Here is a 230,686-nt window from a genome sequence, read left to right as displayed (position 1 = left end):
TCTGCAGGCCGTCTCCGAGGGCCTGGACGTGGTCTTCAAGGAGGCCGGCGCCGAATGGCGGCACGCGGGCTGCTCGATGTGTCTGGGCATGAACCCCGACCAGCTGGCCCCCGGTGAGCGCTCCGCGTCCACCTCCAACCGCAACTTCGAGGGCAGGCAGGGCAAGGGCGGCCGTACGCACCTGGTGTCGCCGCAGGTCGCCGCCGCGACGGCCGTACTGGGCCACCTGGCCTCCCCGGCCGACCTGTCCGACGCCGACACCCGTACGCCCGCTGGAGTCTGATCAGCCATGGAAGCATTCACCGCGCACACCGGTCGGGCCGTTCCGTTGCGTCGCAGCAACGTCGACACCGACCAGATCATCCCTGCTCACTGGCTCAAGAAGGTCACGCGGGACGGGTTCGAGGACGGGCTGTTCGAGGCCTGGCGCAAGGACGAGAACTTCGTCCTCAACCGGCCCGAGCGCAAGGGTGCGACGGTTCTGGTCGCCGGTCCGGACTTCGGTACGGGCTCCTCGCGCGAGCACGCCGTCTGGGCGCTGCAGAACTACGGCTTCAAGACCGTCATCTCGTCGCGATTCGCCGACATCTTCCGCGGTAACTCGCTCAAGAACGGCCTGCTCACGGTCGTTCTGGAGCAGAAGATCGTGGACGCGCTGCAGGAGCTGACGGAGAACGACCCCGAGGCCGAGATCACGGTTGACCTGGAGGCCCGCGAGGTGCGCGCCGAGGGCATCACCGCGGCCTTCGAGCTCGACGAGAACGCCCGTTGGCGGCTGCTGAACGGACTGGACGACATCTCCATCACCCTGCAGAACGAGGGCGAGATCTCGGCGTACGAGGCGAAGCGGCCCTCGTACAAGCCGTGGACGCTCAAGGTCTGAGCCGGAACTGAGTCAGGGCTGAGCCCGTAGGCCCTTCGCAAGTAGAGTTTCGGCCACTGCAACACCCCGTCTGTACCCCCGATCGCCACGATTGGGGGTACAGCTGTTTCTGCCCCCAGGCCCTCTCGCACCCCATGAGCGGACCTCTCAACTTCCCACGTTAGAAAGGGTGTTGATGGGGTACCCGCGTCTTGACAGCGCGACTGACGACTGAGCACGGAAGGCCGTTTGAGGCAGCAGTTGCCCCCTGCGCAGGCGACAACTCGCCCCAGATGGCACAATCTGTGCATGGAACACGACGGCCAACTCGAGCTCTACACGGCGGTCGCGGCCCAACTCAAGGAAGCGCACACAAGAGTGCGCGCACTGCAAGTCCCGGAGGGCGTACGGATGGCGCTGACCCGGAAGCTGCTGGTCATTACGGCCGCGGCCAAGCACGATCTCGCCGACGCGACAAGGCGGCTGGAGCGCTTCGCGGCGGACCTCGACGAGGGTCGATTCCCCGACGAGGACCGCTGAGGAACTCCGTGACAGCCCGAGTTCGTTGCGGCACAAGGGTGATTAGCCCGTTTCGTGTTTGATTTGCGGTATATATCTGCCTAACGTGCGAAAAAGCTTGAACACTTTCGTTCTGGCAATGTCTCCGAAGGGGAAGACGTGAACAAGGCGCAGCTCGTAGAAGCCATTGCGGACAAGGTCGGTGGCCGTCAGCAGGCCGCCGAGGCGGTCGACGCGGTCCTGGACGCCATCGTCCGCGCGACCGTCAGCGGGGACAGGGTCTCGGTCACGGGCTTCGGTTCCTTCGAGAAGGTCGACCGGCCGGCCCGTTACGCCCGCAACCCGCAGACGGGTGAGCGGGTTCGGGTCAAGAAGACCTCCGTCCCCCGCTTCCGTGCGGGCCAGGGCTTCAAGGACCTGGTGAGCGGCTCGAAGAAGCTCCCGCGCGGCGGCGAGGTCGCGGTCAAGAAGGCGCCCAAGGGCAGCCTGACCGGCGGCGGTGCTGCCGCAACGGTCAAGAAGGCCGCGGCGAAGAAGGCCACCACCGCCAAGAGGGCGACGGCGGCGAAGAAGACCGTGGCGAAGAAGGCGACGCCGGCGAAGAAGACCACGGCCACGGCGAAGAAGACCACGGCCAAGACGACCACCGCGAAGACCGCGGCGGCCAAGAAGACCACGGCCACGGCGAAGAAGACCGCCGCCAAGAAGGCCCCGGCGGCCAAGAAGGCTACGGCGACGAAGGCCCCGGCCCGCAAGTCCGCGGCCCGCACCACCACCACCGCCAAGAAGGCCACAGCCCGCACCAAGTAGGGGTGCAAGGGCACTCACGCGCCGGGCCGGACTCCTCGAGGGAGTCCGGCCCGCGGCGTGTCCGGACCCGTTCGGTACGCGCTCAGAAGGTCTGCAGGGTGACGAGCGTGATCCGGGGGGTGCCCACGGTCCCGTCAGTTTTCTGGGGTTCTTCGGGTCCCTCGACCTCGATGCGCACCCGCTGCCCGGGTCGCAGCAGCCTCAGCCCGCCCGCGTCGAACGCCGGCGCGTCGAAGGGAACGGGGGTGCCGTCGTCGAGCAGCACACTGCCGCTGCGCGTCTCGGCGTCGTACGTGTACGCGGTCGCCTGCATGTCGGCAGCCTACTGGCCCGCGATCAGCAGCCCCTCGACGGCGGTCGCCGTCCGCGCCCCCACCCCCAGGGCGAGTGCCGCCCGCAGATCGTCGCCGGTGTCCACGTCCTGGCGTACGGAATTCACCGTGGTGAGCCCGAGTTCCACGGCGCCGGAGTCGCGGTGGCGGTTTCGGGAATGCGGGCCGAAATGCGGAAGCAATTCCTGACCGGGGCGGGCGGTCAGCAGAGTGGTGCCCACGGTGGCCGCGTCCGCGAGGAAAGCGCGCGGGAATTCGGCGGCGGCAGCCAGGACGCGGGCCAGTTCCAGGGGGCGCAGCGCCGGCAGATCGGCGTTCAGAGCCGCTACGGCACTGTCGGGCCGTAGCGTCCGTACAGCCGCCGTTCCGTGCGCCAGGGCGGCGTTCAGGCCGCCCAGAGGCTCGTCGGGGACGATCGCGGCGCCCAGCGCGGCCAGCTCACGGGCGGCCAGGGCGTCGTTCGTGACGACTGCCACATCGCGGACCGCGGGGCAGGCGAGCGCCGCTGTCACCGTGTCCTGTGCGAAGGCCAGGGCGAGACCGGGGCGGAGTCCGTCGTGGGCGGTGTCCGCGAGCCTGCTCTTGGCCCGCGCCAGGGGCTTGAGGGGTATGACCACTGTCCACTGCACGAGCGTTCCGTCCCTCCCTCGCAACCCCGGCTGCTCTTCCGGCGCTTTCCACGGTCGCAACCATTGTCACCTGGCTGTCATCAAAGCCCATCCGGCGGTGTCGGTGCCGGGGCGTACGGTGTTCTCGACAGACCGGAAGCCCGGGGCGACACTTGTGCGGCCCCCAGGTCAACCGGCAGAGGTCCTGGTCCAGGCCTTAGAGGAAGGTGTCCGCGTGCCCCGCCGCAGAATCGGCTTCTGGTACCGCCTTGCTGCGGTCATCTGCAAACCGCCGCTGGTGGTTCTGATCAACCGGGACTGGCGCGGAATGGAGAACATTCCGGCGGCAGATGGATTTATCACCGCGGTGAACCACAATTCGCACGCAGACCCCTTCGCATACGCGCACTACCAGTACAACAGCGGCCGTGTTCCGCGATTTCTGGCGAAGAGCGGACTTTTCAAGAAGGGGTTCGTCGGCACCATGATGCGTGGCACCGGACAGATCCCCGTCTACCGGGAGACCACCGACGCGCTGAGCGCCTTCCGCGCCGCGATCGACGCCGTGGAGCGCGGTGAATGCGTCGTCTTCTATCCCGAGGGCACCATCACCCGCGACCCGGACCAGTGGCCCATGACGGGCAAGACCGGCGCCGCCCGGGTCGCCCTGCAGACCAAGTGCCCGGTGATCCCGGTGGCCCAGTGGGGTGCGAACGAACTGCTGCCGCCGTACGCCAGGAAGCTCAACGTCCTTCCGCGCAAGACCCACCACGTCCTCGCGGGCCCGCCCGTGGACCTGACGCGGTTCTACGACAAGGAGATGAGCCCCGACCTCCTGAAGGAGGCGACGGAGGTCATCATGGCCGCCGTCACCCGTCAGCTGGAGGAGATCCGCGGCGAGAAGGCGCCTGAGACGCCGTACGACCCGCGCCAGGAGCGGATCGAGCAGCGTCGCCGCACGGCAGCGGAAGAGGCGCAGGACGCGCGGGACGCCTTGGAGGCGCGCACGGCCCGGGCCGCAGTACAAGAAGCGGTAGAAACAGCAGAAGCAGTAGAAGCGCGGGAAGTTCAGGAAGAGGGGCAGGGCAAGTGAGCGAGCCGGTCAAGGCGGCGGTGTTCAGCGCGGGATCATGGGGGACCGCCTTCGGCATGGTGCTCGCCGACGCCGGCTGCGAGGTGACCCTGTGGGCCCGCCGCCCCGAACTCGCCGAGGCGATCAACTCCACGCGTACGAACCCGGACTACTTCCCGGGCGTCGAACTCCCGGAGAACCTCCGCGCCACCACGGACCCCGCACAAGCCGCCCGCGACGCCGACTTCACGATACTCAGCATCCCCTCGCAGACCCTGCGCGGGAATCTCGCCGAGTGGACGCCCCTGCTCGCCCCCGACACGATCCTCGTCTCCCTCATGAAGGGCGTCGAACTCGGCTCCGCCATGCGGATGAGCGAGGTCATCGACGACGTCGCCAAGGTGGGCCCAGGCCGCATCGCGGTCGTCACGGGCCCCAACCTCGCCCGGGAGATCGCCGCCCGGATGCCGGCCGCCGCGGTGGTCGCGTGTACGGACGACGCCGTGGCCCAGCGCCTCCAGACCGTCTGCCACACCCCGTACTTCCGCCCGTACACCAACACCGACGTGGTCGGCTGCGAACTGGGCGGCGCCGTCAAGAACGTGATCGGTCTGGCCGTCGGTATCGCGGACGGCATGGGCCTCGGCGACAACGCGAAGGGCTCGCTCATCACGCGCGGCCTCGCCGAGACCACCCGCCTCGGCCTCGCGATGGGCGCCGACCCGCTCACCTTCGCCGGACTCGCGGGCCTGGGCGACCTGGTGGCGACCTGCTCCTCGCCCCTCTCCCGCAACCACACCTTCGGCACCAACCTCGGCAGGGGCATGACCCTCCAGGAGACCATCGCGGTCACCAAGCAGACCGCCGAGGGCGTCAAGTCCTGTGAGAGCGTGCTGGATCTGGCCCGCCGGCACGGCGTCGACATGCCGATCACGGAGACGGTCGTGGGCATCGTGCACGAGGGCAAGCCGCCCGTCGTGGCCCTCAAGGAGCTGATGTCGCGCAGCGCCAAGCCCGAGCGACGCTGAGCAACAGGGCTCTGCGGGCGCTGACTCAGCGCCCTACCACCGGGTACCCTCAACCCGATATGAGCACCGAGAACCTCCCCCAGAGCCCCGGGCAGCCGTCCCGTAAGCCGCGTGTGGCCGTCGTCTTCGGCGGTCGCAGTTCCGAACACGGGATCTCCGTGGTCACCGCCGGCGCCGTGCTGCGTGCCATCGACCGGACGAAGTACGACGTCCTGCCGATCGGCATCACCCAGGACGGCCGCTGGGCGCTCACCGCGGACGAACCGGAGCGCATGGCGATCGTCGACCGCAAGGCGCCGAACGTCGACCAGCTCGCCGAGTCGAGGGAAGGAGGAGTAGTCCTCCCCGTCGACCCGTCGAACCGCGAAGTCGTCTACAGCGAACCGGGATCGGTGCCCAAGGCCCTCGGCGAGGTGGACGTCGTCTTCCCCGTGCTGCACGGCCCGTACGGCGAGGACGGCACGCTCCAGGGTCTGCTGGAGCTCTCGGGTGTCCCGTACGTGGGCGCGGGTGTGCTTGCCTCGGCCGTCGGCCAGGACAAGGAGTACATGAAGCGGGTGTTCACGTCGTTCGGCCTCAAGGTCGGCCCGTACGTGGTGATCCGGCCGCGTGAGTGGGAGCGCGACGAGTCGGCGGCCCGCAAGAAGATCGTCGACTTCGTCGGCGAGCACGGCTGGCCGCTGTTCGTGAAGCCCGCGCGCGCGGGATCGTCGTTCGGCATCACCAAGGTCGACGAGCTGAGCGGCCTCGACGAGGCGATCGCCGAGGCCCAGCGACACGACCCGAAGATCATCGTCGAGGCCGCGCTGCGCGGGCGCGAGATCGAGTGCGGGGTGCTGGAGTTCGAGGACGGCCCGCGTGCCTCCGTACCCGCCGAGATCCCGCCCGTACAGGCGCACGCCTTCTACGACTTCGAGGCCAAGTACATCGACTCGGCCGACGGCATCGTCCCCGCCCCGCTCACCGAGGAGCAGACCGCGGAGGTGCGCCGCCTCGCGGTCGAGGCCTTCGACGCGGCGTCCTGCGAGGGCCTCGTACGCGCGGACTTCTTCCTCACCGAGGACGGCGAGTTCGTCATCAACGAGATCAACACGATGCCCGGCTTCACCCCGATCTCCATGTACCCGAGGATGTGGGAGGCGACGGGCGTCGACTACCCGGAGCTGGTGGACCGCTTGGTGCAGGCGGCCCTGCGCAGGTCAACGGGCCTGAGGTGAGGTATCTGGGGGCGCGGGGCTGTATCCGATATGCGGCTCCGCCGCGTGGGCGCGACAAGCCACGGACGGCCCGTAGTCAACAACGCAACAACCCCACTGCGGCGCCTAGTTGGCAATCCCCTCAGGAACCGTCTTCTTGACAGCCGCGGCCAGATCGACCAACGCCCCCGAGGTGTCCCTCCCCGACGGGACCATCACCTCGACATAGGCAAGCCGCGACGAAGTAGTGAAGCGGGACGACCCGTCGTCCCGCTTCTCCATCAGCCACCCGACCCCGTTCACCCCACCCCCCACCGCATCCGGATCCGCACCGGTGGCGACCCTGGGGTCGGTCATCTTGGGGGGTCGTACGACACCGCAGCGCAGTATGATCGCCGGGCTGCCCCAGCCCGCGGTCAGCGCGGACCGGGGCTCGGGGTCGTCGCGGCTCAGGCCGTCCACCTTCGCCGGCAGCGCCTTGTCCAGGTTCCGGCACAGCTTTGTGGTCTTCCCGTCCGGCTCGGGAACCGTGACTCGGGCGCTGTCGTCTGCTGAGGAGCAGCCCGTGACGACGATCAACAGGGCGAGCACGGGCAGAGCGAGCGGCCGGGGACGGAAGAAGTTCACCGGCACAGGGTAGACGGGGGCTACAGGTGCACCACCGGGCAGGTCAGAGTGCGGGTGATGCCGTCCACTTGCTGGACCTTGGCGACCACCATGCGGCCGAGGTCGTCCACTGTGTCGGCCTGGGCGCGCACAATCACGTCGTACGGTCCTGTCACGTCCTCGGCCTGGATCACCCCCGGGATCTTGTTGATCGTCTCGGCGACGGTCGACGCTTTGCCGACCTCCGTCTGGATCAGGATGTACGCCTGTACCACGGAACCTCCAGGGCGGCCACGAGGATCATGTGGGGAAAAGGAACGCCACGGTATCGCGTCGCCGCGCGCCACGGGGAGACCCGCGGCGACCGCAGCACCCGCGCCGGGGTGCACACGCAGCACAGGTTGACGGTCACCTCGACCGTACCGAGGCCGACGGGGCCTCGCGACCGGGCAAGGACAGCAACGGGGACAGCACCAGAAGGGGACGTACGACTATGAAGGGCACTGTGGGCGAACTGGGGGAGTTCGGGCTCATCAGGGAGCTCACCTCCCGGCTCACCACCACCCCGGCGGTCCGGGTCGGCCCCGGCGACGACGCCGCCGTGGTCGCCGCGCCCGACCGCAGGGTCGTGGCGAGCACCGACATCCTCCTGGAGGGGCGGCACTTCCGCCGCGACTGGTCGACCGCGTACGACGTGGGCCGCAAGGCAGCCGCGCAGAACCTCGCGGACATCGCCGCCATGGGCGCCGTACCGACCGCGCTGCTGCTCGGGCTGGTCGTCCCCGCCGAACTCCCGGTCACCTGGCCCGTCGAACTGATGGACGGCCTGCGGGACGAGGCCCAGGTCGCGGGTGCCGCCGTGGTCGGCGGTGACGTCGTACGGGGGGACACGATCGTCGTCTCGATCACCGCGCTCGGCGATCTGCGCAACCACGAGCCCGTCATCCGGGGCGGCGCCAGGCCCGGTGACGTCGTCGCCGTGACCGGCTGGCTGGGTTGGTCGGCGGCTGGGCACGCGGTGCTCTCGCGCGGTTTCCGCTCGCCGCGCGCCTTCGTCGAGGCCCACCGCAGACCGGAACCTCCGTATCACGCGGGCCCTGCGGCGGCCGGCCTCGGCGCGACCGCGATGTGCGACGTGAGCGACGGGCTGATCGCCGACCTCGGGCACATCGCGGAGGCCAGCAAGGTCCGTATCGACATCCGGTCGGGCGCGATCGACATCCCCACCCAGATGAACGACATCGGGCAGGCCGTCGGCGTCGACCCCATGCAGTGGGTGCTCACCGGGGGCGAGGACCACGCGATCGTGGCGACGTTCCCGCCGGACGTGAAGCTGCCCGCCCGCTGGAAGGTGATCGGCGAGGTCCTCAACCCGTCGGCCCTGCCCCAGGTGACGGTCGACGGGGCACCGTGGACCAGCAACGGCGGCTGGGACCACTTCGCGGACATCGAGTCGTGACCGCGCTCCCGCGGGTCCTCACGGTCGCGGGCTCCGACTCCGGCGGCGGCGCCGGGATCCAGGCCGACCTGAAGACGATGCTGGCGCTCGGCGTGCACGGCATGAGCGTGCTCACGGCGGTCACGGCGCAGAACTCCCTCGGCGTACAGGGAGCTTGGGAACTGTCGGTGGAGGCGGTGCGGGCCCAGTACCGCAGCGTCGTCGACGACATCGGCGTACAGGCGGTGAAGACCGGGATGCTCGCCTCGGCCGAACTGGTCGAGGCGGTCGCCGAGTTGATCGCGGCGACGGACGTGCCGACGGTCGTCGATCCGGTGGGCGTCTCCAAGCACGGGGACCCGCTGCTGGCCGCGTCCGCACTGGATTCCGTACGCACGAAGCTACTCCCGGTGGCGACCGTGGCGACCCCGAACCTCGACGAGGTGGCCCAGCTCACGGGCGTACGGGTCGAGTCGGAAGAAGATTTGCGCGAAGCCGCGGCGGCCGTGCTGGCGTACGGGCCGAAGTGGGCGCTGATCAAGGGCGGGCATCTGCCGGGCGACGCCGTGGACCTGCTCACGGACGGGACCGAGGAGCACTGGCTGCGCGCCCCGCGCCACGACAACCGGCATACGCACGGCACGGGGTGCACGCTGGCGTCGGCGATCGCGTCGGGGCTGGCGAAGGGCGAGTCGGTGCCGGCGGCGGTGGCGGCGGCGAAGGAGTACGTCACCGGGGCGATCGCGGCCGGGTTCGCGCTGGGGGGCGGGATCGGGCCGGTGGATCACGGATGGCGGTTTCGTGCGTAGACCACTGTGGATGGGGGGCCGCTGTGCGGGCACGGCAAAAAGCCGGTCCACCGAGGTGGACCGGCTCTGAGCAGCGAACCAGCAGTGGCCGCGCGCTAGCAGATCGTCAGCGCGAGACCTTGCCGGCCTTGATGCACGAGGTGCAAGCGTTCACGCGCTTCGGCGTCCCACTGACCACGGTACGTACGCGCTGGATGTTCGGGTTCCAGCGACGGGGTGTACGGCGGTGCGAGTGGGAGATGCTGTTGCCGAAGCCCGGCCCCTTGCCGCAGACGTCGCAGTTGGCAGCCACGGGTCACTCCAAAGACTTCAGATGCTCTTACGGGTTGATCCCGGCATGCCGGGATCAGGATCGTAGGATCTGAGTGGCGCTGCCAGGAGGAAGGCCCGATGTAGAAGGCCATCTTGGATGGTCGTCTCGATCGGGCAACCGGAGCAGCATACAACGACTGCGCCAGTACAACGAAACTACCATGGCTGATCAGGGCCTCGCTCCCGGCCCCGGGCCACCCGCCATTCACCCGTGATCCATCCCGGGGTCTACGCTGCGTGCCACGTCCAGCAGCTCAAGGAGGCGCAGGTGCCGCAGGTGCCGCAGACATTCTTCGATGCTCTCGCGGTACGCACCTGGTGCGGACTCGCGCTGGCCGCCCTGGGGCGGGCGCGCGAGGAGATCGACGCGATCAATGTCTACCCGGTCGCCGACGGGGACACCGGAACCAACCTCTATCTGACGCTGGAATCGGCGTGCGCGGCGGTCGAGGCGGCCTTCGCCGGACACGAGACCGGGACGGGACCGGCCGGTACGGCCGGGGCTCCGACGCTGGCCGACGCGGCCCGGGCGATGGCCCACGGAGCGCTGATAGGGGCCCGCGGCAACTCCGGCACGATCATGGCGCAGCTGCTGCGCGGCATGGCCCAGGTGCTGGCCGCCGACGCGGACGGCGAAAGCGCCCACATCGACGGCCCCGGCCTGTGCCTGGCCCTGCGGCACGCGGCCGACGCCGCCCGGCAGGCCGTGGCCCACCCGGTCGAGGGCACGGTCCTCACTGTGGCCTCGGCCGCCGCCGACGCCGCGACAGAGGCGGAGGGCGACTGTGGGACGGTGGCCAGAGCCGCCTACGAGGGTGCCTCGGCCGCGTTGGCCGCCACCCCGGGCCAACTGGCCGTCCTGGGGCGCGCGGGCGTCGTCGACGCGGGCGGGCGGGGACTGGTGACGGTGCTCGGGGCGCTGGTGGAGACCTTCAGGGGGGAGGCGCCGGGGGGTGGCGTGCCGGGGGCCGCGGGGGCGGCACGCGTGCGCGTGCCGATTCGGTCCGAGGTAGCTGAGGTGCCGGCGCCCGGTCTCGACGGCCCGGACGAGTGTGCGGACGCCGCCTCCGGGCCCGCCTTCGAGGTCATCTACCTCCTGGAGGCCGAGGACGCGGCTGTCGCGCGGCTCCGGGAGCGGCTCGACGGGCTCGGGGACTCGCTCGTCGTGGTCGGGGGCGACGGGCTGTGGAACGTGCACGTCCACGTCGACGACGCCGGCGCCGCCGTGGAGGCGGGCGTCGAGGCAGGGCGGCCGTACCGGATCCGGATCACGCACTTCGGGGTCGGCGACGTGCACACCGGCGGCGCCGGACGTCCGCCCCGGGAGCGGGTGCAGCGGGCCGTCGTGGCCGTCGTGCCCGGGGAGGGCCTGGCCGGGCTTTACGGCGCGGCCGGCGCCACCACCGTGCTCGCGCGGCCCGGGGAGCCACCCGTGAGCGGGGAGCTCGTCGAGGCCGTACGACGGGCCCACGCGCGCGAGGTCGTGCTGCTGCCCAACGACGCCGACCTGCGCCACACCGCCGCCGCGGCGGCCGAACAGGCCCGCTCGGAGGGCATCCGGGTGGCCCTGATCCCGACCCGGTCGGCGGTCCAGGGCATCGCCGCGCTCGCCGTGCACGAACCGGAACGCCGGTTCGACGAGGACGTCGTCGCGATGACCTCCGCGGCCGGCGCGACCCGCTACGCCGAACTCGCCGTCGCGGAACGCCAGTCCTGGACGATGGCCGGCATCTGCCAGACCGGTGACGTCCTCGGCCTCATCGACGGCGACGTCGCCGTGATCGGGTCCGACGTCACGGCCACCGCGGAGGCCGTCATCGACCGCATGCTCCAGGCGGGCGGCGAGATGGTCACCCTCGTCCTCGGCGACGAGGCGCCCCAGTCGATCGCCGGGCACCTTGAAGCACGGGTCCGTGAGGGATACCTCGCCGTCGACACCGTGGTGTACCGGGGGGGACGGCAGGGGGCGTTGCTGCTCATCGGGGTGGAGTGAGGGAGGGTGCGCGCAGGAGGGTTTCGCCCCCGCCGCCCCTACCCGTCCCATCCCTGGGGGCTGCCGCCCCCAGACCCCCGCTACGGCCCTGAACGGGCCTTGTCCTCAAACGCCGGACGGGCTGGAGATGCCGGACGGGCTGATTACGCCTCCTGCTCCTCCATGAGTTGCAGCATCTGTTCCGCCTCGGCTCGCCGGGCGCCCGCCTCCTCGTCGGAGTCGTCGAAGGCCTCGTACGCGATCAGCACCCCGCGCGCGCGTGCCGCCGCCTCCGACGGGCGGCTCAGGTCCGCCTCCAGCCAGCCCGCGGCCAGTTCGGCGCCGGTGCGGCCGTGGAGGCCCTCCTCGCCGAGGGAGGAGAACACGGCGATCGCCTTCGTCATCTGGGCCAGCGCCGCCTCGAACGCGGCCTCGATCGCGCCGTCCTCGGCGTCCTCGGCGGCCGAGCGGGCCAACAGGTCGCCGAACTGGCGGTGGGTGTGGGCGAGTTCGGCGCCGAGCTGCTCGCGGGACTCCAGGTCCTCCGCCTCGGAAAGGGCCTGCGCGCACTCGCGGACCGCGTCCCCCATCCGTCGTCGGGCCCCGTCGAGGCCCGCCTCCGTGCGCAGCGCGAGCCACGCGCGGGCGCGCAGGGCTCGCACCAGGCCGTGCACGTTTCCGAGCGAGTCCCACAGATCGCCGGCGCGTTCGTAGGCCTGGTCGGCCTCGGCGGGCAGCCCGGCGAGGCCGAGGGACTCGGCGGCGAGGTGGGCGAGGGTCGCGTGGTCCTGCTGCTCGGGCCAGTGCCGGGCGATCTCCGCGGCCTTCAGCCGGCGTTCGGCGGACTCACGGTGCTCGCCCAGCTCGCCCAGACAGTCGCCGAGCCACCACAGCGTCTGTACGACCGCGCCGTCGCCGTGCGTCTCGGTGCCGAGGTCGGGCAGCGCCGACTCCAGTACCTCGGCCGCCTCCGCCCACCGGCCCTGCCGCAGCAGGAAACCGCCGAGCAGATGCCGGGCCCAGGCGCCCAGGGTCGGGCCCTCGCCCGCCTCGTCGGCCCAGTGCGCGGCATCCAGGGCGCGGTCCGCGGCCTCGGTGACCTCGTCGCGCGCCCCGAGGATCTCGGCGAGCTGCAGGTTCAGCTGGGCCTGGCCCGCCGCCTCCAGATACGCCCCGCCGTGTTCCAGGGCTCCCCGCAGCGCCCGCTCGGCCCCGGCGACGTCGCCCAGATGGTGGGCGAGTCCGGCCAGCCGGGCCTCGTACTCCACCGCGAACCACGGCAGCCCCGCCGCGACGAACGCCTCCGTGGACCGGGCGAAGAGCTCCGCGGCCCTCGCCAGATCGCCGGTGCGCGTCGCCAGTTCCCCGAGCATGGCCTGGGCCTCCGCGCCGCGTGAGGCGAGCCGCACATCGTCCCCGGCGTGCCCGTCGACGAACGCCAGCAGCTCCCGTACGGCGTTCTCGGCGGCGGCCAGGGACTGGTCGGTTCCGGTCTCCTCGACCTGCCGCATGAGGATGCGGGCGCGTCCCATCAGGACGGCCGCGGCCTGCCGTACGCCGGTGCCCTCGTCGGAGTAGAGCGCGAGGACCTCCTCGTACGGCTCGGAAACGGCCGTCAGGGCCGCGTCGACGTCGCCCTCCAGGGCGCGTGCGTACGCGGCGCGGGCGCGGGCGGCCAGAGCCTCGCCGGGGTCGCCGGCCTCGGCGTACAGCTCGGCGGCCCGCTCGAAGAGTGCGATGCCCTCAGGACCGCCCTCCATGGCCCTGTGGTCGACGATCTCCGCCCGGTCGGCCGCCGGTAGCTCGACGTCCTCGGCGGCCCGCCAGACGGCTGCCCACGCCTCCATCGCGTGCGGAAGCAGCGCGTCCGACATCCGGCGCGCGTCGGCGAGCAGCGCGGGCAGGTCGCCCGGGGCGTCGGTCTGCTGGTCCGGGGAGTCCATGGACGTCGCGGTCACCATGGACTCCACGGGCGCCCTGCGGGGCGCGGGGATGCCCCTCGCCGCCCGCACGCCCAGCGGAAGCCGGTCCACCAGGGGAGCCTGGTCCATGCGCGCACGGACGTCGTCGCCGACGTACGACGTGCCGTTGCGCAGGTCGAAGCGCGCGGACAGGGAAAGGGCCTCCTCGCGCGCGTGGACGGCGAGTTCGCGGGCGGTCCAGTCGCGCCCGGCCGGTCCGGGCACCGACTGGGCGCCCATTCCCAGGCCGGTGAGCCGGCCCATGAGGAGGGTCACCGCGGCCAGGAAGTCCATCTGGCTGCGCGGCTGCCCGGAGTCCGTGAAGTACGCGGGGCGTTCCGCGAGCAGTTCCAGGCCGCGCGCCTCGTTACCGGTCAGCGCGCAGAACTCGACGTGGTCCGCGTACGCGCCCCGCATGCTCTCCATGGGCCGCACCAGCCGGAAGCCCCGCAGGTGATGCGCGCGGGCCTCGTCCAGGCGGCCCAGGCGCAGCAGCGGGCCCAGGGAGGACGCCAGGACGGTGTGCGGTTCGTGGGCGCACGTGAACTCGCCCTCCAGGACCGGCCGCCACAGGTCGATGGCCTCGGCGTCCGCGCCCCGTTCGGCCTGCCACCAGCCCTGGCTGTGCAGTTCGCAGGCGTGGCAGTCGGCCATGCTGTCGCGGTCGGCGGCCAGCCAGGCGGCGTACGCCCGTTCGGCCCGCGCCAGGTCGCCGACATGCGCGGCCACACTGAACTCGGCACCGCGCACGGCCCGTTCGGAGTGCCCGGCGAGCCGGTAGCGGTGCTCCATCTCGCCGAGCCACTTCTCGATGGAGGCCAGCGGGATGTGCGGCTGGTCCAGCATGCCCGTGGTCATCCACTTGAAGACCCAGTGCAGCGTGTGGACCTCGTACTCGTCGAAGTCCTCGGGCCGCTCGTCCCACATGCGCAGCAGACGCGCGAAGGGGACGAACATCCGGTCCTTCTCGGAGCTGTAGTTGTAGGCCTTCAGCTGGTGTCCGAGCGCCTCGATCACGGCGAGCGGGATGTTCAGCTTCTCGGCCTCGGCCAGCAGCTGCTCCGCGCGCGCGTTGCGGGCCGGTCCCTCGGGCTGCTCCGCGTTCAGCGCCATGGCCTCCCGGAGGGCGTCGAAGTCCTTGATCTCGCTCATCGCCGGCCGTCCTCCGTGGGCTCCGTGGGATCGCTGTGGGTGGCCCACTCCAGGAGGCCGATGAACGCACGGTTCAGCAGCGCGGAGTCCGCGGGCCGCAGCGGGCGCTGCGCCATGAGCAGGGCCTGCCCGTACAAGGACTCCGTGGCGGTGCCGATCAGTTCCGGGTCGTCCAGGGAACTGATCCTCCGGATCAGCGGGTTGAGATGGTTGAGCACCAGCCGCGCGCGCGGGGCGCTGCCCCGCAGCGAGCCGAGGATGCCGGCCCACAGGTCGTCGGCCTGCTCCGCGGCCTCGGCGCGCGCCTGCTCGTGCCGGGCCGCCCGGTCGTCCAGATGCAGCGCGGGCACGGACAGCGGGTGGAAGGCGCGCAGGACGACATCGCACCCGAGGGGGTCGAGTCTGACGCGCGCGGCCCCCAGGAAGGCCGACAGGGCCAGCTCCTCGGCCGGGTCGACCGTGTCCAGGTGCGCGGTCACGGTGTCCGCGTCCAGCTCGGCGACCACGGTTCCCGGGCGTACCGACGGCAGCGCCTCGATCAGCTCACTGTCGTACGTGTAGCCGCCGTTGACGACGCCGACGCCCTGCGCGGACGCGATCGGCGCGACCTGCCGGTACTCCTCGACGGTGCGCGTGAAGTGCACCACCGGGTGGCGCTGTGCGAACTCCTCCAGGGACAGCTGCCCGTCGGTCGTCTCGAAGGGGAGCCACGGCAGCATCGTGCGCAACATCTCCCTGTCGTGCCTGGCCAGCGACTTGACACCCAGGTGGTGAACCGACAGGAACGCGGCCAGCCGCTCCGGATCACCGGCCGCGAGCCCGGTCAGCCAGGAGCGGATCCTCTCGCCCAACGCCTCCCGTACGGCGGCCAGCGTCTCGTCCTCGTACAACGACTCGCGCGAAGCGGTCGGCCGCAGACTGTCGGTGTCGAGCACGCACCGCACGAAGAACGCCCAGTCGGGCAGCAGCTGTTCGGCCCGCTCGGTGAGCAGCATGCCCTTCAGATGCACCCGGTGACTCGCACGCTGCGCCGGACTCACCGAGGACGGCAGGACGTACGCCACCCCGCGGATCCCGGCGAGCGGCACGTCAAGGTCGATCGAGTCCAACGGCGTGAACCCGAACAGGTCGTGACAGTGCCGCTGAAGGGCCACCCTTCGGGTGGCGGGCGACGGATACGGACGGTTCCAGGGCGCGGGCAGATCGGTGACGGCCTCGTCGCCCACCCGCACGTCGTACGGCAGCAGTGACCCGAAGTCCCGCGCCAGCGCCAGCACACGCTCCTCGGTGAGCCACTCGCCGGCCCCGGGCCGTGCCACCAGGTGCACGGTGGTGCCCGGTTCGGGCCGAGCCTCGGCGGGCAGCGTACGCACGGTGTACGAACCGTCGTCCGCGGCCGTCCACTCCACGGGCGGGGCGTCCGGCGTACGGGCGCTGCGGCTGACGACCCTGATCCGCTCGGCCACGACGAAACAGGCCAGCAGTCCGATGCCGAACTGGCCGAGAAACTCCGAACGCGCCTCCTGGATGCCGCCGGGGTCCGCCCGCTTGGAACTGCGGCCGATGGTCGCAAGAAGGTTGTGCACGTCCGCCTCGGTGAGGCCGACCCCGGAGTCCTCGACCCGCAGGGTGCCGCCCTCGGCGTACAGCCGCACCCGCGCCGGGGCGTCGGGCTGCTCGGCACGCCGGGCGGTGATCGCGTCCACGGCGTTCTGCAGCAGCTCGCGCAGATAGACCCTGGGGCTGGAGTAGAGGTGATGGGAGAGCAGGTCCACGAGGCCGCGCAGGTCGACCTGGAACGTATGCGGTGACTGGGATGCCTGGGATGACTGTGAGGTCTGGGAGTCCATCGTCGCAGCGCCGGAGGGGGGACCAGGTTCTGGCGACGGCGCGGGGTCGGGCGGTCCCGGTGAGGCGGTGACCGCGGGGGATGGCCGGGCGCGCCATCCTAGGCCCGGAACGAGCCGTCTGACCAGCGGATTCCCAGTACGTATACGGGAATGTCAGTGGCGTGGTGTGCAATGGATCTCGTGCCCGCACTGGAAGAACCACTGAAGCAACCACTGAAATCAGTGCTCGGCCCCGCCACCGCGAAGGTGATGGCCGAGCACCTCGGCCTGCACACCGTCGGCGACCTCCTGCACCACTATCCGCGCAGGTACGAGGAGCGGGGCCAGCTCACCCACCTGGCCGACCTCCCCATGGACGAGCACGTGACGGTGGTCGCCCAGGTGGCCGACGCACGCCTGCACACCTTCGCGTCCTCGAAGGCCCGAGGGGGCAAGGGCCAGCGCCTCGAAGTGACCATCACGGACGGCAGCGGCCGACTCCAACTGGTCTTCTTCGGCCACGGAGTCCACAAACCCCACAAGGAACTCCTCCCCGGCACCCGCGCACTGTTCGCCGGCAAGGTGTCGGTCTTCAACCGCCGCCTGCAACTGGCCCATCCGGCGTACGAGTTGCTGCGCGGCGACACCGACGAGGCGGCGGAGACGGTCGACTCCTGGGCGGGCGCCCTGATCCCGATGTACCCGGCCACGGCGAAGCTGGAGTCCTGGAAGATCGCCAAGTCGGTGCAGACGGTCCTGCCCAGCGCCCAGGAGGCCGTCGACCCGCTGCCCCCCTCCCTCCGGGAGGGCAGGGGCCTCGCCACCCTTCCCGAGGCACTTCTGAAGATCCACCGCCCGCACACCAAGGCGGACATCGACGACGCGCGCACCCGCCTCAAGTGGGACGAGGCGTTCGTCCTCCAGATCGCCCTGGCCCGCCGCCGCCACGCCGACGCCCAACTCCCGGCGGTCCCCCGCAGACCGACCCCGGACGGCCTGCTCACCGCCTTCGACGCGAAACTGCCCTTCACCCTCACCGAGGGCCAGCAGAAGGTCTCCAAGGAGATCTTCGACGACCTGGCCGCGGAACACCCGATGCACCGGCTGCTCCAGGGGGAGGTGGGTTCGGGAAAGACGATGGTGGCCCTCCGCGCCATGCTCGCCGTCGTCGACGCGGGCGGACAGGCCGCGATGCTCGCGCCCACCGAGGTGCTCGCCCAGCAGCACCACCGGTCGATCACCGAGATGATGGGGGAGCTGGCGGAGGGCGGAATGCTCGGCGGCGCCGACAAGGCCACCAAGGTGGTGCTCCTGACCGGCTCCATGGGCACCGCGGCCCGCCGTCAGGCGCTGCTGGACCTCGTCACGGGTGAGGCGGGGCTCGTGATCGGCACGCACGCGTTGATCGAGGACAAGGTCCAGTTCCACGACCTCGGGCTGGTCGTCGTCGACGAACAGCACCGCTTCGGCGTCGAACAGCGCGACGCCCTGCGCGGCAAGGGCAAACAGCCCCCGCACCTCCTCGTCATGACGGCCACACCCATCCCGCGCACGGTCGCCATGACCGTCTTCGGCGACCTGGAGACATCGGTCCTGGACCAGCTCCCGGCCGGCCGCTCGCCGATCGCCAGCCATGTCGTCCCGGCCGCCGACAAACCCCACTTCCTGGCGCGCGCGTGGGAGCGCGTGCGCGAGGACGTGGAGAACGGCCATCAGGCGTATGTGGTCTGCCCCCGTATCGGCGACGACGTCGACGAGCCCGTCGACCCGAAGAAGGCCGGAAAGAAGAAGTCTCCCGAGGACGAGGCCGAGAAGCGCCCGCCGCTCGCCGTCGTGGAGGTGGCCGAGCAACTCATCCGAGGCCCTCTCCAGGGGCTGAAGGTCGAGATCCTGCACGGCCGTATGCACCCCGACGACAAGGACGCCGTGATGCGCCGCTTCGCCGCCGGTGAGACGGACGTACTGGTGGCCACCACGGTCATCGAGGTCGGCGTCAACGTGCCCAACGCGACCGCGATGGTGATCATGGACGCCGACCGTTTCGGCGTCTCCCAGCTCCACCAGCTCCGGGGCCGCGTCGGCCGTGGCTCGGCTGCCGGTCTCTGTCTCCTGGTCAGCGAGATGCCCGAGGCGAGCCCGGCCCGTCAGCGCCTCAACTCCGTCGCCGCCACCCTCGACGGCTTCGAACTGTCCCGCATCGACCTCGAACAACGCCGCGAGGGAGACGTCCTGGGCCAGGCCCAGTCCGGCGCCCGCACCTCCCTGCGGATGCTCACCGTCATCGACGACGAGGAGATCATCGCGGAGGCGAGGGAGGAGGCGGCGGCCATCGTCGCGGCGGACCCCGAGCTGGAGCGTCTCCCGGGCTTGCGTACGGCACTGGACGCGCTCCTGGACGAGGAGAGAGAGCAGTACCTGGACAAGGGGTAAGGGACTCCGTCGCCGGGCCTGGGGGACTGCCCCGTAGGGGCGTCCCCCAGGGGCGCGGGGAACTGCGCGAGCAACCACGATGAACCCGCAGTCGCCAACGCCACAGCGCACCTTCACCCCCGCCTGCGAAACTGAACCCGGACCCATCCCTCGAACAAGGACCCCCAAATGACCCGCGTGATCGCCGGCACAGCCGGCGGACGACGCCTAGCCGTCCCGCCGGGAACCGGCACGCGCCCCACCTCCGACCGCGCCCGAGAGGGCCTCTTCTCCACCTGGCAGGCCCTCCTGGGCGGCCCCCTGGACGGTGAGCGCGTCCTCGACCTGTACGCCGGCTCGGGCGCCGTCGGCCTGGAGGCGCTCAGCCGCGGTGCCGGGCACACCCTGCTCGTGGAGGCCGACGCCCGCGCCGCTCGCATCGTCCGCGAGAACGTGAAGACCCTCGGGCTGCCCGGCGCCGAGGTCAGGGCCGGCAAGGCGGAACAGGTTGTTCGGACGGCGTCCACACAGCCGTACGACATCGTCTTCCTCGACCCGCCTTACGCCGTTCCGGACGACGATCTTCGGGAGATTCTGCTCACACTCCGGGCCGGGGGCTGGCTCGCGGCCCAAGCTCTCGTCACCGTGGAGCGCAGCACCAGAGGCGGTGAATTCCGGTGGCCGGACGGCTTCGAAGCGCTCCGGTCCCGTCGCTACGGCGAGGGAACGTTTTGGTACGGTCGCGCCGCCTCTACGTGCGAAGACGCACGATGACCGGACCGGAGAGCGAGGGATCACTAGTGCGCCGCGCCGTCTGTCCCGGGTCGTTCGACCCGATCACCAACGGACACCTCGACATCATTTCCCGCGCCTCCCGTCTGTACGACGAGGTCTATGTCGCGGTCATGATCAACAAATCCAAGAAGGGCCTCTTCGAGGTCGACGAACGGATCGACCTGATCCGCCAGGTAACCGCCGAGTTCGGCAACGTGCGGGTCGAGTCCTTCCACGGCCTCCTCGTCGACTTCTGCAAGCAGCGCGACATTCCGGCCATCGTCAAGGGCCTGCGCGCCGTCAGCGACTTCGACTACGAACTCCAGATGGCCCAGATGAACAACGGACTGTCCGGTGTCGAGACGCTCTTCGTACCGACCAACCCCACCTACAGCTTCCTCTCCTCCTCGCTCGTCAAGGAGGTCGCCGCCTGGGGCGGGGACGTCTCCCACCTTGTGCCGCCGCTCGTCCTGGAAGCCCTCGACGGCCGCCTCAAGAAGGACTGACAAACCGTCACTCGGTGTCGGGCGGGTCGGCAGGAGTCGTACAGTCGACCCGTCCGTCTTCATCACAGCTGTAGAGAGTGGCGAGCACACGGTGGACGTGCAGAAGAAGCTCGACGAGATCGTCTCCTCGGTCTCCAGTGCCCGGTCGATGCCCATGTCGGCCTCGTGCGTGGTCAACCGCGCCGACCTGCTCGCGATGCTGGAAGAGGTGCGCGCGGCTCTGCCCGGCTCCCTCGCGCAGGCGCAGGAGCTGATCGGCGACCGGGAACAGCTCGTCGAGCAGGCCCGCCAGGAGGCCGACCGGATCATCCGGACCGCGCACGACGAGCGCGGCTCCCTGATCTCCGACACGGAGGTCGCCCGCCGCTCCCAGAGCGAGGCCGACCGCATCCTTGCCGAGGCCCGCAAGGAGGCCGAGGACGTCCGCGCCGAGGCCGACGACTACGTCGACTCCAAGCTCGCCAACTTCGAGGTCGTCCTCACCAAGACCCTCGGCTCGGTCGGCCGCGGCCGCGAGAAACTGCTCGGCACCGGCCCCGGCCTCGACGACCAGGGATACGAGGACGAGGACGCCCCCGAGCGCAGCCACGACCCCGAGACCCTGCGCCTCAACGCCGACAAGTACGTCGACGTGAAGCTCGGCGCCTTCGAGGCCGTCCTCGCCAAGACCCTGGAGGCGGTGGGCCGCGGCCGGCAGACCCTGCACGGCCGTATCGCGTCCGACGATCTCGGAGCCCTCGGTCAGGACGACGACGGCAACCCCAGGCAGCACACCAGCGACGCCGACTACCTCGCCGACCTCGCCGCCTCCCCGGACTCCCTCGGGGAGCAGCCCCGGGCGGCGGAGATCCCGGCCCAGCCGCAGTACGGCCAGCAGGACCAGTACGGCTACCAGCAGCCCGCCGACCCCTACGGCGGCTACCAGCAGGCGTACGCCCAGCAGCAGGACCAGTACGGCTACCAGTCCGCCGACCCGTACGCCTACCAGGGGTACGACGGGCAGCAGGCCGCCTACGACCCCGCCCAGGTCCAGCAGGGTTACGCCCAACCGGAACAGCAACAGCAGCAGCCCCACGCCCTCGACGAGACCAGTCTCTTCGACACCGGCATGATCAGCGCCGAGCAGCTGCGCGCCTACGAACAGGGGCGCGGCGGGCAGTAAGTGCTCGCACGGGGGCCGGATTGGGCCGTGGGCGGAAGGTCCAGTATCCTGGCTCTTCGGTCGCATGTATCTCTGCGATCACCGCTGCCCGGAAGACGAGCGGCTGAGCATCGAAGATCGAAAGCAGGAATGGCTCTGAACGCCCGCCTCGACCACCGCAACCCTCTCGTGTTCGACACACACGAGCTGGGGCGGCGTCCTGGCGCGCTGCAGCGCCTGACCCGTGAGATCGACGCTCCCAAGGATCTCGGGATCCAGGGAGTCATCGGAGTGCTGGAAGGCGCGCCGGTGGAGCTCGAACTCCGTCTGGAGTCCGTCATGGAAGGTGTGCTTGTCACAGGCACCGCCCGTGCACGGGCCAAGGGGGAGTGCGTAAGGTGTCTGGAGCCGCTGGAGCAGGAGCTCGAAGCGGAATTCCAGGAGATGTTCTCGTACCCTGACGCCGACGACCGGGGCCGTGTGAAAGCGGAGCCGGCCGACGACGCCGAGGACGACGAGGACGTGCTCTTCATCGAGGACGGCTTGTTCGACCTCGAACCCGTGCTGCGAGATGCGGTGGTGCTCGCACTGCCGATGCAGCCGGTGTGCCAGGACGACTGTCCCGGCCTGTGCTCCGAGTGCGGAGCGCGGCTGGCGGACGACCCGGGACACCACCATGACGCCGTCGACATTCGTTGGGCGGCACTGCAGGGACTCGCAGGTTCACTCGAACCCGGCGAGAAGGACGAGATCAGCGGCGCCGAAGCGCAAGCGGGCGTCGACGAGAAGCAGGAGAAGTAGCCGTGGCTGTTCCGAAGCGGAAGATGTCGCGCAGCAACACGCGCCACCGCCGGTCGCAGTGGAAGGCTGCGGTCCCCACTCTGGTTGCGTGCGAGCGTTGCCAGGAGCCCAAGCTGCAGCACATCGCGTGCCCGTCTTGTGGCACTTACAACAAGCGCCAGGTCCTCGAGGTCTGAGCGGCCGGTGAGAGGCTTCATGTCTGACGCCCAGGCGGATTCGACCGCCAAGAAAAAGGCGGACACGGCCTCGTCCCACACGCTTCTGGAAGGGCGGCTCGGCTACCAGCTCGAGTCCGCCCTTCTGGTGCGTGCGCTGACCCACCGTTCGTACGCGTACGAGAACGGCGGTCTGCCCACCAATGAGCGTCTGGAGTTCCTCGGGGACTCCGTGCTCGGCCTGGTGGTCACGGACACGCTGTACCGCACCCACCCCGACCTCCCAGAAGGCCAGTTGGCCAAGCTGCGGGCCGCGGTGGTCAACTCTCGTGCGCTCGCGGAAGTGGGCCGTGAGCTCGAACTCGGCTCCTTCATCCGGCTCGGCCGGGGTGAAGAGGGCACGGGCGGGCGGGACAAGGCGTCCATCCTCGCCGACACCCTCGAAGCGGTGATCGGCGCTGTCTATCTCGACCAGGGTCTCGACGCGGCGGGCGAACTCGTCCACCGTCTCTTCGACCCACTGATCGAGAAATCCTCGAACCTCGGAGCCGGCCTGGACTGGAAGACCAGTCTCCAGGAGCTCACCGCGACCGAAGGACTCGGTGTGCCCGAGTACCTGGTCACGGAGACCGGACCGGACCACGAGAAGACCTTCACAGCTGCCGCCCGCGTCGGAGGCGTCTCGTACGGCACCGGCACCGGCCGCAGCAAGAAGGAGGCGGAGCAGCAGGCCGCGGAGTCGGCCTGGCGTTCCATCCGTGCGGATGCGGATGAACGCGCGAAGGCCGCTGCCGCGGAGGCGGTGGCTGAAGCCGCAGCTGAGGCTGCGGTGCCTGCTGAGGATGACGCTGAGGCGTCTTCCTCCACATCTGCCTGAGGTTGCGTGCACCAGTGCCTGTCCCTCGCGGGACGGCACTGGTGTTCTTTCGGTTGATTTACGGCCGCGGGCCCGTTGTGGCTTGTCGCGCCCCGCGGCGGAGCCGCAAATGCCACGGCCCCGCGCCCCTATCGGGGGCGCGTTTTTGCTGGGGGAGTTTGTATGCCTGAGTTGCCTGAAGTCGAGGTTGTACGGCGTGGGCTGGCCCGATGGGTTGCTCAGCGCATCGTTGCCGACGCCGAGGTGTTGCACCCCCGTGCCGTGCGGCGGCACATCGCAGGCGCCGACGACTTCACGTACCGCCTCAAAGGGCATCGCATCGGTACGCCCAGCCGGCGTGGGAAGTATCTGTGGCTGCCGTTGGAGGACACCGGGCAGTCGGTGCTCGCGCATCTCGGGATGAGCGGGCAGCTTCTGGTGCAGCCGCACGAGGCCGCCGACGAGAAGCATCTGCGCATTCGCGTCCGGTTCGCCGACGAGCTCGCCACCGAGCTGCGCTTCGTCGACCAACGCACCTTCGGTGGACTGTCGTTGCACGACAACACCCCCGACGGGTTGCCCGACGTCATCGCCCACATCGCGCGCGACCCCCTCGACCCGCTGTTCGACGACGAGGCCTTCCATCAGGCGCTGCGCCGGAAGCGTACGACCATCAAACGGGCCCTGCTCGACCAGTCGTTGATCAGCGGCGTCGGCAACATCTACGCGGATGAGGCTCTTTGGCGCTCGCGCGTCCACTACGAACGTCCGACCGCGGGCTTCACCCGACCGCGCACGGCCGAACTCCTGGGCCACGTACGGGACGTGATGAACGCCGCGCTGGCCGTGGGCGGTACGAGCTTCGACAGTCTGTACGTCAACGTCAATGGCGAATCGGGGTACTTCGACCGCTCGCTCGACGCCTACGGACGCGAGGGGCTGCCCTGCAAACGCTGTGCGACGCCGATGCTGCGCCGCCCCTGGATGAACAGGTCCAGCTACTTCTGCCCCAAGTGCCAGCGGACGCCGCGCCTTTCGCCGTAGTCGAGCGCAAGTCGGGTGTGTGCGGCGTGAGTGTTATGGGCGCGGGGTGCGCGTCTCGTCGTACCGCTCGCGTGCCGCCAGTACGGAGTCCATGCGGCCCTCCACGAAGTGGATGAGCGCCAGTAGGCGCTCGGCGACCTCGTGGCCCAGGGGGGTCAGCTCGTAGTCCACGCGGGGCGGGTTCGTCGGCTGGGCCTCGCGGTGGACCAGGCCGTCGCGCTCCAGGGCCTGGAGAGTCTGGGAGAGCATCTTCTCGCTCACACCGTCGACGCGACGCCGAAGCTCGTTGAAGCGGAGCGAGCCCTCCTGCAGGGCGCCGAGGGTGAGGGCGCCCCAGCGGCCCGTGACGTGCTCCAGCGTGCCGCGCGAGGGGCAGGCCTTGGCGAACACGTCGTAGGGGAGGGGCTGCTCCTCCATGGTGTCCATCATGACCCCAGCGTACGCCAGCGCAGCGCTGACCTGAAGATTGCGCTAACCAGTAGTTAGTGCAATGGGTGGATGGTCAGGCTGTTCCGCTGGTCGGTATCCGACTCAGTAGCCGAAGTCCTGTGTCCACCACGGGCCGCCCGAGCCGAGGTGGACGCCCACTCCCAGGGTCTTGAAGTCGCAGTTCAGGATGTTCGCCTTGTGGCCGGGGCTGTTCATCCAGGCCTCCATCACCGCGGCCGCGTCAGCCTGTCCACGGGCGATGTTCTCGCCGCCGAGGTCGGTGATGCCGGCCTTGTCCGCCCGGTCCCAGGGCGAGAGGCCATCGGGGTCGGTGTGGTCGAAGAAGTCCCGGGCGGCCATGTCCTCGCTGAACGCCTCCGCCAGGTCCTGCAGCGCGCTGTTCGCCGACACCGCGCTGCAGCCCACCTTCGCCCGCTCCTCGTTGACGAGCTTGAGCACCTCCGCCTCGGCGGCGGCCTGTGCGGACACCGTGATGGGGGCGGAGGACTGCTGCTTCTGCTTCGACTTCGTCGGAGTGGGCGTCGGCGTCGCCTTCGGCGCCTCACTGGGCGTGACCACCGACTTCTTCGGCGGAGCGGGGGTCGTCGGGGCCGCTGACGCGGTCGACTGCGAGGGTGACGGAGACGGGGAAGAGGGCGAGGGTGAGGACGGAGCCGACGTGTCGCGATCCGCGTCGCGGCTCGTCGACGTACCGCTGTCACGGTCCTCGGCGGCGTTGCCGGACGTACCGCCCTGCTGGATCTCGTCGTTCGTCGGGGTGTCCGCGGCCTGCACCTTGTCGCCGCTGCTGCCACCGCCGATCGAGTACTTGTCGCCTCCGGGCAGCACACCCGTGGCGACCGCGACGGTGCCCAGCGCGACCGCGGCGGAGACGCCGAGCAGGCCCGTGCGGATCGGCATGGACGAGCGCTTCTTGCGGCGCCGGCGGGTAACACCGCTCGCCCGCCCGTCCAGGATGCCGTCGCCGCCCACCGCCGCGCGGGTACCGGCGCCGTCCGGGGCGAAGAGGTAGGCGTCGCTCCTCGCGTAGGCGTCGGAGTGCGCCTCGGGGTTCAGGTAGGGGGCGATGCCCACAGTGGTGGACGCGTCCTCCCACAGCGTGTTGTACGCGGTGTGAGGGGTATGCGGGACCGGGGAGTCGTACGGTCCGTGACCGGATCCGTAACCGTCCGTGTCCGAATCGTATGGTTCCGTGACCCCCGTGGCGCGACCCGTGGCGGCGCTTCCGGCGGCGGAGCGTCGGTGGCGTCCCATGTTTTGGCCTTCCTCGTCCTTGCGGTCAGGATTACTCACTCGAACGAGTGAGTTTCATATGAGATTCGTTGGGTGGGGACGGTACCCCATGGCGCAAGGGGAGGAAGTGCTCAGAGAGACATTGGCCCGTTAGCGTGCATCCATGAACGAGGATGCACGGCTGGTCGCCTGGGTGCGCGGACGAGTCCAGGGCGTGGGTTTCCGCTGGTTCACACGGGCGAGGGCCCTGGAGATCGGTGGCCTGAGTGGTTTTGCTCTCAATTTGGACGACGGACGTGTGCAAGTGGTCGCGGAAGGCGCGCGTCAGGGCTGCGAGGAACTGCTCGACTGGCTGCGCGGGGACGACACGCCCGGCCGCGTGGACGGCGTCACCGAGATCTGGGACACACCTCGCCGGATCTACGACGGCTTCGCCATCCGCTGAGGCGGTTCTGTAAAGAGGCCCAGGCGGCGACCCGTGGACATGCCACGCGCACCTGTCCACAGCAGAAACGAGCAGGTGGTTGCCAAGAAGCGCAGGTCGTGGCAGGCTCCGCAGAAAACGCTTGTCGCCACGTCCTCGGGACCCGCCGGAGTCGCAGCGCCGCCCGCCAGGGGCCGCGCGCCCCCGGGTCGCCCGCCAATACAGGGCGTGATCGTGTTGACCGTCAAACTTTTTGGTGAGACGCTGAAAGCCCCGCGCACCTTAGCTGTTTGGCATGTAAGAACGGCAGCACGAACGTCGGCAAGAACTCCAGAGTGCCAAGCATCGCGGGTGCGATTCCCTCACGACCCACACCGCTTTCGGTCGGTCACTCAGTGTGGAGGACCATCAATCATGGCAAAGGCGCTTCTCGGTTACGTCGGCGGCTCTGACCCGCGACTCCTCGCCGAGATGCGACGGCTCCAGCAGCGCGTACAGGACCTGGAATCCGAACTCGGACGCATCCAGGCGGAGAACGACGAGCTGACGGCTGCCGCTTCTCACGACTCGCTTCTCGAGAGCATCGACGCACGCCAGGCGGAGCCTGCGCTCACCTGATCCCTGCATCGGTAACGCACTGCATCAGAGCACTGCGCATCGCAACAACTCACAGTGGTTGAGCTGCCCGTGTCAACCACTGAGGGTCAGAGTTTGGCCAGAGTATTGCAAGGGACGCTTCGGCGTCCCTTCTTTATTTCGCCGTGCTTCCCATGTGCTCCCCCGTGGTCCTCGAGTGGGCCTCCCCAAGTTCTCCACTCTCTTTAACGTCTGATGTGCCCTGCACGTTCATCGGTGAAACCGCCGGGGGGTATCCAGGGGTTCATCGTGTGACATACCGGCGGAAGGTAGAGTCCAGCGGCGTGCACCTCAAGGCCCTGACCCTCCGTGGGTTCAAGTCGTTCGCCTCGGCGACCACGCTCCGGTTCGAGCCGGGCATCACGTGTGTCGTGGGGCCGAACGGGTCGGGCAAGTCCAATGTCGTGGACGCGCTCAGCTGGGTCATGGGCGAACAGGGCGCCAAGTCGCTGCGTGGCGGCAAGATGGAGGACGTCATCTTCGCCGGCACCACCGGGCGCCCGCCGCTCGGCCGCGCCGAGGTGTCCCTCACCATCGACAACTCCGACGGCGCGTTGCCCATCGAGTACGCCGAGGTCACCATCACGCGGATCATGTTCCGCAACGGCGGCAGCGAGTACCAGATCAACGGCGACACCTGCCGGCTCCTTGACATCCAGGAGCTGCTGTCCGACTCCGGCATCGGCCGCGAGATGCACGTCATCGTCGGCCAGGGCCAGCTGGACTCCGTACTGCACGCCGACCCGATGGGTCGCCGCGCCTTCATCGAGGAGGCAGCCGGCGTACTGAAGCACCGCAAGCGCAAGGAGAAGGCGCTGCGCAAGCTGGACGCGATGAAGGCGAACCTCGCCCGCGTCCAGGACCTCACCGACGAACTGCGTCGCCAACTGAAACCGCTGGGACGGCAGGCGGCGGTCGCACGCAGGGCCGCCGTCATCCAGGCGGACCTGCGCGACGCCCGGCTCCGGCTCCTCGCCGACGATCTCGTGCGGCTGCGTGGAGCGCTCCAGACGGAGGTCGCGGACGAGGCCGCGCTCAAGGAACGCAAGGAGACGACGGAGGCCGAGCTGAAGAAGGCCCTCCAGCGCGAGGCGCTGCTGGAGGACGAGGTACGGCAGCTCACACCGCGCCTCCAGCGCGCGCAGCAGACCTGGTACGAGCTCTCCCAGCTCGCCGAACGTGTGCGCGGCACCGTCTCGCTGGCCGACGCGCGCGTGAAGAGCGCGACCTCCGCCCCCGCCGAGGAGCGGCGCGGACGGGAGCCCGAGGACATGGAGCGCGAGGCCGCGCGCATCCGCGAGCAGGAGGCCGAGCTCGAAGCGGCCCTGGAGGCGGCCGAACACGCGCTGGAGGACACGGTCGAGCACCGGGCCGATCTGGAGCGCGAACTCGTGGTCGAGGAACGGCGCCTGAAGGACGTGGCCCGCGCGATTGCCGACCGCCGCGAGGGCCTGGCCCGGCTGAACGGCCAGGTCAACGCCGCCCGGTCGCGTGCGGCCAGTGCCCAGGCCGAGATCGACCGTCTCGCCGCCGCCCGCGACGAGGCCCAGGAACGGGCGGTCGCGGCCCAGGAGGAGTACGAGACCCTGCAGGCCGAGGTCGACGGCCTCGACGCGGGCGACGCGGACCTGGCGGAACGGCACGACACGGCGAAGGCCGCCCTGACCGACGCGGAAGCGGCCCTCACGGCGGCCCGTGAGGCGGCTACGGCGGAGGAACGCCGGCGCGCCGCCACCCAGGCCCGCCACGAGGCCCTGGCCCTCGGCCTGCGCCGCAAGGACGGCACGGGCGTGCTGCTGGCCGCGGGGGACCGCCTCACCGGCCTGCTCGGCCCGGCGGCAGAGCTGCTGACGATCATCCCTGGCCACGAGGTCGCCGTGGCCGCCGCCTTCGGCGCGGCGGCGGACGCGATCGCGGTAACGACCCCGGCCTCGGCAGCGTCCGCGATCCGCCTGCTGCGCAAACAGGACGGCGGGCGAGCTTCGCTGCTGCTGGCGGGGGCGCCGGAGGAGGCGCAGCCGGCGAAGGAGCAAGGGGGCAACCTGCGGCGGTCGGGTGGCCCAGTGGGTGAACCGGGCGTGGGCATGGGCGCGCTTGTCCCGGCGGGCTCGGCGGATGTCGATCGGCGTTCCGGTGTAGGGCCGGGTGTCGGCTCGGGTCCTGTGGACGGGTCGGCGGAGGCGGCGAAGGCGCAAACGGGCGGGGTGCGGTGGCCGGGCGGTCCGGTGGGTGAACCGGGTGCGGGCGCGTCTGGCCCGGCGGGCTCGGCGGATGTCGATCGGCGTTCCGGTGTAGGGCCGGGTGTCGGCTCGGGTCCTGTGGACAGTTCGGCGGAGGCGGTTCGGAGGGTGGCGGGGGAGCCCGACGGGGGTGAGCCGGGCGCGGGGTCGGTTGGCGCGGTTGGCCTTGGACGGTCGGTGGTGGAGGCGCGGGGGATCGCTGACAGTCCGGGGGCTCTCGCCGATGCTGCCGGTGCTGGACAGCGGGTGGCGGGGGAGCCGGGTTCCGGTTCGGGTGAGGAGCGGTCGGACGGTCCCGGCGCGCAACAGTGGCCTCCGGTGCCGGCGTACGAAGGATCCGGCGACGAAGACACCCGGGGCGCCGACGCTCCGGGCCGTCCGGGCGCGGGAGTCGCACTGGGCGTCGGCTCCGGCCCGACCGCGGGTCCCGCATCCGGCGATGCCCGCGCCGTCTACGGCCAGAGCTCCGCGCCCGGCGATCGTGCCGCGGCCCGGGGCCGCGGGCCCGGCGGGCTGTTCCTTGCCGCCGACCTCGTCCGTGGCCCCGCCGAACTCATGCCCGCCGTACGCCGGTTGCTGCGCGGGATCGTGGTCGTCGGGACGCTCGAAGACGCCGAGGAACTGGTGTACGCGCGACCGGAGTTGACCGCCGTGACCGCCGAAGGCGATCTGCTGGGCGCCCACTTCGCGCACGGCGGGTCCGCCGGGGCGCCGAGTCTCCTGGAAGTGCAGGCCTCCGTAGACGAGGCCGCCGCCGAGCTCGACGAACTGGCCGTGCGGTGCGAGGAGTTGGCCGTGGCCCAGCGGCTCGCCGGGGAGCGGCGCAAGGAGTGCGCCGCGTTCGTCGAGGAGCTGGGGGAGCGGCGGCGGACCGCCGACCGGGAGAAGTCGGCCGTCGCGCAGCAGCTCGGGCGGCTCGCCGGGCAGGCCAGGGGCGCTGCCGGAGAGGCCGAGAGGTCCACCGCGGCCGCGGCGCGGGCGCAGGAAGCGCTCGACAGGGCCGTACAGGATGCCGAGGAGCTCGCGGAGCGGCTGGCTGTCGCCGAGGAGATGCCCGTCGAGGAGGAGCCCGACACGGGAGTACGGGATCGGCTCGCCGCCGATGGTGCCAACGCGCGGCAGACCGAGATGGAGGCCCGGCTCCAGGTCCGTACGCACGAGGAGCGGGTCAAGGGGCTGGCCGGAAGGGCCGACTCGCTCGACCGGGCCGCACGCGCCGAACGGGAGGCACGCGCGCGTGCCGAGCAGCGGCGGGCGCGGCTCAGACACGAGGCGACCGTCGCCGAAGCCGTCGCCTCCGGCGCGCGGCAGCTGCTCGCCCACGTCGAGGTCTCCCTCTCCCGGGCCGATGAGGAACGCACCGCGGCCGACGCCGCCAAGGCCCGGCGTGAGCAGGAACTGACCGGCGCTCGCGCCGCCGGTCGTGATCTCAAGGCCGACCTCGACAAGTTGACGGATTCGATGCACCGCGGTGAGGTACTCGGCGCCGAGAAGCGGCTGCGGATCGAGCAGCTGGAGTCCAAGGCGCTGGAGGAACTCGGTGTGGAACCGGAGGGGTTGGTGGCCGAGTACGGCCCGCACCAGTTGGTGCCGCCCTCGCCCCCCGCCGAGGGCGAGGAGCTGCCGGAGGACCCGGAGCACCCGCGCAACCAGCCGAAGCAGTTCCACCGCGCCGAGCAGGAGAAGCGGCTCAAGGCGACCGAGAGGGCCTACCAGCAGCTCGGCAAGGTCAATCCGCTGGCGCTGGAGGAGTTCGCGGCACTGGAGGAACGCCACAAGTTCCTCAGCGAGCAGCTTGAGGACCTGAAGAAGACACGCACCGATCTGCTTCAGGTGGTGAAGGAGGTCGACGAGCGCGTCGAACAGGTCTTCACCGAGGCGTACCGGGACACGGCGGTGCAGTTCGAGGGCGTCTTCAGCCGGCTGTTCCCCGGAGGCGAGGGGCGGTTGATCCTGACCGATCCCGACAACATGCTCACCACGGGCGTGGATGTCGAAGCCCGGCCTCCGGGCAAGAAGGTCAAGCGGTTGTCGCTGCTCTCCGGTGGTGAGCGCTCACTCACCGCCGTGGCGTTGCTGGTGTCGATCTTCAAGGCCAGGCCGAGTCCCTTCTATGTGATGGACGAAGTCGAGGCCGCCCTCGACGACACCAACCTTCAGCGGCTCATCCGCATCATGCAGGAGCTCCAGGAAGCCTCGCAGCTCATCGTGATCACGCACCAGAAGCGGACGATGGAGGTCGCCGATGCGCTGTACGGCGTCTCCATGCAGGGCGACGGCGTGTCGAAGGTGATTTCACAGCGGCTCCGCTAGTCCCCGCCAGCCCTCCTTTCAACCTTCAAGACTTGAACACAAACCGGTTGCGTGTATCTTGCACCTCACACTCGTCGGCACTATTGACTTCGAAACTTGAAGGCATAGTCTCGGCAATGTCGTTTTTACCTTCAGGTACCACCTACCTGACAGGGTCCCCCCACCCGGCGGCGTTGCCGGTGGCCCGAGGAGTTGTACGTGACCAGCACTGAGCAGGCACTCAAGTCAGGAGCCGGAACGGCTCATCCCGAGCATCTCGGACACGTCATCTTCATCGCGGCAGCGGCCGCGATGGGCGGTTTCCTCTTCGGCTACGACAGCGCTGTGATCAACGGCGCCGTCGAGGCCATCCGGGGCCGCTACGACATCGGCTCCGCGGCCCTGGCGCAGGTCATCGCCATCGCGCTGATCGGCTGCGCCGTCGGTGCCGCCACCGCGGGGCGCCTGGCCGACCGCATCGGCCGTATCCGCTGTATGCAGATCTCCGCCGTGCTCTTCACGATCAGCGCCGTCGGCTCCGCGCTGCCCTTCGCGCTGTACGACCTGGCCTTCTGGCGGATCGTCGGCGGCTTCGCCATCGGCATGGCCTCTGTCATCGGCCCCGCCTACATCGCCGAGGTCGCCCCGGCCGCGTACCGAGGACGGCTCGGGTCCTTCCAGCAGGCCGCGATCGTCGTCGGCATCGCCATCTCGCAGCTGGTCAACTGGGGCATCCTGAACGCGGCGGGCGGTGACCAGCGCGGTGAGCTGCTGGGCGTCGAAGCCTGGCAGGTCATGCTCGGCGTGATGGTCGTACCGGCGGTGCTGTACGGGCTGCTGTCCCTCGCGATCCCCGAGTCGCCGCGCTTCCTGATCTCCGTCGGCCGGGACGAGCGCGCCCGTGAGGTGCTGCGCGAGGTCGAGGGGGACGGAGCCGACCTGGACGCCCGGGTCGCCGAGATCGAGCACGCCATGAAGAGCGAGCACAAGTCGACCTTCCGGGACCTGCTCGGCGGCACCTTCTTCTTCAAGCCGATCGTCTGGATCGGCATCGGGCTCTCGGTCTTCCAGCAGTTCGTCGGCATCAACGTGGCGTTCTACTACTCCTCGACGCTGTGGCAGTCGGTCGGCGTCGACCCGACGGAGTCGTTCTTCTACTCCTTCACCACGTCGATCATCAACATCGTCGGCACCGTGATCGCCATGATCTTCGTCGACCGGATCGGCCGCCGGCCGCTGGCACTCATCGGTTCCGTCGGCATGGTCGTCGGGCTCGCCCTGGAGGCCTGGGCCTTCTCCTTCGACCTCGTCGACGGCAAGCTGCCCGCCACGCAGGGCTGGGTCGCCCTGGTCGCCGCCCACATCTTCGTCCTCTTCTTCGCCCTGTCCTGGGGTGTCGTTGTCTGGGTCTTCCTCGGCGAGATGTTCCCGAACAAGATCCGCGCCGCCGCCCTGGGCGTGGCCGCCGCCGCGCAGTGGATCGCCAACTGGGCCATCACCGCGAGCTTCCCGTCGCTGGCCGACTGGAACCTCTCCGTGACCTACGTGATCTACACGATCTTCGCCGCGCTCTCGATCCCGTTCGTCCTCAGGTTCGTCAAGGAGACGAAGGGCAAGACGCTGGAGGAGATGGGCTAGTCCCGGTACCTCCTCCGCCATGACTCGGGGAGAAGGGCCAAGTCCCCGCTGCCCTTCTCCCCGTACCAGCCGCCGCTTCCGGCTCGGCCCACTGCCCGAGCCGGGAGCGGCTTCGGTACGTCAGCCGGCCAGCTCCGGCACCACCCGCTCCCCGAACAGCCGCAGACTCCGCCACCCCTCCTCCACCGGTATCCCGCCCGACAGCGGATGCAGCACGTAGTTGTCCAGCCCCTGCGCCACGCACTCCTCGGGCGTCAGCATCCGGTAGACGCCCTCGGCGCGCAGCTCCTCGACCGTCGTGGCCGCCGACTTCACGGCGGACCGGATGTCGCCGGACTGCCAGGAGGCGTACGTCCGGGCCTCGTGCAGGAAGTGGTGGCCGTGCTCGGCCCACGCGCGGTCAGGATCCTCGGTGATGTGCAGCAGCGGGGTCTCGGCGGCCGGCATCATCGTCCAGCCCTCCGTGCCGTACTCGACGAGCCGTTCCTTGTAGTAGGCCTCCAGCTCGGGCAGGTGCGCGCTCGGGAAGAGGGGAAGCCCCAGACGGGCGGCGCGCCTGGCCGCCGCCTTCGACGAGCCGCCGACAAGGAGGAGGGGATGCGGATCGGTGCACGGGCGCGGAGTGACCCGTACCGTACGGCCCTGATACGTGAACTCTTCCCCGGTCCAGGCCTTCAGCAGGGTTTCCAGCAGCTCGTCCTGGAGCTTGCCGCGCCGCTTCCAGTCGGCGCCGAAATGGGCGTACTCCTCGGGCCGGTATCCGATCCCGGCGACCGTGACCAGCCGCCCGCCGCTCAGCAGATCCAGTACGGCGATGTCCTCGGCGAGCCTCAAGGGGTCGTGCAACGGGCCGATCACCGCGGACACCGTCACCGCGATCCGGCGCGTCGCCCCGAACACCGCTCCCGCGAAGACGAACGGCGAGGGCAGCCAGTTGTTGGCGACGCCGTGGTGCTCCTCGGTCTGGACGGTGGTGATGCCGTGGGCGTCGGCGTACGCGGCCATCTCGATCGCGGCCTGGTAGCGGGCGCGGAGCTCGGCGGGGGTGGCGTCGGGGGCGACCAGGTTGAAACGTACGACGGTGACGGGCATGGGACCGATCCCCTTCGTCGGCGGTGTGGAGGGGACGGTAGCTGACGCATCGTCAGGTAGCCAGGGTGTGGTCGTGCAAGGTGCGGCCTGCGGCAAACGGAGAGGGTGTGTCACGGCCCACCGGATGGGTCGTGACACACCCTGGGGACGCTGCTCCGCGTACCCGACGGGATTTCGCATACTGGTCCCGTTGTGACTCCGCCTCTGGGGGCTTCCCGGCCGACGAGAGGTAGGACGGCGGACCAGCCCGGCCCGCAGGGCGCACAGCCCTACGCGGACAACGATCGGCCGGGCGCGAGGTCACACCCCATACTGGTGTGGTTATGGAAACCGTCATCCTTGCTGTAGTCATCGCCGTGGTCGTGCTCGGTGTGCTCGGTGGGCTCGTCGTCGGCAGCCGCAGGAAGAAGCCGCTGCCCCCGGCGCCCCCCACGACACCCGACCTCACCGCCCCTCCGGCCGAGCCGCACGTCGGCGACGAGGCCGAGACGCCGCGCGACGAACCGCGCCGCACGATAGAGGAGGTGGACCTCCCGGAGGGCGCGGACGCCTCGTCCGTCGCCGTCGAGGAACCTCCCGCCCCCGTGATCGAGGTGCCGGAGCCCACCGCCGGGCGGCTGGTCCGGCTGCGCGCCCGGCTCTCCCGGTCGCAGAACGCGCTCGGCAAGGGGCTGCTCACGCTCCTCGCGCGCGAGCACCTCGACGACGACACCTGGGAGGAGGTCGAGGACACCCTCCTCACCGCCGACGTCGGCGTCCAGCCCACTCAGGAACTCGTCGAGCGGCTGCGCGAGCGCGTGAAGGTGCTCGGCACCCGTACGCCCGCCGACCTGCGCGGGCTGCTGCGCGAGGAACTGCTCCACATCCTCGAACCCGGGTTCGACCGGACTGTGAAGACCGACTCGAACCTCGACACCCCGGGCATCGTGATGGTCGTCGGAGTCAACGGCACCGGCAAGACCACCACCACCGGCAAGCTGGCGCGCGTGCTCGTCGCCGACGGGAAGAACGTGGTTCTCGGTGCCGCCGACACCTTCCGGGCCGCCGCCGCCGATCAGCTCCAGACCTGGGGCGACCGGGTGGGGGCGCGTACCGTGCGCGGTCCCGAGGGTGGTGACCCCGCGTCGATCGCCTTCGACGCCGTCAAGGAGGGCATCCAGGCCGGCGCCGATGTCGTGCTGATCGACACCGCCGGGCGGCTGCACACCAAGACCGGGCTCATGGACGAGCTCGGCAAGGTCAAGCGCGTCGTCGAGAAGCACGCCCCGCTGGACGAGGTGCTGCTCGTGCTGGACGCCACGACCGGGCAGAACGGGCTCGTCCAGGCCCGCGTCTTCGCCGAGGTCGTCGACATCACCGGCATCGTGCTCACCAAGCTCGACGGCACCGCCAAGGGCGGCATCGTCATCGCCGTACAGCGCGAGCTGGGCGTGCCGGTGAAGCTGATCGGGCTCGGCGAGGGGGCCGACGATCTGGCGCCGTTCGAGCCGGAGGCGTTTGTTGACGCCCTTATCGGGGAGTGACGGCCACCTCAGGGAATCCGTAGGTCCACGAAGAGACGCCCGCCCCCAAGGTGCAGTTGGGGACGGGCGTCTTGCTGTGCGGACTGGGCCTAGGCCCGCGACCTGTGTGCCACGTAGGCCAGCGTCCCCAGCAGCAGCCTGGCCGCCGGCGGCTTCGTCGCCGTGTCCAGGGCGGGTGGGCGCAGCCAGGTGACCGGGCCGAGGCCGCCCCGGTCGGACGGGGGCGCCGTGAGATACGTACCGGTGCCCAGGCCGTGCAGGTCGAGGGTCGCGTCGTCCCAGCCCATGCGGTAGAGGAGCTCGGGGAGTTCGGTGGCGGCGCCGGGGGCGACGAAGAACTGGGCGCGGCCTTCCGGGGTGGCCGTGACCGGGCCGAGGGGGAGGCCCATGCGTTCCAGGCGGACGAGGGCGTGGCGGCCGGCGGGTTCGGCGACCTCGATCACGTCGAAGGCGCGGCCCACGGGGAGCATGACCGAGGCGCCGGGGAACTGGCCCCAGGTGTCGGTGACTTCGTCGAGCGTGGCGCCGGCCGCGACCCGGGGGGCGAAGCTCAGGGGGTGGGCACCCGGCGTGGGGCAGTCGGTCAGGCCGCAGGAACAGGCTCCGCCGGCCGCGCGGGCCCCGGCGATCACGTCCCAGCCCCAGAGGCCGGTGTACTCGGCCACGGCGGTGCACTCGGAGGACCGGCCGCGGCGGCGCGTACCAGGCCGGATTTCGCGGATACCCCGGTTGCTGCCGATCGTGAAGCCCATGCCCCCTCCAACGGGTCCGACGCACCGGTGGTTACGATTTGCAAGCAGAACGTAACCCTGCGTCTCCAACTGATCGACACCCCTGCCCGCCATCCCCCGTTCCAGTCGGCGCCCAGTTGTGCCTCGGGTAGTGCGCTCGGCGGCGCGCGCCCTCGCGTGCATCGCTCCGCCCGCTCCCGACCGTCCACTGTCAAGTGAATCCCCTGTAGGTGCCCGTGAGTTCATTCGAAGGGGTGGCGAATGGTGGCGTTTCCTGGATCGCCATGGCTGAAGCCGTGATCGTGGGATTACTTTGAGTGCACGAGGCCTTGGGGCACATGCGCGGGTGGGTATGCCGGAGGCAAGTCGGCTTCCCGTTCGAAGGGTGAGAACTGCCGGACGCGAAGCCTATTTACCGGCATTCTGATAGGGCTTGGCGCATTCGGCGACAAGAGGTCTCAGGGATGGGGGCGTTCCAGTGGGCGGCAACGGCGGAAGCGCGACGAGCGCTGACAAGCGCCCGAATGAGCTGCTCGGCTCGTGGTTCGTGCGCAGCGGCTGGTCCAAGGGCGAGCTGGCGCGCCAAGTGAACCGGCGGGCACGCCAGTTGGGTGCCAATCACATCTCGACGGACACCTCGCGGGTCCGGCGCTGGCTCGACGGAGAGAATCCGCGCGAGCCCATCCCGCGCATCCTGTCCGAGCTCTTCTCCGAGCGCTTCGGCTGTGTCGTCTCCGTCGAGGACCTGGGGCTGCGCACCGCCCGCCAGTCCCCGTCCGCCTCCGGCGTCGACCTGCCCTGGACGGCCCCCCAGACCGTCGCCCTGCTCAGCGAGTTCTCCCGCAGCGACCTGATGCTGGCGCGCCGCGGCTTCCTCGGGACCGCCCTGTCCCTCTCCGCGGGCCCCACCCTCATCGAACCCATGCAGCGCTGGCTCGTCCCGGTGCCGCCCGCTCCGCCGGAGGAGCCCGAGCACCCGTCCGCCGCGCGCCGGGCCGGCCGCCTCTCCCAGCCCGAGCTGGAGCTGCTGGAGTCGACCACCGCGATGTTCCGGCAGTGGGACGCGCAGTGCGGCGGCGGCCTGCGCCGCAAGGCGGTGGTCGGACAGCTGCACGAGGTGACGGACCTCCTCCAGGAGCCCCAGCCCGAGGCCACCACCCGCAAGCTGTTCAAGGTCGCCGCCGAGCTGGCCGAACTCGCCGGCTGGATGTCGTACGACGTGGGACTCCAGCCGACCGCCCAGAAGTACTTCGTCCTGGCCCTGCACGCGGCCAAGGAGGCCGGCGACAAGCCGCTCGGCTCGTACGTCCTGTCGTCCATGAGCCGTCAGATGATCCACCTCGGCCGGCCGGACGACGCCCTCGAACTGATCCATCTCGCGCAGTACGGCAGCCGTGACTGCGCGAGCCCCCGCACCCAGGCCATGCTGTATGCGATGGAGGCGCGCGCATACGCCAATATGGGGCAACCCGGAAAGTGCAAGCGGGCCGTGCGGATGGCCGAGGACACGTTCGCGGACGTACACGATTGGGACGAGCCCGATCCCGACTGGATCCGCTTCTTCTCCCGGGCCGAGCTGTACGGCGAGAACTCCCACTCGTTCCGTGACCTTGCCTATGTCGCCGGCCGCAGCCCCACCTACGCCTCCCTGGCCGAGCCCCTGATGCGCAATGCCGTCGACCTGTTCGCGAAGGACACCGATCACCAGCGGTCGTACGCACTGAATCTGATCGGCATGGCCACCGTCCACCTCCTCCAGCGGGAGCCCGAGCGGGCCACGGTGCTGGCCGCCGAAGCCATGGTCATCGCCAAGAAGGTGCGCTCAGAGCGCGTCAACACTCGTATCCGAAAGACCGTCGACACGGCTGTCCGCGACTTCGGGGATCTCACCGAGGTCGTGGACCTGACCGACCAGCTCGCGATCGATCTGCCCGAGACCGCCGAGGCGGTCTGAAACCCCGGAACCCCGGCCGCGGCAGGCCCTCCCGACAGCCCGACTCGGCTCCCCCGCCAGGTCATCGGAAGGCCCGCCGCGGTCGGACCCCCGCCACGGGCGAAGGTTGCGCCACGATAACGATCGGCGCGTCCAACATCCGGCAGTTCATCGATCCGTAACACACAAGGCACCTTCGTCACTGCGGCGAAACATCGAGGGGCGTCGACCGAAACGGCGCTGCGTCAATGTCTGGCGCATAACCGGCCCACCCCTCAATCCGCTCAGGCTTCGCCCGCACGGGGCCGTACCAAATGACGAGGAGACGCCGATGGCATCAGCCGCCATCACGCTAGCCGCAGACGCCGCTCCCAAGCTGTCTGCCGCAAACACCGGGTTCATGCTGATCTGTTCGGCCCTGGTGTTGCTCATGACCCCCGGTCTCGCCTTCTTCTACGGAGGCATGGTCCGCGTCAAGAGCACCCTGAACATGTTGATGATGAGCTTTATCAGCATCGGCATCGTCACCCTTCTGTGGGTGCTGTACGGCTTCTCCCTCGCGTTCGGCACCGACAAGGGCAGCCTCATCGGCTGGACCTCGGGTTGGGTCGGTCTCAGTGACATCGGCACGACCGATCTGTGGGACGGCTACAACATCCCGATCCTGACCTTCATGGTCTTCCAGATGATGTTCGCGATCATCACGCCCGCCCTGATCAGCGGTGCTCTCGCGGACCGCGTGAAGTTCTCGGCCTGGGCGCTGTTCGTAGCCCTGTGGGCCACCGTCGTGTACTTCCCCGTCGCCCACTGGGTATGGGGCGCGGGCGGCTGGGCCTTCGAGCTCGGCGTCATCGACTTCGCCGGTGGTACGGCGGTCCACATCAACGCGGGTGCCGCGGCGCTCGGTGTGATCCTGGTCATCGGCAAGCGCGTCGGTTTCAAGAAGGACCCGATGCGCCCGCACAGCCTCCCGCTGGTCATGCTCGGCTCCGGCCTCCTGTGGTTCGGCTGGTTCGGCTTCAACGCCGGCTCGTGGCTGGGCAACGACGACGGCGTCGGCACGCTGATGTTCGTCAACACGCAGGTCGCCACCGCCGCCGCCATGCTCGCCTGGCTCATCTACGAGAAGATCCGCCACGGCGCGTTCACCACGCTGGGCGCCGCCTCCGGCGCGGTCGCGGGTCTGGTCGCCATCACCCCCTCGGGCGGTGCGGTCTCCCCGATCGGCGCGATCGCGGTCGGCGCCATCGCCGGTCTGCTGTGCGCCATGGCTGTCGGCCTCAAGTACAAGTTCGGTTACGACGACTCGCTCGACGTCGTCGGTGTCCACCTCGTCGGCGGTGTCGTCGGCTCCCTGCTGATCGGCTTCTTCGCCAGCGGCAAGGGCCAGTCGGAGGTCGAGGGCCTCTTCTACGGCGGCGGCCTCGACCAGTTCTGGAAGCAGTGCGCCGGCGTCTTCGCCGTCCTCGGCTACTCCCTGGTCGTCTCCGCGATCCTCGCCTTCCTCCTCGACAAGACGATCGGCATGCGAGTCCCCGAGGACGACGAGATCGCCGGCATCGACCAGGCCGAGCACGCCGAGACCGCATACGACTTCAGCGGCGCCGGCGGCGGCGCGGCCCGTACGTCCGTCCCGGCCGGTGTCGGGGGCGCGAGCAAGAAGGTGGACGCATGAAGCTCATCACCGCCGTTGTGAAGCCCCACCGTCTCGACGAGATCAAGGAGGCCCTCCAGGCCTTCGGGGTCCACGGTCTGACAGTCACCGAAGCGAGCGGCTACGGTCGTCAGCGGGGCCACACCGAGGTCTACCGGGGCGCCGAGTACACGGTCGACCTGGTACCCAAGATCCGTATCGAGGTCCTTGCCGAGGACGACGACGCCGAAGGTCTGATCGACGTCATCGTCAAGGCGGCCCGTACCGGCAAGATCGGTGACGGCAAGGTCTGGTCCCTCCCGGTCGAGACGGCTGTCCGGGTCCGGACCGGCGAGCGCGGCCCGGACGCGCTCTGAGGCAGCAAAAAAGAACAGGAGTCGCTGGGTGACGAGTACGGACGTGCGTAAGGATGCAGAGGACTCGGGACCCAGCGGCTATGCGGCGGCCCGGCTGCGCCTCCTCACTGAGGAGGCGCGGTCCGGGCCGCCGCGCCGTGCGGCCCTGGCAGAACTGACGGACGAATGGCTGAGCGGCCTGTTCACAGCGGCCGCCGAAGGACTGCGCGGAGTCTCCCTGGTCGCCGTCGGCGGCTACGGCAGAGGTGAACTCTCCCCACGCAGCGACCTGGACCTGCTCCTTCTGCACGACGGCAGCGACTCCGCCGGCGTCGCGGCCCTGGCGGACCGCCTCTGGTACCCCGTCTGGGACCTGGGCCTCGCCCTGGACCACTCCGTCCGGACCCAGTCCGAGGCCCGCAAGGTGTCGGGCGAGGACCTCAAGGTGCAGCTGGGTCTGCTGGACGCCCGCCACCTGGCCGGCGACCTCGGTCTCACGGCCGGCCTGCGCACCACCGTCCTCGCCGACTGGCGCAACCAGGCGCCCAAACGCCTCCCCGAACTCCAGGAACTCTGCGCCGAACGGGCCGAACGCCAGGGCGAGCTGCAGTACCTCCTCGAACCCGACCTCAAGGAGGCCCGCGGCGGCCTGCGCGACGCCACCGCCCTGCGCGCCGTCGCGGCCTCCTGGCTGGCCGACGCCCCCCGCGAGGGCCTCGACGACGCGCGCCGCCGACTGCTGGACGTCCGCGACGCCCTCCACCTGACGACCGGCCGCGCCACCGACCGCCTGGCCCTCCAGGAACAGGACCAGGTCGCCGCGGAACTCGGCCTCCTCGACGCCGACACCCTCCTGCGGCAGGTGTACGAGGCGGCACGCGTCGTGTCGTACGCCAGCGATGTGACCTGGCGCGAGGTGGGGCGCGTACTGCGATCACGCGCCGTACGTCCGCGCCTGCGCGCCATGCTGGGCGGCGGCAAACCGGCGCCGGAACGTTCCCCACTGGCAGAGGGCGTCGTGGAGCAGGACGGCGAAGTGGTGCTCGCCCGCGCCGCGCGCCCCGACCGCGACCCCGTGCTGCCCCTGCGCGCCGCAGCCGCAGCCGCCCAGGCGGGTCTCCCGCTCTCCCTGCACGCGGTCCGCCGCATGGCAGCGGCAGCACGCCCGCTGCCGACGCCGTGGCCGGCCGAGGCGAGAGAACAACTGGTGACGTTGCTGGGCTCGGGCCGCCCGACCATCGAGGTCTGGGAGGCACTGGAGGCCGAGGGCCTGATCACCCACCTTCTCCCCGACTGGGAGCGCGTCCGCTGCCGCCCGCAGCGCAACGCCGTCCACATCTGGACGGTCGACCGCCACCTGATCGAAACGGCCGTCCGGGCCTCCGAGTTCACCCGCCGGGTCAGCCGCCCCGACCTCCTCCTCGTCTCCGCGCTGCTCCACGACATCGGCAAGGGCTGGCCCGGCGACCACTCCGTCGCGGGCGAGATCATCGCGAAGGACGTGGCCGCCCGCATCGGCTTCGACCGCGCGGACGTGGCAGTGCTGGCCACCCTCGTACGTCACCATCTGCTGCTCGTCGACACCGCCACCCGGCGTGACCTGGAGGACCCGGCCACCGTGCGCTCGGTCGCCGAGGCCGTCGGCACGCAGAGCACCCTCGAACTGCTCCACGCGCTCACCGAGTCCGACGCGCTGGCGACGGGCCCGGCCGCCTGGTCGACCTGGCGCGGTTCGCTCGTCGCCGACCTGGTGAAACGGGTCGCCGCCATGCTCTCCGGGGACGCCCCCGAGGAACCCGAGGCCGCCGCACCCACCGCCGAACAGGAACGGCTCGCCATCGAGGCGTTCCGCACGGGCGGCCCGGTGTTGTCGCTGCGCGCCCAGACGGAGCCCCCGGCAGAGGCGTCGGCGGAGGAGTCCCCGACGCCGGCCGCGGGCGAACCCGAACCCCTCGGCGTGGAACTCCTGATCGCCGTGCCGGACCAGCCGGGCGTCCTGCCCGCCGTGGCCGGCGTCCTCGCGATGCACCGGCTGACCGTCCGCACGGCGGAACTGCGCACACTGGACCTTCCCGACGGCGTCGAGGGCGCGGTCCTGCTCCTCGACTGGCGCGTCGCCGCCGAGTACGGCTCCCTGCCCCAGGCGGCCCGCCTGCGCGCCGACCTCGTACGGGCCCTGGACGGCTCCCTGGACATCGCGGGCCGCCTGGCCGAGCGCGACGCGGCGTACCCACGGCGCCGGGGTGTCGTGGCGCCGCCGGCCCGGGTGACCGTACATCCGGCCGCGTCCCGGCTGGCCACGGTGATCGAGGTGCGCGCCCAGGACGCCCCGGGGCTGCTGCACCGGATTGGGCGGGCACTGGACGACGCGGGGGTGCGGGTGCGGAGCATGCACGTCAGCACGCTGGGGTCCAATGCCGTGGACGCGTTCTACGTGACCACGGGCGGGGGTGCGCCTTTGCCGGGGGGCGAGGCATCCACAGTGGCGCGGAAGCTGGAGGAGATGTTGCGGGGGTGACCGCCCCCGCGGGGTTTTCCGTCCCCGCTTGCTGAATACGCAGGCGGGGACGATTTGCTTGCAGGGCCGGATACTCTGGAGAACAGCCCACTCTGCCCCCTACTCCGAGGACCGACGCCGCCGTGTTCGATACTCTCTCCGACCGCTTGTCAGCGACTTTCAAGAACTTGCGCGGCAAGGGGCGCCTGAGCGAGGCGGACATCGACGCCACGGCCCGCGAGATCCGCATCGCGCTCCTCGAAGCCGACGTGGCCCTGCCGGTCGTGCGGACGTTCATCAAGAACGTCAAGGAACGTGCCCTCGGTTCTGACGTATCCAAGGCCCTGAACCCCGCCCAACAGGTCCTCAAGATCGTCAACGAAGAGCTGGTCACCATCCTGGGTGGTGAAACCCGGCGCCTCCGCTTCTCCAAGCAGCCGCCGACCGTCATCATGCTGGCCGGTCTCCAGGGTGCCGGTAAGACCACCCTCGCGGGCAAGCTGGGCAAGTGGCTCAAGGACCAGGGGCACTCGCCCCTCCTCGTCGCCGCCGACCTCCAGCGCCCCAACGCCGTCAACCAGCTCAGCGTCGTCGCCGAGCGGGCCGGGGTCGCGGTCTACGCGCCCGAGCCGGGCAACGGGGTCGGGGACCCGGTCAAGGTCGCCAAGGACTCCATGGAGTTCGCGAAGACCAAGGTCCACGACATCGTGATCGTGGACACCGCCGGTCGCCTCGGTATCGACGCCGAGCTGATGCAGCAGGCCGCGGACATCCGGGACGCGGTCTCGCCGGACGAGATCCTCTTCGTCGTCGACGCCATGATCGGACAGGACGCCGTCAACACGGCCGAGGCCTTCCGGGACGGCGTCGGCTTCGACGGTGTCGTCCTGTCGAAGCTCGACGGTGACGCCCGTGGTGGTGCCGCGCTCTCCATCGCGTCGGTGACCGGCAAGCCGATCATGTTCGCGTCGAACGGTGAGAAGCTCGACGACTTCGACGCGTTCCACCCTGACCGGATGGCCTCCCGCATCCTCGACATGGGTGACCTCCTCACCCTGATCGAGCAGGCGGAGAAGACGTTCAGCCAGGAGGAAGCGGAGGCAATGGCCTCCAAGCTGGCGTCCAAGAAGGGCCAGGACTTCACCCTGGACGACTTCCTGGCCCAGATGGAGCAGGTCAGGAAAATGGGCAGCATCAGCAAGCTGCTCGGAATGCTGCCCGGCATGGGCCAGATCAAGGACCAGATCAACAACCTCGACGAGCGCGATGTGGACCGTACGGCGGCCATCATCAAGTCGATGACCCCGGCCGAGCGCCAGGACGCGACGATCATCAACGGGTCGCGCCGCGCCCGTATCGCCAAGGGTTCCGGTGTCGACGTCAGCGCGGTCAAGGGCCTGGTCGAGCGGTTCTTCGAAGCTCGCAAGATGATGTCCCGCATGGCCCAGGGCGGCGGTATGCCGGGGATGCCCGGGATGCCGGGCATGGGTGGCGGCCCCGGCCGGTCGAAGAAGCAGCCCAAGCAGGCCAAGGGCAAGCAGCGCTCCGGCAACCCGATGAAGCGCAAGCAGCAGGAGCAGGAGGAGGCCGCGCGCAAGGCCGCCGGTCCTCAGGGAGCTCCGGGCGGCGCGTTCGGCCTGCCGGGCCAGCAGGCCGGCCAGGACTTCGAGCTGCCGGACGAGTTCAAGAAGTTCATGGGCTGAGATGTCGATGATGTCGATCAACTGAGAAGTTGATCAGCTGATACGAGACGTGTGTACGTCGTTCAGGGCGCCCCTCGCCGGAGGGGCGCCCTCGTGCGTTCAGCGCGTGCGCGCCCGGGGTGGAGCGGCCCAGGGGGAGCTCACGTCGTCCGGGCGATGAGGTACCGGAAGACGTTTGGCATCCAGATCGTCCCGTCCCGCCGCTGGTGCGGATGCAGCGCCTCCGCCAGCTCCTTGTCGACCTGTTCCTGGCCGGTCGCCGTGATCGCCGCGTCGAACAGCCCCGTCGACAGCAGCCCTCGTAACGCGCTGCCCATGTCCGCGTACCCGAACGGGCATGCCACCCGCCCGGAGCCGTCCGGGCGCAGGCCTGCCCGCTGGGCGACCTCCTCCAGGTCGTCACGGAGCGAGGGGCGCCAACTGCCCATGACCCGCAGCGGATCGGCGAGCCGGGCCGCGACCCGCAGCACGGCCGACGTGGCGCAGCGCTCCGGGGGACCCCAGCCTGCCAGCACCACCGGTGTGCCGTGCCCGGCCGACGGCACCGCCGCGGTGAGCATCTGGCCGAGCCCCTCGGAGTCGCCCGCGAGGCAGCCGATCGGCTCGAACGCGGTCACCAGGGTGTACGCGGGAGCGTCCCCCTCCTCAGGGGGACTCGCCACGAGCCGGGCCTCGGCACGCGCGCGTGTGCCCGGCGATTCGGGCAGCAAACGCTTCCGCGCGAGGCTCAGTCGTTCCGGTGACGATGCCTCGACACCGGTGACGGTGGCGCCTCTTGAGGCCGCCATCAGCAGGGCCAGGCCCGAGCCGCAGCCGAGGCCGAGGAGTCGGGTGCCGGTGCTTACTTCCAGCCGCTCGTAGATGGTCTCGTAGAGCGGTACGAGCATCCGCTCCTGGATCTCCGACCAGTCACGCGCGCGTGTGCACAGGTCCACGCGGGTCGCCGGACCCGCGTGAGGCTGGTGCTGCCGCACGAGCGTAGGTGTCATCGAAAGCGCCCCAATCCGCCGAGAGTTGCCGCTGTTTCCGATGTGGTGGCCCCCGTACAGTGCGCTCGCACTTCCCCCGTATGCCAGGAAACTCCGCACCCGAGCCGCCGTCCATAGGTAGTTGGGCCGAGGTTGCGTGCTCGCTGTGCTCACGAAAAGAATTCACATGCCGGCAACGTGGGCCCGTAGCATCGCGTCATGGCAAAGGCACCCGTACTCACGCCCCAGGCAATTGACTTTCCCCGCTGGTACCAGGATCTGGTCGGCAAGGCGGAGTTGGCCGACAACGGTCCGGTGCGGGGGACCATGGTCATCCGGCCGTACGGGTACGGGCTGTGGGAGCGGATGCAGGCCGAGATGGACACGCGGATCAAGGAGACTGGCGCGCAGAACGCCTACTTCCCCCTGCTGATCCCGCAGTCGTACTTCGCCAAGGAGGCCGAGCACGTCGAGGGATTCGCGCCGGAGCTGGCCGTGGTCACGCATGCCGGCGGCAAGGACCTCGAAGAGCCCGCGGTGGTGCGCCCCACCTCCGAGATGATCATCAACGACTACTTCTCGAAATGGGTGCAGAGCTACCGCGACCTGCCCCTGCTGATCAACCAGTGGGCGAACGTGGTGCGTTGGGAACTGCGCCCCCGAATCTTCCTCCGTACGACGGAGTTCCTGTGGCAGGAGGGCCACACCGCGCACGCCACCCACGAGGACGCCCGCGACTTCGCCGCACACATCCACCGGAACGTCTACGAGGACTTCATGGTGAACGTCCTGGCGATGGACACCGTTCCCGGCCGCAAGACGGTCAAGGAGCGCTTCGCGGGCGCGATCAACACCCTCACGCTCGAAGGCATGATGGGCGACGGCAAGGCCATCCAGATGGCCACCAGTCATGAACTGGGCCAGAACTTCGCCAAGGCGTTCAACACCCGCTATCTGTCGAAGGAAGGCAGGCAGGAACTCGTCTGGCAGACCTCCTGGGGCTCGACGACCCGCATGATCGGCGCCCTGGTGATGGCGCACGGCGACGACAACGGTCTGCGGGTCCCGCCGCGCCTCGCCGCGATCCAGGCCGTGGTCCTCGCGATCAAGGGTGACGACGCGGTTCTGGCCAAGGTCCGCGAGATCGGCGACCGGTTGAAGGCGGCAGGCGTCCGCGTGCACGTGGACGACCGCACGGACGTGCCCTTCGGCCGGCGCGCCGTCGACTGGGAGCTCAAGGGCGTCCCCGTACGCATCGAGGTGGGCCCCCGTGACCTGGAGAACGGCACGGCGATGCTCGCCCGGCGTATTCCGGGCGGCAAGGAGCCGGTGGCCCTCGACGCGCTCGTACGTCTGCTGCCCACTGTCCTCGAAGAGGACCAGGCACTGCTGCTGGCCCAGTCGCGTGAGCGCCGGGAGGCCCGTACCTCGGACGTGTCGACGTTCGAGGAGGCCGTGGAGGCGGCGACCGCCGGCGGCTGGGCGCGCATCCCCTGGGCGGTGCTCGGCGAAGAGGGCGAGGCCAGGCTCGGTGAGCACGCGGTGACCGTACGGTGTCTGGTCGCCGCGGACGGGTCGGTGCCCGACGCCGACGACGCACCCGGTAACGTCGCCATCGTCGCCCGCGCCTACTGAGGCGGGGACAAGAGCGACCGAAACGCCTCTTGCGTACCGGCCGACCACAGGTACCACGGCGTGCGGACAACGTGTACGCGTCGGGTCGTACGTGGGGCTACGCACCGGCTTGGTATGAGCTGTGAGGCTTCTCCGCAGATCAGCGCACCCGCCCTCGTCCGGACGCATCAGTCGCAACTGACGGGTACGTGCAAATTATTTGGGATGGCCCGGAATCGGAACACAGCGGCACCCAGGCTCGTTGTCATTACGTGAGCACGACACAGACACCACCTGTTCTCGCCGCAGAGCTGGCGCAGGCGTGGGCCGACATTCAGCGGTACCACCCCGAGCTGCCCGATCTTGCCGCGCCCGAGTCCCTGATCGGAGAGTCGTCGTCCGCCTGCGGGCACGCGCTCTCCTTCGAGCGACTGCTTCATGAGGCAGTCCATGGCATCGCAGCCGCCCGCGGAGTCCGCGACACATCCCGGGCCGGCCGGTACCACAACCGCAGATTCCTCGCGATCGCCGAGGAGCTGGGCCTGGACCACCCGGAGGAACCGCACCCCAGCAGCGGCTTCTCGCTGGTCACGCTCAACCCCGAGGCCAAGCGGCGCTACCGCCCCACCATGGAGCGGCTGCAGCGCGCCCTGAAGGCGCACACGGTCGCCACCACCTCCGACACGACCCGCACCTTCCGCGGGCCGGCCGCCCGGCACGGCTCCTCCGGGGGAGGGGTGCGCGTGAAGGCCGTCTGCGACTGCGGTCGCAACGTGCGCGTCGTCCCGTCGGTGCTGGCACAGGCTCCGATCGTGTGCGGCGGCTGCGGCAAGCCGTTCCGAATCCCCGAGATCGTGGGCGCCGGCGCCGCCTGAGGCTCCGTTCCGTCGCGTGATCGAGCCCGGCATCTCGTGGGTGCCGGATGAACACGTGGGGGAGTGCGCGGTTCGCGGGCGGTCGCCTGTACGGGCATCCGGAGCGCCGGGTGCCCGTACAGGCCTGGCCAGGTCATGCCCCGGGTCGGCGCGGCCCGCAGGGTGTGGCAGAATGGCCAGCTGTACTCGACAGCCGCACAGGAACCCTCTCGCCTCCGGCTGACGCGTCCATCGGGCACTCGGGTACCGCAACCCCACGCGGCAATCTCGCCGTGCCCAACCACGTCAATTCCAGGAGAACCCACTCCCGTGGCAGTCAAGATCAAGCTGAAGCGTCTGGGCAAGATCCGTTCGCCTCACTACCGCATCGTCGTCGCCGACTCCCGTACCCGCCGTGACGGCCGGGCCATCGAGGAGATCGGCCTGTACCACCCGGTGCAGAACCCCTCGCGCATCGAGGTCGACACCGAGCGTGCGCAGTACTGGCTGGGTGTCGGCGCGCAGCCGACCGAGCCCGTTCTCGCCATCCTCAAGCTGACCGGCGACTGGCAGAAGTTCAAGGGTCTGCCCGCCCCGGCTCCGCTGCTCGTGGCCGCTCCGAAGCCCGCGCGTCCGCTGTTCGAGGCCCTCGGTGGCGACGACACGGGCAAGGGTGAGGCCATCACCCAGAAGAAGAAGACTGAGAAGAAGGACGAGGCCGCCGCCGAGTCCACGTCGACCGAGGCCTGAGCATGCTCGAGGAGGCTCTCGAGCACCTCGTGAAGGGCATCGTCGACAACCCCGACGAAGTGCAGGTCGCCTCGCGCGACCTGCGTCGCGGGCGCGTTCTGGAGGTCAGGGTCCATCCCGACGACCTCGGTAAGGTGATCGGCCGCAACGGCCGTACCGCACGTGCCCTGCGCACCGTCGTGGGTGCCATCGGCGGACGCGGTGTCCGTGTCGACCTCGTCGACGTGGACCAGGTTCGCTGATCACCACGTAGCACCGGCTCGGGCCGGGGAGGGCCACTTGGGCCGTCCCCGGCCCGTAGTCGTACGACAGGAGATTCCAGAAAGTGCAGCTCGTAGTCGCGCGCGTGGGCCGCGCCCACGGCATCAAGGGCGAAGTCACCGTAGAGGTACGTACGGATGAGCCGGAACTGCGGCTCCCGCCCGGTGCCGTCCTCGCCACCGACCCGCCCACGGCGGGCCCGCTGACCATCGAGACCGGCCGTGTGCACAGCGGCCGTCTCCTGTTGCGCTTCGCGGGCGTACAAGACCGTACCGGCGCCGAGGCCCTGCGCAACGTCCTCCTGATCGCCGACGTCGACCCCGAGGAAATGCCCGAGGGCGAGGACGAGTACTACGACCATCAGCTGATGGACCTGGACGTGGTCCTGGCCGACGGCACCGAGGTCGGACGCATCACCGAGATCTCACACCTGCCCTCCCAGGACCTCTTCGTCGTGGAGCGACCCGACGGCAGCGAGGTGTACATCCCGTTCGTCCAGGAGATCGTCCTGGAGATCGACCTGGAGGAGCAGCGGGCGGTCATCGACCCGCCGCCGGGGCTGATCGACGACCAGGCGGAAGTCGCCTCTTCGAAGGATGACGAAGACTCTTCGAAAGCCGACGACTGATGCGTCTCGACGTCGTCACGATCTTCCCCGAGTACCTCGAACCCCTGAACGTCTCGCTCGTCGGCAAGGCACGCGCGCGTGGACAGCTGAATGTGCACGTGCATGATCTTCGGGACTGGACGTACGACCGCCACAACAAGGTCGACGACACGCCCTACGGCGGGGGCCCGGGAATGGTCATGAAGACCGACCCCTGGGGCGACGCGCTGGACGACGTACTGGCCGAGGGATACGAGACCGGCTCCCGGGCGCCCGCGCTGGTGGTGCCCACGCCCAGTGGCCGCCCCTTCACCCAGGCGCTCGCCGTCGAGCTGTCCGAGCGGCCGTGGCTCGTCTTCACGCCCGCCCGCTACGAGGGCATCGACCGGCGTGTCATCGACGAGTACGCCACCCGGATGCCTGTGTACGAGGTGTCCATCGGCGACTATGTGCTCGCCGGCGGCGAGGCGGCCGTACTGGTGATCACGGAGGCCGTCGCGCGGCTGCTGCCCGGAGTTCTCGGCAACGCGGAGTCGCACCGGGACGACTCCTTCGCGCCGGGTGCCATGGCCAACCTCCTGGAGGGGCCCATCTACACCAAGCCGCCCCAGTGGCGCGGCCGGGAGATCCCGGACGTGCTGCTCAGCGGCCATCACGGAAAGATCGCGCGCTGGCGCCGGGACGAGGCGCTGCATCGTACGGCGGCCAACAGGCCCGACCTGATCGAGCGGTGCGACGCGTCGGTCTTCGACAAGAAGGACCGCGAGACGCTCTCCATCATGGGGTGGCAGCCTTCCGCCGACGGCCGATTTTGGCGCAGGCCAGAGGGCATGGAAGAATAGGTCGCTGTTGTGCGTCGTCCGGCGTGCGCCCCTGCCACGGGGGGACACGACGCCCGCCCCGGCACGGACAGCATCCTTCCGTAAATCAAGCTCCCGTTGATGACCTGTGGCATCAACGAAGAAAGCAGACGAAATGTCTCACCTGCTCGACTCCGTCGACTCCGCGTCGCTGCGCAGCGACATCCCGGCCTTCCGCCCGGGTGACACCGTCAACGTCCACGTCCGCGTCATCGAGGGCAACCGCTCCCGTGTGCAGCAGTTCAAGGGCGTAGTCATCCGCCGCCAGGGCGCCGGTGTCCGCGAGACCTTCACGGTCCGCAAGGTCTCGTTCTCCGTCGGCGTCGAGCGCACCTTCCCGGTGCACACCCCGATCGTCGAGAAGATCGAGCTGGTCACGCGTGGTGACGTGCGTCGCGCCAAGCTGTACTACCTCCGTGAGCTGCGCGGCAAGGCCGCGAAGATCAAGGAGAAGCGCGACAACTGAGCTTTTGGCGAGCCCGATATAAAGAAGGCTCACATCGAGGCCGGATAGCATCCTGCCCCGATGAACACCGAAGCACAGCCGACGGAGCGCGACCGCTCCTCCCGCCCTGTTCGATCCGAGGAGATCTCGGACACCGAAGGGCCGGAGGGCCGGTCGCGTTTCGCGTTGGTGTCCCGGGCGGCCGAGTGGCTCCCGGGCGGACGGATCACCCTGACCGTGCTGGTCTGCCTGCTCTTTCTGCTCCTCTTCAGCAGGTTCGTCCTCCAGCCGTTTGAAATTCCCAGCCGCTCGATGGAGAGCGGATTGAGGATCGGGGACCGCGTTCTCGTAAATAGGTTGGCGTACCGTTTCGGTGCCGAGCCGCAGCGCGGTGACGTCGTCGTGTTCGACGGAACCGGCTACTTCGGGCACGCCGACTACATCAAGCGCGTTGTGGGTGTGGGGAGAGACCACGTGGTCTGCTGCGACAAGGAGGGGAGAATCGAGGTGAACGGCCGGTCGGTCGACGAGTCGACGTTCCTTTACCCCGGAGACAACCCGTCCACGGTGTCCTTCGACGTAGTGGTGCCCGAGGGCAGACTCTTCCTCCTGGGGGACCACCGCAGCGACTCCAGCGACTCCCGGGACCACCTGGGTTCGCCCGGCGGGGGCATGGTCCCCGTCGGCAGAGTCATCGGCCGGGCCAGTTGGATCGCCTGGCCCCGCGGCCACTGGACCCGTCTGGACCGTCCCGGCGCGTACGCGCGTGTGTCTGCCTCGGACGGCGCCCATGGGTAACCGCGGCAAACCGCGCGGCGTGCCGATCACCGCCGCCGACCAGCTGCTGCCCACCGGCTCCCGCCGGGCGGCCGGCGCCGCCGCCAGGCCGGGCCGGGCCGAGCGACGCAAGCTTCAGCGCAAGGTCAAAGCGCGCAGACGGCGCTCGGCCGTCAAGGAGATACCGCTCCTTGTGGGCGTCGCTGTGCTCATAGCCCTGGTCCTGAAGACGTTCCTAGTGCAGGCGTTCGTGATCCCGTCGGGCTCGATGGAGAACACGATCCAGATCGGCGACCGTGTCCTCGTGGACAAGTTCACCCCCTGGTTCGGCTCCAAGCCCCAGCGCGGTGACGTCGTCGTCTTCAAGGACCCCGGCGGCTGGCTCGACGACGAGCCGACCACCGCGAAGGGCGAGGACCCCATCGTCGTCAAGCAGGTCAAGCAGGGGCTCACCTTTATCGGCCTGCTGCCCTCGGACAACGAGAAGGACCTCATCAAGCGTGTCGTCGCGGTCGGCGGCGACACCGTCAAGTGCTGCGACTCCCAGGGGCGCGTGACCGTCAACGGCATGCCGCTCAACGAGACGACCTACATCCATCCCGGCAACAAGCCGTCGTCGTTCACCTTCGAGGTGAAGGTCCCCGAGGGGCGCCTGTTCGTGATGGGCGACCACCGGGCCAACTCCGCCGACTCCCGGTACCACCGCACCGAGGGGTACGGCGGCACTGTCTCCGAGAACTCCGTGGTGGGCCGGGCCATGGTCATCGCCTGGCCGTTCGGTCACTGGACCCGCCTGGAGGAGCCGGACACGTTCTCGTCGGTGCCGGGCGGGTCGGCCACCGCCCTCGGCGCGTCGCATAGGGTGGCTTCCGCGGATCGGTATGGATCGATCCCGCTCCCGACCCCTGCGGAACTCCCGCTCGTTATGGGAGTGGTGGGCCTGCGTCGCATCCGGCGCGGGCGGCGGTTCGGAGTGAGGAGTGGATGTGGGGGATTTGGCGGTCGGCGCACGGTCCGGACAGGACGGTCCCGAGGAAAAGCGCCCCGCGGAGCCGGTTCCACCGGCCGCAGAGGACGCCGTCCCCGCCGAGAGTGACTCCGGGGCCCCAGGGCCCTCGGGGAGTGGCTCAGGGTCCTCCGGGACGGGCAGTGGGGACTCCGGGGACGACACGGCGCAGGACCTCGACGAGTCCGGCCACAAGCCCAGAAAGCAGCGCTCCTTCTGGAAGGAGTTGCCGCTGCTCATCGGTATCGCGCTGGTGCTCGCGCTGCTGATCAAGACCTTCCTGGTCCAGGCGTTCTCCATCCCCTCGGACTCCATGCAGCACACGCTGGAGCAGGGCGACCGGGTCCTGGTCGACAAGCTGACGCCGTGGTTCGGCTCCGAGCCCGAGCGCGGTGAGGTCGTCGTCTTCCACGACCCCGCCGACTGGCTGGCCGGCGAGCCGATCGTCGAACCGAACCCCGTGCAGCGGGTCCTCGGCTGGATCGGCCTGATGCCGTCCGCCAACGAGAAGGACCTCATCAAGCGCGTCATCGGAGTCGGCGGCGACACCATCGAGTGCAACGGCACGGGCCCGCTGAAGGTCAACGGGAAGGCACTCGAGGAGCCGTACGTGTACGCGGGGAACACCCCGTGCAGCGTCGACGACCAGGGCGGCCAGTTCAAGGTCACGGTACCGACGGGCAAAATCTGGGTCATGGGTGACCACCGGCAGAACTCGCTGGACTCCCGGTACCACCAGGAGGACAAGAACGCGGGCTTCGTGCCCGTGGACAACGTGGTCGGCCGCGCCATCGTGGTCGCCTGGCCGCCCACCCGCTGGGACACGCTGCCCATTCCCGACACCTTCGACCAGAACCTGAGCGCCGCCGCCCCGGGCGCGCTGGGCCTCGCGGGCGCCGTCCCGCTGGTGCTGTGGCGCAGGCGCCGCGCGGCCGGTCGTACGACTACTCCGGTTACCGTCGGAAACTCCGGTGTTCCCGGGTCGGGTACCGCCGGGTAGGGTGCCGTCCCAGGCAGCGATCTGGGAGACCACTGGAATGAGCAGTACGACGACACGTACGGACGAGGGCCGCGGACGGCTCGGCAGCAAGCTGTCGGGACTGGCCGTGGCCCTCGGCTGTGTGCTCTTCCTCGGCGGCTTCGTCTGGGGCGCGATCCTCTACCAGCCGTACACGGTGCCGACCGACTCCATGTCGCCCACCATCGTGGCCGGTGACCGGGTGCTCGCCCAACGGATCGACGGCGGCGACATCAAGCGCGGTGACGTCGTGGTCTTCAGACAGGCGAGCTGGGGCAACATGCCCTTGGTCAAGCGGGTCGTGGCCGTGGGCGGCGACACGGTCTCCTGCTGCACGGACGGCAAGCTGGTCGTCAACGGCAAGCAGATCCAGGAGTCCTACCTGCGCAAGGGCCAGCTTGCCGAGCTGACCGACATCCCCTCGATCACGGTCCCCGAGGGGCGCCTGTTCCTGCTCGGTGACGAACGCACCGGCTCCCTGGACTCCACGGCGCACCTCACGGAGGCCTTCAACGGCACGGTGTCGCGCAGCTCGGTGGACGCGCGCGTCGACGCCGTGGTGTGGCCCATGAACGGCATGCTGGCCCGTCCCACGGGCTTCGAGCCCCTGGGGGGCCTGTCCACCCCGGGTCCGTTGCGGCTGCTCACCGTCGCGATCGTGGTGGGCGGGGTGCTCGTCCTGGGCGGCGGCGCCTACGGGCCGATCGCGAAGCGGGCGGCGAAGCGGCGAGGAGTCGCGGTGGCGGAGCCTGCCGGTGCCCGCTGACGCGGTGGGCGGTGCGGACGACTCGTACGCCGGTGGCATGCGCAAGGTGGCCCGGGTCGTGCTCCTCGATCCGAAGGACCGGATTCTGCTGCTGCACGGGCACGAGCCGGACGATCCGGCGGACGCCTGGTGGTTCACCCCCGGCGGCGGTCTTGAGGGCGACGAGACGCACGAGGAGGCCGCGCTGCGGGAACTCGCGGAGGAGACCGGCATCACCGAGGTCGAACTCGGTCCGGTGCTGTGGCGGCGCCGCTGCTCCTTCCCGTTCGCGGGGCGCCGCTGGGACCAGGACGAGTGGTACTACCTGGCCCGTACGGACCGGACCGAGACCCGGGCCACGGGCCAGACCGAGCTGGAACGGCGGAGTGTCGCCGGAGCACGCTGGTGGACGTGCCAGGAACTGACCCGGGCACATGAGACGGTGTATCCGACCAGACTCGCCGAGCTCCTGCGCAAGGTGCTCGACGAAGGCCCCCCGGCCACGCCCGACGTCCTCGACACGGAAATCGTCTAGGGGCTCGCGGTACTGGCGCACAATGGGGGGACGCACGGCTGAAGGGGAACATGCCATGAGCGCCGAGGACCTCGAGAAGTACGAGACCGAGATGGAGCTGAAGCTCTACCGGGAGTACCGCGATGTCGTCGGTCTGTTCAAATACGTGATCGAGACCGAACGGCGCTTCTACCTCACCAACGACTACGAGATGCAGGTGCACTCGGTCCAGGGCGAGGTGTTCTTCGAGGTGTCCATGGCGGACGCCTGGGTGTGGGACATGTACCGGCCGGCCCGGTTCGTGAAGCAGGTACGGGTGCTCACGTTCAAGGACGTGAACATCGAAGAGCTGAACAAGAGCGATCTGGAGCTCCCGGGCGGCTGACCGTGACCCGGGCGGGTGGCGGAGTTATCCACAATGCCAAGGTTGTCCACCAAGATCCAATAGCTCTTTGAACTGCCCGCATTGTTGGCGCCGGAGGTGGTGCCGACATGAACACACGCAACGCACAGCGCGGTGCACTGGGCAGGTACGGCGAGGAGCTGGCCGCGCGGCGGCTGACCGAGGCCGGAATGACGGTCCTGGACCGCAACTGGCGCGCCGGCCGGACCGGCGAGATCGACATCGTGGCCCGCGACGGCGACGCGCTCGTCGTCTGCGAGGTCAAGACCCGCCGGGCGGCCGGACCGGCGGGGGTCTTCCAACACCCGATGGCGGCCGTCACGCCGGCCAAGGCGGAGCGGCTGCGGGGCCTCGCCGAGCGCTGGGTCCAGGAACACGGGGGAGCGCCACCCGGCGGCGTCCGCATCGACCTGGTCGGCGTTCTGCTGCCCGAGCGCGGCGCGCCCGTGGTGGAACACGCGCGGGGGGTGGCGTGATGGGATTCGCCCGTACGTGTTCGGTGGCGCTCGTCGGTGTCGAGGGCGTGGTCGTCGAGGTCCAGGCGGATCTCGAACCCGGCGTCGCCGCGTTCACCCTGGTGGGACTGCCCGACAAGAGCCTGACCGAGAGCCGGGACCGGGTCCGGGCCGCGGTCGTCAACTCGGGGGCGGCCTGGCCGCAGAAGAAGCTCACGGTGGGGCTCAGTCCGGCGTCCGTGCCCAAGAGCGGCAGCGGGTTCGATCTCGCCGTCGCGGCCGCCGTGCTCGGCGCCGCCGAGCGGATCGACCCCCGGGTCCTCGCCGACATCGTGATGATCGGCGAGCTGGGTCTCGACGGCCGGGTGCGACCCGTCAGGGGCATCCTTCCGGCGGTGCTGGCGGCGGCCGACTCGGGATACGAACAGGTGGTCGTACCGGAGTGCGCCGCGGCCGAGGCCGCGCTGGTCCCCGGAGTGTCGGTGCTCGGTGTGCGCAGTCTGCGGCAACTGATCGCCGTCCTCACGGACGAGCCCGTGCCCGAGGAGGAACCGGACGAGCACGGCCGCCCGGACCCGCTGATGGCGGGCCTGCGGATGCCGGGCACCGGGGCGGCCACGGGCATGCACAGCATGGGCGCCGCGCAGTACGACAACGGTCACGACCTGGCCGACGTCGTAGGTCAGCACTCGGCGCGCACGGCGATGGAGGTGGCCGCGGCCGGCGGCCACCACGTTTTTCTGGAAGGCCCGCCGGGGGCCGGCAAGACCATGCTCGCCGAGCGGCTGCCCGCAGTCCTGCCCCGGCTCACCCGGGAGGAGTCGCTGGAGGTCACCGCGGTGCACTCGGTCGCGGGCCTGCTGCCGCCGGGCAAGCCCCTGATCGACACGGCGCCCTACTGCGCGCCGCACCACTCGGCCACCATGCAGGCACTCGTCGGCGGCGGACAGGGGGTGGCGCGGCCCGGAGCCGTGTCCCTGGCTCATCGGGGAGTACTTTTTCTGGATGAAACCCCAGAATTCGGCAGTCAGGTGCTGGACGCCCTGCGTCAGCCCCTTGAGGCCGGGCATGTAGTGATCGCGCGGAGCGCGGGGGTCGTGCGGTTCCCGGCCAGGTTCCTGATGATTCTGGCGGCCAACCCATGCCCGTGCGGCCGCTTCTCCCAGCGGGACACCCTCTGCGAGTGCCCGCCCTCTGTGATCCGGCGCTACCAGGCCCGGCTCTCCGGGCCGCTGCTCGACCGGGTCGACCTGCGGGTCGAGGTGGATCGGGTCACTCGCTCCCAACTCACCGAACGCGGGGCGCGGGGCGAGTCCACGGCGACGGTCGCCGAGCGGGTGCGGGCGGCCCGCGAGCGGGCGACGGCGCGGCTCGTGGGGACCCCGTGGCTGACCAACAGCGAGGTGCCGGGACGGGAGCTGCGCAGCCGCTGGCATGCGGTGCCCGGCGCGATGGAGGAGGCCGAGCGGAACCTGGAGCGCGGGGTACTCACCGCGCGCGGGATCGACCGCGTCCTGCGGGTCGCCTGGACCGTCGCGGACCTCGTCGGCCACGACCGGCCCGACACGACGGACGTCGCCCTCGCGCTGCAACTGCGTACGGGGGTGCCGCGCGGGGTGCCCATGGCCATCGGGGCGCTGACATGACGGGGGACGCGGCCGGCGCTGAGGCACGTGGGCATTCGGGTGCGGAAGGACTTGCCCGGGTCTTCCTCACCCGGGTCGTCGAGCCGGGGGACGAGGTCGCCGGGCGGTGGGTCCGGGAGTGCGGGGCAGTGGAGGTCGTACGGCGGCTGCGGGACGGCGGTCCGATGCTGACCGGGGTCACCGGGACCCGGTGGGCGGGGCTGTGCGCGCGGGCGGCACAGGCCGAGCCCGAGCGGGATCTCGCCGTCGCACGGGCGGCGGGGGTGCGGTTCGTGTGGCCCGGCGAGCTGGAGTGGCCGGCCCAGCTCGACGACCTCGGAGACGCGCGGCCCATGGGACTGTGGGTGCGCGGGCGGCCCAGCCTCCGGATGTGGGCGCTGCGGTCCGTCGCCGTGGTGGGAGCCCGGGCCTGCACCGAGTACGGCGCCCACATGGCGGCCACGCTCGCCGCCGGGCTCGCGGAGCAAGGGTGGGTGGTGGTGTCGGGCGGTGCGTACGGGGTCGACGGGGCCGCGCACCGGGGTGCGCTCGGTGCGGGCGGGGCCACCGTCGCCGTACTCGCCTGCGGTGTCGACCGGCCCTACCCCCGCGGGCACACCCAGTTGATCACCAGGATCGCCGAACAGGGGCTGGTGGTGGGGGAGTTGCCGCCCGGTGACCATCCGACGCAGAGCCGGTTCGTGATGCGGAACCGGGTGATCGCGGCCCTCACCCGGGGGACCGTGGTCGTCGAGGCCGCGTACCGCAGCGGTTCGCTCGTCACCGCGCGGGCGGCGCAGCGGCTGGGGCGGTTCACGATAGGGGTACCTGGACCCGCCACCAGCGGGCTCTCCGCAGGTGTGCACGAGCTCCTGCGTGGCGACGCGATTCTGGTCACCGACGCCGCCGAAGTCGCCGAGCTGGTCGGGGACATGGGCGAACTTGCGCCGGACCGGCGCGGGCCGGTGCTCCCGCGTGACCTGCTGGAACCGCCGGCGGAACGTGTCCTGGCGGCGCTTCCCGCGCGCGGGACGGCGACGGTGGACGACATCGCGCGGGGCGCGTCGACGGCGAAGGACGACGCGGTCGCCAGACTGTACGAGCTCCGATCACTTGGTTACGTCGAACGACATGACGACGGCTGGAAGTTGACACGCCAGGCGATGATCTCCATCCGGTCCGCACGGGACCGATGCTGACCGAGCGTGTTCGGCCGTCCGGGGGATTCCCGACGCCCTTGGTATTTCCCGCAGTTGGTCCGCTCCGATGGTCACACAGGGCGACGGTCATGACCCTGAGGGGCGTCCAGCGGAACGCATCTGCGTACAGCCCGTCCCCTCGACCTCGCACACTGCGACACCTCAGTCACGCTACGCTCACGTGGATTCCGGTGCAGACCGGCAGTCGGACAGGCAATTCGACCAGACGGGTAATTCGACATCAGACCGCGACAGACCGACGGCCCACCCGGCCACCCATCCAGACACCACCGGTTCACGGCAGAACGGCACTAGGCGACGTATGCCCCAGCACACCTCCGGGTCCGACCGGGCGGCGGCCCCACCGGCCGCCCGCGACGGCGGTAACGTGCGCCCGCCCGCTCCCTCGACGCTCGACGAGCTGTGGCGTTCGTACAAGACGACGGGCGACGAGCGGCTGCGCGAGCAGCTGATCCTGCACTACTCACCGCTCGTGAAGTACGTCGCCGGCCGGGTGAGCGTCGGGCTGCCGCCCAATGTCGAGCAGGCGGACTTCGTCTCCTCCGGGGTGTTCGGGCTGATCGACGCGATCGAGAAGTTCGACATCGAGCGGGAGATCAAGTTCGAGACGTACGCGATCACACGCATCCGGGGCGCGATGATCGACGAACTGCGGGCGCTGGACTGGATTCCGCGGTCGGTACGGCAGAAGGCGCGGAACGTGGAGCGGGCGTACGCGACGCTGGAGGCGCGGCTGCGGCGGACGCCGTCAGAGGGCGAGGTGGCCGCCGAGATGGGCATCGCGGTCGACGAACTCCATGCGGTGTTCAGTCAGCTGTCCCTGGCGAACGTGGTGGCGCTGGAGGAGCTGTTGCACGCGGGGGGTGAGGGCGGGGACCGGCTGAGCCTCATGGACACGCTGGAGGACACCGCCGCCGACAACCCGGTCGAGGTGGCCGAGGGCCGGGAGCTGCGGCGGTTCCTGGCGCGGGCGATCAACACGCTGCCCGACCGGGAGAAGACCGTGGTGACGCTGTACTACTACGAGGGCCTCACCCTCGCGGAGATCGGCAATGTGCTGGGCGTGACCGAGAGCCGGGTCAGCCAGATCCACACCAAGTCGGTGCTGCAACTGCGCGCGAAGCTGGCGAGCTTCGGTCGATGACCCGGTCGGCCCGGGCGACCTGGGTGACGGGAGTGTCTCCCCTCCGGGGCGCACCGTCCGTACAGTGGTTGACGTGCCAAGGATTCGAGCGGCCTCCGTGGCCGAGCACCGGTCGATGCAGCGAGCCGCCCTGCTGGACGCGGCGAGGTCCCTGTTGTCCGAGGGCGGGACGGAGGCGCTGACCTTCCCGGCCCTGGCCGAGCGGACAGGGCTCGCGCGGTCGTCCGTCTATGAGTACTTCCGGTCGCGGGCGTCCGTCGTCGAGGAGCTGTGCGAGGTCGACTTCCCGGTCTGGGCGGCCGAGGTCGAGGCTGCGATGGCCGCGGCGGACGGGCCCGAGGGCAAGGTCGAGGCGTATGTGCGCCGGCAGCTCGCCCTGGTGGGCGACCGGCGTCATCGGGCAGTGGTGGCGATCTCGGCGAGCGAGCTGGACGCCGGGGCCCGGGAGAAGATCCGGGCGGCGCACGGGGGGCTTGTCGCGATGGTGGTCGAGGCGTTGCGGGATGTCGGGCATGAGGAGCCTCGGCTCGCCGCGATGTTGTTGCAGGGGATTGTGGATGCGGCTGTGCGGCGGATCGAGTTCGGGGTTGCGGAAGATCCTGCGGTGATCACGGATGCGGCTGTGGGGATGGCTCTGCGGGGTGTACGGGGTTGAATCGGGCTCCGTGAGTCGGTGCGGCCGTCGAGGAGATCTCGGTTGCCCGCGCTTGCGGGGTGCCGCCTGCGCCCACCCGTGCCGCCCCACAGCGGCACGCATGCCCGCAGGCCGGGCGGGTGTACGCCTGCCTGTGGCTATCCGGACAGCGGTACGCCCAGTACCGGAAGAAGGCGGGACGGGCCCCTGCGGAGCAGCCATGGGGGTAGCAGCGTCAGAGGGTCCAGGTACGTGTCGCCTCTCAACAGGCCCCAGTGCACGCACGTCGTCGTGCAGTGTCCGCGCCCGGCCTCCAGCGTGCCCAGCACCTCGCCCGCCGTCACCTCCGTGCCCTTCTCCACCGCGGCCGTCACCGGTTCGTACGTCGTTCGCAGGGGTGGGGTGCCCGTGCCCGAGAGTTCCACGGAGACGACTCCCCTTCCCGCCACCCGGCCCGCGAAGTGCACCCGGCCCGTGGCTACCGCACGAACCGGGGCGCCGGGGACTGCCGCCAGGTCCACGCCTCGGTGACCCCTGGCGTAGGGCGTCGGGGGCGGTTCCCAGGCTCGCAGGACCAGGGGGCGGATTCCCACCGGCCAGGCGCGGGCGACCGTGGGTGTGGGAGGGGTGTCCGTGGTGGGCGGTTCCGTTGGCGGGGGCGCCCCGGCTCCCCGTGCCGTCGACGACGTCAGTATCAGCATCAGGGCCAGGGCCAGTAGCAGTCCTGGGCGCCGAGGCACTCCTCGTTTCGCTCGCATGGGCGGAGCCTGGCGTGATTCGGCATGGTCTGGGTGAGGCTGTGGAGTACTGACCGGTTGTGGATATCGGCGTCACCCGGGGCCCCTCGGGTCCCGTACACTTCCTTTGGCGATCCGGGTCACCGGGTCGACTTCGCACGCCCCGACATCAGGCCCGTAAAAGGGTCGGTGTCAACGCCTCTCGGTCCCTCGCGGCAAGGCGTATTCGGGCGTCAGGCGCGGGTGCCGGCCGGTACCCGCGGCACAACCGAGAAACACAAGGAGAACGGCCATGGCCGTCGTCACGATGCGGGAGCTGCTGGAAAGCGGCGTCCACTTCGGTCACCAGACCCGTCGTTGGAACCCGAAGATGAAGCGCTTCATCTTCACGGAGCGCAACGGCATCTACATCATCGACCTGCTCCAGTCGCTGTCGTACATCGACCGCGCCTACGAGTTCGTCAAGGAGACCGTCGCCCACGGCGGCACGGTCATGTTCGTCGGCACGAAGAAGCAGGCGCAGGAGGCGATCGCCGAGCAGGCGACCCGCGTCGGCATGCCCTACGTCAACCAGCGCTGGCTGGGTGGCATGCTCACCAACTTCTCCACCGTCTACAAGCGTCTGCAGCGCCTCAAGGAGCTCGAGCAGATCGACTTCGAGGACGTCGCCGCGTCGGGTCTCACCAAGAAGGAGCTTCTCGTGCTCTCGCGCGAGAAGGCCAAGCTGGAGAAGACCCTCGGTGGTATCCGCGAGATGTCCAAGGTGCCCAGCGCCGTCTGGATCGTGGACACCAAGAAGGAGCACATCGCGGTCGGTGAGGCCCGGAAGCTCAACATTCCGGTCGTCGCCATCCTCGACACCAACTGCGACCCCGACGAGGTCGACTACAAGATCCCGGGCAACGACGACGCGATCCGCTCCGTCACCCTGCTCACCCGTGTGATCGCCGATGCTGTCGCCGAGGGCCTCATGTCCCGTTCCGGCGTCAACACCGGTGACAAGGGCGAGAAGGCCGTCGCCGAGCCCCTCGCCGAGTGGGAGCGCGACCTCCTCGAGGGCGAGAAGAAGGCCGACGACGCCGAGGCGCCCGCCGCTGAGGCTGCTGCCGTCGAGGCCCCCGCCGAGGCTCCGGCTGAGGCTCCCGCCGAGGCCGAGGCCCCTGCTGAGGCCGAGGTCGCCGCTGAGGCCCCCGTCGCCGAGGCTCCGGCCGAGGCTGCCGAGCAGGCCTGACCCTCACCCCTTCGGGTTGTCGAACGGCGGGGGCACCTCCATCGGGCCCCCGCCGTCCGATCCGTAGATCTTTCAGACTTCGAGAGAGACTCCGAGAATCATGGCGAACTACACCGCCGCCGACGTCAAGAAGCTCCGTGAGCTCACCGGCGCAGGCATGATGGACTGCAAGAAGGCGCTGGACGAGGCCGAGGGCGATGTCGACAAGGCCGTAGAGGCCCTGCGCATCAAGGGCCAGAAGGGCGTCGCCAAGCGCGAAGGCCGTTCCGCCGAGAACGGCGCGGTCGTCTCGATCATCGCCGACGACAACACCGCCGGTGTTCTCGTCGAGCTGAAGTGCGAGACCGACTTCGTCGCCAAGGGCGAGAAGTTCCAGGCTGTCGCGGGCGCCCTCGCCGAGCACGTCACCAAGACCTCCCCGGCCGATCTGGAGGCCCTGCTGGCCTCTGAGATCGAGCCCGGCAAGACGGTCCAGGCGTACGTCGACGAGGCCAACGCCAACCTGGGCGAGAAGATCGTCCTGGACCGCTTCGCGCAGTTCGCGGACGGTTACGTGTCGGCGTACATGCACCGCACGATGCCCGACCTGCCCCCGCAGATCGGTGTCCTCGTCGAGCTGGACAAGCCCAATGCCGAGGTCGCGAAGGGCATCGCCCAGCACATCGCCGCCTTTGCGCCGAAGTACCTCTCCAAGGAGGACGTGCCGGCCGAGGTCGTCGAGACCGAGCGCCGCGTCGCCGAGGAGACCACCCGCGCCGAGGGCAAGCCCGAGGCCGCCCTGCCGAAGATCGTCGAGGGTCGCCTCAACGGCTTCTTCAAGGACGCCACGCTGCTGGGCCAGCCGTACGCGCTGGACAACAAGAAGTCCGTCCAGAAGGTTCTGGACGAGGCCGGTGTCACCCTGAAGCGCTTCACGCGCATCAAGGTCGGCATCTGAGTCCGTACCGCGATCGACGCGCGGCCCGCGTAGGCATACCTATAGGGTCGATGGCAGTCGCGCGCGTACGCCGTCACGCACGCGCGTGTGGCGGACGACAGCAGATCTGACGAGGAGGCCATTGCCGAGCATGGGATGCGATCGACACCCCACCGGCAATGGCCTTCTTCGTATGTGTGACACGTGAAGAGGCGAGATTCTCCATGACCACCAAGGCCCAGAAGAGCGACGACGGCAAAGTGCGCGGCCGGTTCATGCTGAAGTTGTCCGGAGAGGCCTTCTCCGGTGGCGGGGGCCTGGGCGTCGACCCCGACGTGGTGCACAAGATTGCCCGCGAGATCGCGGCCGTCGTGCGCGACGGCTCCGAGATCGCCGTAGTCATCGGCGGCGGCAACTTCTTTCGCGGCGCGGAACTCCAGCAGCGCGGTATGGACCGGGCCCGCTCGGACTACATGGGCATGCTCGGCACCGTCATGAACTGCCTCGCGCTCCAGGACTTCCTGGAGAAGGAGGGCATCGACAGCCGGGTCCAGACCGCCATCACCATGGGCCAGGTCGCCGAGCCCTACATCCCGCTGCGTGCCGTACGACACCTGGAGAAGGGCCGTGTGGTCATCTTCGGTGCCGGTATGGGCATGCCGTACTTCTCCACCGACACGACCGCCGCACAGCGCGCCCTGGAGATCGACGCAGAGGCTCTGCTGATGGGCAAGAACGGCGTGGACGGGGTCTACGACTCCGACCCGAAGGCCAACCCCGAGGCCGTCAAGTTCGACTCGCTCGGCTACGGCGAGGTCATCACCCGGGACCTCAAGGTCGCCGACATGACCGCGATCACGCTGTGCCGTGACAACAAGCTCCCGATCCTGGTCTTCGAGCTTCTGACCGAGGGCAATATCGCGCGGGCCGTCAAGGGTGAGAAGATCGGCACTCTCGTCGGTGAACACAACAGCCAGGACTGACCAGGGATCAGCCCTGTCCGGGGACGGTCCCTGAGCGGGGGATGGACAATGTCCTGGCGGTCGGGAACCGTGCAGGAAGAAGACGCGACGCAGCCGGCCGCGGACCGAGAACAGCAGCCGGGCCTACTCAAGACACGCAGGAGCAAGTGGTGATCGAAGAGACCCTCCTCGAGGCCGAGGAGAAGATGGAGAAGGCCGTCGTGGTCGCCAAGGAGGACTTCGCCGCGATCCGCACCGGTCGTGCGCACCCGGCGATGTTCAACAAGATCGTGGCCGACTACTACGGCGCGCTGACGCCGATCAACCAGCTGGCCTCGTTCTCCGTGCCCGAACCGCGCATGGCGGTGGTGACGCCGTTCGACAAGACCGCGATGCGCAACATCGAGCAGGCGATCCGCGACTCAGACCTCGGCGTCAACCCGAGCAACGACGGAAACATCATCCGCGTGGTGTTCCCCGAGCTCACCCAGGAGCGCCGCAAGGACTACATCAAGGTCGCGCGGACCAAGGCCGAGGACTCCAAGATCTCGATCAGGGCCATCCGCCGCAAGGCCAAGGACACCATCGACAAGTTCGTCAAGGACGGCGAGGTCGGCGAGGACGAGGGTCGTCGCGCGGAGAAGGAGCTCGACGACACCACCGCGAAGTACGTCGCGCAGGTGGACGAGCTTCTCAAGCACAAGGAAGCGGAGCTTCTCGAAGTCTGATGAACGACTCTTCCTGGGGGGCGTCGCCCCACGCCGGGTACTGGGGGCCGTCCGAGGGAGGGCCTGTCCAGGGGGCTGCCCCGGCGGGTCCCGCGTACGATGCGCACCACGCGCAGCAGACTCGCCCCATGCCCATCGTGCCCGACGTACCCGCACATGGCGGAGACCAGGATGACGACAGGGGGGCCGCTCGGCCGGGCGGCCCCTTGTTCCGCGACGAGATGCCGCAGGCACAGCCCTATGGGACGGTGCCGCAGAAGCCGGATTCCATGCCCACGCCCGACGACGCCCAGCAGCCCGCCCCCGCCCCGCAGAAGAAGAGCGCGGGCCGGGACCTCGGTGCGGCCATAGGGGTCGGCGTCGGACTCGGCGCGGTGATCATCGCGTCGCTGTTCGTCGTCAAGGCCGCTTTCGTCGGCGTGATAGCGGTCGCCGTCGTGGTCGGCCTGTGGGAACTGACGTCCCGGCTCCAGGAGCGCAAGGGCATCAAGGCGCCGCTGGTGCCGCTCGCGCTCGGCGGGGCCGCGATGGTCGTCTCCGGATACGTCCGGGGTCCCGAGGGCGCGTGGGTCGCGATGGCGCTCACCGCGCTCGCGGTCCTGGTCTGGCGCATGACAGAACCCCCGGAGGGCTACCTCAGGGACGTCACGGCAGGCGTCTTCGCCGCTTTCTACGTCCCGTTCCTGGCCACCTTCGTCGCGATGATGCTCACCGCCGACGACGGTGCGCAGCGCGTCATGACGTTCCTGCTCCTGACCGTCGTCAGCGACACCGGCGCGTACGCGATCGGCTGGCGCTTCGGCAAGCACAAGCTCGCCCCGCGTATCAGCCCCGGCAAGACCCGCGAGGGCCTGTTCGGCGCGGTCGCGTTCGCGATGGTGGCGGGCGCGCTGCTGATGGAGTACGCGATCGACGACGGCACCTGGTGGCAGGGACTGCTGCTGGGCCTCGCGGTCGCGGTCAGCGCCACGCTCGGCGACCTCGGCGAGTCCATGATCAAGCGGGACCTGGGCATCAAGGACATGGGCACCTTGCTGCCGGGCCATGGCGGAATCATGGACAGGCTCGATTCATTGCTTCCCACGGCTCCTGTGGTGTGGTTGCTGTTCGTTGCCTTCGTGGGCTGAGGGCGGTCGGAATGACGGTCGGAATGTTCCAGTACGGTCCGGGTTTCCTGTGAAACATCCATGTCGGCCCGAAACCACCCCTTTCGAACCTAAGATCGACTTCGATGCGGTCGATCTGTCCGGAAGGGGCGGCGTGCATGTGGGGGAGTAGTCGGGCCAGACGCCAGCGGCAGGCCGAAGGGCTGGCAGCTGTCGCCGGCCCTGTCGAGGCGGCCGACGCGGCTCACCAGGCGCTGCTGGAGCTGCGCCGGACGGTGCGGGGCGAGCTGGCGCGGATCGAGGCGCTGCTCGACCGGGGAGACGGACTCCCTTCGGACACCATCCGCGAGCAGACGCTCGGCGCAATGAGTGTCTTCGCCGACCTGGACGGCATTTCCCAGCACTACCACGAGGTCCGTACCGCGACCGTCCAGGCGGCCGAGCACGGCGTCGAGGTGGCGGTGCCCTGGCTGGAGGCGCTCGGGGGGCAGGTCAGGTCCATGACCGAGCTGGGCGAGACGTTCGCCGGATACGGCGAGTCCCTCGTCTATCTCCGCGAGCGCACCGAACGGCTGCGCGCCGACCTGGTCCCGCTGCGCGAGGGGGTCCACGCGGCCCTGCGTGCCGCCCAGAGCGAGCTGGCCGCCGCCCAGGGCGCCGATGGCTGGCCCGGCTGGCAGACAGGCCTCACCGCCCTGGGCGAGCGGCTGACCGAACTGGACGGGGGCCGCGTCACCCCGACGGCCCGGCGCAAGGTCAGCGACCACTACCGCGAGCTGGAGCGGGAGGTGGCGCAGCTTCGAGGGGTGATGGCTGCGGAACCTCGGTGAGTACGTAGGCAAGCTGCTGACCTGGGCTTTTGTGCCTGGCCCTGAGGTTGTCCACAGGGCGGCGAGAGGCTGTCCGGATGTCTGCGACACTGGTACAGCCATGCCTAAGCCCGGAGAACTCACATTCGTCGCCCCGCGCGGAGCCCAGAAGCCGCCGCGGCATCTTGCCGATCTCACGCCCGCCGAGCGTAAAGAGGCCGTTGCCGCGATCGGTGAGAAGCCGTTTCGTGCCAAGCAGCTCTCGCAGCACTACTTCGCGCGGTTCGCGCACGACCCGGCCGAGTGGACGGACATCCCGGCCGCCTCGCGCGCCAAGCTCCAGGAGGCGCTGCTTCCGGAGCTGATGACGGTCGTCCGTCATCTGTCGACCGACCAGGACACCACCCGCAAGACACTGTGGCGGATGTTCGACGGGACGCTCGTCGAGTCGGTGCTCATGCGGTACCCGGAACGGGTGACCATGTGCATCAGCTCGCAGGCGGGGTGCGGGATGAACTGCCCGTTCTGCGCGACGGGGCAGGCCGGGCTGGACCGGAACCTGTCCACCGCCGAGATCGTGCACCAGATCGTCGACGGGATGCGTGCGCTGCGGGACGGGGAGATCCCGGGCGGGCCCGCGCGGCTGTCCAACATTGTTTTCATGGGCATGGGCGAGCCGCTTGCCAACTACAAGCGCGTCGTCGGTGCCATCCGTGCGCTGACCGACCCCGAGCCGGACGGCATGGGGCTGTCGCAGCGCGGGATCACCGTCTCGACCGTCGGGCTGGTGCCGGCCATCCACCGGTTCTCCGACGAGGGCTTCAAGTGCCGGCTCGCCATCTCCCTGCACGCTCCCGACGACGAGCTGCGCGACACCCTCGTACCCGTCAACACGCGGTGGAAGGTGCGCGAGGTGCTCGATGCCGGGTGGGAGTACACGGCCAAGTCGGGGCGTCGGCTGTCCATCGAGTACGCGCTGATCCGGGACATCAATGACCAGGCCTGGCGCGGTGACCGGCTCGGGCGGCTGCTCAGGGGCAAGCCTGTGCACGTCAACCTGATTCCGCTGAACCCGACTCCGGGGTCCAAGTGGACCGCCTCGCGGCCCGAGGACGAGAAGGCGTTCGTCGAGGCCATTGCCGCGCACGGGGTGCCTGTCACGGTTCGGGACACCCGGGGGCAGGAGATCGACGGGGCGTGCGGTCAGCTGGCAGCCACCGAGCGGTAGTCTTACGCCGTACATACATATCTTCATATTCCGACAGGGGAGCGCCACAGCGCTGAGAGTGCGGCAGCCAGATCACATTGGTGGGCCGCAGACCCTCTGAACCTCGCCCAGGTCATTCTGGGTAGGAAGTTCGGTCATCACTCTTGCTGTTGCGCCCTGCCCGGGAACCCTCCAACGGGGCCCGGGCAGGGCCGCGTCTCTTCCTGGTCATCCCAGGAGGAAAATTCCAGTGAGCATCACCAGGCAGGTCACCGCCGTGGCCGTCGGGCTCGGGCTTGTCACGCTGGCCGCGTGCGGGTCGTCCGACGACGGGACTTCCAGTGGGTCGTCCAAGACCGTCACCCTCGTCAGCCATGACTCCTGGGCCGTCTCGAAGGGCGTCCTCGCCGCCTTCGAGAAGCAGTCCGGGTACACCGTCAAGGTCCTCAAGGACGGCGACGCCGGGCAGGCTGTCAACAAGGCGATCCTGACCAAGGACAACCCGCAGGGCGATGTCTTCTTCGGCGTCGACAACACCCTGCTCTCCCGCGCGCTCGACAACGGGCTGTTCCAGTCGTACGAGGCGAAGGGCGCCGACGCGATCCTGCCCGCGTACCGGACCGACGAGGACAAGCACCGGGTCACGCCGATCGACACCGGCGACATCTGCGTCAACTACGACAAGGCCTGGTTCAGCGAGCACAAGCTGACCCCGCCCGAGTCGTTCGACGATCTGATCAAGCCCGCGTACAAGGATCTCCTCGTCACGGAGAACGCCTCCACCTCCTCGCCCGGACTCGGGTTCCTGCTCGGCAGCGCCGCCAAGTACGGCGACGACGGCTGGGCCGGCTACTGGACGAAGCTCAAGGCCAACGGTGTGAAGGTCGTCGACGGCTGGGAACAGGCGTACAACGAGGAGTTCTCCGGGTCGGCCGGCGGCAAGAAGGCCAAGGCCGACCGGCCGCTCGTCGTCTCGTACGCCTCCTCGCCGCCCGCCGAGGTGATCTTCGCCGACCCGAAGCCGGCCACCGCCCCGACCGGGGTCGCGACCGGCACCTGCTTCCGGCAGGTCGAGTACGCCGGGCTGCTCAGCAACGCCGGGAACAGCGAGGGCGGCAAGGCGCTGCTCGACTTCCTCGTCGGCAAGACTTTCCAGGAGGACATGCCCCTCAACATGTTCGTGTACCCCGTGCGGGAGGGCGCCAAGGTGCCCGCGGAGTTCACCGAGTTCGGGCCGCAGGCCAAGGACCCCGAGACCATGGACCCCGCGAAGATCGCCGAACACCGTGACCAGTGGGTCAAGTCGTGGACATCGCTCGTACTGAAGTAACGAAAGCAAGGGGAGCACCGGAAGCGGCCGCAGGGGCTGCGCGCCGGAAGGGCGCCGCTCTGCGGGGCGCCCTGCTCGCGCTGCCCGTCGTTTTCTTCGCTCTCTTCTTCGCCTACCCCGTCGCCGCGATCGTCGCGCGTGGCCTGCACGTCGACGGGGTGTGGCGGCTGGAACAGGTGGGGGAGGTGCTGGGGGACTCCGGCATCCGGCATGTCCTCTGGTTCACCTTCTGGCAGGCGCTCGCCTCCACCGCGCTCACGCTGCTGATCGCGCTCCCCGGCGCGTACGTCTTTGCACGCTTCGATTTCAGGGGCAAGCAGATTCTGCGGGCCGTGGTGACCGTGCCGTTCGTGCTGCCGACCGTCGTCGTCGGTACGGCGTTCCTGGCTCTGGTCGGGCGTGGCGGGCTGCTCGACGAGCTGTGGGGCGTACGGCTGGACACGACCGTGTGGGCGATCCTGCTCGCGCACGTCTTCTTCAACTACGCCGTCGTCGTACGGACGGTCGGTGGGCTCTGGGCGCAGCTCGATCCGCGGCAGGAGGAGGCCGCGCGGGTGCTCGGCGCCTCGCGGTTCGCGGCGTGGCGGCAGGTCACGCTGCCCGCCCTCGCACCCGCCGTCGGCGCCGCCGCGCTCATGGTCTTCCTCTTCACCTTCACCTCCTTCGGTGTGGTGCAGATCCTCGGCGGGCCGACCTTCGCCACCCTCGAAGTGGAGATCTACCGGCAGACCTCGGAGATCTTCGACCTGGGGACTGCGGCTGTCCTGACGATCGTCCAGTTCGTGGCGGTGGGCGCGATCCTCGCGGTGCACGCCGGGACGGTACGGCGGCGGGAGAGCGCGCTGCGGCTCGTGGCGCCGGAGACGACCGCACGCCGGCCGCGCGGCCGGGGCCAGTGGGCGCTGCTCGGCGGGGTGCTGGTGAGCATCGCCGTCCTCCTGGTGCTGCCGCTCGCCGTGCTCGTGCAACGCTCGTTCGGTACGCCCGGCGGCGCGGGCCTCGGCTACTACAAGGCGCTCACCCGCGACGACTCCGGCATCTTCCTGGTGGCGCCGATCGCCGCCATCGGGAACTCGCTCCAGTACGCCGTCGTCGCCACCGGCATCGCCGTCGCCGTGGGGTCACTGGCCGCCGTGGCGCTCACCCGGCGCGATGCCGGGTGGCTCGTACGGGGGTTCGACGCGCTGTTGATGCTGCCGCTCGGGGTGTCGGCGGTGACCGTCGGGTTCGGGTTCCTCATTGCGCTCGACGAGCCGCCGCTGGATCTGCGCAGCAGCTGGATCCTCGTACCGCTGGCGCAGGCGCTGGTCGGGGTGCCGTTCGTCGTGCGGACCATGCTGCCGGTGCTGCGGGCCGTGGACGGGCGGTTGCGGGAGGCGGCGGCCGTGCTGGGGGCTTCGCCCTGGCGGGTCTGGCGCGAGGTCGATCTGCCGATCGTGCGGCGGGCGCTGCTCGTCGCGGCCGGGTTCGCGTTCGCCGTGTCGCTGGGCGAGTTCGGGGCGACCGTGTTCATCGCCCGGCCCGACAACCCGACGCTGCCGGTCGCTGTGGCCCGCTTGCTGGGCCGTCCCGGCGACCTCAACTACGGCCAGGCAATGGCCCTTTCGACGATCTTGATGGTGGTGTGCGCGGTGGCCCTGCTCGTGCTGGAGCGGCTGCGGACCGACCGGACGGGGGAGTTCTGACCATGCTCAGTCTCGACGGAGCGACCGTACGGTTCGGGGCGCGGGCCGTGCTCGACGGTGTCGGCCTCGATGTCGCCGAGCACGAGATCGTGTGCGTGCTCGGACCCAGCGGCAGCGGCAAATCGACGCTGCTGCGGGCGGTCGCCGGACTCCAACCCCTCGACGCGGGACGGGTGCTGCTCGACGGCCGGGACCTCGCCGGGGTGCCCGCGCACAAGCGCGAGGTCGGCCTGATGTTCCAGGACCACCAGTTGTTCCCGCAGCGGGACGTCGGCGGCAACGTCGCCTTCGGGCTGCGCATGCACCACGTACCCCGGGCTCAACAGGACGTACGTGTACGGGAGTTGCTGGACCTGGTCGGGCTGCCGGGGGCCGCAGGACGGGCCGTCGCCGCGCTCTCCGGCGGGGAACAGCAACGCGTCGCCCTTGCCCGCGCCCTCGCGCCGCGCCCTCGGCTGCTGATGCTCGACGAACCGCTCGGCCAGCTGGACCGCTCGCTGCGCGAGCGGCTCGTCGTCGAACTCCGGGTTCTCTTCGGCCGGTTGGGCACCACCGTACTCGCCGTCACCCACGACCAGGGCGAGGCCTTCGCCCTGGCCGACCGCGTGATCGTGATGCGCGACGGCCGAATCGCCCAGTCCGGTACGCCACTTGACGTCTGGCAGCGGCCCGCCGACGAGTTCGTGGCTCGCTTCCTTGGCTTCGACAACGTCGTCGAGGCGACGGTGAGCGGGCAGGTCGCGGACACCCCCTGGGGCAAGATTCCGGTCCCCGAGGGAACCGAACAAGGGGCGCGCACGCTGCTCGTGCGGCCCGCCGGTGTGCGTCTGGTGCCCGCCGCCGAGGGCCTGCGCTGCATCGTGGCCGCGCGCACCTTCCGGGGTACGCATGTCGCCGTACAGCTCCAGCCCGAGGACGCGCCCCGGCTGGAGGCCGCGTGCGCGCTGCGCGAGGCGCCGGAACCGGGGGACGAGGTCGGGATGGCCTTCGAATCGGCCGAAATTGTCGTGCTCGGGTGATGGGGCCGCCCATAGTGTTCGGGGCATGACGACGCTCGCACATGACCGATATTGCGATGAAATCGCCCATCAGGTCGGGCAGTTGAGGGCGGTGGTGACCTCCGGCGCGGATCTGTCCGCGACGGTGCCGACCTGCCCGGACTGGTCCCTGGAACAGCTCGTACGGCACACGGGCGGTGCCCTGCGTTGGGTGGACACGCTGGTGCGCACCCGGGCCGATGAGGACGTCGACGACGATCAAGTGCCCCTGGGTGACGGTCCCGAGGCCCAGGGCGATGCCGCCGCGCTGGACGCCTGGCTGGCCGAGACCGGCGAGCTGGTCGTCGGCGCGCTGCGCGAGGCAGGGCCCGACGCGAAGGTATGGACGTGGGGCTGGGAGCGTAGCTCCGGGTTCTGGGCGCGCCGGATGACCCACGAGATCACCGTCCACCGCGCGGACGCGACGCTCGCCGCCGGGCAGCCGTACGAGGTCGCGGCGGACATCGCCGCCGATGCGATCGACGAGTGGCTGCAGATCGTCGAGTTCGGGCAGCGGACCGACCCGGACGACGCGGCGAGGGAACTGCGCGGGCCGGGCCGCAGCATCCATCTCCACGCCACGGACACCACACCCGGGTTGAACGCCGAGTGGCTTGTCGAGCTCACCGAGGACGGTGTCGCCTGGCGTCGAGGCCATGAGAAGGCGACGGTCGCCCTGCGCGGCCCGCTCACCGACGTCATGCTCGCGTTCTACCGCCGACTGCCGCTGGACAGCCCCCGGTTGGAGATCCTCGGGGATCGGGAGCTGCTGGAGTTCTGGCTGGCGCGGGCCACGTTCGGGTAGCCCTGACAGCGGAGTGGCCCGCCCCCTGTTTCGGGGACGGGCCACAACGTACAGCCGGGTACTGCGGATACGGCGAGCGGAACGTCAGCTGTTGCTGGACGCTCCACGACGGCGCAGGCCGAAGAAGACGGCGCCGCCGCCGACGGCGACCAGGGCAGCCGCGATACCGGCGATCACGCCGGTGTTCGAGCTGGCGCCGGTCTCGGCGAGGTTGGAGCTGCCGCCCGCGGGGGTCGGAACGCTGTCCGCGGGGGCACCCGGGGTGCTCTCGGAGGCGGAGGCCGACGGAGTCGGGGTGGCGGACTCCTCGGGCTCCGACGCCGACGGGGTCGGCGTAGCAGCGGGCTCCGAGGGCGTCGGGGTCTCGGAAGCCGGCGGGGTCGGGGTGGGGGTCGGCTCCGTCTTGCAAGCCTCGCCCGGAGTGGTCACATCCGGCTTGACGTCCTCGTCGACCAGCTTGCCGGCCTTGACGTGAACGCGGTACGTCGCGTTCGGCGCCCAGTCCTCCGAGAAGTCGACGGTGACGCCCTCGCGGCTGCCCACGACGTCCTGGGAGCCGATGACCTTGTCACCCAGGTACACGGTGACCGTGGCGGGGGTGCCCGACGGGTCCTTGTCGGTGACGCTGATGACGCCCTTTTCGCCGTCGCACTTGGCGATGGCGGAGAACTCACTGATGTTGCAGGCGAACGCGTTGCCCGCGACGCCCAGCGCGAGCGCGGCCGAGGCGGAGGCAACACCCAGAATTCGCACGGAACGTGCGGTATGGACAGATATGGACACGGTTGCCCTTCACGGGATGCACAACTGAGGGGGGTGGAGGGAGTGAAGAGACCTCATCACCTCGTCACCCCCACGAGTCTCACAGGTTTATAAGCGCAGCATAAGGGCTGTCAATCTGTATGCAGGCTCCAGGCATTTGTTTTGCCTACCCGTTAACCAGCGAGGCGTTTCAGAGCCTCCGGAGCGTCCTCGATCCGGTCGACCAGGGCGATTCGGTCCTCCATCGCCCGCCCCCGCGCCAGCGATTGGAGCAGCGGCCAGGTGGGCAGCCGCTCGGTCCAGTGGACGCGGTCCACCAGCACCATGGGCGTGGGCTCGCCGCGCGACTCGTAGTAGTTCGGGGTCGCGTTGTCGAATATCTCCTGTACGGTCCCGGCGGCACCCGGCAGGAAGACTATCCCCGCGGTCGAGCGGGCCAGCAGCCCGTCCTCACGGGTGGCGTTGGCGAAGTACTTGGCGATGTGCGAGGCGAAGGCGTTCGGCGGTTCGTGCCCGTAGAACCAGGTCGGGATGCCCACCGAGCCGCCCCCCTTGGGCCAGCGCGCGCGAACATCGAAGGCGGCGCGCGCCCAGTCGGTGATCGAGGGCGTGAACGACGGTGCCCCGGCGAGGAGTTCGCACGCCTCGTCGAGCATGGTGTCGTCGAAGGGGGCCGCGTACGCGCCGAGGTTCGCCGCCTCCATCGCGCCCGGGCCGCCGCCCGTGGCGACCGTGAGCCCGGCGCGCGTCAGCTCGCGCCCCAGGCGCGCGGCACCGGCGTACGCCTGCGTCCCGCGTGCCATCGCGTGACCTCCCATCACCCCCACGACCTGTGTCGCGCGCAGGAGTTCGTCGAGGGCGTCGGAGACGGCGTCGTCGTGGACGGAACGCAGCATCGAGGCGAAGATGTCGCCGTCGGCCTTCGTACGCTGGAACCAGGCGTACGCGAGGGCGTCTGGTGTCCGCTCGTAACCCTTGTCGAGCCCGGCGAACAACTCGTCCGGCGAGTAGAGATGGCCGCGGTACGGGTTGACAGGCAGGTCCGGGAGGGGCGGGAAGACGAGAGCGCCGTCCGCGCGGACCTTCGCCGCCGCGTCCGGACGCATCGGGCAGCCGAGGAAGACGGCGCCCGCGGTGGCGCTGCCCAGCAGCTCCTTCGTACGGTCCGTCAGATCGACGGCCTGGACGCGGAATCCGGCGAGAGTGCCGCGAGCCGAGACGACCGCGTCGAACTCGTCGAGCGTTTCGATCTCACGGTCGTCGTGGTGGGCCGCATGGGCGGGGCTCGTCTGCACCCGCCCATGTAAGCACGGTCCGGGGCAGGGCAGGATCTGGGGCGACAGCCCTAGCTCTGGACGGCCGCCGGGTCCATCCACATGACCTCCCAGGTGTGGCCGTCGAGGTCGTCGAACGCGCGGCCGTACATCTGGCCGTAGTCCTGCGCCTCGCGCGGCTCGGTGCCGCCCGCCGCGAGTGCCCCGTCGACCAGCTCGTCGACCTTCGCGCGGCTCTCGGCGCTCAGACAGATGAGGACCTCGCTGGTCTTCGTCGAGTCCGCGATCTCCTTCTTCGTGAAATCGGCGTAGCGCGACTTGCTCAGCAGCATCGCGATGATGGTGTCGCTGATCACGACACAGGCGCAGTCGTCGGTCGTGAACTGGGGGTTGATCGTGTACCCGAGCTCGGTGAAGAACTTCTTCGAGGCGGCGACATCGCTGACGGCCAGGTTCACGAAGATCATCTGCTGGTACTCGCTCATGAGGGTCTCTCCCGTCGGTGTGGTGCTGTTCGGTGGGGTAGACCCGGGGGCCCGGCGGAACTCATCGGTGCGTGCAGATGTTTTCCGTACGAGTTTTCACGCGGTCAGCGGCAGCGCCGCCAACTCCGCGATCAGGAAGGTCAGCGGGGCGAACAGGGCGAGGAGGGCAGCCGCGCGCAGACCGGCGGCGGTGCGCAGCGTCGTGGCCGGTGCACCCAGGCGGAGCAGGGCCGCGGTGGTGTCCGCGCGGGCGCGCCTGGCCTCGGCGGCGGCCGTGAGGAGCGTGGCGATGGTGCAGCTCGCCACGACCAGGGCGCCCAGGGTGGTCAGGGGGCCCAGGGAGGGGTCGTCGGCGTCGTACAGGGCGGCCATGGCGTACGCGCCCGATGCCACCGCGCAGACGACGCCCAGGGGGCGGCCGATGCGGGTCGCCTCCTCCATGAGGACGCGGCCGGCGAGGAGGCGCAGGGCGCCGGGGCGGACGGCCTGGAGCAGGCGTCCGCAGAGGTGGGTGAGGCCGGGGCCGGCCAGGGCGAGGCCCAGAGCGGTGAGGGTCCAGCCGACGAGTACGGCGGCGGGGCTGCCGGCGGCTCCGCCGGGCATGGCGAGGCGGGTGTGGGGGGCGCGGGCGGCGTAGGCCTCTACAGCGAGGCCGGCTGCCAGTACGGCGAAGCCCCAGGGGAGGTCCCGGGGGGGTGGGAGAGGGGTGGGGAGGGCGTGCGGGTCGGTGGTGGTGACGTCGGGGTCCTGGTCCGGGGTTTCAGGGGTGCCCGGGGCTGGTGCTGAGGCGTTGGTCGCGCAACCCGGCGCTGTACGGGATGCCGCTGCGCCCACTCGTGCCGCCCCAGCGGGACGACTGCCCGCAGTGGGGCGCAGGTGGGCGCCGAACCGTCCGTACGCGCCGAACGTTTCCCGTGTGCCCCTGTTGCCCTCCGCGCCGAAGCGGCCGTACGTCCTCGGGCGCGGCCCCTGGGCCGAGTCCGGGCGGGGGTCCCGGGGGCGTAGGGAAAGGGCGACCGAGATCGACGCCGCCACCGGTACCAGGGTCAGGAGGGTCAGGGCGGCCGGGAGGGGGAGGGGGTGGTCCGCGGCCAGGAAGTCCGCCGCGTCGCCGTCGAACGGCATGCCCGTCAGGTCGCCCCGCAGGTGGAGGAAGAACAGGAGGGCCAGCATCGACCCCAGGGTGCAGGACAGGGCCGTTGTCGTGGCCGAGACGGCCATCAGGCGGGCCGGGCCCAGGCCGATCGCCGACAGGCCCGGGCGCGGTCTCGTGCCGGGGTCCGTGCGGGCCACCGTCACCGCGAAGTGGACCGTGGCCGCCAGGGGGGCCACGCACCAGGCCAGACGCAGCGCCGAGCCGCCGGGGATGTCCTGGTGGGCGAGGGCGTGGCCCAGGGTCCCCAGGAGGAGGAAACCCGTGGCCGCCGACGCCGCCGCGACGAGCAGTCGGCGGAGCTGGACGCCCGGGTGGGAGCCGCGGGCTAGACGGAGAGCGAGCACGCGGCCCGGCCTTCCGCGTCGGTCCCGGCCCCGGTGGCGTTCTCGGCGACCGGGGGCAGGTGGACGGTGTTCACGCGCCGCCCGTCGAGCAGCGAGACCGTGCGGTCCGCCAGCGCCGCCGTGTCCGCGTCGTGCGTCGCCAGGACCACCGTGATGCCGTGCGAGCGGGCCGCTGTCGTCAACGTCCGCAGTACGTGCGCCCGGTCCGCCTGGTACAGGGGCGCCGTCGGCTCGTCCGCGAAGAGGACCGTGGGGGCCGCGGCCAGCGCCCGCGCGATCGAGACGCGCTGGCGTTCGGACTGGCGCAGTTCGTACGGGCGTTTACGGGCCCGGTCGCCGATGTCCAGGCGCTCCAGCCACTCCAGCGCCGCCGTCTTGGCACGCCGCCGGCTGGTGCCGCGCAGCATGAGGGGAAGGGCCGCGTTCTCCCAGACGTTCAGTTCCGGTACGAGGGCCGGGGCGGGGTCGATCCAGCCGAACCGGTCGCGGCGCAGCCGTTCGCGGGTGAGCGGGCCCATCGTGTGCACGGGCACGCTGTTGAACCAGACCTCGCCCCGCAGCGGTCGTACCAGGCCGGAGAGGCAGCGCAGCAGGGTCGTCTTGCCGCTGCCGCGCGGGCCGCTGACGGCGAGGATCTCGCCCTCCCGGACACCGAGCGAGACGCCGCTCAGCGCGGGCGAGCCGTCGTTGTGCTGGAAGTGCAGGGCGCGTGCCCAGAGCACGTCGTTGTCCGGCGGGGCCACCATCGCGTACACCTCGGTTCGGATCAGAAATGCCATGCGGATCGCGGGTGGAATCCGCGCAATCCCCCCGTGCGGGGGAACGAAGGCAGGGCCGATCGGTTACAGGCACGCTAGGTATTCGGCGGGGCGAGGCCGGACAGCACACGGCCCGGGTACACCCGTTCTCACTCGTACGGGTGTACCCGGGCCGTATGAACGGCTGAACTGCCGGCTGAACCGTCAGCCGGACCGCCGGGGGCTACAGCTTCGTCCACGCCTCCGTCAGGGTCGCGCGCAGGATCTGCTCGATCTCGTCGAACGTCTCCTGGGTCGAGATCAGCGGCGGGGCGAGCTGGACGACCGGGTCGCCGCGGTCGTCGGCACGGCAGTACAGGCCGTTCTCGAAGAGGGCCTTGGAGAGGAAGCCGTAGAGGATACGTTCCGTCTCCTCCGCGTCGAAGGACTCCTTGGTCACCTTGTCCTTGACCAGCTCGATGCCGTAGAAGAAGCCGTTGCCGCGGACGTCACCGACGATCGGCAGGTCGTGCAGCTTCTCCAGGGTCGAGCGGAACGCGCCCTCGTTGTCCAGCACATGCTGGTTGAGGCCCTCGCGCTCGAACAGATCGAGGTTCGCCAGGCCGACCGCCGCCGACACCGGGTGGCCGCCGAACGTGTAGCCGTGCAGGAAGGTGTTGTCGCCCTTGTAGAACGGCTCGGCGAGGCGGTCCGAGATGATGCAGGCGCCGATCGGGGAGTAGCCCGAGGTCATGCCCTTGGCGCAGGTGATCATGTCCGGTACGTAGTCGAACTTGTCGCAGGCGAACATCGTGCCGAGGCGGCCGAAGGCGCAGATGACCTCGTCCGAGACGAGCAGGACGTCGTGGCGGTCGCAGATCTCGCGGACCCGCTGGAAGTAGCCCGGCGGGGGCGGGAAGCAGCCGCCCGCGTTCTGAACCGGCTCCAGGAAGACGGCGGCGACCGTGTCCGCGCCCTCGAAGAGGATCTCCTGCTCGATCTGGTCGGCGGCCCAGCGGCCGTAGGCCTCCGGGTCGTCGCCGTGGATCGGGGCGCGGTAGATGTTGGTGTTCGGGACCTTGTGGGCGCCGGGGACCAGCGGCTCGAAGGGGGCCTTCAGGGCCGGCAGGCCGGTGATGGACAGGGCGCCCTGCGGGGTGCCGTGGTAGGCGACGGCGCGTGAGATGACCTTGTACTTGGTGGGCTTGCCGACCAGCTTGAAGTACTGCTTGGCGAGCTTCCAGGCGGTCTCGACGGCCTCGCCGCCACCGGTGGTGAAGAAGACCTTGTTGAGGTCACCGGGCGCGTAGTTCGCCAGACGTTCCGCCAGCTCCACCGCCTTCGGGTGGGCGTACGACCATACGGGGAAGAACGCCAGCTCCTGCGCCTGCTTGAACGCCGCCTCGGCGAGCTCGACGCGGCCGTGACCGGCCTGGACCACGAACAGACCCGCGAGGCCGTCGAGGTAGCGCTTGCCCTTGTCGTCGAAGATGTAGGTGCCCTCACCCCGGACGATCGTCGGGACGGGGGCGTTCTCGTACGAGGACATGCGGGTGAAGTGCATCCACAGGTGGTCGTACGCGGTGCGGCTGAGGTCCTTGGAGCCGGAGCCTGAACCGGGGCTGTCGGTGGTCGTCACGGTTATCGGGTTCCCCACATGTAGGTCTGCTTCTTGAGCTTGAGGTAGACGAAGCTTTCGGTGGAGCGCACGCCGGACAGGGCCCTTATGCGTTTGTTGATGACGTCCAGCAGGTGGTCGTCGTCCTCGCAGACGATCTCGGCGAGGATGTCGAAGGAGCCCGCGGTCATCACCACGTACTCGACTTCCGGCATGGCGCTCAGCGCGTCGGCCACGGGGTCGAGGTCGCCGTCGACGTTGACGCCGACCATCGCCTGTCTGCGAAAACCCACGGTGAGCGGGTCCGTGACGGCGACGATCTGCATCACCCCCTGGTCGAGCAGCTTCTGGACGCGCTGGCGCACGGCCGCCTCCGAGAGGCCCACCGCCTTGCCGATCGCCGCGTACGGCCGGCGGCCGTCCTCCTGGAGCTGTTCGATGATGGCGAGGGACACGGCGTCCAGCTGGGGAGTGCCGTTCCTGGACTCGCGGGAGTCCCTGTGCTCTGCGCTTCGACTGGCCACGCGCTCACTGTGCACGAGGAGTCGAACGTTTCGCAAGGCTCGATCGATGAAATTCGTTGTTCATGGACCCTTGTCTTGCGGATTTCGCAGCTTGCGGGGGATCGGGGGTGTTGAAAACGTCGGACTGCGGAATAGGGTGGGTGTCTCAGCCAATGGACACCCGAGTCACTCGACATCCGAGTCACTCGACACCTGAGTCAACCGACATCTGAACCTGGAGGGCCGGCAGTGAGCACCGAGCTGCGTCGTCTGCGCAACTACATCGATGGTGAGTTCCGGGACGCCGCCGACGGGCGGACCACCGAGGTGGTCAACCCCGTGACGGGCGAGGCGTACGCGACCGCGCCGCTGTCCGGGCAGCCGGACGTCGACGCCGCCATGGCGGCGGCCGCCGCCGCGTTCCCCGCCTGGCGGGACAAGACGCCGGCCGAGCGGCAGAAGGCCCTCCTGAAGATCGCGGACGCGTTCGAGGAGCGCGCCGAGGAGCTCATCGCGGCCGAGGTGGAGAACACCGGCAAGCCGATCGGGCTCACCCGGTCCGAGGAGATCCCGCCGATGGTGGACCAGATCCGCTTCTTCGCGGGTGCCGCCCGGATGCTGGAGGGGCGCAGCGCCGGCGAGTACATGGACGGGATGACGTCGATCGTCCGGCGCGAGCCGGTCGGTGTCTGCGCGCAGGTCGCGCCCTGGAACTACCCGATGATGATGGCCGTGTGGAAGTTCGCCCCGGCGATCGCGGCCGGCAACACCGTGGTGCTCAAGCCGTCGGACACGACGCCCGCGTCCACGGTTCTCATGGCGGAGATCATCGGTTCGATCCTGCCCACGGGCGTCTTCAACGTCATCACCGGGGACCGTGACACCGGTCGGCTGATGGTCGAGCACCCGACGCCGGCGATGGCGTCGATCACCGGTTCGGTGCGGGCCGGTATGCAGGTCGCCGAGTCCGCGTCGAAAGACCTCAAGCGCGTGCACCTGGAGCTGGGCGGCAAGGCGCCGGTCGTGGTGTTCGAGGACACCGACATCGCCAAGGCCGTCGAGGACATCTCGGTCGCGGGCTTCTTCAACGCGGGCCAGGACTGTACGGCGGCCACGCGTGTCCTCGTCCAGGAGGCCATCCACGACGAGTTCGTCGTGGCGCTCGCCAAGGCCGCCGCCGAGACGAAGACCGGGCAGCCGGACGACGAGGACGTGCTGTACGGGCCGCTCAACAACCCCAACCAGTTGGCGCAGGTCTCCGGCTTCATCGAGCGGCTGCCCGCCCACGCCAAGGTCGAGGCGGGCGGTCATCGGGTCGGTGAGAAGGGTTACTTCTACGCCGCGACCGTCGTGTCGGGCCTGAAGCAGGACGACGAGATCATCCAGAACGAGGTCTTCGGCCCGGTCATCACCGTCCAGTCCTTCTCGGACGAGACACAGGCCGTGGAATGGGCCAACGGCGTGGACTACGCCCTCGCGTCGTCCGTGTGGACGAAGGACCACTCGCGCGCGATGCGGATGTCGAAGGTCCTGGACTTCGGCTGCGTGTGGATCAACGCCCACATCCCGCTGGTCGCGGAGATGCCGCACGGCGGCTTCAAGAAGTCCGGCTACGGCAAGGACCTCTCGGGGTACGGCTTCGACGACTACACGCGGATCAAGCATGTGATGACGTCGCTCGGCGGCTGACGGTTGTTTTGTGGCACGCGTGCGGCCCCGGACGGGAGTTCTCCGTCCGGGGCCGCACGGCTGTGGCGGCTCGGTCGGGGAGCGGGGATGCGCGGCGGCATTTTTGAACGTGTTCAATTACAGCGTATGCTGCCTCCATGAGCGACAGAGCCGCCCTGCTCAGGGGCATCCGTGCCTGGTTGGTCCTCTTCGTCGTGTGCCTGGTGCTCAGTGGCGCCACGGCCTTTCCCCTCGTGCACGAACTGCGTTGGACCGAGAGCCTGCTGAGGGCCCTGTCCGTACCCGAGCACCTGCCCGGGCTGATGGACTGGGTCGAGCGGGTACGTGATGGCCTCGACGCCACCGACGAGCGCTATCCCTTCGTCCTCTACGGCACGGACTGGCTCGCCTTCGCCCACCTCGTCATCGCGGTCGCCTTCTACGGGCCCTACCGCGACCCCGTACGCAACATCTGGGTCGTCGAGTTCGGGATGATCGCCTGTGCCGGGATCGTTCCGCTCGCGCTGATCTGCGGGCCGATCAGGGGGATTCCCTTCTGGTGGACGGTGATCGACATGTCGTTCGGGGTGTTCGGCGTGATCCCGCTGTACGCCGTGCGGAAGCGGATCAAGCGGCTGGAGGCGCTGACGGCGACGCCTCCAGCCGCGGCCCACGTCACGGTGTGAAGGCAGCCTGCGCGATGCGTGCGGCGACGGGATTCATGCCCTGGCCCTTCGCGTCGGTGGAGTTGACGCTGTAGACGAGGGTGCGGGACAGGTCGCGGGTGGCGGCGATGACCGAGTTGTAGCCCCACCGGCCGCCCGACTTGAGCCACAACTCCGTGCCGTCGTCGGTGACATACCGCTGCAGACCCGCGCTCATCGTGGCACCCCTCACGCCTGCGGGGACGGTGAACATCTCCTTCAGCTGCGGCTGTGGCACAACCCGCCCGCGGAACAGGGCGGTCAGGAACCGCTCCAGATCCGCCGTCGTGGAGATCATGGCGCCCGCCGCCCAGCTGTCCGTGGTGCCCCACACCGTGACATCGCGGTACTCCGTCGTGCCGTCCGCCCGCGTCACGGCCTGGTAGCCGTGGTTGTGCGGCCCCCGGATGTCCGGGTCGGTGCCGGGAAAGTACGTGTTCCGCATTCCCAGCGGGGCGAGGACACGGCGGGCCGTCTCGTGCTCGTACGAGTGGCCGGTGGTCCGCTCGATCAGCAGTCCGAGGACGGTGTAGTTGATGTTGAGGTAGTGCTGCTCGGCGCCCGGTGCGAACTCGGGCTTCTTGGCGGTGGCCGAGGCGACCATCTCGCGGGGCGAGTGGCGGTCGAAGCGGTGTGCGTACCACTCCTCGAAGGTCGTACCGAGGCCGTCGGCGGCCGGGATGCCGCTGGTGTGGTTCAGGAGTTGGCGCACGGTCACCTGTCCGTACGCGGCGGGGATCAGCTCCGGAAGGTAGCGCCGGGCCGGTCGGTCGAGGTTCACCTTGCCCTCCGCCGCGAGCTGGAGCACGACCGCCGCCGTGACCGCCTTCGTCGTCGAACCCACGCGGAAACGCGCGTCCGGGTCCGCCGCTCGCCCGCTCGTCAGGTCGTGCACACCCGCGCTGCCGCGCCAGACACCGCCGGTGCCGCCGACCCGTACCAGAGCCGCGGTCGCGTCCCCGTCAGGTAACCCGGCGAGCGCCGCCCGCAGCGCCTCTGCGTTCGGCGCCGCGTCCCGCACGGTCGCCGGGTGGGACGCGGCTGACGTGGGAGCGGCAAGGGCACCGGCCGGCAGGGCGAGGGTGAGGGTGAGGACGGTCGCGAGGGCTGTGGCGCGGGCGGCGGTACGCGTGGGCATGTGCATCGGCTGCTCCTGCAGGTGGCGGCTGGTGTCGATGCTCACATCCTTGATCGGTACGAGGCGATACGGATCGTCACTGAGGAGTACGTCGACCCTGGTCTTGGCCTGGGGCCAACTGGCGTACCGCGTCCGGATCTTGTCGGGGATCGCACCTAGGGCCCGTGCTCTGGGCGGCCTGTGCGGGGGGCGAAAACTGTTATCGGCGGTGCCTCCGGTCCGTCTCCTCTGGCGACCTCGTGGGGAACTGGTGTGCAACAGGGCGACGTAAGGTGCACACACGTACGAGAAGGGGCTTTTGTGGACGGGCGTCAGTGGAGTTCCACCATCGCTGCGGCGCAGGCCGGTGACCGGCGGGCGCTGGACGAGCTGGTCGCGGGCTGGCTGCCGTTGGTCTACAACATCGTCGGCCGGGCCCTGAACGGTCACGCGGACGTGGACGACGTCGTGCAGGAGACCATGCTCCGGGCTGTCGACAACCTCGGCTCCCTGCGCGACCCGGACAGCTTCCGGTCGTGGCTCGTGGCGATCGCGATGCGGCAGATCCGGGACCGCGCACGCCGCCGTACGACCGCCATCCTGCGTGACGAGACGGCCGACGGAGCCGCTGACTTCGCCGAACTCACTGTGCTGAGACTCCAGTTGGAGGGGCAGCGGCGCGAGGTCGCGGAGGCGGTGCGCTGGCTCGACGACGAGGACCGCCAACTGCTGTCCCTGTGGTGGCTGGAGGTCGCGGGCGAACTCAGCCGCCGTGAGCTGGCGGCTGCCGTCGGCATCAGCCGACAGCACGCCGCCGTGCGTGTCCAGCGGATGAAGGGGCGCCTGGAGGCCTCGCGCGGAATCGTACGGGCGCTCGACGACGCCTGCCCCGACCTGCGTGAACTGACCGCCCGCTGGGACGGCGACCCGGACTCCGTGTGGCGCAAGCGGCTGGCCCGGCACATCAGAGGGTGCGCGTACTGCGCGAGCCCGGGCGAGGCGGTCGTCGTACCGGCGGAGCGGCTGCTGGTCGGCATCGCGCTCGTTCCGCTGCCCGTCGGCTTCACCCTGTCGCTGGCCTTCGGCGGCAAAACGGCCGTCGCTGCCACCGCCGGCGCTTCCCTCGGGTGGTCGGGCAAGGTGCTCGGCGCCCTGACGAAGCCGGCCGTCGCCCTCAGCGCGGGGGCGACGATCGTCGCGGGCGGCGCGTACGTCGTGACACAGCCCGCCGAGGACCCGCCGCCGGCCATCGCCACCCCCACGGCCCGCCCGCAGTCCCAGGCACCCGTCACCACTCCGCCCCGATCCCCGTCGGCGTCGCCCTCTCCCTCGCCCTCGACCTCTCCCAGCCCGTCGGCGACGCAGTCGAAGCCGGACCTGTACGGCACGGTCGTCGACGCCGTCGACACGGCGCCCGATCCCAACGCGCGGGCCGCCGCCCTCCCGCGCCGGCCCGAGCCGGGGATCACGAGCACCGGCGGCGCGCACGCCACCATGAACCACCGCGGCGACAGCGTGACGCTCACCGGCCAGGGCTATGTCCTAGTCCGCTGGCAGATCTCGCCGCAGTACCGGGCGGGCGGCCTGGTCATGCCGGCCTGGACCGGTCTGAAGGGCAAGCTCTTCCACGTGGCCTCGGGCGGCGGCCGCCGTATGGACGACCGGGTCAGCAGCACCGACAGTTCAGCCACCGGCATGGGCAACTCGACCACCGGTTACGCCGTGCCGCCGGCCGGTACCCAGCAGATGTGGCAGAACGAGTACTTCTACGTCGACGGCAGTGTCACTCTCACCGTGAACGAACGGGGCGCCGACTACGGCCTGAGCGTCTTCCCGACGACCTGGGACAACGTGGAGGCCGACGTGACCAGGGGACCCCCCGAGGGCGCCAAGCGCTACGGCCTGGTCCGCGACACCGGCAAGGACGACACCCCCGTCCCGCAGTACGCCACCCGGGCCACCCCGGCCGACCCGGCGACCGTCGCTCAGGAGTCCCGAGTGCAGGACACCTGAGCTGCCATGATCTCAACGGGTAGGCCGCGTCACCCTTTCCGCAGCGCGCACAACGCGTCGATCCGGTTGGTGGTGATCGAGTCGACACCGGCGTCCAGCAGTCGCCGCATGGAACGACGGGTGTCCGGGGTCCACACCGACAGCAGGTAGCCGTCCCGGTGCACCCGCGCCACGAGTCTCCGGTCGACGAGAGTGAAGCGGTAGTTGAGCCAGCGCGGGCGAACCGCCGCCAGCAGGGCGGGGCGGGGCGCTGCGACGCTCTTCCAGGTCAGGGCGATCTCCGCGGTCGGGTCGGCCGCGCGCACCGCGAGCATCGCCGGGGCGTCCGCGCAGTAGTACACGCGGTCCTCCGCGGCGCACTCCCGGACCACGTCCATCACCCGCCGTACCGCCCGTACATCGGGCGATCCCGGCAGATCGATCATCACCCGGCTGCCCTCGGTCACGGTCAGCGCCTGCGCGAGCGTCGGCACCCCGTCCTCCGTCAGCCGGCGGACCTCGGCCGCCGTCAGTACGGCCAGCGGCCGTTCCCGTTCCCACAGCCGCTTCAGCGTCGCGTCGTGCAGCAGCACGGGCACGCCGTCACGGGTGAGTCGTACGTCGATCTCGACCGCGTCCGCGCCCTGTTCGAGCGCGGAACGCAGCGAGTCGGTCGTGTTCTCGCGGAAGCGGTAGGGGGCGCCGCGATGGGCCACGGCGGTCACGTTCTGCATGGGCCCATTGTGCTGGGGCGGGAGATGGTGACGTGCCTCAGGGGGCGAGCCATGCCGAGGTGTACGTGTCGATCTCGGCGGCCAGCGCGGCCTTGCCCGCCGGGTCGAGGAAGGAGGCCTCGACGGCGTTCTTGGCGAGGTCGGCGAGACCCCACTCGTCGAGGTCGAGCAACCGGGCGGCGACCGCGTACTCGCTGTTGAGGTCGGTGCCGAACATCGGCGGGTCGTCGGAGTTGATCGTGACGAGGACGCCGGCCCGCACGAACTCCTTGATGGGGTGCTCGTCGAGCGTACGGACCGCGCGCGTGGCGATGTTGGAGGTCGGGCAGACCTCCAGGGCGATGCGCTGCTCGGCGAGGTGCGCGAGCAGTTCGGGGTCCTGCGCGGAACTCGTGCCGTGCCCGATGCGTTCTGCGCGCAGGTGGTTCAGCGCGTCCCAGACCGTCTCCGGCCCGGTGGTCTCGCCCGCGTGCGGCACCGACCGCAGTCCGGCGGCGATCGCCCGGTCGAAGTACGGCTTGAACTGCGGCCTGGGTACGCCGATCTCCGGCCCGCCGAGCCCGAACGACACCAGCCCCTCCGGGCGCAGCCGGTCGTCGGTGGCGAGCCGCACCGTTTCCTCGGCCGATACGAGCCCGGCCTCGCCCGGGATGTCGAAGCACCAGCGAAGTACGGTCCCGAACTCGGCCTCGGCCGACTTCCGGGCGTCCTCGATCGCGTCCATGAAGGCCCGCTCGTCGATGCCGCGGCGTACGGAGGAGAACGGGGTGATGGTCAGCTCGGCGTACCGGACCTGCTGCCGGGCCATGTCCCGGGCGATCTCGTACGTCAGCAGCCGGACGTCCTCGGGCGTGCGGATGAGGTCCACGACCGACAGGTACACCTTGATGAAGTGCGCGAAGTCCGTGAACGTGAAGAAGTCGGCCAGGGCCTCAGGGTCGGTCGGCACCTGGGAGTCGGGGTGGCGGGCGGCCAGCTGCGAGACGATCCGGGGGGAGGCGGAGCCGACGTGGTGGACGTGCAGTTCGGCCTTGGGCAGCCCGGAGATGAAGGCGTGCGGGTCACTGATGCCGGCTGCGGCACGCTGGTGGTGGTCGGTCAAGGGTTCCTCCCCGGGAACGGCGCCCCGGACCGTGCGGTGGTCGGCGGGACGCGGGTGATCGGCTGATCGATGACTCGGGGATCATCGTAGGCCGGGCCCGCGAAGAGACACCCGTGGGTTCCGTCCGGGGCAGGGCAGGTGGGAGGGGCGGCCGGGGATGCCGAGGCGCTCCGTCGCCCTGCGATCGCGGGCCGTAGCATGACAGAACGTACGAACGAGGGGACCCCACGCATGTCCGATGCCGCGCAGCCGCCGCACTCGCCGGAGAACATCCCTGCGGAGGGGGCGAGTTCCGAGGGCGCGGCGACCGGCGAAACCGTCGGCGAGAGCCCCGCGAACGGCACGCCCGCACGGGTCCCGATGGACAAGCCTCCGGCCGGGCCGGCTTCCGACGGTACGGCGGATTCCGGCGTCGAGCCCGACCCGTGGGCAGCGCCGGCAGCGGACGCCCGGGGCTCCGGCTCCGCCGCCGACGGCCCACGCCGCACGATGTTCCGGAAGGCCGGCGACGCCGACCCGCCACTCCCCTCCGTCCACAACCACCCCACGGTCACCTCGACCCCGGCGGGCACCACGCCTCCACCGGCAGCCCCGGCGGCCCAGGCCTCCCAGCCCTGGGCCAACCCCTTCGCCCCGCCCGGCGGCCCCGTTGCCGGCGTCCCGCAGGACAACCCCTTCGCGCCCCCCACCCCTCAGGCCTCCTACGCCCGGCCCGCCGCGCCCGGCGGGCCGGTTCCCCCGCCGCCCATAGCACCCGACGGCCCCGGACAGGCGCCGTACGCCTATCCGTCTTATCCGACCCACCCGTCCGGTGCGGGCTACGGCTATCCCCAGCAGTCCGGATACGCCGGTTCCGGCCCCGGGTATCCCGCGCCCCCGATGTACGGCGGCGGCCCCGGCTACGGCTGGGCCCCGATGGCGCCGCAGCCGATGAACGGCATGGGTACGGCCTCGCTCGTGGTCGGCATCATCTCGGCTGTCTTCTTCTGCCTCTGGCCGCTGGCGATCATCCTGGGCATCCTCGCCGTGGTCTTCGGCCTGGTCGCCCGGCAGAGGGCCCGCCGGGGCCAGGCGACCAACCCGGGCCAGGCGCTGGCCGGGATCATCTGCGGTGCCGTCGGCATCGTCATCGCCGTGGCGTTCGGCGTCCTCATCATCGCGTTCGGCGAAGAGGGGTCCGCGGACAACATCGACGGCAGTTACTCGACCGTCCTGTCCCAGCAGGTCCAGGACTGATCCAGGGCCTGCCCGGCGGATCGTGTTGGAGACATGGGGCATGCCATGCCTTCCACGGAGGGGGACCCCAGGGCGTCGCCCGCCGCGGCAGCGGCTGAGCAGGCGGATCCGAGCGGCCCCGGGAAGGCGGGTGCGGAATCCGCATCCCGCGAGGTGGCGCGCGGCTGTATCCATCCGGTCCGCCGCCGGGTGAAAGGGCCCGTTCCCGCCGGCCTCGCCCGTCCCCAGCGGAATCCGCACCTTCGAGGGGCGCGGGCCGGGCTCATCCGGGCCGCCGCAGCGTGGGCGCGACCGGCCCCCGCCAGCCTCCCCAGCCCCCCGACCCATGGCAGACGAACCGCGCATCCGGCGGAGCGCTAACCCACCCGCAACCGCTCCCGCGCTGCCATCAGCGCGAACCCCAGCAGGTTCGGGCCCCGCCACCGTTCGGGATCCATCGCCGCCTCGTCGTCCGCGGCGAGGCCGATGCCCCACACGCGGTCCATGGGGCTCGCCTCCACCAGCACGCGTTCGCCCGTGCCCAGCAGAAAACCCCGCAGCGCGGTATGCGCGGCGAACTTGTGGACGCTGCCCTCGACCACGATCCCGAAGCGCTCGCGCTCCCATACGGCCTCGTCGAAGCCACGCACGAGCCGCCCGGCCTTCTTCGCCAGTGCCGGGTTCGGTGCCGAGATCGCCCGGTGCTCCGCCTCCTCGTCCTCGAACAGGCGGGCCTTGGCGGCCATCATCCAGTGCTCGGCCGTCGCGTACTCCACCCCGTCCACCGAAAACGCGGCCGGCCACCACTGGCTGAGACAGCTCGCACCCACACCGCCGTCCGGGCGTGGTCGGTGCCCCCAGAAGTGCAGGTACCTGACCCGGGCCCCCGCACGGACTTCCCTGGTCAGGGCCTCGACCGAGTCGATCTGCCCCGACTTCCCGGTGTTCTCCGTGTTCGCTACGAGTTTCCCCATGCACGCGAGTCTGGCAGCCACCACTGACATCACGTCCCGTCATTTCCCATCCGGCTCGACACCTGGTCGACAGATTCCGTCGCGTAACCAAATGGCAACAACGGAATCCCTTGTTGGAGTCCACTTGCTCTGTCAGGATCGGCACTCAAATGGACCTGGAGCTACGTTGACCCCCGCAGTGCGGGGCGGGTGACGGAGGAGAGCGACATGCACAATTCGGGCCATCGCTTCCCGGCACAGGAGCGGCTCGCGGCCGGCGCGCAGTACATCGCGGGCCGCCTGACCCACGGCACCTCCGGGCATACGCACGCGGTCGTCGACCCGGCCAACGGCGACGCCGTCTACACGTACGAGCTGGCCGGCACCGACGACGTGGACGCCGCAGTCGCCGCCGCACGCGCGGCCTTCCCGGGCTGGGCCGGGGCCACCCCGGGCGAGCGTTCCGACGCACTGCACCGCTTCGCTGCCGTCCTCGCCGAGCGCGCCGAGGAGTTCGCCCGCGCCGAGTCCCTCCAGTGCGGCAAGCCGCTCAAGCTGACCCGCGAGTTCGACGTGCCGGGGACGATCGACAACACCGCGTTCTTCGCCGGCGCCGCCCGTCACCTCCAGGGGCAGTCGGCCGGGGAGTACTCCGGCGACCACACCTCGTACGTCCGCCGGGAACCCATCGGTGTCGTCGGCTCCATCGCGCCCTGGAACTACCCGCTCCAGATGGCCGCCTGGAAGATCCTCCCGGCGATCGCGGCCGGCAACACGATCGTGCTCAAGCCCGCCGAGCTGACCCCGCTGACCTCCCTCCTCTTCGCCGAGGCGGCCACCGCGGCCGGGATTCCGGACGGCGTCGTCAACATCGTCACCGGAACCGGCAAGGAAGCCGGCGAGCACCTCGTCGGGCATCCCGATGTCGCCATGACGTCCTTCACCGGGTCCACCGCCGTCGGCAAGCGTGTCGCCGAGGTCGCCACCGCCACCGTCAAGCGGCTCCACCTGGAGCTGGGCGGCAAGGCACCCTTCGTCGTCTTCGACGACGCCGATCTCGACGCGGCCGTCAACGGTGCTGTCGCGGGCTCGCTCATCAACACCGGGCAGGACTGCACGGCCGCCACGCGCGCGTACGTGCAACGGCCGCTGTACGAGGAGTTCGTCGCGAAAACGGCCGCCCTTATGGACACCGTCCGGCTCGGTGACCCGTTCGCCCAGGGCACCGATCTCGGGCCGCTCATCTCGCACGCACAGCGCGACCGCGTCGCCGGTTTCGTCGAGCGGGCGCGTGCCTACGCGCGCGTGGTGGCCGGCGGCGAGGCTCCCCAGGGGGAGCTGAAGAGCGGCGCCTACTACCGGCCCACTCTGGTCGCAGACGCCCCTCAGGACAGCGAGATCGTCCAGTCCGAGATCTTCGGGCCGGTGCTCGTCGTCCTCCCCTTCGACAGCGACGACGAGGGCATCCGGCTCGCCAACGACACGCCCTACGGTCTCGCCGCCTCCGCCTGGAGCCGGGACGTCTACCGGGCGAACCGCGCCACCCGCGAGATCAAGGCGGGCTGCGTGTGGGTCAACGACCACATTCCGATCATCAGCGAAATGCCCCACGGAGGGTACAAGGCGTCCGGCTTCGGCAAGGACATGTCCACGTACTCGTTCGAGGAGTACACGCAGATCAAGCACGTCATGTTCGACAACACCGCGGTTGCCCGCAAGGACTGGCACCGCACGATCTTCGGGGACCGCTGACCGGACACAGGCCGACCGACCAGCGGCCGCACACCCTCCCGAAAGGGCACCACGCGCATGGAGCAGTACGAGCCCGACCGCCTTTCCCCGGCCCAGGTGGCCGCCATGCGGCGCAGCTTCCGAAACGGCAGGGCCGCCCTGACCCGTCGGAACCTGCTGCGCGCCTCCGCGGGCGGTGCCCTGGTGGCCGGCGGCCTCGGTGCGCTGACCGGCTGCGGCATCCCCGCGGCCGGCAAAACAGCGGGAGGCGTCTCCGCGGACGACCACTCGGCCAAGGAGAAGACCGTCAACTTCTCCAACTGGACCGAGTACATGGACGTCGACGAGAGCGAGAAGCACCACCCCACGCTCGACGCGTTCACCGAGCGGACCGGCATCAAGGTCAAGTACACCGAGGACATCAACGACAACGTCGAGTTCTTCGGCAAGATCAAACCGCAGCTCGCGGCGGGCCAGGACACCGGCCGGGACATCATCGTCCTCACCGACTGGCTGGCCGGCCGGCTGATCCGTCTCGGCTGGGTGCAGAAACTGGACCCCTCCAACCTCCCGCACGCGTTCGCGAACCTGTCGGATCAGTTCCGCAGCCCCGACTGGGACCCGGGTCGCGCCTATTCGTACCCCTGGCAGGGCATCTCGACCGTCATCGCCTACAACAAGAAGGCCCTGGACGGTGTCGAGGTGAAGTCGGTCTCCGACATGCTCGACAACCCCAAGCTCAAGGGGCGCGTCGGGTTCCTCTCCGAGATGCGCGACAGCATCGGCATGACCCTGCTGGACATGGGCAAGGACCCGGCGAAATTCACCGACGACGACTACGACGCGGCGATCGCCCGCCTCCAGAAGGCCGTCGACAAGGGCCAGATCCGCCGCTTCTCCGGCAACGACTACACGGCCGACCTGACGTCGGGCGACTTCGCGGCCTGTATCGCCTGGGCCGGGGACGTGGTCCAGCTCAAGGCGGACAGCCCGGACATCGACTTCATCATCCCGGACAGCGGCTACATCACCTCGAGCGACAACATGCTGATCCCCAACAAGGCGCGCCACAAGACGAACGCCGAGCGGCTCATGGACTACTACTACGAGCCCGAGCCGGCCGCCGAACTGGCCGCCTACATCAACTACGTGTGTCCCGTCGAGGGAGTGAAGCCCTACCTCGCGAAGCTCGACAAGGACGCGGCGGACAACCCGCTGATCATTCCCGACGCGGCGATGGCCGCGAAGTCCCACGCCTTCCGGTTGCTGAGCCAGAAGGAAGAGACGGCGTACGAGGAGAAGTTCGCGAAGTTGACAGGGGCGTAGCAACGCCTGCTCCCAGCGGTGCGAAACTCCTCCGACTCCCCAAGGACCACACCATGACCAGCACAGACCACGGCGGCGACGTCCGTCTCTCCGGGATCAGCAAGAGGTACGGCTCCTTCACCGCCGTACACCCGCTCGACCTCACCGTCCCGCAGGGCTCCTTCTTCGCTCTGCTCGGTGCCTCCGGCTGCGGGAAGACCACGACCCTGCGGATGATCGCAGGCCTGGAGGAACCTTCCTCCGGGACCGTCTTCCTCGGCGAGCAGGAGGTCACGAACCTGCCGCCGTACAAGCGGCCGGTGAACACCGTCTTCCAGTCGTACGCGCTCTTCCCGCACCTCGACATCTTCGAGAACGTCGCCTTCGGCCTGCGCCGGCGCGGCATCAAGTCGGTGAAGAAGCAGGTCGACGACATGCTGGAGCTCGTGCAGTTGGGCGAGCAGGCGCGCAAGAAGCCGCACCAGCTCTCCGGCGGCCAGCAGCAGCGCGTCGCCGTGGCCCGCGCGCTGATCAACACCCCCAAGGTGCTCCTCCTCGACGAACCGCTCGGTGCCCTGGACCTCAAGCTGCGCCGCCAGATGCAGCTGGAGCTGAAGCGCATCCAGACCGAGGTCGGCATCACGTTCGTCCATGTCACGCACGACCAGGAGGAGGCCATGACGATGGCCGACACGGTCGCCGTGATGAACGCGGGCAGAGTCGAGCAGCTCGGGTCGCCCGCCGACCTCTATGAGAACCCGCACACCACGTTCGTCGCGAACTTCCTCGGCACCTCCAACCTCATCGAGGCCGAGGTCGCCACCAAGAGCGGCGACGAGATCGTCCTCAAGGCGGGCGGCGGCAAGCTCCTGCTCCCCGAGGCCCGCTGTTCCGCGCCGACCAGGACCGGCGGCAAGGTACTGGTCGGAGTCCGCCCCGAGAAGATCTCCCTCACGCACGCGGGCGACGCCGGCGACATCCCGGCCGGCCGCAACCGCATCACCGGCAAGATCGCCGCCACCAGTTTCATCGGCGTCTCCACGCAGTACGTCATCGACAGCCCCGTCTGCCCCGAGTTCGAGGTGTACGTCCAGAACATCGACCGCGACACCAGGCTGGTCCCGGGTGCGGAGGTCGTCCTGCACTGGAATCCGGCGCACACCTTCGGCCTGGACGCCGATCAGGACATAGACGCGGGCGTCGAGACGGTCGACGACGAGGCGGCCGCCTGATGGCCACCGCGACCCCCGACGCGCCGCCCCTGGCGCCGGCGCCGACGAAGAAGCCCCCGCGCAGGAGAGGCCGCTGGACGCCGTACTGGCTGCTCCTGCCCGGTCTGCTCTGGCTGTTCGTGTTCTTCGCGCTGCCGATGGTCTACCAGGCCTCCACGTCCGTGCAGACGGGCTCCCTGGAGGAGGGCTACAAGGTCACCTGGCACTTCGCGACCTACTGGGACGCCCTGGCCGACTACTGGCCGCAGTTCCTGCGCTCGGTGCTGTACGCCGGTGCCGCGACGGTCCTCTGCCTGGTCCTTGGGTATCCGCTCGCGTATCTGATCGCCTTCCGCGCGGGACGCTGGCGCAACCTGATCATGATCCTGGTCATCGCGCCGTTCTTCACCAGCTTCCTGATCCGTACGCTCGCCTGGAAGACGATCCTCGCGGACGGCGGCCCGGTCGTCGGCGCCCTCAACTCGCTGCACGTCCTGGACGTCACCAGCTGGCTCGGCATCACGGCGGGCGACCGGGTGCTGGCCACGCCGCTCGCGGTGGTGTGCGGTCTGACGTACAACTTCCTGCCGTTCATGATCCTGCCGCTCTACACCTCGCTCGAACGCATCGACGGACGGCTGCACGAAGCGGCCGGTGACCTCTACGCCAGGCCGTTCACGACCTTCCGCAAGGTCACCTTCCCGCTGTCGATGCCGGGTGTCGTCTCCGGCACACTGCTCACCTTCATCCCGGCGAGCGGCGACTACGTCAACGCCGACCTCCTCGGCTCCACGGACACCCGCATGATCGGCAATGTCATCCAGACGCAGTTCCTGCGCATCCTCGACTATCCGACAGCCGCCGCCCTCTCCTTCATCCTGATGGCCGCGATCCTCATCATGGTCACCCTCTACATCCGCAAGTCCGGGACGGAGGACCTGGTTTAAATGGCCTTCGTGAATTCGATCGGGCGCTGGCTCAAGAGCCATTTCGTCGTCATCGCGGGACTGGTGACCCTCGGCTATCTCCTGCTGCCGAACGTCGTCGTCACGGTGTTCTCCTTCAACAAACCCAAGGGCCGCTTCAATTACGAGTGGCAGCAGTTCTCGACGGACGCCTGGCGGGATCCCTGCGGGGTCGCCGGCATGTGCGGCTCGCTCTCGCTCAGCCTGCGGATCGCCTTCTGGGCGACCATCGGTGCGACCGTCCTCGGCACGATGATCGCCTTCGCGCTGGTGCGGTACCGCTTCCGTGCGCGGGGCACCGTCAACTCCCTCATCTTCCTCCCGATGGCGATGCCCGAGGTCGTCATGGCGGCCTCGCTGCTCACGCTGTTCCTCAACCTGGGCGCACAGCTGGGCTTCTGGACGATCCTGATCGCCCACATCATGTTCTGCCTCAGCTTCGTCGTCGTCGCCGTGAAGGCCCGCGTGATGTCGATGGACCCACGGCTGGAGGAGGCCGCCCGGGACCTGTACGCGGGCCCGGTGCAGACCTTCGTACGCGTCACCCTGCCGATCGTGGCGCCCGGGATCGCGGCGGGCGCGCTGCTCGCCTTCGCGCTCTCCTTCGACGATTTCATCATCACCAATTTCAACGCGGGATCGACCGTCACCTTCCCCATGTTCGTCTGGGGTTCGGCGCAGCGCGGAACGCCCGTTCAGATCAATGTCATCGGTACGGCCATGTTCCTGATCGCCGTACTGTTCGTGCTGACCGGAATGGTCATCGGCAACCGTCGAAACAGGCAGAAGAGCGCATAGCCGTTCACCGTCGTTCGCGTTCACAGGCATTCGTAGGGAGTTGGAATCATGGCCCCAAGCGCCATGACCCATGGAAATGTAAATCGCTGGACGAAGTCACTTTCCGACGCCCAGCCGGTCGCCTACTGGCTGGACGACCCCGGCAGGCCCCGCCCCGAACCCGCCCTCACCGGCGCCGAGAGCTGCGACCTGCTGGTGGTGGGCGGCGGTTACAGCGGGCTGTGGACCGCGCTGATCGCCAAGGAGCGCGACCCGCAGCGGGACGTCGTGCTCGTCGAGGGCCGCGAGGTGGGCTGGGCCGCCTCGGGCCGCAACGGCGGCTTCTGCGCCGCCTCCCTCACCCACGGCCTGGCCAACGGCCTCGCCCGCTGGCCGGACGAGATCCACCAGCTCCAGGAGCTCGGCGCGCACAACCTCGACGAGATCGAGAAGGCCGTGGCCCGGCACTCACTCGACTGCGACTTCGAACGCACCGGCGAGATCGACGTCGCCACCGAACCGCATCAGGCGGCCGAACTCCGCACCTGGTACGAGGAGTTGGCGGGCAAGGGCCTCGCGACCGGTACCGAGTTCCTGGGCGCGGAAGCGGTACGGGAGCAAGTCGCGTCCCCCACCTTCCTGGCCGGCCTGCACGACCGCACCGGCGTCGCGATGCTCAACCCGGCGAAACTGGTCTGGGGCCTGAAAAGGGCCTGCCTGCGCCTGGGCGTCCGCGTCTACGAGCACACCCCGGCCCTCACCCTGCGGCCGTACGGCGCCGGAATGGCCGTACGCACGCCCTACGGGTCGGTCCGCGCCCGCCGGATCGCGCTCGGCACGAACATCTTTCCGAACCTGGTCAAGCGTGTGCGCGCGTACACGGTCCCCGTCTACGACTACGCGCTGATGACCGAACCCCTGAGCGAGACGCAGCTCGCCGACATCGGCTGGCGCAACCGGCAGGGCCTCGGGGACAGCGCCAACCAGTTCCACTACTTCCGGCTGAGCGCCGACAACCGCATCCTGTGGGGCGGTTACGACGCGATCTATCCGTACGGCGGCCGGGTGCGCGCCGAGTACGACGACCGTCCGGAGACCTACGCCAAGCTGGCCGACCACTTCTTCACCTGCTTCCCGCAGCTGGAGGGCGTCCGCTTCACGCACGCGTGGGGCGGGGCGATCGACACCTGCTCGCGTTTCTCGGCGTTCTTCGGCACCGCGCACGGGGGCAGGGTGGCGTACGCGGCGGGGTTCACCGGCCTCGGGGTCGGCGCCACCCGGTTCGGCGCGGACGTGATGCTGGACCTGCTGGCGGGGGAGCGCACGGAGCGGACGTCGCTGGAGATGGTCCGCAAGAAGCCGCTGCCGTTCCCGCCCGAGCCGCTCGCATGGACCGGCATCGCGCTCACCAAGTGGTCGCTGGCACGGGCGGACGCACGCGGCGGCCGGCGCAACCTGTGGCTGAAGACGATGGACCGGCTGGGGCTGGGCTTCGACAGTTGACGGCGCGGGCCGGTGTGCAGTGATCCACAGGCGTACGCCCCAGCTCACTGGCAGTGATCTCATTCACTCCCACGACGTGGCGGAACCCGCGTAATGATCCCGGAAGCGCAATCCCCTGGGGACCGCGCTGCTGCCCGCCGGCAAGGCCTGGGACGTACTGATCCTGCCGGGTGAACTCGGCTACCCCACCCTCGACGTCCTCACCCGCGTCATTGACCAACCCGACCTGCCACTCCTCGAACTGGCCATGCACGAGGCGGCGGCGAGTCAAGCGACCGACGAGGACAGATGATGGACGAGGACAGGTGATGTCCGAGACTCCCGCGGCCCTCTGCCTGCCGCACAGCCAACAGCTGGGTACAGCCGGGTAATTGACGATGGCTGGAGCCGCCGTGGCGCTCGGAGGCAGAGTGAGGCGTGTGCGTGCCCGAGGGAGTGACCGAGGAGACCACCACGCGGACCTTCCATCCGGGCGGCACCGAGCCCGACTTCACCCCGTTGCATGTGATCGCACCGCACTGGAGGGTGGCCTGGCCGCCGACGGGATCGCTGACGGGATCAGCGTGAGGGCCTGCGGACGAACAGCCGCAGCAGGATCAGCAGCGCCCCGCACAGGCACCAGCTCGCCACCACGTCCAGCGGCCAGTGGAAACCACGGACGACCAGCCCGACGGCGACGGCGGCGTTGAGGGCGAGACAGCCGGTCAGGACGAGCCGACGGGCGTACGTACGGCGCAGCCACGGCAGCAGGAGCAGTGTGGCTGAGCCGTAGGCCACGACGGCTGTCGCGGTGTGACCGGAGGGGTAGAACCCGGTGCCGGGGCCCATCACCGGCGGCCCGGCCCGGGCGACGAGCTCCTTCATGGGTACGACGATCGCCGGTACGGCCGCCATCAGCACGCCTGCTGCGACCGGTTCCCGCCCCCAGCGCTCCGTATCCGCCCGCCGTGCGCGCAGACCGACGTACACCAGGACGACGAGGAGGACGGGAACGGCGACCACGATGCTGCCGAGGTCGGCGAGGAGTGCCCAGCCGGGGGACGGGTGGACGAGTGAGTCGCTGAGGCGTTCGTCCGCGCGGGCGAGGGGGCCGTGGACGGCGACCTGCCAGGTGATCAGCGCGAAGAGGAGGACCGCGAGGGTCAGGACGGAGAGGAGACTCCGAGAGGTCGGCCACCCCGAAGCAGGGGGGGTCGCTTCGGGGTGGCCGATCAGATCGGATCGTCGCACGCCCCGGGGGGTTTGGGGCGGGCGACTGTCCGATCGGTGAGGAGACCCGGAGCCGGAAGCTCCGGTTGTGTGCGCGAGGGCACGACCGGATCGAAGCTGGGGAGGCCCCGACCAGGTGCCACCCACAGTTTCCTGCGGGCGGGGTGTATCTCTCATCTGGATAGAACCTACGGCAGGGGAGGGGGCTGAAACAGGCTGAACGACATCCCGCCATCCACCTCGCACACCTTCTTCACACGCTCTGACGGTGCCCTCACTGGCCCGGAAAAAAGCGGAATCCGGGCCGGTCGGCCGGTATGAGCGAGTGGTGTGGAGGGACGGCGGGAGCCGAGGGCGCGTCAGATGCTGGTGAAGGCCTGCTCGATGATGTCGAGGCCCTCGTTGAGGAGGTCCTCGCCGATCACCAGCGGCGGCAGGAAGCGGAGGACGTTGCCGTACGTGCCACAGGTAAGGACCAGCAGACCCTCCTGATGGCAGGCCTTGGCCAGAGCCGCGGTCGCCTCCGGGTGGGGCTCCTTGGTGGTGCGGTCCTTGACCAGCTCGATGGCGATCATGGCGCCCCGGCCGCGGATGTCGCCGATGACGTCATACTTCTCGGCCATGGCGGCCAGCCGCGCCTTCATGACGGTCTCGATGTGCTTGGCCCGCGCGTTGAGGTCGAGCTCCTTCATCGTCTCGATCGAGCCGAGCGCGCCCGCGCAGGCGACCGGGTTTCCGCCGTAGGTTCCGCCCAGGCCGCCCGCGTGCGCGGCGTCCATGATCTCGGCGCGCCCGGTGACGGCGGCGAGCGGCAGCCCGCCCGCGATGCCCTTGGCGGTGGTGATCAGATCGGGCACGATGCCCTCGTCCTCGCAGGCGAACCACTGACCGGTCCGGCAGAACCCGGACTGGATCTCGTCGGCGACGAAGACGATGCCGTTGTCGGCGGCGAACTGGCGAACGGCCGGCAGGAAGCCCTTCGCGGGCTCGATGAAGCCACCCTCGCCGAGGACCGGTTCGATGATGATCGCGGCGACGTTGTCCGCCCCGACCTGCTTGCTGATCTGGTCGATCGCCTGCGCGGCGGCCTCGGGACCGGCGTTCTCCGGGCCGGTGGGCCAGCGGTAGCCGTAGGCGACCGGTACGCGGTACACCTCGGGCGCGAACGGCCCGAAGCCTTGCTTGTACGGCATGTTCTTGGCGGTGAGAGCCATGGTGAGGTTCGTGCGCCCGTGGTACCCGTGGTCGAACACGACGACGGCCTGCCGCTTGGTGTAGGCGCGGGCGATCTTCACCGCGTTCTCGACGGCCTCGGCACCGCTGTTGAACAGGGCGCTCTTCTTGGCGTGGTCGCCCGGCGTCAGTTCGGCGAGCGCCTCGGCGACCTCGACGTACCCCTCGTACGGGGTGACCATGAAACAGGTGTGCGTGAAGTCGGCGAGCTGGGCCGTCGCCCGGCGCACGACCGCCTCGGCGCTCGCACCGACCGACGTCACGGCGATGCCGGACCCGAAGTCGATCAGCCGGTTCCCGTCGACGTCCTCGACGATCCCGCCGCCCGCCCGCGCGGTGAACACGGGCAGCACCGAGCCGACACCGGCCGCGACGGCGGCGAGACGTCGGGCCTGGAGCGCCTGCGACTTCGGGCCGGGGATGGCGGTGACTAGGCGGCGCTCCTGGGGGAGGGAGGTCATGAGGGGCTCCTGGGGGCGTGACGGACGCGGGACTGGCGTGGGGCTGCGGGTGGGGCCGGCGCGGGGTTTTCGCCGCGGCTCTCTTCGCAGGCTAGGCCTGGGGGGCGGGGGCGGGCATGCACCGTTTGGGAGTGGTGGGGGTGTGTCCTTGGCCTTGATGGACAGGGGTGGGGTACGTGAGGTGTAGGCCTGTCCGGGCGTGGGTGGTGATCTTGTGGTGACCTGTGAAGAAATTCCCGCAGCTTTGCCTTCCGCTCGTGATCGTTCATCGGTCCAGCAGTTGCCGGTCACAGTAGGCCTCGGGCCGTCCGCCCGCCCATGAAGCCAGGCCGGTACCGGCAACAACGGCCGGATGGCCGCCCATTCCGCGTCCGTCATCTCCGACGGATACCGGCGCACCCGATCCGGACGATCGGCCGTTGCCGCACGCGGGCGCGAGCCAATCGCGCGACACGGCGGGCGAGTTGAAGTGAATGGGCTCGGGCGCGTACAACAACGGCAACAGGGTCTCCGGGAACCGCTCGGAATGGGGTCGCGCACCCCCGAGCTACCAGGAGGCCCTGTCTTCATGCGCGTTTCGCCGCTGACCTCGTAGAACTACCAGTACCTGGGGGGCGGCGCTGCCCCGATGCTTGCGGCGTGGACAGATGACTGCCGACATGACACGTCGGCGGCATGGGCTGTCCGCCGCACAGGCAGTCGTTTGCGATTCCGCTCGGCAGCCGCTCGTTCGACACCGGTCCCATCAGCCCGATGCGGATATACGGCCACCTGTGGACGGGCGGCCTACCGCCCGAAAGGCAACCTCCGCACTCGGGCTCTTGAGTACTCCTAGCCAAATCGGAGCACACATGATCAAGCGAATCACGCTACACGCAGGAAGGCATAGGGCAATCAGGAATCCTGTTGTCCAGGCGCTCCTCCTGGCCCTTCTGGCCATCGCATTGCTCCAATTCCCGCTGGGGACCACGAAGGCAGAGGCCGTAACCCCCCTCAGGGGAACTTGCCCTGGAGGCTCCTCTTCGGGGACAGGGGCATCCTGCCCCAACTTGCACAACTCCGACATTCAGAATGAGAGGACGATGCCGGCGACGCTGTATCGCGGTGACGCCCGAACGCCGTACGAGATATTCACCCACGGCTTCAGGTCGCGGGGAAACAACAACAATCTTCGCCTGCATGTCGAGGGCGACCGGGCGCACAACAGCAACTACATTTCGACGACTGGGACGCGAGCCGAGGCTATACCGTTCGCGCGTAGCCAGGGTGGAGTCAATCTGTCAGCTGCTGCCCGAACGCACTGTGCGCAGTTGCAGGCTGCATACAACGCGAGGCGGGGGTTTCTATCCAGATACTTCCCGGCAGTCTGCCCCAGCCGTCAGTGGGTATCCGCTGAGAGCTATATCTATGACATCGACGCCCGGTATGCCAGGAACGCGCTGTACGTGCCCGATCAGTTCCGCGGGGACGCAAACTTCGCCAACCGGTATGCCCATCAAGACGAATGGGCCTACGTCCATCGGATTCCGCGCGAAGCGATCCGGGGAGTCCATGTCTACCGGATGACCGGGCGTACGACGACCGGGGACCTCATGGCCCTGGAAACCGTCACGTTCACAGAAGACCGCTACATCATAAATGGCAGCTACGGGACTGCGCCGGTGATCTATAACCCCGGAAATGACACGGGTGCCAATTTCTCCTACAACTCGGACCTGAACACTCCCCCCCCTCCTGCGAACCCGTACACCGGAGGTTGTACCTATTACAACCGTTGTGACAGGCAGGGGGGATGACAGAAGTGAAAGGACAAACCTCCGAAAGGACAAACCTCCGAGATGAAGGAAATCGCATGGTGACGAACAACAAGCGAAGAGCGCCGGTCCGGACCGGCGTCTCGCCCCGTCGGCGGGTCCGCGGCGGTCTCCTTGCCACCCTGGCCCTGCTGGCCGCCAGTACGCTGACCTTCGCCGCCCCCGCGCGAGCCGCCGACGCGGACACCGTCTGGGAGCAGGTGGAGGCCCTGGCCGCGAACGAAGACGCCATCGCCGCTTTCGAGGACCCCAACATCGGGCCGGTGATCATCTTCGCGAAGGACCACACCGACGACATCGACAACCTGCAACCACCAGCGGGCTGGAAGGACTCCTCCGGGCAGACCCCCACCAGCTGGCCAAAGCCCCACACCGCGAGGAGCGTACTCTTCACCATCGACGAGCTCCAGACCGTCATCAGCTCGGTCTACGACGCGGTGCAACCCGACGGTGACCTGACGTACGACGTCTTCGCGGGCTTCGACGGGCCGACCGACCGGGTGGTGCTGCAGACCACTGCCCCGGCCTCGGTCACCGACCCGCTGGCCGCCAAGTACTCCGGCAAGCTCGTCATCCAGAGGCAAACGGCCGCCGCACCGCAGATCCCCAGTTGCAATCCGGCAGACGGTCCACTCGCGTCGGGGTACCTCTCGGACCCTCTGACCCAGCTGCAGGAGCTGGCCGGCTTCAACTGCGCCCTCTCGTATTTCGTCGACGCCAATATCGGGCCGGTGGTCATCTTCCCGAAGGACTACGTCGGCGACATCCACAACCTCCCGAAGCCGACGAACTGGACCGACGCCGGCGGAAGCGCGCCGAGCAACTGGCCCACCCCCAACACCGCACGCAGTGTGCTGTTCACCTCCGACAAAATGACGGAGGTCATCAAGGCCGCCTACGAACGGCTCGCGCCCAGCGGTGACGACACCTTCAACACGTTCGCCCGCTACGACGGCCAGAGCGACCGGATCGTGGTGCTCACGGGTGCTCCGTCGTCGGCCACCAACGCGCTACTCAGCGCATATCCCGGCATGATCACGATCAAGCCCAGCCCGACCAACAACGTCCGGATGATCAACGTCAACAGCGGCAAGGCCCTCAACGCGGAGGGCTGCGGTACCGGGACCGGGATCAACCAGTGGGCCTCGCTGAACGACACCTGCCAGCAGTGGCAGTTCGACGCCACGAGCGACGGCCACTACACCATCACCAACGTCAAGAGCGGCAAGGTCCTGGAGAACCTCAACTGCGCAACATCGACCGGCGCGTTGATGGGCCTGGCAACCCCCGCCGACAATGCCTGCCAGAAGTGGGACTTCGCCGAGGCCGACGGCCACTACACCATCACCAACGTCAAGAACGGCCTGGCCATGGACGTGAAGGACTGTTCGGCGGCCGACGGCGCTCTGGTCCGCCAGTGGACCTCTTACGGCAACAACTGCCAGAAGTGGGACATCGTGCTGGTCAACAGCTGATGGCCTGAGCGGAAGTGTCCCTCCGTAGGTGCGACGGTCCGCCGGCTCTGCCGGCGGACCGTCGCACCTGATCGAGGTCAACGGGATGCTCGCCCGGTGTTCACTCCGTCGGCCCCTGGGTCGACACCCACCAGCCCGCGATCTGCGCGCGGGTTCGAAAGCCGAGCTTGGTACGGATGTTCCCGACGTGGAAGTCGACCGTGCGCAGCGACAGGACCAGTCTGGCGGCGATCTGCCGGCTACTCATGCCCCTGGCCACCATCGCGGCCACCTCCAGTTCCCGAGGTGTCAAAGGACCGGGGGCGGTGACCGGAACCGCCGGTTCGGCGCCAGGATCCAGGGCATGGTCGATGGCTCGGCCGGGACTGTCGTGACTGCCGCCGATCGAGAGTGCCCTCTCGTACGCTTCCGGACCCAGTGCTCGTACGACCGACTCCTCGCACCGTCCGTGGTCCTCGGCCGTCCGTGGACCGAACGCGTAAATGTCCACACCCAGGTCGCGCAACAGCCTGCGCGCGGAGCCCATGAGCCGACCTGCTCGTTCGTACTCCTCGTGGGAAGCGACGATCCAGGCGAGCGTCTCCAGCATCAGCGCGGTGGTGAGCGGCTCGTTGAAACCGCGCTCGATCTCGAGCGCGGCCCGGATCATCACCAGGGGCTCCTCGCGGTCACCATGCCTCCAGGCGTCCCAGCTCAGTGCCCACAGCGCATGCGCGCGCGCCCACCGCTCACCGTGCGCCTGCGCCAAGTAGACCGTCTGTCGGCCGGTCTCCACCCCACGCGGATTTCCCGTGCACATCTGCACCGCCGCCAACTGGAACAGCTGGAAGACCGCCGAGGCTTCCCCCTCGGCCGCCGTGTGGGCGGCGATCGCGCGTTCGAACAGGGGGACGGCCTCCGCCAGACGTCCCTGGAACATCGCCGATGAGCCGCGAAGGCCCACGACGTAGGCGCGTACCACCTGATCGTCCTGCAGCTCGCCCAGCTCTCCTGCCTCGGTCAGCCACAGGTCGGTCGCCGCATGGTCGGCCTGCAGCAGCGCCACCCAGGACGCGGCGCAGAGCGCCCGGGCACGGGCGGGGGTGGGTTCGGGCGCGGCGGCGAGCGCACGGTCGAGCTGCCGTCGCCCTTCGGCGAGGAATCCGCCGACGCACCAGTGGAAGCGCAGCGCCGCGGCCAGCGCGAGCGTGGCCTGCGGGTCGTCGTCGCGAGCCAGCGCGACCAGCAGATTGGAGTGCTCGGCACGCAGTCGGGTCAGGGCCTCCTCCTGGCCGGGCCCGTACCAGCCGTCGGCGACGCGTTCCGCCAGGGCCAGGTGGAAGTCGCGATGCCGCCGCAGCAGGTGCTCCTCCTCGCCGGACTCGGCGAGCCGCCCCCGGCCGTACTCGCGGATGGTATTCAGCAGCCGGTAACGGTGCAGGCCCTCGTGCTCGGTGAGCATGACGACGGACTGGACGACCAGCCGGTCGAGGAGGTCCAGCACCTCCTGAGCGGGGATGGCTTCTCCGGCGCAGACGTCCTCCGCCGCGTCCAGTGCGAAGCCACCTGCGAAGACCGACAGCCGGTTCCACAGCAGCCGCTCGGTCGGCGAGCACAGCTCGTAACTCCAGTCCATCGCCGCGCGCAGGGTCCGCTGCCGGGGTCCCGCGGTCCGGCTGCCGCCGGTGAGCAGCGCGAAACGGTCCGCCAGCCGCTCCACGACCTGTTCGACGGTGAGCGTACGCAGCCGGGACGCGGTCAACTCGATGGCGAGCGGCAGCCCGTCCAGGTCGGCGCACAGCCGGGTGACCGCGTCCCAATTCGCGCCGGTGATCCGGAAGTCGGGCCGTACGGCGGAGACACGGTCTCGCAGGAGTTCGACCGCTTCGTCCGGAACCTTCAAGGGCAGCACGGTGAACACATTCTCACCGGCGATGCCGAGCGTCTGGCGGCTCGTCGCGAGTACGGTCAGTTCAGGGCAGGCCGACAACAGCGTGCCCACCAACTCGGCGCAGGCGTCGAGCAGATGCTCGCAGTTGTCAAGCACGATCAGCGCCCGGTGCTCGGCCAGATGCTCGGCGAGCGTACCGAGGGCGGATCTGGCGCCCAGATCCACGATGCCCCCAGCGGTGGCGGCAGCGGTTGCCACCGCCGAAGGGTCCCGCACCGCTCCCACGTCGACCAGCCACGTCCCGTCGGGGAAGGCATTCCTGGCCGAGGTGGCCACTTCCAGCGCCAGGCGCGTCTTGCCCACGCCGCCCACCCCGGTGAGAGTCAGCAGCCGCGCCGAGCCGAGGAGGCGGCGGACCTCGGCGATATCGTGGCGCCTGCCCACGAACGTGGTGAACGCCTGAGGCAGGCTGTCCGTTCGGGACACCGGTACGGTCACGTCACTCGCCTCCTACCGGCTTCGAACCCCTGCCCCTGGCGCTCACTTGGCTCGCTGGCGGCCGTACCCGGGCGGCCGATGGAGGCGGCTGCAGCCCGTAACCTGTAGAAATGTAACCATTAATAGCATAACTGGGCGAATCACCCCATGCTCGGTATTCCGCACAGTTCGCTATTGCCGCTTGTTTCCCCTGGTCAGAAGCGCACCCGGCGAGCCACTTGATCCGTCTTATGCCGCCCTGTATCGGGCCGTCCGCTCACGCATCGTTCACGAGCTGCCGGCCGCTGAGCAGCGCGTGATCAGATCTGGCCGAGGTCGATCTCCACAGGGAAGCGAGGCGCCCTCGCGGTCGGCAGACCGCCTTGCCTCGACCACGGATGCGCTGGGCGCCACCACGGCGTACACCTATTTCGACGACGGCGGTCGGTGAGCCGAGGGGGCGGGCCCGCTGATGTGTGGCGCGGGCCAGTTCGTATCCGTCGCGTGGGCGTCCCTCGAAACGTTTCCGCCACGGTTGGACCACGGGCGCCTCGTGACCGACACGGCCTGGGGTTCCTGGGACCCTCCGCGCGCCACCATCCGTACAGATACTCGGACTCCAAGGCCGGTCGAGCCGTGAACTCCCCTTGTCGGGGCGTTAGATTGACGTCTGATGGCTGATGGTGGGCGGAACGGCAGGTCAGGGGGCAAAGCGATGGACAGCGACGGGACGCAGGACGCGCGGGGTACGCATGCGAATCCTGTGCCGCGTCCGGCGGGGCCGCCGGGCGTGCCGTCCGTGCCGCCTCGGCCGGTCGGGGCCCCTCGGCCCGTCGAGCAGGGGGCGCCGCAGGGGGTGCCGCAGGGGGTGCCCGCTCGTGCGTCCGTCGCCGAGTGGCTCAATGAGCCTCGGCCCGATGCCAAGCCCGGGATCTGGCGGTACGGATACCGGCTGCCGAAGGGGGCGCAGGCGGCGGAGCGTCTCTCCCCGGTGACCGTTGTCGGGCTGTTGGTCCCGCTCGTCGTCGGGTTGTTCCTGTGGTCGCTCTGGCGGCGGGGCGCGATGCCGTACCAGTCGGTGCTGCTGAAGCTGTTCACGCCGGAGGACTGGTGGTGGGGCGGCACCGTCTCGCCCAAGGGATGGGAGGGCAGCGCGGCTGTCCTCGTCTACAACGGTGTTTTCTTCCTTGTGCTGCTCTATGGGATGGGGCGGCTCGGTAGTTGGCCCGACATCGCCCGGCATTTTGTCGGGCGCAGGTCACAGCCGTCGCGGGCGCTGCTCGCCGCTCTGGGGGCCCTTCTCACGCTCAGTTTCGTGTTTCCGAACGCCTTTCCGGGCGTCGGCTGGGACGCCCTGCCGCTCGTTGACGCGGTCGTCGCCCTCGTCGCGTTGATCTCCGGCGGGTTCGATGTGTTCGGGTCGACCGCCTTCAAGGTCGGCCTCTACACCGTCATCACCCTGCTTGTCGTGTGGCCGTTCGCCCGCATCGGTGGCTGGTGGGCGTACGCGAAGGAGCGGCTGGCCGCGCGCAAGGCCGCCGCCGGGCCCACCGGGCCCGCGCCCGCCGACCGGCCCCGCGAGCAGTGGCCCGACCTCCGGGAGGCCGGTCAGTACGAGGCCGCCGAGCTGCTCACCGCCGAGGTGGCCGGCGGTCGTATGAACGACGTGGACTGTGCCCGGGTCGAGCACGCGTGGACGCTCGCCAGGCGGGACGGGCTGCTCGCGGCCTTCCGGGACACCGTGCTGCGACAGGGCGCGGCGGCCTGGGTCCACCCCTCCGGAGCCCGGGACCTGTCCCGGCGTACGGCGCGTCACGACCTCTCCGCGGGGCAGGTGCGCATCGGGCGGTGGGCCGAGGCCGAGCGGGCCCCGCTCGTCTATCACGGCGCCGGCGCGGCTCTCGGGCCCGAGGTGCTGGGCACCTCCCTGCTCGCGGTCGGACCGTCGGGGGCGGGCAAGACTCGGCACCTCGTCGAACCGGTGACCGAGGCGCTGGCGCTGCGGGCGCTCACCGGGCAGTGCGCCTTTGTTGCGGTCTCCGCGCCGGGAGCCCACCTTGCCGCAGACTCCGGGTTCGATGTCGTCGTGCGGATCGGGGACCGTTCCTCCGTCCACGACCTCGACCCCTACGCCGACTCCGACGACCCCGACGAGGCGGCCGCCTTCCTCGCCGAGGCGCTGGTGGGCGACCTCGACACCGTCGGCACCGACAGTGCCGCCACCGCGCTCGCCCAGGTGCTCGGCCCCTACCGGGCGGCGTACGGTCGCTTCCCGGCGCTGCCGGTGCTGCGGGAACTGCTGGAGAGCGACCCGGCCGAGCTGTCCGCCCTGCGGGACGCCCTGGCGGCGGACCAGTTCACCGTCATGCGGCGCGAACTCGACGTACGCATCCGGCAGGCGGCCAGCCCGAGCGACGTCGGCCGTGTCCTCGCCGACCGGCTCGCGCTGCTGAACCGGCCGGTCTTCGACGGATTCTTCGGCGGGGGTGGCACGGCTCGGCCCTTCTCCCTGCGCTCCCTCGCCCAGCATCCGCTGCGCGTCCGTATCGACCTGCCCGAGCACGGCCACGAGGAGGCCGCCCGGCTGATCACGCGGCTGGTCCTCGCCCAGTTCTGTGCCGTCGTACGAGACGGACAGCGCCCCCACTTCGCCTGTCTGGTCGTCGACGACGCCACCGGGACGGTCACCGCCGGCTCCGTACGCCGTATCCAGCGGCTGCGCACCCAGAACGCGGGCGTCGTCCTCGCCCTGCGGACGATCGGCGACGTCCCGGAGGCGCTGCACGGGCCGCTGTACGGTGCCGTCGGCTGCCGGATGGCGTTCTCCGGCGTGACGACCTGGGACGGCAGCCGGTTCGCCCAGGCCTGGGGCACGGCCTGGGTGGAGACGCGGGACGTGGCCAAGCACACCGTCTTCGCGGACCAGCCGATGACCCGTGCCATCCACGCCCTGCGCAAGCTGGTCACCGGCAAGGCCGTCACCACCGATGCCGTGACCGTACGTACCGTCGAACGGGAGCGCTGGTCGGCGTCCGAACTGGCGCACGAAGTGCCGCCGGGGCACGCGGTGCTGTCGCTGACGACGGTCGAGGGCGAGCACGCGCCGCCGCTGCTGGTGAATCTGCGGGCCTGAGCGGAGCGTGCGGTACGTACGGTGAGGCAGAATCGGCGCAGGTCGTTCATACGTGGCGGCCAAAAGTTCACGGAGATCACACAGACCTGAAGGCCTCATGCCCCCGACGCTCGCCTCGCTCGTCCACCACTCCGCGCTCAAGCTGACCGTGCGTGTGGGCGGGGACCGCCTGGACGTACCCGTGCGCTGGGCGCACGCCAGCGAACTGGCCGACCCCGTCCCGTACATGGAGGGCGGGGAACTTCTCCTGATCACCGCGCTCAAGCTCGACGCCGAGGACCCCGAGACCATGCGGCGCTATGTGAAGCGGCTGGTCGAGGCGGGGGTGGTGGGACTCGGATTCGCCGTCGGCGTCAACTATGCGGACATCCCGAAGGCAGTCGTCGAGGCGGCGGAGCTGGAGGGGCTCCCGCTTCTCGAAGTCCCGCGACGCACGCCCTTCCTCGCCATCAGCAAGGCGGTGTCGGCAGCCATCGCAGCCGACCAGTACCGCGCGGTGACGGCCGGATTCGCGGCGCAGCGGGAACTGACCCGGCAGGCGCTGAGCGGCGGTCCCGAGGGCCTGCTCGCGGCGCTCGCCTCGCAGGTCGACGGCTGGGCCGCGCTGTACGACGCCTCGGGCGCCGTCGTCGCCACCGCGCCCGAATGGGCCGGACGCCGGGCGGCGCTGCTCACGGCCGACGTCGAACGGTTGCGGGAGCGGCCGGCTCCGGCGAGTGCGGTGGTGGGCGCGGGTGGCGGAGGCGACGAAGCGGAGCAGGACCGGGTCGAACTGCACTCCCTCGGCACCGGACGCCGACCGCGCGCCGCGCTGGCCGTGGGTACGGCGTCCGCGCTGGGCACGGCGGAGCGGTACGCCCTCCACTCGGCCATCGCGCTTCTGACCCTGACCACTGAGCGGTCCCGTTCCCTGCAGGCCGCCGAGCAGCGCATCGGGGCCGCGGTGCTGCGCATGCTGCTGGCCGGCGAACCCGACCACGCGCGCGCCGTCGCCGGGGGCCTGTACGGCGCGTTGCTCGACGCGCCGTTCCGGATCGTCGTCGCCGAGTCGGCGTCCGCTCCGGTGGGGGCGGCGGTACGGGAGGTCGGGGGCGGCGCTGTGAGCAGGCCCACGGCCGGTGCTCTGTTCGCCGCCGATACGAACGGGGATCCGCTGGGCGGACTCGCCGAGTGCCTGGAGTCGGCCGCCGCGCGGGCCGGGGAGGCGGTGCTGGTGGTGCCGGAGGGGGAGCGGCTGGTCGTGCTCGCGGTGGACGGGGGTGCGGCGGTGGGGGCCTGTGAGGAGTTCGCTGCGGCGTTGGAGGGGGCGCGGGCGGAGGTGGTGAGGGGGCGGGGGGATGCTGCGTCGGCTTCTGGCTCCTCCGGGTCTTCCGGCTCGTCCGGGTCTTCCGGCTCGTCCGGCTCGTCCGGCTCCTCTGGTTCCTCCCGTTCCTCTGGTTCCTCCGGCTCCTCTGGGTCCTCCGGTTCTTTCGGGGACGAGGACGAGCTTGTGGTGGGGATGTCGGGGCCGGCAGGGCCCATCGCTGCGGCGGCCGCGTACAAGCAGGCCGAACAGGCGTTGTCGGTGGCCCGGCGGCGGGGGCGGGTGCTGGTCGGGCACGAGCAGTTGGCTGCGGGGTCCGTGGTGCCGTTGCTCGCGGACGATGCGGTGCGGGCGTTCGCGGACGGGTTGTTGCGTCCGCTGTACGAGCATGACGCGACGGGCCGGGGTGACCTGGTGGCGTCGTTGCGGGCGTGGCTGTCCCGGCACGGGCAGTGGGACGCGGCTGCGGCGGATCTTGGTGTGCACCGGCATACGTTGCGGTACCGGATGCGGCGGGTGGAGGAGATTCTGGGGCGGTCGCTGGATGATCCGGATGTGCGGATGGAGTTGTGGCTGGCGCTGAAGACGACGGCGGCGGTGGGGGAGTGAGGCGGGGGATGGGCGGGGTTTGTTTCGCCCCCGCCGCCCCCACCCGTCCCATCCTGAAAGCACTCCACCACGCCAAACCGTCCCACCCCCCACCCCCATCACTCCACCCCGGACAAACAACCCCCCGCCCTCCCCGCCCTACCGTGTATCCATGACCTCCACGCCCGTCACCCACGCCTTCTGGCTCGCCGGCCGCCAGGCCACCGGCGAGACCACCTTCGACGTCACCTCCCCTTGGGACGGACGCCTCGTCGGCAAGGTCGGCGTGCCGACCGAGGCCCAGGTCGAGGAAGCCGTCGCCGCCGCGTACGCCGTCCGTGACGAGTTCGCCGCCACCCCGGCCCACCTCCGCGCCGCCGCCCTGGACCACGTCAGCCGGCGTCTCGTCGAGCGCACGGAGGAGATCGCCCAGCTCATCTCCGCCGAGAACGGCAAGCCGATCAAGTGGGCCCGCGGTGAGGTAGGCCGAGCCGTCTCCGTGTTCCGGTTCGCCGCCGAGGAAGCCCGGCGTTTCAACGGCGGCGAGGCGCAGCGCCTCGACACCGACCCTGGCGGCCAGGGCCGGCTCGCCCTCACCCGGCGCTTCCCCAAGGGCGTCGTTCTCGGCATCGCGCCCTTCAACTTCCCCCTCAACCTCTGCGCCCACAAGATCGCCCCGGCGATCGCGGCCGGCGCCCCCATCATCCTGAAGCCGGCCCCGGCCACACCCCTCTCCGGCCTCGTCATCGGCGAACTCCTCGCCGAGACCGACCTGCCGGCCGGTTCCTGGAGCATCCTCCCGGTCGCCAACGACCGCATGCCCGCCCTCGTACAGGACCCGCGCCTGCCCGTGATCTCGTTCACCGGGTCGGAGAAGGTCGGCTACGCGATCATGGACACTGTGCCGCGCAAGCACTGCACCCTCGAACTCGGCGGCAACGGCGCGGCGGTCGTCCTCGGCGACTACGCCTCCGACACCGACCTCGACTGGGCGGCGACCCGTATCGCCACGTTCTCCAACTACCAGGGCGGCCAGTCCTGCATCTCCGTGCAGCGGGTCATCGCGGACGCCTCCGTGTACGACCGGCTGCTGCCCCGCATCGTCGCCGCGGTCGAGGCCCAGGTCACCGGCGATCCGTCCGACGGCGCGACCGACGTCGGGCCGCTGGTCAGCGAGGACGCCGCCAAGCGGGTCGAGGCGTGGGTCGACGAAGCCGTGCGGGCCGGCGCGAACCTCCTCGCCGGGGGTAAGCGTGACGGTGCCTCCTACGCGCCGACCGTCCTCACCGACGTACCCGGCGATGTCACGATCTCCTGCGAGGAGGTCTTCGGGCCGGTCCTCACCGTGCGGAAGGTGGACGGCGAGGCCGAGGCCTTCGCCGCCGCCAACGACTCCAAGTACGGCCTCCAGGCAGGCGTGTTCACCCATGATCTCCAGGCCGCCTTCCGGGCCCACCGTGCCCTGGAGGTCGGAGGTGTCGTCATCGGCGACGTGCCCTCCTACCGCGCCGACCAGATGCCGTACGGCGGCGCCAAGCAGTCAGGCGTCGGCCGCGAGGGCGTCAGGTTCGCGATGGACGACTACACGTACGAGCGCGTCCTCGTACTGACTGGCCTCGCCCTCTAGCTAATGGGAACCGTTTTCACATACACTCACCGATGACGCGAACGCGCCGTCACGAAAGGGTCCGGCACCGATGCCTTCCGGTGCCGGACCCTTTCCATGCGCCGACCGCTCCGGACCCTCAGCCGGAGAAGCCGACGTGCGCCAGCCGCAACGGGCCGCGCAGTCTCAGGCGTACGTCGCGCACGCCGTCGGTGGTGAGGGCGGCCCGGGCCGTCGTGTAGTCGTACGGGCCCGCCGTCGGGGTCGGTGTCAGGACGGTCGCCTTTTCGTCGCCGTCCAGTACGACCTCGACCACTCCCTCGCCCGCGACCTCGACCGTGACCTCTGCGACCCCCGCCCCGAAGTCGCAGTCCCGGTACAGCAGTTCGGCCTCTCCGCCGCCCGCCGGCGTCACCGCGTCGCCCGACACCTTCGTACGGTCGACGATCTCGGCACCGCTCTGCTCGTCGAAGTCGGCTGCCGCCAGGCCCAGTTGGCGGACCGGACGGGGTGCAGGCGGGGTGCCGGTCACCTGGACCGTCGTACGAGCGCGGATGTCCTCGCTCGACGCGCCCGCCAGGAGTTCGTACGGGCCCGGTGCGAGGCGTCGGCCGCCGATCGCCACGTCCCAGAACTCCAGGCAGCTGAGCGGGAGTTCGAAGGAGACCGTGGCCGATTCCCCCGGTGTCAGGGTGATACGGCGATGTGCCAGCAGTTCCCTGCGTGGGCGGGTGACCGGTGAGTCGGGCGCCCTCGTGTACAGCTGCGCCACCTCGTCCGCCGTGACGTCCCCGGTGTTGGTGACCGTGAACGACACCCGCAGCGTCTCGTTCTCCTCCTCCGTCTCGGCCTTCAGGTCGGCGTACGCGAACGACGCGTACGACAGGCCGTGGCCGAAGGGGAACAGGGGGGTGCCCTCGAAGTAGAGGTACGTCTGCCGGGAGCCGATGATGTCGTAGTCCAGCAGGTCGGGGAGGTCGGCGTCGTCGGCGTACCAGGTCTGCGGGAGGCGGCCCGCCGGTGAGACGTCGCCTGCCAGGACGCGGGCCAGGGCCGTGCCCGCCGCCTGGCCGCCGTGCGCGGTCCACAGGGCTGCCGGGAGACTCGATACGTCTACCGCGTACGGGTACGCCGAGGTCAGGGCCAGGACTGTTCGGGGGTTCGTGGCGCGGGCCGCGTCCAGCAGGCGCTGCTGGTGGGCGGGGAGGCGCAGCGTCGTGCGGTCCTCGGTCTCGCGGCCGTTGACGTGCGGGTCGTTGCCCGCGACCACCACGACCACGTCCGCCCGGGCGGCCACTCTCTTCACCGATTCCTCACCGCGTTCGGCGACGATCAGCTCGAAGATCTCCCCAGGGGTCTCCTGCCCGTCGGCAACCTTCACGCCGTCGGCGGCGACAGAGACGTGGCGACCAGTACCGACGTGCCTGAGGAGGTGACCGTTTTCGTGCGATTCGTTGGACCCCTGGGGCTCCAGGCGGAACGTCTCCTGAACGATCCAGCCGCCGGGCTGGTCCGCCGACGCCCGTACGTAGCCGTCCTCCGCGACCGAGAGGTAGCGGCCGTCGGGTGCCCGCAGCGTCAGGATTCCCTCGCCCCAGTCGATCAGCGCGAACTCGGTGCCGTCGGCGTCGGCGGTGAGCGCGGGCAGGTCGGTGCGGCCCGCGAGCAGGGCCGGGTCCAGCGCGCCCTCGGCGCCCCGGGCGACGTCGGGCGAGTTTTCGGCGGGCGGTACATGCAGGAACGTACCCGCGGACGTCCGCAGCCGTACGCGGTCCACGCCCTCGGCGAACTCCACGTGCTCGGCGCCGAAGCGCTCGTACAGGGCCTCCAGCGGTGTCGAGCGGTGGATGAGGGTGCCGCTGTACCAGTCGACCTTGCACTCGTCGGCGAGCAGACCGACGACCGCCACCCGGGTGCCGGGGGGCAGGGGCAGCGTGCCGTCGTTCTTGAGGAGGACGATCGCCTGTTCCGCCGTCTCCTGGGCGAGGGCGCGGTGGGCCGGGGTGTCGAAGTCGCTGGTGTCCGCGTACGGGTCGTACTGCGGGTCGAACTCGCCCAGGCGGAAGCGGACCGAGAGCTGGCGGCGGACCGCCCTGTCGATGTCCTCCTCCGTCAGCAGACCCTGGGACAGGGCGCCCTGGACGCGGGCGACGATCTTCGAACTGTCCGTGCCGTGGTCGGTGAAGCTGTCCACGCCGGCGATCAGCGAGGCGGCCGTCGCCTCCTCGTGGGTGTCGAAGTAGTGCTCCGAATCGACCAGGTTGGAGGGCGCCCCGGCGTCCGAGCAGACCAGCAGGTCCTCGTCCGTCCAGGCGCGCAGCTGCTCGTTCAGGTACGGCGAGACGTGGTTGGGGCGGCCGTTGACCAGGTTGTACGCGGGCATCACGCCGGCCACGGCGCCCGCCTCGACCGCGTCGCGGAAGGCGCGCAGGTCGTACTCGTGCAGGACGCGCGGGCGGACCGAGGAGGACGTGATGTCCCTCCCGGTCTCGTTGTTGTGGGCCAGCCAGTGCTTGAGGACCGGGGCCGTGCGCCAGTACGCGGGGTGGTCGCCGCGCAGGCCCCGGGTGTACGCGGTGGCGATCGCCGAGGTCAGCTTCGGATCCTCCGAGTAGCCCTCCTCGTTGCGGCCCCACAGCGGGTGACGCAGCAGATTGACCGTGGGCGCCCAGACGTTGAGGCCGACGCGGTCGTCGCGGCTCCGCATCGCGCGGACCTCCTTGGACACCGCCTCGCCGACGCGGCGCACGAGCTCCTCGTTCCAGGTCGCGCCGAGACCGACCGCCTGCGGGAAGAGGGTCGCCGGGCCCATCCACGCCACCCCGTGCAGCGCCTCCTGGCCGGTGCGGAAGGCGGCGACGCCGAGGCGCTCGACGGCGGGCGCGAACTGGTGCAGGAACGCGATCCGTTCGTCGAGGGTCAGGCGCGACAGCAGATCGTCGATGCGCTTCGCGGTCGTCAGCTGCGGATCGCGGAATGGCGGCGAAGGCGGCGTTTGTGCGGTCACGTGGGGTTCCCTTTGCGATGGAGCGGCTCGGCACATTCGAAGCGCTTCGATGCTCATTCGACGTGGGGGTGGGTGTCAAGAGACCTCGGTGCAACAACTCCGTTTCCTGCCTGTGATGTCAAGGAGCTTATGGGGGCGGTCCGGGCCGTCGTGCGGGGTCCCGTACCCCGGAGGAATCTTGGATCCGACCCTTGTGCGCCCTCAGGTGTTCACTTAACCTCGCAGCAACATCGAAGCGCTTCGACTAACTGGGAGCTACCGGGATCACCTCCTGGAACGCCATCCGGGTGGAGCAGTCCTCCGCAGTCCTCCGAGGACTCCTTCCTCTCGGCCAGTCACGCCAGTCACGCCAGTAACACTCAAGACACCGCAGCCGACGGCTCCACCGCCGGGTGTCCTGGTGCGCCATGAAGGGTTGACGCAATGACGCCGAACGCCTCCTCCGCCTCCTCCGTACCGAGCCGGAGAAGCTTCCTCGCCTCCACCGCGGTCGTCACCGCAGCGGTCGCGGGCGGGATGCCGCTGCTCGCCGCCTGCGGAGGCTCGGACAGCAAGTCGCGCGAGGGCACCACGTCGGGCAAGGACGCGAAGAAGATCCTGCCGGCCTTCGTGGCCAGCAATGTGGTGCAGCCGGACATCCCGTCCAAGAACGGTTCGTCGATGGGCTTCACCGCCCCGCTCGACATCGCCACGCTCAAGACGTCGGTGGCGAAGAAGCTCGGCAGCGGCGGCAAGGTCACCATCATGTCGCCGTTCTGGGGCTCGCCGCCGAAGGGGAACAACCCCTACTACACGTCGATGAACGACCTGATCGGCGTCGACGTCCAGTGGCGGAACCAGGACGGCAACACCTACGACCAGAAGCTCGGCGCGGTACTCGCCTCCAGCGACGTCCCGGACGTGGTCGTCATCCCCGGCTGGAACATGATGGGCAAGATACCCAGCGCCATCGCCGGCAAGATGGCCGACCTCGGCCCGTACCTGTCCGGCGACAAGGTCAAGGAGTACCCGAACCTCGCGGCGATCCCCACCGGCGCCTGGCAGCGCTCCATCTTCGGCGGCAAGCTGATGGGCCTGCCGATGCCTTCTCCGTCGGTCCAGAACATCGTGCCCCTCTACCGTCAGGACATCTTCGAGAAGGAGGGCTACGAGGTCCCGCGGTCCTCCGACGAGTTCATGGCCCTGTGCAAGGACATCACCAATGCCCGCGCCAAGCGGTGGGCCTGCGGTGACATGAAGTGGACCGCGATGAACAACTTCGGCGTGTTCAGCGGTGGGGAGAAGCCGCTCTGGTGGGAGATGGTCGACGGCAAGCTGGTCAACCGCCTCGAAACCCCGCAGTACCTCGAAGCCATCGAGTGGATGCGCAAGCTGTTCGCCGCCGGAGTCGTCCACCCCGACTTCGAGTTGGGCAAGAGCTCGGCCACCGACCCGGCCCCCAAGTTCGCCGCCGGCGAGTTCCTGATCTGGAACAACAACCTCGTCAACTGGTACGGCCAGCAGGCCTCCCTGTCCACCCAGAACCCCGACGTCAAGGTCTGGGGCATGGACATCTGGAACCACGACGGCGGTGACCCGACGCTGTACGCGGCCAACCCGGCCGGCATCTTCGCCTTCGTCAGCAAGAAGGCCTCCGAATCCGTCATCCGCGACGTGCTGGCGGTCGCCAACGTCACCGCGGCGCCGTACGGCACCAAGGAATGGATGATGACCAACTACGGCGTCGAGGGCACGCACTACACCCTCAAGGACGGCGTGCCGGTCAAGAACGACAAGGGCAACAACGAGGTCCTCAACGCCTACGTCATGGTGGCGAGCCCCGCCCCGACCATCGCCCACCCCGATCTCCCGGACTACACCAAGGCCATGGTCGAGTGGGAGCAGCGGACAGGCGCCTTCACCAAGAAGTCGCCCTTCTGGGGCCTGCAGATCACCGAGCCCGCCCGCTACACCAACCTCGCCAACGACTTCGAGCAGCTCGAGGACGACATCATCCGCGGCCACAAGAAGATCAGCGACATGCAGCAGGCCGTCTCCGACTGGAAGAGCAAGGGCGGCGACGGGCTGCGCGACTGGTACAAGAAGCTGCTCGACGAGAACGGCACGGCGGCGAGCTGATCAGGCTCTGAGGCTAGGAGAACGGCTGTGTCCCACGGCACGGTGCCTCGGAGCAGTGCCGAGGCCAGCACACCGGTGAAGACCCCGGTGGCGTCCGACGACGCCACCGACACCCCGAAGGTACGGAGTTCGGGGAAGCTGAGCCTCCGGCTCAGGTACAGACGCGACCGCGTCATGATCCTCATGACGCTGCCTGCCATCGCGCTGGTCCTGGTCTTCAACTATCTGCCGATCCTCGGCAACATCGTCGCCTTCCAGGACTACGACCCCTACATCAGCGACAACGGCATCGTCTCCATCCTGCACAGCCCCTTCGTCGGCCTGGAGAACTTCCAGCGGATCTTCGAGGACTCGGCCTTCTGGAACGCCGTCCAGAACACCCTGGTGCTGTTCTTCGTCCAGCTAGTGCTGTTCTTCCCGATCCCGATCCTGCTCGCGCTGCTCATCAACAGCGTGGTCAGGCCCCGAATACGGGCCGTCGCGCAGGCGGTCCTCTACCTGCCGCACTTCTTCTCCTGGGTGCTGGTCATCGCCGTCTTCCAGCAGATGTTCGGCGGCGCGGGGATGCTCTCCCAACTGCTGCGGCAGAACGGGTACGACGGCCTCAACATCATGACCAACCCGGACACCTTCCCCTTCCTGATCACCGCGCAGAGTGTGTGGAAGGACGCCGGCTGGGGGATCATCGTCTTCCTCGCCGCGCTGGCCTCGGTGCCCACGGACCACTACGAGGCCGCCGCCATGGACGGCGCCGGACGCTGGCGCCGCATGTGGCACGTCACGCTGCCCGCCCTGCGTCCGGTGATCGCCCTCCTCCTCGTGCTGCGCGTCGGCGACGCCCTGACCGTCGGGTTCGAACAGATCCTGCTGCAACGCGACGGCGTCGGAACGGACGCCGGGGAGATCCTCGACACCTTCGTGTGGTGGAACGGCGTACGCAACCAGGACTTCGGCTACGCGGCCGCCGCCGGTCTCATCAAGGGCGTGGTCAGCATCGGTCTGGTCCTCGCCGCGAACAAGGTGGCCCATCTCATGGGCGAGCAGGGGGTGTACAAGAAATGACGTCCGTGATGTGGGAGCCCCGCCAGGACACCGAGCCGGTACAGCAGAAGGCGCCCCGCTGGTGGGAAGCGCCTCCGCGCCCGGCATGGGAGGAAGAGCCCTCGAAGGCCGGCCTCGCGGGCAAGGGCATCGCCCTGGCGTTCGCCTGCCTGGCGGTGATCTTCCCCCTGTGGATCGTGCTCGTCACCAGTCTCTCCTCGCGCAAGACCATCGACGAGGCGGGCGGCCTCGTGATCGTGCCCAAGGGCCTCAGCTTCATCGCCTACCAGGAACTGCTCAGCGGCGGCCAGGTCACCCGTGCCGCGCTCGTCAGCATCTTCGTCACCCTGGTCGGCACGCTGTTCTCGATGGCGGTGTCCATCATGTGCGCCTACGGCCTGTCCCGCAGCGGCTCCCTCGCCCACCGCGGGATCCTGATGACGCTGCTGGCGACCATGTTCTTCAGCGCCGGCCTCATCCCCACCTATCTGCTGGTGCAGTCCCTCGGCCTGACGGACAGCTATCTCGCGCTGATCCTGCCGAGCGCGGTGAGCATCTTCAACATCCTGGTGCTGCGGGGCTTCTTCATGGGGATCTCGCCGGAACTCATCGACAGTGCGCGCATCGACGGCGCCGGTGACTTCCGCATCCTGTGGCAGATCGTCCTGCCGCTGTCCCGTGCGGTGGTCGCGGTGATCACGCTGTTCTACGCGGTGGGGTACTGGAGCGCCTGGTTCAACGCGTCGCTCTACCTCAACAACCAGGACATGATGCCGCTGCAGAACATCATGATCCAGCTTGTACAGAAGCAGGAGGCTCCGGTCGGTCTGGGGCAGGCCATCAAGACCGGTCAGCTGTCGGGGCTGGCCGTGCAGATGGCCGTCATGGTGATGGCCCTTCTTCCGGTGGCGGTTCTCTCGCCGTTCGTGCAGCGCCACTTCAAGAAGGGCATGTTGACCGGCGCGATCAAGGGCTGACCTCCAGGTTTCGCTGTACGGGGTGCGTCTTGCGGTCTGGTGGCGACTGCGGGTGCGTTGTGGCTTGTCACCGCCCCGCGCCCCTTCGGGGCGCGTCTTCCTCCCCCTTTCTTTCGGATCCTCCAGAACGAGGTAAGTCATGTCTTCGTCCCGTCCGAGTAGACGTGCCGTTCTTGCTGCGAGCGCCGCCGTTGCCGCGGTCTCCGCCGTCTCTCTCTCCGGTACGGCGGCCCAGGCTGCCCAGGCGGCCTCGGCTGCCGCCGCGCCCGCCTACCGCTGGCGCACCGCCGTCATCGGGGGCACCGGATTCGTCACCGGCGTGCTCTTCCACCCGTCCGTCCGCGGTCTCGCCTACGCCCGGACCGACATCGGCGGCGCCTACCGGTGGGACGAGCGGGCCGCCCGCTGGACCGCGCTGACCGATCAACTCGGGTGGGACGACTGGAACCTCCTCGGTGTCGAGGCGATCGCGGTCGATCCCGCGCACCCCAACCGCGTCTACCTCTCCCTCGGCACCTACGCCCAGTCGTGGGCCGGGAACGGCGCGGTCCTGCGGTCCGAGGACCGGGGTGCGACCTGGGCCCGTACCGACCTGACCGTGAAACTCGGGGCCAACGAGGACGGGCGGGGCGCCGGCGAGCGGCTGCTCGTCGACCCGCGCGACAGTGACACCCTGTGGCTGGGCACCCGGCACGACGGACTGCTCAAGTCCACCGACCGGGGCGCCACCTGGGCAGCCGCGAGCACCTTCCCGGCCACCCCGAGCACGAGCGGCCAGGGCGTCACCTTCCTGGTCGCGGCCGGCCGTACCGTCTACGCCGGGTGGGGCGACGGCGACGGCAACGGAACCGCCGGTACGGCCAACCTGTACCGCACCTCCGACGGCACGACCTGGGAAGCCGTACCCGGACAGCCGGTCGGCACCACCTCCGCCAAGGTTCCGATCCGCGCCGCCTACGACAAGCACACCCGCGACCTGTACGTGACGTACGGCAACGCGCCCGGGCCCAACGGCCAGTCGGACGGGAGCGTGCACAGGCTGCGCACCACGACCGGCAGCTGGACGGACGTGACCCCGGTCAAGCCGGGCGGGACCACCACCGACGGCTCCGCCGACACCTTCGCCTATGGCGGAGTCGCCGTCGACGCCTGCCGGGCCGGGACCGTCGTCGTCTCCACCAACAACCGCTGGGCCGACATCGACACGGTGTTCCGCTCCACGAACGGCGGCCGTACCTGGACGTCCCTCAAGGACAGCGCTGTGTTCGACGTGTCCGAGACTCCTTTCCTCAAGTGGGGCAGCGACAAGCCGAAGTTCGGCTGGTGGATCCAGGCCCTTGCCCTCGACCCGTACGACTCCAGGCACATCGTGTACGGAACCGGCGCGACTCTCTACGGCACCCGTGACCTCAAGCACTGGGCCCCGCAGATCCGCGGCCTGGAGGAGACGTCCGTGCGCCAGCTGATCTCGCCCCCGGTCGGGGAGGCGCACCTGCTCAGCGGACTCGGGGACATCGGCGTGATGTACCACGAGCGGCTCACGGCGTCTCCGTCGCGCGGCATGGCGTCGAACCCCGTGTTCGGGTCGGCGACGGGACTCGCCCAGGCCGCGGCCAAGCCGTCGTACGTCGTCCGGACAGGGTGGGGCGACAACGGCAACGGGGCGTTCTCCCGCGACGGCGGGCGGAGCTGGGCGCCCTTCGCTGCCCAGCCCGACATCGCCAAGAACGCACCGGGGCCGATCGCCACCAACGCCGACGGCAGCGTGCTGCTGTGGACCTTCGTGCACTGGGACGGCACGAAGTACCCAGCCCACCGCTCCACGGACAACGGCACGACCTGGTCCGAGATCTCCTCCATCCCGAAGGGCGCCACGCCGGTCGCCGACCCGGCCGACCCGACGCACTTCTACGCATACGACACCGACACAGGAACGCTATACGCCAGCACTGACAGTGGCCTCTCGTTCACTGCGCGTGCGGTCGGGCTGCCCTCCGGCGACAGCCAGTTCGAGCTGGTCGCGGCGCCGGAAAGGTCCGGTGACCTGTGGCTGAGCGTCAAGTGGAACGGGCTCCACCGGTCCACCGACGGAGGGGTCACCTTCACCAAGGTCGCCAGCTGCTGGGCGTCGTACACGCTCGGGTTCGGCCGGGCCGCCGAGGGCGCCGCCTACCCGGCGATCTACCTGGTCGGTTCCACCGACACCATCACCGCCGTGTACCGCTCCGACGACGAGGCGAAGACCTGGACGCGGATCAACGACGACGCCCATCAGTGGGGGTGGACCGGCGAGGTGATCACCGGCGACCCGCGGATCCACGGCCGCGTCTACCTCGCCACCAACGGGCGGGGCATCCAGTACGGGGAGCCCGTCTGATGCCGGGGCTCGGTGACGCCACTCGGGGGCGGATCCTCTTCGGCGGCGACTACAACCCCGAGCAGTGGCCCGAGGAGACCTGGCACGAGGACGTCCGGCTGATGAAGGAGGCCGGCGTCAACTCCGTCACCCTCGGCGTCTTCTCCTGGGCGAAGCTCGAACCCAGGCCCGGAGCAAGGGAGTTCGGCTGGCTGGACCGGCTGATGGACCTGATGCACGACAACGGCATCGGCGTCGTCCTGGCCACGCCCACCTCCTCGCCGCCGCCCTGGATGGGCCGACTGCACCCGGAGACGCTGCCCGTCGCCGAGGACGGCCGGATCGAATGGTGGGGCGGGCGCCAGCACTTCTCGCACTCCAGCGCCGTCTACCGCCGCTACGCCGCCGCCATCACCGAGGACCTGGCCGCCCGCTACGGCGGCCATCCCGCCCTCACCATGTGGCACATCAACAACGAGTACTGCACCTACGACTGGGGCGACGAGTCGGCCGCCGCGTTCCGCCGCTGGCTGCAGGACCGGTACGGCACGCTGGACGGCCTCAACACCGCCTGGGGAACGGCGTTCTGGAGCCAGGGGTACAGCGACTGGTACGAGATCCTGCCGCCCCGCCTCCCGCACTACATGAGGAACCCCACCCAGGTACTCGACTTCAAACGCTTCACGTCCGACGCGCTCCTGGAGTGCTACCTCGCGGAACGCGACATCGTCCGCCGCCACACCCCGCACCTCCCGGTCACCACCAACTTCATGCCGATGTGGGTGGGACAGGACGCCTGGCGCTGGGCCCAGGAGGAGGACGTCGTCTCCGTCGACCTCTACCCCGACCCGCGTGACCCGTTGGGCGCCCAACAGGGCGCGCTCGTGCAGGACATGACCCGCTCGCAGGCGCGCGGCGCGTGGATGCTGATGGAGCAGGCGGCCGGTCCGGTCAACTGGCGGGGCGTCAACCACCCCAAGCCGCGCGGCCTCAACCGCCTCTGGTCGCTCCAGGCAGTGGCGCGCGGCGCCGACGCCGTCTGCTACTTCCAGTGGCGCCAGTCCCGGCAGGGCGCCGAGAAGTTCCACTCCGGCATGGTCAGCCACGCGGGTGAACACGGCCGTACCTTCCAGGAGGTAAAGCAGCTCGGCGTCGAACTCGCCGCCATCAGCGGTGAGGTGACGGGCAGTCATACTCCCGGCGACATCGCCGTTCTCCATGACTGGCACGCCTGGTGGGGCGGCGCCCAGGAGGGGCGGCTCTCCTCCGAGGCGGACTACCCACAGGTCGTACGGGCCTGGCACCGGGCCCTGTGGGAGGCGCACCTCGCCACGGACTTCGCCCATCCCGAGCACGACCTGTCGGCCTACCGGCTCGTCGTGGTACCGCAGTTGTACCTGCTCACGGACACGGCGATCGACAACCTCCTCGCCTATGTACGCGGCGGCGGCACCCTCGTCTGCGGTTTCCTGACCGGAGTCGCCGACGAGGACGACCGGGTCAGGCCCGGCGGCATGGACGCCCGGCTGCGCGAGCTCTTCGGGCTGCGCACCCTGCACGAGTGGTGGCCGCTGGACGCGGGTACGACCGTCGAAGTGGACGGCTTCCAAGGGCACCTGTGGTCCGAGGAACTGGAGGCCGACGACGCCGACGAGGTCACCCCGTACAAGGGCGGCGAACTCGACGGGCTGCCCGCGGTACTGCGCAAGGGGCGCGCCTGGTACCTCTCCACGCTCCCCGAGCCCGACGCGCTGCGGGATCTCCTCGCCCGGATCGGCGCCGACGCCGGCGTCCGACCGGTACTGGACGGGCTGCCCGCCGGGGTCGAGGCGGTCCGGCGCGGTGAGCTGCTCTTCGTGCTCAACCACGGGTCCGACCCGGTGACCGTCCAAGTGCCCGGTGTCCACCGGGACTTGCTGACCGGCGGCATCGTCCTGGACGAGGTCTCGCTGGGCCGGTACGGAGTGGCGGTGCTGAAGCCGTGACAGCCGGCGGACCCGTCCACGGAACCTGGGAAACACGCCCCGCGGCCCGCTGGGAGGACGGCTACCTGAGCGGCAACGGCCGCCATGGCGCCCTCGTGTTCGGCGACCCGGACGCCGACCGTGTCGTCGTCACGCACCACACCCTCGTCCGCCCGAACGGCAGCGAGCATGCCCGCCCGCCCCAGCTGGCGGACCAACTGGCCGCCCTCCAGGACCGGTTGCTGGCCGGGGATACCACGGCCGCCGAGAGCTTCACCGACGGGCGGGAGCTGCAATGGGTGCAGCCCTTCCACCCCGCGTTCCAGGTGCGGCTGCGCGGAGGAGCACCGACGGGGGAGGCGCGCGACTACCGGCGGTCCGTCGACTTCGCCAGTGGGGTCACCGAGGCCGAGTGTGCCGGGTGGCGCAGCCGGGTCTTCGTGTCCCGCGCGGACGACGTCATCGTCCAGTACGTCACCAGTGACACCGGCGGCCCTGGCCTCACCCTCGACATCGACCTCGACCACCGACTCCCGGGCGCCCCCGCGGAGTTGGGTGTCGGCCAGAGCGTGGTGCGCACCCCCGAGGGCGCTCTGCTCACCCTCCGCGCCCGGTACCCGGACAGCGACCGCGCGTACACCGGCGTGACCCTCGTCGTGTCCACGGGCGGCGGTACGACCCTGACTCCGCCCGGCGTGCGGGTAGAGGGCGCGGAGTCCGTGCTGCTGCTGACCCGGGTCGTCCGGCACCTCGGCGAACTGGACACGGTGGAGGACGCCCGGGCCCTGCGTGAACTGCTGCCGGACGCGGACGGTGAGCAGTGGTCGGGCGAGCAGGCCTACGACCGCCTCCTCGCCCGCCACACCCCCCTGCACGGCACCGCCTACCACCGCGTCACCCTCGACCTCGCCGCCGACGAGGCTGAACGCGCCTTGCCCGGCGCGGAGTTGCTCACCCGCGCCAAGAGCCCCGCCCTCCTGGAACGCCTCTTCGCCGCCGGCCGCTACCACCTGCTCTCCGCCAGCGGAATGCTCCCGCCCCGTCTGGTCGGCCTGTGGACCGGCGACTGGAACACCGCCTGGTCGGGAGCGTTCACCAACGACGCCAACCTCAACCTGCAGACCGCGTCGGCAGTGGCCGGCGCGCTCCCCGAAGTCACCGAGGCCCACGCCTCCCTGATCCATCGGCAGATCGGCGACTGGCGGGAGAACGCCCGCGCGATCTTCGGCGCCCGGGGCGTGGCCGCGCCCGCGCACACCGACGGCGAGTCCGGGCTGACGTACCACTTCGACCGTGAGTACCCGCTCCAGCTGTGGACGGCCGGCGCAGACTGGCTGCTCAAGCCGCTCGTCGACCACGACGACACCGAGGGCGTCCGTGATCCGCGCACGGCCGCCCTGCTCGCCGAAGTCGCGCTGTTCTACGAGGACTTCCTCACCCGGACCGATCCCCGCGCCGACGCCGACGGACAGCTCGTCGTCGTCCCCTCCTACTCGCCCGAGAACCGCCCGGCCAACGCGAGCTGGGGCACCGTCAACGCCGCCATGGACCTCTCGGCGGCCCGGCACGCCCTGCTCACCGCTGCCGACCATCACCCCGACGACCCCGAACGGGCAGATCGCTGGCGGGCGTTGGCCGACCGGCTGCCACCGCACCGTGTCAACGCCGACGGCGCGCTCGCCGAATGGGCGTGGCCCGGCCTCGACGACACCTACGACCACCGTCACCTCAGCCATCTCTACGGTGTCTGGCCCCTCGACGAGATCAACCCGTACGACACCCCAGACCTGGCCGCCGCCGCGTACCGCGCCCTCCAGCTCCGGGGCGCCGAGAACGACTCGGCCCACGGACACCTGCACCACGCGCTGATCGCGGCCCGCCTCCGTGACGGCGAACGGGTCACCCACGCCCTCGGTCAGGTGCTCGACGGCGACTTCTTCCACGCCTCGCTGATGAGCGCGCACTATCCGGGGCGGGATGTCTACAACGCGGACGCCGCCCACGCCCTGCCGGCGGTACTGATCGAGGCGCTCATCCAGTCGACCCCCGACCGGCTGGTCCTCCTGCCCGCGCTCCCGGCGGCCTGCCCCACGGGCCGACTCCGGGGCGTACGGACACGGTTCGGCGCCGAGGTCGACCTCGACTGGGGGCCGGGGCGTGGCCGGGCCGTCGTACGCCCCACCCGAACCCACCGGATCGACCTAAGGACTTCCTCCGGCGCACGAACGCTCGATCTCGTCGCCGGAGAAGACCGCGTCCTCGACCTGGGGCCGCGGTAACCGCACCAAGGAACAGCGCAACAGGAAACAGCACCCAACCCCCCACCCGCAATTTCCCCCCGCATTTCCCCCCACCCATGGAAGGGACACCATGGCATCACATACCCGCACCCTGAGCCGCATCACCAAGGCCCTACTGGCCCCCGCTCTCGCGCTCGGCGCCACCGTCGGTCTCGCCTCAGCCCCCGCCTCGGCCGCCGTCTGGAGCACCTGCGACCAGTGGGGCAACACCTCACTGAACGGCTACACCCTCTACAACAACATCTGGGGCTCCGGCGCCGGCAGCCAGTGCATCTGGGCCAACTCCGGTACCAACTGGGGCGTCAACGCCAACCACCCCAACACCGGCGGCATCAAGTCCTACCCCGACTCCAAGAAGGTGATCAACAAGACGATCACCTCGCTCGGTTCGCTCTCCAGCAGCTACAACGTCACGGTCCCGTCGTCCGGCGCGTACAACACGTCGTACGACATCTGGGACACCGACCACGACTACGAGATCATGCTCTGGGTCAACAAGACCGGAGCAGTCGGCCCGCTCGGCACCTCGCAGGGCAACGTAACGCTGGGCGGCCACAGCTGGACCGTCTACAAGGGCACCAACGGCGCGAACGAGGTCTTCTCGTTCATCCGCACCTCGAACTCGACGTCCGGCACGGTCAACGTCCTGCCGATCCTCAAGTGGATCAAGGACACCAAGGGCTGGTTCGGCAACGAGACGATCGGTGACGTGCAGTTCGGGTTCGAGATCACCTCGTCCTCCGGTGGACTGAACTTCACCACCAACAACCTGACGGTCAGCAGCAGCTGACGCAGGCGACCAGGTAGTCGGGCCGGGGCCGGCCGTGCCGTTCAGGCGCGGTCGACCTCGGCCCGAAGCGCGTTGTAGTCGGCGAAGGCCGCGTCTACATCGTCGGGGGTGAGCCCGTACCGGGCCAGGTCGTAGCGGTGGGGGCGACTGCCCTTGTGGCGGGTGGCGGCGTCGGGGAGCTGGGCGGCATCGGCGTCGGTCCAGCGGGCTCCGACGGCGGCGTAGAGCTTCGGGGCGCCCGCGGCGGGGTCGGAGCCGAGCCAGGAGTACGGCACGTCCACCACCGCCTCGCGGGGGATGCCGGCCCGGGCCGCGAGTCCGCGCTGCACGGAGCGGCTGAGCAGGTCGAGCCAGGTGGCGCCGAGGGCGTGCAGGTCGACCGTGCGCCGGGAGATGGCCATACCGCACTCGACCAGGCTGCAGAACGAGGCGACGGCCGTCGCCGGGTCGCGGTGGGTCCACACGAGCGTGGCATCGGGGAACACGGTGCGCAGGGCGTCGAGATTCCCGGTGTGCATGGGGGACTTGAGGATCCAGCGGCGGCGCGGCCGGCCGTACTGGAGCACCTGAAGGCACTCCTTGAGGTGGCGGTAGTCGGGGACGAAGTCCCGCCCGAACTGCTGGGCGTGGTACTCCGGCAGCCGGGCCTGGGACAGCGGCACCAGGGCGTGCGGCAGGAGGAAGGTGCACTCCTCGGGGCCCTCGGCGGTCATGGGGTGGATCTCGCGGAAGCGCGGGCTGAGCAGATACGTGCCGTCGAGCGTCCGGCGCGCGGTCGTGACCGCTTTCTGTCGCTCGCGGGGTGACGGTGCGAGGCCGGGGGCGAGCAGTTCCCACAGCCGGGGGCAGCGGTGATCGTCGGAGAGGGACAGCACGCCGTGGGTGAGCGTGGTGGCGGTGCGCGGGAGACCCACCACGAACACCGGCTTGTCGATGGGCTCTTGGGCGATGGCGGGATGCTCGGCGATCAGCCGCCGGATCCGGGCCCGGTTGGTGAGATGCCTGCGGACATGCGCCTGCGCGGACTGCCAGCCGACCGGCGACAGCTCCGCGTCGGCCGCCCACTCGGCGAGCAGCGGCCGAAAGCCGTCGACGAACCACTCGTCCCCGTCCGCCCGACCCGCCTTGTCGGCGATGCGGTCGAACACGCGGTCCGGGTGGCGCCGGGAACCCAACGCGGGCCGCAGTAACAGGTTGGCCAGCGTCAGAGGGAGGGGAGCGGCAGACACGAGGCAGGGTTCCTTTCCACCGGGGGAGGAGGACACGTTCACCGAACCAGTGTGCAAAACCCGGAAGTTGACGCCGTCACCACCCCTGCACCCGGCCGGTTCCGCGAGCCCCCGCCCCCCACATAGGGGCGCGGGGAACTGCGCGACAAGCCACGACGCACCCGGACCCGCCCCCGAACCGAAGCGCCCCGAACCGCCCCCCCCGGTGAGCCGGCCGTCGGCCGCTACTCGGCGATCGGGAGACTCGCCCCGTCCCGCAGGAACAGCGGGATACGGTCCAGCGGCGCGTCGACCGTCACGGCCGCCCCGCCCTCGTACGCCTCACCCGTCCACGCGTCCGTCCACGTCGCCCCCGCCGGAAGGTACGCCGTACGGCTCGTCGCGCCCGCCGTCAGGACCGGGGCGACCAGCAGGTCGGGGCCGAAGAGATAGGCGTCGTCGACCGACCACGTCGCCGGGTCGTCCGGGAACTCCAGGAGCAGCGGGCGCATCACCGGCAGCCCCTCCTCGTGCGCCTCGCGCATGACCCGCAGCACGTACGGCTTCAGGCGCTCCCGCAGATGGACGTACCGCTCCAGGATCGCGCCGGCCTTCTCACCGTACGACCACACCTCGTTGGGGCCGCCGGTCATGTCGGGGCCCAGCGGCATGCCCGGGTCGCGGAAGCCGTGCAGGCGCATCAGCGGGGACAGTGTGCCGAACTGGAACCAGCGGACCATCACCTCCTGGTACGCCGGGTCGTCCGGATCGCCGCCGTGGAAGCCGCCGATGTCGGTGTTCCACCAGGGGATGCCGGAGAGGGCGGTGTTGAGACCGGCCGCGATCTGGCGGCGCAGGGTCGGGAAGTCGACGCCGATGTCACCGGACCACAGGGCGGCGCCGTAGCGCTGACTGCCCGCCCACGCCGAACGGTTGAGGCTGATCACCTCGTCCTCGCCGGACGCGATCAGGCCCTCGTAGAAGGTGCGGGCGTTCTCGACCGGGTACAGGTTGCCGACCTCAAGGCCGGGGCCTGCCCAGTACCGCAGGTTCTCCGGGAAGCCCGGCTTCAGCTCCGGCTCGCAGGCGTCCAGCCAGAAGGCCGTGATGCCGTACGGGGCAAGGTAGTTGTCGCGGACCTTCGACCACACGAACTCGCGGGCCTCCGGGTTCGTCGCGTCGTAGAAGGCGACCTGGACGGTGGACGCGACGCCCTTGTCCGGCCAGTCGGCGTGCGCCATCGGGCCGTACTGCGTGCCGATGAAGTAGCCTCGCTGCTCCATGAGTTGGTGGTTCTCGGAGAGCGGCGACACCGAAGGCCAGACAGAGACGACGAGTTTGACGCCCATCTCCTCCAACTCGCGCACCATGGCAGCCGGGTCGGGCCACTCGGCCGGGTCGAACTTCCATTCGCCCAGATGCGTCCAGTGGAAGAAGTCGCACACGATGGCGCGCAACGGCAGCCCGCGCCGCTTGTACTCCCGTGCCACGTCGAGGAGTTCGTCCTGCGTGCGGTAACGCAGCTTGCACTGCCAGAAGCCCGCCGCCCACTCCGGCAGCATCGGCGTACGTCCCGTCACCGCGCTGTAGCGCCGCTGGGCGTCGGCCGGCTGTCCGGCGGTGATCCAGTAGTCGATCTGCCGGGCCGAATCCGCCACCCAGCGCGTCCCGTTGCCCGCGAGCTCCACCCGCCCGATCGCCGGACTGTTCCACAGCAGGGTGTAGCCGCGGCTGGAGGTGAGCACCGGCACGGACACCTCGGCGTTGCGCTGCACCAGGTCCAGCACGACACCCTTCTGGTCGAACAGACCGTGCTGATGCTGGCCGAGCCCGTACAGCTTCTCGTCCTCGTAGGCGGCGAACCGCTGCTCCAGCCGGTGGTAACCGTTGCCGACCGCCGTGTAGAGGCGCGAGCCCGGCCACCAGAAGTGCGCCCGCTCCTCGGCGAGCAGCTCGGCCGCGTCATCGGTGCGCAGAAAGCGGATCAGCCCCTCGGCGCTCACCTCGACGGTCAGCGCGCCGACGGTCAACTGCCCCTGCCCGTCCTCGATCTTGACGGTGTACGGCGTCGCCTCCGGCTCGTCCAGCAGGGCACCCGGAAGCCCCTCCAGGACGGGCCCGCCGAGCCGTGTCCGGACCCGGACCGCGTCCGGGCCCCAGGGCTCTATCCGTACGGTCTCCTGACGGCCGCTCCACTCCAGTGCGCCGTCCCGCTCACGGAACGTGCCGACGGTGGGGGAGGACTGCGCGAGGCTGACCGTGCCTGACGGGGGCCGGGTTTCGGCGGGCTGGTTCACGTGGCGGCTCCTGAAGGAAGGAGTGGGGAGGGAGTGGGGAGGGAGTGGCTGTGGGGGACCCGGCGCGGCTCTGGCGAACCGCTCCGGGACAGGCAGGGGCGCCCCAACGGCTGTGAGGTGTCCGGCCGTTGGGTGGTGTGGTGTTCGGTTGTGGTGGTCGGTTCCGGAGGAGGCCGTTGATGCGGGCGAGGGGCGAGGGGCGAGGTTCGAAGCGCGGTGAACAGGGAGTGCAGTGGATCAGGGCACAGGGTTCAGAGCACAGGGATCAGGGATCAGGGATCAGGGATCAGGGATCAGGGATCAGGGATCAGGAAGTGACCGGAGCCGGTCCCGTACTCGCCCGCACCGTCAACTCGGGTGCTATCAGAGCGACTTCGTCGCTCCCGTGCCCTTCGAGCTTCGCGATCAGCAGTTCCACCGCGCGGCGCCCCATCTCCTGCGCCGGAATGGCGACGGACGTCAGCCGCACCGAGGCCTGGGTGGCGACCTGGTCCGGGCAGACGGCGATGACCGACACGTCCTCCGGCACCGCCCGTCCCTGCTGGCGCAGCAGCGCGAGGAGTGGTTCGACCGCCGACTCGTTCTGCACGACGAACCCCGTGGTGCCCGGCCGTTCGTCGAAGATCCGGGCCAGGGTCACCGTCATCGCGTCGTACCCGCCCTCGCACGGCCGGTGCAGCACCCGCACCCCCAACCCCCTTGACCGGGACCGGAGTCCGTCGAGCGTGCGCTCGGCGAAACCGGTGTGCCGTTCGTAGACCGCGGGCGCCTCGCCGATGACAGCGATGTCGCGGTGCCCGAGCTTCGCGAGGTGCTCGGCGCACAGTGCGCCAGTGGCCCCGAAGTCGAGGTCGACGCAGGTCAGGCCCTCGGTGGCGGCCGGCAGTCCGATGAGCACGGACGGCTGGTCCGTCCCGCGCAGCAACGGCAGCCGCTCGTCGTCGAGTTCGACGTCCATCAGGATCATCGCGTCGGCGAGCCCGCTGCCGGTCACCCTGCGCACGGCGTCGGGGCCCTCCTCGCCGGTGAGCAGGAGCACGTCGTACCCATGGGTGCGGGCGTTGGTGGCGACCGCGATGGCGATCTCCATCATCACCGGCACGTACATGTCCGTACGCAGCGGGACCATCAGGGCGATGATGTTGGAACGGTTGCTCGCCAGCGCCCGGGCGCCCGCGTTCGGGTGGTAGCCGAGCTGTTGGATGCTCTGCTCGACCCGCTGCCGGGTGCCCGCGGAGATGGACCGCTTGCCGCTGAGGACATAGCTCACCGTGCTCGCCGAGACTCCGGCGTGCTGGGCGACCTCGGCGAGAGTGACCATCCAGCTCTCCAAGCGTTGTGTGAAGCGCTTCGACAGTGCGCGTAACGGATACAGTGACGGATAACAGCGAGTGAGGGGTGGAACGACAGTATCCCCACCCGGGGTGGGTGTCCATATGTTGTCGAAGCGCTTCGACAAGGTTTCTCGGACCTCTTTCGGCCACCACGGCAACTTTCGCACCCTGCGGCGGCCGCTGGGGAGTGTCTGGGCGAAACGGCGTCCGGAACGACCTCCATGCAACACCGCAGACCGCGCCTCTCCGGGAAGGTCCGCGGACTGGCCGGACCGGCCCAGCGGTGAGATGAGGATCTGCCCGGCCGGATGGCCGCGCGCGGACTGGTGAGGTTGCCCGTAATCGGGTACCAACGATCGAGTAGCACCGATCAGTAACGTACGGTCCTCAAGATCCCGATTCGCGGCGAGGTGTGCCTCATGTCCGCAAGCCCAGTCAAGCCCACCACCCAACCCACCGCCCAACCCCCCGCCAAACCCACCGTCACCGAGCGAGAAGCCCGCGAGGTGGCGGAGGCCGCCCGGGAGCAGGGCTGGCGCAAGCCCAGCTTCGCCAAGGAGCTGTTCCTCGGCCGCTTCCGGCTCGACCTCATCCACCCGCACCCGCTCCCGCCCGCCGAGGACACACGGCGCGGTGAGGAGTTCCTCGCCAGGCTGCGCGACTTCTGCGAGACGAAGATCGACGCGGCCCGCATCGAGCGCGAGGCGCGGATCCCCGACGAGGTCGTGAACGGGCTCAAGGAGCTCGGCGCTCTCGGCATGAAGATCGACACCAAGTACGGCGGCCTCGGCCTCACCCAGGTGTACTACAACAAGGCCCTCGCCCTGGTCGGCTCCGCGAACCCGGCGCTCGGCGCGCTGCTCTCCGCCCATCAGTCGATCGGCGTACCGCAGCCGCTGAAGCTGTTCGGCACCCAGGAACAGAAGGACGAGTTCCTGCCGCGCTGCGCCCGCACCGACATCTCCGCGTTCCTGCTGACCGAGCCGGACGTCGGCTCCGACCCGGCGCGGCTCGCCACCAGCGCGGTACCGGACGGCGACGACTACATCCTGGACGGGGTCAAGCTCTGGACGACCAACGGAGTCGTCGCCGACCTCCTCGTCGTCATGGCCCGCGTACCGAAGTCCGAGGGGCACAAGGGCGGCATCACCGCGTTCGTCGTCGAGGCCGCCTCCGAGGGCGTCACCGTCGAGCACCGCAACGCCTTCATGGGCCTGCGCGGCCTGGAGAACGGCGTCACCCGCCTCCACCAGGTGCGCGTCCCGGCCGCCAACCGGATCGGCCCCGAGGGAGCGGGCCTCAAGATCGCCCTGACAACCCTGAACACGGGCCGTCTGTCGCTGCCCGCGATGTGCGTGGGCGCCGGCAAGTGGTGCCTGAAGATCGCCCGGGAATGGTCGGGCGTACGGGAGCAGTGGGGCAGGCCGGTCGCGCTGCACGAGGCGGTCGGCGCGAAGATCAGCTTCATCGCGGCCACCACCTTCGCCCTGGAAGCCGTTGTGGACCTTTCCTCCCAGATGGCCGACGAGAACCGCAACGACATCCGCATCGAGGCCGCCCTCGCCAAGCTGTACGGCTCGGAGATGGCCTGGCTGATGGCCGACGAACTCGTCCAGATCCGCGGCGGACGCGGCTTCGAGACCGCCGAGTCGCTCGCGGCTCGCGGAGAACGGGCGGTCCCCGCCGAACAGATGCTGCGCGACCTGCGGATCAACCGTATCTTCGAGGGCTCGACGGAGATCATGCACCTGCTGATCGCCCGCGAGGCAGTCGACGCCCATCTGACGGTCGCGGGCGACCTCATCGACCCCGACAAGTCGCTGTCGGACAAGGCGAGGGCGGGCGCGAACGCTGGTGTCTTCTACGCCAAATGGCTGCCGAAGCTCGTCGCGGGCGCCGGTCAACTCCCGGGCTCCTACGGTGAGTTCAAGCGTGAGGTCGACCTGTCCCCGCATCTGCGGTACGTCGAGCGCAGTGCCCGCAAGCTGGCCCGCTCCACCTTCTACGCCATGTCCCGCTGGCAGGGCCGGATGGAGACCAAGCAGGGCTTCCTCGGCCGGATCGTCGACATCGGCGCCGAACTGTTCGCGATGAGCGCGGCCTGCGTACGCGCCGAACTCCTGCGCTCCCAGGGCCATAACGGCCGCGAGGCCTATCAACTCGCCGACGTCTTCTGCCGCCAGGCCCGCGTCCGCGTCGAGGAACTCTTCGGCCGCCTGTGGACCAACACCGACGACCTGGACCGCGCGGTGGTCAAGGGCGTCCTCGCCGGCACATACACCTGGCTGGAGGAGGGCGTCGTCGACCTCTCCGGGGAGGGCCCCTGGATCGCGGACGCCACACCGGGCCCGACGAACCAGGAGAACGTCCACCGCCCCATCCGCTGACACCTGTGCCCCGTGCCCCTTGGAGACGCAGAGCGTCTCCAAGGGGCACGGGGCTGGGGCTCTGTCTGATCGCGGCTCGGCCGCGACAAGCCCCCACTACCCGCAGGCGACGAACCGCCTGTCCAGCGGAGCTAACACCACTTGTCGCTGGGGTCGCTCGTCTTCCACTTGCAGTCGTCGACCTTCGCCCCGTTCGCTCTCGTCAGGATCGCCGTGTCGCTGGTGTTGTTCCAGACGTACGCGCGCCGCTTCTGGAACTTGGACGCAGCGGTGTCTGTCCCCTTGCCCGTGTGGACCTTCATGGTCTTGCCCGCGCCGATCTTCAGATTGGCGAAGGTGTACTTGTGATTGGCGACGTCCTTCAGGATCCAGCCCTTGAGCGATATGGACGCCGAGCTGGTGTTCTTGATCTCCACCCACTCCCCGTTGAGCGAGGCGTTGGAGCCGGTGTCCGAACCCGGACTGTCGAACCACACGTGCCGGATGACCACACCGCCGGCCGCCTCGGCCGGAGTGCTGAGAACCGCGCCGGTCAGGGCAACGGCGCCCGCGAGCGCGGGCAGGGCAGCGCGTCGAATGCGCATCGAGATCCCCCCAGGATTTCGTCCACGACTGACCGGTCGTCCACCGGCCAGAGCAGAAGTGTTATCACATGATCTGTGTGCGAGTTTCACTTATGGACAATCACCCGAGGGACTCCGTGTCCTCACTGTCGGTGGCAGCGGCCACAATGGAGAGATGACCGACAGTCCAGCCCCACTCGCAGACCCGCACCTCGTCTTCGACCCCGTCGCCGGAGACGGCTCCAGGGACGTGGTGATCCTCGGTTCCACCGGGTCGATCGGCACCCAGGCCATCGATCTCGTGCTGCGCAACCCGGACCGCTTCCGGGTCACCGGGCTCTCCGCCGCGGGCGGTCGGATCGCGCTCCTCGCCGAGCAGGCGCACCAGCTGCGCGTGCGCACGGTCGCGGTGGCGCGCGAGGACGCCGTACCGGCCCTGCGCGAGGCGCTGAGCGCGCGGTACGGCGCAGGGGAGCCGCTCCCCGAGATCCTCGCCGGACCGGAGGCGGCCACCCACCTCGCCGCCACCGACTGCCACACGGTGTTGAACGGCATCACCGGATCGATCGGTCTCGCCCCCACCCTCGCCGCCCTGGAGGCCGGTCGTACCCTCGCGCTCGCCAACAAGGAGTCGCTCATCGTCGGCGGCCCGCTGGTCAAGGCGCTCGCCAAGCCGGGCCAGATCATCCCGGTCGACTCCGAGCATGCGGCCCTGTTCCAGGCCCTGGCGGCCGGCACCCGCTCCGATGTGCGCAAACTCGTGGTCACGGCGTCCGGCGGCCCCTTCCGCGGCCGTACGAAGGCCCAGCTGGCCGACGTGACGGTCGAGGACGCGCTCGCGCACCCCACCTGGGCGATGGGTCCGGTGATCACGATCAACTCCGCGACGCTCGTCAACAAGGGCCTGGAGGTGATCGAGGCACACCTCCTCTACGACATTCCCTTCGATCGCATTGAGGTGGTCGTGCACCCGCAGTCGTATGTCCACTCGATGGTTGAGTTCACGGACGGATCGACACTGGCGCAGGCCACGCCCCCCGACATGCGCGGCCCCATCGCGATCGGCCTCGGCTGGCCGGAGCGCGTCCCGGACGCGGCACCCGCGTTCGACTGGAGCAAGGCGTCGACGTGGGAGTTCTTCCCGCTCGACACCGAGGCGTTCCCGTCGGTCGGCCTGGCCCGGCACGTCGGGCAGCTCGCGGGCACGGCCCCCGCGGTGTTCAATGCGGCGAACGAGGAGTGCGTGGAGGCGTTCCGCAGCGGCGGACTGCCTTTCAACGGAATCATGGAGACCGTGACCAGGGTGGTCGAGGAGCACGGCACACCTTGTACGGGAACTTCCCTGACCGTGGCGGACGTACTTGAGGCGGAGACCTGGGCCCGGACGAGGGCCCGGGAACTGGCACACCAGATGAAGACACACCAGACACTGCAGACGCAGACACAGCAAGCGAAGACACAGCAAGCGGCGGAGGCCCGTGCATGACGACACTGATGATGATCCTCGGCATAGTCGTCTTCGTGATCGGCCTGCTGGCGTCGATCGCCTGGCACGAGCTGGGGCATCTGTCCACGGCGAAGCTGTTCGGCATCCGCGTACCGCAGTACATGGTCGGCTTCGGCCCGACGATCTGGTCGCGCAAGAAGGGTGAGACCGAGTACGGCTTCAAGGCGATCCCGTTCGGCGGCTACATCCGCATGATCGGCATGTTCCCGCCGGGCCCGGACGGCCGCATAGAGGCCCGCTCGACCTCCCCCTGGCGCGGGATGATCGAGGACGCGCGCGCCCAGTCCTACGAAGAACTGCTGCCGGGCGACGAGAAGCGCCTGTTCTACACGCGCAAGCCCTGGAAGCGCGTCATCGTGATGTTCGCGGGCCCGTTCATGAACCTGATCCTCGCGGTGGCACTGTTCCTGACCGTCCTGATGGGCTTCGGCGTCTCGCAGCAGACCACGAGCGTCAGCTCGGTCTCCAAGTGCGTCATCGCCCAGAGCGAGGGCCGCGACGACTGCCGCAAGTCCGACGCGGCCGCCCCGGCCGCGGCGGCCGGCCTCAAGGCGGGCGACAAGATCCTCTCCTTCGGCGGGGTCCAGGTCGACACCTGGAACAAGCTCTCGGACGAGATCCGCGCCAACCCCGGCAAGGACGTGGCGATCGTCGTCGAACGCAAGGGCGAGGAAGTCACCCTCCACGCGAAGATCGCCACGAACCAGGTCGCGAAGAAGGACTCCAGCGGCCAGATCGTCGACGGCCAGTACGTCACGGCCGGCTTCCTCGGCTTCAGCGCGGCCACCGGCATCGTCCGCCAGGACTTCGGCGACTCGCTGACCTGGATGGGCGACCGGATGGGCGAGGCCGTCGACTCCATCGCCAGCCTGCCCGGCAAGATCCCCGCCCTGTGGAACGCGGCCTTCGACGGCGGCGAACGCGCGGCGGACTCTCCGATGGGCGTGGTCGGCGCGGCCCGCGTGGGCGGCGAGATCTTCACCCTCGACATCCCGCCCACCCAACAGCTGGCGATGGCGTTGATGCTGGTGGCGGGCTTCAACCTGTCCCTCTTCCTCTTCAACATGCTCCCGCTGCTGCCGCTCGACGGCGGCCATGTCGCGGGCGCCCTGTGGGAGTCGCTGCGACGGAACACGGCGAAGGTGCTCAAGCGCCCGGACCCGGGCCCGTTCGACGTGGCGAAGCTGATGCCGGTCGCCTATGTGGTGGCGGGGATCTTCATCTGCTTCACGCTCCTCGTCCTGGTGGCGGACGTGGTCAACCCGGTGCGCATCTCGTAGCCATACGGCGTTCGCGCAGAAGTTCTCGACGGCCGGGCACAGTGGGAGAACCTCACCGCGCCCGGCCGTTCCCCAATGAGTGGGTTTACGTGCGGGATGTGCTCGGGTCTGGGCACGTGCCGTAATCTCGAAGCCTGGAGCCCGCTGTTCACGGGACCGGACCTTGAATCACAACTTGGGGTTGCACAGCAGATGACTGCGATTTCTCTCGGCATGCCGTCCGTTCCGACCAAGCTCGCCGAACGCCGGAAGAGCCGACAGATCCAGGTCGGTTCGGTGGCCGTGGGCGGAGACGCGCCGGTGTCGGTGCAGTCGATGACGACGACGCGTACGTCGGACATCGGGGCCACACTCCAGCAGATCGCCGAGCTGACGGCGTCCGGCTGCCAGATCGTGCGGGTGGCGTGCCCCACCCAGGACGACGCGGACGCGCTGGCGACGATCGCGCGCAAGTCGCAGATCCCGGTGATCGCCGACATCCACTTCCAGCCGAAGTACGTGTTCGCCGCGATCGAAGCGGGCTGCGCGGCGGTCCGTGTGAACCCCGGCAACATCAAGCAGTTCGACGACCAGGTCAAGGAGATCGCGCGCGCCGCCAAGGACCACGGCACGCCGATCCGCATCGGCGTCAACGCCGGTTCGCTCGACAAGCGGCTGCTCCAGAAGTACGGCAGGGCCACGCCTGAGGCGCTCGTCGAGTCGGCGCTGTGGGAGGCGTCGCTGTTCGAGGAGCACGACTTCCGGGACATCAAGATCTCCGTCAAGCACAACGACCCGGTGATCATGGTCAACGCCTACCGCCAGCTCGCGGCGGCCTGCGACTACCCCCTCCACCTGGGCGTGACCGAGGCTGGCCCGGCGTTCCAGGGCACCATCAAGTCGGCCGTCGCCTTCGGTGCGCTGCTCAGCGAGGGCATCGGCGACACGATCCGCGTCTCGCTGTCCGCGCCGCCGGTCGAGGAGATCAAGGTCGGCAACCAGATCCTGGAGTCGCTGAACCTCCGCCAGCGAGGCCTGGAGATCGTGTCCTGCCCGTCGTGCGGGCGCGCCCAGGTCGACGTCTACAAGCTGGCCGAGGAGGTCACGGCCGGCCTGGAGGGCATGGAGGTCCCGCTGCGCGTCGCCGTCATGGGGTGCGTGGTGAACGGCCCCGGCGAGGCCCGCGAGGCGGACCTCGGCGTCGCCTCCGGAAACGGCAAGGGCCAGATCTTCGTGAAGGGTGAGGTCATCAAGACGGTCCCCGAGTCGAAGATCGTGGAGACCCTGATCGAGGAGGCGCTCAAGATCGCCGAACAGATGGAGGCGGACGGGATCGCTTCCGGCGAGCCTTCGGTCTCCGTGGCGGGCTGACTATCCAGCCTGTCCGGCGTTTGAGGACGACCCCCCTTCGGGGCCGAAGGGGGGTCTGGGGGCGCAGCCCCCAGGTACGGCAAGCCAAGCCAACTGTTCACTGACAACAGAGCGGCACGAAACACAGCACGACGCCGCCCAGCTTCCGCAGGTACAGTGCGGGGATCAGCAGACCGCATTGGTGAGGCCCCGCACGTGTTGACGCAGACCACCTCCCGGGTGCTCGAACCGGGCGACCTGGACGCCGCACTCGCCGTCCTCGGCCGCGAGCCGGTCGCGAACGCCTTTGTGACCTCCCGTGTCCAGGTCGCCGGCCTCGACCCCTGGCGCCTGGGCGGCGAGATGTGGGGCTGGTACGAGGACGGCATGCTCACCAGCCTCTGCTACGCGGGCGCCAACCTCGTCCCGATCTGCGCCACCCCGCGCGCCGTACGCGCCTTCGCCGACCGGGCCAGGCGAGCGGGCCGCCGCTGTTCCTCCATCGTCGGCCCCGCCGAAGCCACCACCCAGCTCTGGCGACTGCTCGAACCGAGCTGGGGTCCCGCCCGGGAAGTCCGCCGCCACCAGCCCCTCATGGTCACCGACCGGCTGCCCGCCCCCTCCGTCGTCGCCCCGGATCCGTACGTCCGCCGCATCCGCAAGGACGAGATGGAAGCGATCATGCCGGCGTGCGTGGCGATGTTCACCGAGGAGGTCGGAATCTCGCCCCTCGCCGGCGACGGCGGCCTCCTCTACCAGGCCAGGGTCGCCGAACTGGTCGGCTCCGGCCGCTCCTTCGCCCGCCTGGACGAGCACGGCAGGGTCGCCTTCAAGGCCGAGATCGGCGCCGCGACGTCGCAGGCCTGCCAGATCCAGGGCGTATGGGTGGCCCCCGAGTACCGGGGCCTGGGCCTCGCCGCCCCCGGCATGGCAGCCGTACTGCGCTACGCCCTCGCGGACGTGGCCCCGGTGGTCAGCCTGTATGTGAACGACTTCAACACCCCCGCGCGCCGGACGTACTTGAGGGTGGGCTTCCAGGAGGTCGGAGCGTTCATGAGCGTCTTGTTCTGACGCATCTGACGCATCTGACGCATCTGACGTATTCGCCGTATCCGACTCATCCGACTCATCCGAGCAACGTGGCGACGGACGGGGCTCAGCCACATCCAGCCCGCGCCCACCAAGCACACTCCGCACCCCCTGTAGTCTCCCGACATGCCGCGCTTCCCCGGTCAGGCCCACCGTCACCCCCGCCCCCACGACGTGGTCGTCGCCCCCGTCGACCTCACCGCCCGGGTCGACGAGGCACTCGCCGTCCAGGCTGTGGCGTTCGGACTCGGCGCCGACGAGGTCGCCGTACGTAGGCAGATCGTCCTGCGGCATCTGACCTATCCCGGTGCCCGCGCGCTCGGCGCGACCACCCCCGAGGGACGGCTCGCCGGGTTCGTGTACGGCATGCCGAACGACCGTACGCACTGGTGGTCCACCGTCGTCGAGCCGTATCTGCGCCGGCAGGGCCACGACGCCTGGCTCGACGACTCCTTCGTGATCACCGAACTGCACGTCCACCCGACCTTCCAGAACATCGGCGTCGGCCGCGCCCTCATCACCGCCATCACCGACGCTGCCGCCGAACCCCGCTCGATCCTCTCCGCGATCGACACCGACAGCCCGGCCCGCGGCCTCTACCACTCCCTCGGCTACGAGGACCTGGCCCGCCAGGTCCTCTTCCCCAGCGCCCCGAAGCCGTACGCCGTGATGGGCGCCCCGCTGCCACTGCGCCGCCGCTAGGCCCTGTCCGCACGGGCGAACCGATTTCCACCGTCCCGCACCCCCCGGCTAACCTCCTGCCATCACCCTTACGCAGCAGGAGTCGAGAATCATGGCCCAGGCCCAGGTCCAGCGCATGTCCCGTTTGATGGTCAAGACACTGCGTGACGACCCTGCCGACGCCGAGGTGCTCAGCCACAAGCTGCTGGTCAGGGCCGGTTATGTGCGCCGTACGGCCGCCGGTCTGTGGTCCTGGCTGCCGCTCGGCAAGAAGGTTCTGGCCAACGTGGAGCGGGTCGTCCGCGAGGAGATGGACGCCATCGGCGCCCAGGAGGTCACGCTGCCCGCCCTGCTGCCGAGGGAGCCGTACGAGGCGACCGGCCGCTGGGACGAGTACGGCCCCGAGCTGTTCCGCCTGAACGACCGCAAGGGCGGCGACTACCTCCTCGGCCCCACCCACGAGGAGATCTTCACCCTCCTGGTCAAGGACCAGTGCTCGTCCTACAAGGACCTGCCGGTGATCCTCTACCAGATCCAGAACAAGTACCGCGACGAGGCCCGCCCGCGCGCCGGCATCCTGCGCGGCCGCGAGTTCCTGATGAAGGACTCGTACTCCTTCGACACGGAGGACGAGGGCCTGGCCCAGTCGTACGCCCTGCACCGTGAGGCCTACCAGAAGATCTTCGCGCGTCTCGGCCTCGACTACCGCATCTGCGCCGCCACCGCGGGCGCCATGGGCGGCTCCAAGTCCGAGGAGTTCCTCGCCCCGGCCGCCGCCGGCGAGGACACCTTCGCCGACTGCCCGAACTGCGACTACGCCGCCAACACCGAGGCGATCACGTACGCGCTCCAGCCGGTGGACGGGTCGGCCGTCCCCGCTCTCGAAGAGATCCCCACCCCCGCGACCCCGACCATCGAGACGCTCGCCGCGTACCTGGACGTCGCCGCCTCCGCCACCCTCAAGAACCTCCTGATCAAGGTGGACGGCGAGATCGTCGCGATCGGCGTCCCCGGCGACCGTGAGGTCGATCTGGGCAAGGTCGAGGCGCACTTCGCACCCGCCCCCGTCGAACTCGTCACCGCCGAGGACTTCACGGGCCGCGACGACCTGGTACGCGGCTACGTCGGCCCGCAGGGCCTGGAGAAGGTCCGTTACTTCGCCGACCCGCGCATCGCGCCCGGCACCGCCTGGATCACCGGCGCCAACAAGGACGGCCTGCACGCGAAGAACGTCGTCGTCGGCCGTGACTTCGAGGTCGACGAGTACATCGACTCCGTGGTCGTCCAGGAAGGCGACCCCTGCCCGGCCTGCGGCACCGGCCTCAAGCTGGACCGCGCCATCGAGATCGGCCACATCTTCCAGCTCGGCCGCAAGTACGCCGACGCCCTCAGCCTCGACGTCCTCGGGCAGCAGGGCAAGCCGGTCCGCGTGACCATGGGCTCGTACGGCATCGGCGTCTCCCGCGCGGTCGCGGCCCTCGCCGAGCAGCACGCCGACGACCAGGGCCTGTGCTGGCCCAAGGAGATCGCCCCGGCCGACGTCCACGTCGTCGCCGCCGGCAAGGCCCTCCAGACCGAACTGGCCCTCGACGTCTCCGACAAGCTGGCCGCGGCCGGCGCCCGCGTCCTGGTCGACGACCGCGCCGGCGTCTCCCCGGGCGTCAAGTTCACGGACGCCGAGCTGATCGGCGTACCGAAGATCCTGGTCGCGGGCCGCCGTTCGGCCGAGGGCGTCCTCGAACTGAAGGACCGCCGGACGGGCGAGCGCGAGGAACTGACGGTCGAGGAAGCGATCGCCCGCCTGACCGCCACCGCCTGATTTTTGAATCCGGCTCTCAGAGAGTTCTCGGGAGGCGTATGGACGCCTCACAGACCTCTCTCAGGCCGTTCCCCGAACGTAGGGCGTGACACAGAGTCACATCCTACGGAGGGGAACGGCCATGACGGTCAGGGAGCAGGAGCGGGGAGCCGCCGCCAGACGGTTCCTGTCCGGCCAGTTCTCCGCCCAGAACGTCGAGGACCTGGCCCACCTCGCGCTGATCGCCCGTTACGGCGCCGAGTGGTTCCGGGCCGCCGGGCCGCCGGGACGCCCTCGGAACCCGGCAGCGCGCTGTGCACGGTGCACGTGCCCGGGAGTGAAGTACGGGTCATCGAGGCCCCGTTCGGGATGCCGGGCGCGGGGCTGCATCGATTTGCGGCTCTGCCGCGTGGGCGCGACGAGCCCCCACCGGCCTGCACTCGCCCCGAAACCTCAAAGCCACCCGGCAAACTCCAGCAACAACTCCGCATCCCGCACACGCCCCACCCGAAGCGCCCGAACCCCGGACTCCACCGCGCGGAACAACGTCCACCCCCGCAACCGCTCCTGATCCACATCCAACGACTCGGCAAGCCGCTTCACCCGCCGCCGAGTGATCGCCGCCCCCGACGACGACGCGATCAGATCCTCCACCCGGTCCCGAACCAGCCGCGCCAAATCGAACGCGCACTCACCGACCACCGGGTCCGGCCCCACCGCCAGCCAGGGCACTCGATCCGCGGCCAGCACCTTGCTCTGCCGGAACGTCCCGTGCAGCAACCGTGCCTCGGGCGGCGCGACCAGCAACTCCGCGCGCGCAGCGAGCGCAGCCTCGACCAGCGGCGCCACCTCGGCGTCCGCAAGGGCGCTCGCCGCCATCGCCTCGGCCTGCCGACCGGTCCGCGAGGCCACCGTCTCGAACACCGCGTCCGAGCCGGCGGGCGGCTCGACCCACAGCCGCCGCAGCGTCCCCGCCGCCTCCAGCAGTGCCTTCGCCTCGGGCAGCGACCGCACCGACACATCAGGATGCAGCCGTTCGAGCAACAGCACACCCACGTCGGTGAACGGCTCCAACAACTGCACCGCCCCTGCCCCGCCCCAGTGCGCCAGCGCCGCCCGCTCACTCTCCGGCCGGGCCCGGCGCGGCGCGAGCTTCAGGACGGCAGGCGTACCGTCGGCCCGCCGCACCAGCATCACCAGACTGCTGCGACCGCCCGGAACCTGTACGCGTTCCACACTCAACACGCGTAGATCCACGGCCTGTTGAGCCGCCGTGGGCAGTCGCGCCAGCCAGTCGTCACCGTCCGGTGCCGTCTCGCCGAGCGCCCTCACCAGACGGGACGGCGGTTCGAAAGCCATGCGCGAGTCGTTTCCTTCCGGTCGCGGTATGCGGTACGGGCTACGCCGTAGGTGTCGCCGACGCCGTGGCCGGTGCCGACACGGCGCCGGCCCGCTCGGCGAGACCAGGGAAGGGTACGCTCCCGCCCCGCCATCGAACCGCCCGCACCGCGGCCTCCCTCAGCCCTTCGGCCCCCGTTTGGCGCCGCTCGCCCCCGGTTGCCCGGACCAGGTCGGAGTACACCCCGGCGACCCGCTCCTCCAGCTCGGCCGCGAGACGGACGGCGGCGTCGGAGTCCGACACAACGAACGGCAGGGCGTACCCGGCTGCCGCCGCCACCGGCGTACCCCCGAGGGCCCGCACCTTGCGCGCCAGCTCGTCGCGCCGGGCCCGATGGGCGTCGTACGCGGCCCTCGCCTCGCTCCGGCGGGCCTCGCCGATCAGCCCCCCGACGACTCCGTACCCGTACACCGCCGCGTGTTCGGCGCCCAGAGCGGCCTGGAGCGCGGTCAGCTCGGCAGTGTCCTTCTCGGCCTTCTTCGGCATCGACCCGGTCACTTCGCGCCCTCCGTCAGCAGATACACATGCGCGGCCCCGGCAGCGGCCACCGAGGCCAACAGCCGCGCCAGCTCGCCTGGCACCTCAAGTAGCGCCTTCGTGCGCCGGTCCACGAGGGTCCGTTCGGCGGCGGCGAGCCCGGCCAGGGCGTCCTGCTCGCTCGCCGGCACCGCCGAGGCCGACGGTGACGCGGATGCCGAGGTAGGCGTGGATGTGGATGTAGGTGTGGGCGTGGGTGCCGGCCCGCCGCCGCCGAACGACTCCGCGTGCCGTACGACCTCCGCCCGCAGCTCCGACAGCCGCTCAGCCAGCGCCGGAAACGCGGCGATCGCCGTGTCGTACTGCCGTACGAGCACCGTGCTGTCGCGTGCCGCACGCGCGCGTGAGCGTTCGGCGACCGACGGGCTGCCGGCGCTGGTGGCCGTCGTGTCGGGCTCGGCGGTGCAGCCCACGAGGAGGGCGGCGCCCGCGGCCGAGGCGAGCAGAGTCCTTCGGCGCGGACCCGGAGGGGTTCCCAGCGGGGTGCGCGACGGCGGGGGGAACGGCACGGCAGACGTCCTCGGAGGGCTCGTACGAACAGAACACCAGGGAAGGGCAGCACGCCCGCGATCACCGTACCCGCGCCCCGGCCCACCGCCCGACACCGGCGCAGCCGGGCGACGGGCGGTGGGCCGGTGGACGGCAACACCCCCTGGGACCGGATACCCTTTGACCTGACAGACGACCTACCCACAACAGCACACGCGGCCGAGGAGTCACCCGGATGAGCACCACCCAGAGCGAGAGGCTTCGAGAGCTCCTGGAGCCGCTCGTCAGCTCGCAGGGTCTCGATCTCGAAGAGATCGCAGTGGAGTCCGTCGGGCGCAAGAGAGTGCTGCGGGTCGTCGTCGATTCCGACGACGGTGCCGATCTGGACGCGATCGCCGATGTGAGCCGCGCGCTCTCGGCGAAGCTCGACGAGACGGACGCGATGGGCGCGGGGGAGTACACCCTGGAGGTCGGCACCCCCGGCGCCGAGCGTGAACTCACCGAGCACCGGCACTACGTACGTGCCGTCGAACGGATGGTGAGGTTCCAGCTCACCGAGGGCGGCGGCGAAGTGGTCGCCAGGATCCTGACCGTGGACGACGAAGGCATGGACCTCGAAGTGCCCGGCGTGAAGGGCCGCAAGGCCACCGTCCGTCGGCTCGCCTTCGGCGACATCGACAAGGCCCGCGTCCAGGTCGAGTTCAACCGCAAAGACAAGCAGGACAAGCAAGACGAGCAGGACATGACGGAAGAGGAGGAGGCGTAGCCGTGGACATCGACATGAGTGCCCTGCGGGGCTTGGTGCGGGAGAAGGAGATCTCCTTCGACCTGCTGGTCGAGGCGATCGAGTCGGCCCTCCTCATCGCCTACCACCGCACCGAGGGAAGCCGCCGCCATGCGCGCGTGAAGCTCGACCGGGAGACCGGTCATGTGACCGTGTGGGCGAAGGAGGACCCCCAGGAGCTGGAGGAGGGGCAGGAGGCACGCGAGTTCGACGACACTCCGTCGGACTTCGGCCGGATCGCCGCAACCACCGCCAAGCAGGTCATCCTGCAGCGCCTGCGGGATGCCGAGGACGACGCGACGCTCGGCGAGTACGCCGGCCGCGAGGGCGACATCGTCACCGGTGTCGTCCAGCAGGGCCGCGACCCGAAGAACGTGCTTGTCGACATCGGCAAGCTGGAGGCCATCCTGCCGGTGCAGGAACAGGTCCCCGGGGAGAACTACCAGCACGGGCTGCGGCTGCGGTCGTACGTCGTACGAGTGGCGAAGGGTGTGCGCGGTCCGTCCGTCACCCTCTCGCGCACGCACCCCAACCTGGTGAAGAAGCTCTTCGCGCTGGAGGTGCCCGAGATCGCTGACGGTTCCGTCGAGATCACGGCCATCGCACGTGAGGCCGGTCACCGCACGAAGATCGCCGTGCGGTCGACGCGCAGCGGCCTGAACGCCAAGGGGGCCTGCATCGGCCCCATGGGCAGCCGGGTGCGCAGCGTCATGGCCGAGCTGAACGGCGAGAAGATCGACATCGTCGACTGGTCGGACGACCCGGCCGACATGGTGGCGAACGCGCTGTCCCCCGCCCGGGTCAACAAGGTGGAGGTCGTCGACCTCGCGGCCCGCTCCGCGCGCGTCACGGTCCCCGATTACCAGCTGTCGCTGGCGATCGGCAAGGAGGGCCAGAACGCCCGGCTCGCGGCCCGACTGACCGGCTGGCGGATCGACATCCGCCCGGACATCGAGCAGCCCTCCGAGCAGTCGTCGGAGCGGCCCGCCGAGCGTCCCGGGGAACGGCCCCGGGACTAGCTGGGGAATAGATCCAAGCCGCAGGTGGCTGAGATCACGACAACAGCCGTTCGATTCTTGCCCCAAAGGGGTGAGGTCGCTGCGGGGAGGTAGACTTAGGAGTGTCTGGCCGGACGCGTGCCCGCGTATGCCCTGAACGCACCTGTGTGGGGTGTCGGGAGCGAGCGGCCAAGAAGGAACTGCTGCGCATCGTGGCGGTCGAGGGTGAATGCGTCCCCGATCATCGCGGTACGCTGCCCGGCCGGGGTGCGTACGTGCATCCCGCCCTGGTCTGTCTCGACCTGGCGGTACGCCGCCGGGCGTTCCCACGGGCACTGCGTGTCCCGGGAACGCTCGACGTGGTGGCGTTGCGCCAGTACGTCGAGCAGGCAACACCGTAGAACGTGTCGCGCGGAACCCCGTGCGGCCCTGGTACCCCCGCGAGTTGGAAGTAGGTCGAGATTGCGATGAGCACTCGATGAGCACGCGATGAGTACGCCCATGAAGTAGCGACGGTCCGGCCGCAACCCGGACCTAAAAGGAGCGAAGTGGCTAAGGTCCGGGTATACGAACTCGCCAAGGAGTTCGGGGTGGAGAGCAAGGCTGTCATGGCCAAGCTCCAGGAACTCGGTGAATTCGTCCGATCGGCATCCTCGACGATCGAGGCGCCCGTAGTACGCAAGTTGACAGATGCCTTCCAGGGCGGGAGCAGCGCCAAGCCCGGCGCCCCGCGCAAGGCTGCCCCCAAGCCCGGCGCGCCCTCCCCGGCGCAGTCGGCCCGTCCGGCTGCCCCGCGGCCGCCGGCTCCCAAGCCCGCCGTGGCCGAGAGCCCCGCAGCGCCCGTCGCGCCCAGCGCGCCGAGTGCCCCGGTTACTCCGGTCGCCCCGGCAGCCCAGGGCTCACGTCCGACGCCGGGCCCCAAGCCCGCGCCGAAGGCGGCCCCCGTGGCGCCGACCACGCCGGAGTTCACCGCTCCGCCGTCGGCCCCGGTCACTCCGGCCGCCGCACAGGCTCCGCGTCCCAGCGGTGCCCGTCCCGGCGCCCCGCGTCCCAGCGGTGCCCGTCCCTCGGGTCCCGGTCAGGACCGGGGTCAGGGCCAGGACCGCGGTCAGGACCGTGGCCAGGCCCGTGGTGAGCGTCCGGGCGCCCCGCGTCCGGGTGGCCAGGGCGCTCCGCGTCCCGGCGGTGCCCGTCCCGCGGGTCCGCGTCCGGGTAACAACCCCTTCACGTCCGGTGGCTCCACCGGCATGGCGCGTCCCCAGTCGCCCCGTCCGCAGGGTGGCGCCCCGCGTCCCGGCGGCCAGGGTGGCCCCGGTGGTGCTCCCGGCGGCGCTCCGCGTCCGCAGGGCGCCGGCGGTGGCCAGGGTGCTCCCCGTCCGCAGGGTGCGGGCGGCGCGCGTCCGACTCCGGGCGGCATGCCCCGTCCGCAGGGTGGTCCCGGTGGCGCTCCGCGTCCCGGCGGCAACCGTCCCAACCCCGGCATGATGCCGCAGCGTCCCGCTGCGGGCAGCCCGCGTCCCGGCGGTGGCCCTGGTGGCCGCGGTCCCGGTGGCGGCGGCGGTCGTCCCGGTGGTCCCGGTGGCGGTGGCGGCGGTCGTCCCGGTGGCGGCGGCTTCGCCGGCCGTCCGGCCGGTCCCGGTGGCGGTGGCGGCGGTTTCGCCGGTCGTCCCGGTGGTCCCGGTGGCGGTGGCGGCGGTTTCGCCGGCCGTCCGGGTGGTCCCGGTGGCGGTGGCGGCGGTCGTCCCGGCTTCGGTGGTCGTCCCGGTGGTCCGGGTGGCCGTGGTGGCACGCAGGGCGCCTTCGGTCGTCCCGGCGGTCCCGCGCGTCGTGGTCGCAAGTCGAAGCGGCAGAGGCGCCAGGAGTACGAGGCCATGCAGGCCCCGTCGGTCGGCGGCGTCATGCTGCCTCGCGGCAACGGACAGTCCGTCCGCCTGTCGCGTGGTGCGTCCCTGACCGACTTCGCCGAGAAGATCGGCGCCAACCCGGCGTCGCTCGTCGGCGTGATGATGAACCTCGGCGAGATGGTCACCGCTACGCAGTCCGTCTCCGACGAGACGCTGAGGCTCCTCGCGGACGAGATGAACTTCGTCCTCGAGATCGTCAGCCCCGAGGAGGAGGACCGCGAGCTGCTCGAGTCCTTCGACATCGAGTTCGGTGAAGACGAGGGTGGCGAGGAGTTCCTCGTCGCGCGTCCGCCGGTCGTGACCGTCATGGGTCACGTCGACCACGGTAAGACCCGCCTTCTCGACACCATCCGCAAGACGAACGTCGTCGCGGGCGAGGCCGGCGGTATCACGCAGCACATCGGTGCGTACCAGGTCGCGACCGTCGTCAACGAAGAAGAGCGTCGCATCACCTTCATCGACACCCCCGGTCACGAGGCGTTCACCGCCATGCGTGCCCGTGGTGCCAAGTCGACCGACATCGCGATCCTCGTGGTGGCGGCCAACGACGGTGTGATGCCCCAGACGATCGAGGCGTTGAACCACGCCAAGGCGGCCGGTGTGCCGATCGTGGTCGCGGTCAACAAGATCGACGTCGAGGGCGCCGACCCGACCAAGGTGCGCGGTCAGCTCACCGAGTTCGGTCTGGTGGCCGAGGAGTACGGCGGCGACACGATGTTCGTCGACATCTCCGCCAAGCAGGGCCTCAACATCGAGAGCCTGCTGGAGGCCGTGGTCCTCACCGCGGACGCCTCGCTCGACCTGCGGGCCAACCCGGAGCAGGACGCGCAGGGTATTGCGATCGAGTCCCACCTCGACAAGGGCCGTGGCGCCGTCGCGACCGTCCTGGTCCAGCGAGGCACCCTGCGGGTCGGCGACACCATGGTGGTCGGCGACGCGTACGGCCGTGTCCGCGCGATGCTCGACGACAAGGGCGACAACGTGGAAGAGGCGGGTCCCTCGACCCCGGTCCTCGTCCTCGGTCTCACCAACGTCCCGGGCGCCGGCGACAACTTCCTGGTTGTCGACGAGGACCGTACGGCGCGTCAGATCGCCGAGAAGCGGGCGGCGCGCGAGCGCAACGCCAACTTCGCCCGCCGGGGTGTCCGGTTCTCCCTGGAGAACCTGGACGAGGCCCTCAAGGCCGGTCTGGTGCAGGAACTCAACCTCATCATCAAGGGCGACGCGTCCGGTTCGGTGGAGGCTCTCGAGTCCTCGCTGCTCCAGCTCGACGTCGGCGAAGAGGTCGACATCCGCGTCCTGCACCGCGGCGTGGGTGCGGTCACCGAGTCGGACATCGACCTGGCGACCGGCTCCGACGCCATCGTCATCGGCTTCAACGTCCGCGCTGCGGGCCGCGCGGCGCAGATGGCGGAGCGCGAAGGCGTGGACGTCCGCTACTACTCGGTGATCTACCAGGCCATCGAGGAGATCGAGGCAGCCCTCAAGGGCATGCTCAAGCCGGAGTACGAAGAGGTCGAGCTCGGTACGGCGGAGATCCGCGAGGTCTTCCGCTCGTCCAAGCTGGGCAACATCGCCGGTGTGCTGGTCCGCTCCGGCGAGGTCAAGCGCAACACCAAGGCGCGGTTGCTGCGCGATGGCAAGGTCATCGCGGAGAGCCTCACCATCTCCGGTCTGCGTCGCTTCAAGGACGACGTCACCGAGATCCGCGAAGGATTCGAGGGCGGTATCAACCTCGGAAACTTCAACGACATCAAGGTCGACGACGTCATCGCGACCTACGAGATGCGCGAGAAGCCGCGCGGCTAAACAGGCGGTGCGTGTTCAGGCTGGTCGGCGGGAGAAGTCCCCGCCGGCCAGCCTGGCCGTCTGCTGGGGGGTATTTCATCCGCTCGGACGGGACGGGGCGGGACGGGGCGGGTAGGGGTGGCGGGGGCGAGAACAATCCCGTCGAGCCACAGCCCCGTTCGTTGTACCGTTCTTGATGCCCCCGCCCATACAGTCGGCGGGGCCATCGATCCCGCACCGGCGGGTCATCCGGATACACACATGTACGTGGGGACTCTGTCCTTCGACCTCCTGCTCGGCGACGTACGCTCGCTGAAGGAGAAGCGCTCCGTTGTCCGCCCGATCGTCGCCGAGCTCCAGCGCAAGTACGCGGTGAGCGCAGCCGAGGTCGAACACCTGGACCTGCACCGCAGAGCCGGCATCGGCCTGGCGGTGGTGGCAGGGGACACGGGGCACATCACCGATGTGCTGGACCAGTGCGAGCGGCTGGTCGCCGGTCGCCCCGAGGTGGAGCTGCTGTCCGTACGACGACGGCTCCACGGCGACGACGACTAGCCGAAGATGAACGACCTGCAAGAACGCAGAACGCTGAACGCGGAACAGAAAGAACGGGAGACGGACCAGTGGCCGACAACGCGCGGGCGAAGAGGTTGGCTGACCTCATCCGAGAGGTGGTGGCCAAGAAGCTGCAGCGCGGGATCAAGGATCCGCGGCTCGGCACCCACGTCACCATCACGGACACCCGGGTCACCGGGGACCTCCGAGAGGCGACCGTCTTCTACACGGTGTACGGGGACGACGAGGACCGGGCAGCCGCTGCCGCCGGCCTGGAGAGCGCCAAGGGCGTCCTGCGCTCCGCCGTCGGCCAGGCCGCGGGCGTGAAGTTCACGCCGACCCTGGCCTTCGTCGCGGACGCCCTCCCGGACACCTCCAAGAAGATCGAGGACCTCCTCGACAAGGCTCGTGCCTCCGACGAGCAGGTGCGCCAGGCGTCCGCGGGTGCCGCGTTCGCCGGTGACGCGGACCCGTACAAGAAGCCGGACGACGAGGACGACACCGTAGAGACGGACGACACCTCCGCATGACGCAGCAGAACACCAGGACGCCCGACGGGCTTGTCATCGTCGACAAGCCGTCGGGCTTCACTTCGCACGACGTGGTCGCCAAGATGCGCGGGATCGCCAGGACCCGCCGCGTCGGACACGCCGGCACCCTCGACCCCATGGCCACGGGCGTGCTCGTCCTCGGGGTGGAGCGGGCGACCAAGCTCCTCGGCCACCTCGCGCTGACCGAGAAGGAGTACCTGGGCACCGTCCGCCTCGGGCAGAACACGCTCACCGACGACGCCGAGGGGGACATCACCTCCTCCACCGACGCCTCCAAGGTCACCCGCGAGGCCGTCGACGCCGGCGTCGCCAAGCTGACCGGCCGCATCATGCAGGTGCCGTCCAAGGTCAGCGCGATCAAGATCGACGGCGTGCGCTCCTACAAGCGTGCCCGCGAGGGCGAGGACTTCGAGATCCCGGCCCGCCCGGTCACCGTCTCCTCCTTCGCGGTGTACGACGTCCGGGAGGCGGTCGCGGCCGACGGCACCCCCGTACTCGACCTGGTCGTGTCGGTGGTGTGCTCCTCCGGTACGTACATCCGCGCACTGGCCCGGGATCTGGGCGCCGACCTAGGTGTCGGCGGTCACCTCACCGCGCTGCGCCGGACGCGGGTCGGCCCGTACAAGCTGGATGGGGCCCGGACGCTCGACCAGTTGCAGCAGGAACTGACGGTGATGCCGATCGCCGAGGCGGCCACCGCCGCGTTCCCGCGCTGGAACGTGGACGAGCGCCGGGCGCGGCTGCTGACGAACGGCGTACGGCTGGAGATGCCCGAGGAGTACACGGGTGTGGGCGCCGTGGCCGTCTTCGACCCCACCGGGCAGTTCCTCGCCCTGGTGGAAGAGGAGAAGGGCAAGGCGAAGAGCCTCGCGGTCTTCGTCTGAGACTGCCGGCACCCGTTCGCCGGAGTGGATGCCGAAGGGCGCTACGAAGAGTGCTGCCGGGCCGTGGAGCGGCGATCACGGGGACACGCTCCCGCCGCTCCACGGTTCCCCCTCGGTTCCCCCACCCAGAGGTGTATCCATCCCTCGGGATTCATTCACCCGTCCGGGCGGGCGCTCGGAGTGAACCGAGGGGGCGGAAGGGGGCGCGTTCGCCACATGCCCTGTCCGGCTGATCATCGGTTGCCTACCGTCGAAGTAGACGCGTGCGTACGCAGGCTCGCGTGTTCGGCGGGGAGGTCGACGATGACGGGACGGGGCCCGCGCGCCGGGGGCGGCCGTCGGCCGTCGGCCGGTGCGCCTGAGGCGCGAGACGGCGAGGCTGCCGCGGAAGCTGCCGACGAGTCGCTCGTTCGAGTGTGCGACCTGGCCGGACGCCCACGGGGTACGGGCTTCGTGGCCGACCACCATGGCACGCTGATCACCAGCCACGAGGCGGTCGACGGCCTGGCCCGGCTGGTCCTGCATGGCGCCGCCGACCGCACCTGCGTGGTGTCGACGGCGGATGCGGTGACCCCCCTTCCGGCCCTGGGCCTGGCCCTCGTACACACCGAAGGGCTGGATACGGACCCACTCCCCGTCTCCGTACGGGACCGCGTCGCGACCGGAACGTATGTACGGATCGCGGCGGGCGGCTGGCGCGAGGCGCGCGTGCTCGGCACGACCGATGTCACGTACACGGCCACGGACCGCTTCCATCTCCTCCCCGACGCCCTCGAGTTGGCGATCGGCACAGCGGGCAGCGACGCACTGCGACTGGGCGGCGGCGCGGCCGGGGGCCCGGTGCTCGACCGTACGACGGGAGCGGTGCTGGGGGTACTGGGCACCGCCCTGCTGCCGCAGCCCACGGGAGCGTCGGAAGAACCGGCCGGACACCGCGCGGCCGGTTTCGCACTCCCGCTGCGCGACCGGCAACCGGACGGTCTCGGCCCCCTCACCGACCTCCTCGCCCGCAACGCGGCGACGGTGCCCGCGTACGGCGCCGACCTCAATCTCGCGGGTGTCCTGGAACTCACGGCCACCTCGATCGGATCGGACGGACCGCCGGGCGGCGTAGTCGAGCCGATCGAACGGGCGGAGGTGACAAGGGAGTTGAGGGCGTTCGCCGCCGCACACGAGACCCCGGCCGTCGTCCTCGGCCTGGTCGGGGCACCGGGCAGCGGCCGTACGACGGAACTCGCCGCCCTGGCCGCCCGCCGCCACCGGGACACGGAACCGGCTCCCACCCTGTGGCTGCGCGGCGCCGACCTGCGCGACGAGGACACCTCGGTGGCGGACGCGGCCCGCCGCGCGCTGGACCGGGCGGGCCGCATCGTGGCCGCGTCGGGCGCGTACGCCGACCTGGGCGACATCACCCCGGAACGCCTGGCCCGCCTCGCCCACCAGACCGGCCGCCCCCTCCTGCTCCTCCTCGACGGCCCTGAGGAAATGCCCCCACTCCTGGCCCACCGCGCCCAGGACTGGACAAGGTCGACGGAGAACTGGCTCCACGAAACGAACGCCCGCCTGGTCCTGGCCTGCCACCCGGAGTACTGGGAACAGACGGGCGCCCACCATCCAGCACGTCCGGCGTTTGAGGACGAGGCCGTCCAGGCCGAAGGGGGGTTTGGGGGCACAGCCCCCAGGGATGGGACGGGTAGGAGCGGCGGGGGCGAAACACCCCAACGCCCACCACACCCCCCGCACCACCTCACTCTCACCGACCTCACCGAAGCCGAAGCACAGCAAGCCCAAGCCCGCTACGCCATCCCCCCGACCATCCTCACCCCCCACGACGCCCGCCACCCCCTCACCCTCCGCCTCCTCTCCGAGGTCCGCGCCGCCCTCCCCGACGCCCCCACCACGTCCACGACCCCCACCCCCCGCCTCGACCGCCACACCGTCTTCAGCGCCTACCTCGACCTGATGTGCCTCCGCATCGCCGTCCGCCTCGCCGCCGAGAACGGCCTGCGCGGCACCCCCGTACGCCGCCTCGCAGCCAAGGTCTCCGGCCAGGTCCACGAGGCCGCCCGCCGCAGCCTGGGCCCCGGACAGGGCGAGTTGGACCGCGCGTCCTTCGAGTCCGTGTTCCCCTGGGGCCCCGCACCGGCCCGCCTGGGCGGCGGCACGGGCTGGGCCTCCGCCGTCCTCACCGAGGGCCTCCTCGTCCCCGCCGGCACCGGCTACCGCTTCGCCCACGAAGAACTCGCCGACTGGATCCAGGGCACACACCTGGACCTGGATGAGGCCCTGCACGCTCTGGTCCACCGGCGCCGCCCGGAGAACGGCACGGACGCGGCCCTCGTCCCCGTACCGCACCACCGCATCGGTCCGGTCGTCCAGTCACTGCTGCTCCTCGCCCGCCAGCACGGCTCCCCCGAACTGGCGCACCGCCTCCGGGAGTTGGTGCAGGCCCTGAACGCCGAGTCCACGCCCCGCACATCGACCTCCACCTGGTGGGCGACCCACCTCCTCACCGACGTACTCCGCCACGTCCCCGACGCGACCCCGTACACCCACGTCCTGCGCCTCCTCACCGACCACATCGTGGCCTGCCGCCGACGGAACCGGACGGTCCCCCCGGAGTGGGGCCCGTCCTTCTGGACCGCCCTCCATCTCCCCGAGGTCACCCGCGTCGACCTCCTGCGTCGACTGGTCGTCGGCGACGACCCTCCGGACCGGTCCGACCGGCCCCGCTACCTGGATGCCGTGGCCGAGCTGCTCGTCGCCGACCCCGCCGCCGTACAACCGCTCCTCGCCCGCTGGTTCGACGACGACCGTCCGCTGCCCGCGATGCCGGACGCGACCGTGGCGACCGCCGCCCAGGCGCTGCTCCACACCCACCGCCACCGGGCCCTGGACAACCTGACCGAGACACTCGTCGACAGCGCGCACCGGCGTGGGGACGAACTCCTCGCCGTCCTCGCCGAGGAGGAGCCGTCCGCCCTCTGCCGGGCCGTGGACCGGTGGGCGCACGACGAGCGGCCGGCCAGGCGGGTCGCGGCGATGGCGTACGGACCGCGCGCCGCGCCCCATGTGCGCACCGAGGCCGACCGCGACCTCCTGCGCTACGCGGCCCTCGCGCTGCTCTCCCGCCCGGCCGACTGCACGCTGCACGGTGGTGCGCTCGCACTGCTCGTCCGTGATCCACGCACCCGCGACAGCCATCTCCCGCAGGCGCTGCGGCACTTCACGGCCGACGACCCGCACCTCCCGCCGAGCGCCCTGGTCGCGGCCCTCGTGACCCATCCGGAACCGGTCCTCGACGCCTTCCGGACCAGGCTGCTCGGGCCGGAGGCCGGCGACGCCCTGCGCACCCTCGCCGACATCACGGCCCCGGCCCTGGCCCGCCGCGTAGCCGCCCTCGTACGGGAGGTGGCGGAGCGGAACCCGGAGACCGCCGGGCACGTGGCCGAGTACGTCGACCGGCGCCTCGACCACGGCCCCACCGGCCGGCCCGTACTCCTCCCCCTGGTCACCGGCCTCCTCGACGGCGGCCCGGCACCGGTGCGCGCGGCGCTCGCGACCGTGCTCGCCGCTCCCGGGACCCCCGCCTCCAACCCCCTCCGCCACGAACTCCTCGAAGCCCTGCTGGCCCGGGAGCACGACCCCACCGTCCTGGACGCGCTGCTCCGGGCCACCGCGGAGGGCGCGACCCGCCACGGCGAGCTGCGCACCCGGGGCCTCGTGCACCGCTGCGGGCTGCTGCTCGTAGGCACCCCGGACGGTGCGACGCGTTTCGACTGCGGGCTGGTCGAGCTGAGCAGGCGCGTGCCCGGGTTCGCGGTACTGGTGGCGGGCTGGCTGACCGAGACCCCGGGGGAGTGGGCTGCGGTGGTCGGCCCCAGCACCCGCCGCATGATCGAGAACCTGGCGGGGGTTCGGGTCCCCGCCTAGGACGTGGTCCGAGGCATGCTTCGAGTCGACATTCGAGACGACTGTCGACAATCGGTCACGTGCGCCCCGTCACAGCCTCCATGCCGATGCGAGCGGGGCGCGTTCGGCATGGCACCCTTAGACCTGCGTAAGAAGGCCTGCGTAAGAGGCAGACACGGACACGGGTTCGACGAGGAGCGGTCACAGTGCAGCGCTGGCGTGGCTTGGAGGACATCCCCGAGGACTGGGGACGCAGCGTCGTCACCATCGGCTCCTACGACGGAGTCCACCGCGGACACCAGTTGATCGTCCGGCACGCCGTGGAGCGCGCCCGTGAGCTGGGAGTTCCCTCGGTCGTCGTCACCTTCGACCCGCACCCCAGCGAGGTTCTGCGCCCAGGCAGCCACCCGCCGCTGCTGGCCCCGCACCACCGCCGTGCCGAACTGATGGCCGAGTTGGGTGTCGACGCCGTCCTCCTCCTCCCCTTCACCAAGGAGTTCTCGAAGCTCTCCCCGGCCGACTTCGTGGTCAAGGTCCTGGTCGACAAGCTGCACGCCCGGGCGGTCGTCGAGGGCCCGAACTTCCGTTTCGGCCACAAGGCGGCCGGGAACGTGAAGTTCCTGACCGAACTGGGCCGTACCTACGACTTCGAGGTCGAGGTCGTCGACCTGTATGTGTCGGGTGAGGCGGGCGGCGGCGAGCCGTTCTCGTCCACGCTGACCCGTCGCCTCGTCGGCGAGGGTGACCTCGGCGGCGCGCGCGAGATCCTCGGCCGCCCGCACCGCGTGGAGGGCGTCGTGGTCCGGGGCGCCCAGCGAGGCCGCGAACTCGGCTTCCCCACGGCCAACGTCGAGACGCTGCCCCACACCGCGATCCCGGCCGACGGTGTCTACGCGGGCTGGCTGCACGCGGACGGCGAGGCGATGCCTGCCGCGATCTCCGTCGGCACGAACCCGCAGTTCGACGGCACCGAACGGACGGTGGAGGCGTACGCCATCGACCGAGTGGGCCTCGATCTGTACGGTCTGCACGTTGCCGTCGACTTCCTGGCGTTCGTGCGCGGTCAGGCCAAGTTCGACTCGCTGGACGCACTGCTCGTCCAGATGTCCGAGGACGTGAAGAAGTGCCGCGAGCTGATCGCGGCGGCGGAATAGCGCCCAGTAGGTAGTCGAGTAGGTAGTAGGTACGAGAGAAGGCGGCCGGTGCCCGAGGGCACCGGCCGCCTTCTCTGCTCACTACTGCTTACTGCTGCTGCGGGTAACCGGGCTGCGGCGGCTGTTGGGGCGGCTGGTAGGGCTGCCCCGGCTGCGGCGGATAGCCGTACGGCTGTTGCGGCGGGTACGGCTGGCCGGGCTGGGGCGGCGGCGGGTACTGCCCCGGCTGACCGGGCGGCGGCGGAACCTGCTGGCCCTGCCCCGGAGCCGGCGGGGCCGGGTACGGCTGCCCCTGCACCGGCTGCCCCGGAATCTGCTGCTGGTGTCCCGGCATCGGCGGGGCCGCGACCGGGGGCGGGTTGCCGTCGGAGGTCCACAGCCCGTGCATCTGCTGGTGGCGTACGAAGTCCTCGGCGACCATGGCCGCGAGGTTGAAGTACGCCTCGCGGACCTTGGGCCGCATCATGTCGAGGTCGACCTCGGCACCGGCGGCGAGGTGCTCGTCGAAGGGCACGGTGATGACGCCCCGGCAGCGGGTCTCGAAGTGGGAGACGATGTCCTCCACCTTGATCATCTTGCCGGTCTCGCGCACGCCCGAGATGACGGTGAGGGACCGCGAGACCAGATCCGCGTACCCGTGCGCGGACAGCCAGTCCAGCGTCGTACTGGCGCTGCTGGCACCGTCCACGGACGGCGTCGAGATGATGATCAGCTGATCGGCGAGGTCGAGTACGCCCCGCATGGCGCTGTAGAGCAGGCCGGTACCGGAGTCGGTCAGGATGACCGGGTACTGCTTGCCCAGCACGTCGATCGCGCGCCGGTAGTCCTCGTCGTTGAAGGCCGTGGAGACGGCCGGGTCGACGTCGTTGGCGATGATCTCCAGACCGGACGTCGCCTGGGAGGTGAACCGCCGGATGTCCATGTACGAGTTGAGGTACGGGATCGCCTGGACGAGGTCACGGATGGTGGCCCCGGTCTCGCGCCGCACGCGGCGGCCGAGCGTACCGGCGTCAGGGTTGGCGTCGATGGCGAGGATCTTGTCCTGCCGCTCGGTGGCGAGGGTCGAGCCGAGTGCGGTGGTCGTGGTCGTCTTGCCGACACCGCCCTTGAGGCTGATGACGGCGATGCGATAGCAGGACAGCACCGGCGTACGGATCAGTTCGAGCTTGCGCTGCCGCTCGGCCTCCTCCTTCTTCCCGCCGATCTTGAACCGGGAGGGCGTGGCTGCGGGACGGCCGCTCTTCGCCTTCTGCTTCTTGTTGTTGAGCAGCCGGTCGGAGGACAGTTCGACGGCCGCGGTGTAACCGAGCGGCGCGGCACCGGGGTTGGTCATCTGCCGCTGGTCGTGCTGCATGGGTTGCGGCCAGGCGGACCCGGTACGCGGGTCCACGGGCGGCTGCGGCCCGGCGGGGTGCCCGGGCTGCGGAACTCCGGGCATGCCCTCCGGCACGGGTTGGCCCCACGGCTGCGGAGGTGACGCGGGAACGGCGCCCGGAACGGCCTGCCCCGGCACATGCGGGGGCGACTGAGGCCCGCCCAGCGGGTGAGGCGCATCGGGCTGCTGCGGCACCTGAGGCTGCGGCGGCGCCTGCTGCGCGGACGCCTGCGGGAAGGGGAACCCATACCCACCGCCCCGGGGGGGACCCCCGGGAACGACAGGTTGACCGGGGTGCGGGAACCCGTAGCCGGGCTGCGGGGGAGCGGGCGGGCCGGCGGGGGGCGGGAAGCCGTACCCGTCCTGGGGGTTGGGCGCGGGGGCAGGGCCCGGGGACACGGTGTTGCCGACGGGGACCGGGGCCGGGGGAGCGGAGTCCCCCGGGGCGCCGGGAGCCGGGGGCTGACCGGCGGGTTGCGGGGCGCCGTGGGCACCTTGGGGGTTGGGGGCGGTCGGGCCCGGGGTGCCGGGGGGCGGGAATCCGTATCCACCTTGGGCGTTGGGGCCTGCCGGGTTCGGGGCGGGTGCTCCCGGCTGGGGCAGGCTGTAGCCGCTCTGGGGGTGGGGAGCCGTGGGTGCGGGGGTGTTGGGGGGTGGGAATCCGTATCCGGCTTGGGCGTTGGGGCCTGCCGGGTTCGGGGTGGGTGCGCCGGGCTGGGGGAAGCCGTAGCTGCTCTGGGGGTGGGGAGGCGTGGCTGCCGGGCCCGTGGTGCCGGTGGGTGCTGCCGGGGGCGGGAATCCGTACCCAGCGGCGGAGGCGTCCGGTGCGGGGGCAGGGGTGCCCGGGGCCGGGGTGTTGGGGGGTGGGAATCCGTGTCCGGCTTGGGCGTCGGGGCCTGCCGGGTTCGGGGTGGGTGCGCCGGGGTGTGGGAAGCCGTAGCTACCTGGAGTGTTCGGGGCCGGGGTGTTGGGGGGCGGGAATCCGTGTCCGGCTTGGGCGTTGGGGCCTGCCGGGTTCAGGGTGGGTGCGCCGGGGTGTGGGAAGCCGTAGCTACCCGGAGTGTTCGGGGCCGGGGTGTTGGGGGGCGGGAATCCGTGTCCGGCTTGGGCGTTGGGGCCTGCCGGGTTCAGGGTGGGTGCGCCGGGGTGTGGGAAGCCGTAGCTACCTGGAGTGTTCGGGGCCGGGGTGTTGGGGGGCGGGAATCCGTGTCCGGCTTGGGCGTTGGGGCCCGCTGGATTCGGGGCGGGCGCGTTCGGCGGAGGGAAGCCGTAGCCGCCCTGGGTGTTCGGGGCCGGGGTCGGAGCGCCCGGGGGCGGGAAACCGTACCCGTCCTGGGCGTTGGGGCCCGTCTGGGCGGCCGGAGTTCCCTGCGGCGGGAATCCGTAGCCGACGCGTGGCGCACCCGGTGCCGGGGTCGGCGCGCTCGGGTGGGGAGGCGGGAATCCGTACCCCGCCTGCGCGGTGGCGGGAGCCGGGGGCGGTGGGGGAGCGTTCCAGGCGGCGGGCGCGGGCTGCGGGGCCTGCGGCTGGAAGGGGGGCTGCATCGACGGTACGGGTGGCTGCGGGCCCGGCACGGCGGGAGGCTGAGGCTGGCCCGGTGCCGGAGCGGCCGACGCGGCCTGGGGCTGAACGGGCGCGGCTTCCGGCTGTGTCGGCGGCTGAGGGTGCGGCTGCGCGGGCCACTGTCCCGCAGGGGCGGGAGCGGCCGGCTGGAACGACGGAGGCAGCGGAGGCAGCCCGCTCTGAGACGTCGACGAGGGAGCCCACGAGGGCGGCACAGTCCCGGGCGCGCCCTCCGGCAGCGGGGGCAGGTTGAGCGGCGCGCTGGGCACCGAGTCCCGCGCGGGCACGACCGGAGCGGAGTCCCGTTCGTCATCGACCGCATCCGCCACCGGCAGCGCGTCCTCGGACTCGGCGGCAGCCTCGGGCTCCGCCTCCCCGGGCTCGCCGTCGGCGACTTCGGTGTCCACCGGCTCGGCGGCTACAGGTCCCTCGGGTTCCACGTCGACCGGCGTCGTGTCGACAAGCTCGGCGTCCTGGGCGTCGGTCTCCGCGTCCGCGGGCTCGACGGCCTGCGGCGGTACGGCGACATCGGTGGCGTCCTGATCCTGGGGCTCGTCCTCGCGGAGTCGGGCAACGGCGCCGGTCACCTCTTCGGCGACCTCGCCGACGGCCGTACCCTCGTCGCCCTCGTCCTCGGATCCCGCCGCGCCGGTGATGTCCTCAGACTCTGCGACGGGCTCGACCACGTCCTCCACGGACTCCGGGACGCTCGCCGCAACGAGGACAGCCTCGACGTCGACGGCCGCGCCGACGGAGTCGTCACCGGACTCACCGCCGCCGGCGGCCACGACCACGTGCTCCTGCGGCCCCTGCTGCTCCTGGGGGATCTCGGCAGCTCCTCGCTCCGCGGAATCGCGGTGCGCAGCGGCAGGGGAGATCCGCATCGTCGAGCCGCTCTCCAGGTCACCGTCCCGCACCACGTCAGCCGGAGGGGTCCACTGGGCCTGGAATCCGCCCACAGGAAAGCTGGGGACAGCCGTAGGGCTCGCGGGGCCGCCCGTAGGTGCCGACTGCGGCGCCGCAGGTTGGAACCCACCGCCCACCGGCAACCGGGGCACTGCCACAGGACTCACGGGACCAGAAGCAGGCGCAGAACCGGGGACGGAACCCTCCGCACCCGCACCCGAATGAGCGTCCGCAACCGCGTCCGCGTCGACATCGGTATCCGCACCGGTATCCGCGTCATCGGCCGGCTCTGCGCCCGACTCGGCACTCGTCTCGTCCCCCGACGCCCCCGACCTCCCCGACGCGTTCTGCGTGTACCAGGCAGGCGTCGCGTAATCGATGGTGAACTCGCCCGTCATCTCGCTGGCGGACTCCGCGTCGGACTGGTCATCGCCGGGTGTGGCCCAGCCCCCGCGGATCCCGTCCGGATCGCTGTTCACAATTCCTCCTGGTGTGGTCGAGCACCCTCTTGCCGTGCTGGGCGACCATTTCTCGTCTGTATTCGTCTGGAGGTCGTCCGATCTGCCCGGCTCTCCCCCCGGTACTCCGTCCCAGCCTAATCACCACGACCCCCGCCCCGGCAGGCCCGTCCACCCCTCAGCGACCGTCCATTACGTCACAGCCTGACCGGAACCGATCCCGTCCGTGCTCGAACCGCCTTCTCCGGCAAGAGAGTTGACAGGACCGGTACGACTTCGGCCCCAAACGCCCCCCAACCTCACATGCATAGTAGGCGGCCCCTCTGACAACGCACTTCGCGGAAAAGCGCAAGAAAAAGAGGGGTGGGACCGGCGCACCGCACCGGTCCCACCCCTCGAGCCATCACTCAGGACGCCTGAGCGGACTACTCCACATCCCCACCCGAATCAGTGCTCGCACCCGCGCTCGCACCCGAGTCCGAAGGCGCTGCCTCGGCCGCCGCGAGCCCGCCATTGAGCTCCGTCGGCTCCAGATCGAACTCCCCGTCGCGAGCCCCGAGCACGAACGCCGTCCACTCCGCCTCCGTGTAACGGAGGACGGTGTCGTGGTCGAGCGAGGACCGCATGGCCACCGCACCCTCGGGGAGATAGGCGATCTCGACCCGCTCCTCGTGCTCCTCCGTGCCGGGGGCGCTGTGCCACTCGACGCCCGAGATGTCGAGGGAATAGAGCTCGTCCCGCTCCCGCTCCTTGCGCGCCTTGACGTCCTCGTCCTGTGCGCCCTGTGCCTCCGCCATGGCGAAGCGACCCCTTCCGACGTACGTAATACGACAACTACGATCTGTGCTCTCACCCTAGTGGCCGAACCCGGGCAGTCCGGGCTGTTTGCGCACCGCGGTGAAGACGGCCGCTGCCTGCTGGTATCCTGGGCGACGGCCGTTTGTGTACGCACCCCTGGAGTCATTCACTCCGGTGGCGGCGCGCAGCGGATTCCCGCCTCCCGAGTAACGGAAGCTCCCCTGAGATGTGGACCAGGGGCACTCGGTGGCTCTACACAGACTTACGAGGAGTACACGTGTCGCTCGACGCCGCAGTGAAGAAGCAGCTCATCACCGAGTTCGGTACCAAGGAGGGCGACACCGGCTCCCCCGAGGTCCAGGTCGCGATGCTCTCGCGCCGTATCTCGGACCTGACCGAGCACCTCAAGACCCACAAGCACGACCACCACTCCCGTCGTGGTCTGCTGATCCTCGTCGGTCAGCGTCGCCGCCTTCTCCAGTACCTGGCGAAGAAGGACATCCAGCGCTTCCGTGCGCTGGTCGACCGCCTCGGCATCCGCCGCGGTGCGGCGGGCGCCAAGTAACACGCCGTGGAGGGAGCGGTTCCCACTTTTAGGGGGCCGCTCCCTTTGCTGTACGTGCGGAGTGTCACTGCCTCTTTGTAGTGTGGTAGGCACAACGCAACAAGCAGGACACGAACGACCCGAACGAGGAGAAGTGCACCTCGCCGCCGCCGGTCCTCGGTAGTGGCCCCCGGGAGCTGAACCCCCGGGTGCTTCGATCGAAGACCGGCCCGCAATCAGAAGGCGCGCTTCTCCGACCCCCGTCCCTCTGCCACACGGGCAGGACGGGACAAAAGACGAAAAAGTATCGGAGAAAACGCTAGTGGAGAACGAGACCCACTACGCCGAGGCCGTTATCGACAACGGTTCCTTCGGCACCCGCACCATCCGCTTCGAGACGGGCCGCCTGGCCAAGCAGGCCGCCGGCTCCGCCGTGGCGTACCTGGACGACGACACCATGGTGCTGTCGGCCACCACCGCCTCCAAGAAGCCCAAGGAAAATCTCGACTTCTTCCCCCTCACGGTGGACGTCGAGGAGCGTATGTACGCGGCCGGGAAGATCCCCGGTTCCTTCTTCCGTCGTGAGGGCCGGCCCTCCGAGGACGCGATCCTCACCTGCCGCCTGATCGACCGCCCGCTGCGCCCGTCCTTCAAGAAGGGCCTGCGCAACGAGATCCAGGTTGTCGCCACGATCATGGCGCTCAACCCCGACCACCTGTACGACGTCGTGGCGATCAACGCCGCCTCCGCGTCCACGCAGCTGGCCGGTCTGCCCTTCTCCGGCCCGATCGGCGGCGTCCGCGTCGCGCTGATCAACGGCCAGTGGGTCGCGTTCCCGACGCACACCGAGCTCGAGGACGCCGTCTTCGACATGGTCGTCGCCGGTCGCGTCCTGGAGGACGGCGACGTCGCGATCATGATGGTCGAGGCCGAGGCCACCGAGAAGACCATCACGCTGATTGCGGGCGGCGCCGAGGCGCCGACCGAGGAGGTCGTCGCCGCCGGTCTGGACGCCGCGAAGCCCTTCATCAAGGTGCTCGTCAAGGCCCAGGCCGACCTCGCCGCCAAGGCCGCCAAGCCCACCGGCGAGTTCCCGGTGTTCCTCGACTACCAGGACGACGTCCTGGAGGCCCTGACCGCCGCGGTCAAGAGCGAGCTCTCCCAGGCGCTCACCATCGCCGGCAAGCAGGACCGCGAGGCCGAGCTGGACCGCGTCAAGGAGATCGCCGCCGAGAAGCTGCTCCCGCAGTTCGAGGGCCGCGAGAAGGAGATCAGCGCGGCCTACCGCTCGCTGACCAAGTCCCTGGTCCGTGAGCGCGTCATCAAGGACAAGGTCCGCATCGACGGCCGCGGCGTCACGGATATCCGTACGCTGGCTGCAGAGGTCGAGGCCATCCCGCGCGTGCACGGCTCGGCGCTGTTCGAGCGTGGCGAGACCCAGATCCTGGGCGTCACCACCCTCAACATGCTCCGTATGGAGCAGATGCTGGACACCCTCTCCCCGGTGACCCGCAAGCGCTACATGCACAACTACAACTTCCCGCCGTACTCCGTCGGCGAGACCGGCCGCGTCGGCTCTCCGAAGCGCCGCGAGATCGGCCACGGCGCCCTCGCCGAGCGCGCGATCGTCCCGGTCCTGCCGTCGCGCGAGGACTTCCCGTACGCGATCCGTCAGGTGTCCGAGGCCCTCGGCTCCAACGGCTCGACGTCCATGGGCTCGGTCTGCGCCTCCACCATGTCGCTGCTGAACGCCGGTGTGCCGCTGAAGGCCCCCGTCGCCGGTATCGCCATGGGCCTGATCTCCCAGGAGATCAAGGGCGAGACGCACTACGTCGCCCTCACCGACATCCTCGGTGCGGAGGACGCCTTCGGCGACATGGACTTCAAGGTCGCCGGCACCAAGGAGTTCGTGACCGCCCTCCAGCTCGACACCAAGCTGGACGGCATCCCCGCCTCCGTCCTGGCCGCCGCTCTCAAGCAGGCCCGTGACGCTCGCCTCCACATCCTCGACGTGATGATGGAAGCGATCGACACGCCGGACGAGATGTCCCCGAACGCCCCGCGGATCATCACCGTCAAGATCCCGGTGGACAAGATCGGTGAGGTCATCGGCCCCAAGGGCAAGATGATCAACCAGATCCAGGAGGACACCGGCGCCGAGATCACGATCGAGGACGACGGCACCATCTACATCGGTGCCCAGGTCGGCTCGCAGGCCGAGGCCGCCCGCGCCACGATCAACGCGATCGCCAACCCGACCATGCCGGAGGTCGGCGAGCGCTACCTGGGTACGGTCGTGAAGACGACCACCTTCGGCGCGTTCGTGTCGCTGCTCCCGGGCAAGGACGGACTGCTGCACATCTCGCAGATCCGCAAGCTCGCCGGCGGCAAGCGCGTGGAGAACGTCGAGGACGTGGTAGCCGTCGGCTCCAAGGTCCAGGTCGAGATCGCCGAGATCGACTCCCGCGGCAAGCTGTCGCTCATCCCGGTCATCGAGGGTGAAGAGAACGCCGAGGACGACAAGAAGGACGACGGCGACAAGTGACGTCGACCAGCTCCACGACGACGGCCCGCACCTCTTCGGAGGCGCGGGCCGTTGCCCGTACGCAAACCCTGATCAAGGGCACCAACGGCATCGGTACGGTCCGTAAGACCACCCTCCCGGGCGGCCTGCGTATCGTCACCGAAACCCTGCCGTCGGTCCGCTCCGCGACCTTCGGTATCTGGGCCCACGTCGGCTCCCGCGACGAGACGCCGGCCCTGAACGGCGCCACGCACTATCTGGAGCACCTGCTCTTCAAGGGCACGACGCGCAGGTCGGCACTGGACATCTCCTCCGCGATCGACGCGGTCGGCGGCGAGATGAACGCGTTCACGGCGAAGGAGTACACGTGCTACTACGCGCGCGTGCTCGACACCGACCTGCCGCTCGCCATCGACGTCGTCTGCGACATGCTCACGGGCTCCCTGATCCTCGAAGAGGACGTCAACGTCGAGCGCGGCGCCATCCTCGAAGAGATCGCGATGACGGAGGATGACCCGGGCGACTGCGTGCACGACCTGTTCGCGCACACCATGCTCGGCGACACCCCCCTCGGCCGCCCGGTCCTCGGCACGGTCGACACGGTCAACGCCCTCACCGCGGACCGCATCCGCCGCTTCTACAAGAAGCACTACGACCCGACCCACCTCGTCGTGGCGGCGGCCGGCAACATCGACCACAACAAGGTCGTACGCCAGGTCCGCGCGGCCTTCGAGAAGGCGGGAGCCCTCAAGCAGCCCGACGCCACGCCGATCGCCCCGCGCGAGGGCCGCCGCGGGATCCGTACGGCCGGCCGCGTCGAACTGCTCGGCCGCAAGACCGAGCAGGCCCATGTCGTCCTCGGCATGCCGGGCCTGGCCCGCACGGACGAGCGCCGCTGGGCACTGGGCGTGCTCAACACGGCCCTGGGCGGCGGGATGTCGTCCCGGCTCTTCCAGGAGGTCCGGGAAAAGCGCGGACTGGCGTACAGCGTGTACTCGTACACGTCCGGCTTCGCCGACTGCGGCCTCTTCGGCGTGTACGCGGGCTGCCGGCCCTCGCAGGTCCACGACGTGCTGAAGATCTGCCGCGACGAACTCGACCACGTCGCCGAGCAGGGTCTCTCCGACGAGGAGATCGGCCGCGCCATCGGCCAGTTGCGCGGTTCGACGGTCCTCGGCCTGGAGGACACGGGCGCGCTGATGAACCGTATCGGCAAGAGCGAACTGTGCTGGGGCGACCAGATGTCTGTCGACGACATGCTGGCCCGGATCGCCGAGGTCACCCCGGACGCCGTCCGTGAGGTCGCCCGCGAGATCCTGGGACAGCGGCCGTCGCTGGCGGTCATCGGCCCGCTCAAGGACAAGCAGGCGGCGCGTCTGCACGAGGCCGTCGCCTGACGGCCGTTTCCGCTCCACACCCGCTATCCGTCCGGTAAGGAAGCAAGAAGATGAGCAAGCTGCGCGTGGCGGTCCTCGGCGCCAACGGCCGTATCGGATCCGAGGCGGTACGGGCGGTCGAGGCCGCCGAGGACATGGAACTGGTCGCTGCCCTCAGCCGGGGCGACAAGCTGGAGACGCTCGCCGACACCGATGCCCAGGTCGCGGTCGAGCTGACCACCCCCGCCTCGGTGATGGGCAACCTCGACTTCTGCGTGCGCCACGGCATCCACGCGGTCGTCGGCACCACCGGCTGGACCGACGAACGCCTCGCGCAGCTCACCGGCTGGCTGGCCCAGTCCCCGGAGACGGGCGTGCTCATCGCGCCCAACTTCTCCATCGGGGCCGTACTGACCATGAAGTTCGCGCAGATCGCGGCGCCCTACTTCGAGTCCGTCGAGGTCATCGAGCTGCACCACCCGAACAAGGTGGACGCGCCCAGCGGCACCGCGGCGCGTACGGCGCAGCTGATCGCCGAGGCCAGGGCGAAGGCGGGCTCGGCTCCGGCACCGGACGCCACGGTGACCGCGCTGGACGGCGCCCGGGGCGCGGACGTCGACGGGGTGCCCGTGCACTCCGTACGCCTGCGCGGCCTCCTGGCCCACCAGGAGGTCCTGCTGGGCGGCGAGGGCGAGACGCTGACCGTCCGCCACGACTCGCTCCACCACAGCAGCTTCATGCCGGGCATCCTGCTCGGCGCGCGCCGCGTCGTGGACACCCCGGGCCTCACCTTCGGCCTGGAACACTTCCTCGACCTCGGCTGAGGGACGTCATGCGCGCGAAACTCTCCTACGCCCTCACGGCCGTCGTCCTGGTCTTCTACTTCGTCCTGGTCGGCAGCCGCGGGATCATGCTCATACAGACCGGCACGCTCCTGACCGTCACCTTCGGCGTGGCGGTCCTGATCCTGCCGGGGATCGGCGTGTGGTTCCTCTGGAAGAACACGCAGTTCGTCCGCGACGCCAACCGCCTCGCCGCCGAACTCGAAGCCGAAGGCGGCCTGCCCGTCGACGAGCTGAGGCGCACTCCGAGCGGCCGGGTCGACCGCGACTCGGCCGACGAGGTCTTCGCCAGGCGCAAGGCCGAGACGGAGTCGGCCCCCGGCGACTGGCGCAATTGGTTCCGCCTCGCCGTCGCCTACCACGACGCCCGCGACACACCCCGTGCCCGCAAGGCCATGCAGCGCGCGATCGCCCTGCACGCCGGCAAGTCCCCGGCCCAGGCGGCCTAACCCGCTCCCGGCACAGGCTCCCAGAGCTCCCAGCACGGTGAGAGGGGGCCGGCCCGCGGTTTGCGGGCCGGCCCCCTCTCACCGTGCTGTTCGGTTCCGGTCACTGTCCCGGCTGTCTAGCCCCGCCCGAACTCCGCGGCCCACGCCTCCACGCTGTCCGCTGCCCGGTCGAACGCCTCCATACGGCCCAGGAAGTCGGCGTTGCGCGTGGTCAGCAGCGGCGCCAGAGCGTCCGCGGCTCGATCCCGCCGTACGAGGAGCAGCGCCTGCCCCTGCACGGTGCGCGGCAGCCCCAGCCAGCGCACCGGCTGCTGCACCGTCCGCACGGCGACGACCTTCTCCCAGCGCGTCGTCCGCGTACCGAGGAACCCCACCCGGCGCAGCCCGTGCGCACTCACCCACACGCCCGTACGCAGCAGCCGCAGTGCCACGGCGATGACGGCCAGCGCGACCCCCAGACAGACGACACCGCCGGACAACTCGCCGGTGGCCGCGATGATGACCGCCGCGAAAAGCACGTACGAGGCGAGCAGCAGCAGAAGCGCCGCCGCACCCACCCGCCACGGGCCGGGCCGGTAGGGGCGCCGCCAACGGTCGCGGTCGTCGAACGGCAGGGCGAGACCGGCCGCGGCCTCGTCGGAGGCGCGGTCGGCCGTCAGGAAGGGCAGGGGCACGGCTGGTCCTCACTCAACTCCATGCGCGGGCTGTGCCCGGTGAGGTTATACAGCCGGCTGCCCGGTCACCAGTCTTGGGGGGTCCGAGGAGGGCCGGACCGCGCCATTCGGCCGCAGCCCGACCGGGCCTCAACGGCTGTCGGCCGCCTCGGACTGCTGCGTATGCCCGGCAGACCGGTCGACCGACAGCGCGGGCATCCCGAGGACCAGGGAGCCCACGAGCCCGGCCACGATGGTGAGCCCCAGGAGCCAACGCCCGGCTATGTCACCGATGGACGCACGCTCACGGGGAGGGGGAGCGACATTGCTGCGGAACTTGTCTGCCTCGGCGATGAAGGCGAACGGAACGGGCTCGCGCCGGCGGAACATGGGGTGCTTCTCCCTTTGGGGATCGAACGAATCACTGCTGCTTGTACAGACGAGCGACTGCCTCAAATGGTGCCCGGTTTCACCGATTTAACTCTGTGACGATGGTGAACGTCCCGTTTGGTGGGTCGTAGAGTGGCGTCGCCAAGTGACGAGATGGGAAGGACCCTCTAGACCGTGAGCCCCACCCCCGACGACGAGTTCAAGATCGACCTGCGCAGCGAGGTGACCGTAGAGCTGGTCAAACACAGTGCGGCTGACTCCGACGTGCTGTTCGCGGCCCGTGTGTCGACCGCCGGGGAGCAGTCCCTGAACGAGTTGGACAAGGACCCGGAGCGCTCAACGGGCCTGATCAACTACCTCATGCGAGACCGGCACGGCAGCCCGTTCGAGCACAACTCCATGACGTTCTTCATCAGCGCCCCGATCTTCGTCTTCCGTGAGTTCATGCGACACCGCGTGGGGTGGTCGTACAACGAGGAATCCGGGCGGTACAGGGAGCTGCAGCCCGTGTTCTATGTGCCGGACACGTCGCGCAAGCTCGTCCAGAAGGGGCGGCCGGGCAAGTACGTGTTCGTCGAGGGCACCCCTGAGCAGCACGAACTCGTGGAGCGCGCCATGGAGGACTCGTACCGCCAGGCGTACCGGACCTACCAGCAGATGCTCGCGCAGGGCGTCGCCCGTGAGGTCGCCCGCGCGGTCCTCCCGGTCGGCCTGTTCTCGTCGATGTACGCCACCTGCAACGCACGCTCCCTGATGCACTTCCTCGGCCTGCGCACACAGCACGAGCTGGCGAAGGTGCCGTCGTTCCCGCAGCGGGAGATCGAGATGGTCGGCGAGCAGATGGAGGCGGAGTGGGCCAGGCTCATGCCGCTGACCCACGCGGCTTTCAACGCGAACGGCAGGGTGGCGCCGTAAGGCACACGCACGCGCCTTTCGCCACCGGGCACTGATGTACGGATCAGCCCGGCGAAGTGTCCGTATTGCGGTATTTCGAGAGGTTCATCTAGCCTGATCAAACGGACCCGGCACTGCTTGAACCCCCGAGCAGGCAGTGCCGGGTTCCATCTTTGTCATGACTTTCCCTGCACCCCTAGGGCAGACCGCGCCCTGAGCACCGAGTAGCGTGGTACCCATGGCTCCGACCTCCACTCCGCAGACCCCCTTCGGGCGGGTCCTCACCGCCATGGTCACGCCGTTCACGGCGGACGGCGCGCTCGACCTCGACGGCGCACAGCGGCTCGCCACCCACCTGGTGGACGCAGGCAATGACGGCCTGGTCATCAACGGCACCACCGGTGAGTCGCCGACCACCAGCGACGCGGAGAAATCGGATCTCGTACGAGCCGTACTGGAGGCCGTCGGCGACCGGGCCCACATCATCGCGGGCGTCGGCACGAACGACACCCACCACAGCATCGAACTGGCCCGCGCGGCGGAGAAGACCGGCGCACACGGTCTCCTGACGGTGACGCCGTACTACAACAAGCCCCCGCAGGAGGGCCTGTACCGGCACTTCGCGGCCATCGCGGACGCTACCGAACTCCCGGTCATGCTGTACGACATCCCAGGCCGCAGCGGTGTCCCGATCAGTACTGAAACGATCGTCCGGCTCGCCGAGCACCCCCGGATCGTCGCCAACAAGGACGCCAAGGGCGACCTCGGCCGTGCCAGCTGGGCCATCGCCCGCTCCGGCCTCGCCTGGTACTCCGGCGACGACATGCTGAATCTGCCACTGCTCTCCGTGGGCGCGGTCGGCTTCGTCTCGGTCGTCGGCCATGTCGTCACACCCGAGCTGCGCACCCTCGTCGAGGCGTACGTCTCCGGCGACGTCCAGAAGGCGACGGAGATCCACCAGAAGCTGCTGCCGGTCTTCACCGGCATGTTCCGTACCCAAGGCGTCATGACCACCAAGGCCGCGCTCGCCCTCCAGGGCCTGCCCGCCGGACCGCTGCGCGCTCCCATGGTCGAGCTGTCGGCCGACGAGATCGCCCAGCTCAAGATCGATCTTGCTGCAGGCGGGGTACAGCTCTGACACCGGACTTCACAACTGAATACGCGGGACGTCTGTGTCCGCAGCCCACATCCAACAACTGCTTTTGCACGAACGTCATGCGCGCCACGTGCCTTGCCGGTACGTGGCGCGTGTGGTGAGGAGAGTCTTTTGAGTCATCCGCATCCTGAACTCGGCGCCCCGCCGAAGCTCCCGACGGGCGGCCTGCGGGTCACCCCGCTGGGCGGCCTCGGCGAAATCGGCCGCAACATGACCGTCTTCGAGTACGGCGGTCGTCTACTGATCGTCGACTGTGGCGTGCTCTTCCCCGAGGAGGAGCAGCCCGGAATCGACCTGATCCTGCCTGACTTCACGTCTATCAGGGACCGCCTCGACGACATCGAGGGCATCGTCCTCACGCACGGCCACGAGGACCACATCGGTGCAGTCCCCTACCTACTCCGGGAGAAGCCGGACATCCCGCTGATCGGCTCCAAGCTGACCCTCGCCTTCATCGAGGCGAAGCTCCAGGAGCACCGCATCCGCCCGTACACCCTTGAGGTGACGGAGGGGAACCGGGAGAGGATCGGCCCCTTCGACTGCGAGTTCGTCGCCGTCAACCACTCCATCCCCGACGCCCTGGCCGTGGCCATCCGCACTCCTGCGGGCATGGTGGTCCACACGGGCGACTTCAAGATGGACCAGCTTCCCCTGGACGGCCGCCTCACGGACCTGCACGCATTCGCGCGACTGAGCGAAGAAGGCATCGACCTCCTCCTCTCCGACTCGACGAACGCCGAGGTCCCGGGCTTCGTCGCGCCCGAACGCGACATCTCGAACGTGCTGCGCCAGGTCTTCGCGGGTGCCAGCAAGCGGATCATCGTGGCCAGTTTCGCCAGCCACATCCACCGCATCCAGCAGATCCTGGACGCGGCCCACGAGTACGGCCGCAGGGTTGCCTTCGTCGGCCGCTCGATGGTCCGCAACATGGGGATCGCCCGAGATCTGGGCTATCTGAAGGTCCCGCCGGGTCTGGTGGTGGACGTCAAGACCCTCGACGACCTCCCGGACCACCAGATCGTGCTGGTCTGCACGGGCTCACAGGGCGAACCGATGGCGGCGCTGTCCCGCATGGCGAACAGGGACCACCAGATCCGTATCGTCCAGGGCGACACCGTGATCCTGGCCTCGTCCCTCATCCCTGGCAACGAGAACGCGGTGTACCGCGTGATCAACGGTCTGACCCGCTGGGGCGCGCACGTCGTTCACAAGGGCAACGCCAAGGTGCACGTCTCCGGCCATGCCTCGGCCGGCGAGCTCCTGTACTTCTACAACATCTGCAAGCCGCGCAACCTGATGCCGGTCCACGGAGAATGGCGCCACCTGCGGGCCAACGCCGAGCTGGGTGCCATGACCGGCGTTCCGCACGACCGGATCGTCATCGCCGAGGACGGTGTGGTCGTCGACCTCATCGAGGGCAAGGCAAAGATCTCCGGCAAGGTCCAGGCCGGGTACGTGTACGTCGACGGCCTCTCGGTCGGGGATGTGGGCGAACCCGCCCTGAAGGACCGCAGGATCCTGGGTGACGAGGGCATCATCTCGGTATTCGTGGTGATGGACTCGTCCACGGGCAAGATCACGGGCGGTCCGCACATCCAGGCCCGTGGCTCGGGCATCGACGACTCCGCCTTCACCGACGTCGTCCCGAGGATTGCCGAGGTGCTGGAGCGCTCGGCCCAGGACGGGGTGGTGGAGCCCCACCAGATGCAGCAGCTCATCCGCCGCACGCTGGGCAAATGGGTGTCGGACACCTACCGCCGGCGCCCGATGATCCTCCCGGTCGTCGTGGAGGTCTGACAGCTACAAGAGGGCGCCTCAGAGGCCCCTCGTAGGCGTGAACCTGGAGCGGGGCTCCTCGATTTGCATCGAGGAGCCCCGCTCCAGTACGTTTACGGCTCCGCCAGCGAGGGAACCCGGCTCAACTGCGTGCCAGGGACCAACCCGAGCGGGACGGAAATTCCGACTCAGAACTTCTGATAAAGTCGGAGTCGCCGGAAAGGGAAACGCGAAAGCGGAAACCTGGAAAGCACCGAGGAAATCGGATCGGGAAACGGTCTGATAGAGTCGGAAACGCAAGACAGCAAGACCGAAGGGAAACTGCCCGGAGGAAAGCCTGAGAGAGTCTCTCGGGTGAGTACGAAGGAAGCGTCCGTTCCTTGAGAACTCAACAGCGTGCCAAAAATCAACGCCAGATATGTTGATACCCCGTCTCTCCCGTTCGGGAGGGCGAGGTTCCTTTGGAGTAGTAAACACAGCGAGGACGCTGTGAACGGTCGGGCTTATTCCGCTTGACTGTTCCGCTCTCGTGGTGTGACCCGATTACGGGTTGACATTCACGGAGAGTTTGATCCTGGCTCAGGACGAACGCTGGCGGCGTGCTTAACACATGCAAGTCGAACGATGAAGCCTTTCGGGGTGGATTAGTGGCGAACGGGTGAGTAACACGTGGGCAATCTGCCCTGCACTCTGGGACAAGCCCTGGAAACGGGGTCTAATACCGGATAATACCTTCCCTCGCATGGGGGTGGGTTCAAAGCTCCGGCGGTGCAGGATGAGCCCGCGGCCTATCAGCTTGTTGGTGAGGTAGTGGCTCACCAAGGCGACGACGGGTAGCCGGCCTGAGAGGGCGACCGGCCACACTGGGACTGAGACACGGCCCAGACTCCTACGGGAGGCAGCAGTGGGGAATATTGCACAATGGGCGAAAGCCTGATGCAGCGACGCCGCGTGAGGGATGACGGCCTTCGGGTTGTAAACCTCTTTCAGCAGGGAAGAAGCGAAAGTGACGGTACCTGCAGAAGAAGCGCCGGCTAACTACGTGCCAGCAGCCGCGGTAATACGTAGGGCGCAAGCGTTGTCCGGAATTATTGGGCGTAAAGAGCTCGTAGGCGGTCTGTCGCGTCGGATGTGAAAGCCCGGGGCTTAACCCCGGGTCTGCATTCGATACGGGCAGACTAGAGTGTGGTAGGGGAGATCGGAATTCCTGGTGTAGCGGTGAAATGCGCAGATATCAGGAGGAACACCGGTGGCGAAGGCGGATCTCTGGGCCATTACTGACGCTGAGGAGCGAAAGCGTGGGGAGCGAACAGGATTAGATACCCTGGTAGTCCACGCCGTAAACGGTGGGAACTAGGTGTTGGCGACATTCCACGTCGTCGGTGCCGCAGCTAACGCATTAAGTTCCCCGCCTGGGGAGTACGGCCGCAAGGCTAAAACTCAAAGGAATTGACGGGGGCCCGCACAAGCAGCGGAGCATGTGGCTTAATTCGACGCAACGCGAAGAACCTTACCAAGGCTTGACATACACCGGAAACGTCTGGAGACAGGCGCCCCCTTGTGGTCGGTGTACAGGTGGTGCATGGCTGTCGTCAGCTCGTGTCGTGAGATGTTGGGTTAAGTCCCGCAACGAGCGCAACCCTTGTTCTGTGTTGCCAGCATGCCTTTCGGGGTGATGGGGACTCACAGGAGACTGCCGGGGTCAACTCGGAGGAAGGTGGGGACGACGTCAAGTCATCATGCCCCTTATGTCTTGGGCTGCACACGTGCTACAATGGCCGGTACAATGAGCTGCGATGCCGTGAGGCGGAGCGAATCTCAAAAAGCCGGTCTCAGTTCGGATTGGGGTCTGCAACTCGACCCCATGAAGTCGGAGTTGCTAGTAATCGCAGATCAGCATTGCTGCGGTGAATACGTTCCCGGGCCTTGTACACACCGCCCGTCACGTCACGAAAGTCGGTAACACCCGAAGCCGGTGGCCCAACCCCTCACGGGGAGGGAGCTGTCGAAGGTGGGACTGGCGATTGGGACGAAGTCGTAACAAGGTAGCCGTACCGGAAGGTGCGGCTGGATCACCTCCTTTCTAAGGAGCATTTCTTACCAGGAGCCTTCGGGAACCTGGTCAGAGGCCAGTACATCGGCGAATGTCTGATGCTGGTTGCTCATGGGTGGAACGTTGATTATTCGGCCGGTTTCACGGGTCGGAGGCTGCAAGTACTGCTCTCGCAAGAGGGCGTGGAAAGCATGATCTCCGGGCGGGGACGGGTCGGGCACGCTGTTGGGTGTCTGAGGGTACGGCCGGTAACGGCTGCCTTCAGTGCCGACCCCAGTGAACTCGCCCCTTTTGTGGGTGGGGTGGTGGGTGGTTGGTCGTTGTTTGAGAACTGCACAGTGGACGCGAGCATCTGTGGCCAAGTTTTTAAGGGCGCACGGTGGATGCCTTGGCACCAGGAACCGATGAAGGACGTGGGAGGCCACGATAGTCCCCGGGGAGTCGTCAACCAGGCTTTGATCCGGGGGTTTCCGAATGGGGAAACCCGGCAGTCGTCATGGGCTGTCACCCACATCTGAACACATAGGGTGTGTGGAGGGAACGCGGGGAAGTGAAACATCTCAGTACCCGCAGGAAGAGAAAACAACCGTGATTCCGGGAGTAGTGGCGAGCGAAACCGGATGAGGCCAAACCGTATACGTGTGAGACCCGGCAGGGGTTGCGTGTGCGGGGTTGTGGGATCTCTCTTTCACGGTCTGCCGGCCGTGAGACGAGTCAGAAACCGTTGATGTAGGCGAAGGACATGCGAAAGGTCCGGCGTAGAGGGTAAGACCCCCGTAGTCGAAACATTAACGGCTCGTTTGAGAGACACCCAAGTAGCACGGGGCCCGAGAAATCCCGTGTGAATCTGGCGGGACCACCCGTTAAGCCTAAATATTCCCTGGTGACCGATAGCGGATAGTACCGTGAGGGAATGGTGAAAAGTACCGCGGGAGCGGAGTGAAATAGTACCTGAAACCGTGTGCCTACAAGCCGTGGGAGCGTCGCGCGCCGAGTTTACTCGGTGCGTCGTGACTGCGTGCCTTTTGAAGAATGAGCCTGCGAGTTTGCGGTGTGTTGCGAGGTTAACCCGTGTGGGGAAGCCGTAGCGAAAGCGAGTCCGAATAGGGCGTTTTAGTAGCGCGCTCAAGACCCGAAGCGGAGTGATCTAGCCATGGGCAGGTTGAAGCGGAGGTAAGACTTCGTGGAGGACCGAACCCACCAGGGTTGAAAACCTGGGGGATGACCTGTGGTTAGGGGTGAAAGGCCAATCAAACTCCGTGATAGCTGGTTCTCCCCGAAATGCATTTAGGTGCAGCGTCGTGTGTTTCTTGCCGGAGGTAGAGCACTGGATAGGCGATGGGCCCTACCGGGTTACTGACCTTAGCCAAACTCCGAATGCCGGTAAGTGAGAGCACGGCAGTGAGACTGTGGGGGATAAGCTCCATGGTCGAGAGGGAAACAGCCCAGAGCATCGACTAAGGCCCCTAAGCGTACGCTAAGTGGGAAAGGATGTGGAGTCGCACAGACAACCAGGAGGTTGGCTTAGAAGCAGCCACCCTTGAAAGAGTGCGTAATAGCTCACTGGTCTAGTGATTCCGCGCCGACAATGTAGCGGGGCTCAAGCGTACCGCCGAAGTCGTGTCATTCCAGCAATAGGGCCAACGCCCGTTGGGATGGGTAGGGGAGCGTCGTGTGCCGGGTGAAGCTGCAGCGGAAGCTAGTGGTGGACGGTTCACGAGTGAGAATGCAGGCATGAGTAGCGATACACACGTGGGAAACGTGTGCGCCGATTGACTAAGGGTTCCTGGGTCAAGCTGATCTGCCCAGGGTAAGTCGGGACCTAAGGCGAGGCCGACAGGCGTAGTCGATGGATAACCGGTTGATATTCCGGTACCCGCTGTGAAGCGTCAAACATTGAACCAGGCGATGCTAAGTCCGTGAAGCCGCCCCGGAGCCTTCGGGCAAGGGGAGTGGTGGAGCCGGCGGACCAGACCTGCAGTAGGTGAGTGATGGGGTGACGCAGGAAGGTAGTCCATCCCGGGCGGTGGTTGTCCCGGGGTAAGGGTGTAGGACGGTGTGTAGGCAAATCCGCACATCATGAGTCTGAGACCTGATGCCGAGCCGATTGTGGTGAAGTGGATGATCCTATGCTGTCGAGAAAAGCCTCTAGCGAGTTTCATGGCGGCCCGTACCCTAAACCGACTCAGGTGGTCAGGTAGAGAATACCGAGGCGTTCGGGTGAACTATGGTTAAGGAACTCGGCAAAATGCCCCCGTAACTTCGGGAGAAGGGGGGCCATCACCGGTGATTGAATTTACTTCATGAGCTGGGGGTGGCCGCAGAGACCAGCGAGAAGCGACTGTTTACTAAAAACACAGGTCCGTGCGAAGCCGTAAGGCGATGTATACGGACTGACGCCTGCCCGGTGCTGGAACGTTAAGGGGACCGGTTAGTCACTCTTCGGGGTGGCGAAGCTGAGAACTTAAGCGCCAGTAAACGGCGGTGGTAACTATAACCATCCTAAGGTAGCGAAATTCCTTGTCGGGTAAGTTCCGACCTGCACGAATGGCGTAACGACTTCTCGACTGTCTCAACCATAGGCCCGGTGAAATTGCACTACGAGTAAAGATGCTCGTTTCGCGCAGCAGGACGGAAAGACCCCGGGACCTTTACTATAGTTTGATATTGGTGTTCGGTTCGGCTTGTGTAGGATAGCTGGGAGACTTTGAAGCGGGCACGCCAGTGTTTGTGGAGTCGTCGTTGAAATACCAGTCTGGTCGTGCTGGATGTCTAACCTGGGTCCGTGATCCGGATCAGGGACAGTGTCTGATGGGTAGTTTAACTGGGGCGGTTGCCTCCTAAAGAGTAACGGAGGCGCCCAAAGGTTCCCTCAGCCTGGTTGGCAATCAGGTGTTGAGTGTAAGTGCACAAGGGAGCTTGACTGTGAGACCGACGGGTCGAGCAGGGACGAAAGTCGGGACTAGTGATCCGGCGGTGGCTTGTGGAAGCGCCGTCGCTCAACGGATAAAAGGTACCCCGGGGATAACAGGCTGATCTTCCCCAAGAGTCCATATCGACGGGATGGTTTGGCACCTCGATGTCGGCTCGTCGCATCCTGGGGCTGGAGTCGGTCCCAAGGGTTGGGCTGTTCGCCCATTAAAGCGGTACGCGAGCTGGGTTTAGAACGTCGTGAGACAGTTCGGTCCCTATCCGCTGCGCGCGCAGGAACATTGAGAAGGGCTGTCCCTAGTACGAGAGGACCGGGACGGACGAACCTCTGGTGTGCCAGTTGTCCTGCCAAGGGCATGGCTGGTTGGCTACGTTCGGGAGGGATAACCGCTGAAAGCATCTAAGCGGGAAGCCTGCTTCGAGATGAGTGTTCCCACCCACTAGATGGGGTAAGGCTCCCAGTAGACGACTGGGTTGATAGGCCAGATCTGGAAGCCCGGCAACGGGTGGAGGTGACTGGTACTAATAGGCCGAGGGCTTGTCCTCAGTTGCTCGCGTCCACTGTGTTGGTTCTGAAACCACGAACAACCCCACACCCAAGGTCACGGGTGTGGTGCGGTTGATGTGTTTCACCGTGTTTCGGTGGTCATAGCGTGAGGGAAACGCCCGGTTACATTCCGAACCCGGAAGCTAAGCCTCACAGCGCCGATGGTACTGCAGGGGGGACCCTGTGGGAGAGTAGGACACCGCCGAACAAATATTGAAAGGGTTGGACCCTGAACTTCGGTTCGGGGTCCAACCCTTTTTTGTTGTGCGTCACTTGACGTTCACGTCGCGCGCCCAACATCCAGAGCATGGGTACTGCTGAAATGCTGAGGGCCGCCGGCGTCGGAGTCGGTGACGAGGTCGTAGTGCCGGCCTTCGGGAACGTGGAAGTCACTGAGGCCGTGATCATGGCCGGTGGACTGCCGGTGTTCGCCGACATAGATCCGGTGACGTACTGCCTTGACGCGTCAGCTGTCGAGGCGGCCACGACTCCGCGGACCGCGGCCATGGTTGTCGTACACCGCTTTGGGCGGCCGGCCGACATGGGGCGGCTGCTCGAGGTCGGGCAGCGGCACGGGCTGCTTGTGTTGCAGCACGGGGAGTCCGAAGCGCCGTACGACGAGATCGCTCAGCGGCGCCAGCGCGCGGCGTTTCTCGATCTGAGGCTGCGCGGTGTGCGTACGCCCGACGACGGGGACGGGCACACCTACCAGCAGTACGTGGTGCGGGTGCCCGGCAATGGGCGGCCCGATCGGGATGCCTTCGCTCGGGCCTTGCGGGCCAGAGGAATTGACTGCCGGGTGCCGGTAAAGGCGCCGGTGCATCGCATGCCCGTGTTCCGGTGCTGTGTCTCGCTGCCCGAGACCGAGCTGGCAGTCGACGAGACGCTGGCGCTGCCGGTGGACGCCTCGTTGACCAAGCGGGAAATGCAGCGGATCGTGTCCGCGTGCAACTCACTCGGGGGGCTGTTGCAGCCCGCGTTCTGATCGTTCGGGCATTGTGCGGGCGTAGTTGGGAACACGGGCCTGTTCGGGGTATGATCTATTTCGTTGCCGCGAGGGAGACCTCGACAGGTAGCTGGCCCCCCTAGCTCAGTCGGTAGAGCGTCTCCATGGTAAGGAGAAGGTCAACGGTTCGATTCCGTTGGGGGGCTCCACGCAGAAGGCCCCGCCCAATTGGGCGGGGCCCTTTTTTCATGCCCGTCGTCAGTCCATCAGTCCTTCTGCAGGCCCGGCACGCGCATCGCGAGGATGGCCATGTCGTCGGAGGGGGCGTCGGAAGCGAAGCGTTCGACGGCGCGCATGATGCGGGCCGCCACCGCGCCGGCCGTCAGGCCCGTACACGTCGTCAGGACGTCCATCAGGCCGTCGTCGCCCAGCATGCGGGTGCCCTCGCGGCGTTCCGTGACGCCGTCGGTGACGCAGAGGAGGACGTCGCCTGGCTCGAGGGTGATCGTCTGCTCGTACAGCTCCAGGTCCTCCAGGACGCCCAGGAGGGGCTGGGGCTCCGCTGCCGGTTCCACAGTGCCGTCCTGGCGCAGGCGGAGCGGGAGGGGGTGGCCGGCGCAGACCACCTTCAGGACGGCGCTGCCGTCCTCCTGCGGCCACAACTCGCCGTACAGGAGGGTCAGGAAGCGGCTGCGGGCTCCCTCGTCGAGGATCGCCGAGTTGAGGCGCTCCAGGACCGCGGGGCCGCCGAAGCCCTCCCTGGCCAGCAGGCGGAGGGCGTGGCGAGCCAGGCCCGTTACCGCGGCGGCCTCCGGGCCCGTACCGCACACGTCGCCGATGGCGAAGCCGTAGGCGCCGTCGCGGATGGGGAAGAGGTCGTAGAAGTCGCCGCCGACCTCGTTGCCCTCGCCGGCCGCGCGGTAGATGACCTCCACCTCCACGCCGTCGATCTCCGGCAACTCCGGGGGAAGAAGGCTTCGTTGGAGGGACTGGCTGATGGCGGTGCGTTCCGAGTACAGGCGGGCGTTGTCCAGGGCCAGGGCGGCCCGGCGGCTCAGGTCCTCGGCGAGTTCCAGGATTTCCTGGCGGAAGTGTTCGTCCGTCGGCTTGCCGAGGGTGAGCATGCCGATCACGCGGTTGCGGGCGACGAGGGGGAGGACGACCGTCTCGCCGCCGACTGCCGCTGCCGTGGCGAGAGTTGTGCCGATGCCCGAACTGACCGTGGTGGGCGCGTTGAGGCCCAGGCTGCGCATGGACGTACGCAGGGCCGCGTGGTGGGCTGCCGTGGCAGGGGCCGACCAGACGCGGGCGCCGGGGGTGGGGACCGGGTCCGGTGGGGCGATCTTCGACAGGAGGGCCTTGAGGCCGTCGATGCGGTCCTCGTCCTCGTGCAGGACGTACGAGAGGTACGGCTCCGAGGCCTGGTCGGCGATCGTGTAGACCGCACACCAAGTGGCCAGGGTCGGGACCGTCATCTGGGCCATGAGCGCGAGGGTCTGGTCGCGGTCGAGTGTGCCGGCGAGGAGGTCGGAGGCCTCGACCAGGAAACTCAGCGAGCCGCGGCGCAGGCGTTCCAGTTCGCCCAGGCGGGCTGACTCCACCGCCAACGCGATGCGGTCGGCGGCGAATTGGAGGCGCAGGGCCTCTTCGTTGGTATAGCGGCCGGGGGACTCGGCTGCGACGCCCAGGGCGCCGGTGAGACGGCCCTCCACCTTCAGGGGGACGGTGACGACCGAGCGCATGCCCGTACCGCTCAGGAGGGGGACGGCTCCGGGGACGGCCAAGAGGTCGTCGTGGACGGCCGGCATACGGGCCGAGCCGTAGCGGCCGGGGCCTGCCTCGACCGGGACGCGGGCGAAGCGCTGGCGGGCGGAGGGGAGGCCTGTCGAGGCCCGCACCTCCAACTCCGTTTCGTCGTCCGTGGCCAGGAGCAGGAAGGCGGAGTCGGCGTCGAGCATGTCGCGGGCGCGCTCCACCGTGCGCTGGAGCAGACCGTCGAGGTCGTCCGGTGCCGGGGAGCCGATGAACACCTCGAAGGGGTCCGTGTTAGGCCCCTCGGAGCTCGACGACGTGTCGGACGAACTGCCGCGCAACGGGGTCTGCAGGACCGCCCGTTCGTGGTCGCGTACGAGGAGGCAGACCGTCGAGGGCTCGCCGTCCGTGTCGCGGACGCGGAGGTGGGAGGCGTACACGGGGGTTACGCGGCCGTTGGCGCCCCTTATGCCGTAGCTGCCTTCCCAGCGGGAGAGCTGGAGGGCCTCGGCGACGCCGGTGCTGGTGCCGGGGGTGTGCGGCCAGGCGGCGAGGTCGGTGAGAGGTTTGCCGATGACCGACTCGGGGGTGTAGCCGAAGAGTTCGTCGGCGTCCTCGTTCCACGCCGCGATGGATCCGGCACGGTCGATCTGGATGACCGCGACCCGGACCCGGCCGTCGGCCAGCGGGAGCAGGGCAGCGGGGAGGGACGGGCCCGCGGAGCGGGTGCCCACCGCGCGCTCGGGGAGGTCGAGTTGGAACCAGACCTGTTTCTGCGTGGGCGTGTACTCGACGCCCCAGCGGCCGGCCAGCGCCGCGCACAACTGGAGGCCACGGCCTCCCTCCCGGTCGGGGCTGCCCATGTTGACGGGCGACCCCTGGAGGGGGATCTCGCGCTCCGGGTATCGGTCGGCCACCTCGATGCGTACGCCGTCGTCACTGCGTAGACACAGGACGTCCGCGGAGGTGCCCGCGTGGATCACGGCGTTGGTGACCAGTTCGCTCGTGAGGACCACGGCGTCGTCGACGATGTCCGCGAAGCCCCAGCCCTGAAGGGTGTCGCGGACGAAGGAGCGGGCGGTCGCGACCGATCGTCCCACGGGGTCGAAGCTGGCTGCCGCGCGCGCGGTGATCACAGAACTCCTCGTCCGGTTGTCGGCATGCGGCGTGCCGGGGCCGATCCGCTCCTGCCTGGGCAGAGGCGGGTTCCCCGTCGCCCGGGGGTCCTGGGGTGCTTCCCCGGGATGCAGTCCGGTGGTCATGGTGCGGTGCCCCTCCGATGCCTGCCCGCTCGTGGTCGTGCCACCGCCCAGACCGGACGGACCGGTGTGGCTGGACAGCCGTATGCAAGGTTACTTACCTTCGCGGTCCATTCGGATGCAGGTCTGCAGTGTTTACGTCCCCAGAGTGTGCGGACGGTGTGCGAAGCTGCCGAACTGTTATGGCCGGGTTCGGACTGGGTGAAACACTGGGCAGGCTCCAGGAGAAGGTCTGAGCACGACTGGCAGTATCCGGGTAGGCCCGGGTGACGGCAGAGCACACAGAGGACAAACGGTCGACCCCTGCGGGAGGGACACAGTGGAGTCTGGCGCAGCGACGCGGGGCACTAAGACGCGCGCGAAAGGCGGACAGTCCCTGAGTAACCGGCGTAAACCGCGCAATGGAACGACCGAGGTGGACACGGCTTCGCTGGACCGGCTGCTGTCGGCCCTGGAGTCGATGCGTGACGGCAACTTCCGGAAGCGGCTCACGGTGTCCGGCGACGGCGTCATGTCGGAGATCGCGGCGGTTTTCAATGAGGTGGCCGACCGTAATCTCCATGTAACGGGTGAATTGTCGCGCGTGCGGCGCATGGTGGGGCGCGAGGGGAAGCTGACCGAGCGGCTGGAGGTGGGGGTCAGCGAGGGCTCGTGGGCCGCGGCGATCGAGGCCTCGAACGCGCTGGTCGACGATCTCGTACGTCCGGTCTCCGAAGTCGGGCGGGTGCTGAGTGCGGTCGCCGAGGGCGATCTGTCGCCCCGGATGGAGTTGCGGGCGCCGGCTGCGGACGGCAACGGGCATCCGCTGCGCGGGGAGTTCCTCAAGGTCGGGCGCACGGTCAACAATCTCGTCGACCAGTTGTCGACGTTCACCGACGAGGTCACGCGCGTGGCCAGTGAGGTCGGTACGGAGGGCAAGCTGGGCGGTCAGGCCCAGGTGCGCGGAATGTCCGGTTCGTGGCGGGATCTCACGGACTCGGTCAACACGATGGCGTACCGGCTGACGGCGCAGGTGCGGGACATCGCGCTGGTGACGACTGCGGTCGCCAAGGGTGATCTGTCCCGGAAGGTCACGGTTCACGTGGCCGGCGAGATGCTGGAGCTGAAGAACACCGTCAACACGATGGTGGATCAGCTGTCGTCCTTCTCCTCTGAGGTGACGCGAGTCGCGCGCGAGGTGGGTACGGAGGGTGAGCTCGGCGGGCAGGCACAGGTGCCGGGTGTGGACGGCGTGTGGAAAGACCTCACCGATTCGGTGAATCTTATGGCCGGCAACCTGACGGCTCAGGTGCGCGGGATCGCGCAGGTGACGACCGCGGTCGCCAATGGTGATCTGTCGCAGAAGGTGACGGTTTCGGCGCGCGGCGAGGTCGCCCAGCTCGCCGAGACGATCAACCAGATGACCGAGACGCTGCGGACGTTCGCGGACGAGGTCACCCGGGTCGCCAACGAGGTCGGTGGCGAGGGGCGGCTCGGCGGGCAGGCGAACGTGCCGGGTGCGGCGGGTACGTGGAAGGACCTGACGGACTCCGTCAACACGGTCTTCCGGAATCTCACCACCCAGGTGCGGGACATCGCCACTGTGACGACCGCTGTTGCCAGCGGTGATCTGTCGCAGAAGGTCAGCGTCGAGGTCGCCGGCGAGATGCTGGAGCTGAAGAACACCGTCAACGGGATGGTCGACCAGCTGTCCGCGTTCGGTGCCGAGGTCACACGGGTCGCGCGGGAGATCGGTGTCGAGGGCGAGCTGGGCGGCCAGGCCCAGGTGCCGGGTGCGGCGGGTACGTGGAAGGATCTGACGGACTCCGTCAACACGGCGTTCAGGAACCTCACCGGACAGGTGAGGAACATCGCCCAGGTGACGACCGCGGTGGCCAACGGCGACCTGTCGCAGAAGGTCACCGTCGATGTCTCCGGCGAGATGCTTCAGCTGAAGAACACCGTGAACACGATGGTGGACCAGCTGTCGAGCTTCGCCGACCAGGTGACGCGGATGGCCCGTGACGTGGGTACGGAGGGCCGCCTCGGCGGTCAGGCGCGCGTGGACGGAGTGTCCGGTACGTGGAAGGAACTCACCGACTCCGTCAACTTCATGGCCGGCAACCTGACCTCCCAAGTGCGCAACATCGCCCAGGTGACGACGGCCGTGGCCAACGGCGACCTGTCCCAGAAGATCGATGTCGACGCTCGCGGCGAGATCCTTGAGTTGAAGAACACGATCAACACCATGGTTGATCAACTCTCCGCCTTCGCCGACCAGGTGACCCGGGTCGCCCGGGACGTGGGTACGGAGGGTCGGCTCGGCGGGCAGGCGCAGGTGCCCGGGGTCGCCGGTGTGTGGCGCGACCTCACCGACTCGGTGAACGGCATGGCCGGCAACCTCACCGCCCAGGTGCGCAACATCGCCCAGGTGGCGACCGCGGTGGCGCGCGGTGATCTGTCCCAGAAGATCACTGTGGACGCGCGCGGCGAGATCCTGGAGCTCAAGAACACCCTGAACACGATGGTCGACCAGCTGTCGTCGTTCGCCCAGGAGGTCACGCGTGTGGCCCGTGAGGTGGGTACGGAGGGCATGCTCGGCGGCCAGGCCGAGGTGCAGGGTGTCTCCGGCACCTGGAAGGACCTCACGCAGTCCGTGAACTTCATGGCGAACAACCTGACCATCCAGGTGCGCAACATCGCCGAAGTGACGACCGCCGTCGCCAAGGGCGATCTGTCGAAGAAGATCACTGTTGACGCGAAGGGTGAGATCCTCGAACTCGTCACGACGGTCAACACCATGGTTGATCAACTGTCGTCGTTCGCCGAGCAGGTGACCCGGGTTGCCCGCGAGGTGGGCACGGAGGGCATTCTCGGCGGTCAGGCCCATGCGTCGGGTGTCACGGGCATCTGGAAGGACCTCACCGACAACGTCAACCTGATGGCCAACAACCTGACCGTGCAGGTGCGGAACATCTCCCAGGTCGCGGCAGCCGTTGCCAACGGTGACCTGACGCGAACGGTGACGATCGAAGCGCGCGGTGAGGTCGCGCAGCTCGCCGACACCTTCAACACGATGGTGAAGACGCTGAGTTCGTTCGCCGACCAGGTCACCAAGGTGGCCCGTGAGGTGGGTACGGACGGCATCCTGGGCGGGCAGGCGCGGGTGCCGGGTGTGGCTGGTACCTGGAAGGACCTCACCGAGTCGGTGAACGGGATGGCGTCCAACCTGACCGGTCAGGTGCGCAACATCGCGATGGTGACGACGGCCATCGCCAAGGGTGACTTGACGAAGAAGATCGACATTGACGCTCGCGGCGAGATCCTTGAGCTCAAGACGACGATCAACACCATGGTTGATCAGCTGTCGTCCTTCGCCGAGGAGGTCACCCGAGTCGCCCGAGAGGTGGGCACGGAGGGCCAACTCGGTGGCCAGGCGCGCGTGCGGGACGTCGACGGTACCTGGCGCGACCTCACCGAGTCGGTGAACGAGATGGCCGGGAACCTGACCCGGCAGGTGCGGGCCATCGCGCGCGTGGCGACCGCGGTGACCCGCGGTGACCTCAACCTGAAGATCGACGTGGACGCCGCCGGCGAGATCCAGGAGCTGCAGGACTACATCAACAAGATGATCGCCAACCTGCGCGACACCACGATCGCCAACAAGGAACAGGACTGGCTCAAGGGCAACCTCGCCCGTATCTCCGCCCTGATGCAGGGCCGCCGGGACCTCGACGACGTGGCCTCGCTGATCATGAGCGAGCTGACGCCGGTCGTCACCGCCCAGCACGGCGCGTTCTTCCTGGCGATGCAGACGGTCGACGGCAAGGACGCGGGAGGTGCCCCGGAGAACGCGTACGAACTGCGCATGCTCGGGTCGTACGGCTACTCCATGGGCTCCATGCCGAGTTCGTTCAGGCCCGGTGAGGCGTTGGTCGGGACCGCCGCCCAGGAGAAGCGCACGATCCTCGTGGAGAACGCGCCGAGCGGCTATCTGAAGATCTCCTCCGGGCTCGGCGAGGCGCCGCCCGCGCAGGTGATCGTGCTGCCGCTGCTGTTCGAGGGCAAGGTGCTCGGTGTCATCGAACTGGCGTCGTTCACGCCGTTCACGCAGATCCAGAAGGACTTCCTCAACCAGATCGCCGAGATGATCGCGACCAGCGTCAACACCATCTCCGTCAACACCAAGACGGAGGTGCTGCTGAAGCAGTCGCAGGAGTTGACCGAGCAGTTGAGGGAGCGCTCGGCCGAGCTGGAGAACCGGCAGAAGGCGCTTCAGTCGTCGAACGCGGAGCTGGAGGAGAAGGCCGAACTGCTGGCCCAGCAGAACCGCGACATCGAGGTCAAGAACACCGAGATCGAGGAGGCGCGGCAGGTCCTGGAGGAGCGCGCCGAGCAACTCGCCGTGTCGATGCGCTACAAGAGCGAGTTCCTCGCCAACATGTCGCACGAGCTGCGTACGCCGCTCAACTCGCTGCTGATCCTGGCCAAGCTGCTCGCCGACAACGCGGACACGAACCTCACCCCGAAGCAGGTCGAGTTCGCGGAGACGATCCACGGGGCGGGCTCGGACCTGCTCCAGCTGATCAACGACATCCTCGACCTGTCGAAGGTCGAGGCGGGCAAGATGGACGTCTCCCCGACGCGCATCGCGCTCGTGCAGCTCGTCGACTACGTGGAGGCCACCTTCCGTCCGCTGACCGCGGAGAAGCGCCTCGACTTCTCCGTACGGGTCTCGCCGGACCTGCCCGCCACGCTGCACACCGACGAACAGCGGCTGCTTCAGGTGCTGCGCAACCTGTTGTCCAACGCGGTGAAGTTCACCGACTCGGGAGCGGTGGAGCTAGTCATCCGGCCGGCCGGTGCGGAGGTTCCGGTGGCTATCCGTGAGCAGTTGCTGGAGGCGGGTTCGCTGCGTGACGCGGACGCCGACATGATCGCGTTCTCGGTGACCGACACCGGCATCGGGATCGCGGCCAGCAAGATGCGGGTGATCTTCGAGGCGTTCAAGCAGGCGGACGGCACGACCAGCCGCAAGTACGGCGGTACGGGTCTGGGGCTGTCCATCTCGCGAGAGATCGCGCGGTTGCTCGGCGGCGAGATCCACGCGCAGAGCGAGCCGGGCCGGGGCTCGACGTTCACGCTGTATTTGCCGCTGCACCCGAGTGAACTGCCCCCGCAGGGCTACGCGCAGCTGGCGCCTTCCCTGGAGGTCGGCGAGCTGCTGGCCTCCGAGGCGGAGCTCGCCGGGGCGGACATCGAGACACCGGCCGAGGTGAAGTCGTACCACGAGGCGCAGAACGGGCCCGCCGCGCTCTTCAGGCGGCGCCGCAGGGCCGTGTCGGTGGCTGATCTGAACGCTTCCTCCAGGGCGAACGGCCATTGGGCGGCAGGAGCGCAGGAGGCGGCCCAACAGCCGCGCCAGGGCATCCGGTTCGACGGCGAGAAGGTGCTGATCGTCGACGACGACATCCGCAACGTGTTCGCGCTGACGAGCGTCCTGGAGCAGCACGGGCTGTCGGTGCTGTACGCCGAGAACGGCCGGGAAGGCATCGAAGTCCTGGAACAGCACGACGATGTGACAGTCGTACTGATGGACATCATGATGCCCGAGATGGACGGATACGCGACGACCACGGCGATCCGTAGGATGCCGCAGTTCGCCGGGCTCCCGATCATCGCGCTGACGGCCAAGGCGATGAAGGGCGACCGGGAGAAGGCGATCGAGTCGGGGGCCTCCGACTACGTGACCAAGCCCGTCGACCCCGATCACCTGCTGACGGTGATGGAGCAGTGGATGCGAGAGCAGTGACGGTTGAGCTGGGAGTTTCCGTCGCGAGGACGGGAACCTCCGGTGTTCACACGGAGTTGCTGACTCAGTGTGGCGGAAGCCGTGTAGAAGTACGGGATTCGGGGAACCTTCTGGTCTCCCGCTACGTTTCTGCTACGTGCACAGTGACATCGCGGTGACAGGGTGTGGCGACAGGCAGGGTGCGGCTACCATGACCGGCACGAGGACGGGCGGCGTAAGGGAGCCGTCCCCTGGGGTGGCGCGCGGTGGTGCTGCCTCAAGTCCTGAGGACAGGGGAGGCCCCAAGCCGGGGCGAGGAGGGCGGGCCATGGTGCAGAAGGCCAAGATCCTCCTGGTCGATGACCGGCCGGAGAATCTGCTGGCGCTGGAGGCCATCCTCTCTGCGTTGGATCAGACACTGGTGCGGGCATCGTCCGGGGAGGAAGCGCTCAAGGCACTTCTGACGGACGACTTCGCGGTCATTCTGCTGGACGTGCAGATGCCGGGCATGGACGGCTTCGAGACGGCCGCGCACATCAAGCGGAGGGAGCGGACCCGGGACATCCCGATCATCTTCCTCACCGCGATCAACCACGGTCCGCACCACACCTTCCGGGGGTACGCGGCGGGTGCGGTGGACTACATCTCCAAGCCGTTCGACCCGTGGGTGCTGCGGGCGAAGGTCTCGGTATTCGTCGAGCTGTACATGAAGAACTGCCAACTCCGGGAGCAGGCAGCCCTGTTGCGGCTCCAGCTGGAGGGCGGTGGCGGCAGGGCGGCAGTCGGGACGTCCAAGGAGCCGGCGGGCCTGCTCGCCGAACTCTCCGCGCGGCTCGCGGCTGTCGAGGAACAGGCCGAGGCGCTGTCCAAACAGCTCGACGACGAGTCGGCGGACGCGGCGGCTGTAGCCACGGCCGCCCATCTCGAACGCAAACTGACCGGCCTGCGCCGGGCACTGGACGCGCTCGAGCCTGGCACCGGCAGCGGGGCACCTTCGGTGCCGTCGCAGAACTGAACCGCGCACCGGGCGTCACTCAACGCACAGAACTCACCCGCATATCGAACGTAGTTGCGCGTGAGCACGCGTCAGTTTCGTGCTCACGCAACGGCGACACGAACGGGTGAAGCAGTAGGCACACGTGTCCGCTGTCGCCTCCACCGGTAACCTCACACACATGGCCTCACGTCCTTCCGCAGCCAAGAAGCCGCCCGCGAAGAAGGCAGCCGCGCCCGCGAAGGCTCCGGCGAAGAAGGCCGCGGCGAAAAAAGCCCCCGCGAAGAAGGCGCCCGCCAGGAAGGCCGCGGCGAAGAAGGTCGCGCCCCCTCCGGCACCCAGTCCCACCGGGGGCATCTACCGCCTCGTGCGCGCCCTGTGGCTCGGCATCGCGCACGCCGTCGGTGCCGTGTTCCGCGGCATAGGACAGGGCGCGAAGAACCTCGACCCGGCACACCGGAAGGACGGCGTGGCACTGCTGTTGCTCGCCCTCGCGCTGATCGTCGCCGCGGGCACCTGGTCCAACCTGCGCGGCCCCGTCGGTGACCTCGTCGAGATGCTGGTCACCGGCGCGTTCGGCCGCCTCGACCTGCTCGTGCCGATACTGCTGGCGGTCATCGCCGTACGGTTCATCAGGCACCCCGAGAAGCCCGACGCCAACGGCCGGATCGTGATCGGGCTGTCCGCGCTCGTCATCGGTGTGCTCGGACAGGTCCACATCGCGTGCGGTGCCCCCGCGCGCAGCGACGGCATGCAGGCCATAAGGGACGCCGGCGGGCTCATCGGCTGGGGAGCGGCGACCCCGCTGACGTACACCATGGGCGAGGTCCTCGCCGTACCGCTGTTGGTGCTGCTAACCGTCTTCGGGCTGCTCGTCGTCACCGCGACGCCCGTCAACGCGATCCCGCAGCGGCTGCGGCAGCTCGGGATCCGGCTCGGCATTCTCCGCGACCCCGAGGAGGACGGGCTCTCCGAGGACGACGAGCGCTACGACGACCAGTGGCGCGAGTCGCTCCCCGCGCGCCCCCGCAGGCGCGGGTCCGCCCCCGAGGCGTACGACCCGGACGGCGCCGAGCAGGACGCGCTCTCCAAGCGCCGGAGCCGCCCCAGGCGCTCCGCGGTACGCCAGCCCGATCCTGGGCGGCCGATGGACGCCGTGGACGTCGCCGCGGCCGCCGCTGCCGCGCTCGACGGGGCCGTCCTGCACGGCATGCCGCCCTCGCCGATCGTCGCCGATCTCACCCAAGGTGTGACCGCGGCCGGCGACCGCGAGGAGACGACGCCGACGCGCACTCCTGTCCCGGGGGCACGCCCCAAGCAGGAGAAGCTCAAGGCGGAACCGGTCAAGGCCGCGGTCGCGGACCTCACGAAGGCGCCGCCGGAAGAGATGCGCGACCTCCCGCCGCGCGCCGAACAGCTCCAGCTCTCCGGGGACATCACCTACTCGCTGCCCTCGCTCGACCTCCTGGAGCGCGGTGGCCCCGGCAAGACCCGCAGCGCGGCGAACGACGCGGTGGTCGCTTCCCTCACGAACGTCTTCATGGAGTTCAAGGTCGACGCCGCGGTCACCGGCTTCACCCGCGGCCCGACGGTCACGCGGTACGAGGTCGAACTGGGCCCCGCGGTGAAGGTCGAGCGGATCACCGCCCTCACCAAGAACATCGCGTACGCCGTCGCCAGCCCCGACGTACGCATCATCAGCCCGATCCCCGGCAAGTCGGCGGTCGGCATCGAGATCCCCAACACCGACCGGGAGATGGTCAACCTGGGGGACGTGCTCCGGCTGGCCGACGCGGCCGAGGACGACCACCCGATGCTGGTCGCGCTCGGCAAGGACGTCGAGGGCGGCTATGTGATGGCCAACCTCGCGAAGATGCCCCACCTGCTCGTCGCAGGTGCGACCGGTTCGGGTAAATCGTCCTGTATCAACTGTCTGATCACGTCGGTCATGGTCCGGGCGACTCCTGAGGACGTCCGTATGGTCCTCGTCGACCCCAAGCGCGTCGAGTTGACCGCGTACGAGGGCATCCCGCACCTGATCACGCCCATCATCACCAACCCGAAGCGGGCCGCCGAGGCGCTCCAGTGGGTCGTACGCGAAATGGATCTGCGGTACGACGATCTGGCCGCGTTCGGATTCCGGCACATCGACGACTTCAACGAGGCCATCAGGAACGGCAAGGTCAAGCTGCCCGAGGGCAGTGAGCGCGAACTCCAGCCCTACCCGTATCTGCTGGTGATCGTCGACGAGTTGGCCGACCTGATGATGGTGGCCCCCAGGGACGTGGAGGACGCCATCGTGCGCATCACGCAGCTCGCGCGCGCGGCCGGCATCCACCTGGTCCTCGCCACGCAGCGGCCGTCCGTTGATGTGGTGACCGGGTTGATCAAGGCGAACGTGCCGTCGAGGCTCGCCTTCGCCACCTCCTCCTTGGCCGACTCGCGGGTCATCCTCGACCAGCCCGGCGCCGAGAAGCTGATCGGCAAGGGCGACGGGCTGTACCTGCCGATGGGCCAGAACAAGCCCACCCGTATGCAGGGCGCCTTCGTGACCGAGGACGAGGTCGCGGCCGTCGTCCAGCACTGCAAGGACCAGATGGCGCCCGTCTTCCGGGAAGACGTCACCGTGGGCACCAAGCAGAAGAAGGAGATCGACGAGGAGATCGGTGACGATCTCGAACTGCTGTGCGCGGCGGCCGAACTGGTCGTCAGCAGCCAGTTCGGGTCCACGTCGATGCTCCAGCGCAAGCTGCGGGTCGGTTTCGCCAAGGCGGGGCGGCTGATGGACCTCATGGAGACCCGGGGCATCGTCGGGCCGAGCGAGGGGTCCAAGGCGCGTGACGTTCTTGTGAAGGCTGACGGGCTGGACGAGATGCTCGCGGTGATTCGTGGGGAGACTGACGCGTAGGGAGCCGTCCGGCGTGTCGGCGTTCGTGTGTGCGGCAACCGGGTGGTCGAAAGTGACTAACTCGTAAGGGATCATTGAGCAACCGTTTCCCTTCCGCGTACGTCAAGTTGAGGGAGGCGACAGATCCTTGCGTCTCCATGACCTGACCATCAGCGTGTCCTGGCCATTCTGATGGCGTACAAAGTCCCTCCGCCCGGTTGCCCCACCCTTCCCGAACCCCCCTAAACTGAACCTCCAGCACAGGTGGCTAAACGCTCGAAAGGCGCCCCCGTGTCCATCGGCAACTCTCCACAAGACGAGCGTCCGTTCGAAGAAGACCGCGACGATCGCGAGGAAGCAGCCCGCCCTTCGATCGGTCGTGCCCTCCAGCAGGCGCGCATCGCGGCCGGGCTGACCGTCGACGACGTCAGTTCCGCCACCCGGGTCCGAATCGCCATCGTGCACGCGATCGAACAGGACGACTTCGCCCCCTGCGGTGGAGACGTCTACGCGCGCGGGCACATCCGGACCCTCGCCCGTGCCGTCCACCTCGACCCCGAGCCGCTGCTCGCGCAGTTCGCCGACGCCCACGGCGGGCGTCCGGCGCCGACCCCGGCCGCGCCCATGTTCGAGGCGGAACGCATCCGCCCCGAGCGGCGCGGACCGAACTGGACGGCGGCGATGGTCGCCGCGATCGTCGCCGTGATCGGCTTCGTCGGCTTCACGCTGGTCAAGGGCGGCGACGGTGACGAGGGCGCGCGGGCACAGGTGGCCGAGGGCTCCACGCCCACGGCCAGCAAGCCGGCCTCGCCCACGCCCAAGAAGGACAAGCCCACCGACCCGAAGCCGGACCCGTCGGACAGCGCGATCGCGGCGGCGCCGCGCGACAAGGTGACCGTCCAGGTGAGCGCCGCGAACGGGCGCAGCTGGATCTCCGCCAAGGACCACAACGGCCGACAGCTCTTCGACGGCCTGCTCAAGCAGGGGCAGTCCCAGACCTTCCAGGACAACGAGGAGATCAACCTCGTCCTGGGCGACGCGGGCGCCATCCAGCTGTACGTGAACGGCAAGAAGATCGAGGACGAGTTCCAGCCTGGGGCCGTGGAACGGCTCACGTACACGAAGGGCGACCCCGAGGTCGGCTGAGCGGTACCGCGGTTTTTGGGTTCTTGGGGACGGGGCCGGCCAAGATCGGCTGGCCCCGTCGACGTGGGGTGTCAGTGGGACGAAGTAGTCTTGAGCCCATGCCTGAACGCCGTACCGTCGCACTCGTCACCCTTGGCTGCGCCCGTAACGAGGTGGACTCGGAGGAGCTCGCAGGCCGCTTGGAGGCGGACGGCTGGCAACTCGTGGAGGACGCCGAGGACGCGGACGTCGCTGTCGTCAACACCTGTGGCTTCGTCGAGGCCGCCAAGAAGGACTCCGTCGACGCCCTCCTGGAGGCCAACGACCTCAAGGGGCACGGCAGAACCCAGGCCGTCGTGGCGGTGGGCTGCATGGCCGAGCGGTACGGCAAGGAACTCGCCGAGGCGCTGCCCGAGGCGGACGGCGTGCTCGGCTTCGACGACTACGCCGACATCTCCGACCGCCTCCGGACCATCCTGAACGGCGGCATCCACGCCTCGCACACCCCGCGCGACCGGCGCAAGCTGCTGCCGATCAGCCCGGCGGAGCGACAGAACGCGGGTGCGGGGGTCGCTCTTCCGGGGCACGGTGCCGCCACGGACACTGACGCCGAGGCGGCCGTCGGGTCGGTGGAACCCGTCGAGGCGCCTGCCGACCTTCCCGAAGGCATCGCTCCGGTCTCCGGCCCCCGTGCGCCGCTGCGGCGGCGGCTGGACGGCGCGCCGGTCGCCTCGGTGAAGCTGGCCTCCGGCTGCGACCGGCGCTGCACCTTCTGCGCCATCCCGTCCTTCCGTGGCTCCTTCATCTCGCGCCGCCCGAGCGACGTACTGAACGAGACCAGGTGGCTCGCCGAGCAGGGCGTCAAGGAGGTCATGCTGGTCTCCGAGAACAACACCTCGTACGGCAAGGACCTGGGCGACATCCGGCTGCTGGAGTCGCTGCTGCCCGAGCTCGCGGACGTCGACGGCATCGAGCGCGTGCGCGTGAGCTACCTTCAGCCGGCCGAGATGCGCCCGGGACTCATCGACGTGCTGACTTCGACCCCGAAGGTCGCCCCCTACTTCGACCTCTCCTTCCAGCACTCCGCGCCCGACGTGCTGCGCGCGATGCGGCGCTTCGGTGACACCGACCGCTTCCTGGAACTGCTCGACACCATCCGGAGCAAGGCGCCCCAGGCCGGCGTGCGGTCCAACTTCATCGTGGGCTTCCCTGGTGAGACCGAGGCCGACCTGGCGGAGCTGGAGCGGTTCCTGACCCACGCGCGCCTGGACGCCATCGGTGTCTTCGGGTACTCCGACGAGGACGGCACGGAAGCGGCGACGTACGAGAACAAGCTGGACGAGGACGTCGTCGCGGCGCGGCTCGCCCGGGTCTCCCGGCTCGCCGAGGAGCTGGTCTCGCAGCGCGCGGAGGAGCGTGTCGGCGAGACGGTGCACGTCCTGGTCGAGTCGTTGGGCGGCGAGGAGGGCGCGTACGGCCGTGGCGCGCACCAGGCACCGGAGACGGACGGCCAGGTGCTGTTCACCAACTTCGAGGACTTCGCGGGCGGCGAGGGTCTGAGCGTCGGCCGTATGGTCGAGGCGAAAGTGGTCGGTACGGAAGGTGTCGACCTGGTGGCCGAGCTGCTCCCGGGCTCGCTCGCGTGTTCGGCGTCAGAGGAGGCGGCCAGATGACCGGAGTCCCGGCATCCGCAGCGGGCGGCTCCTCCAGCGCGCGGAACGCCAAGAGCGTGCCGGGTGCGGTGGGTGTGCCGGGCGCGATGGGTGCCACCGGGGCGGTCGACTCCTCGGCAGCCCCTGGCTCCTCCGGCTCCGCTGCGGAATCCGGCATCTCCGGGGCCCATGTCGACTCTCTGGATTCTGGTGATCAGGGGGGTGCGAAGGCGGTGCGTGGCGGGAAGTTGGGGGCCGCGGCCGTCAATCAGGCCAGCCTCTGGAACATCGCGAACATTCTTACGATGATCCGCCTGCTGCTTGTGCCGGGTTTCGTGGCCCTGATGCTGGCGGACGGCGGATACGACCCGGCGTGGCGGTCGCTCGCCTGGGCAGCTTTCGCCGTCGCCATGATCACCGACATCTTCGACGGCCACCTCGCGCGTACGTACGACCTCGTCACCGACTTCGGGAAGATCGCCGATCCCATCGCCGACAAGGCGATCATGGGGGCGGCGCTGATCTGCCTCTCCGCGCTCGGCGATCTGCCGTGGTGGGTGACCGGTGTGATCCTCGGGCGTGAGCTCGGGATCACCCTGTTGCGCTTCGTCGTGATCCGCTACGGCGTGATCCCCGCGAGCCGTGGCGGCAAGCTGAAGACGCTTACGCAGGGCGTGGCCGTCGGGATGTACGTGTTGGCGCTGACGGGTCCGCTGGCGACCCTGAGGTTCTGGGTGATGGCCGCTGCGGTCGTACTGACCGTGGTGACCGGGTTCGACTATGTAAGACAGGCCATTGTGCTGCGCAACCAGGGAATCGCCGAGCGCGAGGCCGCGTCGGTGGAGGCGGAACGGTGAGTTCCACGGCCGTCGACGTGGTGAGACTACTGACAGTGAGGGGTGAGACGCTCGCTGTTGCGGAGTCCCTCACGGGCGGTCTGGTTGCGGCGGAGATCACATCGGTGCCCGGAGCCTCCAAAGCGTTCCGGGGTGCGGTGACGGCCTACGCGACCGAACTGAAGCATCAGGTGCTTGGCGTCGACGCCACTCTGCTGGCCACCCGAGGAGCGGTGGATCCGCAGGTCGCGGCCCAGATGGCGGCCGGAGCCCGCAGGATTCTCGGCGCCGACTGGGGCATCGCGACGACCGGTGTCGCCGGCCCGGAACCGCAGGACGGACAGCCTGTCGGGACGGTTTTCGTGGCCGTGGACGGCCCTTTCGGAGCGGACTCCGGCGCCGAAGGTGGCGGAAAAGTGGCGGCCCTGCGGTTGAACGGCTCCCGGGCGGAAATTCGTATGGAGAGTGTACGGAGCGTACTCGCACTCCTCCTGGAGGAGATCGCGGGCGAACAGACCGGGAACGAGCGGGCACAGGATACGGAACAGAACGGGGGGACCTGATGTTTGCAGCCCTGAGTGAACACGACATCGCTCCCCGCACGGCCGCGGCGCAAGGCGGTACGGTGGGGCGTGAAGGATGCGGCTACACGGTCCGAGGAGGGAGCCACCGATGATTCTGCTCCGTCGCCTGCTGGGTGACGTGCTGCGTCGGCAGCGCCAGCGCCAGGGCCGTACTCTGCGCGAAGTCTCCTCGTCCGCCCGAGTCTCACTCGGCTATCTCTCCGAGGTGGAGCGGGGGCAGAAGGAGGCATCCTCCGAGCTGCTGTCCGCGATCTGCGACGCGCTGGACGTACGGATGTCCGAGCTCATGCGGGAAGTGAGCGATGACCTCGCCCTCGCCGAGCTGGCCCAGTCTGCTGCGGCCAACGAACCTGTACCCACGCCGGTGCGTCCGAGGCTGGGTTCCGTATCGGTGGCCGGTGTGCCACCGGAACGGGTGACCATCAAGGCGCCCGCCGAGGCGGTGGATGTCGTCGCCGCCTGAGGGTGCACGAGTAGTGAGTGTGTGAGAGCCCCGGCCGGGGCTTCTCCGGGGAGACCCGGAGGAGCGCGGCCGGGGCTTTCGCGTTGGGCGCCCTCTTGTGGGTCGCTTCCCGGGTCCGTTTGCCGGTGGGTCGTGAGGCGGTCATGGTGGGGGAGGAGGCGGCGCGTGCGGGTGTCCCGGGCGGCCGTCTCTGAGAAGGCGGTGCGCCTCTGTGCCCGTGATGCGCCCTGTTTGCGGGTGAGCGTGGCGTTCTAGCGTGGGGCTGGAGGTGAGCCATGGCGGTGCGGATAGTGCGCAGGGGGGCGCTGCTGGGGCTTGGGGCCGTTTGGTGGTGGGCTGTTCTGCGGCTCGCGCTGGTGCCCCGTGCGGGGGTGCTGGAGGGGGCGGTCGCGGCCGGGGGGTGGGGGCTGAGCCTGTTGCCGGTGCACTGTGTGCCGAAGGCTCGCGCGGGGGTCACAGGGGCGGTGCGGAGGCTGGGCGGCGGGGGTGTCGGTGCCGGTACTACCAGGGCATCGCTACGCCGCCGTTCGGGCGGAGGATCTGGCCCGTCGTGAACGCCGACGCGTCGGACGCCAGGTGCAGCACCGCGTGGGCGACCTCCTCCGGTTCGCCGACCCGGCCGAGTGGGGCCATCCGGGCCATCAGCGCCTCGGTGTGCGCCTGCGCCTCGCCGTCGTGGCGGTCGGTCATCGGCGTACGGATCCAGCCCGGCGCGACGGCGTTGACGCGGATGCCGTGGCGCCCGATCTCGGCGGCCAGAGTCTTGGTCAGCTGGACGACCGCTGCCTTCGCCACGCCGTAGCAGAGCAGGCCGGGGCTGCCCGTGTCGACGGCGCCCGAGGCCATGGTGATGATGCTGCCCCTGGTGTTGTGGGAGATCATCAGGCGGGCCGCCTCCTGGCAGGCGTACAGCACGCCCTTGAAGTTCACGCCCAGGATCCGGTCGAGATCCTCGTCGCGGGTCTCCAGTACGGGGCTGCTGTGCATGATCCCGGCGACCGCCGCCATGACGTCCAGCCGCTCGCACGCGGCCACGGCCCGCCGGACCTGGGTCCGGTCGGTGACGTCCAGGTGGTGGGTACGGGCGGTGCCGCCCATACCCTTGATCAGCGTCGCCGTCTCGTGCAGCCCCGGCGCGTCCCGGTCGGCGCAGTGCACGACGGCTCCGGCTTCGGCGAGCAGTACTGCGGATGCACGTCCGATGCCGCTGGCGGCCCCGGTGACGAATGCGGTGCGTCCGGTGAGGTCGTACGCCTGTACGGGCATGTTGGGACGGTACGAGGGATTCTGACGGATCGTCAATTGTCGTGCGTGGTTCGGTTCTGAGGGGCACGGGCGTGGTTCCCGTCGCGTGGCGTGCGCAAATGCGGTGTCAGTTGTACGGGGGTGACTTCCGCCGTGTTCTGGCCGCGCCGGGGGCGGGGGCAGGGCCCACTTGGCAGGTCGGGCACCAGTAGGTGGGGCGTTCGCGGGAGCCGTCGCCCTGGTCGGCGACGCGGACCGGGGTGTTGCAGCGCAGACAGGGACGGGGTGCGCGGCCGTACACGAACAGGTCCTGGCCGCGCAGTCCTGTCGTGCTGCGGACCGGGCGGTCCCGGTTGGCTTCGAGGAGTTTCTTCGCGAGCGCGGGCAGCTTCGCGGCGCGGTCGGCGGGCAGGTCGCCGAAGGGGAGCCACGGGGTGGCGCCCAGGAGGAAGCACAGCTCGCTCTTGTAGACGTTGCCGATGCCGGCGAGATTGCGCTGGTCGAGCAGCGCTTCGCCGAGAGAACGGGCGGGGTCCGAGAAGAGGTTGGCGAGAGCCTGGTCGGGGTCCCAGTCCGGGCCCAGGAGGTCGGGGCCGAGGTGGCTGACGGCCCGGTGCTCGTCGGGCGTTCGGAGAAGTTCGAGTACGGGGAGGCGGTAGCCGACGGCGGTGCGGTCAGTGGTGCCGAGGATCGCCCGGATCTGGTGCGACGGGCCACCGCTCCAGCGTTGGCCGTTCTCGTACACCTTCCAGGAACCGTCCATCCGCAGATGGGAGTGGAGGGTCAGGCCGCCCTCGATGCGGGTGAGGAGGTGCTTGCCGCGTGGGGTGACCTCAAGGACGGCGCGGCCGGTGAGGTCGGCCGTGGCGTACTTGGGCACACGGAGGTCGGAACGGGTCAGCACTTTGCCGGCGAGCGCGTCATGCAGTCGCCTCGCGGCCTGCCAGACCGTGTCACCTTCGGGCATGGGTCCAGGGTGGCATGTCGGGGTGGGAAGAGGCCTTCGCTCAGGGTCGCAGGCGCAGGCCGCGGGGGGTCGCGATGAAGCCCGCTCCTTCCAGGAGGGCGCCGAAGGGCGAGGTCAGGGCCGAGGCGCCGTTGACCCGCTCCACCGTGACCGTGCCGAGGGAACCTGCACTGGCTGCTGCCGCGAGAGCTTCCGCCGCTGTGCGCAGCCGGGGGTCTTCGGTGGGTCGGCCGTCCGGTTCGGAGGGCCAGGCCAGCAATGTTTTGCCGCCGCGCTCCATGTAGAGCGTCAGCTCTCCGTCCACCAGTACCACCAGCGAACCGGCCTTGCGGCCCGGCTTGTGGCCGGCGCCGGTCGGGGATTCAGGCCAGGGGAGCGCGGCACCGTACGCGTTCGCCGGATCGGCGGCGGCGAGGACGACGGCACGGGTGGCTCCGGAGGAGGTGGACGAGACGGGGGAGTTGCGGGACCAGGCGCTTCCGGCGAAGCCGTGGGCGGAGTCGCGGGTGTTCGGGGCGGTGGGGACATTGGGTGATTCGGTGCTGAAGTCGAGGCCGAAGTCATCTACGAAGCTGTGGTCCGCGGGGAAGCCGGTGTCGAAGGCTGGGGCGGGGCGGGCGTCGCCGCGATCTCGGGCGTTCGCTGTTGCCCGGAGGCGGTCCACAGCGCCGTCCATGGCGAACTGGGCGGCGCCGAGACCCTCCACCACATAGCCGCGACGGGCCTGACCGCTGTCCTCGAAGGCGGCGAGGATGCGGTACACGGCTGAGAAGCCACCCTCGACACCCTCCGCCGAAACGGCTCCTCTGGTCACCACCCCGTGGCGGTCGAGCAGGGTGCGGGCCAGGGCGTGGGCGCGGACGGTGGGGTCGGGCTCCTGCTCGGGGAGCAGGGACCAGCGGCCGGCGACGGTCGGGGGACCGCTGCGCGAGACGGGGCGGGCGGCGGCCGTCAGTGAGCCGTACCGGCCGCGCGGGACGGCGCGTTTCGCCCGGTGCGCCGTCGAGCCTGCCGTACGGCCGGAGCCGAGGAGGGAGCGCATCGGGGTGAGTGTGTCGTTCGTGAGCCGACCCGACCATGCCAGGTCCCAGACGGTGTCGGCCAGTTGGGGATCCGTGGCGTCCGGGTGCGTGGTGGCGCGGACCTGGTCGGCGATCTGGCGGAAGAAGAGCCCGTAACCCCCGGTGAGGGCGTCGAGGACGGACTGGTGGAGTGCGGTCGGCTCCAGAGGGTGGGGTGGTGGCAGGAGCAGCGGCGCCGCGTCCGCCAGGTACAGGGACACCCAGCCGTCCTTGCCGGGGAGGGCACCCGCCCCGGCCCAGACGATCTCCCCGGCTGCCGTGAGCTCGTCGAGCATCGCCGGGGCGTAGTTCACCACCCGGGACGGCAGGACCAGCTTCTCCAGGGCGGAGGCGGGCACGGAGGCGCCTTGCAACTGTTCGACCGCGCGCACCAGTCCGTCGATGCCGCGCAGTCCGTGGCCCTTACCGATGTGCTGCCACTGCGGCAGGAACTGCGCGAGCGCCGCGGGCGGCGCCGGCTCCAGTTCGTGCCGCAGGGCGGCCAGGGAGCGGCGCCGGAGGCGGCGCAGGACCGTAGCGTCGCACCATTCCTGGCCGATGCCCGCCGGGTGGAACTCGCCTTGTACGACGCGGCCGTTCGCCGCCAGACGCTGAAGCGCGCCCTCGGTGACGGCCACGCCCAGGCCGAAACGGGCTGCCGCCGTGGCCGAGGTGAACGGGCCGTGGGTGCGGGCGTGGCGGGCGAGGAGGTCGCCGAGCGGGTCCTTGACCGGCTCGGTGAAGGCCTCCGGGACGCCGACAGGCAGCGCCGTGCCGAGCGCGTCGCGCAGGCGGCCCGCGTCCTCGATCGCCGCCCAGTGGTCCGCGCCGCCGATGCGGACCCGGATCGCGCGGCGGGCGCCGGCCAGCTCTCGGGCCCACTGCGGATCGGCGCCGCGCTCGGCCAACTCGACGTCGGTGAGTGGGCCGAGCAGGCGCAGCAGGTCCGCGACGCTTTCGGCGTCCTTCGCGCGTCGGTCCTCGGTGAGCCACTGGAGTTCCCGTTCCAGTTCGGTCAGTACTTCGGCGTCGAGCAGTTCGCGCAGCTCCGCCTGGCCCAGCAACTCGGCCAGCAGCCGCGAGTCCAGCGACAGGGCGGCGGCGCGCCGCTCGGCGAGCGGTGAGTCGCCCTCGTACAGGAACTGTGCGACGTACCCGAAGAGGAGGGAGCGGGCGAAGGGGGAGGGCTCGGGGGTGGTGACCTCGACCAGGCGCACCTTGCGGGACTCGATGTCGCCCATCAACTCCACGAGCCCGGGTACGTCGAAGACGTCCTGGAGGCACTCGCGGACCGCTTCGAGAACGATCGGGAAGGAACCGAACTCGCTTGCCACCTGGAGCAGTTGGGAGGCCCGCTGGCGCTGCTGCCAAAGGGGGGTGCGCTTGCCGGGACTGCGGCGCGGGAGCAGCAGGGCGCGCGCGGCGCACTCGCGGAAGCGGGCCGCGAACAGGGCCGAGCCGCCCACCTGGTCGGTGACGATCTGGTTGACCTCGCCCTTGTCGAAGGCCACGTCCGCGGCGCCTACGGGGGCCTTCTCGGCGTCGTACTCCATGCCGGTCTTCACCGGATCCTGGTCGAGCAGGTCCAGGCTCATCAGATCGGCGTCCGGGAGGCGCAGCACGATGCCGTCGTCGGCGTGCATGACCTGGGCGTCCATGCCGTACCGCTCGGAGAGGCGGGCGCCCAGCGCGAGCGCCCACGGTGCGTGGACCTGGGCACCGAAGGGGGAGTGGACGACTACCCGCCAGTCGCCGAGTTCGTCGCGGAACTGCTCCACGACGATGGTCCGGTCGTCCGGGATGTGGCCGCAGGCCTCGCGCTGTTCGGCCAGGTAGGAGAGGACGTTGCCGGCGGCCCAGGTGTCGAGCCCGGCGGCGAGGAGCCGAAGGCGGGCGTCCTCCTCGGGCAGGGAACCGACCTCCCGCAGGAACGCGCCCACGGCGCGGCCCAGTTCGAGCGGGCGGCCCAGCTGGTCGCCCTTCCAGAAAGGGAGGCGGCCGGGGACCCCGGGAGCCGGGGACACCAGGACGCGGTCGCGGGTGATGTCCTCGATACGCCAGGAGCTCGTACCGAGCGTGAAAACGTCCCCCACGCGGGACTCGTAGACCATCTCCTCGTCCAGCTCGCCGACCCGGCCGCCGCCCTTCTTGGGGTCGGCGCCGGCGAGGAAGACCCCGAAGAGCCCGCGGTCGGGAATCGTGCCCCCGGACGTGACGGCGAGCCGCTGCGCGCCCGGGCGGCCGGTCACGGTGCCGGCGACGCGGTCCCACACCACGCGCGGGCGCAACTCAGCGAACGCGTCGGACGGATAGCGGCCCGCGAGCATGTCCAGGACCGCCGTGAACGCCGACTCCGGGAGGGAGGCGAAGGGCGCCGCGCGGCGGACAGTGGCCAGCAGATCATCGACCTGCCAGATGTCCAGCGCGACCATCGCGACGAGCTGCTGGGCGAGGACGTCCAGGGGGTTGGCGGGGACCCGCAGGGACTCGATGGAACCGGTGCGCATGCGCTCGGTGACCACGGCCGCCTGGACGAGGTCGCCCCGGTACTTGGGGAAGACGACGCCCGTGGAGACCGCGCCCACCTGGTGCCCGGCGCGACCCACGCGCTGCAGCCCGGAGGCCACGGACGGGGGTGACTCGACCTGGATGACCAGGTCCACTGCGCCCATGTCGATGCCCAGTTCGAGGCTGGAGGTGGCCACCACGGCAGGTAGTCGGCCCGCCTTGAGGTCCTCCTCGACGAGAGCGCGCTGTTCCTTGGAGACCGAGCCGTGGTGGGCCCGGGCGATGACTGGAGGTGCGCCCTGGGCCGCGCCCGAGCCGCCCATCAGCTCGGCGGGAGCATGGTGTTCGGCGAGGGGCTCGCCGGTGGACCGCTCGTAGGCGATCTCGTTTAGCCGGTTGCACAGGCGCTCCGCGAGGCGGCGGGAGTTGGCGAACACGATCGTCGAGCGGTGCGCCTGGACGAGATCGGCGATCCGCTCCTCGACGTGCGGCCAGATGGACGGCCGTTCGGCCCCCTCGTTCGCGTCGGCCACCGGGGAGCCGCCCAGTTCGCCCAAGTCCTCTACCGGGACGACGACCGAGAGGTCGAACACCTTGTCGGACGTGGGCTGGACGATCTCCACCTTGCGGTGGGGTGAGAGGTAACGCGCGATCTCGTCGACCGGACGGACGGTCGCGGACAGGCCGATGCGCCGGGCGGGCCTCGGCAGCAGCCCGTCCAGCCGCTCCAGGGAGAGCGCGAGATGCGCGCCGCGCTTGGTGCCCGCGACCGCGTGCACCTCGTCCAGGATCACCGTCTCCACGCCCGTCAGAGCGTCGCGCGTGGCCGACGTGAGCATCAGGAACAGCGACTCGGGGGTGGTGATCAGGATGTCCGGCGGGCGGGTGGCCAGGGCGCGGCGCTCGGCGGGCGGGGTGTCGCCGGAGCGGATGCCCACCTTGACCTCGGGCTCGGGCAGGCCCAGGCGTACGGATTCCTGGCGGATGCCCGTGAGCGGGCTGCGCAGGTTGCGTTCCACATCGACCGCGAGGGCCTTGAGCGGTGACACGTAGAGCACGCGGCAGCGTTTGTGGGGGTCGGCCGGCGGGGGTGTCGAGGTGAGCTGATCGAGTGCGGCAAGAAACGCCGCCAGGGTCTTGCCCGAACCGGTCGGGGCGACCACCAGCACGTCCGAGCCCTCACCGATGGCCCGCCACGCGCCCGCCTGGGCCGCGGTGGGCGCGGAGAAGGCCCCCGTGAACCAGCCGCGGGTCGCGGGGGAGAAGCCGTCGAGGGCTCGGTGTGCGGAGCTGACCATGCGTCCATCCTGCACCTCGGCACTGACAATTGGGCTGACCTGCGCGTTTGCCTCCGGCGGTGGGGTGGTGGGGTCGTGGATGGGCCTGCGCCGGTGGGCACGCGTTCGGCCTTACAGTTCGCGCTCGTGGGCGCTCGCGGCCGACGGCAAATCCGCTCACCGCGGCAGCCGTGCCATCTACTGCCTCTGGGGCACGGCCCACGCGGTGCAGCGCCCATAGCGGGCTGCTGCCTGTACTGCCGCCCGGTGTGCCTGTTCTGGTGGCTGCGCTCGCGGCGCCGGGTTCTGTACGCACAGGGCCTTCGCGGGGCGAAGGACGGGAGGGGTGTGGACCGTTGAACGTGTGGCTCGAGACCCTGCCAGTCGCCCTCCTCGCCGCTCTCACGGCCCAGCAGGCCTTCGCCGACGGACGGGTGCTCGTCCTGGACGCGAAGGCTGCAGGGCTCGCTGCAGCCGCCGTGGCGCTGGTACTGCGTGCTCCCTTCCTGCTCGTCGTCGCGGCGACCGTGGTGGTTACGGCGGGGGTCCGGGCGATGACGGGCTGAGTGCCGCCGTACCCGCGTTCCTGGAGTCAGCCGACGGGGCGGCCGTACGCCTTCAGGGTGCGCAGTGCCTCGACCGTCACCATGGGGCGTGCCTCCAGTGCGGTGCCCGGTGCCCATGCGCGCCAGCGAATGGGCCAGCCGCCGTCCTCGCGCTGCTCGCTCGCGAGGAAGTCCAGGGAGCGTGCCATCTCCTCGTCCGTGAACCACGCGCGCGCGAGTGAGCCCGGTGTCCTCGCGTAGTCGTACGGGAAGTGGTGCTCGCCCGGGGCGTAGCCGGGCGCCACCGGGGAGGTGTCGAGGCGCTCCGGGTCGAGTGCCACGAGCCGATGTTCGCGTACCAGGCGGCCCAGCCGGTCTGCCGTCGCCTCCGCGCGCGAGCGGTCGGGAACCGAGTCCAGGAAGGCCACGGCGGCCTCGACCTCGTACGGATGGGACTTCTCCAGGGAGTCGAGCGCCTGCCAGCAGAAGTCCGTGGCCCTGAACAGCCAGGCGTGCCACACCTCGTTGCGGTGCAGCAGGCCCACCACCGGGCCGGTGGTGAGGAGTTCGCTCGGCGGGTCGGCCACGATCGGCACGAACGGCGCCGCCGGATAGCCGCGCTGGCTGGGATGGATCGCCGGCAGCGCGCCGTCCGGAGTGGAGACGGAGGTCAGATAGCGGCACACGCGCTCCACCCGCTGCCCGCCGCAGCGCCCGATGGCGTCCAGGACGCGCAGCGCGTGTCCGACGTGCAGGGGCTGGCTGACGGGGCCGCGCAGATCAGGTTCCAGCGCGTGACCGTATCCGCCGTCGTCATTGCGATAGGCCTCCAGCGCGGTCTCGACCGCGTCTGCGCCTCCGTTCAGGAAGTGGTACGCGAAGCGGCGCTGCTCCAGCACGCGCGCGGTGAGCCACACGAAGTGCTCGGCACGGAAGAGCGGGGAACGCTCCGGGGGCGTCGGGGGGAGTGGGGATGCTCCTGTTTCGGCCATGCGTCAGACCGTAGGGCGCGAAGCGGTCCTGGTGAGCGGTCCCGGCGTGGGCCCACTCTCAGGGGCGGGATACTGAAGTCATGCGGTTGACGGTCTTCTGGCAGCGGATGGCGGAACACTTCGGTTCGGGGTACGCCGACACCTTCGCGCGCGATCACGTGATGACGGAGCTCGGCGGACGGACCGTGCACGAGGCCCTGGACGCCGGCTGGGAGGCCAAGGACGTATGGCGTGTGGTGTGCACGGAGATGAACGTTCCGTCGGAGAACCGGTGAAATCGTACTGAAACGGAGCCGGTCGGCCGCAAAGATCGCAGGGCGGTGACTGATTGTCGGTGGCGTGGGCGAGACTTGCCCCGTGGCATCCTCAGACGAGACCGGGCAGCTCGGACAGCAGAACTCCCCGTTCGACACGAAGCCGCCCGTACCCCCGGCCGGGAATGCCGCCGGGCAGGGCGCGCGCATGCCGCGCTGGCTGCCGCGCGCCATGATGCTGGCGCTTGCCCTCGTCGGCCTGTTCCAGCTGGGCAGTTGGGCCTTTCACCAGCTCACGGGCCTGTTGATCAACATCCTCATCGCGTTCTTCGCCGCGCTCGCGATCGAACCCGCGGTGAGTCGCATGGCGTCGCGCGGTATGCGCCGGGGTCTGGCCACCTTTCTGGTCTTCATCGGCCTGCTCATCGCGATCGCCGGATTCATAACCCTGCTCGGCTCCATGCTCGCGGGCCAGATCATCAAGATCGTCGAGGACTTCCCGAACTATCTCGACTCCGTCATCAGCTGGATCAACGCGCATTTCAACACCGACCTGAAGCGGGTGGACGTCCAAGAGGGCCTGCTCCGGTCCGACTGGCTGCGCAGTTATGTCCAGAACAGCGCCACCGGGGTCCTGGACGTCTCCGCCCAGGTGCTGGGCGGACTCTTCCAGTTGCTGATGATCACACTGTTCGCGTTCTACTTCGCCGCCGACGGGCCGAGACTGCGCCGCGCGCTGTGCTCTGTACTGCCGCCCGCACGGCAGGCCGAGGTGTTGCGCGCGTGGGAGATCGCCGTCGACAAGACCGGCGGCTATCTGTACTCGCGCGGTTTGATGGCGCTCATCTCCGGGGTCGCCCACTACGTCCTGCTGGAGTTCCTGAGCGTGCCGTACGCGCCCGTGCTCGCCGTCTGGGTGGGGCTGGTGTCGCAGTTCATCCCGACCATCGGCACCTATCTCGCGGGCGCCCTGCCGATGCTGATCGCCTTCACAGTCGATCCCTGGTACGCGCTGTGGGTGCTGGTCTTCGTTGTGCTCTACCAGCAGTTCGAGAACTACGTGTTGCAGCCGAAGCTGACCGCGAAGACCGTCGACATCCACCCCGCGGTCGCCTTCGGCTCGGTCATCGCCGGCACCGCGCTCCTCGGCGCCGTCGGCGCGCTGATCGCCATCCCGGCGGTCGCCACGCTCCAGGCGTTCCTGGGGGCGTACGTGAAGCGGTACGACGTCACGGACGACCCTCGTGTCCAGGGACACCGCGGCCGGGGCACGACCGTCCTCACGCGGCTGCGGAGCCTGCTGGAGGGGCGACGGGCTGCGGACACCCAGAACTCCGAGGACTCCAAGAGCTCCGAGGACTCCGCGGAGGAGCCGGAATCGGGGTCGGGGCCAGGGCCGTCGTCAGGGGAAGGCCCCCCGCCCGCGTGAGCGGCGCCCGGGCCGTGGCGCCGATGCTGGGCGCTGTGTAGTCGTCCCACCGCGTGAGGTGATCGGCACCGTCCTGTCCGGTCGAGGGCGCCCCATGTGATGTGTCCCTGGGAGTGTCGAACCCGACATCCCGGCCGTTGGTGGACGCCATTGGTGGACCGCGAACCCAGTCTCGGGTGTGCCGGGTGTTGCGCTTGACACGAAAATCGAACATCCATTCTGATTGAGGTTCCGGCGAGGCTCTCGACGGGGATTTCGTCAGGGTTTCCATGGAGATGTGCCCGAGTTATCCACAGGCCGGACGGGCGTCGGGGCGCATTGTCAGTGGCAGGCGTTAGCGTCTTTGACGTGAAGCGATCGACTCAAGCAAATCGGGTGGAACCCATGGCAGGAACCGACCGCGAGAAGGCGCTCGACGCCGCGCTCGCACAGATTGAACGGCAGTTCGGCAAGGGCGCAGTGATGCGCCTGGGCGAGCGGCCGAATGAACCCATCGAGGTCATCCCCACCGGGTCGACCGCGCTCGACGTCGCACTCGGTGTCGGCGGCCTGCCGCGCGGCCGAGTGGTGGAGGTGTACGGCCCGGAGTCCTCCGGGAAGACGACCCTGACCCTGCACGCGGTGGCGAACGCACAGAAGGCCGGTGGCCAGGTCGCGTTCGTGGACGCGGAGCACGCCCTCGACCCCGAGTACGCGAAGAAACTCGGCGTCGACATCGACAACCTGATCCTGTCCCAGCCGGACAACGGTGAGCAGGCCCTGGAGATCGTGGACATGCTGGTCCGCTCCGGCGCCCTCGACCTCATCGTCATCGACTCCGTTGCCGCGCTCGTCCCGCGCGCGGAGATCGAGGGCGAGATGGGTGACTCGCACGTGGGTCTGCAGGCTCGTCTGATGAGCCAGGCGCTCCGCAAGATCACCGGTGCGCTGAGCCAGTCCGGGACCACCGCGATCTTCATCAACCAGCTCCGCGAGAAGATCGGCGTGATGTTCGGCTCGCCGGAGACCACGACCGGTGGCCGGGCGCTCAAGTTCTACGCCTCGGTGCGGCTCGACATCCGTCGCATCGAGACCCTGAAGGATGGCACCGACGCGGTCGGCAACCGCACCCGCGTCAAGGTCGTCAAGAACAAGGTCGCGCCGCCCTTCAAGCAGGCCGAGTTCGACATCCTCTACGGGCACGGCATCAGCCGCGAGGGCGGTCTGATCGACATGGGTGTGGAGCACGGCTTCGTCCGTAAGGCCGGCGCCTGGTACACGTACGAGGGCGACCAACTCGGCCAGGGCAAGGAGAACGCGCGCAACTTCCTCAAGGACAACCCCGACCTCGCCAACGAGATCGAGAAGAAGATCCTCGAGAAGCTGGGGGTCGGTGTGAGGCCGGAGAAGCCCGCCGCCGAGCCCGGCGCGGACGCGGCGGTCACGGTCGCCCCGGACGGGGCCGCGAAGGCGGTTCCGGCTCCCGCGTCGGCGGCCAAGACCACCAAGGCCAAGGCCACGGCCACGGCGGTCAAGAGCTAGCCCGTGACACGACGAACCGACTGGGCCGAGTACGCCTATCCCGGTGCCTCGGAAGACCGGGGCGACGGGGGCACCGCCGGGGGCGGTGACAGCGGCTACGGGGATACCGGGCCATACGGGGGTGGCCACGGGACCCACGAGCGCGACGGGGCGTACGAGGGCGACGGAGGCGTCGGATCGCGTCGCGGTGAGGGCCTGCCGGGGGACAGCCGACGTCGCGGCGACGGTTCACCGGGAGACAGGCGTCGCCGTGGCGGTGGAGACCTGAGCGGTGAAAGGGGCCCGTACGGCGAGGGCGGCTCACGCGGTGAGGGCTCGCGTGGTGGGCGTGGTCGTCGTCGGCAGCGCGGCTTCGGTGAGCCGGGCGGCGACCCACAGGACGGAGGTTCCGTTTCCTCGTCGAGGGCCGAGATTGCGGAACCGCCGGCGGACCCGGCTGAGCGGGCGCGGGCGATCTGTCTGCGCCTGCTCACCGGGACCCCGCGTACGCGGAAGCAGCTCGCGGACGCCCTTCGCAAGCGTGAGATCCCGGACGAAGTGGCCGAGGAGGTGCTGACGCGGTTCGAGGAAGTCGGACTGATCAACGACAGCGCGTTCGCGGACGCCTGGGTCGAGTCCCGTCACCACGGCCGGGGACTGGCCCGGCGGGCGCTCGTACAGGAACTGCGTACCAAGGGCGTGGACTCGACGCTCATCGACGAGGCCGTCGGGCAGCTCGACTCCGAACAGGAGGAGACGACCGCGGGTGAACTCGTCGCCCGCAAGTTGCGTGCGACCCGCGGCCTCGACCGCGACAAGCGGCTGCGGCGCCTGGCGGGCATGCTCGCCCGCAAGGGCTACCCCCCGGGCATGGCCCTGCGGGTGGTGCGGCAGGCGCTGGAGGCGGAGGGCGAGGACATCGAGTTTTTCGGCGGCGAGGGATTCTGAACCTGGTCGGAGCGTCTTTGCGAGCCAGGGACCGAGGAAGTGCGGTTCCGGCCCTGAACAGGGTGGACGCGCGGGGGTGCCCATAGCGTTCAGGGTTGGCTGCCGCCCGAACGCGTGGCGAGGACGAGGTTGTGCCTGCGTGCGACTGCCTGGACGGAGTCCTGCAGGAGGTCGTTGCCGTCCTCGACCGCCTCCTACAATATTGCGGCTGCGGCTTTTCACCGACGACGCCTACCTGGTCACCACGGCCCGGTGCCGCATCCTCCGCCTGACGGCGGCCCACTTGCCTGGACCGACGTGATCACCGGCGCTGACCCGAAGCGATAGCCGGGCCGTCAACATCCTCACAATCAACTGAGGGCTCGCAGAGAATAAGCATGTTGATTCTTTAGGAGCCCTAATAGGGCTTGGTCAGGTTCGTAGTGGTGTGGGTATGTCGCGGTGGCAGGTGGGGCAGGCGCCGGTCCAGGTGGCGAGGAGGGTCTGCAGTTCGCGGACCACTTGGTAGAGGCTCAGGCCTGCGTGGCGTCTTTTGGGTCTGGTGCCAGTCGTTGCAGAGTGCAGAAGGCGTGGGCGGCGGAGACGAGGGTGACGTGGTGGTGCCATCCGTTCCAGGTGCGGCCTTCGAAGTGGGCCAGTCCCAGGGCCTGCTTCATTTCGCGGTAGTCGTGCTCAATGCGCCAGCGGAGCTTGGCCAGCCGCACCAGCGTGGCCAGTGGCATGCCGGAGGGCAGGTTCGAGAGCCAGAACTGGACCGGCTCGGGCTCGGTTGCGGGCCATTCCGCCAGCAGCCACCGCTCGGGCAGTTCAGGATCGTCGGTGGCCCGGCGGATGCCGCGGCCGGCCGGGCGGATGCGCAGGGCGACGAACCGGGAGTACATACGCTTGAAGCCGCTTCGGCTCTTGCCCGGCCGGGAGCCTTCCCGCCACGACACCGGTCTCGCCGCCGCCCTCCCGGCCGCGACGACCAGGTCTTTCATGGTCTGCGCAGGCTCGGGGTACTGCATTTTGGGTGGCCGGCCGGTGCCCGCATAGGCGGGCTGGACGGGCCGGGCGTCGGCGGGCTGGGCGGTATGGCGCGAGGAAATCCCCACTGCATAGGGCAGTTTGCGTTCCTCCAGGCCCAGCCGGAAGGCGGCGGCATCGCCGTATCCGGCGTCCGCGACGACCAAAGGAACGTCGATGCCCCACGACCGGGTCTCGTCGATCATGTCCAGGGCCAGCTGCCACTTCTCCACATGCCCCACCTGAGCGGGAATCCCGCACCGGCCGCGGCGGGCGATCTTGTCCGCATCGGCCTCCGGCGCGTCGGGATCCCAGGATGCGGGCAGGAACAGCCGCCAGTCGATCGCGGCCGAGGCACGGTCGTTGGCCAGGTGCAGCGAGACGCCCACCTGGCAGTTGGTGACCTTGCCCGCGGTGCCGGTGTACTGCCGCGACACACACGCCGAGGCATCCCCGTCCTTGAGGAAGCCAGTGTCGTCCACGATCAACGCCTCGGGACCGACCGCCTCGTGCATCCTCCAGGCCAGCCGGGCCCGCACGTGCGCGGGATCCCACGGGCTGGAGGTGATGAAGTGCGCCAGCGCCTGCCGGTTGCCGTCCTCACCCAGACGGGCCGCCATCGGCTCCACCGACTTGCGCTGCCCGTCCAGCAGCAGCCCGCGCACATACGCCTGCCCCCACCGCCGCTGATCCGCACGGAAGAACCCGTCGAACAACTCCGCCGCGAACGCCTCCAAGTCCCCCCGGACCGAGGCCATCTCCTCAGGTGTCACACCATTTCCAACGACACTCACCGAGCATGAGACACGCATGCACGAGTGAAGATGACCAAGCCCTACTAAGGGCTCGTAAAGAATCAACACGTTGCTGCGGTCTCTGTCGTGAGGGTCACGCCGTGTGCGGCGGCGTGGACGAGGAGTCCGGCCACGGTGTTGAGGTGTGCTGTTGGGGGCCGGGGTGTGTGTGCGTGCTGGTCCATCAGTCGCCGGATCTCGCTGGTGGTGTGGCGGATGGTGTCCTTGCTGACGGCGAAGAGGTGGGCCAGCACGGTAGGCGGCAGGGCGAGGTTTTGTTGCAGCACGGTGGCCAGGACCCGGTCGGCCAGGTCGAGTTTGGCTTTGCGGCCGCCGCCCGGGGCCCGGCGTCGCTCGCCGCCGTCGCGTCGGGCGGCGGGGTCCTGTTTCTGCAGCGTCTGCCAGTCGACGGTCAGGGTCTCAGTCAGCTCGGTCAGTGCGGTGCAGGTCATACCGGTCAGCGCGGGATGTGACAGAGCTCCGCGGTCGAAGACCGCCGTCGGCCCGGGCGTTGGTCCGGTGGGGCCTGCCGGGCTGGCGGGGTGCGGGTGCACGGTGTAGTTCCAGCTGCCCTGAAAGGCATGTCCGGTGACCGGCACTGCGTTCAGCTCCGCATCGCTGACCTTCACACCGATGGGATAGGCGCCGGTGTCGAGTTCCGCGTGGACGGTGAGACCGGTGCGGGTGGTGGTCGCGGCGATGGACTGCACAACGACCTCGTGGCTGTTCAGCGGTCTGCCGCGCCAGTTCATGGTGATCGCGGAGAACAGCCGATGCTCCACCTTGTTCCACTTCGATGTGCCCGGCGGCATGTGGCAGACCGTGACGGCCAGGCCGGTCCGGGCGGCGAACGCAGCCAGCTCGGTCTTGAAGGCCCGGGTGCGATAGCCGTTGGAGCCGCCGGCATCGGCAGTGATCAGCAGACGTCTGGCCTGCGGATAATCGAGGCGTCCTTGCCCGTTCCACCAACGGTTGATCGATTCGACCGCGAAGGCTGCGGTGTCGTGATCCGTACCGACGTTCACCCAGCCGGTGTTCGCCGCCAGGTCGTAGATGCCGTAGGGCAGGGCCTTGCCCAGTGCATCACCGGGGAAGTCATGGACGTCAACCCGCACGGGCTCACCGGCCGGCCGCCATTGACGTCCCGCGTTCTTGAACTCCCCGACGACTTCCTTCTTTTTCGTGTCCACACTGACCACCGGCTCGCCGTCCGCCTGATGGTCCTTGACCTGGCCGTTGATGTACCGGAACTGCGCGTCCCGGTCGGGGTGTTGAGCGCCTTCAAGGGTCTTGGCATTGGCCTGCAGACTGAAACCGTTCTCCCGCAGCAGCCTGCCCACGGTCGGCGCCGAGGCGGCATGGCCCTGCCTTGTCAGCTCCCGGCCAGAGACCGCAGCGACCTGGTCGTCCACCGCAGCGGCGACATCGGATCGCCCCGCTCATTCGGCTCGACCAGCGCCAGCAACGCTGGAACGAGCAGCGGGTCAAGCTCCTCGGCGCTCTTGCGACCGCCGCCGGCCCGGCGCACCCGGCCATCGGGCAATGGGTCCTCACCGCCCTCCAGCTCGAAGACCCCCTTGCGCACCGTTGTCTCGCTCACCCCTGCGGATTGGGCGACGGCCCGGACCCCGCCGTGGCCCAGCAGCCGGGCCTCGGCGGCCAGCGCCAGCCGCTGCTGCCGCTCATTCAGATGAGGCAACAACACCCCGAGTTTCAGGGCAAGTTGGTCACGAACCTCGTTCGGTATGGACATACCACACCAACGACAGGCAGACCAGGAAGCAACGTGTTGATTCTTTACGAGCCCTTAGAGCAGCTGAAACGTCCGCCGGAACGACGGGCTGTGACGAGAGATCGAGGATAAGGGGGTGACGGGCGGGCGAAATCTTTTTCCGTATATCTAAATTTATGCATTGTGGTGCTGCTGCCCGACAGGCGTCGGGCAGCAGCACCACAATGCATGGTGCGTGAGAACTCGCTATAGCACTCTATCTATGAGTGCAGAGTCAGCACTTGTAGATGCCAACGAAGGTACCGAGAGCCCCTTGCTGGAACTTGATGTGGCTACTATTCCCGGCAGGTATCGAGAAGCAGTCATGCGAAATGGCGCCGTCTTTGTTCTCGATCCGGGCCGCAGCTCTCACCGTGTACGAGCAGTGGTTGTTGTAGTAGACGGTCGTGGTGACGGTTCCGGGGGTGTAGGAGAAGTTCACCCTTTTCGAGCTGTTGTCGCATCCCCATGAGTTCTTCGCCGCTGGACCGTCGAATGCCTGCGCGCTCCCACCGAAGGCGGGAATTGAGAGAGCGATAGTCAGCGCAACTACACCGGTTTTGGAGAGTACTTTCTTCAAGTTTCTTCCATTCCTGCGGGGGGGTTTCTTTTACATCTGGAATGTTTTCATTATTGGCATGGCGAAGCAATGATGTTGAGCTAGATTTGAGCTTGCCGATCGTAGTGGAACTTGTAATTCCGATTAACCTCGATCGTTCATGAGTTTCGTTGGGTCGCTGGCACGGACTCTGCGCTTGTGCGGTGCGGCTATTTTGAGGTCGCGGCAGGTTGAGGGACCGGCTCAGCGTCGGGTGGGTGCCGGGTTCCACTTCCCGTGGCGGTCGTGCAGGTGGTTGGGATGGTTGAAGTGGCTGGTCAGCCGGAGGGTGGCCGTTTGGGTTCCCAGCGGCGGATCTCGTCGGCCAGGGCGAGTATCGGCATCCAGGCGAGGAGGTCGAGCGCGAGGGAGACGATCTCCAGCCAGATCTGGTTCTGGGCGGTGTCGTGCAGGGATGGGTTGCGCAGGCCGGTGTCGCTGGCGTTTCGGATGCGGCCCTCGCAGCGGGCCCGCCGCCTTGGGCGTTAGTGGCGAAGCAGGTGAGCCGGTGGCCGGCGAGGTCGGTGAAACGCATTTGGGTGCTGGGGTGCGGGCGTTCCCTGCGGACTATCAGCTACATCCCCTTGGAGCAGGAGGGGAGGTCGGCCATGTCGGTGATCTCGGCGACCCAGGGGCCGGGCCGTTCGGTCCCGCCAGTGTCGTAGGCCGGTGTCTACGCCCTCTTCGGGTTCGCGGTGGCGTTCTGCTTCTCGGCGTGTGCAAGCACCGGCTCGCCGTCGATGTCCACGATCACGCTGCCGTCGGCGGACGGGCTGTCTTCAGCGGCCAACTCCCAGACTCGCGTGCGCACTTTGGCTCAGGCCGTGCAGATCGTGGTCAGCGCCTTCGGCCCGGCTGCGGCAAGGACGCCGACGAGACGGGAGACCGTCGGATCGGACGCTCGCGGGCCGAAAACGTCGGGCTCGGCCCGCAGCATGGCGACATCGGCCAGGCAGTCCCCGCCCAGCGAGACTCCGAGCGCGACATCCAGCAGGACCCTTGCCCGGATCGTGCACAGCCCGCGGCTTGCGCCGCGGCGCAAGCGCCGCCGAAATCGCGGTGTCCAGTCCCACCTTGCGGACCGTCTTGACCGGCAGCACCGCCCCGGCTCGGGAGACCGTCCTTTTGCCACCACAACCGATTGAAGACCTGGCCTGTTGTCACTGCTCCAGACGCGGCCACCATGTGCCTGGCCTTCAGGAATCCAGCTTCCCGCGTAGCGAGGCAGGGGCAGCCGGATCACCCAACGATCCGGCGTCTGCCGAGACAGCTGCGAGGCCGACCTCGATCAGGTGCAGGATCTCGGAGTTGATGGACCGCCGGTCCGCAGTCGCCTGAGTACGTACGCGAGCGTGAAGGTCTTCGGGAAATCGGACGTTGAAGTTGACCATGTGGCCACCATAAGGAGACCGCTACCACTACCTCCGACGCCCATGATCTGTCCCACGCCGAGCACGGCAGGAAGGCGCAGGCGAAGCTAACCCGGTATGACCGGATGATGGCCCGGCGCAAGCCAGAGACGGGACAGGCCGGATCGCAGGGCTACCGCGAAGCGAATGAGTTGCGGGCCAAGACGTACATGAAGGTAGCCCGGCAACGCCAGGACACCGGGCGCAAGTGGGCCAAGGCCGTGGTCCGCGACCATGACGCCCTGGCCGTCGAGGACTTCCGTCCGAAGTTTCTCAGCCGTTCCACCATGGCCCGCAAGGCGGCTGACGCCGCTATCAGAGCCACCAAGAAGGCCCTGATCGAGATGGGCCGCAAGCATGGCCGTGCCGTGTTCCTGGTACACCCCGCGCATACCACCATGGACTGCGCACAGTGCGGAGCGAGAACCAAGCACGCACTGCCTCTCTCAGAACGAACCTACGCCTGCACCGCGTGCGGAGCTGAGCCCCCTAGGGACAAGAACTCCGCCCGTGTGATGCTGGTCCGGGCTGGTCTCAACCCGGCTGGTGCTGATCGTGTAAGGGCCGCTGGGCCGCCGGTCCACAGCCAACGTGAGCCAGGAATCCCCCGCCTGTAGGACGGGGAGGATTCACTGCCAGTCCTGCGGGCGCTCGACGTGCTCCAGGCGCAGCACCTGTCCCGTCCGGCTGTAGCGGCGGATCTGGGGCAGGGGCGGATAGTAGGCGTGGACCGAGATCGCGTGCTGGTCGCGGGACTCGTTGAGCACCTCGTGCACATGGTGGCGCCCGAAGCCCCGGCCCTGGCCGGCCGCCAGGCGCCGCTCCCGGTCGACGTCCTCGGTGAGTTCGAGGGTCTTCCAGCCGTCGGTGGGCAGCCGGGCGGCGAGCGAGTTCTCCTTGAGCTCGCCGGCCGCCGTGAGGAAGGCACCGACCGAGTCGGCGTGGTCGTGCCAACCGGTACCGGTGCCGGGCGGCCAGCCGATCAGCCAGGCCTCGCTGCCGCCGGGGCCCTCAAGGCGCACCCAGGTGCGGCCCTCGGGGTCGAGCGGCAGCGAGGCGATCAGCTCGGCGTCGGCGGCCGTACGTCGTACGAAGTCGAGAAGCTCCGCCTGCGTCGGGGTCTTGGGGGCATCCAAGACCTGAGAGGCTGCGGATACGGAGGATGACACGGACACGGGTACCGTCCTGGTGACGTTTCGCGGGGAGCGCACGACAACGCCGGAAGAGCGGCGCGCGCGGGAAATAGGGATGCGAATTCAGCAGGACGAACGACACACGCAGCCCGCATAGCGGACGAGGTCCATATGGACCCTCCGCCACAGGCGCACATCGGTGTCGACTTTGGTCACGTTCCGGAGTACAGCATGACGGTGTGGAGCGGTCAACTTCGCCTCACCATGTGGACGCGCGATGACGAGAGGGGCGTAGGGGTGCGGGGACCGAGGGCAGATGTCAGCGCGTGCCCGCCGCTGCTTCCGTGTTCGCCGTCGCGTTCGCCTTGCCGGCCTCGCTTGTCTCGTCGGTCCTGTCGTTCGTCCTGTTCTGCGCGGGCCCGCCCAGCGTTGCCTCGGCCGCCGCGTACAGGTCGGCCGGGCGTACCCCACTCAGCGCCGTGACCAGGTGCCCGTCCGGGCGGATCAGCAACACGGTGTGGGCGGCCGCGCCCGGATAGCTCTCGGTGACCAGCAGCTCGGCGTGACGCGGCAGCGCGGCCACCGCGGCCGCCAGCCGGGGCATGATCCCGGCGCTCACCCAGTGCTTGCGCTCCCACACCCCCGTACCCGGCGCGATCAGCACCACCAGCAGCGCACCCCGGCCCAGCCGCTCCCGCAGCCGCACGAAGGAACCGTCCTCCGCGGTGACACGTACGTCCGTCACCTGTGAGCCGGGCGGGGTGTCCACCGAGATCTCCACCTCGATGTGCTGAGGCGCCAGCGGCGAATGGGCGTACGCCCCCGGCGCGCCCAGGATTCCGCGTCCCAGGTGACCGTCAGTGAGCAGCGCGTCGTGTCCGCGGGCCGACCCGGGGACGTACGACCGCAGCCCTGCGCCGCCGCGCAGCAGCGGCAGCGCCTGGTCGGCGGCGCGCAGTCGGGCGGAGACGGCGGCGCGCCGTTCGGTCTGGTAGCTGTCCAGCAGCGCCTCGTGCGGACCGTGGTGCCAGGCCAGGGCCAGTTTCCAGGCGAGGTTGTCGGCGTCCCGCAGTCCCTCGTCCAGCCCTTGTGTGCCGAGCGCCCCCAGCAGGTGCGCGGCGTCCCCGGCGAGGAACACCCGGCCGGCCCGCCAGCGTCGGGCGAGCCGGTGGTGGACGATGTGGACGCCCGTGTCGAGGAGGTCGTACGGCGGTGTGGGGCCACCGCTCCAGCCCGCGAGAGTCTCCCGGACGCGGGTCACGAGGAGCTCGGGCGTGACCAGGTCCTTGCCGGGCGGCATCAGCCAGTCCAGGCGCCATACACCGTCGGGGAGGGGGCGGGCGGTGATCTCCCCGCCCGAGGGCCCGGATGTCCGCCACGGCGGCATCCGGTGCAACAACGCCTCACCGGGCCACGGAAGTTCCGTACGGAGTGCGGCCACGGCGTGTCGTTCCACGGCCGTACGTCCGGGGAAGCGGATGTCCTGGAGTTTGCGCACCGTGGAGCGCGGGCCGTCGCAGCCGACGAGGTAACTGCCGCGCCACCAGGTGCCGCCCGGGCCGCGGGTGTGTGCCGTGACGCCGGAGGGTTCCTGCTCGACGGAGTCGAGGCGGCTGTTGACGGCGACCTTGACGAGCCGCTCGCGCGCGATGGCGGTTCGCAGGGCGCCGGTCAGTACGTGCTGGGCGATGTGCAGGGGGATGTCGGAGTCAGTGGCGGGCTGCGACTCGAGCCCCACGGGAGCATCGGCCGGCCGGTCCGATTCCTCGGTCCCGAAAGAGATCTGACGCATCACCTGCTTGCGCCGCATCGACCGCCATCCGGCCCAGTGGAAACCGGCGTCGGAGATCGGCACACCGGTCAGCTGCTCCAGGAGCGCGGCGGTGTCCTCGCGCAGCACGACCGTGCGCGCGGGGCGCTGGTCGTCCTTGCCCGGTCCCTCGTCGAGGACGACCGAGGGGACCTCCTGGCGCGCCAGCGCAAGCGCCAGCGTGAGCCCGACCGGCCCCGCTCCGACGATGATCACCGGGTCCATGGCGCGGCGCCCCCTGCCCAGAGCGACGTCTTCATCGACGTAAGTGAACAGGAAGTTGGAGCCGGGTGCACGATCACAGAACGTATGCAACAGATTGCTGGTGCTTGCGTCAAGTGACGGAGGGCAGTGGCGATCATGCCACTGCCCTCCGGGTGGTGCACGGTGACTGACTGGGCGTCAGGTGCCGCCTGTCAGGCCGCCTGTGCTGCCGCCCGCTCCGGTTCCCGCCGCGCCCGCGATCGACGCGTCGTTCGGATCCAGTACCGCGCCAGTGCTCTTCTTGCCGCGCCTGAGGCGCTGCTCCAGCCAGCTCGCGAAGGTCGTAAGGGCGAAGTTGATCGCGATGAAGATCAGAGCGACGATCGTGAAGCTGGCGATGACGTTCGCGCCGTAGTACGAGCTCATCGGGCTCACCGCGGCGATCAGGTCGGGGAAGGTGAGGACGCCGCCGCCGAGGGCGGTGTCCTTCACGATCACGACCATCTGGCTGACGATCGCCGGCAGCATCGCGGTGACCGCCTGCGGCAGCAGGATCGTCCGCATGACCTGGCCCTTGCGCAGACCGATCGCCATGGCGGCCTCGGACTGGCCCTTGGGCAGCGACAGGATGCCCGCCCGGACGATCTCCGCGAGGACCGCCGCGTTGTACAGCACCAGGCCCGTGACGACCGCGTACAGCGGACGGTCGTCGGTGCTGACGTCCGTGTACTCGGAGTAGAGCGCGAGCCCGAAGATCATCAGGACCAGCACCGGGATGGCCCGGAAGAACTCCACGACGATCGCGGCCGGCACCCGGACCCAGGCGTGGTCCGAGAGCCGTGAGATGCCGAGCACGGCGCCCAGCGGCAGCGCGATGACCATGGCGAGCGCCGCGGCCTTCAGCGTGTTCTTCAGCCCGGGCCAGAGGTATGTGGACCAGGCCTCGGTGCCGCCGAGGAAGGGCTTCCACTTCGCCCACTCCAACTGCTGCTTGTCCTGGAGGGCGTTGAACACCCACCACAGCACTGCCGCGAGGGCGACCAGGAACACGACGGTGAAGAGGACGTTGCGCCGCTTGGCACGGGGGCCCTGGGCGTCGTAGAGAACGGAGCTCATCGCTTCACCGCCACCTTCTTGCCCACCCAGCCCATGAGCAGGCCGGTCGGCAGCGTCAGACACACGTAACCGAAGGCGAAGACCGCGGAGATCAGGATCAGCTGGGCCTCGTTCTCGATCATCTTCTTCATCAGCAGGGCGGCCTCGGCGACGCCGATCGCCGCGGCCACCGTGGTGTTCTTGGTGAGGGCGATCAGGACGTTCGCCATTGGGCCGACCACCGAACGGAACGCCTGCGGCAGCACCACCAGGGTCAGCACCTGGGTGAAGTTCAGGCCGATGGCACGCGCCGCCTCCGCCTGGCCGACCGGCACCGTGTTGATGCCGGAGCGCAGCGCCTCGCACACGAAGGCCGAGGTGTAGAGGATCAGGCCCAGCACGGCGAGCCGGAAGTTCTGGGTGTCGAAGTTGTCCGCCGCGCCCATGGTGACACCGAGTGTCTGGCTCAAGCCCAGTGAGGTGAACAGGATGATCACGGTCAGCGGGATGTTCCGCACGATGTTCACGTAAGCGGTGCCGAAACCACGCATCAACGGCACCGGGCCGACGCGCATGGCGGCCAGTAGGGTTCCCCACACCAGTGAACCGACGGCCGAGAGCAGGGTGAGCTGGACGGTCACCCAGAAGGCGCTCAGCAGGTCGTAACCTTCAAGAAAGTCGAACACGATCTCCCGCGCTTCCGCGTGTCGGGGGCCCCGGTGCGCCGGCCCGAGGACCGGCGCACCCGTCAGGCGCTGCTTCAGCTCTTGATGTCGCCGATCTTCGGCGCGGGCTCGTTCTTGTAGCCGGCCGGACCGAAGTTCGCGTCCACGGCCTTCTGCCAGGAACCGTCGGAGACCATCTTCTCCAGGGCAGTGTTGATCTTCGCCTTCAGATCGCTGCCCTTCTTGACGCCGATGCCGTAGTTCTCGTTGGTCATCTTGAAGCCGCCGAGCTTGAACTTGCCCTTGAAGGCGTCCTGCGCGGCGTAACCGGCGAGGATCGAGTCGTCCGTGGTCAGCGCGTCGATGGCCTTGTTCTGCAGACCGGACAGACAGGCCGAGTAGGTCGGGTAGTTCTGCAACTGGGCCTTGGGCGCCAGCTTGTCATGGACGTTCTGCGCCGAGGTCGAGCCGGTCACCGAGCACAGCTTCTTGCTGTTGAGGTCCGCCGGCGACTTGATCGTGTCGTCGTCGGAACGGACCAGGACGTCCTGGTGGGCGAGCAGGTACGGGCCGGCGAAGTCGACCTTCTCCAGACGCTTGTCGTTGATCGAGTACGAGGCGGCGATGAAGTCGACGTCACCGCGCTCCAGCATGGTCTCGCGGTCGGCGCTCTTCGACTCCTTCCACGCGATCTGGTCCTCGTTGTAGCCGAGCTGCTTGGCGATGTATTTGGCGACGTCGACATCGAAGCCCGAGTAGCCCTGCGGGGTTTTCTGGCCGATGCCAGGCTGGTCGAACTTGATGCCTACGGTGATCGTCTTGGCGTCACCCGAGCCGCTGCCGGAGCTGTCCTTGTCGTCGGAGCCGCACGCGGTGGCGGTGAGGGCGAGGACGAGGGCGGCGGCCGAGGCCGCGGTGACCTTGCGGAGCTTCATGGTGAACATCCTTTGACTGATGGAGAGACGCGGGCCGTCGGTGTCGTGCGGGTCTGACGGGCGAGGCATGTCTGAAACGCGCAGATCGTCAGTGGTGCAGGATCTTGGACAGGAAGTCCTTCGCTCGGTCGCTGCGCGGGTTGCTGAAGAACTGGTCCGGCACAGCCTCTTCGACGATGCGGCCGTCCGCCATGAACACCACTCGGTTCGCAGCCGAACGAGCGAACCCCATCTCGTGGGTGACGACGATCATGGTCATGCCCTCGCGGGCGAGCTGCTGCATGACCTCAAGCACCTCGTTGATCATCTCCGGGTCGAGCGCCGACGTCGGCTCGTCGAAGAGCATGACCTTGGGGTCCATGGCCAGGGCTCGCGCGATGGCGACACGCTGCTGCTGGCCGCCGGAGAGCTGCGCGGGGTACTTGTCCGCCTGCGTGGCCACGCCCACCCGGTCGAGCAGGGCGCGGGCCTTCTCCTCGGCCACCTTCTTGTCGGCCTTGCGGACCTTGATCTGGCCCAGCATCACGTTTTCGAGCACCGTCTTGTGCGCGAACAGGTTGAAGGACTGGAACACCATGCCGACGTCGGCCCGCAGCCGGGCCAGCGCCTTGCCCTCCTGGGGCAGCGGCTTGCCGTCGATCGAGATGTCTCCCGAATCGATGGTCTCCAGGCGGTTGATGGCGCGGCACAGGGTGGACTTACCGGACCCGGAGGGTCCGATGACCACGACCACTTCGCCGCGGGTGATGGTCAGGTCGATGTCCTGGAGAACATGCAACGCGCCAAAGTGCTTGTTGACGCTCTTCAGGACGACCAGATCGCCGGTCGCGGGCACGCTGTCCTTAACCACCGATACTTCGGTCATCGCTTACTGGCTCCGTCCACCTCGGTTTCGGAGGACAGTAGTGACCGCGTGAGACCAGCGTCATTACATCTGAGGGGAACTTGAGGATAACGATCTGATGTCAGGTCAACACGCTTTGTGGCGCCCTCCGAAAGAGGCATACCGGCTGGATAACGGAAGCGGTCCGCAACCGAAACCAGGTACGCGCGCGTGTGGGTCCACATGGTGTACTCCGCTGGTGCACCTCATGTGGTGTACAAGTCGAAGCGGTACGGCCGACGAACCAAGTCGACGAACCGAGCCGACGTACCGAGTCGAACTACCGAGCCGATGAACCGAAAGGGGTCGCGATGAGACTGCTCCTCGTCGAGGACGACAACCATGTCGCCGCCGCGCTCTCCGCGGTCCTGGCGCGCCACGGTTTCGACGTCACGCACGCCCGCAGCGGCGAGGAGGCCCTCCAGGCGCTCGTCCCGGAAGGCAACGGCTTCGGTGTGGTGCTGCTCGACCTGGGCCTGCCCGACCAGGACGGATATGAGGTGTGCGGCAAGATCCGCAAGCGCACCAACACCCCTGTGATCATGGTCACCGCGCGCTCCGACATCCGCTCCCGCATCCACGGCCTCAACCTCGGCGCCGACGACTACGTGGTGAAGCCGTACGACACCGGGGAGTTGCTCGCCCGGATCCACGCCGTCAGCCGGCGCAACGTCCACGAGGACACCGCCGATGCCGGTGAGAACGCGCTGCTCCTGGGGTCCCTGCGTATCGAACTGTCCACCCGGCAGGTCCTCGTGGACGGTTCGGTCGTCCAACTGACCCGCAAGGAGTTCGATCTGCTCGCCCTCCTCGCACAGCGTCCCGGAGTGGTGTTCCGCCGCGAACAGATCATCAGCGAGGTCTGGCGCACCAGCTGGGAGGGGACCGGCCGCACCCTGGAGGTGCATGTCGCGTCCCTGCGCGCCAAGTTGCGTATGCCGGCGCTGATCGAGACCGTCCGCGGCGTGGGCTATCGGCTCGTCGCCCCGACGCAGTAGCGGGTACGGGTGCGCACACGTCTCCTTCCGCTGCTCATCGTCCTGATGGCCGCCGTCCTGCTCGCGCTCGGCATCCCGCTCGCCATCAGTGTGGCCGGCGCCCAGCAGCAGACGGTCGTCGTCGACAGGATCGACGACACCGCGCGCTTCGCGGCGCTCGCTCAGTTCGTCACCGACCGGCCCACCGGGTCCCGCGTCAAGGACGCGGTCACCGACGAGCGCGGTGAGACCCTCCAACGCGAACTCGAAAGCTACTACGACGTCTACGGCATCCGTGCCGGGGTCTTCTACCGCAACGACGCTCCCATGGCCAATGCGCCGACCGACTGGTACCTGCCGGAAACGGGCGAGGTGCGTGACGCGTTCGCCGAAGCGCTCCTCTCCCGCCGCAGCCACGATCCGCAGCAGGTGTGGCCCTGGCAGCGGCACCGGCTCGTCGTCGCGTCGCCGGTCATCCGGGACGGCGACGTCGTGGCCGTCGTGGTCACCGACTCGCCCACCGGGCAGATGCGCTCGAGGACGCTGCACGGCTGGCTCATCGTCGGCGCCGGCGAGATCGCCGCGATGCTGCTCGCCGTAGGAGCCGCGCTGCGCCTCACCGGCTGGGTGCTCAAGCCCGTGCGCGTCCTCGACGCCACCACGCACCACATCGCGACCGGCAGCCTGAAGTCCCGGGTCGCGGTGGCCGGCGGGCCGCCGGAACTCAGACGGCTGGCCCGGTCGTTCAACGAAATGGCGGACAACGTCGAGGACGTGCTGGAGCAGCAGCGTGCCTTCGTCGCCGACGCCTCGCACCAGCTGCGCAACCCGCTCTCGGCCCTGCTGCTGCGGATCGAACTGCTCGCACTCGAACTGCCGGAGGGAAACGAGGAGATCGCCTCGGTCCAGACCGAGGGCAAGCGCCTGGCCGAGGTCCTGGACGACCTCCTCGACCTGGCGCTGGCCGAGCACGCCGAGGCGGACCTCGTACTCACCGACATCGGCGCGCTGACGGCCGAGCGTGTCGCGGCCTGGACCCCGCTTGCCGAGGCCAAGGGTGTACGCCTGGTCGGCGACTGCCCGGCCACCACCGCGTGGGCCGACCCGGTCACGCTGTCCAGTGCCCTGGACGCGGTGATCGACAACGCGGTGAAGTTCACGCCCGAGGACGAGTGCGTTCAGGTGTCGGTCGCGTCGAACGGCGAGACCTCGACGGTCGTGGTCACCGACGGCGGCCCGGGCCTCACCGATGAGGAACTCGTCCGTATCGGCGACCGTTTCTGGCGCAGCGGCCGGCACCAGAACGTCAAAGGATCGGGCCTCGGCCTGTCCATCTCCCGAGTCCTGCTGGCGGCAGGCGGCGGCACGATCTCGTACGACCATCACGAGCCGCACGGCCTGAAGGTGACGGTGCGGGTGCCGAGGTCGGGCCCGGCCTCCTGAGGGACCGGCGCTGCGACTGGTCCACGACAGGCCCTACGGCTTGACCGAGCGGTAGTAGCGCCGGGCGCCGTCGTGCAGGGTCAGCGGGTCGGTGTAGATGGCGGTCCGCAGGTCCACGAGCTGTGCGGAGTGGACGTCGGCGCCGATGCGGTCCCGGCTGTTGATCACCGACCGGGTCAGCCACTCGGTGAGCCTCGGGTCCTCGTCCTCGCGCGTCATGAGGAGGTTGGACACCGCGATCGTCGCCACGGTCGAGCCGTCCTGGATGGACGGGTAGGCCGACTCGGGCATGTTGGTGGCCCGGTAGTAACGGGAGGCTCCGCCCTGTTCGTGCAGCTTGGTGACCAGGTCCGCGTCGAGCGGGACGAAGCGGAAGGCGAAGGTCTTCGCCAACTGCACCAAGCCGTTCGTGGGCAGCCCGCCCGACCAGAAGAAGGCGTCGATCTGGTCGTGCTGGAGCCGCCCGGGCCCGGTGTCGATGCCTTCGGCGAAGGGCTTGATGTCCTTGGCCGGGTCGAGACCGGCGGCGGCGAGCACCCTGCTCGCGATCAGCCGTACGCCGGAGTTCTCCAGTCCTATGGACACCCGCTTGCCCCGCAGGTCCTGCACGGTCGAGATCTTGGAGTCGCGCGGCACGACAAGCTGCACATAGTCGTCGTAGAGGCGCGCGACCCCACGCAGCGAGTCGGCCCCCGGCAACTTCCTCAGCTTGTACGTCTCCACCGCGTCGGCCGCCGCGATGGTGAAGTCGGCGTCGCCCGTGGCCACCCGCTCGACGTTCTCCTGCGATCCCTGGCTGGTCTCCATCCGTACGTTCAGGTTCGGCATGTCCTTCGCGAAGGCCGTGCTGAGCCCCGAGCCGTACTGCTGGTAGACGCCGGCAGGTGACCCGGTGCTGAACGTGATCGTCCCGGCCGGAGGATCCTCGTCCAGCGGCAGCAGCCACCACAGCAGCAGCCCGAAGACCACGAAACCGGCGGCCGAGCCCAGGAGAGCCTGCCGCCTGCGGATCCGGAGCACCTTGAACATGCGCGAGATCCTGCCAGTACGGCCCCGGTGCTGGCTAGGAATAGGGGGAGGGGGGTCTGTCGTACGACGATCGGATCGACTCCCGGAGAGCCGCCACGAGATCGCTAGAGTCGGCGCATGCGCCCCGGTACATCTCCTTCCTCCGCTCCCTTTTCGCCCGCCGACCTCGTCCGGGAGTTCCACCTCGCCTTCGGCCTCGACGCCCGCAGTACGCCTGCCGAGGTCTCCCCGAAGCTCGCGGCGCACCGGGGCGAGCTGCTCGCGGAGGAGGCCGCGGAGGTCGCCGAGGTCGCGGTCACGGGCCCGCTGGACCGGCTGGCGCACGAGCTGGCCGATGTCGTGTACGTCGCGTACGGCACGGCCCTGGTCCACGGCATCGACCTCGACGCGGTCATCGCGGAGATCCACCGCGCCAACATGACGAAGCTGGGCCCCGACGGCCTGGTCGCCCGCAGGGCCGACGGCAAGGTACTCAAGGGCGACCACTACCGGGCCCCGGATGTCGGAGCCGTCCTGCGCCGCCAGGGGTGGAACGCGGGCGAGCGGTGACCCGTACGGCCCCGCTTCGCACACCGCCTACCCTTGTCGCATGAGCAGCAGTGACCGGATCCAGGCCGTGGACGTCAAGACATACGAAGTGCGCACCTATGGGTGCCAGATGAACGTTCACGATTCCGAGCGATTGTCCGGACTGCTCGAAAACGCCGGTTATGTGCGTGCGCCCAAGGATGCGGACGGTGACGCGGACGTCGTCGTCTTCAACACCTGCGCCGTGCGCGAGAACGCCGACAACAAGCTGTACGGCAACCTCGGCCGGCTCGCGCCGATGAAGACGAAGCGTCCTGGGATGCAGATCGCCGTGGGCGGCTGCCTGGCGCAGAAGGACCGCGACACCATCGTGAAGCGGGCGCCCTGGGTGGACGTCGTCTTCGGTACGCACAACATCGGCAAGCTGCCCGTCCTGCTGGAACGCGCGCGCGTGCAGGAAGAGGCGCAGGTCGAGATCGCCGAGTCGCTGGAGGCGTTCCCGTCGACGCTGCCGACGCGGCGCGAGAGCGCGTACGCGGCGTGGGTCTCGATCTCCGTCGGCTGCAACAACACGTGCACCTTCTGTATCGTCCCGGCCCTGCGCGGCAAGGAGAAGGACCGCCGCACCGGCGACATCCTCGCCGAGATCGAGGCACTGGTCGGCGAGGGCGTCTCGGAGATCACCCTGCTCGGCCAGAACGTCAACGCGTACGGCTCCGACATCGGCGACCGCGAGGCCTTCAGCAAGCTGCTGCGGGCCTGCGGGAAGATCGACGGCCTGGAGCGCGTCCGCTTCACCTCCCCGCACCCGCGAGACTTCACCGACGACGTCATCGCCGCCATGGCCGAGACACCGAACGTGATGCCGCAGCTCCACATGCCCATGCAGTCAGGCTCGGACACGATCCTGAAGGCGATGCGCCGCTCGTACCGCCAGGAGCGCTACCTGGGGATCATCGAGAAGGTGCGGGCCGCCATTCCGCACGCGGCGATCACCAGCGACATCATCGTGGGCTTCCCCGGGGAGACCGAGGAGGACTTCGAGCAGACGATGCACGCGGTTCGCGAGGCGCGGTTCGCGCAGGCGTTCACCTTCCAGTACTCCAAGCGGCCCGGCACCCCCGCCGCCACGATGGAGAACCAGATCCCCAAGGAGGTCGTCCAGGCGCGTTACCTGCGACTCGCGGCCCTCCAGGAGGAGATCTCCTGGAACGAGAACAAGAAGCAGGTCGGCCGCACCGTGGAGCTGATGGTCGCCGAGGGCGAGGGCCGCAAGGACGGCGCCACCCACCGGCTCTCCGGCCGCGCCCCCGACAACCGCCTGGTCCACTTCACCCAACCGGAGACCGCGGTGCGCCCCGGGGATGTGGTCACGGTCGAGATCACATACGCCGCCCCGCACCACCTCCTCGCCGAGGGCGCCGTCCTCGATGTGCGGCCCACGCGCGCGGGTGACGCCTGGGAGAAGCGCAACACCGCGGAGGCCGCGAAGCCGGCGGGCGTGATGCTGGGACTGCCGACGGTCGGCGCGCCGACTCCGCTGCCGGTGCCGACGGGGAGCGGCTGCGGCTGCGACTGACGTCCTGCCAGAATGCGGGTGGAGAGGAGCATCACATGTTGCCGTACCGAGTTGCGTTCACCGAAGAGGCCGCCCACGCGCGCGACAGCCTGCCCGCCGACCGGCGTGACGTGCTGGAGCGTGGCCTGGCCATACTGGTGACCGACCCGCGGCACAAGCTCTCCCACTCCGTCCGAGGTGACGAGACGACGCGTGAGATCGCCCTCTCGCGCAACCTCTTCATCGAGTACGTGATCAGCGACGGGAAGCTGGTCGTGCTCCTCCTCACGGTCATCGACCTGACCGACGTGCTGATCGAGGACTGACACCGCTCCGTCCCCCGGGGTTACGCTGCCGATCATGCTTGTCGCCGCCGCCGTCTGCCCCTGCCCGCCGCTCCTCGTACCCGACGTGGCGGCGGGCGCCGCCCCCGAGCTGGACGCCGCCCGCGCCGCCTGTACGGACGCGCTGGGCGTGCTCGCGGCCTCCCGCCCCGACCGCCTGCTGGTCGTAGGGCCCGCCGGGCAGAGCGGGCGCGGACCGCACCCGGAGGGCACGCGGGGCTCGTTCAGGGGCTTCGGTGTGGAACTCGACGTACGCCTGGGTAGCGGCGACGCCGGCGCCGCAGCGGCGGAACGGGAGCTGCCGCCGTCGCTCGCCGTCGCCGCGTGGCTGCTGGAGCGCACCGGCTGGTCCTGGACGCCCGTGGAAGGCCTGGGCGTGGGCGAACCCCTGGCGACCGAGCAGTGCATCGCGGTCGGGAGGGAGATCAGCGGGCGGGCGGAGAGGGTGGCCCTGCTGGTGATGGGCGACGCCAGCGCGTGCCGCACGCTCAAGGCGCCGGGGTACCTGGACGAGCGGGCGCCGGGATTCGACGAGGAGGTCGGGCGGGCGCTGGGGGCGGCGGACGTGGCGGCGCTCAAGGCGCTGGACGCGGAACTGGCGTACGAACTGAAGGTCTCCGGCCGGGCCCCCTGGCAGGTCCTCGCGGGTGCGGCCGAGAACACCGGCCTGGCGGGCGCACTGCTGTACGAGGACGCGCCGTACGGCGTGGGATACGTGGTCGCGGCCTGGTCGTAGCCGTTGCGTTTGCAGTTGCCGTGATACGGCGGACGGCCGGGAGCGTGTGCTCCGCGGCCGTCCGCCGATGTGGCGTGCAGTTGTTCGTGCCCGTCAGGAAGCCGGTGGCGGCGCGTCCGGTGGTGGCGTGAACGTGTCGTCCGGGGTGTCACCGTCCTTGTGCGTGAGCCGGTCCACTGCGCCCTTCGCCTTGCCGGTGCCCGTATGGATCTTGTCGCTGTACTTGCCCTTGGTCTTCTCGTCGACCACCTTCGCGGCCTTGTCGAGACCCCGCTCGATCTGGCCCTCGTGCTGGTGCGCGAAGTCCGAGACCTTCTCCTTGGCCGGGGCGAGCTTTGCTTTCAGACTGTCCAGCAGACCCATGGTTCACCTTCCCTCGCGGGCAGTTACTTACGGGCGCCCTCACCGGCCTCGCTGTCGGCGGCTTCCTCGGCGGACTGCTGCTTGGGGATCTCGACGGCCTCGGTGGCGGGTACGGCCACGGCTTCCGTCTTCTCCGCCGTGGTCCCCGTCTCGGCACCGCTGTCGGCCTCGGGTGACTCCTTCGCCGCTTCCGCTTCCTCCGCCGCGGGCTCGTCCGTCACGGCGACGGACTGCTCGTCAGCGGTTGACGCCTCCTCCGCAGTCTTGGACCGTCCGAGAAGCCGTGCAAATACGCCCATATCCACTCCATACGTTACTCGTGCGGGCGAAATCCCGCGTCGCCCGGTGCGTCCGTTTGCGTCGCCCCCGTCACCGCCTCCCGAATTCGGCGGCGCGAACCTCGCAACTGGCAACGACCCCGGACCCCCGGCGTCACGTCGCTCGTTCGAGGAGGGGTCCCAGGTTTGCGAGACTGGGGCAGTGAGCAGCGCACCCCCCTCCCCCCGAGTCATCGCCGTCGTCGGCCCCACCGCAGCCGGAAAGTCCGATCTGGGCGTCTTTCTGGCTCAGCGTCTCGGCGGAGAGGTCGTCAACGCCGACTCGATGCAGCTTTACCGGGGGATGGACATCGGTACCGCCAAGTTGACGCCCGAGGAGCGCGGCGGCATCCCGCACCACCTCCTGGACATCTGGGACGTGACCGTCGCGGCGAGCGTCGCCGAATACCAGCGCCTCGCGCGCGAGCGGATCGACGCACTGCTCGCCGAGGGGCGCTGGCCGGTCCTGGTCGGCGGCTCCGGCCTGTACGTCCGTGGAGCCGTCGACAACCTGGAGTTCCCCGGCACCGATCCCGAAGTCAGGGCCCGCCTTGAAGAGGAGCACGCCCTGCGCGGCTCCGGCGCCCTGCACGCCCGTCTGGCCGCCGCCGACCCCGAGGCCGCGCAGGCGATCCTGCCCAGCAACGGCCGCCGTATCGTCCGGGCCCTGGAGGTCATCGAGATCACCGGCAAGCCCTTCACCGCCAACCTTCCGGGCCACGACTCCGTGTACGACACCGTGCAGATCGGCGTCGACGTCTCCCGCCCCGAGCTGGACGAGCGCATCGCCCGCCGGGTCGACCGGATGTGGGCGGCGGGGCTCGTGGACGAGGTGCGCGCGCTGGAGGTGCACGGCCTGCGCGAGGGGCTCACGGCGTCGCGCGCGCTGGGCTACCAGCAGGTGCTCGCTGTGCTCGCCGGGGAGTGCGGTGAGGACGTCGCGCGTGCCGAGACCGTACGCGCCACCAAGCGCTTCGCGCGCCGTCAGGATTCATGGTTCAGGCGCGATCCCCGGGTGCACTGGTTGAGTGGGGCTGCGGCGGATCTCACAGAACTTCCGCACCTCGCACTGGCGTTGGTCGAACGACCGGTCACAGCCTGATCACGTCATGGCATCGGGACGCTCAGGCCGTCATCCAGGCCTCCGGCGCCGTGCCATCATCGAGCTTCGATCGACCAAGTGGAGTCCGAGTTGGGAGGGCGCGTGGCGATGGAGGCCGGCCCTCGCGACACCGCACAAGGCGCGGGACACGTCACAGGTGACGGTGGCGAAACGGAACAGGGCGAGGACCGTCTGAGCCCGGACGGGCCCGACGAGACCCAGGGCGGCGTGACCGCCGACGGACCCGGACCGGACGAGATGTTCCTCGGGCCCGAGGTCGAGGTCGAGCTGCGACCGCAGCGCCGCCTGCGTATCTGGCAGCTCGCCCCGATCGTGGTCCTGGCCGCGCTCGGCTCCCTGATGTTCGCCTTCCCGCTCGCCTTCGACTTCGGCGACAGCGGAGCGGTCATCGCCATGCTGGGGCTGCTCATCTGCTCCTGCGCCGCCGGGTGGGGCATGATGGCCGCGCGCCGGGTCGGCTACACGGCACCGGGGCTCGACGAGGGCCGTCGGCGGGACTGGCGGGTTGTGCTGGCGTACGTCGTGACGGTGGTCGTGGTCATCGGGCTCGCCGTTCTGCGGGTGGCCCGTCTGCGGTGAGGCGGGCGCCGGACGGGCTGGTACGCCTGGTCCGGCCTGTGAACCAACCGCGACTCACCGTGTCGTACCCACCCCGTACGATCGAGGGATGAGCATGCGGATCGCCTTCCTCAAGGGTCACGGGA

The 230,686-nt window shown here is 69.4% G+C and carries 184 protein-coding genes, 1 tRNA gene, 3 rRNA genes and 5 pseudogenes (2 of these 193 cut by a window edge); 133 read left to right on the top strand and 60 right to left on the bottom strand.

Annotated elements, in window-relative coordinates; all coding sequences use genetic code 11:
• The 4 genes from leuC to OG734_RS12385 all read left to right on the top strand — a co-directional run.
• Positions 1 to 283, top strand: partial view of a 3-isopropylmalate dehydratase large subunit gene (leuC, locus tag OG734_RS12400; protein WP_330287546.1) — the end only. It extends 1,148 nt beyond the left edge of the window; only the last 283 of its 1,431 coding nucleotides appear in the window; its start codon lies off the left edge, out of view; its stop codon occupies positions 281 to 283.
• 6 nt (positions 284 to 289) lie between these two features.
• On the top strand, positions 290 to 883 hold the full coding sequence (gene leuD, locus OG734_RS12395; protein ID WP_330287545.1) for a 3-isopropylmalate dehydratase small subunit: 594 nt from the start codon (positions 290 to 292) through the stop codon (positions 881 to 883).
• 288 nt (positions 884 to 1,171) lie between these two features.
• Positions 1,172 to 1,402: a hypothetical protein gene (locus OG734_RS12390; RefSeq protein ID WP_319209693.1), complete on the top strand. Its 231-nt coding sequence runs from the start codon at positions 1,172 to 1,174 to the stop codon at positions 1,400 to 1,402.
• A gap of 138 nt (positions 1,403 to 1,540) precedes the next feature.
• Complete coding sequence (locus tag OG734_RS12385; protein ID WP_330287544.1) at positions 1,541 to 2,191, top strand: HU family DNA-binding protein; 651 nt, start codon at positions 1,541 to 1,543, stop codon at positions 2,189 to 2,191.
• Between the two features lie 82 nt (positions 2,192 to 2,273).
• Here OG734_RS12385 and OG734_RS12380 read toward each other — a convergent pair whose 3' ends face one another.
• Both OG734_RS12380 and cofC read right to left on the bottom strand, forming a co-directional pair.
• Entirely contained in the window at positions 2,274 to 2,504 is a 231-nt protein-coding gene (locus OG734_RS12380; protein ID WP_330287543.1) for a hypothetical protein, read from the bottom strand.
• Between the two features lie 9 nt (positions 2,505 to 2,513).
• Positions 2,514 to 3,152 carry a 2-phospho-L-lactate guanylyltransferase gene (cofC, locus tag OG734_RS12375; RefSeq protein WP_330287542.1) on the bottom strand — a complete coding sequence of 213 codons (639 nt, stop codon included), beginning with the start codon at positions 3,150 to 3,152 and terminating at the stop codon, positions 2,514 to 2,516.
• A gap of 214 nt (positions 3,153 to 3,366) precedes the next feature.
• Here cofC and OG734_RS12370 point away from each other — a divergent pair, with 214 nt between their 5' ends.
• The 3 genes from OG734_RS12370 to OG734_RS12360 are packed head-to-tail and all read left to right on the top strand — an operon-like array spanning position 3,367 to position 6,448.
• A complete protein-coding gene (locus OG734_RS12370) occupies positions 3,367 to 4,224 on the top strand; it encodes a lysophospholipid acyltransferase family protein (protein WP_330287541.1) in 858 nt (285 codons plus the stop codon).
• Positions 4,221 to 5,231 (top strand): NAD(P)H-dependent glycerol-3-phosphate dehydrogenase, encoded by a 1,011-nt coding sequence (locus OG734_RS12365; protein WP_330287540.1) that lies wholly within the window; start codon positions 4,221 to 4,223, stop codon positions 5,229 to 5,231. The genes OG734_RS12370 and OG734_RS12365 overlap by 4 nt, the downstream gene beginning before the upstream one ends.
• A 59-nt stretch (positions 5,232 to 5,290) precedes the next feature.
• A complete protein-coding gene (locus OG734_RS12360) occupies positions 5,291 to 6,448 on the top strand; it encodes a D-alanine--D-alanine ligase family protein (protein WP_330287539.1) in 1,158 nt (385 codons plus the stop codon).
• A gap of 105 nt (positions 6,449 to 6,553) precedes the next feature.
• On the opposite strand, the gene OG734_RS12355 is transcribed toward OG734_RS12360, so the two are convergent.
• A complete protein-coding gene (locus OG734_RS12355) occupies positions 6,554 to 7,054 on the bottom strand; it encodes a DUF3515 domain-containing protein (protein WP_330287538.1) in 501 nt (166 codons plus the stop codon).
• 20 nt (positions 7,055 to 7,074) lie between these two features.
• Positions 7,075 to 7,308, bottom strand: a complete 234-nt coding sequence (locus OG734_RS12350; protein WP_030040983.1) for an Lrp/AsnC family transcriptional regulator — start codon at positions 7,306 to 7,308, stop codon at positions 7,075 to 7,077.
• 218 nt (positions 7,309 to 7,526) lie between these two features.
• On the opposite strand from OG734_RS12350, the gene OG734_RS12345 reads away from it, so the two are divergent.
• The gene (locus OG734_RS12345; protein ID WP_330287537.1) at positions 7,527 to 8,492 is read left to right on the top strand and encodes a thiamine-phosphate kinase; all 966 of its coding nucleotides are present in this window, start codon (positions 7,527 to 7,529) and stop codon (positions 8,490 to 8,492) included.
• Positions 8,489 to 9,280 carry a bifunctional hydroxymethylpyrimidine kinase/phosphomethylpyrimidine kinase gene (thiD, locus tag OG734_RS12340; protein WP_330287536.1) on the top strand — a complete coding sequence of 264 codons (792 nt, stop codon included), beginning with the start codon at positions 8,489 to 8,491 and terminating at the stop codon, positions 9,278 to 9,280. Before OG734_RS12345 ends, thiD begins: the two co-directional genes overlap by 4 nt.
• A 106-nt stretch (positions 9,281 to 9,386) precedes the next feature.
• Here the strand turns inward: thiD and rpmB are convergent, their stop codons facing one another.
• On the bottom strand, positions 9,387 to 9,572 hold the full coding sequence (gene rpmB / locus OG734_RS12335; RefSeq protein WP_006376789.1) for a 50S ribosomal protein L28: 186 nt from the start codon (positions 9,570 to 9,572) through the stop codon (positions 9,387 to 9,389).
• Between the two features lie 288 nt (positions 9,573 to 9,860).
• Here rpmB and OG734_RS12330 point away from each other — a divergent pair, with 288 nt between their 5' ends.
• Positions 9,861 to 11,585 (top strand): DAK2 domain-containing protein, encoded by a 1,725-nt coding sequence (locus OG734_RS12330; protein WP_330293641.1) that lies wholly within the window; start codon positions 9,861 to 9,863, stop codon positions 11,583 to 11,585.
• A gap of 143 nt (positions 11,586 to 11,728) precedes the next feature.
• Here the strand turns inward: OG734_RS12330 and OG734_RS12325 are convergent, their stop codons facing one another.
• Both OG734_RS12325 and OG734_RS12320 read right to left on the bottom strand, forming a co-directional pair.
• On the bottom strand, positions 11,729 to 14,677 hold the full coding sequence (locus OG734_RS12325; protein WP_330287535.1) for a tetratricopeptide repeat protein: 2,949 nt from the start codon (positions 14,675 to 14,677) through the stop codon (positions 11,729 to 11,731).
• Complete coding sequence (locus OG734_RS12320; protein ID WP_330287534.1) at positions 14,674 to 16,527, bottom strand: HSP90 family protein; 1,854 nt, start codon at positions 16,525 to 16,527, stop codon at positions 14,674 to 14,676. Before OG734_RS12320 ends, OG734_RS12325 begins: the two co-directional genes overlap by 4 nt.
• Positions 16,528 to 16,698: 171 nt before the next feature.
• Between OG734_RS12320 and recG the strand changes: the two genes are divergently transcribed.
• The 8 genes and pseudogenes from recG to mutM all read left to right on the top strand — a co-directional run bounded on the left by recG (position 16,699) and on the right by mutM (position 24,192).
• The gene (gene recG / locus OG734_RS12315) at positions 16,699 to 18,936 is read left to right on the top strand and encodes an ATP-dependent DNA helicase RecG (protein ID WP_330287533.1); all 2,238 of its coding nucleotides are present in this window, start codon (positions 16,699 to 16,701) and stop codon (positions 18,934 to 18,936) included.
• Between the two features lie 165 nt (positions 18,937 to 19,101).
• Positions 19,102 to 19,689 (top strand): annotated as a pseudogene (gene rsmD, locus OG734_RS12310) (16S rRNA (guanine(966)-N(2))-methyltransferase RsmD); the annotation flags it as partial.
• A gap of 26 nt (positions 19,690 to 19,715) precedes the next feature.
• A complete protein-coding gene (coaD, locus tag OG734_RS12305) occupies positions 19,716 to 20,195 on the top strand; it encodes a pantetheine-phosphate adenylyltransferase (protein ID WP_006375441.1) in 480 nt (159 codons plus the stop codon).
• Between the two features lie 91 nt (positions 20,196 to 20,286).
• Positions 20,287 to 21,357: an ATP synthase F0 subunit B gene (locus tag OG734_RS12300; protein ID WP_330287532.1), complete on the top strand. Its 1,071-nt coding sequence runs from the start codon at positions 20,287 to 20,289 to the stop codon at positions 21,355 to 21,357.
• 129 nt (positions 21,358 to 21,486) lie between these two features.
• Complete coding sequence (locus OG734_RS12295; protein WP_330287531.1) at positions 21,487 to 22,137, top strand: YceD family protein; 651 nt, start codon at positions 21,487 to 21,489, stop codon at positions 22,135 to 22,137.
• Positions 22,138 to 22,139: 2 nt separating this feature from the next.
• Positions 22,140 to 22,313 carry a 50S ribosomal protein L32 gene (gene rpmF, locus OG734_RS12290; RefSeq protein ID WP_030753522.1) on the top strand — a complete coding sequence of 58 codons (174 nt, stop codon included), beginning with the start codon at positions 22,140 to 22,142 and terminating at the stop codon, positions 22,311 to 22,313.
• Between the two features lie 19 nt (positions 22,314 to 22,332).
• Positions 22,333 to 23,169, top strand: coding sequence for a ribonuclease III (gene rnc, locus OG734_RS12285; RefSeq protein ID WP_330287530.1), 837 nt, complete (start codon positions 22,333 to 22,335; stop codon positions 23,167 to 23,169).
• A 162-nt stretch (positions 23,170 to 23,331) separates the two neighbouring features.
• Positions 23,332 to 24,192, top strand: a complete 861-nt coding sequence (mutM, locus tag OG734_RS12280; protein ID WP_330287529.1) for a bifunctional DNA-formamidopyrimidine glycosylase/DNA-(apurinic or apyrimidinic site) lyase — start codon at positions 23,332 to 23,334, stop codon at positions 24,190 to 24,192.
• Positions 24,193 to 24,225: 33 nt separating this feature from the next.
• Here mutM and OG734_RS12275 read toward each other — a convergent pair whose 3' ends face one another.
• Both OG734_RS12275 and OG734_RS12270 read right to left on the bottom strand, forming a co-directional pair.
• Complete coding sequence (locus OG734_RS12275) at positions 24,226 to 24,618, bottom strand: winged helix-turn-helix transcriptional regulator (RefSeq protein ID WP_330293640.1); 393 nt, start codon at positions 24,616 to 24,618, stop codon at positions 24,226 to 24,228.
• A 105-nt stretch (positions 24,619 to 24,723) separates the two neighbouring features.
• The gene (locus OG734_RS12270) at positions 24,724 to 25,896 is read right to left on the bottom strand and encodes a CAP domain-containing protein (RefSeq protein ID WP_330287528.1); all 1,173 of its coding nucleotides are present in this window, start codon (positions 25,894 to 25,896) and stop codon (positions 24,724 to 24,726) included.
• 142 nt (positions 25,897 to 26,038) lie between these two features.
• On the opposite strand from OG734_RS12270, the gene OG734_RS12265 reads away from it, so the two are divergent.
• The 4 genes from OG734_RS12265 to OG734_RS12250 all read left to right on the top strand — a co-directional run bounded on the left by OG734_RS12265 (position 26,039) and on the right by OG734_RS12250 (position 33,105).
• On the top strand, positions 26,039 to 26,320 hold the full coding sequence (locus tag OG734_RS12265) for an acylphosphatase (protein WP_330287527.1): 282 nt from the start codon (positions 26,039 to 26,041) through the stop codon (positions 26,318 to 26,320).
• Between the two features lie 393 nt (positions 26,321 to 26,713).
• Positions 26,714 to 26,917 carry a hypothetical protein gene (locus tag OG734_RS12260; protein WP_006375438.1) on the top strand — a complete coding sequence of 68 codons (204 nt, stop codon included), beginning with the start codon at positions 26,714 to 26,716 and terminating at the stop codon, positions 26,915 to 26,917.
• A 302-nt stretch (positions 26,918 to 27,219) separates the two neighbouring features.
• A complete protein-coding gene (locus tag OG734_RS12255; RefSeq protein ID WP_330287526.1) occupies positions 27,220 to 31,488 on the top strand; it encodes an AAA family ATPase in 4,269 nt (1,422 codons plus the stop codon).
• A 198-nt stretch (positions 31,489 to 31,686) separates the two neighbouring features.
• Positions 31,687 to 33,105: a sugar porter family MFS transporter gene (locus tag OG734_RS12250; protein ID WP_330287525.1), complete on the top strand. Its 1,419-nt coding sequence runs from the start codon at positions 31,687 to 31,689 to the stop codon at positions 33,103 to 33,105.
• 120 nt (positions 33,106 to 33,225) lie between these two features.
• Here OG734_RS12250 and OG734_RS12245 read toward each other — a convergent pair whose 3' ends face one another.
• Positions 33,226 to 34,197: an LLM class flavin-dependent oxidoreductase gene (locus OG734_RS12245; RefSeq protein ID WP_330287524.1), complete on the bottom strand. Its 972-nt coding sequence runs from the start codon at positions 34,195 to 34,197 to the stop codon at positions 33,226 to 33,228.
• A gap of 323 nt (positions 34,198 to 34,520) precedes the next feature.
• Between OG734_RS12245 and ftsY the strand changes: the two genes are divergently transcribed.
• Positions 34,521 to 35,720: a signal recognition particle-docking protein FtsY gene (gene ftsY, locus OG734_RS12240; protein WP_330287523.1), complete on the top strand. Its 1,200-nt coding sequence runs from the start codon at positions 34,521 to 34,523 to the stop codon at positions 35,718 to 35,720.
• Positions 35,721 to 35,809: 89 nt separating this feature from the next.
• Here the strand turns inward: ftsY and OG734_RS12235 are convergent, their stop codons facing one another.
• Positions 35,810 to 36,472: a bifunctional DNA primase/polymerase gene (locus tag OG734_RS12235; protein WP_330287522.1), complete on the bottom strand. Its 663-nt coding sequence runs from the start codon at positions 36,470 to 36,472 to the stop codon at positions 35,810 to 35,812.
• A 457-nt stretch (positions 36,473 to 36,929) separates the two neighbouring features.
• On the opposite strand from OG734_RS12235, the gene nsdA reads away from it, so the two are divergent.
• The 5 genes from nsdA (at position 36,930) to ffh (ending at position 44,573) form a co-directional block, all read left to right on the top strand.
• Positions 36,930 to 38,405: a transcriptional repressor NsdA gene (gene nsdA, locus OG734_RS12230; RefSeq protein WP_330287521.1), complete on the top strand. Its 1,476-nt coding sequence runs from the start codon at positions 36,930 to 36,932 to the stop codon at positions 38,403 to 38,405.
• A 310-nt stretch (positions 38,406 to 38,715) separates the two neighbouring features.
• Complete coding sequence (locus tag OG734_RS12225; protein ID WP_330287520.1) at positions 38,716 to 40,059, top strand: ammonium transporter; 1,344 nt, start codon at positions 38,716 to 38,718, stop codon at positions 40,057 to 40,059.
• Positions 40,056 to 40,394 carry a P-II family nitrogen regulator gene (locus tag OG734_RS12220; protein ID WP_006379495.1) on the top strand — a complete coding sequence of 113 codons (339 nt, stop codon included), beginning with the start codon at positions 40,056 to 40,058 and terminating at the stop codon, positions 40,392 to 40,394. The genes OG734_RS12225 and OG734_RS12220 overlap by 4 nt, the downstream gene beginning before the upstream one ends.
• A 28-nt stretch (positions 40,395 to 40,422) precedes the next feature.
• The gene (locus tag OG734_RS12215; protein WP_330287519.1) at positions 40,423 to 42,891 is read left to right on the top strand and encodes a [protein-PII] uridylyltransferase; all 2,469 of its coding nucleotides are present in this window, start codon (positions 40,423 to 40,425) and stop codon (positions 42,889 to 42,891) included.
• A 122-nt stretch (positions 42,892 to 43,013) separates the two neighbouring features.
• A complete protein-coding gene (gene ffh, locus OG734_RS12210) occupies positions 43,014 to 44,573 on the top strand; it encodes a signal recognition particle protein (RefSeq protein WP_330287518.1) in 1,560 nt (519 codons plus the stop codon).
• 140 nt (positions 44,574 to 44,713) lie between these two features.
• Here the strand turns inward: ffh and OG734_RS12205 are convergent, their stop codons facing one another.
• Positions 44,714 to 45,562 (bottom strand): SAM-dependent methyltransferase, encoded by an 849-nt coding sequence (locus OG734_RS12205; RefSeq protein ID WP_330287517.1) that lies wholly within the window; start codon positions 45,560 to 45,562, stop codon positions 44,714 to 44,716.
• Between the two features lie 198 nt (positions 45,563 to 45,760).
• Between OG734_RS12205 and proS the strand changes: the two genes are divergently transcribed.
• The 18 genes from proS (at position 45,761) to OG734_RS12115 (ending at position 60,494) form a co-directional block, all read left to right on the top strand.
• A complete protein-coding gene (gene proS / locus OG734_RS12200) occupies positions 45,761 to 47,176 on the top strand; it encodes a proline--tRNA ligase (protein WP_330287516.1) in 1,416 nt (471 codons plus the stop codon).
• Positions 47,177 to 47,427: 251 nt separating this feature from the next.
• Positions 47,428 to 48,030: a hypothetical protein gene (locus OG734_RS12195; protein ID WP_053739767.1), complete on the top strand. Its 603-nt coding sequence runs from the start codon at positions 47,428 to 47,430 to the stop codon at positions 48,028 to 48,030.
• A gap of 309 nt (positions 48,031 to 48,339) precedes the next feature.
• Entirely contained in the window at positions 48,340 to 48,759 is a 420-nt protein-coding gene (gene rpsP / locus OG734_RS12190) for a 30S ribosomal protein S16 (RefSeq protein ID WP_330287515.1), read from the top strand.
• Between the two features lie 2 nt (positions 48,760 to 48,761).
• Positions 48,762 to 49,001 (top strand): RNA-binding protein, encoded by a 240-nt coding sequence (locus tag OG734_RS12185; RefSeq protein WP_006373563.1) that lies wholly within the window; start codon positions 48,762 to 48,764, stop codon positions 48,999 to 49,001.
• 83 nt (positions 49,002 to 49,084) lie between these two features.
• Positions 49,085 to 49,648, top strand: a complete 564-nt coding sequence (gene rimM / locus OG734_RS12180; RefSeq protein WP_330287514.1) for a ribosome maturation factor RimM — start codon at positions 49,085 to 49,087, stop codon at positions 49,646 to 49,648.
• Positions 49,648 to 50,469: a tRNA (guanosine(37)-N1)-methyltransferase TrmD gene (gene trmD / locus OG734_RS12175; RefSeq protein WP_330287513.1), complete on the top strand. Its 822-nt coding sequence runs from the start codon at positions 49,648 to 49,650 to the stop codon at positions 50,467 to 50,469. The genes rimM and trmD overlap by 1 nt, the downstream gene beginning before the upstream one ends.
• Positions 50,470 to 50,602: 133 nt before the next feature.
• Positions 50,603 to 50,953 carry a 50S ribosomal protein L19 gene (gene rplS / locus OG734_RS12170; RefSeq protein ID WP_013000407.1) on the top strand — a complete coding sequence of 117 codons (351 nt, stop codon included), beginning with the start codon at positions 50,603 to 50,605 and terminating at the stop codon, positions 50,951 to 50,953.
• Positions 50,954 to 51,013: 60 nt separating this feature from the next.
• Positions 51,014 to 51,730, top strand: a complete 717-nt coding sequence (gene lepB / locus OG734_RS12165; protein ID WP_330287512.1) for a signal peptidase I — start codon at positions 51,014 to 51,016, stop codon at positions 51,728 to 51,730.
• Positions 51,723 to 52,805, top strand: coding sequence for a signal peptidase I (gene lepB / locus OG734_RS12160; RefSeq protein WP_330287511.1), 1,083 nt, complete (start codon positions 51,723 to 51,725; stop codon positions 52,803 to 52,805). The genes lepB (OG734_RS12165) and lepB (OG734_RS12160) overlap by 8 nt, the downstream gene beginning before the upstream one ends.
• Positions 52,696 to 53,715 (top strand): signal peptidase I, encoded by a 1,020-nt coding sequence (lepB, locus tag OG734_RS12155; protein ID WP_330287510.1) that lies wholly within the window; start codon positions 52,696 to 52,698, stop codon positions 53,713 to 53,715. The genes lepB (OG734_RS12160) and lepB (OG734_RS12155) overlap by 110 nt, the downstream gene beginning before the upstream one ends.
• 37 nt (positions 53,716 to 53,752) lie before the next feature.
• Complete coding sequence (gene lepB / locus OG734_RS12150) at positions 53,753 to 54,499, top strand: signal peptidase I (RefSeq protein ID WP_330287509.1); 747 nt, start codon at positions 53,753 to 53,755, stop codon at positions 54,497 to 54,499.
• A 37-nt stretch (positions 54,500 to 54,536) separates the two neighbouring features.
• On the top strand, positions 54,537 to 55,013 hold the full coding sequence (locus tag OG734_RS12145) for an NUDIX hydrolase (RefSeq protein WP_330293639.1): 477 nt from the start codon (positions 54,537 to 54,539) through the stop codon (positions 55,011 to 55,013).
• Positions 55,014 to 55,068: 55 nt separating this feature from the next.
• Positions 55,069 to 55,377 (top strand): DUF2469 domain-containing protein, encoded by a 309-nt coding sequence (locus OG734_RS12140; protein WP_003965949.1) that lies wholly within the window; start codon positions 55,069 to 55,071, stop codon positions 55,375 to 55,377.
• A gap of 107 nt (positions 55,378 to 55,484) precedes the next feature.
• Complete coding sequence (locus OG734_RS12135; RefSeq protein ID WP_330287508.1) at positions 55,485 to 55,871, top strand: YraN family protein; 387 nt, start codon at positions 55,485 to 55,487, stop codon at positions 55,869 to 55,871.
• The gene (locus OG734_RS12130; RefSeq protein ID WP_330287507.1) at positions 55,871 to 57,496 is read left to right on the top strand and encodes a YifB family Mg chelatase-like AAA ATPase; all 1,626 of its coding nucleotides are present in this window, start codon (positions 55,871 to 55,873) and stop codon (positions 57,494 to 57,496) included. Before OG734_RS12135 ends, OG734_RS12130 begins: the two co-directional genes overlap by 1 nt.
• Complete coding sequence (dprA, locus tag OG734_RS12125; protein WP_330287506.1) at positions 57,493 to 58,674, top strand: DNA-processing protein DprA; 1,182 nt, start codon at positions 57,493 to 57,495, stop codon at positions 58,672 to 58,674. Before OG734_RS12130 ends, dprA begins: the two co-directional genes overlap by 4 nt.
• A gap of 322 nt (positions 58,675 to 58,996) precedes the next feature.
• Positions 58,997 to 59,839: an RNA polymerase sigma factor WhiG gene (whiG, locus tag OG734_RS12120; protein ID WP_330287505.1), complete on the top strand. Its 843-nt coding sequence runs from the start codon at positions 58,997 to 58,999 to the stop codon at positions 59,837 to 59,839.
• A 97-nt stretch (positions 59,840 to 59,936) separates the two neighbouring features.
• Positions 59,937 to 60,494, top strand: coding sequence for a TetR/AcrR family transcriptional regulator (locus OG734_RS12115; RefSeq protein WP_330293638.1), 558 nt, complete (start codon positions 59,937 to 59,939; stop codon positions 60,492 to 60,494).
• Positions 60,495 to 60,631: 137 nt separating this feature from the next.
• Here OG734_RS12115 and OG734_RS12110 read toward each other — a convergent pair whose 3' ends face one another.
• Positions 60,632 to 61,231 carry a M23 family metallopeptidase gene (locus tag OG734_RS12110; protein ID WP_330287504.1) on the bottom strand — a complete coding sequence of 200 codons (600 nt, stop codon included), beginning with the start codon at positions 61,229 to 61,231 and terminating at the stop codon, positions 60,632 to 60,634.
• Between the two features lie 271 nt (positions 61,232 to 61,502).
• Between OG734_RS12110 and rpsB the strand changes: the two genes are divergently transcribed.
• From rpsB to OG734_RS12055, 11 genes are all read left to right on the top strand, one after another.
• Entirely contained in the window at positions 61,503 to 62,441 is a 939-nt protein-coding gene (gene rpsB, locus OG734_RS12105; RefSeq protein ID WP_330287503.1) for a 30S ribosomal protein S2, read from the top strand.
• A gap of 100 nt (positions 62,442 to 62,541) precedes the next feature.
• On the top strand, positions 62,542 to 63,378 hold the full coding sequence (gene tsf / locus OG734_RS12100; protein WP_330287502.1) for a translation elongation factor Ts: 837 nt from the start codon (positions 62,542 to 62,544) through the stop codon (positions 63,376 to 63,378).
• Between the two features lie 203 nt (positions 63,379 to 63,581).
• Positions 63,582 to 64,340, top strand: a complete 759-nt coding sequence (gene pyrH, locus OG734_RS12095) for a UMP kinase (protein ID WP_330287501.1) — start codon at positions 63,582 to 63,584, stop codon at positions 64,338 to 64,340.
• 149 nt (positions 64,341 to 64,489) lie between these two features.
• Positions 64,490 to 65,047 (top strand): ribosome recycling factor, encoded by a 558-nt coding sequence (frr, locus tag OG734_RS12090; protein WP_327697979.1) that lies wholly within the window; start codon positions 64,490 to 64,492, stop codon positions 65,045 to 65,047.
• A complete protein-coding gene (locus OG734_RS12085) occupies positions 65,047 to 66,174 on the top strand; it encodes a phosphatidate cytidylyltransferase (RefSeq protein WP_330287500.1) in 1,128 nt (375 codons plus the stop codon). Before frr ends, OG734_RS12085 begins: the two co-directional genes overlap by 1 nt.
• A gap of 137 nt (positions 66,175 to 66,311) precedes the next feature.
• Entirely contained in the window at positions 66,312 to 66,983 is a 672-nt protein-coding gene (locus OG734_RS12080) for a hypothetical protein (protein ID WP_330287499.1), read from the top strand.
• Between the two features lie 100 nt (positions 66,984 to 67,083).
• Entirely contained in the window at positions 67,084 to 68,190 is a 1,107-nt protein-coding gene (gene rlmN, locus OG734_RS12075) for a 23S rRNA (adenine(2503)-C(2))-methyltransferase RlmN (RefSeq protein WP_330287498.1), read from the top strand.
• Positions 68,191 to 68,419: 229 nt separating this feature from the next.
• The gene (locus tag OG734_RS12070; protein ID WP_330287497.1) at positions 68,420 to 69,499 is read left to right on the top strand and encodes a thiamine ABC transporter substrate-binding protein; all 1,080 of its coding nucleotides are present in this window, start codon (positions 68,420 to 68,422) and stop codon (positions 69,497 to 69,499) included.
• Positions 69,475 to 71,184: an ABC transporter permease gene (locus tag OG734_RS12065; RefSeq protein ID WP_330287496.1), complete on the top strand. Its 1,710-nt coding sequence runs from the start codon at positions 69,475 to 69,477 to the stop codon at positions 71,182 to 71,184. Before OG734_RS12070 ends, OG734_RS12065 begins: the two co-directional genes overlap by 25 nt.
• Before the next feature lie 2 nt (positions 71,185 to 71,186).
• Entirely contained in the window at positions 71,187 to 72,203 is a 1,017-nt protein-coding gene (locus OG734_RS12060; RefSeq protein WP_330287495.1) for an ABC transporter ATP-binding protein, read from the top strand.
• Between the two features lie 25 nt (positions 72,204 to 72,228).
• Positions 72,229 to 73,026, top strand: a complete 798-nt coding sequence (locus OG734_RS12055) for a maleylpyruvate isomerase N-terminal domain-containing protein (protein WP_330287494.1) — start codon at positions 72,229 to 72,231, stop codon at positions 73,024 to 73,026.
• Positions 73,027 to 73,110: 84 nt separating this feature from the next.
• Here OG734_RS12055 and OG734_RS12050 read toward each other — a convergent pair whose 3' ends face one another.
• The 7 genes from OG734_RS12050 to OG734_RS12020 all read right to left on the bottom strand — a co-directional run bounded on the left by OG734_RS12050 (position 73,111) and on the right by OG734_RS12020 (position 79,941).
• The gene (locus tag OG734_RS12050; protein WP_330287493.1) at positions 73,111 to 73,809 is read right to left on the bottom strand and encodes an LAETG motif-containing sortase-dependent surface protein; all 699 of its coding nucleotides are present in this window, start codon (positions 73,807 to 73,809) and stop codon (positions 73,111 to 73,113) included.
• A gap of 152 nt (positions 73,810 to 73,961) precedes the next feature.
• Positions 73,962 to 75,083, bottom strand: a complete 1,122-nt coding sequence (locus tag OG734_RS12045; protein WP_330287492.1) for an LOG family protein — start codon at positions 75,081 to 75,083, stop codon at positions 73,962 to 73,964.
• Positions 75,084 to 75,133: 50 nt separating this feature from the next.
• Positions 75,134 to 75,547: a VOC family protein gene (locus tag OG734_RS12040; RefSeq protein ID WP_330287491.1), complete on the bottom strand. Its 414-nt coding sequence runs from the start codon at positions 75,545 to 75,547 to the stop codon at positions 75,134 to 75,136.
• Positions 75,548 to 75,643: 96 nt separating this feature from the next.
• A complete protein-coding gene (locus OG734_RS12035) occupies positions 75,644 to 77,047 on the bottom strand; it encodes a hypothetical protein (protein ID WP_330287490.1) in 1,404 nt (467 codons plus the stop codon).
• Positions 77,029 to 77,793 carry an ABC transporter ATP-binding protein gene (locus OG734_RS12030; RefSeq protein WP_330293637.1) on the bottom strand — a complete coding sequence of 255 codons (765 nt, stop codon included), beginning with the start codon at positions 77,791 to 77,793 and terminating at the stop codon, positions 77,029 to 77,031. The genes OG734_RS12035 and OG734_RS12030 overlap by 19 nt, the downstream gene beginning before the upstream one ends.
• A 235-nt stretch (positions 77,794 to 78,028) precedes the next feature.
• Positions 78,029 to 79,441 carry an aspartate aminotransferase family protein gene (locus OG734_RS12025; RefSeq protein ID WP_443064856.1) on the bottom strand — a complete coding sequence of 471 codons (1,413 nt, stop codon included), beginning with the start codon at positions 79,439 to 79,441 and terminating at the stop codon, positions 78,029 to 78,031.
• Complete coding sequence (locus tag OG734_RS12020; RefSeq protein ID WP_330293636.1) at positions 79,426 to 79,941, bottom strand: Lrp/AsnC family transcriptional regulator; 516 nt, start codon at positions 79,939 to 79,941, stop codon at positions 79,426 to 79,428. The genes OG734_RS12025 and OG734_RS12020 overlap by 16 nt, the downstream gene beginning before the upstream one ends.
• A 213-nt stretch (positions 79,942 to 80,154) precedes the next feature.
• Here OG734_RS12020 and OG734_RS12015 point away from each other — a divergent pair, with 213 nt between their 5' ends.
• Entirely contained in the window at positions 80,155 to 81,594 is a 1,440-nt protein-coding gene (locus tag OG734_RS12015; protein WP_330287488.1) for a gamma-aminobutyraldehyde dehydrogenase, read from the top strand.
• A 137-nt stretch (positions 81,595 to 81,731) separates the two neighbouring features.
• Complete coding sequence (locus tag OG734_RS12010) at positions 81,732 to 82,259, top strand: hypothetical protein (protein WP_330287487.1); 528 nt, start codon at positions 81,732 to 81,734, stop codon at positions 82,257 to 82,259.
• On the opposite strand, the gene OG734_RS12005 is transcribed toward OG734_RS12010, so the two are convergent.
• Entirely contained in the window at positions 82,249 to 83,421 is a 1,173-nt protein-coding gene (locus OG734_RS12005) for a serine hydrolase domain-containing protein (RefSeq protein ID WP_330293635.1), read from the bottom strand. The two genes, OG734_RS12010 and OG734_RS12005, sit on opposite strands and share 11 nt — an antisense overlap.
• A gap of 294 nt (positions 83,422 to 83,715) precedes the next feature.
• On the opposite strand from OG734_RS12005, the gene OG734_RS12000 reads away from it, so the two are divergent.
• The gene (locus OG734_RS12000) at positions 83,716 to 85,407 is read left to right on the top strand and encodes an RNA polymerase sigma factor (RefSeq protein ID WP_330287486.1); all 1,692 of its coding nucleotides are present in this window, start codon (positions 83,716 to 83,718) and stop codon (positions 85,405 to 85,407) included.
• A 29-nt stretch (positions 85,408 to 85,436) separates the two neighbouring features.
• On the opposite strand, the gene OG734_RS11995 is transcribed toward OG734_RS12000, so the two are convergent.
• Positions 85,437 to 86,120: a glycerophosphodiester phosphodiesterase gene (locus OG734_RS11995; RefSeq protein ID WP_330287485.1), complete on the bottom strand. Its 684-nt coding sequence runs from the start codon at positions 86,118 to 86,120 to the stop codon at positions 85,437 to 85,439.
• A 37-nt stretch (positions 86,121 to 86,157) separates the two neighbouring features.
• Positions 86,158 to 87,222, bottom strand: coding sequence for an adenosine deaminase (locus tag OG734_RS11990; protein ID WP_443064855.1), 1,065 nt, complete (start codon positions 87,220 to 87,222; stop codon positions 86,158 to 86,160).
• A gap of 231 nt (positions 87,223 to 87,453) precedes the next feature.
• Here OG734_RS11990 and OG734_RS11985 point away from each other — a divergent pair, with 231 nt between their 5' ends.
• The gene (locus OG734_RS11985; RefSeq protein WP_330287484.1) at positions 87,454 to 88,458 is read left to right on the top strand and encodes a DUF4190 domain-containing protein; all 1,005 of its coding nucleotides are present in this window, start codon (positions 87,454 to 87,456) and stop codon (positions 88,456 to 88,458) included.
• Positions 88,459 to 88,814: 356 nt separating this feature from the next.
• Here OG734_RS11985 and OG734_RS11980 read toward each other — a convergent pair whose 3' ends face one another.
• Positions 88,815 to 89,441 (bottom strand): NADAR family protein, encoded by a 627-nt coding sequence (locus OG734_RS11980; protein ID WP_443064854.1) that lies wholly within the window; start codon positions 89,439 to 89,441, stop codon positions 88,815 to 88,817.
• 177 nt (positions 89,442 to 89,618) lie between these two features.
• Here OG734_RS11980 and OG734_RS11975 point away from each other — a divergent pair, with 177 nt between their 5' ends.
• The 7 genes from OG734_RS11975 to OG734_RS11945 all read left to right on the top strand — a co-directional run bounded on the left by OG734_RS11975 (position 89,619) and on the right by OG734_RS11945 (position 97,449).
• Positions 89,619 to 91,142 (top strand): gamma-aminobutyraldehyde dehydrogenase, encoded by a 1,524-nt coding sequence (locus tag OG734_RS11975; protein ID WP_330287482.1) that lies wholly within the window; start codon positions 89,619 to 89,621, stop codon positions 91,140 to 91,142.
• A gap of 57 nt (positions 91,143 to 91,199) precedes the next feature.
• Positions 91,200 to 92,447, top strand: coding sequence for an ABC transporter substrate-binding protein (locus OG734_RS11970; RefSeq protein WP_330287481.1), 1,248 nt, complete (start codon positions 91,200 to 91,202; stop codon positions 92,445 to 92,447).
• A 53-nt stretch (positions 92,448 to 92,500) separates the two neighbouring features.
• Complete coding sequence (locus OG734_RS11965; protein WP_330287480.1) at positions 92,501 to 93,658, top strand: ABC transporter ATP-binding protein; 1,158 nt, start codon at positions 92,501 to 92,503, stop codon at positions 93,656 to 93,658.
• Positions 93,658 to 94,584, top strand: coding sequence for an ABC transporter permease (locus OG734_RS11960; protein WP_330287479.1), 927 nt, complete (start codon positions 93,658 to 93,660; stop codon positions 94,582 to 94,584). Before OG734_RS11965 ends, OG734_RS11960 begins: the two co-directional genes overlap by 1 nt.
• The gene (locus OG734_RS11955) at positions 94,585 to 95,400 is read left to right on the top strand and encodes an ABC transporter permease (RefSeq protein WP_330287478.1); all 816 of its coding nucleotides are present in this window, start codon (positions 94,585 to 94,587) and stop codon (positions 95,398 to 95,400) included.
• A gap of 48 nt (positions 95,401 to 95,448) precedes the next feature.
• Positions 95,449 to 96,882 carry an NAD(P)/FAD-dependent oxidoreductase gene (locus OG734_RS11950; RefSeq protein ID WP_330287477.1) on the top strand — a complete coding sequence of 478 codons (1,434 nt, stop codon included), beginning with the start codon at positions 95,449 to 95,451 and terminating at the stop codon, positions 96,880 to 96,882.
• Positions 96,883 to 97,305: 423 nt separating this feature from the next.
• On the top strand, positions 97,306 to 97,449 hold the full coding sequence (locus OG734_RS11945; protein ID WP_330287476.1) for a hypothetical protein: 144 nt from the start codon (positions 97,306 to 97,308) through the stop codon (positions 97,447 to 97,449).
• Here the strand turns inward: OG734_RS11945 and OG734_RS11940 are convergent.
• Both OG734_RS11940 and gabT read right to left on the bottom strand, forming a co-directional pair.
• Positions 97,441 to 98,112: a phosphatase PAP2 family protein gene (locus OG734_RS11940; RefSeq protein WP_330287475.1), complete on the bottom strand. Its 672-nt coding sequence runs from the start codon at positions 98,110 to 98,112 to the stop codon at positions 97,441 to 97,443. The two genes, OG734_RS11945 and OG734_RS11940, sit on opposite strands and share 9 nt — an antisense overlap.
• Before the next feature lie 338 nt (positions 98,113 to 98,450).
• On the bottom strand, positions 98,451 to 99,785 hold the full coding sequence (gabT, locus tag OG734_RS11935) for a 4-aminobutyrate--2-oxoglutarate transaminase (RefSeq protein ID WP_330287474.1): 1,335 nt from the start codon (positions 99,783 to 99,785) through the stop codon (positions 98,451 to 98,453).
• A gap of 851 nt (positions 99,786 to 100,636) precedes the next feature.
• Here gabT and OG734_RS11930 point away from each other — a divergent pair.
• Together OG734_RS11930 and OG734_RS11925 are read left to right on the top strand one after the other, a co-directional pair.
• Complete coding sequence (locus OG734_RS11930) at positions 100,637 to 101,581, top strand: hypothetical protein (protein ID WP_330287473.1); 945 nt, start codon at positions 100,637 to 100,639, stop codon at positions 101,579 to 101,581.
• Between the two features lie 56 nt (positions 101,582 to 101,637).
• Positions 101,638 to 103,074: an RICIN domain-containing protein gene (locus tag OG734_RS11925; RefSeq protein WP_330287472.1), complete on the top strand. Its 1,437-nt coding sequence runs from the start codon at positions 101,638 to 101,640 to the stop codon at positions 103,072 to 103,074.
• A 100-nt stretch (positions 103,075 to 103,174) separates the two neighbouring features.
• On the opposite strand, the gene OG734_RS11920 is transcribed toward OG734_RS11925, so the two are convergent.
• Positions 103,175 to 105,442 (bottom strand): ATP-binding protein, encoded by a 2,268-nt coding sequence (locus OG734_RS11920; RefSeq protein ID WP_330287471.1) that lies wholly within the window; start codon positions 105,440 to 105,442, stop codon positions 103,175 to 103,177.
• Positions 105,443 to 106,136: 694 nt separating this feature from the next.
• On the opposite strand from OG734_RS11920, the gene OG734_RS11915 reads away from it, so the two are divergent.
• The 3 genes from OG734_RS11915 (at position 106,137) to OG734_RS11905 (ending at position 112,072) form a co-directional block, all read left to right on the top strand.
• Positions 106,137 to 108,554 carry an ATP/GTP-binding protein gene (locus OG734_RS11915; RefSeq protein WP_330287470.1) on the top strand — a complete coding sequence of 806 codons (2,418 nt, stop codon included), beginning with the start codon at positions 106,137 to 106,139 and terminating at the stop codon, positions 108,552 to 108,554.
• 97 nt (positions 108,555 to 108,651) lie between these two features.
• Positions 108,652 to 110,466 carry a PucR family transcriptional regulator gene (locus tag OG734_RS11910; protein WP_330287469.1) on the top strand — a complete coding sequence of 605 codons (1,815 nt, stop codon included), beginning with the start codon at positions 108,652 to 108,654 and terminating at the stop codon, positions 110,464 to 110,466.
• A 151-nt stretch (positions 110,467 to 110,617) separates the two neighbouring features.
• On the top strand, positions 110,618 to 112,072 hold the full coding sequence (locus OG734_RS11905; protein WP_330287468.1) for an aldehyde dehydrogenase family protein: 1,455 nt from the start codon (positions 110,618 to 110,620) through the stop codon (positions 112,070 to 112,072).
• Positions 112,073 to 112,190: 118 nt separating this feature from the next.
• Here the strand turns inward: OG734_RS11905 and OG734_RS11900 are convergent, their stop codons facing one another.
• Positions 112,191 to 115,058, bottom strand: coding sequence for a glycoside hydrolase family 3 C-terminal domain-containing protein (locus OG734_RS11900; protein ID WP_330287467.1), 2,868 nt, complete (start codon positions 115,056 to 115,058; stop codon positions 112,191 to 112,193).
• Positions 115,059 to 115,481: 423 nt separating this feature from the next.
• On the opposite strand from OG734_RS11900, the gene OG734_RS11895 reads away from it, so the two are divergent.
• The 7 genes from OG734_RS11895 (at position 115,482) to OG734_RS11865 (ending at position 126,604) form a co-directional block, all read left to right on the top strand.
• Positions 115,482 to 117,176: a substrate-binding domain-containing protein gene (locus OG734_RS11895; RefSeq protein WP_330287466.1), complete on the top strand. Its 1,695-nt coding sequence runs from the start codon at positions 115,482 to 115,484 to the stop codon at positions 117,174 to 117,176.
• 27 nt (positions 117,177 to 117,203) lie between these two features.
• Positions 117,204 to 118,238: an ABC transporter permease gene (locus tag OG734_RS11890; RefSeq protein ID WP_330287465.1), complete on the top strand. Its 1,035-nt coding sequence runs from the start codon at positions 117,204 to 117,206 to the stop codon at positions 118,236 to 118,238.
• An 8-nt stretch (positions 118,239 to 118,246) separates the two neighbouring features.
• A complete protein-coding gene (locus OG734_RS11885; RefSeq protein ID WP_443065079.1) occupies positions 118,247 to 119,194 on the top strand; it encodes a carbohydrate ABC transporter permease in 948 nt (315 codons plus the stop codon).
• 139 nt (positions 119,195 to 119,333) lie between these two features.
• Positions 119,334 to 121,571, top strand: coding sequence for a 1,4-beta-glucanase (locus OG734_RS11880; RefSeq protein ID WP_330287463.1), 2,238 nt, complete (start codon positions 119,334 to 119,336; stop codon positions 121,569 to 121,571).
• A complete protein-coding gene (locus tag OG734_RS11875; protein ID WP_330287462.1) occupies positions 121,571 to 123,535 on the top strand; it encodes a beta-galactosidase in 1,965 nt (654 codons plus the stop codon). Before OG734_RS11880 ends, OG734_RS11875 begins: the two co-directional genes overlap by 1 nt.
• Positions 123,532 to 125,793 (top strand): glycosyl hydrolase family 95 catalytic domain-containing protein, encoded by a 2,262-nt coding sequence (locus OG734_RS11870; RefSeq protein WP_330287461.1) that lies wholly within the window; start codon positions 123,532 to 123,534, stop codon positions 125,791 to 125,793. Before OG734_RS11875 ends, OG734_RS11870 begins: the two co-directional genes overlap by 4 nt.
• Positions 125,794 to 125,884: 91 nt before the next feature.
• The gene (locus OG734_RS11865; protein ID WP_330287460.1) at positions 125,885 to 126,604 is read left to right on the top strand and encodes a glycoside hydrolase family 12 protein; all 720 of its coding nucleotides are present in this window, start codon (positions 125,885 to 125,887) and stop codon (positions 126,602 to 126,604) included.
• 41 nt (positions 126,605 to 126,645) lie between these two features.
• Here the strand turns inward: OG734_RS11865 and OG734_RS11860 are convergent, their stop codons facing one another.
• The 3 genes from OG734_RS11860 to OG734_RS11850 all read right to left on the bottom strand — a co-directional run bounded on the left by OG734_RS11860 (position 126,646) and on the right by OG734_RS11850 (position 131,430).
• The gene (locus OG734_RS11860) at positions 126,646 to 127,833 is read right to left on the bottom strand and encodes a sulfotransferase family protein (RefSeq protein WP_330287459.1); all 1,188 of its coding nucleotides are present in this window, start codon (positions 127,831 to 127,833) and stop codon (positions 126,646 to 126,648) included.
• Positions 127,834 to 128,057: 224 nt separating this feature from the next.
• Positions 128,058 to 130,109 (bottom strand): glycoside hydrolase family 31 protein, encoded by a 2,052-nt coding sequence (locus OG734_RS11855; protein WP_330287458.1) that lies wholly within the window; start codon positions 130,107 to 130,109, stop codon positions 128,058 to 128,060.
• Between the two features lie 307 nt (positions 130,110 to 130,416).
• Complete coding sequence (locus OG734_RS11850; RefSeq protein WP_330287457.1) at positions 130,417 to 131,430, bottom strand: LacI family DNA-binding transcriptional regulator; 1,014 nt, start codon at positions 131,428 to 131,430, stop codon at positions 130,417 to 130,419.
• A 432-nt stretch (positions 131,431 to 131,862) separates the two neighbouring features.
• Between OG734_RS11850 and OG734_RS11845 the strand changes: the two genes are divergently transcribed.
• A complete protein-coding gene (locus OG734_RS11845) occupies positions 131,863 to 133,830 on the top strand; it encodes an acyl-CoA dehydrogenase family protein (RefSeq protein WP_330287456.1) in 1,968 nt (655 codons plus the stop codon).
• Positions 133,831 to 133,961: 131 nt separating this feature from the next.
• On the opposite strand, the gene OG734_RS11840 is transcribed toward OG734_RS11845, so the two are convergent.
• A complete protein-coding gene (locus tag OG734_RS11840; RefSeq protein ID WP_330287455.1) occupies positions 133,962 to 134,414 on the bottom strand; it encodes a lamin tail domain-containing protein in 453 nt (150 codons plus the stop codon).
• Between the two features lie 154 nt (positions 134,415 to 134,568).
• Between OG734_RS11840 and dxr the strand changes: the two genes are divergently transcribed.
• From dxr to OG734_RS11810, 6 genes are all read left to right on the top strand, one after another.
• Positions 134,569 to 135,879 (top strand): 1-deoxy-D-xylulose-5-phosphate reductoisomerase, encoded by a 1,311-nt coding sequence (dxr, locus tag OG734_RS11835; protein ID WP_330287454.1) that lies wholly within the window; start codon positions 134,569 to 134,571, stop codon positions 135,877 to 135,879.
• A gap of 8 nt (positions 135,880 to 135,887) precedes the next feature.
• Positions 135,888 to 137,180 carry a M50 family metallopeptidase gene (locus tag OG734_RS11830; protein ID WP_330293634.1) on the top strand — a complete coding sequence of 431 codons (1,293 nt, stop codon included), beginning with the start codon at positions 135,888 to 135,890 and terminating at the stop codon, positions 137,178 to 137,180.
• Between the two features lie 192 nt (positions 137,181 to 137,372).
• Positions 137,373 to 138,530, top strand: a complete 1,158-nt coding sequence (gene ispG, locus OG734_RS11825; RefSeq protein WP_330287453.1) for a flavodoxin-dependent (E)-4-hydroxy-3-methylbut-2-enyl-diphosphate synthase — start codon at positions 137,373 to 137,375, stop codon at positions 138,528 to 138,530.
• A gap of 195 nt (positions 138,531 to 138,725) precedes the next feature.
• On the top strand, positions 138,726 to 139,580 hold the full coding sequence (locus tag OG734_RS11820) for a GNAT family N-acetyltransferase (protein ID WP_330287452.1): 855 nt from the start codon (positions 138,726 to 138,728) through the stop codon (positions 139,578 to 139,580).
• 144 nt (positions 139,581 to 139,724) lie between these two features.
• The gene (locus OG734_RS11815; protein ID WP_330287451.1) at positions 139,725 to 140,300 is read left to right on the top strand and encodes a GNAT family N-acetyltransferase; all 576 of its coding nucleotides are present in this window, start codon (positions 139,725 to 139,727) and stop codon (positions 140,298 to 140,300) included.
• Positions 140,301 to 140,391: 91 nt separating this feature from the next.
• Positions 140,392 to 142,098: a proline--tRNA ligase gene (locus OG734_RS11810; RefSeq protein ID WP_330287450.1), complete on the top strand. Its 1,707-nt coding sequence runs from the start codon at positions 140,392 to 140,394 to the stop codon at positions 142,096 to 142,098.
• A 432-nt stretch (positions 142,099 to 142,530) separates the two neighbouring features.
• Here the strand turns inward: OG734_RS11810 and OG734_RS11805 are convergent, their stop codons facing one another.
• The 3 genes from OG734_RS11805 to OG734_RS11795 are packed head-to-tail and all read right to left on the bottom strand — an operon-like array spanning position 142,531 to position 144,522.
• Complete coding sequence (locus OG734_RS11805; RefSeq protein WP_330287449.1) at positions 142,531 to 143,436, bottom strand: aminoglycoside phosphotransferase family protein; 906 nt, start codon at positions 143,434 to 143,436, stop codon at positions 142,531 to 142,533.
• A 40-nt stretch (positions 143,437 to 143,476) separates the two neighbouring features.
• A complete protein-coding gene (locus tag OG734_RS11800; protein ID WP_330293633.1) occupies positions 143,477 to 143,962 on the bottom strand; it encodes a ferritin-like domain-containing protein in 486 nt (161 codons plus the stop codon).
• Between the two features lie 8 nt (positions 143,963 to 143,970).
• Positions 143,971 to 144,522, bottom strand: coding sequence for a hypothetical protein (locus OG734_RS11795; RefSeq protein WP_330287448.1), 552 nt, complete (start codon positions 144,520 to 144,522; stop codon positions 143,971 to 143,973).
• Between the two features lie 215 nt (positions 144,523 to 144,737).
• Between OG734_RS11795 and rimP the strand changes: the two genes are divergently transcribed.
• From rimP to OG734_RS11750, 9 genes are all read left to right on the top strand, one after another.
• The gene (gene rimP, locus OG734_RS11790) at positions 144,738 to 145,268 is read left to right on the top strand and encodes a ribosome maturation factor RimP (protein WP_330287447.1); all 531 of its coding nucleotides are present in this window, start codon (positions 144,738 to 144,740) and stop codon (positions 145,266 to 145,268) included.
• Between the two features lie 2 nt (positions 145,269 to 145,270).
• A complete protein-coding gene (gene nusA / locus OG734_RS11785; RefSeq protein WP_330287446.1) occupies positions 145,271 to 146,305 on the top strand; it encodes a transcription termination factor NusA in 1,035 nt (344 codons plus the stop codon).
• Between the two features lie 101 nt (positions 146,306 to 146,406).
• Positions 146,407 to 146,685: a YlxR family protein gene (locus tag OG734_RS11780; protein WP_330287445.1), complete on the top strand. Its 279-nt coding sequence runs from the start codon at positions 146,407 to 146,409 to the stop codon at positions 146,683 to 146,685.
• A gap of 147 nt (positions 146,686 to 146,832) precedes the next feature.
• Entirely contained in the window at positions 146,833 to 149,997 is a 3,165-nt protein-coding gene (gene infB / locus OG734_RS11775) for a translation initiation factor IF-2 (RefSeq protein WP_330287444.1), read from the top strand.
• Between the two features lie 240 nt (positions 149,998 to 150,237).
• Positions 150,238 to 150,531 (top strand): DUF503 domain-containing protein, encoded by a 294-nt coding sequence (locus OG734_RS11770; RefSeq protein WP_053740969.1) that lies wholly within the window; start codon positions 150,238 to 150,240, stop codon positions 150,529 to 150,531.
• A 68-nt stretch (positions 150,532 to 150,599) separates the two neighbouring features.
• Positions 150,600 to 151,061 carry a 30S ribosome-binding factor RbfA gene (gene rbfA / locus OG734_RS11765; RefSeq protein ID WP_330287443.1) on the top strand — a complete coding sequence of 154 codons (462 nt, stop codon included), beginning with the start codon at positions 150,600 to 150,602 and terminating at the stop codon, positions 151,059 to 151,061.
• The gene (gene truB / locus OG734_RS11760) at positions 151,058 to 151,966 is read left to right on the top strand and encodes a tRNA pseudouridine(55) synthase TruB (RefSeq protein ID WP_330287442.1); all 909 of its coding nucleotides are present in this window, start codon (positions 151,058 to 151,060) and stop codon (positions 151,964 to 151,966) included. Before rbfA ends, truB begins: the two co-directional genes overlap by 4 nt.
• Before the next feature lie 303 nt (positions 151,967 to 152,269).
• A complete protein-coding gene (locus tag OG734_RS11755) occupies positions 152,270 to 155,899 on the top strand; it encodes a serine protease (protein ID WP_330287441.1) in 3,630 nt (1,209 codons plus the stop codon).
• Positions 155,900 to 156,084: 185 nt separating this feature from the next.
• A complete protein-coding gene (locus OG734_RS11750; RefSeq protein ID WP_330287440.1) occupies positions 156,085 to 157,032 on the top strand; it encodes a bifunctional riboflavin kinase/FAD synthetase in 948 nt (315 codons plus the stop codon).
• An 88-nt stretch (positions 157,033 to 157,120) separates the two neighbouring features.
• On the opposite strand, the gene OG734_RS11745 is transcribed toward OG734_RS11750, so the two are convergent.
• From OG734_RS11745 to OG734_RS11740, 3 genes and pseudogenes are all read right to left on the bottom strand, one after another.
• A complete protein-coding gene (locus OG734_RS11745) occupies positions 157,121 to 160,930 on the bottom strand; it encodes a MinD/ParA family ATP-binding protein (RefSeq protein ID WP_330287439.1) in 3,810 nt (1,269 codons plus the stop codon).
• Positions 160,931 to 161,275: 345 nt separating this feature from the next.
• Positions 161,276 to 161,356: pseudogene (locus OG734_RS47955) on the bottom strand (SCO5717 family growth-regulating ATPase); the annotation flags it as partial.
• 404 nt (positions 161,357 to 161,760) lie between these two features.
• Complete coding sequence (locus OG734_RS11740) at positions 161,761 to 162,132, bottom strand: DUF397 domain-containing protein (RefSeq protein WP_330287438.1); 372 nt, start codon at positions 162,130 to 162,132, stop codon at positions 161,761 to 161,763.
• Positions 162,133 to 162,410: 278 nt separating this feature from the next.
• Here OG734_RS11740 and rpsO point away from each other — a divergent pair, with 278 nt between their 5' ends.
• The 5 genes from rpsO to OG734_RS11715 all read left to right on the top strand — a co-directional run bounded on the left by rpsO (position 162,411) and on the right by OG734_RS11715 (position 167,868).
• A complete protein-coding gene (gene rpsO / locus OG734_RS11735) occupies positions 162,411 to 162,698 on the top strand; it encodes a 30S ribosomal protein S15 (protein WP_006381404.1) in 288 nt (95 codons plus the stop codon).
• Between the two features lie 301 nt (positions 162,699 to 162,999).
• On the top strand, positions 163,000 to 165,222 hold the full coding sequence (locus tag OG734_RS11730) for a polyribonucleotide nucleotidyltransferase (RefSeq protein ID WP_330287437.1): 2,223 nt from the start codon (positions 163,000 to 163,002) through the stop codon (positions 165,220 to 165,222).
• Positions 165,219 to 166,598, top strand: a complete 1,380-nt coding sequence (locus OG734_RS11725) for a M16 family metallopeptidase (RefSeq protein WP_330287436.1) — start codon at positions 165,219 to 165,221, stop codon at positions 166,596 to 166,598. Before OG734_RS11730 ends, OG734_RS11725 begins: the two co-directional genes overlap by 4 nt.
• Before the next feature lie 50 nt (positions 166,599 to 166,648).
• A complete protein-coding gene (dapB, locus tag OG734_RS11720) occupies positions 166,649 to 167,401 on the top strand; it encodes a 4-hydroxy-tetrahydrodipicolinate reductase (RefSeq protein ID WP_330287435.1) in 753 nt (250 codons plus the stop codon).
• A gap of 8 nt (positions 167,402 to 167,409) precedes the next feature.
• Complete coding sequence (locus OG734_RS11715) at positions 167,410 to 167,868, top strand: hypothetical protein (protein WP_330287434.1); 459 nt, start codon at positions 167,410 to 167,412, stop codon at positions 167,866 to 167,868.
• A 116-nt stretch (positions 167,869 to 167,984) separates the two neighbouring features.
• On the opposite strand, the gene OG734_RS11710 is transcribed toward OG734_RS11715, so the two are convergent.
• Together OG734_RS11710 and OG734_RS11705 are read right to left on the bottom strand one after the other, a co-directional pair.
• Entirely contained in the window at positions 167,985 to 168,542 is a 558-nt protein-coding gene (locus OG734_RS11710; RefSeq protein ID WP_330287433.1) for a hypothetical protein, read from the bottom strand.
• Positions 168,543 to 168,671: 129 nt separating this feature from the next.
• On the bottom strand, positions 168,672 to 168,911 hold the full coding sequence (locus tag OG734_RS11705) for a hypothetical protein (protein WP_330287432.1): 240 nt from the start codon (positions 168,909 to 168,911) through the stop codon (positions 168,672 to 168,674).
• 174 nt (positions 168,912 to 169,085) lie between these two features.
• Here OG734_RS11705 and thyX point away from each other — a divergent pair, with 174 nt between their 5' ends.
• The 8 genes from thyX to OG734_RS11665 all read left to right on the top strand — a co-directional run bounded on the left by thyX (position 169,086) and on the right by OG734_RS11665 (position 179,423).
• On the top strand, positions 169,086 to 169,826 hold the full coding sequence (thyX, locus tag OG734_RS11700; protein WP_330287431.1) for an FAD-dependent thymidylate synthase: 741 nt from the start codon (positions 169,086 to 169,088) through the stop codon (positions 169,824 to 169,826).
• A gap of 217 nt (positions 169,827 to 170,043) precedes the next feature.
• Complete coding sequence (dapA, locus tag OG734_RS11695; RefSeq protein WP_330287430.1) at positions 170,044 to 170,943, top strand: 4-hydroxy-tetrahydrodipicolinate synthase; 900 nt, start codon at positions 170,044 to 170,046, stop codon at positions 170,941 to 170,943.
• A 129-nt stretch (positions 170,944 to 171,072) separates the two neighbouring features.
• Positions 171,073 to 172,758 (top strand): ribonuclease J, encoded by a 1,686-nt coding sequence (locus OG734_RS11690; RefSeq protein ID WP_330287429.1) that lies wholly within the window; start codon positions 171,073 to 171,075, stop codon positions 172,756 to 172,758.
• Between the two features lie 535 nt (positions 172,759 to 173,293).
• A 16S ribosomal RNA gene (locus OG734_RS11685) occupies positions 173,294 to 174,820 on the top strand.
• 326 nt (positions 174,821 to 175,146) lie between these two features.
• A 23S ribosomal RNA gene (locus OG734_RS11680) occupies positions 175,147 to 178,267 on the top strand.
• Between the two features lie 92 nt (positions 178,268 to 178,359).
• Positions 178,360 to 178,476, top strand: a 5S ribosomal RNA gene (gene rrf / locus OG734_RS11675).
• Together the 16S, 23S and 5S rRNA genes form the textbook arrangement of a ribosomal RNA operon.
• A 114-nt stretch (positions 178,477 to 178,590) precedes the next feature.
• On the top strand, positions 178,591 to 179,253 hold the full coding sequence (locus OG734_RS11670; protein WP_330293632.1) for a DegT/DnrJ/EryC1/StrS family aminotransferase: 663 nt from the start codon (positions 178,591 to 178,593) through the stop codon (positions 179,251 to 179,253).
• A 94-nt stretch (positions 179,254 to 179,347) separates the two neighbouring features.
• Positions 179,348 to 179,423, top strand: a tRNA-Thr gene (locus OG734_RS11665).
• A 57-nt stretch (positions 179,424 to 179,480) separates the two neighbouring features.
• Here the strand turns inward: OG734_RS11665 and OG734_RS11660 are convergent.
• Entirely contained in the window at positions 179,481 to 182,228 is a 2,748-nt protein-coding gene (locus OG734_RS11660) for a SpoIIE family protein phosphatase (protein ID WP_330287428.1), read from the bottom strand.
• A 316-nt stretch (positions 182,229 to 182,544) separates the two neighbouring features.
• On the opposite strand from OG734_RS11660, the gene OG734_RS11655 reads away from it, so the two are divergent.
• From OG734_RS11655 to OG734_RS11615, 9 genes are all read left to right on the top strand, one after another.
• Positions 182,545 to 188,016, top strand: coding sequence for a HAMP domain-containing protein (locus tag OG734_RS11655; RefSeq protein WP_330287427.1), 5,472 nt, complete (start codon positions 182,545 to 182,547; stop codon positions 188,014 to 188,016).
• 307 nt (positions 188,017 to 188,323) lie between these two features.
• Positions 188,324 to 189,010, top strand: coding sequence for a response regulator (locus OG734_RS11650; RefSeq protein ID WP_330287426.1), 687 nt, complete (start codon positions 188,324 to 188,326; stop codon positions 189,008 to 189,010).
• Between the two features lie 160 nt (positions 189,011 to 189,170).
• Entirely contained in the window at positions 189,171 to 191,897 is a 2,727-nt protein-coding gene (locus tag OG734_RS11645) for a DNA translocase FtsK (protein ID WP_330287425.1), read from the top strand.
• A gap of 270 nt (positions 191,898 to 192,167) precedes the next feature.
• Positions 192,168 to 193,022 carry a helix-turn-helix domain-containing protein gene (locus OG734_RS11640; RefSeq protein ID WP_330287424.1) on the top strand — a complete coding sequence of 285 codons (855 nt, stop codon included), beginning with the start codon at positions 192,168 to 192,170 and terminating at the stop codon, positions 193,020 to 193,022.
• Positions 193,023 to 193,120: 98 nt separating this feature from the next.
• Entirely contained in the window at positions 193,121 to 194,674 is a 1,554-nt protein-coding gene (gene rimO, locus OG734_RS11635; RefSeq protein WP_330287423.1) for a 30S ribosomal protein S12 methylthiotransferase RimO, read from the top strand.
• On the top strand, positions 194,671 to 195,510 hold the full coding sequence (gene pgsA, locus OG734_RS11630) for a CDP-diacylglycerol--glycerol-3-phosphate 3-phosphatidyltransferase (protein WP_330287422.1): 840 nt from the start codon (positions 194,671 to 194,673) through the stop codon (positions 195,508 to 195,510). The genes rimO and pgsA overlap by 4 nt, the downstream gene beginning before the upstream one ends.
• Complete coding sequence (locus tag OG734_RS11625) at positions 195,507 to 196,052, top strand: CinA family protein (RefSeq protein ID WP_330287421.1); 546 nt, start codon at positions 195,507 to 195,509, stop codon at positions 196,050 to 196,052. The genes pgsA and OG734_RS11625 overlap by 4 nt, the downstream gene beginning before the upstream one ends.
• Before the next feature lie 109 nt (positions 196,053 to 196,161).
• Positions 196,162 to 196,536, top strand: a complete 375-nt coding sequence (locus OG734_RS11620; protein ID WP_164318274.1) for a helix-turn-helix domain-containing protein — start codon at positions 196,162 to 196,164, stop codon at positions 196,534 to 196,536.
• Positions 196,537 to 196,811: 275 nt separating this feature from the next.
• A complete protein-coding gene (locus OG734_RS11615; RefSeq protein ID WP_330287420.1) occupies positions 196,812 to 197,090 on the top strand; it encodes a hypothetical protein in 279 nt (92 codons plus the stop codon).
• Here the strand turns inward: OG734_RS11615 and OG734_RS11610 are convergent.
• The 3 genes from OG734_RS11610 to OG734_RS11600 form a co-directional block, all read right to left on the bottom strand.
• Complete coding sequence (locus OG734_RS11610) at positions 197,038 to 197,802, bottom strand: SDR family NAD(P)-dependent oxidoreductase (RefSeq protein ID WP_330287419.1); 765 nt, start codon at positions 197,800 to 197,802, stop codon at positions 197,038 to 197,040. The genes OG734_RS11615 and OG734_RS11610 overlap by 53 nt on opposite strands.
• 106 nt (positions 197,803 to 197,908) lie before the next feature.
• Entirely contained in the window at positions 197,909 to 198,748 is an 840-nt protein-coding gene (locus OG734_RS11605) for an Fpg/Nei family DNA glycosylase (RefSeq protein ID WP_330287418.1), read from the bottom strand.
• A 40-nt stretch (positions 198,749 to 198,788) separates the two neighbouring features.
• On the bottom strand, positions 198,789 to 203,615 hold the full coding sequence (locus OG734_RS11600) for an ATP-dependent helicase (protein WP_330287417.1): 4,827 nt from the start codon (positions 203,613 to 203,615) through the stop codon (positions 198,789 to 198,791).
• Between the two features lie 335 nt (positions 203,616 to 203,950).
• On the opposite strand from OG734_RS11600, the gene OG734_RS11595 reads away from it, so the two are divergent.
• Positions 203,951 to 204,160, top strand: coding sequence for an AzlD domain-containing protein (locus OG734_RS11595; protein WP_330287416.1), 210 nt, complete (start codon positions 203,951 to 203,953; stop codon positions 204,158 to 204,160).
• Positions 204,161 to 204,186: 26 nt separating this feature from the next.
• Here the strand turns inward: OG734_RS11595 and OG734_RS11590 are convergent, their stop codons facing one another.
• A complete protein-coding gene (locus tag OG734_RS11590) occupies positions 204,187 to 205,131 on the bottom strand; it encodes a hypothetical protein (protein ID WP_330287415.1) in 945 nt (314 codons plus the stop codon).
• A gap of 80 nt (positions 205,132 to 205,211) precedes the next feature.
• Between OG734_RS11590 and OG734_RS11585 the strand changes: the two genes are divergently transcribed.
• From OG734_RS11585 to recX, 4 genes are all read left to right on the top strand, one after another.
• On the top strand, positions 205,212 to 205,406 hold the full coding sequence (locus tag OG734_RS11585) for a DUF3046 domain-containing protein (RefSeq protein ID WP_330287414.1): 195 nt from the start codon (positions 205,212 to 205,214) through the stop codon (positions 205,404 to 205,406).
• Between the two features lie 82 nt (positions 205,407 to 205,488).
• Positions 205,489 to 206,814 carry an AI-2E family transporter gene (locus OG734_RS11580; protein WP_330287413.1) on the top strand — a complete coding sequence of 442 codons (1,326 nt, stop codon included), beginning with the start codon at positions 205,489 to 205,491 and terminating at the stop codon, positions 206,812 to 206,814.
• A gap of 384 nt (positions 206,815 to 207,198) precedes the next feature.
• Complete coding sequence (gene recA / locus OG734_RS11575) at positions 207,199 to 208,335, top strand: recombinase RecA (RefSeq protein ID WP_329270112.1); 1,137 nt, start codon at positions 207,199 to 207,201, stop codon at positions 208,333 to 208,335.
• Between the two features lie 3 nt (positions 208,336 to 208,338).
• Entirely contained in the window at positions 208,339 to 209,262 is a 924-nt protein-coding gene (recX, locus tag OG734_RS11570) for a recombination regulator RecX (RefSeq protein ID WP_330287412.1), read from the top strand.
• A 512-nt stretch (positions 209,263 to 209,774) separates the two neighbouring features.
• Here the strand turns inward: recX and OG734_RS11565 are convergent.
• The 5 genes and pseudogenes from OG734_RS11565 to OG734_RS11545 all read right to left on the bottom strand — a co-directional run bounded on the left by OG734_RS11565 (position 209,775) and on the right by OG734_RS11545 (position 214,821).
• Positions 209,775 to 211,040: an IS701 family transposase gene (locus OG734_RS11565; protein ID WP_443064853.1), complete on the bottom strand. Its 1,266-nt coding sequence runs from the start codon at positions 211,038 to 211,040 to the stop codon at positions 209,775 to 209,777.
• 83 nt (positions 211,041 to 211,123) lie between these two features.
• Positions 211,124 to 212,814: pseudogene (locus tag OG734_RS11560) on the bottom strand (ISAzo13 family transposase).
• 253 nt (positions 212,815 to 213,067) lie between these two features.
• Positions 213,068 to 213,412 (bottom strand): hypothetical protein, encoded by a 345-nt coding sequence (locus tag OG734_RS11555; RefSeq protein WP_330287410.1) that lies wholly within the window; start codon positions 213,410 to 213,412, stop codon positions 213,068 to 213,070.
• Between the two features lie 311 nt (positions 213,413 to 213,723).
• Positions 213,724 to 214,572, bottom strand: a pseudogene (locus tag OG734_RS11550) (transposase); the annotation flags it as partial.
• A gap of 54 nt (positions 214,573 to 214,626) precedes the next feature.
• The gene (locus tag OG734_RS11545) at positions 214,627 to 214,821 is read right to left on the bottom strand and encodes a TA system antitoxin ParD family protein (protein WP_330287409.1); all 195 of its coding nucleotides are present in this window, start codon (positions 214,819 to 214,821) and stop codon (positions 214,627 to 214,629) included.
• Positions 214,822 to 214,832: 11 nt separating this feature from the next.
• On the opposite strand from OG734_RS11545, the pseudogene OG734_RS11540 reads away from it, so the two are divergent.
• A pseudogene (locus OG734_RS11540) lies at positions 214,833 to 215,456 on the top strand (RNA-guided endonuclease InsQ/TnpB family protein); the annotation flags it as partial.
• Between the two features lie 12 nt (positions 215,457 to 215,468).
• On the opposite strand, the gene OG734_RS11535 reads toward OG734_RS11540, so the two are convergent.
• The 7 genes from OG734_RS11535 to OG734_RS11505 all read right to left on the bottom strand — a co-directional run bounded on the left by OG734_RS11535 (position 215,469) and on the right by OG734_RS11505 (position 221,546).
• Positions 215,469 to 216,014 (bottom strand): cysteine dioxygenase, encoded by a 546-nt coding sequence (locus OG734_RS11535; RefSeq protein WP_330287408.1) that lies wholly within the window; start codon positions 216,012 to 216,014, stop codon positions 215,469 to 215,471.
• 81 nt (positions 216,015 to 216,095) lie between these two features.
• On the bottom strand, positions 216,096 to 216,167 hold the full coding sequence (locus OG734_RS11530) for a putative leader peptide (protein ID WP_314224548.1): 72 nt from the start codon (positions 216,165 to 216,167) through the stop codon (positions 216,096 to 216,098).
• A gap of 124 nt (positions 216,168 to 216,291) precedes the next feature.
• Positions 216,292 to 218,007 (bottom strand): FAD-dependent monooxygenase, encoded by a 1,716-nt coding sequence (locus tag OG734_RS11525; protein ID WP_330287407.1) that lies wholly within the window; start codon positions 218,005 to 218,007, stop codon positions 216,292 to 216,294.
• A gap of 177 nt (positions 218,008 to 218,184) precedes the next feature.
• Positions 218,185 to 219,102, bottom strand: a complete 918-nt coding sequence (locus OG734_RS11520) for an amino acid ABC transporter permease (RefSeq protein ID WP_330287406.1) — start codon at positions 219,100 to 219,102, stop codon at positions 218,185 to 218,187.
• Positions 219,099 to 219,767 carry an amino acid ABC transporter permease gene (locus tag OG734_RS11515; protein WP_330287405.1) on the bottom strand — a complete coding sequence of 223 codons (669 nt, stop codon included), beginning with the start codon at positions 219,765 to 219,767 and terminating at the stop codon, positions 219,099 to 219,101. Before OG734_RS11515 ends, OG734_RS11520 begins: the two co-directional genes overlap by 4 nt.
• 74 nt (positions 219,768 to 219,841) lie before the next feature.
• On the bottom strand, positions 219,842 to 220,681 hold the full coding sequence (locus OG734_RS11510; protein ID WP_330287404.1) for a glutamate ABC transporter substrate-binding protein: 840 nt from the start codon (positions 220,679 to 220,681) through the stop codon (positions 219,842 to 219,844).
• An 88-nt stretch (positions 220,682 to 220,769) separates the two neighbouring features.
• Positions 220,770 to 221,546 (bottom strand): amino acid ABC transporter ATP-binding protein, encoded by a 777-nt coding sequence (locus OG734_RS11505; protein WP_330287403.1) that lies wholly within the window; start codon positions 221,544 to 221,546, stop codon positions 220,770 to 220,772.
• Positions 221,547 to 221,875: 329 nt separating this feature from the next.
• Here OG734_RS11505 and OG734_RS11500 point away from each other — a divergent pair, with 329 nt between their 5' ends.
• Both OG734_RS11500 and OG734_RS11495 read left to right on the top strand, forming a co-directional pair.
• Complete coding sequence (locus OG734_RS11500) at positions 221,876 to 222,562, top strand: response regulator transcription factor (protein ID WP_330287402.1); 687 nt, start codon at positions 221,876 to 221,878, stop codon at positions 222,560 to 222,562.
• A gap of 9 nt (positions 222,563 to 222,571) precedes the next feature.
• A complete protein-coding gene (locus OG734_RS11495) occupies positions 222,572 to 223,984 on the top strand; it encodes a sensor histidine kinase (RefSeq protein ID WP_330287401.1) in 1,413 nt (470 codons plus the stop codon).
• Between the two features lie 33 nt (positions 223,985 to 224,017).
• Here the strand turns inward: OG734_RS11495 and OG734_RS11490 are convergent, their stop codons facing one another.
• Positions 224,018 to 225,013 (bottom strand): TAXI family TRAP transporter solute-binding subunit, encoded by a 996-nt coding sequence (locus OG734_RS11490; RefSeq protein ID WP_330287400.1) that lies wholly within the window; start codon positions 225,011 to 225,013, stop codon positions 224,018 to 224,020.
• Between the two features lie 117 nt (positions 225,014 to 225,130).
• On the opposite strand from OG734_RS11490, the gene OG734_RS11485 reads away from it, so the two are divergent.
• Genes OG734_RS11485 through OG734_RS11470 form a run of 4 tightly spaced genes read left to right on the top strand, consistent with a single transcriptional unit; the run spans position 225,131 to position 228,179 of the window.
• Positions 225,131 to 225,562, top strand: a complete 432-nt coding sequence (locus tag OG734_RS11485; RefSeq protein WP_330287399.1) for a MazG nucleotide pyrophosphohydrolase domain-containing protein — start codon at positions 225,131 to 225,133, stop codon at positions 225,560 to 225,562.
• Positions 225,563 to 225,602: 40 nt separating this feature from the next.
• Positions 225,603 to 227,120 carry a tRNA (N6-isopentenyl adenosine(37)-C2)-methylthiotransferase MiaB gene (gene miaB, locus OG734_RS11480; RefSeq protein WP_330287398.1) on the top strand — a complete coding sequence of 506 codons (1,518 nt, stop codon included), beginning with the start codon at positions 225,603 to 225,605 and terminating at the stop codon, positions 227,118 to 227,120.
• 35 nt (positions 227,121 to 227,155) lie between these two features.
• Positions 227,156 to 227,425 (top strand): hypothetical protein, encoded by a 270-nt coding sequence (locus OG734_RS11475; protein WP_330287397.1) that lies wholly within the window; start codon positions 227,156 to 227,158, stop codon positions 227,423 to 227,425.
• A 34-nt stretch (positions 227,426 to 227,459) separates the two neighbouring features.
• Positions 227,460 to 228,179, top strand: a complete 720-nt coding sequence (locus OG734_RS11470) for a class III extradiol dioxygenase subunit B-like domain-containing protein (RefSeq protein ID WP_330287396.1) — start codon at positions 227,460 to 227,462, stop codon at positions 228,177 to 228,179.
• A 93-nt stretch (positions 228,180 to 228,272) separates the two neighbouring features.
• Here OG734_RS11470 and OG734_RS11465 read toward each other — a convergent pair whose 3' ends face one another.
• On the bottom strand, positions 228,273 to 228,542 hold the full coding sequence (locus tag OG734_RS11465; protein ID WP_330287395.1) for an antitoxin: 270 nt from the start codon (positions 228,540 to 228,542) through the stop codon (positions 228,273 to 228,275).
• A gap of 23 nt (positions 228,543 to 228,565) precedes the next feature.
• Positions 228,566 to 228,841 carry a hypothetical protein gene (locus tag OG734_RS11460; RefSeq protein ID WP_330287394.1) on the bottom strand — a complete coding sequence of 92 codons (276 nt, stop codon included), beginning with the start codon at positions 228,839 to 228,841 and terminating at the stop codon, positions 228,566 to 228,568.
• Positions 228,842 to 229,022: 181 nt separating this feature from the next.
• On the opposite strand from OG734_RS11460, the gene miaA reads away from it, so the two are divergent.
• The 3 genes from miaA to dapF form a co-directional block, all read left to right on the top strand.
• Positions 229,023 to 229,961 (top strand): tRNA (adenosine(37)-N6)-dimethylallyltransferase MiaA, encoded by a 939-nt coding sequence (miaA, locus tag OG734_RS11455; RefSeq protein WP_330287393.1) that lies wholly within the window; start codon positions 229,023 to 229,025, stop codon positions 229,959 to 229,961.
• A 108-nt stretch (positions 229,962 to 230,069) separates the two neighbouring features.
• Entirely contained in the window at positions 230,070 to 230,561 is a 492-nt protein-coding gene (locus OG734_RS11450) for a hypothetical protein (RefSeq protein ID WP_330293631.1), read from the top strand.
• An 88-nt stretch (positions 230,562 to 230,649) separates the two neighbouring features.
• On the top strand, positions 230,650 to 230,686 hold the 5' end (the start) of the coding sequence (gene dapF / locus OG734_RS11445; RefSeq protein WP_330287392.1) for a diaminopimelate epimerase. Its footprint extends 833 nt past the window's final position; 37 of the gene's 870 nt are visible here — the first part of the coding sequence; its start codon is at positions 230,650 to 230,652; its stop codon lies beyond the right edge, outside the window.

Origin of the sequence: Streptomyces sp. NBC_00576 (assembly GCF_036345175.1) — a bacterium.
Classification (GTDB): Bacteria; Actinomycetota; Actinomycetes; order Streptomycetales; family Streptomycetaceae; genus Streptomyces.
This window is presented reverse-complemented; position numbering and strand designations above follow the sequence as displayed.

Excerpts from the sequence above, each read along its gene's own strand:
- leuD (WP_330287545.1), top strand. The coding sequence starts at position 290 with ATGGAAGCATTCACCGCGCACACCGGTCGGGCCGTTCCGTTGCGTCGC.
- OG734_RS12390 (WP_319209693.1), top strand. The coding sequence starts at position 1,172 with ATGGAACACGACGGCCAACTCGAGCTCTACACGGCGGTCGCGGCCCAA.
- OG734_RS12380 (WP_330287543.1), bottom strand. The coding sequence starts at position 2,504 with ATGCAGGCGACCGCGTACACGTACGACGCCGAGACGCGCAGCGGCAGT.
- OG734_RS12360 (WP_330287539.1), top strand. The coding sequence starts at position 5,291 with ATGAGCACCGAGAACCTCCCCCAGAGCCCCGGGCAGCCGTCCCGTAAG.
- OG734_RS12345 (WP_330287537.1), top strand. The coding sequence starts at position 7,527 with ATGAAGGGCACTGTGGGCGAACTGGGGGAGTTCGGGCTCATCAGGGAG.
- OG734_RS12325 (WP_330287535.1), bottom strand. The coding sequence starts at position 14,677 with ATGAGCGAGATCAAGGACTTCGACGCCCTCCGGGAGGCCATGGCGCTG.
- OG734_RS12320 (WP_330287534.1), bottom strand. The coding sequence starts at position 16,527 with ATGGACTCCCAGACCTCACAGTCATCCCAGGCATCCCAGTCACCGCAT.
- recG (WP_330287533.1), top strand. The coding sequence starts at position 16,699 with ATGGATCTCGTGCCCGCACTGGAAGAACCACTGAAGCAACCACTGAAA.
- OG734_RS12295 (WP_330287531.1), top strand. The coding sequence starts at position 21,487 with ATGGCTCTGAACGCCCGCCTCGACCACCGCAACCCTCTCGTGTTCGAC.
- rnc (WP_330287530.1), top strand. The coding sequence starts at position 22,333 with ATGTCTGACGCCCAGGCGGATTCGACCGCCAAGAAAAAGGCGGACACG.
- mutM (WP_330287529.1), top strand. The coding sequence starts at position 23,332 with ATGCCTGAGTTGCCTGAAGTCGAGGTTGTACGGCGTGGGCTGGCCCGA.
- OG734_RS12275 (WP_330293640.1), bottom strand. The coding sequence starts at position 24,618 with ATGGACACCATGGAGGAGCAGCCCCTCCCCTACGACGTGTTCGCCAAG.
- OG734_RS12270 (WP_330287528.1), bottom strand. The coding sequence starts at position 25,896 with ATGGGACGCCACCGACGCTCCGCCGCCGGAAGCGCCGCCACGGGTCGC.
- OG734_RS12265 (WP_330287527.1), top strand. The coding sequence starts at position 26,039 with ATGAACGAGGATGCACGGCTGGTCGCCTGGGTGCGCGGACGAGTCCAG.
- OG734_RS12260 (WP_006375438.1), top strand. The coding sequence starts at position 26,714 with ATGGCAAAGGCGCTTCTCGGTTACGTCGGCGGCTCTGACCCGCGACTC.
- OG734_RS12245 (WP_330287524.1), bottom strand. The coding sequence starts at position 34,197 with ATGCCCGTCACCGTCGTACGTTTCAACCTGGTCGCCCCCGACGCCACC.
- ftsY (WP_330287523.1), top strand. The coding sequence starts at position 34,521 with ATGGAAACCGTCATCCTTGCTGTAGTCATCGCCGTGGTCGTGCTCGGT.
- OG734_RS12235 (WP_330287522.1), bottom strand. The coding sequence starts at position 36,472 with ATGGGCTTCACGATCGGCAGCAACCGGGGTATCCGCGAAATCCGGCCT.
- OG734_RS12225 (WP_330287520.1), top strand. The coding sequence starts at position 38,716 with ATGGCATCAGCCGCCATCACGCTAGCCGCAGACGCCGCTCCCAAGCTG.
- OG734_RS12220 (WP_006379495.1), top strand. The coding sequence starts at position 40,056 with ATGAAGCTCATCACCGCCGTTGTGAAGCCCCACCGTCTCGACGAGATC.
- OG734_RS12205 (WP_330287517.1), bottom strand. The coding sequence starts at position 45,562 with ATGACACCTACGCTCGTGCGGCAGCACCAGCCTCACGCGGGTCCGGCG.
- proS (WP_330287516.1), top strand. The coding sequence starts at position 45,761 with ATGGCAAAGGCACCCGTACTCACGCCCCAGGCAATTGACTTTCCCCGC.
- OG734_RS12185 (WP_006373563.1), top strand. The coding sequence starts at position 48,762 with ATGCTCGAGGAGGCTCTCGAGCACCTCGTGAAGGGCATCGTCGACAAC.
- trmD (WP_330287513.1), top strand. The coding sequence starts at position 49,648 with ATGCGTCTCGACGTCGTCACGATCTTCCCCGAGTACCTCGAACCCCTG.
- rplS (WP_013000407.1), top strand. The coding sequence starts at position 50,603 with ATGTCTCACCTGCTCGACTCCGTCGACTCCGCGTCGCTGCGCAGCGAC.
- lepB (WP_330287512.1), top strand. The coding sequence starts at position 51,014 with ATGAACACCGAAGCACAGCCGACGGAGCGCGACCGCTCCTCCCGCCCT.
- lepB (WP_330287511.1), top strand. The coding sequence starts at position 51,723 with ATGGGTAACCGCGGCAAACCGCGCGGCGTGCCGATCACCGCCGCCGAC.
- lepB (WP_330287509.1), top strand. The coding sequence starts at position 53,753 with ATGAGCAGTACGACGACACGTACGGACGAGGGCCGCGGACGGCTCGGC.
- OG734_RS12145 (WP_330293639.1), top strand. The coding sequence starts at position 54,537 with ATGCGCAAGGTGGCCCGGGTCGTGCTCCTCGATCCGAAGGACCGGATT.
- OG734_RS12140 (WP_003965949.1), top strand. The coding sequence starts at position 55,069 with ATGAGCGCCGAGGACCTCGAGAAGTACGAGACCGAGATGGAGCTGAAG.
- OG734_RS12135 (WP_330287508.1), top strand. The coding sequence starts at position 55,485 with ATGAACACACGCAACGCACAGCGCGGTGCACTGGGCAGGTACGGCGAG.
- OG734_RS12130 (WP_330287507.1), top strand. The coding sequence starts at position 55,871 with ATGGGATTCGCCCGTACGTGTTCGGTGGCGCTCGTCGGTGTCGAGGGC.
- dprA (WP_330287506.1), top strand. The coding sequence starts at position 57,493 with ATGACGGGGGACGCGGCCGGCGCTGAGGCACGTGGGCATTCGGGTGCG.
- whiG (WP_330287505.1), top strand. The coding sequence starts at position 58,997 with ATGCCCCAGCACACCTCCGGGTCCGACCGGGCGGCGGCCCCACCGGCC.
- OG734_RS12110 (WP_330287504.1), bottom strand. The coding sequence starts at position 61,231 with ATGCGAGCGAAACGAGGAGTGCCTCGGCGCCCAGGACTGCTACTGGCC.
- rpsB (WP_330287503.1), top strand. The coding sequence starts at position 61,503 with ATGGCCGTCGTCACGATGCGGGAGCTGCTGGAAAGCGGCGTCCACTTC.
- tsf (WP_330287502.1), top strand. The coding sequence starts at position 62,542 with ATGGCGAACTACACCGCCGCCGACGTCAAGAAGCTCCGTGAGCTCACC.
- pyrH (WP_330287501.1), top strand. The coding sequence starts at position 63,582 with ATGACCACCAAGGCCCAGAAGAGCGACGACGGCAAAGTGCGCGGCCGG.
- OG734_RS12085 (WP_330287500.1), top strand. The coding sequence starts at position 65,047 with ATGAACGACTCTTCCTGGGGGGCGTCGCCCCACGCCGGGTACTGGGGG.
- OG734_RS12080 (WP_330287499.1), top strand. The coding sequence starts at position 66,312 with ATGTGGGGGAGTAGTCGGGCCAGACGCCAGCGGCAGGCCGAAGGGCTG.
- rlmN (WP_330287498.1), top strand. The coding sequence starts at position 67,084 with ATGCCTAAGCCCGGAGAACTCACATTCGTCGCCCCGCGCGGAGCCCAG.
- OG734_RS12060 (WP_330287495.1), top strand. The coding sequence starts at position 71,187 with ATGCTCAGTCTCGACGGAGCGACCGTACGGTTCGGGGCGCGGGCCGTG.
- OG734_RS12055 (WP_330287494.1), top strand. The coding sequence starts at position 72,229 with ATGACGACGCTCGCACATGACCGATATTGCGATGAAATCGCCCATCAG.
- OG734_RS12040 (WP_330287491.1), bottom strand. The coding sequence starts at position 75,547 with ATGAGCGAGTACCAGCAGATGATCTTCGTGAACCTGGCCGTCAGCGAT.
- OG734_RS12030 (WP_330293637.1), bottom strand. The coding sequence starts at position 77,793 with ATGGTGGCCCCGCCGGACAACGACGTGCTCTGGGCACGCGCCCTGCAC.
- OG734_RS12010 (WP_330287487.1), top strand. The coding sequence starts at position 81,732 with ATGAGCGACAGAGCCGCCCTGCTCAGGGGCATCCGTGCCTGGTTGGTC.
- OG734_RS12005 (WP_330293635.1), bottom strand. The coding sequence starts at position 83,421 with ATGCACATGCCCACGCGTACCGCCGCCCGCGCCACAGCCCTCGCGACC.
- OG734_RS11995 (WP_330287485.1), bottom strand. The coding sequence starts at position 86,120 with ATGCAGAACGTGACCGCCGTGGCCCATCGCGGCGCCCCCTACCGCTTC.
- OG734_RS11985 (WP_330287484.1), top strand. The coding sequence starts at position 87,454 with ATGTCCGATGCCGCGCAGCCGCCGCACTCGCCGGAGAACATCCCTGCG.
- OG734_RS11980 (WP_443064854.1), bottom strand. The coding sequence starts at position 89,441 with ATGTCAGTGGTGGCTGCCAGACTCGCGTGCATGGGGAAACTCGTAGCG.
- OG734_RS11975 (WP_330287482.1), top strand. The coding sequence starts at position 89,619 with ATGCACAATTCGGGCCATCGCTTCCCGGCACAGGAGCGGCTCGCGGCC.
- OG734_RS11970 (WP_330287481.1), top strand. The coding sequence starts at position 91,200 with ATGGAGCAGTACGAGCCCGACCGCCTTTCCCCGGCCCAGGTGGCCGCC.
- OG734_RS11965 (WP_330287480.1), top strand. The coding sequence starts at position 92,501 with ATGACCAGCACAGACCACGGCGGCGACGTCCGTCTCTCCGGGATCAGC.
- OG734_RS11960 (WP_330287479.1), top strand. The coding sequence starts at position 93,658 with ATGGCCACCGCGACCCCCGACGCGCCGCCCCTGGCGCCGGCGCCGACG.
- OG734_RS11955 (WP_330287478.1), top strand. The coding sequence starts at position 94,585 with ATGGCCTTCGTGAATTCGATCGGGCGCTGGCTCAAGAGCCATTTCGTC.
- OG734_RS11950 (WP_330287477.1), top strand. The coding sequence starts at position 95,449 with ATGGCCCCAAGCGCCATGACCCATGGAAATGTAAATCGCTGGACGAAG.
- gabT (WP_330287474.1), bottom strand. The coding sequence starts at position 99,785 with ATGACCTCCCTCCCCCAGGAGCGCCGCCTAGTCACCGCCATCCCCGGC.
- OG734_RS11930 (WP_330287473.1), top strand. The coding sequence starts at position 100,637 with ATGATCAAGCGAATCACGCTACACGCAGGAAGGCATAGGGCAATCAGG.
- OG734_RS11925 (WP_330287472.1), top strand. The coding sequence starts at position 101,638 with ATGGTGACGAACAACAAGCGAAGAGCGCCGGTCCGGACCGGCGTCTCG.
- OG734_RS11915 (WP_330287470.1), top strand. The coding sequence starts at position 106,137 with ATGGACAGCGACGGGACGCAGGACGCGCGGGGTACGCATGCGAATCCT.
- OG734_RS11910 (WP_330287469.1), top strand. The coding sequence starts at position 108,652 with ATGCCCCCGACGCTCGCCTCGCTCGTCCACCACTCCGCGCTCAAGCTG.
- OG734_RS11905 (WP_330287468.1), top strand. The coding sequence starts at position 110,618 with ATGACCTCCACGCCCGTCACCCACGCCTTCTGGCTCGCCGGCCGCCAG.
- OG734_RS11895 (WP_330287466.1), top strand. The coding sequence starts at position 115,482 with ATGACGCCGAACGCCTCCTCCGCCTCCTCCGTACCGAGCCGGAGAAGC.
- OG734_RS11885 (WP_443065079.1), top strand. The coding sequence starts at position 118,247 with ATGTGGGAGCCCCGCCAGGACACCGAGCCGGTACAGCAGAAGGCGCCC.
- OG734_RS11880 (WP_330287463.1), top strand. The coding sequence starts at position 119,334 with ATGTCTTCGTCCCGTCCGAGTAGACGTGCCGTTCTTGCTGCGAGCGCC.
- OG734_RS11875 (WP_330287462.1), top strand. The coding sequence starts at position 121,571 with ATGCCGGGGCTCGGTGACGCCACTCGGGGGCGGATCCTCTTCGGCGGC.
- OG734_RS11865 (WP_330287460.1), top strand. The coding sequence starts at position 125,885 with ATGGCATCACATACCCGCACCCTGAGCCGCATCACCAAGGCCCTACTG.
- OG734_RS11850 (WP_330287457.1), bottom strand. The coding sequence starts at position 131,430 with ATGGTCACTCTCGCCGAGGTCGCCCAGCACGCCGGAGTCTCGGCGAGC.
- OG734_RS11845 (WP_330287456.1), top strand. The coding sequence starts at position 131,863 with ATGTCCGCAAGCCCAGTCAAGCCCACCACCCAACCCACCGCCCAACCC.
- OG734_RS11840 (WP_330287455.1), bottom strand. The coding sequence starts at position 134,414 with ATGCGCATTCGACGCGCTGCCCTGCCCGCGCTCGCGGGCGCCGTTGCC.
- dxr (WP_330287454.1), top strand. The coding sequence starts at position 134,569 with ATGACCGACAGTCCAGCCCCACTCGCAGACCCGCACCTCGTCTTCGAC.
- OG734_RS11830 (WP_330293634.1), top strand. The coding sequence starts at position 135,888 with ATGATGATCCTCGGCATAGTCGTCTTCGTGATCGGCCTGCTGGCGTCG.
- ispG (WP_330287453.1), top strand. The coding sequence starts at position 137,373 with ATGACTGCGATTTCTCTCGGCATGCCGTCCGTTCCGACCAAGCTCGCC.
- OG734_RS11815 (WP_330287451.1), top strand. The coding sequence starts at position 139,725 with ATGCCGCGCTTCCCCGGTCAGGCCCACCGTCACCCCCGCCCCCACGAC.
- OG734_RS11810 (WP_330287450.1), top strand. The coding sequence starts at position 140,392 with ATGGCCCAGGCCCAGGTCCAGCGCATGTCCCGTTTGATGGTCAAGACA.
- OG734_RS11805 (WP_330287449.1), bottom strand. The coding sequence starts at position 143,436 with ATGGCTTTCGAACCGCCGTCCCGTCTGGTGAGGGCGCTCGGCGAGACG.
- OG734_RS11800 (WP_330293633.1), bottom strand. The coding sequence starts at position 143,962 with ATGCCGAAGAAGGCCGAGAAGGACACTGCCGAGCTGACCGCGCTCCAG.
- rimP (WP_330287447.1), top strand. The coding sequence starts at position 144,738 with ATGAGCACCACCCAGAGCGAGAGGCTTCGAGAGCTCCTGGAGCCGCTC.
- OG734_RS11770 (WP_053740969.1), top strand. The coding sequence starts at position 150,238 with ATGTACGTGGGGACTCTGTCCTTCGACCTCCTGCTCGGCGACGTACGC.
- truB (WP_330287442.1), top strand. The coding sequence starts at position 151,058 with ATGACGCAGCAGAACACCAGGACGCCCGACGGGCTTGTCATCGTCGAC.
- OG734_RS11755 (WP_330287441.1), top strand. The coding sequence starts at position 152,270 with ATGACGGGACGGGGCCCGCGCGCCGGGGGCGGCCGTCGGCCGTCGGCC.
- OG734_RS11740 (WP_330287438.1), bottom strand. The coding sequence starts at position 162,132 with ATGGCGGAGGCACAGGGCGCACAGGACGAGGACGTCAAGGCGCGCAAG.
- dapB (WP_330287435.1), top strand. The coding sequence starts at position 166,649 with ATGAGCAAGCTGCGCGTGGCGGTCCTCGGCGCCAACGGCCGTATCGGA.
- OG734_RS11715 (WP_330287434.1), top strand. The coding sequence starts at position 167,410 with ATGCGCGCGAAACTCTCCTACGCCCTCACGGCCGTCGTCCTGGTCTTC.
- OG734_RS11705 (WP_330287432.1), bottom strand. The coding sequence starts at position 168,911 with ATGTTCCGCCGGCGCGAGCCCGTTCCGTTCGCCTTCATCGCCGAGGCA.
- dapA (WP_330287430.1), top strand. The coding sequence starts at position 170,044 with ATGGCTCCGACCTCCACTCCGCAGACCCCCTTCGGGCGGGTCCTCACC.
- OG734_RS11670 (WP_330293632.1), top strand. The coding sequence starts at position 178,591 with ATGCTGAGGGCCGCCGGCGTCGGAGTCGGTGACGAGGTCGTAGTGCCG.
- OG734_RS11660 (WP_330287428.1), bottom strand. The coding sequence starts at position 182,228 with ATGACCACCGGACTGCATCCCGGGGAAGCACCCCAGGACCCCCGGGCG.
- OG734_RS11650 (WP_330287426.1), top strand. The coding sequence starts at position 188,324 with ATGGTGCAGAAGGCCAAGATCCTCCTGGTCGATGACCGGCCGGAGAAT.
- OG734_RS11645 (WP_330287425.1), top strand. The coding sequence starts at position 189,171 with ATGGCCTCACGTCCTTCCGCAGCCAAGAAGCCGCCCGCGAAGAAGGCA.
- rimO (WP_330287423.1), top strand. The coding sequence starts at position 193,121 with ATGCCTGAACGCCGTACCGTCGCACTCGTCACCCTTGGCTGCGCCCGT.
- pgsA (WP_330287422.1), top strand. The coding sequence starts at position 194,671 with ATGACCGGAGTCCCGGCATCCGCAGCGGGCGGCTCCTCCAGCGCGCGG.
- OG734_RS11620 (WP_164318274.1), top strand. The coding sequence starts at position 196,162 with ATGATTCTGCTCCGTCGCCTGCTGGGTGACGTGCTGCGTCGGCAGCGC.
- OG734_RS11615 (WP_330287420.1), top strand. The coding sequence starts at position 196,812 with ATGGCGGTGCGGATAGTGCGCAGGGGGGCGCTGCTGGGGCTTGGGGCC.
- OG734_RS11610 (WP_330287419.1), bottom strand. The coding sequence starts at position 197,802 with ATGCCCGTACAGGCGTACGACCTCACCGGACGCACCGCATTCGTCACC.
- OG734_RS11605 (WP_330287418.1), bottom strand. The coding sequence starts at position 198,748 with ATGCCCGAAGGTGACACGGTCTGGCAGGCCGCGAGGCGACTGCATGAC.
- OG734_RS11600 (WP_330287417.1), bottom strand. The coding sequence starts at position 203,615 with ATGGTCAGCTCCGCACACCGAGCCCTCGACGGCTTCTCCCCCGCGACC.
- OG734_RS11590 (WP_330287415.1), bottom strand. The coding sequence starts at position 205,131 with ATGGCCGAAACAGGAGCATCCCCACTCCCCCCGACGCCCCCGGAGCGT.
- OG734_RS11585 (WP_330287414.1), top strand. The coding sequence starts at position 205,212 with ATGCGGTTGACGGTCTTCTGGCAGCGGATGGCGGAACACTTCGGTTCG.
- recA (WP_329270112.1), top strand. The coding sequence starts at position 207,199 with ATGGCAGGAACCGACCGCGAGAAGGCGCTCGACGCCGCGCTCGCACAG.
- OG734_RS11545 (WP_330287409.1), bottom strand. The coding sequence starts at position 214,821 with ATGGTCAACTTCAACGTCCGATTTCCCGAAGACCTTCACGCTCGCGTA.
- OG734_RS11525 (WP_330287407.1), bottom strand. The coding sequence starts at position 218,007 with ATGGACCCGGTGATCATCGTCGGAGCGGGGCCGGTCGGGCTCACGCTG.
- OG734_RS11520 (WP_330287406.1), bottom strand. The coding sequence starts at position 219,102 with ATGAGCTCCGTTCTCTACGACGCCCAGGGCCCCCGTGCCAAGCGGCGC.
- OG734_RS11510 (WP_330287404.1), bottom strand. The coding sequence starts at position 220,681 with ATGAAGCTCCGCAAGGTCACCGCGGCCTCGGCCGCCGCCCTCGTCCTC.
- OG734_RS11505 (WP_330287403.1), bottom strand. The coding sequence starts at position 221,546 with ATGACCGAAGTATCGGTGGTTAAGGACAGCGTGCCCGCGACCGGCGAT.
- OG734_RS11500 (WP_330287402.1), top strand. The coding sequence starts at position 221,876 with ATGAGACTGCTCCTCGTCGAGGACGACAACCATGTCGCCGCCGCGCTC.
- OG734_RS11490 (WP_330287400.1), bottom strand. The coding sequence starts at position 225,013 with ATGTTCAAGGTGCTCCGGATCCGCAGGCGGCAGGCTCTCCTGGGCTCG.
- OG734_RS11485 (WP_330287399.1), top strand. The coding sequence starts at position 225,131 with ATGCGCCCCGGTACATCTCCTTCCTCCGCTCCCTTTTCGCCCGCCGAC.
- miaB (WP_330287398.1), top strand. The coding sequence starts at position 225,603 with ATGAGCAGCAGTGACCGGATCCAGGCCGTGGACGTCAAGACATACGAA.
- OG734_RS11475 (WP_330287397.1), top strand. The coding sequence starts at position 227,156 with ATGTTGCCGTACCGAGTTGCGTTCACCGAAGAGGCCGCCCACGCGCGC.
- OG734_RS11470 (WP_330287396.1), top strand. The coding sequence starts at position 227,460 with ATGCTTGTCGCCGCCGCCGTCTGCCCCTGCCCGCCGCTCCTCGTACCC.
- OG734_RS11465 (WP_330287395.1), bottom strand. The coding sequence starts at position 228,542 with ATGGGTCTGCTGGACAGTCTGAAAGCAAAGCTCGCCCCGGCCAAGGAG.
- OG734_RS11460 (WP_330287394.1), bottom strand. The coding sequence starts at position 228,841 with ATGGGCGTATTTGCACGGCTTCTCGGACGGTCCAAGACTGCGGAGGAG.
- OG734_RS11450 (WP_330293631.1), top strand. The coding sequence starts at position 230,070 with ATGGAGGCCGGCCCTCGCGACACCGCACAAGGCGCGGGACACGTCACA.